Below are 223480 nucleotides of genomic sequence, written 5' to 3' on the forward strand. Positions count from 1 at the left end.
CATTGACAGATAAACTTAAATATCTAAGTATTTTTCGCACGAGAAGACTCGCGCATATCCGGGGAGAGTTATGACAGACGCCACCGCCCTCAATGGAGGCGCCGCCGCGTCCGACAGCGGCCTTTCGCTGCGTCGCAACGCCGCGCTCGTGATGCTGTTCGTGGTCGGCACGATCAACTTCGTCGACCGCCAACTGCTCTCGGTGCTGGTCGAACCGATCCGCGCCGAGATGGATTTCAGCGACACCCAGTTCGGCCTGCTCACCGGCCTCGCCTTCGCGCTCTTCTATGCCGCGATGGGGGTTCCCGTCGCGATGGTCGCCGACCGTTGGAACCGCGTCAAGCTGATCGGCATCGCGTGCGTGGTGTGGAGCGGATTCACCGCGGCGTGCGGCTTTGCATCGAATTTCTGGCAGCTTGCGCTGATGCGTTTCGGCGTCGGTGCAGGGGAGGCTGGCGGCACCGCCCCGTCGTTGTCGGTCATCGCCGATTATTATCCGCCGGCGCAGCGTCCGCTCGCGATCGGCATCTTCACCTGCAACGGCCCCTTTGGCGTCTTCGTTGGCGCGGCGTTCGGCGCGTGGGCGGCGGCGAACATCGGCTGGCGCAACGCGTTCGTCGTGATCGGCATCGTCGGCATTTTGGTTGCGCCCCTGCTGATCTGGCTGGTGCGCGAACCCGCGCGCGGGGCGATGGATACGCACAAGCCCGCCGACGAGGCGCTGCCCTTCAGCCAGAGCCTCGCGATGTTCATCCGCCGTCCGTCACTCCGCATGGTGATGATCGGCAGCGGGCTCGCCGCCTTCGTCAGCTATGGGATGCTCAACTGGATCCCCGCCTTCCTGATGCGCACGCAGAAGATGCCATTGGAAGCGATGGCGACCTGGTTCGCGCCCGCTGCGGGCATCACATTCGGCATTGGCATTCTCGGCGGCGGCTGGCTCGTCAGCCACCGCGCCAAGACGTCGGCGCGCGCTTATGGCACGATCCCTGCTCTCGCAACCGCGCTGCTGATCCCGACCTTCATCGCGGCATTGCTCGTCGACACGTGGCAGCTGTCGCTCGCGCTGATGCTCGTGCCGATGGCGGCTTGCACCGCCTATGTCGCGCCCGCCCTGGCGCTGGTGCAGAACCTCACCCCACCGCGCAGCCGCGCGACCGCCGCCGCGGTGCTGATGCTGATGTTCAATATCATCGGCCTCGGCCTTGGCCCATTGTTCGCGGGGATCGTCAGTGACGCTCTGAAAGATACGCATGGCGTCGACAGCCTGCGCTGGGCGCTGATGGCGCTGATGCCCTTCGCTGCCGCCGCGGGGATCGCCCAATATGCGATGACGCGACACCTCGAAAAGGACTTCGCCGAATGACCGACGTCGCAGGCAAAACCGCCTTCATCACCGGCGGCGCGAGCGGGCTCGGGCTCGCAACCGCCAAAGCGCTCGCCGCGAAGGGGGCATCGGTGATCCTCGCCGATATCGACGCAGTGGGCGCCGAAAATGCAGCGGCGGGGCTGCGAAGCGACGGCGCGAACGCGCTTGGCCTCCAACTCGACGTGACGAGCGAAGACAGCTGGGCCGACGCGGGCGCCAAGGCGCGCGAATTCGGCCCGGTGCGCATCCTGTTCAGCAACGCGGGCGTCGGCGGCGGATCGGGGCCGTTCGAGCAATATGACACCGACGTCTGGCGCTGGAACTACGCCGTCAACGCGCATGCGCAACTTTATGCCTGCCGCACCTTCCTCGGCGACATGAAGGCGAGCGGCGAGCCGAGTCACCTCGTCATCACCTCGTCGATGGTCGCGATCGTGCCGCCGCCGATTTCGGTCGCCTATATCAGCTCGAAATATGCGACGCTCGGCATTGCGATGGCGCTGCGCAACGAACTGGCCGCAACCTGCGTCGACATATCGGTCCTGATGCCCGGCATGTCGGCGACGCGGATCGTCGAGACGACGCGCGACCTGCGCCCCGTCGAAAACGAGGTCGGTACGGCGGCGGCGACCAGCCAAGCGATGCAGGGTGTGCTTGCAGGCGGGATGGACCCCGCCAAGGTCGGTGCGCATGTCGTCGCCGCGATCGAGGCCGGCGATTACTGGATTTTCACCCACCCTGAATGGAAGGCGATGGCCGAACTGGTGACGCAGGATATGCTGTCGTCCTTTGGCCCTTCTGCCGATCCGGATTACCAGGGCGACGATATCGACGGGCTGATCGCCGCCAATGGCGGCCGGATGTTCGGCGCGAAAAAATAGGAGAGAGACATGGCTGAGCAGGACGACATCCGCGCAATGGCGCAGCGTTTTTTCGACGCAATCGAGGCGGGCGATATCGAGACGATGCAGGGCAGCTTCAACCCCGATGCCGAGATCTGGCACAACACCGACGAGCTGATCGTCACCCCGGCGCAGACCGCGGCGACGCTGACCGGCATGGTCGCGCGGATCAAGGACCGCGAATATGCCGACCGCCGACTGACCACCTTCCCCGGCGGCTTCGTCCAGCAGCATGTCCTGAAGGGCGTGCGCGTCCATGACGAAGGCCCGGTCCGTCTGCCCTGCGCGATCATCTGCAAGGTCGCGAACGGCAAGATCACGCGCCTCGACGAATATTTCGACAGCGCGCACGTCGCCGAATTCCGCAAATTTGCAAACGCCTGAGGAGCCCATCATGCCCGTCTTGCGCCAGGTTCCCCGCTCGGAAGTCACCGACGAAACCGTCCTCGCCTATTACAACCGCCTGTTCGGCGACCGTGACCCCGTCGCCGAGCCCGGTACCGCGACCGGCACGCCGGGCGACTGGTGGACGGTGTTCGCACTGTCGCCCGACATCTTCGAACATGCAGTCAAGGGTTTCGCCGTATACCGCAACCCGGCGCGCACGATCGACCCGGTGCTGCGCGAGCTTGGCCAGACCCGCGCGGGCTGGGTCAAGGGCAGCCAATTCGTCTTTTCGCAGCATTGCAAGTCGCTCCGCGGCCTCGGCGTCAGCGAAGAGAAGATCGCCGCCATTGCGCACTGGCAGGTCGCCGACTGCTATGACGAGCAGGAACGCACGGTGCTCGCCTATGCCGACTGCCTCGCGCAGGCGGGCGGGCGCGTCCCGCTGGAGGTGTTCGACAAACTCAAGACCTTTTGGAACGACGAGCAGATTTTCGAATTCACCTACATCACCTGCCTGTACGATATGCACGCGGTGATCACCCGCGCGCTGCGCATGGAATATGACGCGCGCGAAGACCCGATCGTCGAGATCGCCGCGCCCGAAGGCTTTAGCGCTGCCGACTTTCTCAGCGCCCCGCGTCCAGCGGGCGGATGAGCGTTTACGGCGTCCCCGAGGTCGTCGCGACGGGCCTTCGTTTCCCCGAAGGTCCCGTGCCGATGCCCGACGGGTCGGTACTGCTGGTCGAGATCGCGCGTGGCACGCTGACGCGCGTCGCGCTCGACGGCAGCCTGTCGGTGGTCGCCGAACTTGGCGGCGGACCAAATGGCCTCGCAATCGACCCCGATGGCGCGGCCTATGTCTGCAACAATGGCGGGTTCGAGTGGATCGAGGCGGGCAGCTTGCTGTTTCCCGGCCACGCCGCGCATGCCGGGGCGTGCGGGTCGATCCAGCGCGTCGACCTCACTACCGGCGCGGTGACGACACTCTACGACAGCTTCGAGGGTGAGCGGCTCAAGGGGCCGAACGACATTGTCTTCGACGCCGCCGGCGGCTTCTGGTTCACCGACCACGGGCAGGTGCGCGACACCGGCCGCGATCATGGTGCCATCTATTATGCGGCGGCCGACGGATCGAAGATCAGCCGCCAACGCGCCGACATGATGGGGCCGAACGGGATCGGCCTGTCGCCCGATGGCGCGACGCTCTATGTCAGCGAGACGATGACGGCGCGCGTCTGGGCGATGGATGTGGTTGCGCCGGGCGAGCTGGCGCCGCCGCCGCCGTGGGCGCCCGGCCGCTTCGTCGGCACCCCGCCCGCCTTTCGCCTGCTCGACAGCATGGCCATCGAGGAGAGCGGACGCATCTGCGTCGGCACGATGGTCGAGGGCGGGATTACGATTTTCGACCCCGATGGCGGCGGTTCGGAGTTCGTGCCACTGCCGGATGTCGGGATCACGAACATCGCCTTCGGCGGCGCCGATCGGCGCGATGCGTATATCACCGCATCGACCACCGGGACGCTATACCGCGTGCGCTGGCCGCGGCGCGGAACGAAGTCGCATTAACTGTCAACTTAATTGACGATTAGAGCATTTGATGCTAGAAAAGACTCAAGGAAGAGGATGGGCATGAAATTTTATAACTCCATCGGCCCCAATCCGCGCGTCGTGACGATGTTCATGGCCGAAAAGGGTATCGAGATCCCCAAGGTCACAATCGACCTGCGCGGCGGCGAGAACCGGCGTGCCCCCTATTGCACCGACGTCAATCCGTCGGGTCAGACGCCGGCACTCGAACTCGACGATGGCAGTTTCCTTTGTGAGATCACCGCAATCTGCGAATATCTGGAAGAACGCTTCCCCGAACCGCCGCTCATCGGCACGACCGCCGAAGAACGGGCGAACACGCGCATGTGGACGCGCCGCGTCGACATCAAGATCTGCGAGCCGCTGACCAATGGATTTCGCTATTCCGACGGCCTGCCTTTGTTCGAGCCGCGGATGCGTTGCCTGCCCGAAGCCGCGGCGGGTCTGAAGGCGGTCGCGCAGGACGGCGTCCGCTGGCTCGACCCGCTGATCGCGGACCGCGACTATATCGCCGGCGACACATTGTCGCTCGCCGACCTGCTGCTCTTCGCATTCCTCGATTTCGGCGTGTCGGTCGGTCAACCGATCGACCCCGAGAACATCAATGTCGCGCGCTGGTACGAGCGGATGAAAAGTCGCCCCAGCGCCAATGTAAACTGAACCACAAGGAGATGGATCATGGCTGTAGCGAATAGCGAATTCGAATTTTGCGGGGTCAATCACCTCGCGCTCGTGTGCAAGGATATGGCGAAAACGGTCGAATTCTATCGCGACACGCTCGGCATGCCGCTCACCAAGACGATCGACCTGCCCGGCGGCCGCGGCCAGCATTTCTTCTTCGATATCGGCAATGGCGACAGCCTCGCCTTCTTCTGGTTCCCCGAAGCGCCCGAAGCGGTTCCCGGCATCTCGGCCCCCGCGGCGCTGCCGACGCAGGGCAGCTTTGTTTCAGCGCACGGGTCGATGAACCATATCGCGATCAACGTTCGCGCCGACAAGTTCGACGATTATTACCAGCGCCTGGTCGACAAGGGAATCAACGTCAGCAAGGTGCTGAACCACGACGACAGCCCGATGCAGTCTACCGACGAACTGCACCCCGGCGTATTTGTGCGCTCAGTCTATTTCTTCGACCCCGACGGCGTCTGCCTCGAATTTGCGGCGTGGACGAAAGAATTCGACGAAAGCGATGTGGCGCACGACCCGGTGCAGGCCGACGGCACCAAGCGCGAAGGCCTCATCACCGGCCGGACGCCGGTCCCCGCCGAATAGGCATTCCCAAGATATTACCCATTGGGAACTCCTCCTGGACCCGGCCTTTGGCCGGGTTCTTTTTTGGCGGAGTTCGAAATGTCCGCTGACGATCAGAAGCGGACCTCTCAATCATCGTCACCCCGGACTTGATCCGGGGTCCATGACTTCGGCGCCGCCGTGGATCCCGGATCAAGTCCGGGATGACGAAAGAGGGGGAGCGAATGGCAGCTCTCCACCCCAAAGCCGCCAATCGCTTGCCGGCTTCGGCGACCGTCTCAGCGCTTCACATGCTGGCGGTCGCCCCACAGGATCGCGCGATGCTCATCGGTGAAGCCGGTGAGCCCGCCCTCGATCGTCTCGGCGCGCGCGACGCCGACCTTCATGCCCTCAGCGACAGCGGGGCGTTCGAGCATCGCGGCGCCCCAGCGATCGACATTCGGGAAACGCCCCGCCTTTTCGATCAGCTGACGGCGCAAATAGGGCAGGGTCGCCATGTCGGCGATACTATAGTCGCCGCCCGCGAGCCATTCGGCCTCGCCCAAACGCTTGTCGATCACCATCATCAGCCGGTCGACCTCGCGGCTGTAGCGCTCAATGGCGTATTCGTGCCGGTCCTTGGCATAGTGGGTGAAATGCGCTTCCTGCCCGAACATCGGGCCGACGCCCGACACCTGGAACATCAACCATTGCCAGCAGATCGCGCGCCCTAATGGATCGCTCGGCACGAAGAGCCCGGTCTTCTCGGCAAGATAGAGCAGGATCGCGCCGGTTTCCCAAAGCACGAACCGCTCCCCGTCCGGCCCTTCATCATCGACGATCACCGGGGTCTTGTTGTTCGGGTTGAGCGCGAGGAACGCGGGCGTCAGCTGATCGCCCGCGAGGATGTCGATATAGTCGAGCCGCCATTCGAGACCCATTTCGAGCAGCGCAATCGCAATCTTGCGCGCGTTGGGGGTGGGGCCGCCATAAAGGGTAATCATCGGATCAGGCCTCCCGTCCGAGCCAGCGTTTCAGAACGTCGGCGCTATCCTGCCCGACCGACAGCGGGGCAGGGCGGCGCACGCTGCCCGGCGTCGCCGACATTTTCGGGAACACGCCCTGCATTGTGACCTCGCCGAATTCCTCGTCGGCCACGGTCACCAGCGCGTCGCGCGCGGCGAAATGCGGGTCAGCCAGCATGTCCTCGGCGTCAAAGACGCGGCCCGCGGGGACGCCCGCCTCGACCATCTTCGCTTCGAGTTCGGCGATCGTCAGCGTCGCCGTCCATTCGCCGATCAGCGCGTCGAGCTCCTCCTGCCGCACCCCGCGCGCGCGGTGCGTGGCATAGCGTTCGTCGCTCGCGAGTTCGGGTCGCCCCATCGCCGCGGCAAGACGCGCGAAGACGCCATCCTGGTTGGCGCCGATCAGATATTCGCCATCCTTGCACGGATAGACATTCGACGGCGCAATGCCGGGCAGCGTCGACCCCGTGCGCCGACGCTTCACGCCGCTCGCCGAATAGTCCGATACGGTCGATTCCATCACCTGGAGCACCGCTTCATAGAGCGCGGAATCGACGATCTGGCCTTCGCCGGTCTTGCTGCGGTGATGGAGGGCGGCGAGCGCGCCCATGCAGCCGTATGTCGCGGCGAGCGTGTCGCCGATCGACACCCCCATGCGCGCGGGCGGCAGGTCGGGATAGCCGACGATGCCGCGCCAGCCGCCCATCGCCTCGCCGATGCCGCCAAAGCCCGCACGCGCCGAATAGGGGCCGGTCTGTCCATAACCCGACACGCGCACGACGATCAGCCCGGGGTTTGTCTTGCGCAGTTCGGCCGGATCGAGGTTCCATTTCTCGAGCGTTCCGGGGCGGAAATTCTCGATCAATATATCGGCCTTGGCGATCAGCTCGCGCGCGAGTTGCTGGCCCTCCGCAGAACGCAAATCGGCTGCGACCGAATATTTGTTGCGCGCGATCACGCGCCACCAGCTCGGCTTGTCGCCCTGGCCCCAGTTGCGCATTTGATCCCCGGTCACCGGCGGCTCGAGCTTGACGATCTCGGCCCCCATGTCGCCGAGGAGCTGGCCGCAAAAGGGGCCCGCGATCAGCTGCCCCATCTCGACGACCCTGATGCCCTCCAGCGCGCCTCCGCTGCCCGTCTCGCTCATATCATTCCTTTCGCGGCCGACTCTGCTAGAGACGGCCTGCCTCGCCCATGGCCTTTGTATACTTAGAATGCTATGTAATTTTCAACCTGCTAAATGACTCGCGATAATCGGGACGCAAGATGTTGAAAAATCGGACAGTGGAAATGGTCGAGGTCGGCCCGCGCGATGGTTTGCAGAATGAGACGAGGATCGTCTCGACGGCCGACAAACTCGCGCTGATCCATCGCGCGATCGACTTTGGCGTCCGCCGCATCGAGGTGACGAGCTTCGTCAACCCGAAGAAGGTGCCGCAGCTTGCCGACGCCGAGGATCTTGTCGCGATGCTGCCCGATCGCGGCGATGTGACCTATATCGGCCTTGTCCTAAACCGCCGCGGCGCCGAGCGCGCGCTCGCCACGGGCCGGATCGACGAACTCGGCGCGGTGTGCGTGACCAGCGACAGCTTCGGCATCCGGAACCAAGGACAAAATTCAGACGAATCGCTCGCCGCCGCGATGGAGATTGTGGCGCTGGCGAAAGCGGCGGGGCGCGGTGGGCAGATCACCATCGCCACCGCCTTCGGTTGCCCGTTCGAGGGCGAAATCGCGATCGATCGTGTCGTCGAGATGGCGAAGCGCGCCGCCGATGCTTCCCCCCGCGAAATCGCGTTGGCCGACACGATCGGCGTCGGCGTGCCCGCACGGGTTTCGGAGATGGTCGGTCGCGTGCGCGAGGCGGTCGGCGACCTGCCGGTGCGTGTCCATTTCCACAACACACGCGGCACCGGCATCGCCAATGTCTGGGCGGCGGTGAACGAAGGCGCGGCGACGGTCGATGCGTCGCTCGGCGGGCTCGGCGGTTGCCCGTTTGCGCCCGGCGCAGCGGGTAATGTCGCGACCGAGGACGTGATCTATATGCTCGAAAAGAGCGGCGTAGAAACAGGTATCGCGTTGCCGCAGGTCGTCGAGGCGGCGGGATGGCTTGCTGGCGTCATGGGACGTGCCTTGCCAGCGATGGTCAGCAAAGCGCCGGCCTTCCCCTAAAAGGTCGCGAGCAGCGCCATCATGACGCCGCCGACGACGAGCAGCAGCCCGACGATCTCGTGCCAGCGCACCGGCTCGCGCAGATAGAAATGCGCAAAGCCGATCGTGAAGATGACCTCGACCTGCCCGACGATCCGCACAAGCGCGGCAGGCGCGGCCGCAAAGCCGATATACCAGCACGCCGAACCCAGCGCCGACAGCAGCCCGACCTGACTCGACGTTCGCCATTGCCGGCACACGGCGCGCAGCGTGTCGCGGTCGCGCACGCTGACCCATGCCAGATGCAGCGCGGTCTGGGTCGCCATCACCACGACGAGCGTGATGAGCGCCGAACCGATGAGGTCGACACCATCCAGTTCGGCGGTCGCGAGCTTCACCGCGATCGCCGCGAGCGCGAACATCGATCCCGCGCCGAGCCCGCACAGCGCCGCGGGCTGACCGAGCGCGCGCCATATCTCGCGCCATGAAACCCCGCGTCCGGCAAGCGCGAGCATGAGCACGCCCGCGACCCCCGCGACGATGCCGATCCATGCCAGCAGGGGCAGTCGCTCGCCGAGGAACAGCGCGGTGACGAGCGCGGCCTGCACCGCTTCGGTCTTTGAAAAGGCGGTGCCGACGACGAACCCGCGATGTCCGAACGCCATGATGAGCAGGATCGTCCCCGCCATCTGCGTGATCGCTCCGGCGAACGCGAACGCAGCGAAGCCGGCGCCGAAGACAGGTATCGCCTCGCGCTGGACCGTCAGCCAGATGCCCGCAAAAACGAAAGCGAAGGGGACGCCGTAAAGATAGCGCACCAGTCCCGCGCCGCTGATGCTCAGCTCGGCGCGGAGGCGCTGTTGCAGCGCGGTTCGCCACGCCTGGAACAAGCCGCCCAACAGCGATGCGGGAAGCCAGATCGGGTTCATCCGCTTCTTCCCTCCCGCATTTTGTTGTCGACTCGCGCCATGCTGTCCATGCCGCCCCATGCAATAGTTTTATTACTAAGTATATGGGGCCATCGGCGGCCGTCGCCACGCGCGTTTCCGACCTGCCACTCCAATCAGCTAGACCAATTGCCGGGCGCATTGCAGGAAAGGCGCCGGAGAGCAAATGACGCACAATTATGCAAATGCACGCCGCGCTCGGCGGGCGATCTGATGGCCGACCTCGATCTCCCGCTTCGGGGCGAGCAACGGATGCTGCGCGACAGCGTCCAGCGTTTCCTGGCCGACACGGCCCGGCCCACGTGGTGCGACCTGTCCGAATCGCTCGGTCTTGCCGGCATCGCTTTGCCCGAGAATATTGGCGGTTTCGGCGGCGGTGCGATCGATATCGCGCTGGTCATGGGCGAACTCGGGCCTGCGCTGGCCGGTGCCGACTGGCTCTCGCACGCCGCAGCTACGATGCTGCTTGCACGCGCGGCACCCGCCCATCCCGACCAGCCGGAGCTTGCCGCGGGCCGCAAGCGCATCGCGATCGTCTGTGCGGCATCGACGGCCGCGATGCCGATCGTCGATGACGGGACAGTTCGTGGCAGTGCGGCGCTCGTCGCCGGCGGCGCCGAGGCCGATCTGTTCCTGCTTGCCGACCGCGACCTGTTGTTCCTCTTTCCCGCCGACGGCGCAAAGGTCGAACAGCGGCATCGCATCATGCACGACGGCAGCGTCTCGGCCGACCTCGCCTTCACGCTCAAGCCCGGCGATGCCGCGCTTCTGGCGAGCGGTGACGACGCGCGCGCGCTGGTCGATTATGCGAACGATCTGATCTTCGCGGGACGCTGTGCCGAAGCGGTGGGCTTGATGCAGCGCATGATCGTCGACAGCATCGACTATCTCGGTCAGCGTAAGCAGTTCGGCACCGCGATCGGCCGCTTTCAGTCACTCCGCCACCGCGCCGCCGACATGCAGCTCGCCGCAATGAAGGCGGCCGCGCTGACCGAGGAAGCGATCCTTGCGGTCGATCAGGGACGTGCCGACCGCGCGCAGGCGGTCAGCGCGGCATGCATCGAGGTTGGCGATGCAGTAAGGATCGTTGGAGAAAGCGCGGTGCAGATCCATGGCGCCATGGGCCTCACCGAGGAACTGAGCCTTGGTGGTCATTTCAAGCGAGCGCTGGCAATCGCCGCGGCGTTCGGGCCCCGCGCCGATCACCTCGCGCGTTTTTCCAGCACAGCGTCCTAGCCGAGCATCGTCCGCGCGATCAGATCGCGCTGTATCTCGTTCGACCCGGCGTAGATGGTCGCGGCGCGGTCGTTGAGATAACGCGGCACCGCAACCGCGAGGTCGGCGGGCGTCTGCCCGTCGGTATCGGCCCATGCGGCATAGCCCGCGACTTCGCACGCCAGCGTGTCAATGCGCTGCGCCGCCTCGGTCCCCAGTACCTTCAGTGCCGATGCATAAAGCGCCGCGCTGCCGCCGACGCCGCGCATCGCCTTGAGTTCGAGCGCCTGCAAGGCCTTTAGCGTCACCGCCTCGCGGTCGAGCTGCGCGCGCAGCACCGGATTGACATTGTCGTGGGCGCGCAGCCGTTCGAGACGCCCGATCAGCCCCGGCGCATATTTGCCGCCGCGCTCAAAGGTCAGCAGATGCTTGGCGACCGACCAGCCCTCATTCTCGCCGCCGAGCCGGTTCGCTTGCGGCACGCGGACATCGTCGAAAAAAACCTGGTTGAACTCATGGTCGCCGGCGAGCGTGCGGATCGGTTCGATGCTGATTCCCGGCGCCACCATGTCGAGCAAAAGGAAGCTGATCCCCGCCTGCGGTTTGCCCTCGTTCGATGTGCGGACGAGCGCGAACATGCGATTCGCGAAATGTGCGTGCGTCGTCCAGATCTTCGAGCCGTTAAGGATATAATCCGCGCCATCCGGGGTCGCGCGCAGCTGGAGCGCAGCGAGGTCGGACCCCGCGCCGGGCTCCGAAAAACCCTGACACCAATAATCCTCGCCCGACAGGATGCGCGGCAGATAATGCGCGCGTTGTTCGGGGCTGCCATAATGCATGATTACCGGGGCGACCATCTTTAGCCCCATCGGCGCGAGGTTCGGCGCGCCGGCCCGTGCGCATTCGGCGGCGAAGACATAGCGCTCGATCTCGCTCCAGCCCGGGCCGCCATATTCGGCCGGCCAATCGGGTGCCGCCCAGCCTTTGGCATGGAGAATGCGTTGCCAAGGCAGCGACACGGCGGGATCGACGAAAACGCTCGTCGCGCGCGCTGCCGCACGGCGGATGTCGCCGGGAAGATGCGCCGCGAGAAAGGCGCGAACCTCTTCGCGAAAGGCAGTGAGTGCAGGGTCGTTCAGCATGTCCATGCGCCGGATTTGTACGCCGCCACCGGGCGAAACCAAGCTGGCACCTGCATCAGGCAGCGCGCGCGCCGACGAAGCCGAGCCCCGCGGCGATCTGGATCGACTGCGCGCGGCCCGTCGCGCCGAGCTTCGCCGATGCGTTGCGCAGGTGGAAGCGCACCGTCGACACCGACAGTGACAAGATGATTCCGATCTCGCCGTCGGTCTTGCCCGCGGCCGCCCAGCGCAGGCATTGCACCTCGCGCCGCGTCAGCGTTTGCGGAACCGTAGCGTTGCGCGGCCGCCCGCGCGCCTCATTGTGCGTCGCGACAAGTTTGAGCGCGAGGTTGTGCAGGTCGCCGGCATGGTCGTTGAACAAGGCTTCGACCCCGACGGGCTCGCGCGAGCACCAGAAGACCGCGCCGACCAGCCCGCGCGGCAGATGCACCGGCGCGATGATCGCTTCGCCGAAATTGGACGTGTTCCTCGCCTGCGAACAGTCCACTTCGTCGAGCAGCCCGGTCGGTCGCCACGTACCGAGATGTCCGTCGCTGTAATAAAAGGGCTCCGCGACAAGCCGCGCTGCGGTGAGAAAGGCGATGTGCAGCGCCAGCTTGCGATCGCGCCAATAGGCATAATCGGGGTCGATCCAGCGAAAGCTCGTCTCAGCATAAGGGCGGCCTTCGGCGTCGCTCATCGGTTCGGGGTCGCCAAGATCCGCCTGGGCGGCGACATAGGGGAGGCCGATCGCGTCGCCCGCCGCTTGCACGGCGGCGATCAGCCCCGGCATTTCGGTCCAGCATTCGGCCCTCTCGTCGATCACGCTCTGGTTCCTCCGCTCCCTGACACAGGTGTCAGCTTGTCCACCCGGCCGCAATTCTATGTTCTGGCATGGTCCGGCTTCCCGCGACGCTCGCATAAAGACGAGCCCCGCGGCAAGCCGTTTGAGGGAGGATGGATGATGAAGGCAATGCGTATTTTCCTGGTCGCGGGCTCGGCGATGGGCCTCGCACTGGCGGTGCCGGCGTCCGCCGCAGAGGAAGCACCGGCAGATACGGTCGCGGCGGAAGGCGACATCATCGTCACCGCTCAGCGTCGCGCCGAATCGATGAACGACGTCGGCATGGCGATCCAGGCGGTCGACGACGCAACGCTGGGAAATCTGCGCGTCACGGACATGCGCGACCTGACAACGGTGGCGCCGAGCTTCACCGTTTCGCAAAGCTATCAGGGCGTACCGACCTATACGCTGCGCGGGATCGGCTTCAACACGATCAACCTCTCCTCGACCTCGACCGTCGGTACTTATGTCGACGAGGTCGCTTATGCCTATCCCATCATGAACACCGGGCCGGTGATGGACCTCGAACGCGTCGAAGTGCTCAAGGGGCCGCAGGGCACGCTCTATGGCCGCAACACGACCGCCGGGCTGATCAACTTCATCACCGCCAAGCCGACCGACAGCTTCGAGGGCAGCATCAAGGCCGATCTCGGCAATTACCAGACGTACAATATCGGCGGCCATCTCTCGGGCCCTCTGGGCGAGGGCATCGCGGCGCGCATCGCCTTCCGCAGCGAGAATAGCGACAAGGGCTGGCAGGTGAGCAACACGCGCGGCGAACGGCTCGGCGAGGTCGAGAAATATGGCGTGCGCGCGTCGCTCGCGATCGATCCGGCGTCGGGCACGCATTTCGACCTGTCGGTCACATATTGGCGCAACAAGTCGGACACCGTTGCGGGGCAGGGGATCGGTTTCACCCCCGCAACCGATCTGGCGACGGGCACCAGCAATTCGCGCTTTTTCAACGCGCCGGGGCTGGGGGCTTATCTCGCCAACAATTTCCCGACCAAGGCGAGCCAGGCCGACTGGGCGCCCGAGGCTGGACGGTCTGCCGATATCGGGACGGGGCTCGGTCTCGACGGGCCGCTTGCCGAAGACAACCGCTTCTGGGGATTGAAGCTGCGCTGGGATCAGGATCTGGGGGAGACGATGAAGCTCGTTTCGCTCACCAGCTACAATGACTTCAAGCGCGACGCGCTCTCCGACTGGAGCGGGGCGCCGTTCGAAATCCTCCTCCAGAACACCGTCGGGCGGATCAAGAGCTTCGCGCAGGAACTGCATGTCGAGGGCGAGGCCGGTTCGGTGAACTGGCTCGTCGGCGCCTATTACGCCAACGATCGCATCATCGACTCCAACCGCACTTTGCTTGGTCAGAATGCCAATGTCGGGCTGATCCGGGGCGCGGGGGTGCCGCTGCTCGCGAGCCCGATCTTCAACTCGGGCGGCTACACGCCGCTCGAACTCAGCCAAGCGTTCCGCACCTATGAGGATTTCGGCCGCATCCGCACCAAGACCTGGAGCGTCTTCGGCAATGCCGATGCCGAGCTGACCGACCAGCTGAAGCTGACCGTCGGCGTGCGCTACACCGAGGACGAGCAAGGCTACAATGGCTGTTCGCGCGACTTCAATGGCAATATGCTGCCCAACGTCAATGTCGTGAACCGCGCGCTCTACCTGCAAACATACGGCGTGCTCGCGCCGCCGATTTCAGAGGGGCAGTGCAATAGCTTCGATCCCGCAACCGGCACGTTCGGCGAGGTGCGGTCGGCGCTCAAGGAAGACAATGTCGCGTGGCGCGTCGCGCTCGACTGGTCGCCGAACGACGATACTTTGCTCTATGCGTCGGTCTCGCGCGGTTACAAGTCCGGGACGACGCCGATCAACGCGGCGAACCTTGCGCGCCAGAATGCGCCGGTGAAGCAGGAGAAGCTGACCGCTTACGAAGTGGGTGTGAAGGCGACGCTCGCCGACCGTGCGGTGCAGGCCAATCTGTCGGCCTTTTACTATGATTATCGCGACAAGCAGATCAGCACCTATTTCGCCGACCCGATCTACACCGCGCTCTCGCGCCTCGATAACGTCCCCGACAGCGAGGCCTATGGCGTCGAGGGCGAGCTGACGATCCGCCCCGCGGCCGGGCTGACGATCGCGGCCAACGCGCTCTATCTGAAAACGCGGATCAACGACTATAACGGCACCAATGCCGCGGGGCAGCCCGAGAATTTCGACGGTGCCGAGTTCATCTACAGCCCGAAATTCCAAGGCAGTTTGACGCTCTCCTATGACACACCGGTAACCGAGACCGTCAACCTGACGGGCGCGATCAGCGCGCGTTACCAGAGCAAGTCGAACACGATCTTCGAGGATCTCGATCTATACAAGGTCGACGCCTATGGCACCGTCAACGCCAGCCTGGGCCTGAAAGACGAGAGCGGCTGGTCGGTGTCGCTGTGGGCGAAGAACCTCTTCGACAAATATTATTGGTCGGCGGTCGCGAGCAACGCCAACGTCGTCGTGCGCTTCGCTAACCAGCCGCGAACCTATGGCCTAACGATGGGTTATGAATTTTGAGGAGAAAAGCGGCGTGGCGCGCTTGCCGATGCAGGATGAAAATCTCGGGACGGCGATCGATTTCGCCGGGCCCATCGGCAAGCCCGCGCTGCTTGCCCCGACAACGTCCAGTGGCGCCTGTACAAGAACCCGATCGCACTCGGCATCGGGGGCATCGCCGCGGTGCTGCTCGAATTCGCCGAGCCGCGCACCGGGTCGGGCGTGTGGGATCATTCGACCTACAAGGCCGATCCGATTGGTGTCGCTGCTGCCCGATCATATCTGCCGCAAGCTCGACCTCGGCCCGCGCTATGACCTGACGCGGCTCGATCGCACCGCGCTGCGTATCGCCGGCCGGCTCGCCGATCGCCACATCGATCGCGCGGCGTCGCATTGTCAGGCGAGCGTCCGGCCTGCCGCATGATTTCCTGTTCAAGTCACCCGCCGAACAGCGGCGGCTTTTTGCGGCCGCTTAGGAACAGCGGTTCCACCCCGCGCCGCGTACCGCGCGTCCCGGCGTCGCACCGCTATGCTCGCCATTGCGCAACACGCCGACGCCGTTGACGAACACATCGCGCATGCCGACCGAATATTGGTGCGGCTTTTCGAAAGTCGAGCGGTCGCCGATCGTTGCCGGGTCGAACACGACGACATCGGCATAATAGCCGGGCTTGAGCGCACCGCGATCCTTGATGCCCAGGTTGGTCGCGGGCAGGGTGGTGAGCCGGTACACCGCTTGTTCGAGCGAGATCAGCTTCTCGTCGCGGACATAGCGGCCGAGCAGCCGCGAAAAATTGCCATAGGTGCGCGGATGCGCCCCCGATTTCAGGAAAACACCCTCGGCCGCCTGCGACGCGGCGTCCGAGCCGAAACTCATCCAGGGCAGCTGGACCTGCTTGCGCACATTATCCTCGGACATGAGGAAATAGACGGTGCCGACGCGCGAGCCGTCCTCGACGACAAGGTCCATCGCGGTTTCCTCGGGGCTTTTTCCGCGCATCGCCGCAACCTCGGCGAGCGTCTTGCCGGTCAGCGGTTTCAGCGCGTCATTCTTGAATCCCGACAGGATCATCTTGTCGGCGCCCGCGCCGAAATAAAGATTTTCCCAGTCGCTGCCCGGCTGTTTCATCTCGGCCGCGACGCGCGCGCGGATCGCGGGGTCCTTCAGCCGCTTGATCCATTCTTCCAGCCCGCCCGCCTGCACCCACGTGGGCATCGCGGCGTCGAGCCCGGTCGCGCCCGCAGTATAGGTGTACATGTCGGTCGTGATCTTCAGCCCCTCGGCGCGCGCGTCCTCGATCTTCTTCACGATCGTGTCGAGCTTGCTCCAGTTGCTCCGCCCTGCCATTTTCAGGTGATAGATTTCGGCCGGCGCCCCTGAGCGGCGCGAAATGTCGATCAACTCGTCGACGGCTTCCTCAATCCGGTCGCCTTCGGAGCGCATATGGCTGATATACATGCCGCCACATTTCGCCGCCTCGCTGGTCAGCGCGACCAGCTCATCGGTCTCGGCGTAGGAGCCGGGGGCATAGATGATCGAGCTGCCGACTCCCATCGCGCCATCGTTCATCGCCTGTTTCACCAGCGCCCGCATGCGCGTCAGCTGCTCGGGCGTCGGATCGACATCGCCTTCGCCGAGTTCATGGACCCGCACCGTCGCGGCACCGACGAAACTCGCGATATTGGTCGATACCCCGCGCTTTTCCAGCCAGCCGAAATAATCGCCGAGCGTCGTCCATTCGATCGGATATTTGATGTCGCCCTGCCGTTCGGTCTCGAGGGCCTTCATCGTGGCGTTCATCGGCCCCATCGACCAGCCTTCGCCCATCACCTCCAGCGTGACGCCCTGGCGGATATCGCTTTGGCTCTTCGGATCGACGATCAGCGACTCGGTCGCCCAGCTTAGCATGTTTATGAAGCCCGGCGCGACCGCCATGCCCTTGGCCGCGACCTCGGTCTTTGCGGTGCCGTCGACCTTGCCCACTGCGACGATGCGGTCATCCTTGATCGCGACATCGCCGACGACCGGCGCCTTTCCCGATCCGTCATAGATCGTCCCGCCGCGAATGATCAGGTCATAGGCGGGCGCCTGCGCGGCCGCTGATGCGGACAAGAGCATCGAACTGCACAGCAGCACGCAGAAGGGTATGAAGCGCCGTTGCGATGCCATTTGTTTCTCCAAAGTTGGGGTTTAGCCGTGCAAGCTCATCAAACTGTCCATCAGCCCGTCGTCGGCGCTCGAACAGACGCCGAGCACCAGCGCCTCCTCATATCCCTCGGCGACGACATAGGCGTGGCCCATCGACGAATCGAGATAGATGCCTTGACCGGTCTTGAGCGCGACAGGATCGTAGAATTCGGTGTGAATCTCGACTTCGCCTTCGAGGACAAAGATGAATTCCTCGCCCTGATGCCGGACCAGATCGCCAAACTCGCGCGCGCTATGCGCGCGAATTCGCGTGATGATCGGGATCATCCGCTTTTGCCGGAGGTCCGTGCAGAGATAGTGATAATCATAATTGTCGGTGGTGACGCGTACCGCCTGGTCGATCGTGCCGATGCTGCGGCGGCCGGTCACGCGCGGGGTCGCGCCCTCGTCATCTTCGGCGAACAGGTCCGACATGCGGATGCTCAATCGCTGGCTGAGCTGCTGGAGCTTGTCATAGCTCAGCGTCAGCCGGTCATGCTCGACCTTCGACAGCGTCGACACCGGGATACCCGATTTCGCGCTCATTTCCTTGAGCGTCCAGCCGTTTCGCGAGCGAATGCTCTTCATAACCGTGCCGAGTGTCGGCGGCGTAGAATGATCCGCCATCAGTTTTTCCATTCCATATTTGACAATTTTCCAATCAGGATCATTATGTCCCTATCGGGCCAACAGATGTTGGTCCCTTGGTAAGGGGTCGCGCGGCTTGCTGCAAGGTGTGACAGGCTGCGATAAGGAAAAGGGGAAAGCGATGCGTTTCATCCGCAAGGCGATGATCGGGCTGGCGGCGTTTGCCGCGCTGCCACTGGCGGCGCAGGGGCCAGTGCCGGCGCCGACGGTAAAGAAAGCCGAAGCGGCTGCCGTGCCGGTGGCAAAATCCGCTGCGGCGGCGGTCGCGCTCGACGCGAAGGATCTCGAAGCCTGGCTTGACGGTTATCTGCCCTATGCGCTCGAACGCGCGCGCATTCCGGGTGCCGTGGTCGTCGTCGTTCGCGGCAATCAGGTCGTTCTGGAAAAGGGCTATGGCTTCTCCGACGTGGCCAAGCGCGCGCCGGTGCTGCCCGAGACCACGCTTTTTCGGCCGGGATCGGTGTCGAAGCTGTTCACCTGGACCGCGGTGATGCAGCAGGTCGAGGCGGGCAAGATCGACCTCGACAAGGACGTGAACACCTATCTCGATTTCAAAATTCCGCCCTATCAGGGCAAGCCGATCACGATGCGCAACATCATGACGCACACCGCGGGCTTCCAGGAATCGGTGCGCTATCTGATCAGCAGCGATCCCAAGGCGGTGATGACGCTGAAAAAGCAAATGCCGCTCGCGCTGCCCGACCGCGTTTTCGCGCCGGGCACGACGCCGGCCTATTCGAACTACGCGACCGCGCTCGCCGGCTATATTGTCGAGCGCGTCAGCGGCGAGCCGTTCGACGACTATATCGAAAATCACATCTTCAAGCCGCTGAACATGACGCATTCATCGTTCCGCCAGCCGCTTCCCGCGGGTCTCGCGCCGTATATGTCAAAGGGCTATCCCGACATCACGCAAAAGGCGAAGCCGTTCGAGCTGGTCATTCCAGCCCCGGCAGGCAGCCTGTCGGCGAGCGGCGCCGATATGGGCAAGTTCATGATTGCGCACCTGAATGACGGCGCGGGCCTCTTGAAGCCTGAGACCACCAAGCAGATGCACGACTTCAAGGCGCCCGGCGTCGGCCCGCTCAACAGCATGGCGCTCGGTTTCTACGAACAATGGGTCAACGGTCACCGCGCGATCGCGCATGGCGGCGACACCGTCTGGTTCCACTCCTATCTTTGGCTGTTCCCCGATGCCGACATCGGCGTCTACATCTCGATGAACAGCGCCGGGACACAGGGCGATGCGGGCGCGATCCGCAGCGCATTGTTCCACAAATTCGCCGACCGCTATCTGCCCGGCACGGAAAAGCCCGGACAGGTCGATGCGAAGACCGCCGCCCAGCATGCGCAAATGATGGTCGGAAACTACATCAGCAGCCGCGGGTCGTTCACCAATTTCATGAGCCTGTTCGGCCTGCTCGGGCAGACGACGATCTCGCTGACCGAGGATGGCAAGATCACGCTGCCCGGGCTTGACGGCCTTGGGGCCGGCGCGCGCGACTGGGTCGAGGTCGAGCCCTTCGTGTGGCGCGACACCGGCACCAACGAGCGCGTCGCCGCCGAGGTCAAGGACGGTCGCGTCGTGCGCTGGAGCGTCGATGGCGGTTCGCCCTTCATGGTGTTCGAACCGGCGCCGTTCGCGGTGAATGCCGCGTGGCTCAACCCGGCGCTGATCTTCGCCTTTGGCATCATCCTGCTCGCGGCGCTGGCCTGGCCGGTGCGTGCGCTGGTGCGTCGCAGCTTCAAGGCCGATTTCGCGCTCGAGGGTAAGGCGCGCCGCGCCTATCGCCTGTCGCGTGTCTTCGCGTGGCTCGCGATTGGCGCGCTCGCCGGTTGGTTCGGGCTGATCGCAGCCTTCTCGGCCGACATCGGCGCGATCGGCGGCCCGCTCGACTGGTTGATCCACCTGCTGCGCATCGCGACGCCGCTTGCCGCCTTCGGCCTGCTCATCACCGCGGGCTGGCATTTGTGGCTCAGCATCAAGGACAAGCGCCGGTGGACGATGAAGCTCGGCGCCGTGCTGCTGATCCTCGCGGCTCTGGTGCTGGTCTGGGTCACGCTGGTCTTCCATCTCTATGGCTTCGGGATGGTCTATTGATGGCGACGCAGAGCATGCGGGAATTGACGCTCGACCTTCGGGTCGAGCGTTTTCCTTATCATCAGCCTTTCCGCATTTCGGGCCATGTCTTCACCGAGACCGCGCTGCTCGTCGCCGAACTTTCGGACGGCACGCATGTCGGGCGCGGCGAGGGCGCCGGGGTCTATTATCTTGGCGACGACATCGACCATATGCTGGCCGAGGCGACGCGCGTGCGCGGCGCGATCGAAGACGGCGCGACGCGCGCGGATCTGCAAGAACTTCTTCCTCCCGGCGGCGCGCGCAACGCGCTGGACTGCGCCTTCTGGGATCTGGAGGCGAAGCAGACGGGGCTTCCCGTGTGGGAACTCGTGGGATTGAAGCCGCCCAAGGCGCTGCGCTCGACGCTGACGCTGGGTGCCGACCGCGCGGAGACGATGGCGAAAGCCGCACTGGCGATCGATCCCGAAGCACCGATCAAGGTCAAGCTGACGGGCGACCTTAGGGACGACATTGCACGTGTCGTCGCAATCCGCACCGCGCGTCCGCACGCGTGGATCGGCGTCGACGCCAACCAGGGCTATGACGTCGCGACGCTTGCCGAGCTGTTGCCCGTGCTGGTGTCGAGCCGCGTCGCGCAACTGGAACAGCCGCTGAAGCGCGGGCGCGAGGCCGATCTTGACGGGTTGAAACGGCCCTTGCCGTTCGTCGCCGACGAAAGCGCGCTGTCGCTCGCCGACACGGCCTCGCTCGTCGGCCGGTTCGACGTCGTGAACATCAAGCTGGATAAATGCGGCGGGCTGACCGAGGGACTGGCGATCGCGCGGCAGGCGAAGAAGCTCGGTCTCGACGTCATGGTCGGAAACATGATGGGGACCAGCCTGTCGATGGCGCCGTCGTTCATCGTCGGGCAGCTGTGCGACATCGTCGACCTCGACGGGCCGACATTTCTCGCGCGCGATCGCGATCCGGGCGTCAGCTATCGCGATGGCATGATCCATTGTCCGGCGGAAATTTGGGGCAATTGACTAATTGTCCCAATTGGGTTGACATTTCTCCAATTAGGACAATAGTCGCAAAAGTGAAATCTTCTGGGTGGGGATCAAATGATCGGTGAGCGCGGTTTGGCGCCCACCGTTCGGCGCTTCTGGGGCAACGAGTCGCCTGGAATATTATAACGATAACATAATGATAACTTATGGGGCCGCAGTGCGGCCAAACTCTGGGGACGAGATGATGAAACAGGGACTCTTTATCGCAGCAAGCATGGCCGCAGTCGCCGCCGCGATGCCGGCACAGGCGCAAGAAGCCGCCGCCGTCGAAGCATCGGGCGAAATCGTCGTGACCGCGCAGAAGCGCGTCCAGAATGTGCAGGACGTGCCAATCTCGATCGCGGTCGTCAGCGGCGAAGTCCTGCAGGAGCAGGGCTCGGCCTCGCTCGTCGACTACGCGGGCTATGTGCCCGGCATGAACGTCAGCAACAGCGGCACGCCGGGTCAGACGACGATTACCCTGCGCGGCGTCGCACCGCTCAATGCCAGCCAGACCGTCGGCATCTATCTCGACGACGCGCCGGTCGGATCGAGCGCGATCTACAACCGCGCGGGGGCGTTCACGATCGACCTCATGCCATATGACCTCGAACGGATCGAGGTGCTCAAGGGCCCGCAAGGCACGCTCTATGGCGCAAGCTCGATCGGCGGGCTCGTCAAATATGTGACCGTCCAGCCGGACACGACGCAGTTCAAGGTCCGCGCCGGGGTCGAGGGTTTCGCGATCAAGGGCAGCGACGGGCTCGGCTGGGGCGCGCAGGCGATGGTCAATGTGCCGATCATTCAGGACAAGCTTGCGGTCAGCGGCAGCTTCGCGTGGCGCAGCACCCCGGGCTGGGTCGACAGCGTCAACAATGCCGCGCTCAAGGACCAGAACGACTATGAACAGCGCGGCGGCCGCGCGGCCCTGCTGTGGACGCCGACGCCCGAATTCAACGTCAAGCTGGTCGGCATCTGGCAGTCGCTCGACTCCGAAGGCAATGGTCTCTACGCCGCCGACCTGACCGGCACGCGCCTCGGCGACGGGCGGTCGTACAATAATTACGTCCCCGAATCCTATGACATCGATCTCGATTATTATTCGGCGACGATCGACTATGATTTCGGCGCCGCGACGCTGACTTCGGCAACGACGTACAGCAAGACTCAGAGCAGGCAACTGCAGGATGCGAGCTATGCCTTCGGTGTCCTCTTCCCCTTGCTCACCGGCGACACGGTTCCTGCGGGGATTACGCCCTTCTCGCTCGATCTCGGGCTCAAGAAATGGACGCAGGAAGTCCGGCTCGCTTCGCCAAGTGGCGATCGCTTCGAATGGCTGATCGGCGGCTTCTTCACCGACGAGACCACCAGCAACGCGCAGCTCGTCCGGTCGTATGACATGGCGGGCAATATCATCCCCGCACTCGATCCGCTCGCGATCGTCGGCCTGCCCGCGACCTACAAGGAGTATGCGGTCTTCGGTAACGCCACCTTCAAGCTCAGCGAGCAGTTCGAAATCACCGGCGGCCTCCGCTGGGCGCGCAACAAGCAGACCTTCCGCCAGATCAGTTCGGGCGCGATCGTGCCGCAGGCCGACGATCCGGGCAAATCGGCCGAAAGCGTCTTCACTTACTCGATCAGTCCGCAATTCCACATCAATGAGGACGCGATGCTCTATGCGCGTCTTGCCACCGGCTACCGTCCGGGCGGCCCGAACGTCATCGTGCCCAATGTGCCACCGACGGTCGATGCCGACCGGATGAAAAACTATGAAATCGGGCTGAAGGCCGACTTCGTCGATCGCCTCGTTTCGGTCGATGTCGCGATCTTCATGATGGACTGGACCGATATTCAGGTCGTGCGCTCCTTCGGCGGCGTGTCGGGCGGGGCGAACGGCGGCAAGGCGCGAAGCAAGGGCATCGAGGGCAGTTTCGCGCTGCGTCCGGCACCTGGTCTGACCCTTAGCGCGACGGGCAGCTACACCGACGCCTCTCTGTCCGAAGATGTGCCCGACATCAGCGGCGTCGACGGCGATCGTCTGCCGGCCGTGCCGAAATTCAGTGGCGCGTTGCGCGCCGATTATGAATTCGAACTCGGCGGCGGCGACAAAGGCAGCTTCGGTGTGGGCATCCGCCACGCGAGCAGCCGCCTGTCGCTGGTCGAAAGCGATCCGCTCGTCGCGCGCGCCAAACCCTATACGTCGGTCGATCTCAATGCGTCGGTGACTTTGGGCGATCACTGGACAGCGCGCGCTTATGCCCGCAATCTGTTCGACAATAAGGGGGAGATGGCGCGGACGACGATGGCTGACGGTCTCAACCAGCCGAGCTTCCTCGCGATTTCGCCGCTGCAGCCGCGGACGATCGGCGTCGCGCTCGACATGGCTTTTTGAGCGGATTGGAGTTGGACCAGATGAACGCGCCCGTCGGCAGGCTGGAGGACAGCCTGACCCTGCCGCAGCCCTATTTGCTGTTCCTCGGCGACACGACCAACGCGGCCTATGCCAAGACCGCCTTTGGTCTCGCCGACTGGGCAGGGGACCGCTGCACGGGTGAATGGGCGATCGACGGTTGCACCGTTTCGACCGGACTGCCGCGCCTGTCGCCCGCCGACGCGCGGGCGGCGGGGGCACGGTCGCTGGTGATCGGCGTCGCCAATCAGGGCGGGGTCATCGGCGCGGCGTGGGTCGCGGTGCTCGTCGAGGCGATGGAGGCGGGGCTCGACATCGTCAGCGGGCTCCACACCAAGCTTACGAGCGTAGCCGCGCTCGTCGAGGCGGCGCGGCGGACAGGGCAGCGGCTGATCGACATCCGCACCCCGCCGCCGTCGATCGCGGTGGGCACCGGGCGCAAACGGACGGGCAAGCGCCTGCTGACCGTCGGTACCGACTGTGCGCTCGGCAAGAAATACACCGCGCTCGCGTTGCATCGGGCCTTTGTGGGGCGCGGCCTCGACGCCGATTTCCGGGCGACGGGTCAGACGGGCATCATGATTGCGGGCGGCGGCATGCCGATGGACGCGGTCGTATCGGATTTCGAGGCCGGGGCCGCCGAAATGCTCAGCCCCGACGCGCCCACCGGTCACTGGGATGTGATCGAGGGACAGGGGTCGATCTTCAACCCCGCCTATGCCCCGGTGTCGCTCGGCCTGCTCCACGGCAGCCAGCCCGACGTGTTCGTCGTCTGTCACGACCCGACGCGCAGCGTGGTCCTCGGCATGGAAAGCTTTGCCTTGCCCTCGGTCGAGGAGGTGATCGACATGACGATCCGCCTCGGCAGCCGCACCAATCCCGCGATCCGCTGTGGCGGCATCAGCTTCAACACGTCGAGCTATGACGCCGACGCGGCCGAGGCGGTGATGGCGGCCGAACGTGAACGCCTCGGGCTTCCCGTCGCCGATCCGATTCGTGGCGGCGCGGCGTTCGATGCACTTGTGGAAAGCATTCTCGCGTGAGTGTGGGCGAGACGGGCAGCGGGTCGAGCTGGTTCCAGCGCTACCTGCTGCCCGGTTTTGCGCTGAAAGCCGTCATCATCGGCGGCGGCTATGCAACAGGGCGCGAACTTGCTGAATATTTCGTGCCTTCGGGGCCGTGGGGCGGGCTGTCCGCGATGCTGCTCGCAACGCTGATCTGGAGCGGGGTGGCTGCGCTGACCTTTGCGCTCGCGCTCAAGATGGGCGCCTATGACTATCGCAGCTTTTTTCAACGCCTGCTCGGTCCGGCGTGGGTGGCTTTCGAAATCGCCTATCTGATTTTCGTGGTGCTGATCCTGGCGGTATTCGGTGCGGCAGCGGGCGCAATCGGCGCCGCGACCTTCGGCTGGCCCGAACTCGCCGGATCGGTCCTGCTGGCCGTCAGCATCGTAGCCTTCACCGCATTCGGGACCGAAATCGTCGAGAAGCTGTTCAAATATGCGACGATGCTGATCTATTCGGTCTATGCGCTTTTCCTGATTTTCGCGCTGACCAGCTTCGGCGATCTGATCGTTCAAGGCTTTGCCAGCGCGCCCCGGCCTTCGGGCAACTGGGTCGCCGGCGGGCTGACCTATGCCAGCTATAACATCGTCGGCGCGGTGATCATCCTGCCGGTGTTGCGGCATCTTACCAGCCAGCGCGATGCCGTCATTGCCGGCCTGATTGCCGGGCCGCTCACGATGCTGCCGGCGATCCTCTTCTTCGTATCGATGATGGCCTTTTACCCATCGATCGGTGCCGAGACCTTGCCCTCCGACTTCCTTCTGCGTCAGATGGCGGTGCCGGGATTTCATGTGCTGTTTCAGCTGATGATCTTTGCCGCGCTGCTCGAAAGCGGCGTCGGTGCCATCCACGCGATCAACGAAAGGATCTCGGGAGTCGTCGAAGCGCGCGGTCGTCCCCCGATTGGCACTGCGGTGCGGGCGGGAATCGGAAGCGTCATACTGGTCGGTTGCATGTTCGTTGCGGCGCGTATCGGCCTCGTCGACCTGATCGCCAGCGGATACCGCTTCCTCGCCTGGCTATTCCTCGCCGTATTCGTCTTGCCGCTCATCACCATCGGGACCTGGCGCCTGCTGCGTCCGTCCACTGCTCCCCATATGGAGGCTTTGCCATGAAACGCCTGCTTGCCTTGTCGCTTATGCTTTCGGTCGCCGTGCCCGCATGGGCCGAACCGCCCGCCGACATCGCCGAAAGCGTCGAGGCGCTGCGCCAGAAAGTCGGCGCGGCGGGCGTGTCGATCGCGATCGTCGAGGACGGCAAGACGACGCTGTCGCGCGGCTGGGGCGTGCGCAAGATCGGCGAACGCGCGCCCGTCGACGAACAGACGATTTTCCAGACCGGCTCGACGGGCAAGGCGATGACCGCCGCGGCGCTCGCGATCCTCGTCGACGAGGGCAAGATTGCGTGGGACGATCCGGTCATCAAATATATGCCCTGGTTCCGCATGTATGATGCATGGGTGACGCGCGAAATCACGATCCGCGACCTGCTCGTCCACCGCAGCGGGCTCGGGCTGGGGCAGGGCGACCTGATGTTCGTGCCGCGCACGCACCTGACGCGCAAGCAGACCGCCGAACGCGTCGCCTTCCTGAAACCCAAGACGAGTTTTCGTTCGGCCTATGCCTATGACAATATTCTCTATGCCGTTGCGGGACAGCTGATCGAGGAAGTCACGGGGCAGACGTGGGAAGACTTCATCCGCGCGCGCGTCCTGCGCGCTGGGGGCATGAAGAATGCGACGAGCGACAGCGAGGACCGCTTCCGCATTCCGAACCGGTCGTGGCCGCACGCGCGTCTTTCGGGCGCGCTGCGTGGCCTCGGCCCGCAGGCGGCGCTCGACGAACGCGACGAACTCGGCCGCAATGGCGCCCCCGCCGGCGGGCTCGCGCTCAGCGCCGACGACATGGCGGCGTGGCTCAAGATCCAGCTCGCGCACGGCGCGCTGCCGAATGGCAAACGCCTGTTCAGCGAAAAACAGGCGGAGGAGATGTGGAAGCCCGTCACCCCGATGCCGATCTCGCCGCTCCCCGACCAGCTCAAGCCCGCACAGCCGACGCAGCAGGCCTATGCGCTCGGATGGAATGTGCAGGACTATCGCGGCCACCGCATCATCCAGCATGGTGGCGGCGTCTTCGGCTCGATCACGCGCGTCGTGATGATCCCCGACAAAAATGTCGGCTTCGCGATCATGATGAACAGCGAGGACAGCGGCATGCTGCTCGGCCTCACCTATGATCTGCTCGACCATTATCTCGATCAGCCGGACTATGGCTGGACCCAGAAATGGGAGGATTGGTATCAGTCGCGGCTCGCGGGCGGAGTCGAATATCTGAAACAGGCAAAGGCGTCGCCGGCGAAGAGCGGTCCCTCGCTCGATCTGGCGCGCTATGCGGGCCGCTACCGCGATCCCTGGTATGGCGATATCGTGATCGGGCAGGCAGCGACCGGCCTGACGATCGATTTCACCTCGACGCCGCGGATGGCGGGGCGGCTCAAACATTGGCAGTATGACAGCTTCGTCACCGATTTCGACGATCCGGCGATCGAGCCCGCCTATGTCACCTTCGCGCTCGACGCCGAGGGCAAGATCACCGGCGTAACGATGAAGGCGGTGAGCAAGATTGCCGATTTCAGCTGGGATTATCACGATCTCGACCTGAAGCCCGTGGGGGACAAGAAGTGAAGCGTCTCGCTATCCTGCTGACCGCAACCGCGCTCACGGCCTGTTCGCCGGGCGGCGACAAGCCGAAGACGGCACCCGAAGCGCCGCTGCACAGCCGGATGCTCGTACTCGACACGCACCTCGACACGCCGCTCCATTTCGAACGCGCGGGCTGGAGCTTCGCCGATCGCCACGCGCTCGCCGACGACATGGCACAGCTCGATATTCCGCGGATGAAGGACGGCAACCTCGATGGCGGCTTCTTTGCCATCTATACCGATCAGGGGCCCCTGACCGCCAAGGGCTATGCCGATGCGCTCGCCTTTGCGCGCAAACGGTCGGACCTGATCGACAAGACCATCGCGGCGAATTCGGGCACGATCGCGCCCGCGCTGACCGCGGCGGACGCGGTGCGGCTCAACAAGGAAGGCAAGCTCATTGCCTTCAAGTCGATGGAGAACAGCTATCCGCTCGGCGAAGACCTGTCGTTGCTCAAGGAGTTTTACGACAAGGGCCTCCGCCTCGCCGGGCCGGTGCATTCGAAGGACAATCAATTCGCCGACAGCGCGACGGGAGAGCGGCGCTGGAAGGGACTGAGCCCGCTCGGCAAGCAATGGGTGGCCGAGATGAACCGCCTTGGCATCGTCATTGACGCGAGCCATTCGTCCGATGCGGCGTTCGACCAGATTCTCGCGCTGTCGAAATATCCGATCCTTCTTTCGCATTCCAGCCTGCGCTCGGCCTATAACCACCCGCGCAATCTCGACGAGGGACGGCTGAGGGCGCTTGCGGCAAAGGGCGGCGCGATGTGCATCTCGACGATCTTCATGTCGGAAATGAACATGTCGCCCGCGCGGGCCGAGCTGTTCGGCAAATATGAGCGCATCGGCCAGATCGCGCCTGCTGAGCAGGCCGACCTGAACCGCCAGTGGCGCGAGCTCGACAAGACCGAGAAACTATGGGCCGCCGATTTCGAAGGCTATATGAAGATGGTGCTGCGCGCGATCGAGGTCGGCGGCGTCGACCATATCTGCTTCGGCGCGGACTGGGACGGTGGCGGCGGCCTTCCGGGCTTTGAGGATATTTCGGCGCTGCCCAAAGTCACCGAGCGGCTGAAGGCTGCGGGCTATTCGGACGCCGATATCGAAAAGATGTGGAGCGGCAATATCCTGCGCGTGCTCGCCGCACAGAGGAAATAGCCTCAGTTCCGGAAGCTCTTGGGGTCGATCCCAAGCTTCTGCATCTTGTCGTACAGCGTCTTTCGGGGAAGCCGCAGCCGCGCCATCGTCTCGGCGATATTGCCGCGCGTCTGCGCCATCGTGTCGTGGATGATCGTCGCCTCGAACCGCCGCACGCGTTCGGCGAGCGGCGCGTCGGTGGGCATCGCCGACAGGCCGGGGTCTGAAGGCAGGTCGAGCACGACGCTATAGGCGAAATTCTTGAGCTCGCGGACATTGCCCGGCCAGTCATGCTCGACAAGGTGGCGGCGCACGCCGTCGTCGATCTGGAATTGCGCCATCCCCATCTTCGCTGCCGCCTCGTCGAGAAAGAAGGCGAAGGTTTGCGGGATGTCCGAGCGGCGTTCCCGCAAGGGCGGAATACGCAGCTTCACGACATGCAGCCGATAATAAAGGTCCTCGCGAAAATCGCCGCCGCGCACCGCGTCCATCAGGTCGGTCTTCGTCGCGGCGACAACGCGCAGGTCGACGGGCTCGGGGGCGGCCGCGCCGATTGGCTGCACCTCGCGCTCCTCGATCACGCGCAGCAATTTCGCCTGCACCGACGGGTGCATCGTGTCGATCTCGTCGAGGAACAATGTGCTGCGATGCGCGCTACGGATGCGCCCCGCCTGGCCGAGCTTGCCGCTGCTCCGGTCGATCAGGTCGCTGCCGAACAGTTCGGCCTCCGCCAATTCCTGCGGTAGCGCGGCGCAGTTGACCGCGACGAGCGACCCCGCGCTCCGCCGGCTCTGGCGGTGGAGCATATGCGCGACCAGTTCCTTGCCCGTCCCCGTCTCGCCCTCGATCAGCACGTCGATGTCGGCCTGCGCGAGCTGCGCGATCGTCTCGCGCAGCCGGACCATCGCCGGGCTTTCGCCGATCAGCGGGCTGTCGATCGCCGCCGCCGCCGCGGTCAGCCGCCGGTTGTCGAGCACCAGCGCGCGATGCGCGAGCGCGCGGCGTGCGATCCCGACGAGATGGTCGGCGGCGAAGGGTTTGGCGAGAAAGTCGAACGCGCCGTCGTGGAGCGCGCGCACGGCCATCGCGACATCGGCGTGGCCGGTGATCAGGATGACGGGGATATCGGGATCGATCGCGTGGATCGCGGCGCGCAGTTCGAGCCCGTCCATCCCCGGCATGCGGATATCGGTGACGACGACCCCGGTGAAGCCCGCATCGATTCGTGGCAAGACGCTCTGCGCGTCGGGAAAGGCCGCGACCGCCAGCCCGGCAAGATCGAGCGTCTGGACATTCGCCTCGCGAAGCGCCGCATCGTCGTCGACGAAGAGAATCGTCTGCTTGTCGGTGAAGAAGCTCATGCCAGCCTCAACGTCAGGCGGAAGCCCGCGCCGCCGAACGGGGAGGGGATCAGCGTCAGCGCGCCGCCGAATTCGGCCATGATATCGCTCGCGATCGCCAGTCCAAGCCCGAGCCCGTCGGGCCGCCCCGTGACGAAGGGGGTGAAGAGCTGCGGCAACAGTGTGGCCGGAACGCCGGGGCCGTTATCGCAGACGTCGATATGGACCGGGTCGCTGCCGTGCGCGTGGAGCGCAATGCGGGGCTCTTTTTCTCCGTGCACCGCATCGGCGGCATTTTGCAGCAGATTGACGAGCACCTGTTCGAGCCGGACGCGGTCGGCGTGTACCGATGTCGCGGGATTTTCGATGTCGACGTCGAGCGTGATTCCTTGCGCGCGCAGCCGGTCGCCGATCAGGAGCAGCGTCCCGTCGACCGCCGATTGCACTGCGACGGGGCCAAGCGGCGTGGGCTTGCGGCGCGCAAAATTGCGCAGCTCATTGGTGATCGCGCCGACGCGTGCGGTCAGCGCGACGATCGTATCCAGATTGCCGCGCGCCTTGTCGGGCTCTGCGCGCTCGAGATAGCGCAGGCTGTTTTCGGCAAAGGTCCGGATCGCGGCGATCGGCTGATTGATTTCGTGCGCGACGCCCGCGGTGATCTGACCGATCGACCCGAGCCGGCTCGCCTGCGCCAGTTCCTCGCGCGCGGCGCGATAGCGGCGGTCGGTTTCGCGCTGCCGTTCGGACGCCAGCCGCAGTTCGTCGTTCGCCGTGCGCAGGTCGCGCGTGCGTGCGGCGACCTCGCGTTCGAGTGCATCATGCGCGGCCTGGCGCAGCGTCTGTCGCTCGACGAGGCGGAGCAAGGTGATGATCGCCGCGCCGACAAGGATCAGCAGGACGAGGAAGGCCACGCGCGCGGTGGCATTGGCGCTGGCGCGTGCGGGCGCGGCGGGCTGAAGCAGGCGGAGTGTGCCGCCGGGAAAGGAAACGCGCTCGTCGGCCTGGCGATACAACTCCGCCCCGACACGAACGCCGCCGTCGACGCGCTCGACCGGCAGCGGATCGAGGCGCGCGTCGCCATAACTTCGCGTCGCGCGAAGCCGCTGCTGCGTCGCGGCCGAAATCGGGACAAAGGACCGGAAGCGCCAACGCGGCTCGCTGCTCATGACGATGATCCCCGCCGCATCGATGACGAGCGTCGCTGCGGCGGAATCGGCCCATCGCGCTTCGAGTTTGTCGAATTCGACCTTGAGCACGATCACGCCCAGCTGGCGCCCGCCGACATCGACGCGGCGCGCAAGATAAAGGCCGGGACGCCCGCTCACGGTGCCCAGTGCGAACAGCTCGGCCTCACCATCGCGCATCGCGCCCTGAAAATAGGGACGAAAACGGTAATTCTCGCCGACAAAACTCGTCGGCGCGCGCCAGTTGCTCGCCGCGATCGTCGTGCCGTCGGCGTCGATTACGTAGATCACCGTCGCGTCGGTGCGCGCCGCCAGCTGTTCCAACTCGCGATCGAGCCGGCGTGAAGCGGCGTCGCTCTTGTCGGCGAGCGCCGCGCGGACGTCGGGAAATTCGGTGAGCACGCGTGGCAGCAGGCGGAATTTCTGCAGCTCGCTCTCGAGCAGGCTTGCGTGTGCGCGCGCATTCTGCCGCGCCTCGACATCGGCCTGTGCGCCGGCGCGATCCGCTGCCCAATGCGCGAGGCCCAACGCCGCGACGAGCAGGATTGCCAATCCGATTGCGACCGCGACGAACAGGCGTCGGCGGTTGGTGTGCGGGCCGACCGGGGTCGAATCATTCTTCAACGGCATGTGTGGATTATTGCACAAAATTTGCAATACGTATGCGGAATTTTGCACAAATTTACTGCGGCCGCCTTCTCTTTCCATGTATTATATCAATAATAACAACATCAAGAGATCATATTGCGCGTCATTTGACGGCGATTCCATCGCACCCCTATTTTCAGACATCGGCCGGGAAACACCCCGGTCCGCGTCGAGCCGGACGCAGATATGGGGAGAGGCTGGTGGCAGCCACGATCGACATGAATGCGGTGCACACGCCGGCAAAGCCCGGACCGTGGTGGTCGCATCTCTATGTGCAGGTGCTCGCGGCGATCGCCGGCGGCGTGCTGCTCGGCCATTTCTGGCCCGGAATTGGCGTCCAGCTTCAGCCGCTCGGCAAGGGCTTCATCGACCTCGTCAAGATGATCATCGCGCCGGTGATCTTCCTCACCGTTTCGACCGGCATCGCATCGGTCGGCAGCGGCAAGACGCTCGGGCGCCTGACGGCCAAGACCTTCGCCTATTTCCTCTTCTTCTCGACGCTCGCGCTGATCATCGGGCTGATCGTCGCCAATGTGGTGCAGCCGGGCGCGGGGATGAATATCGACCCGAGCACGCTGGACCCGAACGCCGTCGCCAAGATCGCCGAATATGACGCGAAGGCGCACGACACCTCGCTCGTCGGCTTCCTGCTCGCGATCATTCCCACGACCTTCGTCTCGGCGCTGACCTCGGGCTCGATCCTGCAGGCGCTGTTCGCGGCGATCCTGTTCGGCATCGCGCTTTCGCACACGGGCGCGGCGGGTGCACAGGTGCTCGGCATGCTCGAAAAGCTTTCGAGCGTCTTCTTCTATCTCGTCGGCATGCTGATGCGCTTCGCCCCGATCGGCGCGTTCGGCGCGATGGCCTTCACCATCGGCGAATATGGCGTCGAATCGCTCGTCAATCTCGGCGCGCTGATCGCGACCTTCTATCTGACCTCGATCCTGTTCGTGGTCGTCATCCTTGGCGGGATGGCGCGGCTCTGCGGCTTTTCGATCTTCCGCCTGATCGCTTATCTCAAGGCCGAGCTGCTGCTCGTGCTTGGCACCTCGTCGTCCGAGGCGGCGCTGCCGAGCCTGATGGAAAAGCTCGAGAAAGCGGGCTGCGCAAAATCCGTCGTCGGTATGGTCGTGCCGACGGGATACAGCTTCAATCTCGACGGCACCAATATCTATATGACGCTCGCGGCGCTGTTCGTCGCACAGGCGACAGGTATCGACCTCAGCCTCGGCGACCAGGTCACGCTGTTGCTCGTCGCGATGGTCAGCTCGAAGGGCGCGGCGGGAGTCACCGGCGCCGGCTTCATCACGCTCGCCGCGACGCTGACGGCGGTCCCGACCGTGCCCGTCGCGGGGCTCGCGCTGATCCTCGGCATCGACCGCTTCATGAGCGAATGCCGCGCGCTCACCAACTTCATCGGTAACGCGCTCGCCGCGATCGTCGTCGCGATGTGGGAAAATGCGCTCGACCGCGATGCGCTGAACCGCGCGCTCCGCGGCGAGCCTGCACCGCTCGCCGCGGCACCCGTGGAGACTGACAGCGATTGACGCCGGCCGGGCGCCGAAATTCAAACAATAAAATTGGGGAGAGTGACAATGAAACGCAGTTTTGGAACAATGCTTCTGGCGAGCACGGCGATCTGCCTTCTCGCGGGCGCACCCGCGCAGGCTCAGACGGCAACCGCCGATCCGGCCGCCGATGCCGCCACCGATGAGCCGCAGTCCGACGGCGCCCCCGCCGACGAAATCGTCGTCGTCGGCACGCGCATCGAGGGCGCGCGCGTAACCGAGGCGCTGCCCGTGGTCGTCGTCAATCAGGACAGGCTCGACGCGATCGGCGCGGTCAGCGGCGACGAACTGATCCGCAACATCCCGCAAATGGGCGACGTCAGCTTCAACCCCGGCAACAATGCACAGACCAGCAACGCCGCGCGCGGCGACGTCGGTTCGGTGAATTTGCGCTCATTGGGCGTCGGAAACACGCTGGTGCTGCTGAACGGCCGCCGCATCGTCACGCATCCGGCCAGCCAGGGCCTGTCGGACACTGGCACCGTTCCTGTGCTCAGCTATAATTCGAACGCGATCCCGACAACGGGGCTGCAGCGGCTCGAAGTGCTGCTCGACGGCGCCGCCGCGCTCTATGGCTCGGACGCCGTCGCGGGCGTCGTCAATACGGTGCTCAAGGACAATTACGACGGCCTGCGCATGCAGGCGCAATATGGCGGCGCTGAAGGTACGCACCTGCGCGAATTCCAGGGCAATATCCTTGCGGGCAAGAGCTTCGACCGCGGCAATATCACCGCCTCGTTCGAGTATACCGACCGCTCGGCGCTGCGCGCAGAGGATCAGGACTTCACCGCGTCGGCGAACCTGCGCCCGCTGTTCGCCGACTATCCCGACTTCGCTGGCTCGTTGACCCCTGACGGCCGCGCGACGCGCGGCGCATGGCCGGCGCTGCAGGTGCCCGTCACCGGCGGCCGGCCGCGCCGCGGGACGACGAACCTGACGACCGCCGCCGGTTCATTCACCGTTCGCCCGACACGCCTCGGGGGATGTACGCAGGCGCTGACCGCCGACCTCTGCCTGGTCAACACCGCGCTTGCGACGAACAACGCGTTTCGCGACCTGCGTTACGATACCGCGGTCGGAACCACGGTGATGCCGAGCGTCAAACGCTACAACGCCTTCGTGAACGGCCATTTTGATGTGACCGACGATCTGACCCTGTTCGGCGAGTTCGGCTATTACCGCTCGAATACGACGCGCATCCAGCCGCCGGTGATCAACCTCAACCAGATATGGATTCCGGCCAGCAACTATTACAACCCCTTCGGTGCGACGACGATCAACGGCCAGCCGAACCCCAATCGCATCCCGGGCCTAACCAATGTGCCGATCGCCGGCCTGCCGGTCCTGCTCACCACCTATCGTTTCGTCGATACCGGGCCGCAGGCGGTGAAAGTCTCGGGCGAGCAACTCCGCGGCCTGATCGGCGTGCGCGGCGAGGTCGCGGGTTTCAAATGGGACAGCGCCTTCGTCTATTCCGAAGCCTCTGCGGTCGACAGCAGCCTTGCGGTGCGCAGCTCGGCGCTCCAGCAGAGCCTCGGCCTATCGACACCCGACGCCTATAACCCGTTTAATGGCGGCTGCGTCGACAGCCTTAGCTCGGGCGATTGCACCCCCAGTTCGCAGGCGGCGCTCGACGCAATCACCTTCCAGCTTCGGCGCCGGTCGAAGACGACGCTGACGATGGGCGACTTCCGCGCCTCGCGCTCGGACCTGTTCGCGCTGCCCGGCGGCGATGTCGGCGTGGCCTTCGGCCTGGAAGTGCGGCGCGAGACCCAGCGAGACGATCGCGATTCCGCCGTCGATGGATCGAGCCCTTTCATCGATGCGGTCAGCGGCGCCGTGACGATCAGCGATGCCGCGGCGGTCAGCGACAACCCCGACACCTATGGTAAGCGCACGGTCGCCGCCGGCTATGCCGAGCTTGCCGTCCCGCTGGTTTCGGAAGAGATGAACATCCCGCTGGTCCGGCGCTTCGACGTGCAGCTTGCCGGTCGTTTTGAACATTATAGCGATTTCGGCAGCGTTGCCCGGCCGAAGATTGCGGCGGCATGGGACATCGTCGATGGCTTCCGCCTGCGTGGTTCCTTCTCGCAGGGGTTCCGCGCCCCGAACCTCGAACAGGTCAATGCGGTCGAATATGCGCGTCTCGCGACCAGCCAGGACTTCCTGCGCTGCGAGGTGGATCTGCGCGCCGGCCGGATCGCCAATTTTACCGAATGCGGCAACAATGTCGGCTATTCGCGCCGCGTCTCGGGCAATCCCGATCTGAAGCCCGAAAAGAGCACCAACTATAATCTTGGCATGGTGTTCGAACCGACCTTCATACCGTCCGATCTCGGCCGCATGACCTTCACCGTCGATTATTGGTCGATCAAGCAAAAGGGTATCGTCGGCATCCTCGGTAACGATACGGCGGTGGCGCTCGACTATCTGCTCCGCCTGCAAGGGTCGTCGAACCCCAATGTCATCCGCAGCGCGCCCGATGCCGACGATGTCGCCGAGTTCGCAGGCACCGGTATCGCGCCGGTGGGCGCGATCACGACGGTGCGCGACCAGTTCATCAACCTGCAGCCGCAGACCGTCCGCGGCCTCGATTTCGCCTTCTACTGGCAATCGCCAAAGACCGATGTCGGCAAGTTCGATTTCTCGGTCAATGCGACGCGGCTGCTCAAATTCTCGCGCTCGCCGGGCGACGCCGTCGACCAGCTTGTCGCGGCCCGCGCCGCCGGCAATATCAACGCCGCGACGCCGCTGCCCGAGACCCAGAATCTGATCGAAGCCAACGGCCGGCCGAAATGGCGCGGCACAGCGTCGCTGACCTGGTCGCTCGGTCAGTTCCAGATCGGGACTTTCGCGCGCTACACGGGCGCGGTCGATGAAACCGGGTTCGTCGACGCCGACGGCAACCCGTGGCGCGTCAAGTCGCAGCTGACGGGCAACCTCTATGCACAGGTGCGGATCAGGGACGCCGGCGGTCTCGGCGGCGACATGCGCTGGCGCGTCGGGGTGCGCAACATCACCAACGAAAAGCCGCCGCTTTCGTCCGAGGGCTATCTGGGGTCGCTTTACAGCCCCTATGGCCGCTATTGGTACAGCTCGGTCACCACGGAGTTCTGATATGAAATATGGGCACGGCATCTGGTTCCTGATCGGCGCTGCCGCGCTCGCCGTCGCGCCGGCGGCATCGGCAAAGGAGAGCGCGCCCGCGCCAACCGCCGCCGGCGCGACATCTGCTCCGACGAAGGCAGCACCGAAGACGATCCTGTTCATCGGCAACAGCTTCACGCAGGGCGCCCATTCGGCGGCGCGCAACTGGCGCGCGGGGACGGTCACCGACCTCAACAACGCCGGCTATGGCGGCGTGCCCGCGCTGTTCAAGCTCTTCGCCGAGCAGGCGGGGCTCGACTATCGGGTCAGCCTTGAGACGCAGGGCGGCAAGTCGCTGGGATTCCATTATGACGAGCGGCGCCAGCTTTTCGACAAGGCGTGGGACATCGTCGTGCTGCAGGAATTCAGCACGCTCGACCGCGCAAAGCCCGGCGATCCGTCGGACTATATGCGAAACGTCGGACGGCTGGCATCGCTGTTCAAGGCGCGCAATCCTGCGGTCGACATCCGGCTCGCGGCGACCTGGAGCCGCGCCGACCAGATCTACAAATCCGGCGGGCATTGGTACCGAAAGCCGGTGACGGCGATGGCCGATGACCTCCGCGCCGCGGCCGATCGCGCACGATCCTCCACCCCGTCCGTGGCGGGTATCGTGCCGGTCGGCCAGGCCTGGAACCGCGCGATGACGACAGGCGTCGCCGACCCCAATCCCTATGACGGCATCGCCTATGGCCAGCTCGATCTGTGGGCGTATGACCATTATCACGCTAGCGTCGCGGGTTATTATCTCTCGGCGCTTGTCACCTTCGGCGCGATCACCGGGGTCGACCCGACGACGCTCGGCGCAAAGGAGAAGGGCGCCGACGAACTGGGCCTCTCGGACGCACAGGCGGCGGCGCTGCAAGGCGTTGCGCGTGATACGCTCGCGAACGGATAGTCAGCCTTCGGGAGAAAAAAGGGAGCCGGACAGGTAGGATGCTCGCCTGCCAATTCGTTGGCCGCAGGGAGAAAACGGAAAAATCCCTGCGTTCATCATCCCTGTCGCGTCCGATTAACACGGCTCCACAAGCGTATTCGGCGTCACGCTATGACAGTCGAGGCGGACCGCGCGGGGTTGGGGGAGGTACATGATCCGTCTCGGTGGGGTGATTAAAGCAAGCCGATCTGTCGCCGATAAGGTCCGAGATCTGACCGCCTGATTGTACCAACGGCAACAAAAAGACTGGATGGTACAGTGGCTTTCTCACCTCTCAGGTCTGCAGCCCGTTCGGCCACCCGGCTATTCCCGATGCAACGGACGCAACCCGCGTCGTCGCAGGGAAAGGGCAAATGCCATGAAGGTCGTCGTGATCGGAGGAACCGGGCTTATCGGTTCAAAAGTCGTCAGCAAACTGAACGCTCTGGGGCATCAGGCGGTCGCCGCCGCGCCGAACACCGGCGTCAACACGCTGACCGGCGAAGGACTTGCCAAGGCATTGGGCGGCGCGGAGGTCGTCGTCGACCTCGCTAATTCGCCGACCTTCGACGAAGCCGCGATCACCTTCTTCAAGACCGCGGGCGAGAATGTGGCCAAAGCCGAAAAGGCCGCGGGCGTCGGGCACCATGTCGCGCTGTCGGTCGTCGGCACCGAAAAAATGGGCGTCAGCCCCTATTTCTTGGCGAAGCAGGCGCAGGAAGAGCTGATCCGGGGCAGCGGGATTCCCTTTACGATCGTCCACGCGACCCAGTTCATGGAATTCCTGCGCGGCATCGGCCAGTCGGCGGTGGTCGGCGACGAAATCCACCTGTCGCACGCCTATATCCAGCCGATGGCGGCCGAGGATGTCGCCGACGCGGTAACCTCGGTAGCGCTCGCTGAGCCCGCCAACAAAATCGTCGAGATCGGCGGGCCCGAGAAATTCCACCTCGACGAAATCATCGGCAAGGTGCTTGCGTTCGACGGTGACACGCGCCCGGTCGTGACCGACCCCGAGGCGCGTTATTTCGGACTGCGGCTCGACGATGACTCGCTGATCCCCAGCCCAGGCGCCAAGCTCGGCTCGACGCGCTTCGACTGGTGGCTGGAAAATGTCCCGCCGCCGTCGAAGAAATAATCATCTGCGATCCAAGGGGAAGATCACCATGCTCAAGTCTATTTGTATCTGGACGGCCGTCATCCTCGGCATCGGCGCTGAGGCGAACGGGCTTTTCATGCTCTGGTCGCCCGGCGACTGGTACCTCGCGGTCCCCGGCGTTACGACCACCGGCCCGTTCAACCAGCACTTCATCCGCGACATCGGGCTAATCTTCCTCTTTGTGGGCACCTCGCTCCTCGTTGGCGCCTTTCGTCCGCAATATCGCGTGCTGCTCTGGACAACAGCGACACTCTGGCTCTGGGGCCATGCCTTCTTCCACTTCTGGGAAGTCGCTGTGGGTATCTGCGGCCCCGATGCTCTCGCGCGCGATTTCCCGGCGGTCACCTTGCCCGCAATCCTCACGGCATTGTTGAGCTGCTGGGCGATCGCCGACGCGCGCCGGGAACGGACCCGCGCCGCTTCCACCCTGTAAATCCTCTCAAGCAATTCAGGAGAATGACAATGACCCCCCGTATGAATATCTTTCAGGCCGCTCCCGATACGATGAAGGCGATGCTCGCCGTCGAAGCCACGTTCGAAAATTCGGGCATCGAGCACAGCCTGCTCGAACTGGTGAAGCTGCGCGCGTCGCAGATAAACGGCTGCGCCTTCTGCATCCACATGCACGTCACCGACGCGGTGAAGCATGGCGAAACCCACATGCGCATCCACCTGCTCGATGCGTGGCGCGAATCGCCGCTCTTTTCGGACCGCGAGCGCGCGGCGCTGAACTGGACCGAATCGCTGACCGGCATTGCCGAAACGGGCGCTCCCGACGCGGATTATGAGCTGCTGAAGGCGCATTTCGACGACAAGCAGATCGGCTATCTGACCGCCGCGGTTGCCGCGATCAATTTCTGGAACACCGTCCAGATCAGCCTTCGCGCGGTCCATCCGGTCGAAAAACCGGCCGCCGCCTGAGAGCCCCCGAGGCACTGGACCCGCTGACCCTGCCGTCCAGTGCCGACCCGGCCGCTGGGGCACCGCACTCCGGTGTCCCAGCGGCTCCCCGTCAGGAGATGATCGATGAAACTCTATTATTGCCCATGGGCCTGCAGCCTGGCCGCCCATATCGTGCTGCACGAAGCCGGCGTGCCCTTCGAGAATGAGAACGTCGACATCTGGACAAAGATCACCGCAAGCGGTGCCGATTTCAACAAAGTCACACCCAAGGGTTATGTCCCCGCGCTCCAGCTCGACAATCGCGAAATCGTCACCGAGAACATCGCCGTTCTCGACTATCTGGCCGGCGTCTATCCGCAATTCGGACTCGAAGGCCCGCTCGGCCGCACCCGGCTCGTCGAAGCACTCGCCTATATCTCGACCGAGATTCACAAAAGCTATAAGCCCTATTGGCACAACGGCACCGACGAGCAGAAGGCCGTCGCCAGCGCCTATATCACCGCGCGGATGCGCCTTCTCGGCGATACGGTCAAAGGCGATTATCTGTTCGGCGACCAGCCGACCGTCGCCGATTTCTACCTGTTCGTGAACACGCGCTGGGCCGAACGCTTTGGCATCGATATCCCGCCCGCGATCGCTGCGATCCACCAGCGGCTGAACGCGCGTCCTGCGGTGCAGGCGACGCTCAAGGCCGAGGGGCTCGCTTAACTGCGGGCACCTTGGCGGCTCCCCATCCGCGCGCTTTCTGTTATGCGTCGGTTGGTCAGCCGCTGCGATACCGGAGAAGATCATGCCGACGCGCCCCTTCGACTTTCACAACGCCGACGGTGATCGCCTTTCGGGTCGCCTCGAACTGCCGGTCGGTTCGACCAAAGCGTGGGCGCTGTTTGCGCATTGCTTCACCTGCGGGAAGGACAATAAGGCTGCGGTGCGGATATCGCGCCGTCTCGCCGGTGCCGGCATCGGTGTCCTGCGCTTCGACTTCACCGGGCTGGGCGCCAGTGAAGGCGAATTCGGCGCGGCGGGTTTCAGTCATAATGTGAAGGATCTGATCGACGCTGCCGGCGCGATGGATGCCGCCGGGATGCCGCCGATGCTGTTGGTCGGGCATAGCCTGGGCGGCGCGGCGGTCATTGCGGCAACGGGATCGCTGCCTGGCATCCACGCGGTCGCGACGATCGCGGCGCCATTCGACGTCGAGCATGCTCTCCAGCAGTTCGACCCCGAAGGGTTGGAGACGATCGAGCGCGAAGGAAGCGGCGTCGTCGCGATCGGTAGCCGCCCCTTCACCGTCCGCCGGGAGTTCGTCGCCAGCCTGCGCGAACAGGATCAGGGCGCGCGCCTCGCAAAGCTGAAGCGGCCGCTTCTACTCCTCCACTCGCCGATCGACCAGATCGTCGGGATCGAGAATGTCACCAGCATGTACCTCGCGGCCAAACACCCCAAGAGCTTCGTGTCACTCGACGGCGCCGACCATCTGTTGACCGACGCGCGCGACGCGGATTTCGCCGCCGACATGATTTCGGCCTGGGCCGGCCGCTATCTGCCCGCGACGCCGCCGACCGCGGCCAGCCAGTTCGACGCCGAGGCCGAGGAAACGGGGCTCGGCAAATTCCAGCTCGCGATGCGCGCGGGCAAGGCGGCTTTCATCGCCGACGAGCCCGAAAGCGTCGGCGGGCTCGGGTCGGGGCCGACGCCGTTCAACCTTCTCTCATCCGCGCTCGCCGCCTGCACGACGATGACCTTGCGCCTTTACGCCGACCGCAAGGGCTGGCCCGTCGACCGGATCCGCACCGGCGTCACGCATCGCAAGGAAAAGGGCGCCGAAAAGCCTGATATCTTCACCCGCCGCGTCGAGATCGAAGGCGCGCTCGACGATGCGCAGCACGCCGAGTTGATCAGTATCGCCGATCGCTGCCCGGTGCATCGCACGCTCGAGACGGGATCGCGCTTCGAGGCGGCCGAGGCGGGGTGGGAAGAACCCTTCGCGCCGGGGAACAATACGCCCGCTTAGTGCAGGGCGATTGTCGCCTCTCGGTTCTGCTATGACCACTCCCGCCGGGTTACATTGCTGTAAAGCAATCGCATCGCGGAGTGAAACGTCATGAAAATCACCATCATCGGAGGAACTGGCATGATCGGCCGCCGGCTCGCCGCGCGGCTGCGCGACGAGGGGCATGATGTCGTCGCGGCGGCCCGATCGACCGGGGTCAACACGATCAGCGGCGAGGGGCTGGCTGAGGCGATCGAAGGCGCCGACGTCGTCGTCGATGCGTCGAATTCTGGCTATGGCGATGCCGCCGACATGCGGCGCTTCTTCGCGGCGTCGAGCGACAATATATTGGCGGCCGCTCGCGCGGCTTCGATCGGACATTTTATCGCCCTGTCAGCGGTCGGTGCCGAAACGCTGAAAGGCGGTTATTTCCAGGCGAAGCGCGGTCAGGAAGAGCGGATATTGGGCGCCGGCGTCCCCTTTACAATCGTGCGGTCGACGCCCTTTTTCGAATTCGTCTACAAGATTGTCGACGCGGGCGGCGAGGGCGACCGGATGCGGCTCGCCCCTGTGACGATGCAACCCATCGCTGCCGACGATGTCGTCGCAGCGCTGGCGAGCGTGGTTACGGAAGCGCCGGCGAATGACATTGTCGAGATCGCCGGACCCGATACTTTCGGCCTTGCTGATCTTGCGGTCGAAATCCTGACCGCGAACGAGGATCCGCGCTGGATTTCGGTGGACCCCGATGCACATTATTTCGGTGCGCAATTCGATGGCGAGCCGCTCACCTGCGACAGTCGTCCGGGCATCGCGCGGCAGCGGTTCGATGACTGGCTGCGCGAATGGATCGCCTTCGCTTGAGGGTCAGGCGTCGCGGTTGATGCGGACGATCGTGTCTTCGTCGACCATATTGTCGAACCAGGTGATGAGCACCGAACGCAACAGCACTTCGTTCGACGCTTCGGCGAACAAGGTGAGCGAGGCGTGGAGCTTCGCGGCATCGACCTCGCCGAACACTGCCCGCGCGCTCGTCTGCACGAGGCGAAAGAGCGTCTCGACGGACTCACGATAGCGGCCTCCGAGCGGCGCGAAATCCAGATAGGCGCGCGCCTCGTCGAGCGAGGACAGCGCATAGAAACTCTCGTCGCCGCCTTCGTCGCCCAGCCGCGGGAAGATGAAATCCATATAGGGCGTGCACATCGCACCGCGGCGCAGGATGTCGATCGCATCGTCATAGGCTTCGGCCTGCGCGGTTACGAAGCGTTCAAGATCATATTCGTCGGTCATGGCGGGCCTCGATCAACCGGCGACGACGTCGGCGAATTCGGGATGGCGACCAAAGAAATTGACCATGAACTGGCAGCGCAGGATCGCCTTGCGGCCGGTCTGCCGCATCAGTTGGAACGCGCCCTCGGCGAGCTGCGACGCGATACCCATGCCCCAGAATTCGGACGGGACTTCGGTGTGGATCAGCACCAGTCGGCCTTCCTCGTCGACGCGGTAAAAGGCGGCAGCGGTCGAACCGTCGGGCAGATCGAGTTCGAAACAGCGCTTTTCGACATTGTCGATGACTTCGGCGTCCATGGCGGTTCCCTTTCGCGTGGAATGACCGGGACAGCCTACGCGCGCCGCGGCGCGGCAACAGGCCCAAGGGCTGCGTATATGATTGTACCGATCTTTACCCGGCTTTCGACAGCGCCGGTTGCTGCTCGATATCGCCCCATGTCTCGGCGAGTGCAGCCAGATCCTCTTTCGCACGCCGCACCGCGGCCGCCCGCTCGACCTCATTGGCGAACTGCATCGGCTGGGCGTCGACGAAAATGGGGGCCGCGACGCCGATGAAGCCGAAGGCTGCGCGCAGCGCCGGGGTGAGCGCGTCCATCGCAGCAAAGGGCGAGCCGGGGCGCAGGTCGACGCCGCGCGTCGTCAGGAACAGGACCTTTTTGCCGCCGAGCGTGCCGACGAACCGGCCATCATCGGTCGCGATATAGGTGAGGCCGCTGCGGACGATCGTGTCGACGAACGTCTTGAACGCGGCGGGCATCGTCCAATTGTGCATCGGCATCGCAAGGAGCAAGGCGTCGGCGGCGAGCAGGCGCGCGCACAGCGCGTCGGACACAGCCAACGCCTCGCGCATTTCGGCGGTGCGCTGATCGGCGGGCGTGTAGGTCGCGCTTGCGAACAGCCCGGTGATCGGGGGCAGGATCTCCTGCGCCAGATCGAGATAGTCGACCGACAAGGCAGGAAGCCCTGCGCGAAGTTGGTCGACGAAAAAGCGCGACAGCGCGCGCGAGCCCGAGTTCGCGCTTTTGGGGCTCGCGTCGACATGCAGCAGTTTCATCTCGTCTCCCCCGTCACGCCGCCTGCGCCGCAACCGGCACCGCTGCGCCCTCGTCGATCAGCGTCGCGAGCGTGTCGCACGCCTTGTCGAGTGTCTGCGCGCGCAGGTTGGTGACGCAAAGCACCAGTCCCGGCTGCGCCTCGGCCGGATTGGCGTACCAGACCGACAGCGGGCAGGGCGCGATACCATATTCGGGTGCGCGTTTTGCCAGTGCGACATCGTCATAGCCGCGCGGCAGATGCACGACGAGGGAAAGGCCCGCAAAGGCGTCGACGACGATGCCCGGATCGAGCCGCGCATGCAGCGCGTCGCGTCGTTCGCGATACAGACCCTTCATATGGCGCAGATGACGCAGGAAGTGCCCATCGGCGAGGAAGTCGGTGAGCGCGAGCTGGGTCGTTACATTGGGTGCGGGGTTGAGGTAGCCCGCGACCTCGCCGAACCGCGCGGCGAGCGCGAGCGGCGCGACGACGAAGCCGAGCCCCAGCGAGGGGCTGATCGTCTTGCCAAAGGTGCCGATATGGATCACGCGGCCCGCCGGATCGGAGGCAGCCATCGCCGGCGCGGCGCGGCCGCCAAGCTGGAGTTCGCTCAGATAATCATCCTCGATGATCCACGCGTCTTCGCGCTCCGCCCAGGCGAGCAGCGCGGCGCGGCGTTCGGACGACAGCGTGACGCCGGTCGGCGCTTGCTGGCCCGGCGTGACGATCGCCAGTGCGGCATCGGGCGCGGCGCGCACCCCCATATCGACGCGCAGGCCCTTGGCATCGACGGGGATCGGGATGGGCTTCAGTCCGGCGATTTTCAGCCCCATGCGGGCGACGGGATAGCATGGGTCCTCGACCCAGGCCGTGCGCCCTTGCACGCCGAGCGCCATCAGGGCCAGGCAGAGCCCGTTCTTGTAACCCGAGGTCAGGATGATCTGGTCAGGGTGGCAGCAGATGCCGCGCGTGATCGCGAGCTGCGCCGCGATCTGCGCGCGCAGTTCGGGTTCGCCGCGCGGATCGGGCGGCCCGACCGGCGCCATGGCATTGGCGCGGACCGCGCGGGTACGCAGGCGTGCCCATAATTTCGCCGGGAATGCATCCTGCGCCGGCACGCCCATCTGGAATGGCAGTGGGCGAAGCGAAAAGCCGCGTTCGAGGCCCTGCAACGGCCGCGGAATGTCGATCTGTTTCGCCTCGACCGGCTTGGGCGCGGCTCTTTCGGCGACGCGCGTGCCCGCAGCGCCCGCCGAAAAGACGAGCAACTCGTCGGCCAGCGCTTCATAGGCGGCTTTCACCGTTCCGCGCGCAACGCCGAGCTGCGACGCCATATCGAGCCACGAAGGCAGCCGTGTCCCGGGCCGAAGCCGCCCTTCGATGATCGCTGCGCGCAATGTCGCGGTAATCTGAGCGGTAATCGGTGTCGTGTGCGAGCGGTCGATCTGGAAAGGGACCAGCCCCGGGGGCCATGGTGCAGTCATCTCGTCACCTCATGGTACTGTTAAAACTCTTACGATGGACCAGAGGCTATGCCCCCCACGCCGGGTCTGTCGAGACGGGGGCGACCTATGCGAAGGTTCAGGCTGGTCTGCCTCGCCGGGTAGGTTGGGCGAAATTTTCCTAGCATTTCGGCGGGTAGGCGATCGATTTGGTACAGGCACCTTTTCAGTTCTCGCGCCTGCCCCCGACCGCATGACGGCCTATCCTGCTCCTTTGTCCTGCCGCTGCGGGACCGCGTCAGGAGGGTATTGAAAATGGGTGGCAAAACCGCCGTAAGCCGCGAGAAAATCCTGCACGCGCTGTATGAAGCCGCGGAACTCGAACAAAATCTGATGTGCACCTATCTCTACGCTGCCTTCAGTCTGAGGGATGGCGAGGGCGAGGGGCTTTCGGCGTCGGAGGCCGAAGCTGTCGCACACTGGCGCAGCGCGATCCTCGACGTCGCGATCGACGAGATGAGCCACCTTGTCGCGGTGTGGAACATTACGTCGGCGCTCGGCGCCGCCCCGCGCTTTGGCCGCGCCAACTTCCCGCTCGACCCCGGCTATCTGCCGGCGGGCATCACAGTGAAGCTCGCGCCGTTCGGCGAAGCGGTGATCCAGCATTTCGTCTTTCTCGAACGCCCCGAAACCTCGGACGAACCCGATGGCGAGGGTTTCGCTATCGCCAATCCGTCGAGCCGTACGCCGGTTGCGCCGCGGCTGACCCCCGCCGCCTATGATTATGCGACCATCGGCGCCTTCTACCAGACGATTGAGGCCGATCTACGCGCGCTCGTCGAAGCGATCGGCGAAGAGGCGGTTTTCTGCGGCGACCCCGCGCTGCAGCTTTCGCAGGCAGAAGTGACGCTGGCCGGCGCGCGGCCGGTTACGAACCTCGAAAGCGCGCTCGCCGCGCTGTGTGAAATCGTCGTCGAGGGGGAAGGTGCCCCGTCGCACAACGACAATTCGCATTTCCAGCGCTTCGTGGGCGTGCGGACCGAAATGCGCGAGTTTGCCGCGGCGAACCCGGCCTTTGCCCCCGCGCATCCGGCCGCGGTCAACCCGGTGCTGCGCAAGCCGCCGCGGCCCGAAGGGCGCGTCTGGCTCGAGGATGCCGACGCGGTTGCGACCGTCGACCTCGCGAACGCGATCTACGCGCTCGCGCTGCGCTTGCTCGCGGGCGGTTATGCGATACCCCGCCCGAACCCCGACAAGGCGCTTTATATAGGCTCGGCCATCGGGTTGATGCACGCGCTGACCGCGGTGGCCGAGCGCGCGGCGCGCCTTCCCGCCGGGCCGTCGAACCCGGGATGCAACGCCGGCATATCCTTCACTGCGCTGCGCGAGGCGGCGTCGCTGCCGGCGGGCGCGAGCGCCCGGCATGTCTATCTGGAACGCATGGAGGAACTCCGCGCGGTCGCCGAAGCGATGGACCCGGCCGATCCCCGCTGCGCCCGCGCGGCGCGCATCTTGCAGAAGCAGGCCGCGAGGCTGCGCGATGCACCTATCGGCGAGATGAGTGCCGCATTCGCTGCCGACAAAGCGCCGCCGCTCCCGGCACCCGCTGCCCCGCCCACAACGCTGGTCGAGGGGATCGACCGCGCCGAGGGCAAGGACATCGCGGTGATGTTCGACGGCAAACGCTGCATCCACGCGCGCTTCTGTGTGACGCAGGACCCAGCAACCTTCCTTGCCAATGTCGATGGTCCGTGGATCATCCCTGACGCGACCGAGATCGAATATCTTTGCGGCACCATCCGCCAATGCCCGTCGGGCGCGCTGACCTATGAACGTCGCGACGGCCACGCTGAACCGGTGCCCCCGGTCAATCTCATCACGCTGCGCGAAAACGGCCCCTATGCGGTGCGCGCCGATCTCGCGCTCGACGGCGAGAAAGCCGGCTTTCGCGCGACGCTCTGCCGCTGCGGTGCGTCGAAGAACAAGCCCTTCTGCGACAAGTCGCACAAATATATCGGCTTTGAGACGACGGGAGAGCCGGAGAGCCGGAAGAGGCCGCCGCTCGCGGTGCGCGACGGTCTGCTCGCCATTGAACCCGAACTCGACGGACCGCTGCAGGTGCGCGGCAATCTCGAAATCCTCAGCGGAACGGGCCGCACCGTCGCCACCGTCGAAACCGCGCGCTTGTGCCGCTGCGGCGCGTCGAAAACCAAACCCTTTTGCGATGAGAGCCACCGCAAGATCGGTTTTCGTAGCGCATGACCGGCTCAGCGCTTCACGATATGCGCAGCCAGCGTTTGGGCGACAAAGTCGGTGAAGAGGCGAATGTGGAGCGGCGGAAACCGTCCGAACGCGTGTAGCGGCTGTGCGGGGGCGAGCGCCGGTGGATGATCGCGCATCACCTCGATCAGGGGGCCCGTGAAGAATGGCGGGATGCTGATGCACAGCAGGCCGCTTGCGCGCCCGACATCTTCGAGCGCCTCATCGGCGTCGTCGAGCGCGCGGAGCAAGTGCGCGCCGCGCTCACAATAGGCGGTGCCGTCGACGGTCAGCGACAGCGACCGCGTCGAGCTGTCGAACAGCATGGCGATCGCGCGACCGCCATCCTCTGCTGCGGGATGAATCTCGATTATCCCGCTGCGATGTACGAACTGCGGATGCGCAAGCAGGCCGATGGGAGGCAGGTCGCCGGCCAAACAGTCACGCCGCGGCCTGGCAGGATCGACGGTAGTGGTCTTTCCGACCCGCCTGGTGACATCGCGGGCTGGCTCGGTTTACAGGATGTACGCCCGGTTCCAACCATTGCGACGCCGCCGCTTACCGGGGAGGGGTAATGACCACGACCGCCGATTATGAACCGCCGCTTGTCCTGATCGTCGATGACGACAAGGAGGTTCGCACGGCGATTGGCGAACTGATGCTGTCGGTGGGGATCGCGGCGAGTTGCTATGGCTCCACGCACGAACTGCTTGAATCGCCGTTGATCGAGCGGGCGGGCTGTCTCGTCCTCGAAGTGCGAATGCCGGGATCGAGCGGTCTCGACCTTCAGCATCATCTGACAAAGGCGGGAATCACGAAACCGAGATCATAGTAAAGCTGCACCGCAGCAATGTGATGAAGAAGATGCAGGCGGCGACGGTCGGCGAATTGATCCGCGCCTGGGAAAAATTGCCCGCCCAATTGCGCGGAACCGACCGAGCCTAGCCTTTGGTATGGTTACAAAGCTTTACAAGTTGCGCAACTATAGCGTTGTTGGCCGCTTTGGTCGTGAGAAAAAGGGCCAAATCGCTTGCCCAGGACGCTTCTTGTTGCAGTTGTGGACGATGATGAAGCCATACGTGAGGCATTGTGCGATCTGATGATGGTCACGGGACTTGGCTGCAGCACCTTCGATAGCGCCCCGGCGTTCCTGAATGACCCCGGGCCGAATGATTTCGATTGCCTGATTACCGACGTGCGAATGCCCGGGATGAGCGGGATCGACCTGCTCGAACGGATGCGGACGGGGGGATCGGATATGCCCGTCATCATGCTGACCTCGGTTCTCGATTCCAATACCCGCGCCAGAGCCCTCGAGCTTGGTGCGCAAGCCTGGCTGACCAAGCCGGTCGCCGACGATGCCCTTCTCGATCAGCTGAAAACGGCGATCGGAGCCGAGGACTGGCCCGACGAGCCGGGACGGTGACGCCGGAACGGTCCGACCAGCCGGCTTCGCCGGGTCCGAAGGACGCGGTCCACGTCGTACCCCGCATGCCCGAGCCGGATATTGCGGAATTTGCGTCCGAAAGCGTGATTATATTCGATACCGAAGGTGCGGTCCATTACTGGAATCCCGCGTCGGAAGCGCTGTATGGCTGGCCCGCGCTGACCATGATCGGTCGCGGCATCGGCCATTTGTCGACGCGTAGCGAAAACGAACGCGAGCATTGGCGCATGCTGCTTCAGGAGGGGACATGGCAAGGCGTGGTCAGTCGGCGCACGCCGTCGGGCATCCATATCGCGGTGGATATCCGCCAATATGTTCGCTTCGCGCAGGACGGGACGCCGCGCGACGTCATCGAATATGGCCGCCAGTCGCTCAGCGACGGCGCCGTACCCGGCGCAGACTGGCATATTCCCGACCGTCTGATGGCCGCCAGCTGGGAAATCGACGTCTCGGCTTCCGACGCACTCATCGCCACGATCGCCCGGTTGCGCGATGAGGCCGCCGCCGAGGCGCAACTGAACGCTCGCTATAAGGATCTGGTGAAGGCGGCACGCATCGTCAACGTCAACGAACGGACGATGCGCCTGGTTGGCGGCAACCGCGGACGCGATCTGATGATCGGTCAACCGGTCTCCGGTTTCTGGCCGCTAGAAAGCCGGGCGACGCTGGGTGAACTGATTGTCGATGCGATGACGGGCAAAACCGAGGATGCGACTTATCGGCGGCAAATGCCGTCGGACGGCATCCTGCGCGATCCGCTGGTGACGGTGTGGCGGGCCGAAACGCACGGCCGGATCTATGCTGCGGTTAACGGAACGGTCGATGACGACCGCTCCTATGTGTATCTGCGTGCCAGCGAGGCGCGATATCGCAAGCTCGTCCACCATATGCCGATCGCTCTGTGGCAGGTGGATGCCAGCCATATGGGGCGCATCTACAACGATATCCGCGCGTCGGGCGTCACCGATTTCGGCGCGTATCTCGACGAGCATCCCGACCTTGTCGAACTTGCCGCGACGACGGTGCAGATTACCGACGTCAATCGTGCCGCAGTGCAATTGCTCGGCGGCGCCAGCGCGCTCGATCTGATGCGGCCTGTCGGATATCTGTTTACGGTCAATCGCCGCTCGCTCCACAACGTCATGATCGGTCGTTTCAACGGTCAGGCAAACTATGAAGAGATCACCAAGGTCGAAACCTTGGATGGCCGTGTGCTCGACGTCCGAATGTCAGTGACCTACCCCAAGGTGCTCGCCGAACTCGATGTCACGATCTTCAGTTTCGAGGATGTGACTGAGAGAATGAGCATGGAGGCCGAGATTCGACAGCTCCAGGCCGATTTCACCCATGCCGCGCGCATATCGACGCTGGGCGAACTCACCACCTCGATCGCGCATGAGATCAACCAGCCGCTCGCCGCGATCGTGACCAATGCCGAAACGAGCCTGCGCTGGCTGTCGCGCGACGATCCCAATGTCGAAAAGGTCAAGGCGCTGACTGCGCGCATCGCGGCAAGCGGGCGGCGCGCCAGCGACATCGTCCAGCATATCCGCGGCATGGCGTCCAAGCGTCAACCCGAACGCGTCGCGACCGACCTTAACGAAATCGTCCAGGAATCGCTGATCTTCATACGCCACGAGATCGAATCGCAGTCGATCGGCATCCGCACCAACCTCGCGCGCGGCCTTCCCAGCACGATGGCCGACCGCATCCAGTTGCAGCAAGTGGTCGTGAACCTGCTCATCAACAGTGTTCAGGCGGTCGAGGCGCACAGCGCGGGGAAACGCGAGATCTGCATCGACACGCACCGGACGGAAAACGGCGCGCTCGCCTTCACTCTTCGCGACACCGGGCCGGGGATTCCGCCGGACGATATCGACCGTATTTTCGAAGGCTTTTTCACGACGAAGGAGGCCGGCATGGGGATCGGTCTCGCGATCTGTCAGTCGATCATCGCCGAGCATGGCGGATCGATCTCCGCATCGAACCATCCCGGCGGCGGCGCACAATTCCGGTTCGTCATACCTGTCGAAGCCCCTGACGGATCGGCCTAGGGACCTCATACTTTCATCTGATAGGCGCCGCTCCAACGCCCGTGCATGGCTGATCCTGCCAACTGCAAAAGGATGATCATATGTATCGCTCCATTCGTTCGGCGGCGCTCGCCGCACTCCTCTTCTCGGGCACCGTCACCGCACATGCCGAGGACGACACCGCCAAGCCGACCGTCGTTCTCGTCCACGGCGCCTTCGCCGATTCCTCGGGCTGGAACGACGTGATCGCCCGCCTCGAAAAGGACGGCTATCCGGTGATCGCGGCGGCCAACCCGCTGCGCAGCGTTGCGGGCGACGCCGAAAGCGTCGCGTCGGTCGTCCGCTCGATTTCGGGCCGCGTCGTCCTCGTCGGCCACAGCTATGGCGGCGTGGTCATCACCGAAGCGGCAAAGGGCAACGCCAATGTGAAGGCGCTCGTCTATGTCGCCGCTTTCCTGCCGGACACGGGGGAATCGGCGCTCGCGCTGTCGGCGAAATTCCCGGGCAGCACGCTCGGCGACGCGCTCGCGCCGGTCGGCCTGCCGGGCGGCGGGACGGATCTCTATATACAGCCCGCCAAATTCCACGCGCAGTTCGCCGCCGATGTGCCCGCGGCAAAATCGACGCTGATGGCCGCGACGCAGCGCCCCGTAACGCAGGGCGCGCTGACCGATGCGTCGCAGGCCGCAACGTGGAAGAGCCTGCCGAGCTACGTCATCTATGGCGCCGAGGATCGCAATATCCCCGCCGCAACGATGAAGTTCATGGCCGACCGCGCGCACGCCCGCAAAACCGTTGCGGTCGCGCACGGCTCGCACGCGCTGATGGTCTCGCATCCGGTCGAGGTCGCCGAACTGATCGAGAGTGCCGCTTCGGACCGCTAGGGCGGAACGAACCGCCGCGCCGCGCGTCGATAACCAGCCGCCCATCGTCCGACGATGGGCGGCCGATCGGAGAACCGCATGCAGGCGCTTGAAGGACTCGAACCCCGGCCATCGCGTCAGCGCCTCTGGGACCGGCACGCCAGCCCGATCTCGATCCTCCTTCTCGGCGGACTATTGCTCGCGGCCGGCCTTGGTCTGACCGGCGGACAGCCGAGCCCGCCAATTATGGCGGATTTCGGCGACGCCCGCCTTGTCATGAAAACCCCGACGACGATCCGAAACGGCGAGTTTTTCGAAACCGACCTGACCCTGACCGCAGAGGCGCCGATGGCGGACGCGGTGATTGCGATAACCCCCGCGCTCTGGCAAGACATGACCGTCAACACGATGATCCCCGCACCGGCCGAGGAGAATTTCTCGGACGGGCTGTTCCACTTTTCCTACGGCCCGCTCGCCGCCGGCGAGAGCCTCCGCGTCAAGATCGACGGCCAGATCAACCCGCCGCTGTTCGCGGGCACCAAGGGTGAAATCGCGATCTTCGACGGCAGCCGGCGCATCGGCGCGATGCCGCTTCGGATCAAGGTGCTCCCCTGATGGATATCGTCCTCCGCGCCACGGTGATGTTCTTCATCCTGTTCCTGCTGATCCGGCTGCTCGGCAAGCGCGAACTCGGCCAGATGACGCCGTTCGAATTCGTCGTGCTCGTCGTGCTCGGCGACCTGATCCAGCAGGGCGTGACCCACAACGACTTCAGCCTGACCGGCGCGACGCTCGCGATCTGCACCTTCGCCTTCTGGGCACTGGTGCTCAGCTGGACCGCCTATCTGTATCCGCGCGCCAAGGATTTGCTCGAAGGCACCCCGCGCGTGATCGTACGCGACGGCGAAATCGTGACCGAAAATCTGCGCCGCGACCGGCTGACGCGCGACGAGATTCTCTCCGAAATGCGCCTCGCCGGGATCGGCCGAATGTCCGAAGTCGCTTGGGCGATCCTCGAGCCGCAGGGCAAGATGAGCTTCATCAAGAAGGACGATCAAGCCTCGCCGCAGCAGGACCAGGACGGTCCCGCCGGCTAATAGATCGGCGTGATCTGCATCTGCGGAAGCGGCCGCGGCGTTCCGTCGCTGAGGTCAGGGCCGAGGTCGGCCCATTCCTCGCCGCGCGACACCAGATCGGCGTATAGTTTCTGCGACGTGCTTTGGGCTTCGGCCGACCGGAACTTGTACGAAACCGGGGGAGGTGTTCCCTTGCGAACCGTCGCAAAGGCGGCCTCATAGGCGGGGATCGGCGGCACGACCTTCGCACTCGCCGCGATCCGGACCGTATAGCGCTGCAGCCCGGAAGCGACGTTCCGCCATCGTACCCAAAAATGATTGTCGAAGGAAAATTGGTACACGCGCTCGCCGGCGATCGTGCCCTTCAGTGAGATATTGTCCAATATCTCCTGCGACATATCGAGGTTCATCCCGCCCTCCACCTTGTCGAGCGCGACATGGACGATCCGGTCGCGTTGGCCGGGCGCGCGCGACTGCAACAGGTCGCGCCAATTCTGCATCGTGCTGATGATGCCGAACACGAAGCCCGAAACCTCGGCCAGCGCGAGCGGCCGGGCGATCGAGCGATAGCTGCGTTGCCAGCCGCGATTATTGTGCAGCGGAAGCCACACCGATTCTTCGGCCTTGTCGCGCGCGTTCGGCGGCTCGGGGTTTTGGGTCGGCGGACCGTCATCGCTTTGTGGATAGACAAGATTGATCGCAAAGGTCGGCCAGCGCGGCAGCGGCGCATCGAACAGGTGGAGCGGAAAATTGCTCGAAACGCCGCCGTCGGAAAACCAGCAGATGCGGAAACCTTCGATCGGCGAGAGAGGCGCTTCGCCGCCCGTCGCGAGGCTGTCGGTGCTCTGGCTCAGCGTGACCTCCTTGGCCTCTTCACCAGCATCGAGCGCCTCGCCCTCGGTCTCGCTGCGGTGCGTTCGCCGCCCGACGGGCTCATGCAGCGGCACCGCGCTGATCAGCAGCGGGAAACTCAGGCTCATCCGCATCGCCACCAGCACTGGCATCCGGCCCTTGCTGGGCAGGCGGTAGTAATCCTTGTCCCCGACACGGTCGGGCGCTCCCGCCATCGCGACCATCGCATCGACGACCGATTCAGGAAACAGCAGGTCGAATTCCTCGCGCAGGAACCAGAAGGAGGCGTCGGTGAGGGGCAGCGTCCGCGGCTCGTGATGCGACACGCCCGTCGTAATCATCTGGAGCGAAATCGCGGTTTCGGTGTCCGGTTCGCCCGGGTAGTGCGGCGCGGCCCACAAATCGTCGAACAGCAGCGGCTCCGACTGCGCTTTGCCCGACAGCGATTGCAGCACGTCGTGCAGCCATTCGGTCAGTGCCGGCTGCGCCGCATCCTTGCGCGCGCTCAGCCCCGAACAAAGCCCGAGCAGATTGCGCCGCGTGACGCGCGCAACGCGCAGCACAGCGGCAATCGCGGCGCCGAGATAGGCGCAGATCGCCGATGGTAATAACGCAGCGCCCGCTCCAGACGGCCCCGCGAGCCAGTAACCGATTGCCAGAAAGAGGCCGAGCAGCAGCAGCGCCTCGAGCGGCGCGATCGCTATCACCGCCACCGCGGCGACCAAGGCTTTGCGCAGCGCGCTCGCATTCCCGGCGAGCGTGACGATCAATCGATAGGCATTGCGTCCGCCGCGCGCGGGCTGGAAAAGCCCAAAGATAAAGCCCCGCGACGACAATTGCGCCGCGACACGTTCGAGCCCCGCAAAGCCCAGCGACGGGGGGCAGGGGGCGGCCGATCCCGATACGACATGCTTGCGGTCGCCCAGAGCCGCCGCCGCGGTCGCCGCCGCGGCAATTGCGCCCGCCGAGGTTCCGCCGATATTCTTGAAGCGAAAGTCGCGCGCGAGCGCCAGGACGGCGTTGGGATAAACGATGCCGCTCGTGATGCCGCCCTTCATGACCAGGTCGCAATAGCGGGTTGCTGCTTGGCTCATCTCGTCGCTCTCCGGGTGCGCGGGCTTTCGGTTCGCATCCTATCCCGGCACGCCGGTCAAGTCGCTGCTCTTCTTGAAGAAGTGCGCCGATCCGGGGCACCGCACAACGTAATTGCTTATGCTGTATTGGGGTTGTAATACGGGCGCCGCGCATGAAATGGTTCCGTAAACCCGCAGGCCCCGATCCCGCCCTCGTCGCGACGCCAGGTGGTCCGTTCGCCGACATGGCAGCGCCGCCGCCGCCTATCGTTCCCGAAACGCGCGGGCGCAAATGGCTGCGGCGAATTTCGCGCGGCTTTGCGATCTTCTGCGTGATTTTCATCCTGCTCGTCGGTTGGCTCGCGCTCACCGCGCCGCTGTCGAAATCGCTCGAACCGATCGCGCCGCCGCAAATCACCTTGCTCGCGTCGGACGGCACGCCGATCGCGCGCACCGGCGCGATCGTCGACACGCCGGTAAAGGCGAAAGACTTGCCGAGGCATGTGACCGGCGCTTTCCTCGCGATCGAGGACCGGCGTTTCTACACCCATTGGGGCGTCGACCCGCGCAGCATCGCGCGCGCCGTGTGGAGCAATGTCACGGGCGGCCGCACGCAGGGCGGCAGCACGATCACCCAGCAGCTTGCGAAATTCACCTTCCTGACGCCGAAGCGCACCCTCGGGCGAAAGGCGCGCGAGGCGCTGATCGCCTTCTGGCTTGAGGCGTGGTTGACCAAGGATGAGATTCTCGAACGCTATCTGTCCAACGCCTATTTCGGCGACAACACTTATGGCCTGCGCGCCGCGTCGCTCCATTATTTCTATCGGCATCCGGAAAAACTGACCCCGGCACAGGCGGCGATGCTCGCGGGGCTGGTGCAGGCGCCGTCGCGCCTCGCGCCGACCAAAAATCCCGATCTCGCCGAAAAGCGCATGAAGCTGGTGCTGAATGCGATGGTCGCTACGGGCTATTTGACCGAACAGGAGCGGGCGGCAATCCGCACCCCGCGCATCGATGTGCGCAGCCGCAACACGCTGCCGACCGGCACCTATTTCGCCGACTGGGCGCTGCCCGAGGCGCGCAAATTGAGCGATGTCGGCTATTCTCGCCAGACAATCGCGACGACGCTCGACGCGCGGTTGCAAGGGATCGCGCGCCGCGTGACCGGTCGGGCAGGGCTCGGCAAGGCGCAGGTCGCGCTCGTCGCGATGCGCCCGAATGGCGAGGTCGTCGCGATGATCGGCGGCAAGGATTATGCCGCATCGCCCTTCAACCGCGCGACACAGGCGCGGCGCCAGCCGGGTTCGACCTTCAAGCTGTTCGTCTATCTCGCGGCGCTCCGCGACGGCTGGGATCCCGACGACGTCATCGACAACAGCGCAATCGAAACCGGATCGTACCGCCCCAAAAATTCGGGCGGGGCTTATTCCAAATCGATCACGCTCGAAGACGCCTTCGCCGCGTCGAGCAACGTCGCCGCGGTGCGGCTCCTGCGCCAGGTCGGCGACGACAAGGTCATCGACATGGCGCGCGATCTCGGCGTCACCGCGCCGATGGCAAAGGGCGACCCCAGCCTCGCGCTCGGCACCTCGAGCATGACATTGCTCGAACTGACCGCCGCCTATGCCGCTGTCGCCGCCAACAGCTATCCGGTCGAGCCACATGCGTTCGAGACAGAGGAAAAGGGCTGGTTCGAGAATCTGATTTCGGGGCCGCAGAGCTTCGGGTCCGAAGAGCATGAAGAAATCGAGCGAATGCTGCGCGCTGCGGTCAATCGCGGCACCGGCCGCGCGGCGCGGCTGCCGCAGGCGAATTTCGGCAAGACCGGCACCACCCAGGACAATCGCGATGCGCTGTTCGTCGGCTACGCCAACGGCCTCGTCGTCGGGGTGTGGATCGGCAACGACGACAACAGCCCGCTGCAGGGCATTTCGGGCGGCGGGTTGCCCGCGCGGATCTGGCGCGACTTCATGACCGAGGCATCGGGCAAAAAGGCGGCGCCGCAGCCCAAAAAGGTGGTCGATCCGACCGGCCCCGTCGAGCCGCTCGATATTCCCGACATCGGCGACATCCCAATCGGCGACCGGACGCGCGTCGGAATCGAGGGCGGCGATGCGGTGATCACCACCGAAATCAACGGCAGCCGGATCGACCTGCGCCTGCCGATCCAGGACCGGGCGCCCGAGCCCGCCGTCCCCGAACCGCAACCGCCGCCGGGCAATTAGGCCACCGCGTCAGCCGGCTAGTATCTCGAACGCGCCCTCGGCTACCGTCTGCCCATTGACGATCAATTCGACCCGATGCCGCCCCGGGTGATGCCGCCGCGTGCTGAAATCGCGGATCGTCTGCGATATACCGAGCGTGATGGCGTCGCCCCCGCCCAGCTCGAAGGTCTTGAGCTTGAACACCTTCGGCGCGGTCTTGCCTCCGGCGCGCGCGTAATGGATGCGATAATCCACGACCAGACGTTGCCCGTCTGGCGAATCCGATGCGAGGTCGGCCGCCATCGCGATCCGGTCGCCAAGGCGAACCGACTCGGGCGTGATTGCGAAACGTCGCACAGTCACCGCCGCGCCAGGGCCGACGCCGATCAGCGCCAGTGCAGCGGGATTGCCCTTTTTGATCAACGTGCGCAGCGCGTGGCGGATAATCCAGACCGTGCGCAGGTCGTCCTGCGGCCAATCCGCAAGTCGGTCTAGCAGCCAGTCGGGGCGATCCTTGGCGATGTCGTTCAGATGGTTCGCGACCGATTTGCGCACATAATGGCTCGGATCGGCCTTCAATGCTTCGAGGATCGGCGCCGCCAGCGTCGGGTCGGCCTTCAGCGCCGGCACGCGCGCCGCCCAAGGCAATCTGGGGCGGCAGCCTTCGCTCGCGAGCCGGCGGACATGCTCGTCGTCGCTGCCCGCCCACCCGGTCATGGTCGCTAGCGCGCGCAGCGTATCGGCTGCAAGAAACGGGCGGATCGCGAACTCGGCCGATCCGAAGCGCGTCAAATCGGCGAGCGCGTCCATCGACGCCTCGAAATCGTCGAGGCCGTAGCGCGCGACATATTCGGTGACCGCCATCGCCTGAAACCCGTGCGTCAGTCGCGGTGCCATCGCGCGGATGATCGTCAGGGCCTCGGGATAGCTGCCGGGAAGCGAGCTATGAAGCGCGCCCGCGATATGACGCACGCGCTCCATGATCGACAGCGCGTCGAGCCCGTCCGCTGCGGCAGACAGGAAGGCGGCGCGATCGAAGCGTGGTGACGCCACGACCCCCGCTTCGCCGATCGTCTCCAGCGCGCGCGGACCCAATATATCCTTGAGGAGGGCAGGGCTTTCGTCGGTCATCGCGGCGCCTTACCGCCGCTCGACCAGACCGCCGCCTAGCGCGACATAGAGCGTCACCAGATTGTCGACCTGCGCGCGGCGCGTCTCGATCAGCGTCTGTTCGGCGGCGAACAGATTGCGTTCGGCGTCGAGCACTTCGAGATAGGTTGACACGCCTTCGCGATAGCGCTTGCGCGCAAGGTCGGCGATGCGGCGCTGTGCGAGCGTCCCACGCTCCTGCGCCTCGACCTGATCGGCGAGATAGCGGCGCCCGGCCAGCGCGTCGGCGACTTCGCGAAACGCGCCCTGCACGGTGCGCTCATAGGTCGCGACGGCGATATTCTCGCGCGCTTCGGCGACAGTCAGATTGCCCTTGTTGCGCCCGAAATCAAAGATCGGCAGGCTGATCGACGGGCCAAAGCTCCACCCGAAGCCATCGTTGCTGAAGAGGTTGTCGAGCGACCCCGACGCGAAGCCGAGGTTGCCGGTCAGCGAGATCGACGGGAAGAAGGCGGCGCGCGCCGCACCCACATTGGCGCGCGCGGCGCGGAGCCGTTCTTCGGCAGCGAGGACGTCGGGCCGCGCAACAAGCAGGTCCGACGGCAGGCCCGCGGTCAGCGTCGGCGACTGCCCCTGAGCGACAAGCGGCAGCGGCGCGGGCAGGGGGCCTGCCACTGGTCCGCCGGTCAGTACGCTGAGGAAATTATCCGCCTGCGCCTTGCCCAGCTTCAGGCTCGCAAGCTGCGTCTCGGCCTGCGTCAGCAATGTCTCCGACTGGCGATAGTCGAGCGCCGAGGTCACGCCGGCGTCAAGCCGTCGCTTCGCGATACGCAGCCCTTCCTTGCGGCTTGTCACCGTCGCTTCGGCCAGCTCGATCTGTTCCTCGGCACCACGCGACGCAAAATAGGTCGAGGCGACGTCGCGGACGAGCGCCAACCGGAAGGCGCGCTCGGCCTGCTCGGTCGCGAGATATTGGCTGCGCGCCGCTTCGGACAAATTCTTGACCCGCCCCCAGAAATCGAGCTCGAACGAGGTCACGCCGACGCCCACCGAATAGCGATTGGTCGTGTCGGTGCCTGGTCCCGTCAGCGAGGGGCCGCGGGTGCGCGTAGCATCGGCGCTCGCGCCCACCGTCGGCAGGCGATCGGCATCTTGGATCCGGTACAGCCCGCGCGCTTCCTCGATCTGCGCGATCGCGACGGCAAGGTCGCGGTTGCGTTCGATCGCTTGCGTGATCAGCACCTGAAGCTGCGGATCGGCGAAAAAGTCCTGCCACGACACGTCGGTCGCCCGCTGCCCGAGCGTGACATCGCCCGCGAACTCCGCCGGATAGGCCGGCGCGGTCGCCAGCGCCGGACGGTCATGCTTCGGCGCCATGTTGATGCATCCGGCGAGCGTCGTCGCCGCAAGCAGCGCGATCAGATTACGCATGATCGGGCTCCTCATGATGTCCCTTTTCGGTGGGGGCAGGCGGTCGTTTGCGGCTGATCCACTTGCGCACCGACAGGTAGAAGAGCGGGATGAAGAAGATACCGAGCAAGGTTGCCGCGATCATCCCGCCCATCACGCCCGACCCGACCGCGATGCGGCTGGCGGCGCCCGCGCCGCTGGCGATGACCAGCGGCACCATGCCAAGGATGAAGGCGAGGCTGGTCATGATGATCGGGCGTAGGCGCAGCTTCACCGCTTCCATCACCGCGTCCATCGTCGACTTGCCCTCGGCCTCCTGCTCGATCGCGAATTCCACGATCAGGATCGCGTTTTTCGCGGACAGGCCGATGATCGTGATGAGGCCGACGTTGAAATAAATATCGGCGGAGAGGCCGCGAAACATCGAGAAGAGCACCGCGCCGAGCACGCCCAAGGGCACGACGAGCAGCACCGCGACAGGGACCGCCCAGCTTTCGTACAGCGCCGACAGCAAAAGGAAGACGACGACGAGCGACAGGCCGAGCAACAAGCCGATCTGCCCCGCCGACTGCTTCTCCTCATAGGAGATGCCGGTCCATTCGTAGGAGAAGCCCGCGGGAAGCGACTCTGCGAGGCGTTCCATCTCCGCCATCGCCTCGCCGGTCGACTGGCCGGGGGCGGGTTCGCCCGAAATCGTCATAGCAGGATAGCCGTTGTACCGCTGGAGCTGCGGCGCTTCGGCGGACCATTCGGCCGAGCTGAACGATCCGAAGGGCACCATGTCGCCATTCGCGCTGCGCACCCGCAATTCGAGCACGTCCTGCGGCGTCATCCGGCTCGCGGCGTCGGCCTGGAGCAGCACGCGCAGCACGCGGCCCTCGCGGGTGAAGTCATTGGCATAGGCACTGCCGAAACTGATCGCGAGCGTCGCGTTGACGTCGCCGATTGACAGGCCGAGCGCGCGCGCCTGGATCCGGTCGATATCGACCTTCAGCACCGGCGCGTCTTCCTGCCCCTCGGGACGGACGTTCGCGAGCAGCTTGCTCTGCATCGCGCCGCCCAGCATCTGGTTGCGCGCGGCGATCAGCGCTTCGCGCGGGTTGCCGCCACGATCCTGCAGCTTAAAGGTAAAGCCGCTCGACGTCCCGAGTTCGGGAATCGACGGCGGGCTGAGCGAGAAGGCGAACGCCTCCTTGATGCCCATCAAAGTCCCCATCGCCTTGCCGGCGATCGCGTCGGCGCTGTCGCCTTCGCCGGTGCGTTCGTCCCACGGCTTCAGCGGGGTGAACATGATCGCGTTCGCCTGGCCCTGGCCAAAGAAGCTGAAGCCGTTGACCGAGACGATATTCGCGACCTGCGGCTGTTCGGCGAAGAAGGCCTTGACCTGCTTGGTCGCTTCGTTGGTACGCTGCGTCGTCGCGCCCGGGGGCGCCTGGATCACGGTGATCAGATAGCCCTGGTCTTCCTGCGGCAGGAAGGAGCCCGGAAGGCGCGTGAACAGCAGCGCGGTGACCGCAACCATCAGGGCGAACACGCCGAGCCAGCGCAGCGGCGCCGCCAGCATCTTGCCGACGCCCCCCTGATAACGGTCGGTCGTGCGGCCGAACCAGCGGTTGAACCCGCCGAAGAAGCGATCGAAAAAGGCGCCGATGCGCCCCTTGCGTTCGCTATTGTCGTGCGGTTTCAGCAGAGTCGCGCAGAGCGCGGGCGTAAGCGTCAGCGCGAGCAGCGCCGAGAAAGCGATCGATATCGCCAGCGTCATCGAAAATTGGCGATAGATGCCGCCGGTCGAACCCGGGAAAAAGGCCATCGGGATGAACACCGCGATCAGCACAAGCGTGATGCCGACGATCGCCGACGTGATCTGCGACATCGCCTTCACCGTCGCCTCATAAGGCGACAGATGCTCCTCGTTCATGATGCGCTCGACATTCTCGATCACGACGATCGCGTCGTCGACGAGGATGCCGATCGCCAGCACCATGCCGAACAGCGTCAGCACGTTGATCGAGAAACCGAACATCCAGAGGCCAAGGCAGGCACCCGCCAGCGCGATGGGGACGACCACCGTCGGGATCACCGTCGCGCGCCAGTTCTGGAGGAACAGAAACATGACGAGGAAGACGAGCACCATCGCCTCGACGAGGGTTATCACCACCTCTTCGATCGATAGCTCGACGAAAGGCGTCGTGTCATAGGGGATCGACCAGGTGATGTCGGGCGGAAAGCCCTTCGACAATTCCTCCATCTGCGCACGGATGCCCGCCGCCGTCGACAGCGCGTTGGCGCCGGGGGTCAGCTGGACTGCGAGACCCGCCATCGGCTTGCCATTGAGCTCGGACGAGAAAAGATAGCTCGCCGCGCCCAGCTCGACACGCCCGACGTCGCCCAGCGTGACCGCCGACCCGTCCGGGTTGGCGCGCAGGATGATGCTCTCGAACTGCTCGGGCTTGGTAAAGCGGCCCTGCGTCGTGATGACGGCGTTGAGTTGCGCGCCCTTGGCGATCGGCTGGTCGCCGAGCTGGCCGCCCGGCGTCTGGCTGTTCTGCTCCTGCACCGCGCCCAGCGCCTCGGCCGCCGATAGATTATAGGAGGCGAGCTTTTGCGGGTCGAGCCAGATGCGCATCGCATATTCGGGAGCGAAGGCCTGGACGTTGCCGACACCGCCGACGCGGCGGAGCTCGTCGAGCACGCGCGTGTTGGCGAAGTTGTTGACCTCCATCGGGTCGGTGTCGCCGCTCTTCGACGTGATCGCGACGATCAGCAGGAAGCCCGAGTTCGCCTCGGTCACCGAAATGCCTTGGCGGCGCACTTCTTCGGGCAGGCGCTGTTCGACGCGGCGCAGGCGGTTCTGCACCTCCAGCTGCGCATTATCGATGTCAGTCCCGGCCTCGAAGGTCAGCGTGATCGACGCGGTGCCATTCGATTCGCTGGTCGAGGCCATGTAGAGGAAGCCCTCGACCCCATTCAGTTCCTGCTCGATGACCTGCGTGACATTCTGCTCGAGCGTGCTCGCATCGGCGCCCGGATAGGTGACGCCGATCGTGAGCGACGGCGGCGCGACCGAGGGATATTGCTCGACCGGCAGGCTGCGCAGCGCGATGATCCCGGCAAGCAGGATGCCGATGGCGATGACCCACGAAAAAATGGGCCGGTCGATGAAGAAGCGGGGGGTCATGTCAGATCAACGCTTTGCCGCGGGCGTCGAAGCCGTGCCCTGAGGCGCCGCGACGCGCACCGGCTGGCCTGGCTGGACCTTTTGCAGTCCGTCGACAATCACCCGGTCGCCGGGTTTCAGCCCGTCGAGGATAGCCCATTGGCCTGCGACCATCGTGCCGAGCTTCACCGGGCGCGGGGTCGCGACATTCTTGGCGTCGAGCACCATGACGCTCGCATTGTCGGCCGCCAGCTTGACTGCGCGTTGCGGGATCAGCACGCCATCGGCGCGGTTGCCGGCAAAGATGCGGGCGCGCACGAACTGGCCAGGCAAGAGAGCAGAGGTGGGGTTGGGGAATTCGGCGCGCAGCGCCGCGGTGCCCGTCGCCTCGTCGATCGACAGGTCGAAGAAATCGAGGTGGCCGATGACCGGATAGGCGGTGCCGTCCTCAAGGATCAGCTGCACTTCGACGCGTTCGAGTTGCGGCGCGCTGACCTTGCCGGCTTCCATGTCGCGGCGGGTGGCGAGCAGGTCCGAACTCGACTGTCCGAAATTGACATAGACCCGGTCGATCTGCTCGATCGTCGTGAGCAGCGTGCCTTGTGAGGCACTAACCAGTGCGCCTTCAGTCACTTCGGCGCGGCGCGCCCGGCCGGAAATCGGTGCGGTGACCGACGCATAGCCCAGATTTAGGCGCGCCGATTCCAGATTGGCCTGCGCCTGCTGCACATCGGCTTCGGCGGTGCGCTGCGCAGCCACCGCAGCATCATATTCCTGCTTGCCGATCGCCTGGTCGGCGAGCAGCGGCTGATAGCGTCCGACGACCTGCCGCGCATTGGCGGCGGTTGCCTGCGCGCGGGCCAGCTGTGCGCGCGCCGCATTGGCGGTCGCGGTCAGCTCGCGGGGGTCGATCCGGAACAGCGGGGTTCCGGCGCGGACATAGCTGCCTTCGCTGAACAGGCGGCGCTCGACGATGCCGTTGACCCGCGCACGCACTTCGGACGTGCGAAACGCCTGCACGCGGCCAGGCAGTTCGATCACATTCGGTACTGCCTGCGTGCGGATCGTCACGATATTGACTTCGGGCGGCGGCGGCGCGGGGGGCGCTTCCGACGAGCATGAAGCCAGCACCAGAGCCAGCGCAGCGCCGGCGGCGCAGCCAAGAGGACGAAAGCGACTCATATGGACCCCTGAAAAATCGCAGTTGTGCGGGAGTTGTATATACGCAAAAGCTTGCGTTCAGGCGCCGTGTAATTTAAATTACAGAAAAGAGCAAGGGAAGAGGTCTGCGAAATGACGACGCCGGAATCGGATTTATGTCAGATAGATAGGTCGTCGCCGCGCGAGCGGCGGCAAAGCGCCATTCTCGACGCGGCGGAGTCGCTGTTTCTCGAACAGGGGTATGAGCGCACCAGCCTCGCCGAAATCGTCAAAAGCTCGGGCGGCTCGCTCGCGACGCTTTACGAATTGTTCGGCAACAAGCAGGGGTTACTCCACGCCATCGCGACGCGCTGGTGCGACGAAGCGATGCTGCGGTCGCTCGAAGGCGATGCGACGGGCGAATTGTCGAGCGTCGAAACGCTCAAAGCCTATGCGCACCGCCAGAGCGAGCTCATGGAATCGCCCCGCGCCGTCGCGCTGATGCGCATGCTGATTTCCGAAAGCCTGCGCGACCGTGAATTTGCGTTGCAGATTTACCGCGACCTCCACGTCCCCGCGCTCGACGAATTGATCGAATTATTTGACGAATGGGCGGCGACCGGACGCGCCGAGATCGACGATCCGAAGGCCGCGGCGCGGCTGTTCTTTGACATCGTCGTCGGCGATTCGATGCTGAACACCCTTATGGGGGTCGAGGAGGACTGGCTGGACCGCGACCAGATCGACTGGCGGCTTCAGCCCTTCCTGTCGCATTTCAAAATCCGATAGGCGCGGAGTTGCCCAGCCGGCGCGGATTGTTGACATGGCTGTCAATAACTGAAAGCTTGCGGGCTCCTGTTTCGGGAGCGTCGCATCTTGGCCAGTACCGCCCTGCCATCGGCCGTCCCGGCCGACGAAACCCCCGCGCTTTGTCCGCGCACGGTCGCCGCCTATGCCGCGACCGCGGGGCCGACGGTCATCCTCGGCCTGCCGTTCAGCGTCTATCTGCCGCCCTATATTGCCGAGGGCGGAGCAATCTCGGTGGCGCTGGTCGGGCTGCTCTTTTCTTTGACGACGATATGGGACGGCGTCGTCGATCCGCTCATCGGAGCGATGGTCGACCGCGCGCGCACCGGGCTCGGCGCGCACCGGCGCTGGATGCTGCTCGCGATCGTGCCGCTTGCCCTGTTGTTGCTCGCGCTGGTGACGGTTGGCGACCGGCTGCCCTTTGCGGCGCTCTTCCTGATGATGGTGCTCTTTTATTCGAGCTACAGCCTCTATGAGGTCGCGCAGCTGTCATGGGGTTCGGCGCTCGTGCGCTCGCCGGCCGACAGCGCGCTGCTCTACGGGATGCGCGACTGGTTCGCGAAGATTGCGCTGATCCTCGCCTTTGCCGCGCCGGCGGCGGCGCAGCTTCTGATCCCGGGGATCAGCCTGCAGGGACGGATCATGGCCTATGCCAGCCTGTTCCTGCTCATGGTCCCGATCGCGCTTTTTGCGATCCGTCTCGTACCGCCGCGCGCCGTCGTCGCCGAACCCGGCATCGGCTGGCGGCACGAGATAAGTGCGTCCCTGTCCTTCCCGCCGCTGTTGCTGCTGCTTGGCGTGCAATTCCTCAACAGCTTCGCCTTCGGGTCGCTCACCTCGCTCTTCGTCTTCTTCGCCGCCGCGGTGCTCGATCTCGATGCGCAGAGCGCGGTGCTGCTTTTCGCCAGCTTTATCGGCGGCGCCTTTGCCTCGCCTGTCTGGACCTTCCTCGCGCGCCGCTTCGGCAAACCGCCGATGATGATCGCCATGGGGCTGCTGATCTCCAGCCTGCTCGTCGCAACCTTGTTCCAGCAACCGCAGGGTCTGGGGCAGGCGACGGGTTTCTCGCTGATGCTCGGGACCGGGTTCGTCGGGCTGCTCTTCACCTACTCGATGCTCGCCGACCTGATCCCGCAGGATGCCGGGCGTTGCGGCCGCAACCGGTCGGCCTTTCTCTTCGCGCTCTTGAACCTGATGCAGAAGTTCGGCGTCGCCGGCGCGATCGCGGTCAGCTATATTCTGCTCGATCTCGTCGGCTTCGATCCGCAGAACGGCGAGGCGGCGGCGCGCGAGCTCCATCTGCTCTTCGCGCTCCAGCCAACGGTCAGCTGGATCGTCATGGCCGGACTACTGCTCTGGATGCAGCGCGCGCTGTCCCGCCTTTGACTTGCAATCGCCGCAGCGCCCAAGTAAAGGCCGCTTTCATTCGGACAGATGCGCCGTTTTCCTTCCGCCTTTCGCCGATCTGCTCGGGGAGGGTGGGCGGACTATTGCCCCAAGCGCGCTTGACGCGTGGGGGGCGGCAACCCATCTGGCCCGGATCATTGACGCAAAAAGACAGGACGATCGACATGGCGAAGACCAGCCCGGCTGAGTTCATCAATCAGGTACGCGCCGAAGCCCGCAAGATCGTGTGGCCCACCAGCCGCGAGACGGTACAGACGACCATCATGGTGATCATCATGATGACGATCCTTTCGCTGTTCTTTTTCGGCGTCGACACGGTTTTCAACGCGATCGTCAGCTGGCTGACGTCGCTCGCGCGCTAACGCCCGCGGTTACAGGGACAGGATACGGACACATATGGCGCGCTGGTACATCATTCACGCCTATTCGGGTTTCGAGAACAAGGTGCGCGATTCGGTGCTTTCCGAAGCCGAGCGCATGGGCCTCACCGATTTCGTCGAAGCGGTCGAAGTGCCGGTCGAAACCGTCACCGAAGTGAAGCGCGGCAAGAAGGTTCAGGCCGAGCGTAAGTTTTTCCCCGGCTATGTCCTCGCCAAGCTGACGATGACCGACGATGTCTATCACCTCGTCAAGAACACGCCGAAAGTCACCGGCTTCCTCGGCTCGATGGGCAAGCCGCAGGCGATCAGCGAAGCCGAAGCTGCGCGCATCCTGAACAGCAAGGAAGAGGCTGCGGCGCGTCCGAAGCTGGAAATCCGCGTCGATTACGAAATTGGCGATCAGGTCAAAGTGCTCGACGGTCCCTTTGCCAGCTTCAACGGGCTGGTCGAGGAACTCGATTTCGAAAAGGCGCGCGTCAAGGTGTCGGTGTCGATCTTCGGTCGCGCTACCCCGGTCGAACTCGACTTCGAACAGGTCGAACGCTCCAAATAATAGTGCGGCGCGCCTGTGAAGGCGAGCGGCGTTCATTGAACGGAACATGCGCATGAGCCTTTCTCCCGACGAGATTCAGGCTCGCATCGATCGCGCGCGCGAGATTCAGGCGGCTTTTTCGCCCGAAAAGGTCGTCGCGGCGGTGATGCGCCTATTCGAACTCGAGCCCGTCCCGGGGCTCGAGGACGAATTCACCTTTCCCGCGTTCGACAAGCCGACGCGCCAGCGCATCTTCGGCGGACAGGTGATCGCACAGGCGCTTGCCGCCGCGGCGCGCACCGTCGATCGGGGCAAGCCGGCGCATTCGCTCCACGCCTATTTCCTGCGCGGCGGTGACGAGGCGAAGCCGCTCCATTTCCGCGTCCATCGCGACTTCGACGGTCGCAGCTTCGCCAACCGGCGCGTCGTCGTCCGGCAGGACGGCAAGGTGATCTTCAACCTCACCGCTTCCTTCCACGCGCCCGAGCCCGGCGCGGCGCACCAGGCGCCGATGCCCGACGTGCTGCCGCCCGAGGAATGCGCCGAACTCGTCGAGAATCTGGCGGCCGATCCCAATGTCAGCGATGCGCAGCTCGAACGCATGGCGCGGCTGCGGCCGTTCGAGACGCGCAATGTCCGCCCCGCCTCGACCGAGCGGGGGACGACGCATTACCAATGGTACCGGCTTGCGGCGCCGATCGGCGACGATCCGCTGCTCCACCGCGCCTTCCTCGCTTATGTGTCGGACATGGGGCTATTGTCCTCGTCGCTGCTGCCGCACGGCCTCACCTGGTCGACCCCGGGGCTTTTCTCGACCAGCCTTGATCATGCGATGTGGTTCCACGGCGACATTCGTGTCGACGACTGGTTCGTCTATGTGATGGACAGCGACTGGACAGGTGGCAGCCGCGGGATCAACCGCGGGCTGATCTATCGCCGGGACGGCACGCTGATTGCATCGGCAATGCAGGAAGGGCTGCTGCGCATCACGCCGCCCGCGCCCGACGCATAAGGCTTGTTTTCTGCGGCGTTTGCGCTTATGCGCGCCGCTTCGCGTCAGATAAGGGCGTGATTCCGCGCGGGAGGAAGGGGTGATGCCCTTCTGTTCGACCGCTAATTTTGAGCCCCGGATTCGTCCGGGGCGACAGAAAGACAGGAGGCCATCATGGCTAAGAAGATCAGCGGCTACATCAAGCTGCAGGTGCCCGCCGGCACCGCCAACCCGTCGCCGCCGCTTGGGCCAGCACTCGGTCAGCGCGGCGTCAATATCATGGAATTCTGCAAGGCGTTCAACGCCGCGACCGACGGGCTGGAAAAGGGTACGCCGACCCCGACCATCATCACCGTGTTCGCTGACAAGAGCTTTTCGTTCGTCACGAAGACGCCGCCCGCGACCTATCTGATCAAGAAGGCCGCGAACCTCAAGGCAGGTTCGAAGGAGCCCGGCAAGATCAGCGGCGGCAAGATCGCCCGCTCGAAACTGACCGAAATCGCCGAGATCAAGATGAAGGATCTCAACGCAAACGATCTGGAACAGGCTACGAAGATCATCGAGGGCAGCGCGCGCTCGATGGGCCTCGAAGTGACGGAGGGCTGATCCGATGGCAAAGCTGACCAAGAAGCAAAAGGCCCTCGAGGGCAAGGTTGATGCGCTGAAGCTTCACCCCGTCGACGAAGCGATCAAGACGGTGCGCGAACTGGCCTCGGCCAAGTTCGACGAAACGATGGAAATCGCGATCAACCTCGGCGTCGATCCGCGCCACGCCGACCAGATGGTCCGCGGCGTCGTGACGCTCCCCGCCGGCACCGGCAAGGACGTCAAGGTTGCCGTGTTCGCGCGCGGCGACAATGCCGACAAGGCGCTGGCCGCCGGCGCCGACAAGGTCGGTGCCGAAGACCTGATGGAAGACATGCTCGCGGGCAACCTCGACTATGGCCGCGTCATCGCGACGCCGGACATGATGGGCATCGTCGGCCGCCTCGGCAAGACGCTGGGTCCGAAGGGCCTGATGCCGAACCCGAAGCTGGGCACCGTGACCCCGAACGTCGCCGAAGCCGTGAAGGCCGCCAAGGGCGGTCAGATCGAATTCCGCGTCGAAAAGGTTGGCATCATCCACGCCGGCCTCGGCAAGCTGTCGTTCGGCGAGGAAAAGCTCCGCCAGAACTTCGACGCCTTTGTCGACGCGATCGTCAAGGCCAAGCCGGCCGGCGCGAAGGGCAAATATGTCCGCAAGATCGCGCTGTCGTCGTCGATGGGCCCCGGCGTGAAGGTCGATACGGCCGACGTCATCGGCGCCTGATTGGCACCACATGATTTAGGGAAAGGGCCGGGGGAAACTCCGGCCCTTTTCTTATGGGCGTTTCGGGGTGGCCCGTTGCCATGGCGGTCTTTGGTTATCATGGGTTGGGTCCGCGGCGTCGTTTCAAAGTTCAGCAAAGGTCAGCCTGGTGCAGCGGCCGATTGTTCGCGTTCGGCGAGCATGGCGCGCGGGCTCCCGCCCGCATCTAAACCGAGCGGTGATCGCTTTTGTCCACATATTGAAAGAGCCGAGCCGAAGGCTGGCACAGCCGAATAATGTAGGAAAGGCGGTTTTCGCAGGGGATGTCGGGTTCGGGGTGGTGAGCTGCTATCCGCGCCCGATGAGGGGGATATCCTCCCTGTCGCGAAGCGATGGGGAGGGGACCGCCCCCGCAGGTGGTGGTGGAGGGGCCGCGACCTCGCGCCATTGGCCCATCCGTCAGCGCTTCGCGCTGCCACCTCCCCATGGCTACGCCACAGGGAGGATATTAGGTCCGCTTCCGGTCGAAAGCGGTCACTCCCGGAGCCCCCTGAGCGCCGCACCCGCCGCAAACGGTCCGATCACGGTCAGCAGCAAACTCGTCGCCGCCAGCAGCTTGATCGCGCCGCGTCCCGACGGATCGAGCATTCCGGCGCCGAAAATCAGCATCGGCACCGCAAGCGGCAGGATAAGCAGCCCGCCGACCGCGCTACCACCCTTATGGTTCGCGGTCAGTGAAGCACTCAGTACCGCCAGCGAGGCGAGCGCCGGTACGGCAATGGCAATCCCCGTCGCGAGCAGTTCGACCCGCGAGCCGTCCTGCGCCAGCAGTGCTGCAGCAGGGAACAAGGCGATCATCAGCGGCAGTCCGAATGCAATCGCATGCGCCGCGATCTTGACCGCCGCGATCACTTCGTCAGCAAAGCCGCGCACTGCGAGCTGGTCAAGCACGCCCGCGTCCTTGTCGGGCCGCACCAGCCGGTCGATGGGAAGCAAAGCGGCGAGCAGCGCCGCGACCCATATCATTCCGCCGCCTGCCCGCCGCAGCAACGGCGTGTCGGGGCCGACGGCGAACGGAAAAGCCGTCGCCACGAGCAGGAAGAACAGCACCGGCAACCACAGGGCCCCGCTGCCCCAGGCACGGCGCAGGTCGCGCCAGAACAGGGCGATCAGCGCGGTCAAGCGAGCGCGCCCATGTCGAGTTCTGCCAGATCCGGAATGCCGAGCTCAAAGTGCGAGGCGAGCAGCAGCGCCCCGCCATTCGCCCGGTGCCTGGCAACGGCTGCGACCAGCCGCGCCTGCGCCGCATCGTCCATGCCGTTCGCGGGTTCGTCGAGCAGCCAGATCGGCGCACCGCTGGCGATCACGCGGACCATCGCTGCACGTTTGCGTTGGCCGGTCGAGAGCATCGCCACCGGTACTTCGCTCAACGGCGCCAGCCCCATCTCGTCCATCGCGCGATCGACGGCATGCCCATCGACCGTGTCGACCCGGGCCCAGAAATCGAGCGCACGGCGCAGCGGCAGTTCGGCGTCGAGCGCGGCTGCCTCGTCGATCAGCGCGATACGCTCGCGGCGCTCGACGGTGCCCGCCGCGGGGCGCAGAAGCCCTGCGGCGAGGCGGATCAGGCTCGACTTGCCCGCACCATTGGGACCGCGCAGCCACAGCGCATCGCTGCGGTTCAGCGTCAGCGACAGATTCTCGAAAAGCAGCCAGTCGCCGCGAATGCACGCCACGCTGTCCAGCCGCAGCAACTGCGTCACGCCATATCCTCGAGCGCGTGCATATCGTCGTCCGAAAAGCCGAAATGATGCCCGATTTCGTGGATCAGCACATGACGCACCAGCGTATCGAGCCGCTCGCCGGTTTCGATCCACTCGACGAGGATCGGGATGCGATAGAGGGTGACGCGGTCGGGCATCCCGCCGCTCTGGTCGATGCTGCGCTCGGTGAGCGGGCGGCCTTCGTACAGCCCGGTGAGTTCATAAGGGTGCTCGATATCGAGCGACGCCAGCATCTCGTCATCGGCAAATTCTTCGACCGCGACCACGACGCCCTCGATATGCGGGGCAAAGACCGCAGGCATGTTTGCCAGCGCCGCCTCGGCCATCGCGAACAGCGCGTCGGCATCGGGCGCGCCGCCGGTCCAGCCGGCAGGCAAATCGGGCAGGGCAGACTTGTCGCTCATGGCACCCTTCCTTATGGCGGCGGCACGATATTGACCAGCGGGAGATAGAAGATGGTCCAGAAACTCGACGATGCGCAGCGCGATGCGCTGCTGGCTCGCTTCCCCGGATGGACGCACGAGCCCAAACGCGACGCGATCACGCGCCAGTTCAAATTCGACGATTTCGCACAGGCCTTCGGCTTTATGGCGAGCGTCGCGATCATCGCCGAAAAGATGGACCATCATCCCGAATGGTCGAACGTCTATAATCGTGTCGACATCCTGCTGACGACCCACGACGCAGACGGATTGTCGGAACGCGATGCGAAGCTGGCCGAAGCGATCGAGGCGTTGCTCTGAGCGGGGTGCCGGATTGGTCGGCTTTCGACCAAAGGCACAGTTTTGCCTAATCGTCACCCCGGACTTGATCCGGGGGCCCATGACTTCGGCGCCGCCGTGGATCCCGGATCAAGTCCGGGTGACGAAGGAAAGGGCGCGGATAGCAGCTCACCACCCCAAAACAGACATCGCACGCGTCCCGTTGACACCGCGCACCGCAAATCCTATATCGCGACCTCACCCCATCTTCCGAGATAGAGCCTGACTTTGCGCAGCGGGCTGTACGGATAGGTCGTTGGGGATTTCGACAGGCGTGGAAAGCTGCGGTAAACCGGCAACGGTTGCCTGCGGCTTTTTTCGCGTCGAAGCGCTCGCGATTTTGATTTTTGACAGGCGAGACAATCACTTATGGCGACCAAGGCGAAGTCGGTGGGCAAGACCCTCGAAGCAACCGCAAGCAAGCGAATCCGTAAGCTGTTCGGCAACATCCACGAAGCGGTGGAGATGCCCAACCTCATCGAGGTTCAGCGCGAATCTTACGAACAGTTCCTGCGGTCCGACCCCTCGGTCGGCTATGTTTCGGGCCTTGAAAAGACGCTGCGCAGCGTTTTTCCGATCCGCGATTTCGCCGGCACGGCCGAGCTCGACTTCGTCCATTACGAACTTGAATCGCCGAAGTATGACGTCGACGAATGCCGTCAGCGCGGCATCACCTATGCGGCGCCGATGAAGGTCACGCTGCGCCTGATCGTTTTCGAGGTCGACAGCGAAACCGACACCCGTTCGGTCCTCGATATCAAGGAGCAGGACGTTTACATGGGCGACATGCCGCTCATGACCGAGAACGGCACCTTCTTCGTCAATGGCACCGAGCGCGTTATCGTGTCGCAGATGCACCGTTCGCCGGGTGTGCTCTTCGACCATGACCGCGGCAAGACCCACTCGTCGGGCAAGTTTCTTTTCGCCGCGCGCGTGATTCCGTATCGCGGATCGTGGCTCGACTTCGAATTCGATGCCAAGGACATCGTCAACGTCCGTATCGACCGCAAGCGCAAGCTGCCGGTTACCAGCCTGCTGTACGCGCTGGGCATGTCGGGCGAAGAAATCCTCAACCATTTCTATGACCGGCTGGTCTTCGAGCGCGCCGAAAACGGCTGGCGCGTGCCCTTCATGGTCGAAAACTGGCGCGGCGCGAAGCCAGCTTTCGATGTGGTGGATGCCAAGACCGGCGAAGTCGTGTTCGCGGCGGGCCACAAGATCAGCCCGCGCCTTGCCAACAAGGCGGCGAAGGACGGTCTCGACACGCTGCTGATCCCGACCGAGGAAATCTTCGGCCGTTACTCGGCCTATGACCTGATCAACGAGTCGACCGGCGAGATCTATATCGAAGCTGGCGACGAAGTGAGTGCCGAGAATCTCGAGAAGATCGACGCCGCGGGGATCGACAAGCTCGTCCTGCTCGACATCGACCACAACAACACCGGCCCGTGGATTCGCAACACGCTGAAGGCCGACAAGGCCGAGGACCGCGACCAGGCGCTTTCGGACATCTACCGCGTGATGCGCCCCGGCGAACCGCCGACGCGCGAAACTGCGGAAGCCTTGTTCGGCGGCCTGTTCTTTGACCCCGAGCGTTACGACCTGTCGGCCGTGGGCCGCGTCAAGCTCAACATGCGCCTTGGCCTCGAAGCCGAGGACACGGTCACCACGCTGCGTAGCGACGACATCCTCGCCGTCGTCAAGGAGCTCGTGAACCTGAAGGACGGCAAGGGCGAAATCGACGATATCGACAACCTCGGCAACCGCCGTGTCCGTTCGGTTGGCGAACTGCTCGAAAACCAGTATCGCGTTGGCCTGCTCCGCATGGAGCGCGCCGTGAAGGAGCGCATGAGCTCGGTCGATGTGTCGACCGTGATGCCGAACGACCTGATCAACGCGAAGCCAGCGGTCGCCGCGGTGCGCGAATTCTTTGGTTCGTCGCAGCTTAGCCAGTTCATGGACCAGACCAACCCGCTGTCGGAAGTCACCCACAAGCGCCGCGTGTCGGCGCTCGGGCCGGGTGGTCTGACCCGCGAGCGCGCGGGCTTCGAAGTCCGCGACGTTCACCCGACGCACTATGGCCGTATCTGTCCGATCGAAACGCCGGAAGGCCCGAACATCGGTCTGATCAACTCGCTCGCGACCTTTGCGCGCGTGAACAAATATGGCTTCATCGAAACCCCGTATCGCAAGATCATCGACGGCAAGGTCACGACCGACGTCGTTTACCTGTCGGCGATGGAAGAGCAGAAGCACACCGTTGCGCAGGCGAACGCCGACCTCAACCCCGATGGCAGCTTCATCGACGAGCTGATCTCGGCGCGCGAAGCCGGCGAGTTTCTGATGGCGCCCAAGGATCAGATCACACTGATGGACGTGTCGCCGAAGCAGCTTGTTTCGGTCGCGGCCTCGCTGATCCCGTTCCTGGAGAACGATGACGCCAACCGCGCGCTCATGGGATCGAACATGCAGCGTCAGGCTGTGCCGCTGATCCGGGCCGAAGCGCCCGTCGTCGGCACCGGCATGGAAGAAACCGTTGCACGCGACTCTGGTGCCGCCATCGCGGCGCGCCGCGGCGGCGTGATCGACCAGGTCGATGCGACGCGTATCGTTATCCGCGCGACCGACATGGTCGAACCCGGCAAGTCGGGCGTCGACATCTATCGCCTGCAGAAGTTCCAGCGTTCGAACCAGAACACCTGCATAAACCAGCGTCCGCTGGTGAAGGTGGGCGAGATCGTCCGCGCGGGCGACATCATCGCCGACGGTCCCTCGACCGAACTCGGCGAACTGGCGCTGGGCAAGAATGTGCTCGTCGCGTTCATGCCGTGGAACGGCTACAATTATGAGGACTCGATCCTCATCAGCGAACGCATCGTGAAGGACGACGTGTTCACCTCGATCCACATCGAGGAATTCGAAGTCACCGCGCGCGACACGCGTCTTGGGCCGGAAGACATCACGCGCGACATCCCGAACGTCGGCGAGGAAGCGCTTCGCAACCTCGACGAAGCGGGCATCGTCTATATCGGCGCCGAAGTCGGCCCCGGCGACATCCTCGCGGGCAAGATCACCCCGAAGGGGGAATCCCCGATGACGCCGGAAGAAAAGCTGCTCCGCGCGATCTTCGGTGAAAAGGCCAGCGACGTGCGCGACACCTCGCTCCGCCTGCCGCCGGGCGTGTCGGGCACGGTCGTCGAAGTCCGCGTCTTCAACCGTCATGGTATCGACAAGGACGAACGCGCGATCGCGATCGAACGCGAAGAGATCGAACGTCTGAAGCAGGATGCCGACGACGAACGCGCGATCCTTAACCGTGCGACCTTCTCGAGCCTCAAGGAACTGCTCATCGGTCAATCGACCAGCGCCGTGCCGAAGGGTCTGAAAAAGGGCGATGTCGTCACCGAAGAGATGCTCGTCAATCTCGACCGCGCCGACTGGTGGAAGCTGGCTGTTGTCGAAGACAATGCCCAGACCGCATTGGAAGCGATCAAGGCGCAGTATGACGAAGCGATCAAGCGGATCAGCGCGAAATATGAAGATCGCGTCGAAAAGCTGCAGCGCGGCGACGAACTCGCCCCGGGCGTGCTCAAGATGGTCAAGGTCTTCGTCGCGGTGAAGCGTAAGCTGCAGTCGGGCGACAAGATGGCCGGCCGTCACGGCAACAAGGGCATCATCAGCCGCATCCTGCCGATCGAGGACATGCCGTTCCTGGAAGATGGCACGCACGTCGACTTCGTGCTCAACCCGCTGGGCGTGCCGTCGCGCATGAACGTCGGGCAGATTCTCGAAACGCACCTCGGCTGGGCATCGCGTGGCTTCGGCCAGCAGATCACCGCGGCGCTCGAGGATTGGCGCATGGCGAACCCCGACCCCGAAGCGGGCGCTCCGCCCGAGGCGGTTCGCGAGGCGCTGTTGCAGGCCTATGGCGATGAATATGCCGATGAGATCAAGGCGCGGACCACGGAAGAGGTCGTCGAACTCGCCGGAAACCTGTCGGTCGGCGTGCCTTTCGCGACCCCGGTGTTCGACGGCGCGCGTGAAGGCGACGTGTCGGCGATGCTGGAACGCGCGGGTCTCGACCGCTCGGGTCAGGTCGATCTGTACGATGGCCGCACGGGCGACCGTTTCGACCGCAAGGTGACGGTGGGATATATGTATATCCTGAAGCTGCATCACCTGGTCGACGACAAGATCCACGCGCGTTCGATCGGGCCGTACAGCCTCGTCACCCAGCAGCCGCTGGGCGGTAAGGCGCAGTTCGGTGGCCAGCGCTTCGGTGAAATGGAAGTGTGGGCGCTGCAGGCTTATGGCGCGGCGTACACGCTTCAGGAAATGCTGACGGTGAAGTCCGATGACGTGATCGGCCGCACCAAGGTTTACGAAGCGATCGTCAAGGGCGACGACACCTTCGAGGCCGGCATTCCGGAAAGCTTCAACGTGCTCGTCAAGGAAATGCGCTCGCTGGGCCTCAACGTCGAACTGTCTTCCTATGAGGAAGTAGATCCCGACAACGCCCCGGATGCCCTTCCCGAAGCCGCCGAATAAGATCTTTTCCTCACCCCCTTCGCCGCCGCGGCGGCGAAGGGGGCAGAGTGGAGCCTAGAATATGAACCAGCTTACCAACTTCATGAACCCGGTCGCGAAGCCCGAAACCTTCGACATGATCAAGATCGGCATCGCGAGCCCCGAGCGTATCCGCTCGTGGTCGTTCGGCGAGATCAAGAAGCCCGAAACCATCAATTACCGCACCTTCAAGCCCGAGCGTGACGGCCTGTTCTGCGCACGTATCTTTGGCCCGATCAAGGATTATGAATGCCTGTGCGGCAAGTATAAGCGCATGAAATACAAGGGCATCGTCTGCGAAAAATGCGGCGTCGAAGTCACGGTGACCAAGGTTCGCCGCGAGCGCATGGGCCATATCGAGCTCGCCGCGCCTGTCGCGCACATCTGGTTCCTGAAGTCGCTGCCGTCGCGCATCGGCCTGCTGCTCGACATGCAGTTGAAGCAGCTCGAGCGCGTCCTCTATTTCGAAGCCTATATCGTTCTTGAGCCCGGCCTGACCCCGCTCGAGAAGTTCCAGCTTCTGACCGAAGACGAACTGCTCGACGCGCAGGACGAATATGGCGAAGACGCGTTCTCGGCCGGCATCGGCGCCGAGGCGATCCGCGTGCTCCTCGAGAACCTCGACCTGGAGCAGGAACGCATCGACCTGATGGAGGACCTCGCGACGACCAAGTCGGAGCTGAAGCCCAAGAAGATCATCAAGCGCCTCAAGGTCGTGGAATCGTTCATCGATTCGGGCAACCGCCCCGAATGGATGATCCTTGAAGTCGTACCCGTGATCCCGCCCGAACTGCGCCCGCTGGTGCCGCTCGACGGCGGCCGCTTCGCGACGTCGGACTTGAACGACCTCTATCGCCGCGTGATCAACCGTAACAACCGTTTGAAGCGCCTGATGGAACTGCGCGCGCCGGACATCATCGTCCGCAACGAAAAGCGCATGCTGCAGGAAGCCGTCGACGCATTGTTCGATAACGGCCGCCGCGGCCGCACGATCACGGGCGCCAACAAGAGGCCCCTCAAATCGCTGTCCGACATGCTCAAGGGCAAGCAGGGCCGCTTCCGTCAGAACCTGCTCGGCAAGCGCGTCGACTATTCGGGCCGTTCGGTCATCGTGACCGGTCCCGAACTCAAGCTGCACCAGTGCGGCCTACCGAAGAAGATGGCGCTCGAGCTGTTCAAGCCGTTCATCTATGCCCGCCTCGACGCCAAAGGTCTGTCGATGACGCTGAAGCAGGCGAAGAAGTGGGTCGAAAAGGAACGCAAGGAAGTCTGGGACATCCTCGACGAGGTTATTCGCGAGCACCCGGTCCTCCTGAACCGTGCCCCGACGCTTCACCGCCTCGGCATCCAGGCGTTCGAACCCGTGCTGATCGAAGGCAAGGCGATCCAGCTGCACCCGCTGGTCTGCGCTGCGTTCAACGCCGACTTCGACGGTGACCAGATGGCCGTTCACGTCCCGCTGAGCCTCGAGGCCCAGCTGGAAGCGCGCGTGCTGATGATGTCGACCAACAACATCCTGAGCCCCGCGAACGGCAAGCCGATCATCGTTCCGTCGCAGGACATGGTTCTCGGTCTCTATTATCTCTCGATGGAGCGCGAAGGCGAACCGGGCGAGGGGATGCTTCTGGCGGACATGGCCGAAGTGCATCAGGCGCTGTTCACCGGCGCGGTTACGTTGCACACCAAGGTGGTGAGCCGCGTTCCGCAGACCGACGAACAGGGCAATGAGTATCTGAAGCGCTTCGAAACCACGCCGGGCCGCATGCTCATCGGCGAATGCCTGCCGAAGTCGCACACCGTGCCCTTCGACGTCGTCAACCGCCTTCTGACCAAGAAGGAAATCGGCGACGTGATCGATCAGGTCTATCGTCACACGGGCCAGAAAGAGACGGTGCTGTTCGCCGACGCCATCATGGCGCTGGGCTTCCGCAACGCGTTCAAGGCGGGCATTTCCTTCGGCAAGGATGACATGATCATCCCGGCGTCGAAGGAAGGCATGGTCAACGAAACCCGCGCCTTGGTGAAGGATTTCGAGCAGCAGTATCAGGACGGCCTGATCACGCAGCAGGAAAAGTACAATAAGGCCATTGATGCGTGGTCGCAGTGCGGCGACAAGGTCGCGAACGCGATGATGGACGAAATCCGCGCCGAGCCGAAGGATCCGAAGACGGGCCGGTTGGCCCCGATCAACTCCATCTATATGATGGCGCACTCGGGTGCTCGTGGTTCGCAGGCTCAGATGAAGCAGCTTGCCGGTATGCGCGGCCTGATGGCCAAGCCGTCGGGCGAGATCATCGAAACGCCGATCATCTCGAACTTCAAGGAAGGCCTGACCGTTCTCGAGTATTTCAACTCGACCCACGGTGCGCGTAAGGGTCTGGCCGATACGGCGCTCAAGACGGCAAACTCGGGTTATTTGACCCGCCGTCTGGTCGACGTGTCGCAGGACTGCGTCGTCATTGAGGAAGATTGCGGCACCGAACGCGGCATGGAAATGCGTGCGATCATTCAGGGCGGTTCGACGATCGCCTCGCTGGGTGAACGCATCCTTGGCCGTACCACGCTCGAAGATGTCGTCGACAAGGACGGCAATGTCATCGCGCCGGTCGGCACGCTGCTCGACGAACCGACGACGCAGCGGATCGAGGACGCCGAAGTCCAGTCGGTCAAGATCCGTTCGCCGCTGGTTTGCGAAGCGACGCTGGGCGTTTGCGGCAAATGCTACGGCCGCGACCTTGCGCGCGGTACGCCGGTCAACATCGGTGAAGCTGTCGGCGTTATCGCCGCGCAGTCGATCGGTGAACCCGGCACGCAGCTGACCATGCGTACCTTCCACATCGGTGGTGCGGCGCAGGTCAACGAGCAGTCGAATGCCGAAGCGATTTCGGACGGTACGATCGAATATCGCGACATGGCGACGATCGTCGACCAGCGTGGCCGCCGTCTGGCGCTGTCGCGTTCGGGCGAAATCGCGATCATCGACGCCGAAGGCCGCGAACGCGCGACGCACAAGCTGCCCTATGGTGCGCAGATCATGCACAAGGACGGCGAGAAGGTGAAGAAGGGCGACCGGATTGCCGAATGGGATCCGTTCACCATGCCGCTCATCACCGAAAAGCAGGGCGTCGTGAAGTATCAGGATCTGGAAGACACCAAGACCCTGATCGAACAGGTCGACGAAGCGACGGGCATCGCCCAGCGCGTCGTGATCGAATATCGCTCGGCGGGTCGCTCCAAGAAGGAAGACCTGCAGCCGCGCCTGACCTTGCTCGACGATCAGTCGGGTGAAGCGGCGCGCTACCTGCTCGCGGTCGGCACGATGTTGTCGGTCGAGGACGGTCAGGAAGTGCAGGCGGGCGACGTTCTAGCGCGTGTCAGCCGCGAAGCGTCGAAGACGCGCGACATCACCGGCGGTCTGCCGCGTGTTGCCGAGCTGTTCGAGGCACGCATTCCGAAGGACAACAGCGTTATCGCGAAGATCAGCGGCCGCATTGAATTCGTCAAGGATTACAAGGCGAAGCGCAAGATCGCGATCGTTCCGGAAGAAGGCGATCCGATCGAGTACCTCATTCCCAAGTCGAAGGTGCTGGAAGTGCAGGAAGGCGACCAGGTCAAGCGCGGCGACGCGCTGATCAGCGGTTCACCGAACCCGCACGACATCCTTGACGTCATGGGCGTGGAAGCGCTGGCCGAATATCTCGTCGCGGAAATCCAGGAAGTCTACCGACTGCAGGGCGTGAAGATCAACGACAAGCACATCGAGGTGATCGTTCGCCAGATGCTGCAGAAGGTCGAGATCACCGCTGGCGGCGACACCACCTTGCTGCCGGGCGAACAGCTCGATTATCTGGAGATGATGGAATATAACGCCAAGCTGCCGAAGAATGGCGTGCCGGCGGAGGGCCGTCCGGTTCTTCTCGGCATCACCAAGGCGTCGCTGCAAACGCGCAGCTTCGTTTCGGCGGCATCCTTCCAGGAGACGACCCGCGTTCTCACCGAGGCTTCGGTGCAGGGCAAGATCGACTCGCTGCAGGGACTCAAGGAAAATGTCATCGTCGGCCGCCTCATCCCGGCGGGCACCGGCGCTGCCATGAACCGCGTTCGTGTTACCGCATCGAGCAAGGATGCCGCGCTGCGTGCATCGATGCGCGCCGCGAACCAGGCGCATCTGATCGCGCCGCAGACCGCCGCCGAAGAGCATGCCGCCGAACTGGCGCAGGGCCCCGAAGCCGCGATCGGCAACGATCCGCTGGGCGCGGTCGAAGGCGAAACGCATGGCAGCGATGCCGATGCGGGCGATTACCTGATCAAGGGCGACGAGGCGTAAGCCTGACCGCCGCTTTCGGGTGAGAGCCTGAAAAGAACAGCCCCGCCGGAGCGATCCGGCGGGGCTTTTTCTTTGTCCGCTTTGGGGTGGAAAGCGGATGTCGCCGTGCTAGCCTTCACAAATGTCTGCAAAACGTGATCTGTCGGGCCTTATCGAAGTTGATGATCATGAGTATCATTGGGCTATCGAGCGGGAGCCGCAATGGTGCACAGCCGACGGCTGGCGTGGCATGGTCGTCAGCCTGCGCCGAGCGGATGCGCAGCGCGAAGCATTATTGGAATTTCCAATGCCGTCGGCCCGACGTTCGGCCCTGCAACCTCAATTGCGTCGCCCCCAAGTCAACGGGTCGATTGTTGCGAATGGAGTCCGAGCGGCTCTGGCAGCAGGATGGGAACCGACTAGTCGGGGAAAACCGGCGGTTTTTGAAGTCGACGCCAACGGCAACTAATGGTCGTTTTTAGCCCTTCGTCATCCCGGACTTGATCTGGGATCCAATGGCGCGACGGCAGGTGTCGAACCCGGATCAAGTCCGGGTGACGATGGAGAGCCGATCCCGCGGGGCTTTTTCTTTGTCGCCAAGCTGATGGCTTGGCTGTTTCCACGGGAGGGAAGGCGGTGCCCGCCGCGGGTTGCGCGCTGATGGAGTGCCGCGGCGGGATCACGCTAACGATTATCAATCCCGACCAATATCGCCCGGATATCGTCAAACGCGGCAGAGGCGCTCAAGACCGCGGGTGCCTTTGGGCCCTATTGGGGCGTCGAAGTAGCGGGGCTCAACGAGCAGTTGATCTGAGCACAGGCGAGCGCGACCGAAGTGTTCCTCGATATCCCCTAACGCTTCACCGTCCGGCCAAAGGGGTGACCGACCCCCGCCGGAGCAGACGTTTTACCGGACGCTAACCATATATCGTTAAGCCCGGCCGCCGATGCATGCCGGCCGTCGCGCATGCGAATGGGGTAAGCCTGGTAAATGCAGATCGCGCGCGATTTCCCTTGGCGCTGGGCTCTTTGGTGGCTCGTGCTGCCAAATCTGGCGTTCATCGCGATGTGGCCGATCGGCGGACCGCGTATGGCGGTGCCGATGACGATATGCGGCGTGATCATCCTGCTGGCGTCGGGCTGGGGCCATCATCCCGCGCGGACATTGCTCGCCATCGCCATGTTTGCCTTCAGCTTGATGCTTTACACGACAATGTCGTTCAATCTCGAACCGACGGAGATGCTGAATTCGATCGAATTTGCAGGTGAGCTCGACCCTGTTCAGTCGCCCGAATATCTGTTTGGCGGCGTGGTGCTGGCGGCATCGCTCGTTGCGCTCGTCGTGCTCGGACCGCGCATCCCGCCGCTCAAGACGCGCGACCATAGAATTGTGGCAGTTGCACTGATCCTGTTGCTGATCAACGCCGATGTGTTTGCAACCGCCGCGACGCGCGGTTCCTATAAGATGCGTGCGCCCGAAGGCGTACCGGTCGACTCCGCTGCGATTCAAAACGACATCAGGCCTGCGACGGTCAAGGCCCGCAACCTGCTCGTCATCGTCGTCGAATCCTGGGGCGTATCGTCCGATCCTTACGACCGCGCCTTGCAGGATCAGCTCTGGAACCCCAGGCGATGGAGCGGGCGTTATGAGGTGACGCGCGGCAAGAGCCGCTATTATGGTTCGACGACAAGCGCCGAATTGCGCGAGCTGTGCGGCGTCTGGTCGGCGGGTTTCAAATCCTATGATTTCGACCGGGCCGACTGCCTGCCGAAAGAATTTCGCGTTGCGGGTTTTCAGGTCGATGCGATGCACAGCTTCAACGGCGTCTTCTTCGATCGCGCGGTCTGGTATCCGAAGATCGGTTTCGAGCGCGCGCTGTTCGCGAAAGAGCTGATCGCTAGGGGGGCCGATCATTGCAGCGGCAGCGTGTTTCCGGGCGCTTGCGACAATGACATCCCGCGTCTGATCGGCCAGCGGCTCCGCGAAGAGCCGGGCATACGCAAATTTATATATTGGCTGACGCTCAATGGCCATATCCCGGTGCCGGCCAGTCCGGAGCTGGGCACCGATGATTGCCGGCTTGGCGATGCGGCATGGCGGGACCAATATCCGATGCTGTGCCGCGGCTTCGAATTGCAACGGCAACTCGCCGACAGCATTAGTGCGGAAATCATGAAGCCCGATTTTCCCGATACCGACATTTTGATCGTCGGCGATCATATGCCGCCTTATTTCAAGCGCGATATGCGCATGCGGTTCGACTCTGCCCATGTGCCGTGGATCATGCTGCGCAGCCGGCACGGAGCCAAGCCACCCGCGCAAGCACGCGTCGCGTCCCAATGAAAAGGGCCCACCGGGGTGGCCGGTGAGCCCTTGGTCCTGGGATTGTTCGGGCCGGTGCGACTGCGCCGCTAAGGCGTCCGGCCCTTGGCTGTCCTAGGGCGCGAGGATCGCGACGGCGAGGTACAGCAGCAGAGGCAGGCCGAAGCCCAAAAGCGTCAGGGCAACAAAGCCGACGCGCGTCCACAAGACGTCGATGCCGAACTGGTCTGACATGCCGGCGCACACGCCGAAGATCATCCCGTCGCGACGATTCTTGCGAAAACCCTGTTTCATTTCTTTCCTTTCCATCCCGGCCATAGGCCGGCGTTATTCAGCGCGGCGGTTGATCAGGCGACCAGACCGTTCGGGCCGACAGCAGCGAGAAACATGATCGAGCAGTAAAGCGAGGCAACAGCGGCGATCGCGTAGCTCTTGAACGAGTCGACATTGAAATGGGCCATGATATTTTCCTTCCTTGAACCTTCCATCCGGGCCATCCGGGGGATGCCGACACTAATGCAGAGACCGTGCCAATTCCATTCATCGGCGGTTAACTGCGGTTTTACGGCTCGCGACAGATTATTTCGTCGCGAAAAATGCGCTAGAATGGTGAAAAATCCCGTTCTTAGGAAAAATATCAACGGAACCTTGGCTGGAGTTGGGCTGGAAACGCGCGGGGCGCTGGGGTAGGCGCTAGGGCAGATGACGCTGACCCGCCTTTCGCTGACCGATTTTCGCAATCATGCCGGCGCGGACATGGCGGCCGCACCGGGGCTCGTCGCGCTCTACGGCGACAATGGCGCGGGCAAGACCAATATATTGGAGGCGATTTCTCTGCTCGCGCCGGGGCGCGGGCTGCGCCGTGCAGCACTGTCCGACATGGTGCGCGACGGGGCGAGCGGTGGTTTCGCCGTCTTTGCCGAGGTTCAGGCGGGAGCCGACCTCGCGCCGGTGGCGCTGGGGACGGGGATCGAGGCCGCGCAGCCGGGACGGAGGATCGTCCGCATCAACGGTGCGACGTCTGCGGCGACTGCGCTGGGCGACTGGCTGGCCGTGCTGTGGCTCACCCCCGCTATGGACCGGCTGTTCGTTGAGACCGCGGGCAATCGTCGGCGCTTCCTCGACCGCCTCGTCCTCGCGCTCGACCCGCGGCATGCGCAGCACAGCAATCGTTACGAGGCGGCGCTCCGTGCACGGGGAAAGCTGCTCGCGGATCCGGGGCAGGCCGACCAGCAATGGCTGACGAGCCTTGAGGCGCAGCTTGCCGAACATGGCGCGGCGATGGATGCGGCGCGCCAGCATATGCTCGCGGGGTTGTCAGCGGAACTTGCCGGGCAGCCTGATGCGCCGTTCGCGCGGCCGCTGCTGACGCTGGTCGACAGCGAGGGCGCGGCACGGGCCGCGCCGCACGAGGTCGAGGCGCTCCGGGCGCTGTTCGCGTCGCGCCGCCGCATCGACGCCGCTGCAGGGCGCGCGACCGCCGGCCCGCATCGCGACGATCTGGCCGCCGTCCACGCCGCGACGGGCCGTGCGGCGGCGCGCTGTTCGACCGGCGAGCAGAAGGCGATGCTGCTTTCGCTCGTCCTCGCGCACAGCGACAGCGTCGCGCGCGCGCGGGGGCAAAGGCCGGTGCTGTTGCTCGACGAGGTCGCGGCGCATCTCGACCCGTTGCGCCGCGGCGCGCTTTACGAGCGGCTGGCGGGGCAGGGCGGGCAGGCGTGGCTTACGGGCACCGAGGCGGCGTTGTTCGACGACATGCCGGGGCCGGTAACGCGGTTCCGGATCGCGGGTGGGCGGATCGTCGCCGGTTAGCTTTCGCCCGTCTAGCCCTCTCCCCTTGGGAGAGGGTTGGGTGAGGGTGTCTGAGGTTCGTCTGCGCAGTTGACGGGTGATCCTCACCCAACTTCGGCTAGGTTGCTGCGCAACCAAGCCTGCATATCCCTCTCCCGACGGGAGAGGGTGAACGCCCGGTTCCCACCCCATGGCAGTCGATCGATTTAAAGGATCTCGTGCACCCGGTCCTGCGGACGACACAGCCTTACGCCCTTGTCGGTTTCGACAAACGGGCGTTCGACATAGGCCGGATTGGCGGCCATCGCGGCGATGATTTCGTCTTCGCCCGCGTCCTTGAGTCCGCGCTCCTCGGCGTCGGTACCGCGCAGGCGCAGGGCGTCACGCGCGGTCAGGCCGGCGTCGCCGAACAGCTGGCGCAGCTTGTCGGTGCTGTACGGATTTTTGAGATATTCGACGACGGTCAGCGCGACACCCGGCGTTTCCTGAAGGATCGCCAGCGTCTTGCGCGAGGTGCCGCAAGCGGGGTTGTGCCAGATGGTCGCGTTCATCAGCCCGCCCTAACGCGCGCTTACAGCAGCGTAAACCCGCTATTCATAGCATATATGGCACATCTTCCCGCATGAAGGGGAACCATCAACTTGCCTTTCACGGCCAACGCACGACTTATGCAAAGTCGAGGGACCGTCAAACGGCGGCTTATGCGGGGTTGTTGCTCAAGTGAATGAATTGATCGATCGCAGGGCGCTGTTGGCCGGGATCGCAGGGGTAGGGGCCGCGGCCGCCACTTCGGCGCGTGCGCAGTTGCCCAACTGGATACAGCAGCCGGTGGCGCCCTTGCCGCCGCCGGTCGACTATCTGGCCGTGGCGAAGAAACAGCTGGCGATGCAGGGACGCAATATCCCGCAAAGCGACCGCGTCGGCGTCGTCGATTTCGGGCTTCCTTCGTCGCGTCCGCGCTTTGCGCTGGTCGACATGATCGCGGGCAAGGTCGAGATGTTCCCGGTGACGCACGGCCGCGGTTCCGATCCGCAGCACGACGGCTGGCTCAAAAGTTTTTCGAACCGCATGGGATCGCTCGCGACCTCGCGCGGCGCGTATCGCACCGGCGACTATTATTGGGGCGCCAACGGGTCGTCGATGCGTCTCGCGGGGCTGGAGCCCGACAATTATTCGGCCGATGTACGCGCGATCGTCGTGCACGGCGCCTGGTACGCCGATCCGGCGCTGATCGCGACGCAGGGCAAGCTGGGACGCAGCGAAGGCTGCTTCGTGTTCGGCGAAGAGCTGTTGCCGATGATTCTTTACAAGCTCGGGCCGGGGCGGCTGTTGTTCGCCGACCGGCTAAGTGCACCGCCGCCGATGCCGGGGCCGTTCGAGCTGCCGCCGGCCGATCCGCTGCCGGGCATGGAGAATCTGCGGCGCGCGAGTTCGGTCAGCGGGCAGTTGCCGAAGACGGCGGATTGATAACGCCGCGTCAGTTTTGCGGTAGGAAGCGGCCGTTCCCGTTTTCCGTTCGTGTCGAGCGAAGTCGAGACACCCATCGGCGCGACGCCTAGCCTGAGGGGCATCTCGACTTCGCTCGATGCGAACGGGTTGGGGATGCGGAAACGGCTAGCTCTGGTCGCTATCCGGCGCTCAATAAATCCCTGAAGTCCCCGGCGTCGTCGTGCGTACGGTCGTGACCGTTGGCACGACTTCGGGCGGTGCCGGTGCGATGATCGTCGCGGTCGGGCGGCCGGGTTGCGAAAAGCTCGCCACGACAGGCGCGTCGCGGCCGTAGATGTCGGCGAGCTTCTTCACGCCGCCCTTACCGTCGGGAATGACGGTCCAATAGGCGACATAGACGGGAAAGGGCTGGTCGAAGCCGAAGCGCGTCGTCTTGCCGCTCGCGATCGCTTCGCCAAACTCCTCGGGGCTCCGCCCCGCGAACATCACCGCCATCAGGCCCGAGAAATGCAGCGCGCGCTCGGTGCGGATACAGCCATGGCTGAACGCGCGCGCGGCGGCATTGAACGCGCCCTTTGACGGCGTGTCGTGAAGATAGATCGCATGCTCGTTGAGCATCTCCATCTTCATCACGCCCAGCGCATTGTTCGCGCCCGGCTGCTGCACGACCGACAGCGTCTTGCCTTTACCCGTCCAGGTATAGCCCTGCCGGCGCGCCGACGCCGGATTGTTGGCGATCGTCGCGCCAATGCCTTCGTTGATGATGCTGCGCGGCAGCGTCCAGGTCGGGTTGACGATGATGCCCGTCGCCATCGGATTCAATTGCGGCGTCGCGGTCGATGCCTTGCCGACGACGGCCTTGTGCGTGGCGATGATCGTGCCGCCATGAACGACACGCGTCAGATATTCGGGGACGTTGCTGACGACATAGCGTTCGCCGAGCGCGCGCGGCATCCAGCGCCAGCGTTCCATATTGACGCGGATCGCATTGGCCTCGGCAGGCGTCTTCGCTTTCTTGAGCGACGTTTTGAGCGCCGCGAAATCGGGATGGACAGGGTCGAGCGTCGCGAGCGTCTCTTTCACCCTGCCGGCGCCGAGCGCAGCGGTGAGCAGCGAGATCAGGGGTTCGCTGTCGCCGTCGCTGTCGACCATGAACCATTGTTTGCGCGCCGCATTGGGCGTGCGGCCGTCGCGCAGGTGCGTCGCGAGCAGCAGGAAGGTGTCGGTTGCGGTCTTGTCGAGCCTCGCCTGATCGCCGCCAAGGATCGCGGCGGCGAGGCCGTCGGGATTATAATCCTTTGCGAACAGGCCTTCGTCGCCGACCTTTTCGATGAAGCTCAGGAGCGCGGTCGCATTGTCTTCAGACCAGTTCGGCATCTCTATCTGCGCCGCGACGACGGGGGCGTCATCCTTCACCTTGTCGGGTTGAAGGATTACCGAATCCTCCTTGACCGCCTGGGCCAGCGCGGGTGCCGCGAGCAAGCTCAGCGAAAGGATGAACGCCGCAGCGGGACGTGCCGAAAAGGGGGAGTTTTTGACCATGGTTAAAGCCCATAGCCAAAAAGCATCCACAGCGAAAGTGAGCTGCCGCTCAGCTCGGCGCAGCGCGATCATTAAATAGGGACAGTCCCTATTTATTGATGGCTTAGGCCTTCGCCGCTTCGTCCTGCTTGGCCAGCCATTCCTCGAGCCACTTGATCGTATAGTCGCCGTGGATGACATCGGGGTCGGCGAGCAGCGCCTGATGCAGCGGGATGTTCGTCTTGACCCCGGCGATCACCATTTCCTCGAGCGCGCGGCGCATCCGCATCATGCAGCTTTCGCGCGTGCGGCCATAGACGATCAGCTTGCCGATCATGCTGTCATAATAGGGCGGGATCGAATAGCCGGCATAGAGCCCGCTATCGACGCGGACATGCATGCCGCCCGCGGCGTGATAGTTGGTGACCTTGCCGGGCGAGGGCAGGAAGGTGCGTGGATCTTCGGCGTTGATGCGGCATTCCATCGCGTGACCACGAAACTCCAGGTCTTCCTGTTTGACCGAAAGATCACGGCCGCCGGCGATGCGGATCTGTTCGCGGACTAGGTCGAAGCCGGTGATCATCTCGGTCACCGGATGCTCGACCTGGATGCGCGTGTTCATCTCGATGAAGAAAAATTCGCCATTTTCCCACAGAAATTCGATCGTGCCGGCGCCGCGATAGGACATTTTGGCCATCGCGTCGGCGCAGATGCCGCCCATGCGCGCGCGTTCCTCGGCCGAGATGATCGGCGAGGGGGCTTCTTCGAGCACTTTCTGGTGGCGGCGCTGGAGCGAGCAGTCGCGCTCGCCCAAATGGATGGCGTTGCCGCGGCCGTCACCGAATATCTGAAATTCGATATGGCGCGGGTTGCCGAGATATTTTTCCATGTAAACGGTCGGATCGCCGAACGCCGCCGCCGCTTCGGATGAGGCCTGACCCATCAGGCTTTCGAGGCTGTCGGCGTCGGGTACGACCTTCATCCCGCGGCCGCCGCCGCCCGATGCCGCCTTGATCAGCACCGGATAGCCGATCTCCTCGGCCATCTTCCGGCATTCTTCGCCATAGGTGACCGCGCCGGGCGACCCCGGAACGACCGGCAGGCCGAGCGCGACCGCGGTGCGTTTCGCCTCGACCTTGTCGCCCATCGTGCGGATATGCTCGGGCTTCGGCCCGACGAAAATCATGTCATGCGCTTCGATGATCTCGGCGAAACGCTCGTTTTCGGACAGGAAGCCATAGCCCGGATGGATCGCGTCGGCGCCGGTGATCTCGGCGGCCGAGATGATCGCGGGAATGTTGAGATAGCTGTCCTTCGCCGCGGGCGGGCCGATGCACACGGCCTCGTCGGCGAGGCGGACGTGCATCGCGTCGGCGTCGGCGGTCGAATGGACCGCGACGGTCTTGATGCCCATTTCGTGGGATGCGCGGTGGATGCGCAGCGCGATCTCGCCGCGGTTGGCGATCAGGAGCTTTTCGATGGCCATTGTTTGGATCAGCCGATGGTGAACAGCGGCTGGTCGAATTCGACCGGCTGGCTGTTCTCGACATGCACGCCCTTCAGTGTGCCGGCTGCGGGAGCGACGATCGGGTTCATGACCTTCATCGCCTCGATGATCAGGATGGTGTCGCCGGCCTTCACCGCCGAACCGATGGCTGCGAAATTGGGCGCGCCGGGTTCGGGCGACAGATAGACGGTGCCGACCATCGGGGATTTCACGGCTTCGGCGAAGCTGTCTACGGCGGGTGCAGCGGCAGCGGGGGCAGCCGCCGGTGCGGCGGGGGCAGTCGCTGCAACCGGCGCCGGCGCGTAGGCGACGGGCGCCGCGGCGGCGGTCAGCGTGCGCGCGACGCGGATCTTGCGTTCGCCGTCCTCGACCTCGATTTCGGACAATCCGGTGTCGTCGAGCAGCTCGGCGAGCGCACGCACATAGGCCGGATCGACGTTGATGCCATTGTCTTTATGGTCACCCATGAGAATATTTCCTGTTGTTGCGGCGTCGGTGTTCCGACGCTCAGACCCCGTTTTTGATGCGCCCTATTGTCAGAGACGCGCGGCGGCGTCCAGCGCCAGCGTATAGCTGTCGGCGCCGTGACCCGCAAAATGATCGACCGCCGCGATGCCGACATAGCTGATATGGCGGAACTCTTCGCGCTTCATCGGGTCCGACAGATGGACCTCGATCACCGGCACCTTGATCGATTTGATCGCGTCGTGAATCGCGATCGAGGTGTGGGTGTAGCCGCCGGCGTTGAGCAATACCGCCTTGGCGCCCGCGATATAGGCCTCATGCAGCCAGTCGATCAGCACGCCTTCATGGTTCGTTTGCCGGCATTCGACGCGGAGGCCCAGCTCGGCCGCCTGCGCCTCGAGACGTGCGTGAATGTCATTCAGCGTGTCATGCCCGTAAATTTCGGGCTCGCGCGTGCCGAGCAGGTTTAGATTGGGGCCGGAGAAGACAAAGACGGTCGGCTTGTCGGTACGCTCGTTGGTCAAGGGCTTGGCTTTCGGTTGCGAGGACGCGCGCTCCCCCTATATGGGCTGCTCGGCAAAGGCAAAGCAAGGCGGGTACGCGGTGATTTCTGTGATCCTCAATGGCGAAACGCGGCAGGTGCGCGAAGGCAGCGTTGCCGATCTCGTCGCCTCGCTGGGGCTCGACGTGAAAAAGGTCGCGGTCGAGCGCAATCGCGCGATCGTGCCGCGCTCGACGCTGGCTGACGTTGCGCTCGCCGAGGGCGATGCGCTGGAAATCGTTCATTTTGTGGGAGGCGGTTGTTGACCGACACTTGGAGCGTTGCCGGGCGGACATTCACGTCGCGGCTGATTGTCGGGACCGGCAAGTACAAGGATTTCGAACAGAATGCGGCGGCGGTCGCGGCGTCGGGGGCGGAGATCGTCACCGTTGCGGTGCGCCGCGTCAATGTGTCGGACCCGAATGCGCCGATGCTGACCGACTATATCGATCCCAAGAAGATCACCTACCTGCCCAATACGGCGGGCTGCTTCAACGCCGACGACGCGATCCGCACCTTGCGGCTGGCGCGCGAGGCGGGGGGCTGGGATCTGGTCAAGCTCGAGGTGCTCGGGGAGGCGAAGACGCTCTATCCGAACATGCGCGAGACGCTGGAGGCGACCGAGGTGCTTGCGAAAGAGGGCTTCCTGCCGATGGTCTATTGCGTCGACGATCCGATCGCCGCGAAGCAGCTCGAGGATGCGGGCGCGGTCGCGGTGATGCCGCTCGGCGCGCCGATCGGATCGGGGCTCGGTATCCAGAATCGCGTGACGATCCGCCTGATCGTCGAAGGCGCGTCGGTGCCGGTGCTTGTCGACGCGGGCGTGGGGACGGCGAGCGATGCCGCGGTGGCGATGGAACTCGGCTGCGACGGCGTGCTGATGAACACCGCGATCGCCGAGGCCAAAGACCCCGTTCGCATGGCGCGGGCGATGAAGCTGGCGGTCGAGGCGGGGCGCGATGCCTATTTGTCGGGACGGATGGGGCTCAGGCGCTACGCCGACCCTTCGAGTCCGCTGGCGGGGCTTATTTGAGCATCAACGCTTCGTAACGGCCGATGTTCCGTTCTGAAAATCATTTTACGGCAAACGGTTAGTCGCAAACATACGCAACTTTACGGGCCACCCCACGTTGATCCTGCAAGAGGCGAGCCCCTCACGCCTCTGCAAAATAGGAGATACCCCATGGGTGAACTGACCGAAAAAGCCAAAGGCCTTGCCAATGAAGCTGCCGGCAATGTCAAGCAGGCCGCCGGCAAGGCGACCGACAACGAGCGGCTGCGCGCCGAAGGCGAGGCGCAGGAACGCAAGGGCGAAGCCCAGAACCTGAAGGGCAAGGTCCAAGGCGCGCTCGGCGACAAGGTCTGATCGCCAACAGCTCCCGCTTGCACGTCATGTAAGCAACGAAAAGGCCCCGGGGTATCCCTCTCCCCGGGGCCTTTTTCATGCGTTGCCTGGTCGGGTCTATTTGCCGCCGGACGCCACCAGATCGACATCCGTCATCCCGCCGTCGCGGCGCATCATCAGCACATAGGCGAGGTCGCCTTTCGTGCCGCCGAGCAAATGCTCGTTGCCGTTGACGCGGTGATCGCTGGTGTAGCCGGCGCGGATCGCCATCGTGTGATAATAATCGAGCACCGCCTGCATCGACGCCGCGGTCTGGAAGTTGACCACGCGGATGTTGCACTTGCCGCCAGCGATCCCCGCGGCTTCGCGCAGCGTCGCGCGCGGATAGACTTTGAAGGCGGCGGGCAGGCGCTCGGCCCAGCCGTTGCTATACGTCAATTTGGCGTCGCAGCTGCCCTTTTGCTGGTCGCGCGCGAGCGCGCCGATCGTCACCGGGCGTTTCTGCGCCTCGCAATCGTCGCATCCGGCCTCGAAGGGCAAGGCTTTCGGCGCGGTCAGCAGCTTGCCGGCCTTCAGTGCCGCGGCGGCCTCGGCGACCGTCGCCGCCTTGCCGCCCGCGATGCCGGGGACGCCGCCGTCGACTGGCCGATTGCCCGGACCCACAGCATATTTGTTCGACTGGCCGGCGAGCTTGGGGTCGACCATGATCTTGTCTTCAAGCGAACCCTTGATCGCGGGGTCGTCGCTCGCCAGCCCGTCGTCGAGCGGTGCGAGATCGGACTTGGCTTGGGGATTGTCCCGGCACCCGGCGAGCGGCGCCGCCACCATCAGCATGCCGGTGACCAGCCATTTTCCGCGCAACATCATCGCTAACACTCCCTTATCCTTGACAGGGGATGCCCGATTTCGCTCAAAAAGGCCCAAATAAAATGCGTTAACGCGCCGGGCTTTATTAGCCGAAACCTGTCTCGGAGCGAGACGCTTTTGGCGCGCAGCGGATGAGGCGCGAGGTTTCGACCGCCGCCTGGCGGTGGATCACGGCCTCGCGATAGACGGGATCGGTGACCATTTCCATGAAGGCGCCGCTGCTGGGATATTCGGCGATGAAGACCGCATCCCAATGCTCGTCGGCGGGGCCGATCACCATCGTATCCATCGCGCCGCTCCACACGACACGGCCGCCCACGCGCTGGAATATCGGGCCGCTGTCGGCGCCATAATGGCGATAGGCTTCGGCGCCCGTGAGGGCTTTGTCCGCCAACGGGTGACCGTCGGGGTAGGTCGCCTTGTCCTTGAAGCGGACGAGGTTGAGCATGTGGATGACGGTGTCGCGAGGCAAGGCCTTGAATGCGTCGAATTGCGCGCGTTCGGGGTCGATATGCTGGTCGCTCACGGCAGGAACTCCTTGCGCTTGACGCGCCACGCATCGGCGCTTTGCGTCCACGCATCGACCGGCGCGTCCTCGAAGGGGGCGGGGAGGCGGGTCGGGCCGCTGTTCGTGGCGCCGAGCCGTTTCGCCAGCGCTTGCGAGCGGGTGTTGGCGGGGTCGATGCTGTGCATCAGTTCGGGCCATTTCAGGAACTCGACCGCAAAGTCGCACGCGGCGACGCTGCCTTCGAGCGCATAGCCCTTGCCGGCGAATTTGGCGCGCACGCCATAGCCGATCTCGGGCGCGGGCCAGCCGTCGGGCTCCCATGGGCCGAGCCGGCCAACCCATTCGCCGGTCGCGCGCTCGATCACCGAGAACATCGAAAAGCCGCGAATATGCCAGGCGCCGGCGAGCGTGCACCACATACGCCACGCTTGCGAGCGCGGACAGGTGCCGCCGATGAAGCGCATCGTCTCTTCTTCGCCGCACATTTCGGCGAAGCCGTCGAAATCCTCGGTCGCGGGTGGGCGCAGGATCAGCCGCTCGGTGACGAGCAGGGGGCCGTTCAACATATTCATTCTCCCGCAGCAATTGCCGATGCTTCTGCGGCAGACGAGCGTATTCGGCAAGCGGATACGCTTGAGGGCGCCGGCAGTAAAACCGGCGCCCTCGCCATCAGCGTGCGTGAGCGGAGGGGTCCAAACTCACACGCGAGACGGTTTACGTTTTTGCCTTAGCGGCAACGATATTTATCCTTGTCGATCTCACGGCCGAGCAACGCGCCGCCAGCCGCACCCAGAACGGTGCCAAGCAGCTTATCGCCGTTACCGGCGATCTCGTGGCCCGCGACACCGCCGACCGCGCCGCCGATCAGGAGACCGGTCGTGCCATTGTCCTTTTTACAGCGATAACGACCGTCGCGATCGCGCCATACGCGGGTGTTCGAATTGACGCGTTGGTCGCGGGCATAATAGCGGCGATCCTTTTTGCGATAGAAGTTCGACGACTGGTCGAGCTGATGGAAGCCTTCGGCCTTCGCCGGAGCCGCGATACCCGCATAGGCAGGCGCGGTCAGCGCGACGCTGGCGGCGGCAAAAGCGCCCATCAGGCCCTTGGTGAAATTACGCATATAAAATCCTTTCCTGGTTCCGCGCCTTATCCCGCATGGCAAGACCGGGCGCTTCGACGGGAAAACGAGCGGGGTCCGAAACCCGTTGCATTAACCCAAGGCAACAAGACGAAATGAGCGTTTCCGTCGACGAACCGAAAGGGCCTTGCCGCATCGACGGCGGCATGCGACAAACCGGACATGCTCAACATCGGATCGCTCGTCATTGGCGCTATCGCCTTGGTTCTGGCCGTTTTCGCGTTTATCCCGCTGCTCGGCTGGGCGAATTGGGTGATCGTGCCTTTCGCCGTCGTCGGGCTCGCGCTGGGCGCGATGTCGGATAAGACGAGCGGGCGGAACCTCAACATCGTCGTCATCGTCATCGGCGTCATCCGCCTGATGCTCGGCGGCGGCATCATCTGATCCGGCCGGACTAGCCGATCATGAACCAGCCTGGCGCCCCCTCGGGGAGCAATCAGGGCGGCTTGCCCTTTGCGATCGGCGCCTATCTGATCTGGGGCTTCGTCCCGCTCTTTTTCAAATTGCTGTCGAGCGTGCCGCCCGCCGAGGTGCTGGCACAGCGGATCGTCTGGTCGCTGCCGCTCTGTTTCCTGATCATGGTGTTCAGGCGGCAGATCGGCGAATATGTTGCGGCGCTCCGCGATTGGCGGGTGCTGCGCTTGCTGCTCGTCAGTTCGGTGCTGATCGCGCTCAACTGGCTCGTTTATATCTATTCGATCTTCACCGATCATGTGCTCGCGGCGAGTCTCGGCTATTATCTCAATCCGCTGGTCAATGTGATGCTGGGGATGATCTTCCTCGGTGAGCGATTGAGCCGGCTACAGGCGCTCGCGGTCGTCATCGCCGGGATCGGCGTCGCGATCCTGCTCGCAGGTGCGCTCGATACACTGTGGATCAGCCTGACTTTGGCGTTCAGCTTTGGCACCTATGGCCTGATCCGCAAGATCGTGCCGGTCGGCTCGCTGCCGGGGCTCGCGATCGAGACGACCTTATTGTTGCCGCTCGCGGTCGCGGGGGCGGGCTATTATATCTGGCTCGGCGACGGCCGCGGCTTTGGATCGGACGCGGAGATCAGCTGGCTGCTCGCCGCGGGCGGCGTCGTCACTGCGGTGCCGCTGTTGCTGTTCGCGACCGCGGCGCGGCGGATGAGCTATGCGGCGCTGGGCTTCGTCCAGTTCCTCGCGCCGACGCTCCAGTTCGTCTTGAGCCTGTTCGTCTTCCACGAGCCGCTGAAGCCCGCGCAGCTCGCCTGCTTCATCCTGATCTGGGCGAGCATCGCGGTGTTCAGTTTCGACATGCTGCGCAAGATGCGCGCCGAGCGGATGATCGAGGTGGCTTGATTATATCCTCCCCGTCGCGGAGCGATGGGGAGGTGGCAGCGCGAAGCGCTGATCGGGGCCAATGGTGCTACCGTCGCGGCCCCTCCACCATGGCTTCGCCACAGAGAGGATTATCAGACCAGCCGCCAGCCCAGCGTTTCGCCCGCGTGAAAGGGGACGACTTCGCCGATGCGGTCGGGCACGAGTGTCTCGCCGCGCTCGAGCGTGACCGTGCCGGTGTTGAGCGGCAGTCCGTAGAAGCGCGGGCCGTGTTCGCTGGCGAAGCCTTCGAAATGGGCGAGGGCGCCGTCTTCGTCGAAGGCCTCGATGTAGCTTTCGAGCGCATAGGGGGCGTTGAAGATCCCCGCGCAGCCGCAGGGCGCCTCTTTCGTATGCACCGCGTGCGGGGCGCTGTCGGTACCGAGGAAGAATTTGGGCGAGCCCGAGGTCGCGGCCGCCCGCACCGCGAGCCGGTGCTGCTCGCGCTTCGCGACGGGCAGGCAATAGGCATGCGGGCGGATGCCGCCGACGAGCATCGCGTTGCGATTGATGTGAAGATGCTGCGGCGTGATCGTCGCCGCGACATTGGCGGGGGCGTCGGCGACGAACCCAGCGGCTTCGGCGGTGGTGATATGTTCGAAGACGATCTTTAGCGTGGGGAGGGCGCGGACCAGCGGTTCGAGCGTACGGTCGATGAACACCGCCTCGCGGTCGAAGATGTCGACTTCATGGTCGGTGACCTCGCCGTGGATCAGCAGCGGCATGCCGATATCAGCCATGCGTTCGAGCACGGGCATGATCTTTGCGATGTCGGTGACGCCATGCGCGCTGCCGGTGGTCGCGTGCGCGGGATAGAGCTTGGCGGCGGTGAACACGCCCTCGGCATGGCCGCGGGCCATTTCATCCGGAGTGCTGTGATCGGTGAGATAGGCGACGATCAGCGGGGTGAAATCGATCCCGGCGGGCACCGCCGCGTTGATCCGGTCGCGATACGCGCGGCCTTCATCGGCGGTCGTCACCGGCGGCGACAGGTTCGGCATGACGATCGCGCGCGCGAACTGGCGCGCAGTATATTGCGCGACATGACCCAGCATGGCGCCGTCGCGCAGATGGACATGCCAGTCGTCGGGGCGGCGGATGGTCAGGCGGTCGGTCATGGGCGGACTCGTCAACTTGTGGGTTGGTTTTGGCTGCCGCGTCCCTAGATTATCGCCATGATCAATACCACCCTCAACGACCGCGCCCTCATCCGTCTGTCGGGGGAGGATGTCCGCGGCTTCCTTCAGGGGCTGGTCACCAACGACACGTCGGGTAATCTGCCGGTGTGGGCCGCGCTGCTGACCGCGCAGGGCAAGGCGTTGTTCGATTTCCTGATCTGGGGCGACGAGGGCGATGTGCTCATTGATTGCGAGCGCGATGCCGCCGAGGCGCTCGCGAAGCGGCTGACGCTTTATCGTTTGCGCCGGGCGATCACGATCGCGATCGAGCCAGGTCTTGCGGTCCATTGGGCACCCGAAGGCGACCTCGGCGTCGTCGACCCGCGCCTGCCCGAACTTGGCCAGCGCTGGCTGGCGCCCGCCGACGAAGGCGAGGGCGCCGATGCCGTATGGCGCGCGCACCGGCTTGCGCTTGGCGTGACCGAGGGGCGTAGCGAGCTTGGCGACGGCACGACGCTTTGGCTCGAATGCAATGCCATCGAACTTAACGGCGTCAGCTTCAGCAAGGGCTGTTACGTCGGGCAGGAAAATACCGCGCGGATGAATTGGCGGCAAAAGGTCAACCGGCGGCTGGTCGTCGTGCCGCTCGCCGAGGCCGACGAAAAGCGGCAGGTGATCGCCTATCCCGACCTCGGCTGGTCGGTCGAGCATCGCCGCGTCGAGGCGATCGATGCCGCCGCGGCCCCGCCCTGGATGCGCGAGGGGCTCGCGGCCGGTTCATGACAGATGCAGCCTTTGCTGCTAGATTGCCGGACATGCGCGCTTTGCTGATTTCGTCGGCGTTCGTCGCCGCGTTCGCCTCGTCGGCTCCCGCAGTTGCGGCGCCGACGTCGTTGCTGCCGACCGAACCCGAGGCGGCGCAGCCTTCTTCCAGACTCGTGCCGCTCGCAGCGGATTCGGCATGGATGCCGCGCTTTGCCGCAGCGGCGGACAAATTGGCGGAGGCGCTTCGTTCGCGCGACGAAGCGCAGTGGGCGCCCTTGCTTGGTGGGCAATGGCTGTCCGCCGCGGATCGCGCGCGCGTCAGGAATCTTCTTGGCGACCGGAACAGCCCGTTCCTGCCAGCGCTCCTGTCGGAAGACGTGACGCGTCGGGTAATCCTCGGCTGGAACGCGCCCGCGTCGCTCAGTGCCGAGGAACGCGCTGCGATCGAGGCAGGCCCAGAGGCCGAGGCGCTCGTCTGCTGGTCGGCAGGCAGCAATGACACGGCGCGGTGGCCGGAAACCGCGGTCGAGGCCGACAATCGGGCGGGACGCTCCTATGCCTGCGCGCGGATCGCATACAGCATTCGCGGCGAAACGCCGAGCTGGCGCGCGTTCATCGAGCAGCGCGAGCCCGCTTAACCAAACGCCAACCCTCTTCTGCGAAAAGCGCCTCATGTTGGGGCGCTTTCTTGGGTTGGCTGCGGTGATCGCGGCGGTTTCGGTTGGTCTGGCGGGCATCGCCAGCCGGCCTTCGTCCGATGACGTCGTCGAAACGTCGAACGTCCTTTCGGGCAATCACGACAATTGGACGACGCATAAGGTCCGCAAGGACCGGGCTTTGGCCGCGGCCCAGGCCAATGGCGGTTCGGGCCGGCCGAGCGAGGTGTTGCTCGCTCGCGCAAGCGATTCGCATTTCTATGCCGATACCGAGATCGACGGGCGGAACATTCGCATGCTCGTCGACAGCGGCGCGTCGATCGTCGCGCTGACCCGCAGCGATGCCGAGGCGATCGGGATCAACGTCGACGATCTTCCGGTCGGCGGCAGCGCGAACACCGCGGGCGGCGTCGTGCCGATGCGGATGGTCACGCTCGACAGTGTCGAGGTCGAGGGGATCGAGGTGCGCGGCGTGCAGGCGGCGGTCATCGACGCCGATATGGGCGTATCTTTGCTTGGGCAGAGCTTCCTCTCGAAACTCGCGGCGGTGAATGTCGAAGGCGATACGATGACGCTGCGCTGAGGCCCGGACTTGCCAATCGGCGCGCATTTCCCCACATCGAGCGCCATGAATGCTCCCAATCCTCCGCTCCGCGCCGCCATCGTGCCCGTCACTGCTTTCCAGCAAAATTGCACCCTTCTATGGTGCACCGAGACCAACAAGGCGGCTTTTGTCGATCCCGGCGGCGATCTCGACAAGCTGAAAGAAGCCGCGCGCCAGACCGGGGTCGAGGTCGAGAAGATCCTCGTCACCCACGGCCATATGGATCATTGCGGGCAGGCGGGGATGCTTGCGAAGGAACTCGGCGTGCCGATCGAAGGGCCGCACGAGGACGACCGTTTCTGGATCGAAGCCTTCGCCGAGGACGGCGCGCGGTTTGGGATGGTCGGCGAATCTTTCGAGCCCGATCGCTGGCTGGTCGACGGAGACACGGTGACCGTCGGCAACCTCACCATCGACGTCATTCATTGCCCGGGACACACGCCGGGGCATGTCGTTTTTCATCACGCGCCTTCAAAGCTGGCGATCGTCGGCGATGTCATTTTCCAGGGGTCGATCGGCCGCACCGACTTCCCGCGCGGCAATCACCAGCAATTGCTCGATTCGATCACGCAAAAGCTGTGGCCGCTCGGCGGCGATACGACCTTCCTGCCGGGGCACGGCGCGCACAGCAATTTTGCGCACGAACGGCGGACGAATCCGTTCGTAAGCGATATGGCGATGGGGACGGCGGGCTGAGTTCACTGTCATTGCGAGCGGAGCGAAGCAATCCAGAGCGGCTTGTCACATTCTGGATTGCTTCGCTCCGCTCGCAATGACGACAGAGTTAGGCGTTTACCGCGGTGCCGAAACCACCGTTTCCTCGATTTCGGTCGTCGTGATGCCGGTTGGCGTGAGATAGACGATCGCGAGCGCACCGAGCGCGAGGCCGAGTTGCGTGAGCATGGTGATGATCGTGCCGACCATCCGGCCCCACATCATCCCGTCCATGCCGAGCGCGTGGAGGATGCGGCCGACAAGGTAGAGCGCGCCGACGCCCCATAGCCAGAGCGACGAGCCAAGGCCCAGTTCGACCAATGCGAGCAGGATCAGCACGAAGGCCGTGTTTTCGACGAAATTGCTGTGCGCGCGCATGCGCCGCGTCAAAGCCTCGTTGCCGCCGTCGCCGATGGAAACCTTTTCCTTCGTCCGGACGCGCCCCACGCGCACCGAAAGCCACAGGTTGAGCAGCGCCGCTCCGGCCGCAATCGTCAGGCTGATCGGCAAGATAATCATCTGGTTTCCCCCTTATGGACCGGCGCGTGTCGCTTGCCGGCAGCGGGCAGGGTGTGGCATCCCCGGACCGGGGCGGCAAGCCTGTGCGAACATGGACGCAATGGGCTTGCCTTTGCGGGCAAAAACGCTATAGCCCCGCCCGATCCGGCACCCGACACCATCTGGCGTTGAGGCACCCTCCGGCGGAAGATTTTCTTGTCATAACCGGGCAGGAACAAGCCTTCGCACGGCGGGCGGGCCAGTCATTTCCGGCGACGGGGTGACAAATCCGGGTAGCCGATTCGTGACACACTATTTAGAATGCAGGAAATATCATGGCCGTTCCCAAGCGAAAAACCTCGCCCTCGAAGCGCGGCATGCGTCGCAGCCACGACAGCCTGAAGGTCGAAGCCTTTCAGGAATGCCCGAACTGCGGCGAGTTGAAGCGCCCGCACAACCTCTGCAACGCCTGTGGCCACTACAATGGCCGCGAAGTGGTGTCGGTCGGCGCTTAATCGTTAAGCCGGAGGGCAGCTGAATGGCACTGACACCGCGAATCGCAATCGATGCGATGGGCGGTGACGTCGGCGTGCGCATGATGCTCGCCGGCGCCGCGATGGCGCGCCACAAGCACGACGGCCTCCGCTTCATCCTCGTCGGCGACGAGGTGCAGATCAAGGCGGCGCTCGAAAATCACCCCAATCTGCGCGCGGCGTCGGATATCATCCACACCGATGGCGTGGTGAGGGGCGAGGACAAGCCGAGCCAGGCGATCCGCAAGGCGAAGAGCACCTCGATGGGGCTGGCGATCGACGCGGTGAAGCGCGGCGATGCCGGCGGCGCCGTGTCTGCGGGCAATACCGGCGCGCTGATGGCGATGTCGAAGCTGGCGCTGCGTACGATGCCGGGGATCGATCGGCCGGCGCTTGCGGCGTTGCTGCCGACGCTGGGCGACAATGACGTCGTGATGCTCGACCTTGGCGCCAACACCGATTGCGACGCCAACAACCTGATCCAGTTCGCGGTCATGGGCGCCGCCTATGCGCGCACCGCAATGGGGCTCGAAAAGCCGCGTGTCGCGCTGCTCAACATCGGCACCGAGGAATTGAAGGGCACCGACGAGATTCGCGATGCCGCCGCGCGGCTGCGCGAGGCGCATGGGCTGCCGATGGAATTTACCGGTTTCATCGAAGGCGACAAATTGTCGCGCGGGGACGTCGATGTGATCGTCCACGACGGCTTTTCGGGCAACATCGCGCTCAAGACTATCGAAGGCACGGCGCGGTTCGTCACCGACCTGCTCCGCCGCGCCTTCACCAGTTCGACGCGCTCGAAGATCGGTTTCCTGATCTCGCGCCCCGCGACCGAATTGCTCAAGCATCACCTCGATCCCAACAATCACAATGGCGCTGTTTTCCTGGGCCTGAACGGCGTGGTGCTCAAAAGCCATGGCAGCGCGGATGCAAAGGGGGTCGCCAACTGCGTACACCTTTGCGCCGAGCTGATCGAGAAGGACATTACGCGTCAAGTGACCGAAGATCTCGCGAACTTCCGTAGCGGCGCCGCGGCATGACGCTGCGCGCCATTTTGGCCGGCACCGGTTCGGCTTTGCCGCGCACGCGGGTATCCAACGCTGAACTCGCGAAGCGCGTCGACACTAGCGACGAATGGATCGTCGAGCGCACCGGTATCCGCTTTCGTCATATCGCCGAGGCCGATGAGACGACCGCGACGCTTGGCGCCGATGCCGCGAAGCAGGCGCTGGCCGCCGCCGGGCTCGAGCCCTCCGACATCGGCCTGATCATCGTCGCGACCGCGACTCCAGATAACACCTTCCCGGCCAGCGCGACCAAGGTGCAGGCGCTGCTCGGCGTGCCCGATTGCATCGCGTTCGACGTCGCGGCGGTCTGTTCGGGCTTTCTTTATGCGGTGTCGGTCGCCGACTCGATGCTGCGCACGGGCGCCGCAAAACATGCGCTGGTGATCGGATCGGAGACCTTCAGCCGCATCCTCGACTGGGAAGACCGCACGACCTGCGTCCTCTTTGGCGACGGTGCGGGCGCCGTCGTCCTGTCGGCCAAGGATGTCGACGACGACCAGGGCATTCTCGCGACCCGGCTTCATGCCGAGGGAAAATACGCAGGCATGCTCTATGTCGACGGCGGTCCGTCGACCACCGGCACGGTCGGTCATGTCCGCATGCAGGGCCGCGAAGTGTTTCGCCATGCCGTTACCAACCTCGCCTCGGTGCTGGGCGAAGTGATGGCCGATATTGGCCTCTCAGCCGAACAGATCGACTGGGTCGTTCCGCATCAGGCGAACAAAAGGATCATCGACGCAACCGCCAAAAAGCTGGGTTTGCCGGCCGAACGCGTCGTGCTGACCGTCGACCAGCACGCCAATACGTCGGCGGCTTCGGTGCCGCTCGCGCTCGACCTGGCGGTGCGCGACGGACGGATCAAGCGCGGCGATCTGGTGGTGCTCGAGGCGATGGGCGGCGGCTTCACCTGGGGCGCCGCAGTCCTGCGCATCTGACGCTTCGCCCCGTCGCGTCAACTTCTCGCTCCATCCGTTTCAGTTTGGCGGATTAATTCGCATTTGTTACATATGGTAACGGGACTCGTGACGGTGGGGGCTGTCCGGGGAGCAATCGACCATATTTGCTTCAGTGAGGGGGAAGGGATCAACATGACAGCAGGGACGCTCACACGAGCCGACATTGCGACGCGGATCAACCAGCAGATCGGCTTGTCACGCAATGAATCGGCATCGATTGTCGAATCGATTCTCGATCATATGTCCGACGCGCTTGCGGTCGGCCAGAATGTCAAAATCTCGGGTTTCGGCACATTTGTCCTGCGCGACAAGGCGCAGCGGATCGGCCGCAACCCCAAGACCGGTATTGAAGTGCCGATCCTGCCGCGGCGCGTCATGACCTTTCGCGCCAGCCAGACGATGCGAGCCCGCGTTGCCGGCAAATAAACCGGGCCTTACCTAATGTCGGGTTCTGACCTGACCGACGATGGCGGCAAGGCGTCCGGCGCCATGCTCGCCATCGGCGAACTCGCGGTGCGTATCGGTGTCCCCACGCATGTGCTGCGCTATTGGGAAACGCGTTTCCCGCAGCTGAAACCGCTCCAGCGTTCGGGGCGCCGCCGCTATTACCGCGCCGAGGACGTCGCGCTTGCCGAGCGCATCCACCATCTGCTGCATGTGCAGGGCTTCACAGTCGAGGGGGCGCGCAAGGCGCTGTCCGAGCCGGGGGCGGCGCCCACGGCGCGCGCGCCGTTGATGCGTGAGATGCTCGATAGCGCCGCGCCGTCGCAGGGTAAGACGGGGATCCCGGTCGAGGCGCTGGTCGCACTCCGCCAGCGGCTCGCCGCCGCGCTCGGCTAAGGCAGGATTTAAGGCTTCAGTCGTTGTCCATCGCCGGCGCGAGCGCCGGGTCGAGGTCGCGCGGGCGGATGAAGCCCTTGAAACGCGCGCTGTTCGTGTCGAGATCGTGCCAGTCCGCGATGTCGAGTTCGAGCCGCGCCAGCGCTGAGGTCGGCAGCTTTTCCTCGACTTTCGCGCGGAGTTCATCGTCCGCCGATTCGGGAACGAGCATCAGGATCAGATCCTCGAGCCCCGGATTATGGCCGGAAATCAGCAGATGCTCGGCATTCTTGCCGGTGTCGCGGATCACGTCGATCAGCGTCGCCGCGGAGGCGAGATAGATGCGCCGGTCCCAGTGCGGCTCAAGTCCGTCGAGATCGGCCGCGGGCTGGAAGATATCGAGCGTTTCGGTCACGCGCACTGCGGGCGAAGCGATAATGCGGTCGACGGGCAGTTTCTGGCGCTTCAGCCATTGCCCGATCAGTTCGGCACCGCGCGCGCCGCGCTTGTTGATCGGCCGGTCGAAGTCGCGCTCGACCTGGACATCCCAACCCGATTTGGCGTGGCGCAGGATCGTCAAAGTCTTCAAAATCTCTCCCCGCGCCGCTGCGCTATCCCTCGGTTCGCCCGCCTTGTGCCGGAAACTTATGACGGTGAAAAGGCGGGAAACGCGGTTTTTCTGCGTTCGACATTCGCCGCGGCGACATGGTTGACCGCTTCGTCGAGCGGCAGGCGGCGGATCGGGGTGCCTTCGGGAAAGGCGCTGAGCAGGCGCGATGGAAAAGAGGGCGAGAGCATCACGAATTGGCCGAAATCATCGGCGCGGCGGATCAGGCGGCCGAAGGCCTGCCCGATGCGGCCACGGATGACCATATCGTCATATGCGCTGCCGCCCTGCGCCGCGCGGCGGGCGGCATGCAGGATCGTCGGGCGCGGCCAAGGCACGCCCTCCATGACGACGAGCCTCAGCGATTCGCCGGGGACATCGACGCCGTCGCGTAGGGCATCGGTGCCGAGCAGCGAGGCGTGCGGATCGGCGCGGAAAATGTCGACGAGGGTGCCGGTGTCGAGCGGATCGACGTGCTGGGCATAGAGCGGCAGCCCCGCACGCGCCAAGCGGTCGGCGATGCGGGCATGGACGATGCGCAGCCGCCGGATCGCGCTAAACAGTCCGAGCGCGCCGCCGCCCGACGCCTCGATCAACCTGCTGTACGCACCGGCAAGGGCAGGGAGATCGCCGCGCGCAATGTCGGTGACGATCAGTACCTCCGACTGGCGGGCATAGTCGAACGGGCTAGGGACCGCGAAATGCTGGACGCCGCCGTCCATGTGGCGCGCGCCGGTGCGGATATCGGCATCGGCCCAGCCGCCACTCCCATGGCCACCGTTGCGCAGCGTCGCAGAAGTAACGAGCACGCCCTGCGCCGGGCGGTAGACGACATCGGCGATCGGTTTTGCCGGGTCGAGCCAGTGGCGGTGGAGTCCGGTATCGAATTCGCGCCCGTCGTAGCGGTCGACCGCGAGCCAATCGACGAAATCGGGGGCGGCGGGACCACCGACGCGGCCGAGCAAGGACAGCCAGCCGCCCAATGTGTCGATCCGCGTCCCAAGGCTGTGCCGCGCGCCATCGACGCGCGCGCGCGCTTGCCCGTCGAGCCAGTCGGGCGGATCGTCGACGAGCGCGTCGAGCCGCTGGCCGAGCGCCATCAGCGGCCGGAGCAGCGCCTCGACCGCGTCGCTCGCGCTCGCTGCGGCGGTAACCAGCTCTGAATCTGGATCGGCGAGTTCGGTTTCGAGGCCGTATCCTGCGTCGGCGGTGCGTGTATCGACGCTGCGTGCATACGTCATGGCGCGCACCGCGACGAGCAGCCGTTCGATCGCGCCCCACGGGTCATTTTCGGACAAGCGGCCAAGCCAGCCGTCGCCGGGCAATTCGGCGGCGGCGGCGATCGCCGTCTGGATCGCGCGATCTCCCGCCTCGTCATAACTTGCGACATCGGCGAGCCGTGCGGCGAGCCCGCGCCGTCGCCCGCGCGACTTGCCCTCGGGGCCGAGCACCCAGCGGCGGATTTCGACGGCTTCCTGCCCGGTCAGCGCGGCGGCGAACATGCTGTCGGCGGCGTCCCACAGATGATGGCCTTCGTCGAAAATCAGCCGCGTCGCGGGCGCCCCGCCGTCGCGTGGCCGCGCCGCCTGCACCATCGTCAGCGCATGGTTGGCGATGATGATGTCGGCCTGCGTCGCGGCGCGCGCCGAGCGTTCGATGAAGCATTTGCGGAAATGCGGGCAGCCCGCATAGATGCACTCGCCGCGCCGGTCGGTCAGCGCGGTGGTGCCGTTGCGGCGAAAGAGGGCGGGGAGCCAGCCGGGCAGGTCGCCTCCAACCATGTCGCCGTCGCGCGTATAGGCGGCCCAGCGCGCGACAAGCTGCGCGAGGATCGCGGCGCGGCCCGAAAAGCCGCCCTGCAGCGCGTCTTCGAGGTTGAGCAGGCAGAGATAATTCTCGCGCCCCTTGCGCACGACGACCTTTTCGCGGTGTGTTTCGGCGTCGGGGTAGAGCTTCTCGGTCTCGCGCGCCAATTGGCGCTGCAGCGCCTTGGTGAAGGTCGAGATGCACACGGCGCCCGCCGACTGGTCGATCCATTGCTTGGCGGGGGCGAGATAGCCGAGCGTCTTGCCGATGCCGGTCCCGGCCTCGGCAACGAGCATCTGGGGCGCATCCTTGCGATCGCGCGGAGCGAAGATCGACGCCGTCGCGCGGGCATAATCCTGTTGCCCCGGCCTTCGCTCGGCGCCGTCGCCGGTTAGCCGGTCGAGCCGCGCCGCCACATCCTCCGAATTGATCTTCACCTGTCGTGGTTGCGCGCGCGGCGGCCCCTCTTCCCATTCGGGCAGGCGCGAAAACAGCCAACGCTCGTTGGCGTCGGGCGCGGGCAGGCGCTGGATCAGTGGCGACCACGACCAGCGCTGGCGGGCGAGCGCCTGCATGCCATGCCACGCGCCCTCGCGCTCGGGCCAGGCGGGATCGTCGATGCTGGCGAGCATCGCGGCCGCCGCCTTTGGCAGAAAAGCAGCGATATCCTCCTCGCTCGTCGGCGGTGTCAGGCCGATTGCAGCGGCGATCCCCGCCGGGGTCGGCACCGCGAAGCGCGCGGGATAGAGGAAGGCGAAGAGTTCGAGCAGGTCGAGCCCCGACAGTTCAGGATAGCCCAGCCGGTCGCCGGTCAGTGTCGCATTGAGCAACAGGTGCGGGGTGGCGGCGACCGCTGCGATTGCCTCACCGCGCCCGACGCGCTGGACGCGGCCGTGCGTGTCGGCGATCCAGATGCCAATATGGCTCGCGTGGATCGCGGGCAGGGTAAGCGGATCGGGAGCCATGGCTCCCTAGCTAGGGACAAAAGGCGAACGCGGCAAGGTGGGCGAGATGGATCGATCAGGAAAGGCCGCGGCGTCCGAACATGGTCGGGCGGTTGCTGTGGAAAATCTGCGCGGGTTCGACCATCGATGCGTCGCGTGCGATCTTCAGCGCATTATAGAGCGCGCCATGCGCCAGCTCATAGGGAAAGCGCACGCCCATGCGATCATATTCGGACCACATCACGACGGCATAAGTCACCTGTCCGCCATAATGGATTTCGCAGCGCGAGCGCGCGGGCATGCTCGCCCCGCCGATGCGCGCGCCGCCCTCCGACAGGTCGGTGATCCGGCCGTCGACGAAGTTGAGCACGCCGTTGACGGTCACGTCGATCGAAACGGCGGTGCGCTTGTGGCCGCGGGCGGTGGGGGTGCGAAAATTGTCCATGACCGGGACGCTACGCCTGCATGGTAAATTTTCCGGTAACGATGTTGGCTCGGCATGGGACAATGTTGCAAGCGATGGCCGAGAATGGTCTATGCCGATCATGGTCCGCCCGATCATCCTTTACGGTATCGCGCTTGCCGCCGCGGCGTTTCTGCTCGAGTGGCTGAACTACAAACATGTCGTGCATCGCTGGTCGACCGAGTTTTATGTCGCGGTCATCGCAGTCCTTTGCGTCGCGCTCGGCATATGGGCGGGCAACCGGCTGACCGCACGGCCACGCCAGGCTTTTGCACGCAACGACGCGGCGGTCGCGGCGCTGGGGCTGAGCGTACGCGAATGCGAGGTGCTGGAAATGCTCGCGGCGGGACACGCGAACAAGGTGATCGCGCGCGAGCTCGATATTTCGCCCAACACGGTCAAGACGCATGTCGCCCGGATATATGAAAAGCTGGCGGTCGCCAGCCGGACGCAAGCGGTCCAGAAAGCGCGAGCGCTCGACATTCTGCCGTAAAATCGGGTGAGAGGCGCCAAATCACCCGTTTGGGCGATAGATTCCAGCCGTTGTTTCGGTTCACCTCGCATGGCATTCACCAAATGGGGAGACAGATCATGGGCAGGATAATCGCAGTTTACGGCGCCATCGCGGGCGTCATCGTCATCATCGGCATGTTCATCAGCATCACCTTCGTTGCCGATCATGGCACGATGGGCATGGTCGCCGGCTATCTGTCGATGCTCGTCGCATTGCTGTTCGTCTTCATCGGCGTCAAACGCTTTCGCGACGTCAATCTGGGCGGGGTCATCACCTTCTGGAAGGCGCTCGGGGTCGGACTCGGCATCGGGCTCGTCGCGTCGCTCTTCTACATTCTCGGTTGGGAGCTTTATATGTGGCAGACCGGCGGGACCTTCATGACCGACTATATCGCCCAGAGCGTCGAGGATATGCGCGCCGCGGGCAAACCGGCCGCCGAGATCGCGGAATTTTCGGCCGAGATGGGCGCGATGGCGGAGCAATATAAGAATCCGTTGTTTCGCATGGCGCTGACGCTGACCGAGATATTACCTGTCGCGTTGCTGGTGTCGCTCGTGTCGGCGGCTTTGCTGCGCCGGAGCAGCTTCCTACCCGCGACGCAGCCGCGCGGGTGAGATCGACGGGAAGAAGGCCGGTCTTCTTCCCATCCTCGCTTCTTGCCGCTATGGGCGCGGCATGACTGACCTGCACCTTCACCCTTCGCTGCGCGAACCCGCGCAAACGTCCAAGGCCTGGCCGTTCGAGGAAGCGCGCAAGCTGGTCAAACGCTATCCCGATGGCAAGCCGGGCGGCGAGGCGGTCTTGTTCGAGACGGGTTATGGTCCCTCGGGCCTGCCGCATATCGGCACCTTCAACGAAGTGCTGCGCACCACGATGGTCCGCCGCGCCTATGAGGCGCTGACCGGCGGCGCGCCGACGCGGCTGGTCGCGTTCAGCGACGATATGGACGGGTTGCGCAAGGTTCCCGACAATGTGCCGAACGGCGACATGCTGCGCGAATATCTGGGCAAGCCGCTCACCGCGATCCCCGACCCGTTCGGGAAGTTTGAGAGTTTCGCGCATCATAACAATGCGATGCTGCGCGAGTTTCTCGACCGCTTCGGCTTCGAATATGAATTTGTCAGTTCGACCGAGCGCTACAAGACGGGCGCGTTCGACGACGCGCTGCGAAATGTCCTCCGCCACAATCAGGACATTCTCGACATCATGTTGCCGACGCTCCGCGCCGAGCGCGCCGCGACCTATTCGCCGATCCTGCCGGTGAGCCCGAAGTCGGGCATCGTGCTGCAGGTTCCGGTGACCGTGGTCGATGCCGACGCCGGTCTGGTATCGTTCGAGGACGAGGGCGAGACGATCACCCACTCGATCCTTGGCGGCGGCGCGAAGCTGCAATGGAAGGTCGACTGGGCGATGCGCTGGGTCGCGCTCGGCGTCGATTACGAGATGTATGGCAAGGATCTAACCGACAGCGGCACCCAGTCGGGCAAGATTGCCAAGGCGCTTGGCGGGCGCAAGCCCGAGGGGCTGATCTACGAAATGTTCCTCGACGAAAAGGGCGAGAAGATTTCGAAGTCGAAGGGCAATGGCCTCAGCCTCGAACAATGGCTCGACTATGGCAGCGAGGAAAGCCTGGCCTTTTTCGCCTATCGCGAGCCCAAGGCGGCGAAGCAGCTGCACATCGGGGTGATCCCGAAGGCGGTCGACGAATATCTGCAAATGCGCGGAAATTACGCGGCGCAGGAACCCGACAAGAAGCTCGGCAACCCCGTGCACCACGTCCATGTCGCGCGCGGCGAGGATATGCCGAGCGCCGAGCTGCCGGTGACTTTCGGGTTGCTGCTCAATCTCGTGGGCGTCATGGGCGCCGATGCGTCGAAGGACCAGATCTGGCGCTATCTTGGCCAATATGTCGCGGGCGCGAATGCCGAGGCTTATCCCGAACTCGACCGGCTGATCGACAATGCGATGGCGTATAACCGCGATTATGTCGCGCCGACGTTGAAGCGCCGCAAGCCCGCGGGCGGCGAGGGCGCGGCGCTGGCCGACCTCGACACGAAACTGGCTGCGCTGCCCGCCGATGCCTCGGCCGACGATATCCAGAACATCGTGTACGAGATTGGCAAGAACGAAGCCTATGGCTTTGAAAGCCTGCGCGATTGGTTCAAGGCGCTGTACGAGACCCTGCTCGGGTCGAGCGCCGGACCGCGCATGGGCAGCTTTGTCGCGCTGTTCGGCGTGGAGAATACGCGGCGGCTGATCGCCGAGGCTTTGGCGTAGGATTTTCCTTCTTCCGTTCGTGTCGAGCGAAGTCGAGACACGCCGACGGAATGGGCAACCGATGGGCATCTCGACTTCGCTCGATGCGAACGGGATTTATTGGGAGGATAAGATGGCCGCTTACGAGCTGGCGCAGATCAACATCGGGCGCTTTCGCCTGCCGCCCGCGCATGTCGCGAACCGCGACTTCATGGACGCGCTCGACCATGTCAACGCGGTTGCCGAGGCGGCCGACGGCTTCGTCTGGCGGCTGACGGGCGATGGAAACAATGCGACCGACGTGCCCGTCACCGACGATCCGCACCTGATCGCGAACATGTCGGTTTGGCGCGATATCGATGCGCTCGCGGCCTATGTCTATCGCACCCCCGATCACCTCGCGATCATGAAGCGGCGCAAGGAGTGGTTCGACCATATGGCGGTCTATCAGGCCTTGTGGTGGGTTCCCGCTGGGCATCGTCCGACGGTTGCCGAGGGCATGGCGCGGATCGCGATGATCGAGTCGAGTGGGCCGACCGCCGAAGCCTTCACTTTCAAGCGGCCGTTCGCCGCGCCCGATGGCACGTCGGCGCTGCCGGTACAGGATGAATGCGCGTGACCGACATGATCGACATTTTCACCACCGGCGGGACGATCGACAAAGTCTATTTCGACGCGCTCAGCGAGTTCCAGATCGGTCCCGCGGCGATTCCCGACATGTTGCGCGAGAATAATGTCCATGTGCCGCACCGCGTGACGCAGCTGATGCGCAAGGACAGCCTGGAGCTGGACGATGCCGACCGCGAGGCGATCCGCGCCGCGGTCGCCGCGAGCGACGCGTCCCGCATCCTGGTGACGCACGGCACCGACACGATGGTCGTCACCGGCCGCGTGCTCGCGGGGATTGCGAGCAAGACAATCGTGATTACGGGCGCGATGCAGCCCGCGTCGGTGCGCGCGAGCGATGCCGAATTCAACGTCGGCTTTGCGCTGGCGGCGGTCCAGACGCTGCCGCCGGGGGTCTATGTCGCGATGAACGGGATGATCTTCGATCCCGAAAAGACGGTCAAGGACCGCGCCGGGTCGCGTTTCGTTCAGGAGGGCTGATCAGCCCGCGGCTGTGACCTGCCGCAGCACCGCGGTATAATTGGGCGCAATCGTCATCGCATCATGCTTACCCGCGCGGCCGAGCGCGGCATGCACCTGCGGCAGCCGATAGCAGGGCACACCCATGAACAGATGATGTTCGGCATGATAATTCACCCAATATGGAGCAACCGTCGCGCGCGCCAGCCAACCGGCGTGGGTGGTGCGGGCATGGGTGAAGGGATCGTCGCTGCCCGTCGTCGTGCACGCATGTTCGGCGATGTTGCGGACGCGCAGGTAGAGCTGGAAGGTCGTCGCGAGCCCGGCGAGCCAGAGCAGGTAGGGCGTCCAGCCGTAGAGCGCGAGCGACAGGGCGAGCAGCACCGCCTGCATGCCCAGGAAACGTCCGACTGCGCGCGCCACGGCCATGGCGCCCGCGACGTCGATCGTCGGTGACGTCATGCCGTCGTCGGACTGCTTGTTGAATGGCGTCCCGGCCTTGGTGCTCGCGCCGCTTTTCTGTCCCTGTTCACCGCGCAGCATCGCCTTGAGGCCGACGAGGGCGAAGCCGAATTGCGCCATGCGTTGCTTGAAGAAGGTCTGGCCGGTGAGGTCGCGCAGCACCTTGCGGCCCAGGCTGGCGCGCGTGGTGGGGAAGGGTTTTGACAGCGACAGGTCGGGGTCTTCGGGCTGCTGGGTGAATTTATGATGCTGGAGGTGATAGGTGCGATAGGCGATCAGGTCCGATCCGACCGCCGCGCCGGTCAGCCATTGGCCGAGGAAATTGTTGATTTTCCGGTTCGGATGCAGCGCGCCGTGGGCGGCATCGTGCATCAGGATCGCGAGCCCGAGCTGGCGCCCGCCGACGAAAATGACCGCGAGCAACCATGCGGCGGGGTTCTGCAGCCATGCGGCAAACCCGACAAGCGCAATGCTGACGATCCACGCATGGGCCACGAGCCAGACACCCCGCCACGACGACGCGCGGGTGATCGCGGACCATTCGGCGCGGTCGAAAAAGCGGTCGGGCGGGAACAGGCGAACGGCGGGCATGGCCGATCTATAACAAGTTGCGAACCGCAACGTAACCCCTTCCGTTTTGGTACAATATCGGCGGAATTCACCCGCCTGCGGTAAGGATTTAGAAACCCCTTCCGGCCACTGCTACCCCGACAAAATGAGCAGGAAATTTCGGGAAATTGGGGGTTCGGCGTAACATCATCCGGCCGACGGGCGGCGATTTGCCGGCGGGCGAATCATTGTTCGATTCACCGGAATTCGTCACGCACCTGATGCGGGTGGCGAAGCTGTGGCATTATGTGCTGATCGGCCGCGTCCTTGCGTTTCTGACCTTCGCTTTCGTCCCGGGCGTTACGGGTTTCCTCGATCATCCGGCGCATTGGCTGGTCATGGCGGCGGGCCTTCCATGCGATGTCGCGCTGACCGTGATCGGGCAGGTGATGCGCAAACCCCGTCCGATGGCGCATCAGCGCATACGGCTGATGGCCATGCTGTGCATGGCGCTGATCGCGCTCGGCACATTGCTCAACGCCGCCGCGATGTTCGACGCGATCGCCATCCCCGACGGCAGCCGACATTTCGATGCCTTTGCGGCGATCCACATCGGCTCGATGCTTGTCGCCGCGTCGGCCGTCGCGGTCGTCCGTCCCGCCTTTTTCGCGTTTGCGGGGGCGACGGCGCTCGGCGGCGCAATCGGCGTGGCCTCCTGGCCGTTCGCGGTCGCCGGACTGGTCTTTCTCGGCCTGTTGATTGTGATGATGCGTGAGGATGTCCGGCACCAACGCCGCGCGACGCGCGCCGCGCGGCTGAGCGTCAGCGATCAGCAGCGCGCACTCAACCTGATGCGCGATTTCGAGCGCGCGGGGCGCGGCTGGTTCTGGGAAACCGATCGCGATGGCCAGCTTGTCTATATCTCGCCGACCGTCGCGGCGCGGCTCGATCGTCCGCTCGCCGACCTGCTCGGGCATCCCTTTACCGACATTATCCGCAAGCGGCTTGGCAACGACGAGAGTGAAGAGCGCACGCTGGGTTTCAGCCTGTCTTCGCGTACCCCGTTCAAGGAGCTGACGGTGCAGGCAGCGGTGCCCGGTGAGGAACGCTGGTGGTCGATCTCGGGCCACCCGATCAGCAACGAGCTCGGCAATTTCCAGGGCTTTCGCGGTAGCGGCACCGACCTCACCGACAAGAAAAGGTCCGAGCGCGAGATCAACCAGCTTGCGCGTTACGACACGCTGACGGGTCTCGCGAACCGGCGCCACATCACCGACCTTCTCGAACGCGCGCTCAAGAGCCATAGCGGTCAGCCGCAGCCCTGCGCGCTGTTGCTGATGGACCTAGACCGCTTCAAGGCGGTGAACGACACGCTGGGGCATCCGGTGGGCGACCAATTGTTGCAGCAGGTCGCAGGGCGGCTGACGCAGATCGTCGGCGACAAGGGGCAGGTCGGACGGCTCGGCGGCGACGAATTCCAGATCGTCGTGCCGCAGCTGTGCCAGCCGGAGAAGCTTGCCGGCATCGCGAACGCCATCATCCTGAGCCTCGCGAAGCCCTTCGCAATCGAGGGCGAACAGGTTCGCATCGGATCGTCGCTCGGCATCGCGGTGTCGGATGGGCAGGGGGTCTCGGCGTCGGCGCTGGTGCGCAACGCCGACCTTGCGCTTTATGCCGCGAAGGATGCCGGGCGCGGCGTCTATCGTTTCTATGCCGATGCGATGCACAATCAGGCGAGCGAACGGAAGGCGATCGAGGATGCGCTGCGTGACGCGCTGGCGAACGATGAGCTGAGGCTTCTCTATCAGCCGATCGTCGATGTCCGAAGCGAACGGATTTCGGGGTTTGAAGCGCTGATCCGCTGGCGCCACGCCACCAACGGTTTGATCAGCCCGTCGAAGTTCATTCCGATCGCGGAAGAGGCCAATCTGATCGTACCGATCGGCGAGTGGATCATCCGCACCGCCTGTGCGACGATCGCGCATCTCGGCCCCGGATACCGCGTTGCGGTCAATGTTTCGCCGCGCCAGTTCGCGAATGAAAAGCTGCCGGCGACGATCATGAGCGCGGTGTCGGCGGCGGGCATCCGGCCCGAGCAGCTCGAGCTCGAGATCACCGAGGGTGTCTTCCTCGACGAGAGCGCCGAGAATCTTGCGATGTTCCAGAAATTGAAGCGGACCGGGGTGCGGCTTGCGCTCGACGATTTCGGTACCGGTTATTCGGCGCTCGGCTATCTGAAGAAGGCGCCGTTCGACAAGATCAAGATTGACCAGAGCTTCGTCCTCGGCGCCGCCGATCCGAGCAGCATGAATGCGGCAATCATCTCGTCGATCGTCGGGCTGGCGACCGCGCTGAAGATGGAGACGACCGCCGAGGGGGTCGAGACGCACGATGATCTCTCGCTGATCCGCGGTCTCGGCTGCAGCCATGTGCAGGGCTATATCTATGGGAAGCCGATGGACCTGGTCGAGGTGCTGGCGTTGCTGCGCGAAGGCGGCGGGCGCGCCGAGGCGAAAGGGTATAAGAGTGCGCGCGAGGCGCGGCTCACCACCTTCCGCACGATCCAGATCGCGAGCGGCGGCCATCAATATGAGGCGATCGTCCGCAATATGTCGCCGCACGGCGCGCTGATCGAAGGGCTATGGAATGTACCCTCCGGGACGCAGTTAAGGCTGGAATTCGGTTCCGAGCAGGTCGTGGATGCCGAGGCGCGCTGGTCGGATGGCAACCGCGTCGGAGTCAAATTCGCGGTCGCGGTCGACATCGAAGACTTGATCGGTCCGAAGACCGTCGGAGCGGCGCGGGGACGGGTCCGCCGCGCCGCGTGACGGCTTTGGTCAATGGGCGATGCGGCCGCGCGCCATCACCCAGTCGACCTTTTCGAGCACCGTAACATCGGTGAGCGGGTCGCCCGTCACCGCGATCATGTCGGCCGACATACCGGGGGCGATGCGGCCGATTTCCTTGTCCATCGACAAGAGCGTTGCCGCGACCGTCGTTGCGCTCGCCAGCGCCTCGCGCGGGGTCAGCCCATATTTGACGAGCAGCGCGAACTCGCCGCCGTTGCGGCCATGCTCGAAGACGCCGGCGTCGGTGCCGAACGCGATCGGAACGCCCAGCGCCTTGGCGCGCGTAACAGCCTTGCCGACGTCGCCGAGCGTCATGCGCACCTTGTTTTCGACCGTTGGGGTGTAAATGCCCTTGCCGAGCCGCTCGCGTATCCCCTCGAACGCCATCAGCGTCGGGACGAGATAGGTGCCCTTGGCTTTCATCACCTTCAGCGTCGCATCGTCGGCGAAGGTGCCATGTTCGATGCTGTCGATGCCCGCCGCCGCCGAAGAGGTGATGCCGCCCGCGCCATGGGCATGCGCCATCACCTTCAGCCCCAGCGAGTGGGCGGTGTCGGCGATGCTTTGCAGCTCGGGGCTGGTGAAATGGCCTTCGAGGCCGCGCGCCTGCTGCGACAGGACGCCGCCGGTCGCGGTGATCTTGATGACGTCGGCGCCGGCGCGCGATGCCTTGCGCACCTTTTCGGCGCATTCGACCGCGCCCGTGCAGGTATAGCCCTCATCGAGGACGGCATGGATATCCTCGCGAAAGCCCGTCACGTCGCCGTGCCCGCCGATGATCGATAGCGAAGGGCCGGCGGCGACGATGCGCGGGCCTTCGATAAAGCCGTTCGCGGTGCCGCGGCGGAGCGAATATGCGGTATATTGCGCCGAACCGGCCTCGCGCACGGTCGTGAAGCCCGCGCGCAGCGTGATGCCGGCGTTCTTTGCGCCGACGACGACGCCCCATTCATTGGGATCGACGGCAGCGGCGCGATAATCGTCGCCGGGGTCGCCGGTCAGGTGGACGTGGAGGTCGATGAGGCCCGGAAGTAGGGTCTTGTCGCCGAGGTCGACGATTTCGGCACCGGCGGGCGCTTCGGTGCGGCCGGGGGCGATCGAGGTGATGCGGTCGTCGGTGATGGTGACGGTAGAGGGGCCTTGTGCAGGCTTGCTTGCGTCGGTGATGACGCGGCCGGCATAGACGATGGTGGTTTTCGCATATGCCGTCGTGCCGAGCAGCGTCAGCGTCGCGGCCGCGACCAGTCCCAATTTACGCATGAAGTCTCCCCTGTCCGTTTCCGCCACCGTGGCGCGGCGGACGGGGGAGGGCAAGGGCGGAGTGGCGTTGCACGAAGTCCCTTGTCGGTGCGTCGGCGCTTAAGGCCACAAAAGCCCCGCATGCGGGCGTCGTTTTTGTGTCCTTTGCGGCTTTAAGGCGACAAAAGATACGCATGCGCCCGCGCAGAATGTCTCCTTTGTCGCTTTAAGAGCGGTTTGCGGAAGCCGACGATTTCAAACAGCGAAATCGAGGCTGGCACGGCGCGATAAAGTAGGACAGCGCTATTTTGTGGGTCGCCAATTTCCGCATTGGGGTGGGAAACGGCCATTCCCAATTTCGTCATTCCCGCGAAAGCGGGGACCCAGCGTGCTGACGTCGCAACTGGGTTCCCGCTTTCGCGGGAATGACGAAGCAAGAAGTAGAACGGCAACTTCTGGTCGGTAGCGGTCGCCTCCAAAAAAAAAAGGGCCGGTCAAGCCGGCCCCTAGTTTGTCATCTGATAACCGAAAGGAATATTACCAGAAGAAATCGTAGATCACGTCGATCACTTGGCCCGAATAGGTATCGACCAGAAGCGCGTCGTCATAATAGCGGATCCAACGCGTGCCGCCGTAGGCGGGCGGCAGGCGATAATAGCCGGGGTCGTTGATCCAGTAGCGCGAGCTATAGAAAAGCGAGTTCAGGCTGAAACCGATGCTGAAGCGCGTATATCCGTAACCGCGATACGGGTTGTAATAGCGCGGCATACGGTAATGGCTGCGGTTCTGGTTGCGATAGCTGCGCCAGTCGTAGCGGCGGTCGTTCCGCCAATCGCGGTTCCAGCTGTGTCTGCGATTGTCGTTATACCGGCGATCGACGCGATTATTGTTGTTGCGGTCGTAGCGCCGGTCGAGCTGGCCGTCGCGGTTGCGATCATAGCGGCCGTCGCGCCGATCGATCCGATTGTTGTTGTTGCGATCCCAGCGGCGGTCGAGATCGCCGTTGCGATTGCGGTCGTAGCGGCGATCGACGCGGTTGTTGTCGTTGCGATCGTAACGCTGGTCGACCTGACCGTTGCGGTTGCGATCCCACTGGCGGTCGATGCGGCCGTCGCGGTTGCGATCATAGGTGCCGCCGCGCTGGCGTTGGGCCTGCTGAGCTTGGCGTTGCTGTGCCACACGCTGCTGATCGGCACCCCGCTGCTGCTGCCACTGCTGGCGTTGCGCCTGGCGCTGCTGGTTATTGCCGCGCTGCTGCGGGCGAACTTCGCTGCGCTGCTGGCGTTGGACCTGTGGCTGCTGGCGCTGAGCCCGCGCTTCGCCGCCACCGCGGCGTACTTCGGGGCCGCGCGGTCCGCGCTCCCCGCGGTCGCCGCGCGGCGCGATCTGGACCCGCTCGCCCGACGCCTGGGCGGCGGCCGGGGCAATGGGGGTCAGGATCGTTGCAGCGATCAGCAACCCTCCGAACATCTTCTTCATCTCGCCTTACTCCAACTCATGTCCCTTGTGCTGGAGATGCCAGCCGGGATGATGAGGTGATTCTTACTCTTTGCAAGATGATCGATGGCTGACCGCGTTGTTGCCTGCGGTTCAGCTAGATGAACGGCGATGTTCAGCTCCCCGGCGGCAAGCGGAGGGCCGGAACGGCGCGCGCGGCATCCTCGGGACGGATCCCCGGCGGCGGCGCGGCGGCGATGCGTTCCTCGCCGCGGATCACGCGTCCCGCGAGGCGGATCGCGGTGCGGATGCGCGGGTAAGTGCCGCAGCGGCAGATATTGGTCATTGCCGCGTCGATGTCGGCGTCGGTCGGATTGCTGTTTGACCGAAGCAGCGCGGCGGCCGCCATGATCATCCCCGACTGGCAGAAACCGCATTGCGGCACCTGCTCGGCGACCCATGCCTGCTGGACCGGGTGGCTGCGATCGCGCGCCAGCCCCTCGATCGTCGTGACGAAGCGGCCCTCGCATTCGGCAATCGTGACCATGCAGCTGCGAATCGCCTCGCCGTCGATGTCGACGGTGCAGGCGCCGCACTCCCCCGTGCCGCAGCCATATTTGGTGCCCGTCAGGTTTGACGCGTCGCGCAGCGCCCACAGCAGGGGCGTTTCGGGTTCCATGCGATATTCGACCGGGCGGTCGTTGACCGAGAATCGCGTCATGCGGTTCCTGTTAGCTGAGCAGCCAGATTAGTCACGCCAGCTCGTGTCGATCTTGTCGACCTTGCGCACCATTGCGTCGAATTCGGCCTTGCCGGCTTGTCCGGGGATCGACGCCATGAACAGGTCGCGCTGGTGGACCGCGATCACCTCTTGCGGGACGGTGATCGGCTGGCCCATGCTCATCGTCGCCATCTGGATCTCGCACGCGCGCTGGAGCGCCCAATATTTGATGAAGGCTTCGGTCAGCGTCTTGCCCATCACGACAGGGCCGTGGTTCTTGAGCATCAGGATACGCTTGTCGCCAAGGTTCTCGACAAGACGCTCACCCTCTTCCTCGCGCACCGTAACACCCTCGAAATCATGGTAAGCGAGCTGGCCGGCGAAGTTGCAGGCGTAGAAATTCACGGGTTGCAGCCCGCCTTCGAGCGCGCAAACCGCGACCGTGGCGGTCGTGTGCGTGTGGATGATCGCATGCGCGTCGGGCAGGACGCGGTGGAACAGGCTGTGCTGGACAAAGCCCGCCTTGTTGACGTGCCAGGGATTATCCTCGTCGACCTTGTTGCCATCGATGTCGATCTTGATCAGGTTCGACGCCGAAACCTCGCTGAAATGCAGGCCATAGGGGTTGATCAGGAAGGCACCGTCTTCGTCGGGCACCTTCACCGTGATATGGTTGAAGATCATCTCGTCCCAGCCCATCATCGCGAAGATGCGGTAGCAAGCGGCAAGTTCCTGCCGCGCCGTCCATTCGGCTTCGCTATATTTGCTGTTGCGCTTGAGCTGGGTCGCCATGGCCTGTCCCTCATTATGATGTTAGTTTCGTCCTGCTACCTATGCCATAAGGATGGGGCGGCGCACAATCCCGCGAGCGGGCAGGCGGTGGGATAGCGGGGCAGGCGCAGTTTACCGCGCAGGGGCTTGCATTTTGCCGCGAATCCTTTTAGTGGCCCAGCCATCGGAACGTCGCGGGTTCGCGGCGCTTCTCTTATTGCCCTTATATCGGCGATTTTTGGCGGACCGGATGGCCGGTCGCCATTCATCGTTGGACGAACCGGAGACGACACGGCGTATGCAGATCATCGTTCGCGACAATAATGTCGACCAGGCCCTTCGCGCGCTCAAGAAGAAGCTGCAGCGTGAGGGCGTGTATCGCGAAATGAAGCTGCGCCGTCATTACGAGAAGCCCAGCGAAAAGCGCGCGCGTGAGCACGCTGCCGCTGTTCGCCGCGCCCGCAAGATGGAGCGCAAGCGGATGGAACGCGACGGGATCAAGTAAGACCAACTCCCGTTCGGGATGCTGATTGAGAAAAGGGCGCTGCGGCAACGCGGCGCCCTTTTTCGTTCCCATCCTTCTTTCGTCATTGCGAGCGAAGCGAAGCAATCCAGAGCGGTTTACGGAAGCTCTGGATTGCTTCGCTTCGCTCGCAATGACGGGGTGGCGGCGATCAACTTCTCTCTGGACCGCCCGGCGCCGCACCGCCTATAGGCCTCGCCAACATTTGCGCCCGCGGGCGCCTGCGGAAGGATCAGCAGACATGAGCGTAACGACGGTTCCATTGCGTCCGGTGAGCAAGGGCGGCCTGTGGCTGATGTGGTTCGGCCTTGCGGCGCTGCTCGTCGCGGGCGCGGCCTTTGCGTGGCACATGACCCCGCGCATCGGGTTCGAGGTCGTCAAGGAAGGCACCGGCGCAAGCCCGACCAAGGCCGACGTCGTGCTGGTCAAATATGAAGGCAAGCTCGACGACGGGACGGTGTTCGACGCCAATGAACAGGCGCCGATGCAGGTTGCACAGGTCGTTCCGGGCTTTTCGGAGGCGCTGACCCGCATGAAAAAGGGCGGCGAGTACAAGATCACGATCCCCGCACAGCTGGGCTATGGCGACCGCGCGGTCGGTCCGATCCCGGCGGGCAGCACGCTTCATTTCAACGTGACCTTGCTCGACTTCCGCTCGGAAGCCGAGGTTCGCGCGATGCAGCAGCAGATGCAGCAACAGCAGCAGATGATGCAGCAGCAACAGATGCAGGGCGGCCCGGGTGGCGCTCCCGGTGGTCCGGGCGGTCCGCCGCCGGGGATACCGCCGCAGCAATAAGCGAGCGGTCGCTACGAAACAGAAGCGGCGGTGGGCTCAGGTGCCCGCCGCCGTTTTCGTTTTGGCACCGTCGGCGTTGCGTTCGGCCTCGCGTTCGAGTGCGACCTTGATCATCGCGACGATCGGATCGGCGAGAAACAGCCCCATGAGGCCGAGCAGTGCGCCGAACAATATCTGCGCGCCGAGGACGAGCGCGGGGGCAAGGTCGACCGTTTTCTTCGCGACCATCGGGACGATCAGATAGCCATCGACGGTCTGGACGATGAAATAGATGGCGATCGCCCAGAGGCCGGTGTCGGTGCCCGCCGAAAATCCGACGAGGACGAGCAGCACGCCCGACACGATCGCGCCGATATTGGGGATGAAGGCGAGCAGGCCGGTGAGGAGGCCCATCAGGGCCGCCATCGGAATTCCTACCGCCATACAAGCGAGCCACGTTCCGATGCCTTCGACCAGCATGCCGAGCAGGCGGCCGGCCATCAGGCGGCGGAGCGTGAAGCCCATGCGCGCGGTGGTGATATAGAAATTCTCGCGCGACTTCATCGGCAGCATCCACGCGACGCCGCGTTCGTACAGCCGCGGCTCAATCGCGATGAAGATGCCGAGGACGAGGATCATGACGAGGCTGGTGAGGCCGCCGAGCACCGATCCCACCGCTGCGGTCACGCGGCCGAAGGTGCCGGCAAAATTGTCCGAGATGGTCTTTGTGTCGAGCTGGAAATTGCCCATGCCATGGTCGCTTGCCCATGCCGCCAGGCGCTCGATCTGACCCATGACAACCGTTTGCAGCGTCGCGGCCTGATCGGCGATTTGCGAACCCGCGAACATGGCGGTCCAGACCATGAAGACGAGCAGCGACAAGCAAACGATCAGCAGCCGCCACCCGCGCGCGATCGGAAGAATGCGGCCTAGCAATCGCGTTCCGCCATCGAGCATGGATGCCATCACGATCCCGGCGAATATCAGCAAGATCGGCTGGATGAGAATGATGCACAAGCCGATCAGTAACGCGAGGCCGAGCCATACGCCGGCCTTCAGCAACTCGGTCCTGACTGGCTGGCTACGGATTTCGGTAGGGCCGGGGGCCTCGGTATGGGCTTCCGCCTTCGCGGCGGCAGTGGCGGCGCGCGTTCCGGTTGTCTTCCTTGTCGCCGCCATGTCTTTTCCCCGTCGTGTTAGTTGCCCTGACGCGCGGGCCGGAGGTCGGTTCCCGCGCGTCCCGATCTGAGGGCACTAAACCAGCTCAATGGGTTATACCACTCGGCGGTTCCATCGGTCGAAAAACTGATGATCTCGGCGCGTCCGGCGATGGCGTCGAAGGGGACGGGTCCGCCGAGGCCCTTTTGGTTGGTGCCGACGCGGCTGTCGGCGCTGCCGTCGCGGTTGTCGCCCATCAGGAAGACGTGATCGGCGGGCACGGTGATCGGGCCATAATCATCGGTCGAATAGCCGGGCCCCATGTCGATGGTGTCGAAGGTCGCGCCGCCGGGCAGCGTTTCACGCACGATAGGGAGTTCAAGCATCTCCTTGCCGCTTGCGTCCCTGGTGACGAAGCGGAACAGGCTGCTGTCGGGGCCAGGGGTGTTGAGATCGACCGGGATTGCCAGCATCGGCTGAACCTCACGCTTCACCGGCTTGCCGTTGATGCTGAGTTCGCCGCCCCGCAGCTGGATTGTGTCGCCCGGCAGACCGATCACGCGCTTGATATAGTCGATCCGCGTCACCGGATGTTCGAGCACGACGATATCGCCGCGTTCGGGGAGTTTGCCGAACAGTCGGCCCTCGACCTTGGGCGCGAGGTGGAAACTGACCGACGAATAGGACCAGCCATAAGGATATTTGCTGACGATCAGCCGGTCGCCGTTGCGCAGCGCCGGCATCATCGAATCGGACGGGATATAGAAAGGCTTGGCGATGCAGCTGTGGATGCCGAGCACGAGCAGCAGGATCACCACGATATCGCGGATCAGCTTGCCCCAGCTTTCGTCACCCTTTGCCTTCGTTTTGGCCATATCTATGTCAGTCCTTGATTGCTTCGATGATGACAAAAGCCTGCGCCCAGGGGTGGTCGTCGGTCAGCGTCAGATGGATATGCGCGCTGTGGCCCGCCGGGATCATCTGCGCGAGGCGTGCGGCGGCGCCGCCGGTCAGCGCGAGCGTCGGCGCGCCCGAGGGGGCGTTGACGACGCCGATGTCCTTCATGAACACGCCGTGCTTGAAGCCGGTGCCGACGGCTTTCGAGAAAGCTTCCTTCGCGGCGAAGCGCTTGGCGTAGGTGCCCGCGCGGGTGAACGGCCGCCGCGCGGCCTTGGCGCGCTCGATATCGGTAAAGACGCGCTTTTCGAACCGCTCGCCGAACCGGTCGAGCGAATTCTGAATGCGCTCGATATTGCAGAGGTCGGAACCGAGGCCGATGATCATGCCAAACCCCTCGGGCCGTCATTGCGAGGAGCCGAAGGCGACGCTGCAATCTCCAGCCATCGCCCTCTCGCAATACCGAAGGCTGGAGATTGCTTCGCTTCGCTCGCAATGACGAAATTCTTCATCCGCGCGCCTCATCCATCAACGCGCGCATCCGGCGCACCGCATCCTCCAGCCCGGTGAAGATCGCTTCGCCAATCAGATAATGGCCGATGTTGAGTTCGGCGAGCTGCGGGATGGCGGCGACGGGGACGACATTCTCATACGTCAGGCCGTGCCCCGCATGCGGTTCGATGCCGTTCTTCGACGCGAGTGCTGCCGCGTCGGCGAGGCGGCGCAGTTCGGCTGCACGCTCCTCGCCCTCGACATGCGCGTAGCGTCCGGTGTGGAATTCGACGACGGGGGCGCGGAGGCGCATTGCCGCCTCGATCTGCCGCGCGTCGGGTTCGATGAACAGGCTGACGCGGATGCCCGCGTCGTTCAGCCGCGAGACGATAGGGGCGAGGTGGTTGTGCTGCCCGGCGGCGTCGAGCCCGCCCTCGGTGGTTCGCTCCTCGCGCTTTTCGGGGACGATGCACGCGGCATGCGGCATATGGCGCAGCGCGATCTCCAGCATCTCGTCGGTCGCCGCCATTTCAAGATTCAAGGGCAGGTCGGTCGCCGCCTGGATGCGCTTGAGGTCGTCGTCGCGGATATGGCGCCGGTCTTCGCGCAGATGCGCGGTGATGCCGTCGCCGCCGACCGCAGCGACGATTTCGGCGGCGCGCACCGGGTCGGGATGCTCGCCCCCGCGCGCGTTGCGGATCGTCGCGACATGGTCAATGTTGACCCCGAGCCGCAGGCGGTGCGGGGAGGGCGCGGCGTTCAAGCCGCCACGCTCCGGCTGCCGGGCTTCACCGCTTCGGTTCCTGCTAGCGTCTCGGGCAATTCATCGGGTGCATAGGTCGGGAAGTTGATCGCGACGAGCGGATAGAAGGGCACGCCGAGGTCGATGTTGCTGCCTGCCGAGCGATCGACGAGTGCGGCTTCGGCAATGACTTCGCCGCCGGCGGCGCGCACCGCGTCCATTGCTTCGCGCGACGACAGGCCAGTGGTCACGACATCCTCGACCATCAGCACTTTGGCGCCGGCGTCGATGGTGAAACCGCGGCGCAGTTCGAAGGTGCCGGTCGGGCGCTCGACGAAAATTGCCGGCTTGCCGAGCGCGCGGCCCATTTCATGGCCGATGATGACGCCGCCCATTGCGGGCGAGACGACGACATCGATCGCCTGTTTCAGCTCGCGCGGGAGCTTGGCCGCGAGCGCCACCGCGAGCCGCCCGGCGCGTTCGGTGTCCATCAGCACGCGCGCGCATTGCAGATAATATTCGCTGTGGCGGCCGGAGGAGAGCAGGAAATGGCCTTGCAGCAAGGCGTCGGCGGCGCGGAATTCGGCCAGGATTTCGTCATCGGTCATGGGAGAATTATTCTTTTGTCCTGTGCTTCGCCCATAGCGGGCGAGCGGGTTTAAGCGGCGAAGATTATCCAGCCGCAAAATAGTGTTAGAGATGCTTGAGGCAAGCGGCAAGCGGGTCTATAGCGCCCGCGAGATTCAGCCTGTCCGATGGCTGCGTGGACTTGTGTCCAGCAGTGGGGAAAGGTCGGCTGGGGCATCGATAAGAACAACAGGCAACGGGCGGCACTATCCTTATGAAGAGCTTGAAAACCCTTGTAATTGCGGCGGCTTTGTCGCTCGGCGCGGTGGGCGCCGGCCATGCGCAAGCCCCTGCGACGGCTCCGGCCGAAGCACCCGCCGCAACGGTGGCGGCGAATCCGGCTCCGGCCCCCGTCGCGGCGGCTGCTCCGACAACCGCACCGGTTGCGACGACCGACGCGGCTCCGGCTGGCGATGCCACCTACGTCCCGATGAAGCCGACCCCAGGGATCGGTCAACCGGTCGACGCGGGCATCGATTTCCAGCCGCAGGTCAGCCCGATCGGCGAACAGGCCTATTTCTTCAACCACGCCATCCTGCTGCCCGTCATCACGGTGATCACGCTGATCGTCCTAGGCCTTTTGCTCTGGGTGATGTTCCGGTTCCGCGCCAAGGCGAATCCGGTTCCGTCGAAGACGACGCACAACACTTTCATCGAAATCATCTGGACCGCCATCCCGGTGCTGATCCTCGCGGTGATCGCGGTTCCGTCGATCCGCTTGCTCGCGGCGCAATATGAACCGCCGTCGAAGGACGCGCTGACGATCAAGGTTACGGGCTATCAGTGGTATTGGGGCTATGCCTATCCCGACCAGGGCATCGGCGAATATGTCTCGAAAATTCTGCCCGAGGATAAGGCCATCGCCGCGGGCGAGCCCTATCACCTCGCCGTCGACAACCGCATGGTCGTTCCCGTCGGCCGTCAGGTGAAGCTGATCATCACCGGCGCCGACGTGATCCACAGCTTCGCGGTTCCGGCGTTCTGGACCAAGATGGATGCGGTCCCCGGCCGCGCCAACGAAACGACGTTCACCGCGAACAAGGTCGGCGTCTATTACGGCCAGTGTTCGGAACTCTGCGGTGTCGATCATGGCTATATGCCGATCGCCGTCGAAGTGCTCCCGGTCGACAAGTGGGAAGCCTGGGTCCGCTCGAAGGGCGGGAATCCGAAGGGGCCGGTCGCCGCCGCTGCCGCCCCGGCTACGGCGCCCGCCGCGACGCCGGCTGCCGCCACGACCGAAGCTGCACCGGCAGCGGCACCCGCCGCCGCGCCGGCCGCCAAGAATTAATAAGGGGTCCGACAGATGACCGATATCGCAGCGACTGCACCCGCGCACGGCCACGACCACGCGCACGATCATGATCATGATCACGACACGCCCGGCTTCTTTGTCCGCTGGTTCATGTCGACGAACCACAAGGACATCGGCACGCTCTACCTGATCTTCGCGATCGTCGCCGGCATCGTCGGCGGCGCGCTTTCGGGCATGATGCGCCTCGAACTCGCGCATCCGGGTATCCAGTATCTGGGCAGCTGGGCGCAAGCGCTCGGCGGCGCGCAGGATCTGACCGCAGCCAAGCATTTCTGGAACGTGATGATCACCGCACACGGTCTGATCATGGTGTTCTTCATGGTTATGCCGGCAATGATCGGCGGCTTTGGCAACTGGTTCGTGCCGCTGATGATCGGCGCGCCCGACATGGCGTTCCCGCGCATGAACAATGTGTCCTTCTGGCTGACGGCTGTTGCGTTCGTCATGCTGATGGGTTCGCTGTTCGTCCCGGGCGGCAGCGGCAATGGCGCCGGCACCGGCTGGACGGTCTATGCCCCGCTGTCGACCAGCGGTTCGGTTGGCCCCGCGGTCGACATGGCGATCTTCTCGCTCCACCTCGCGGGTGCGGCGTCGATCCTCGGCGCGATCAACTTCATTACCACCATCTTCAACATGCGCGCGCCGGGCATGACGCTGCACAAGATGCCCCTGTTCGTGTGGTCGGTGCTGGTCACGGCCTTCCTGCTGCTGCTCGCGCTGCCGGTTCTGGCTGCTGCGATCACCATGCTGCTGACCGACCGCAATTTCGGCACGACTTTCTATGATGCGGCCGGCGGCGGCGATCCCGTTCTCTACCAGCATCTCTTCTGGTTCTTCGGCCACCCCGAAGTGTATATCATGATCCTGCCCGGCTTCGGCATGGTCAGCCAGATCATCTCGACCTTCAGCAAGAAGCCCGTGTTCGGCTATCTCGGCATGGCCTACGCCATGGTCGCGATCGGCGTCGTCGGCTTCATCGTGTGGGCGCACCACATGTTCACGGTCGGCATGTCTGTGAACCTCAAGATGTACTTCACCGCCGCGACGATGGTCATCGCGGTTCCGACGGGCATCAAGATCTTCAGTTGGATCGCCACCATGTGGGGCGGCTCGCTGAGCTTCAAGACGCCGATGATGTGGTCGCTCGGCTTCATCTTCATGTTCACCGTCGGCGGCGTGACCGGCGTCGTGCTCGCCAATGGCGGCGTCGACACCAATCTGCACGACACTTACTATGTCGTCGCGCACTTCCACTATGTGCTGTCGCTGGGCGCGGTCTTCTCGCTCTTTGCCGGCTTCTATTACTGGTTCCCGAAGATGTCGGGCCGGATGTACAATGAAGCGCTCGGCCAGATCCATTTCTGGGTCTTCTTCATCGGCGTGAACGTCATGTTCTTCCCCCAGCACTTCCTGGGCCAGCAGGGCATGCCGCGCCGTTATCCCGATTATGCGGAAGCCTATGCGCATTGGCACCTGATCTCGTCCTACGGCTATGTGATCATGGGCGTCGGCATGCTCTTCTTCTTCCTGAACATCGGCTACTCGCTGTTCGCGGGCAAGAAGGCCGCCGATAATCCGTGGGGCGAAGGGGCGACGACGCTCGAATGGACGTTGTCGAGCCCGCCGCCGTTCCACCAGTTCAACGAACTGCCGCGTATCGCCTGATTTGTGCTTCCCCCTGCTGGTGACGGCAGGGGGCGCATGACATCGGGCTGGAGTGAATATGGCGCAGAGCCTGACCCACGGCGAAACGGCACTACCCGCCGATTGGCGCGACCTGTTCGCGCTGACGAAGCCGCGCGTCATGTCGCTGGTGGTGTTCACCGCCTTGTGCGGGCTGCTCGCGGCGCCAGGCACAGTGCACCCAATCCTCGCTTTCTCGTCGGTCCTTGCGATTGCGCTGGGGGCAGGGGCGTCGGGCGCGCTCAACCAATGGTATGAGGCGGGGCTCGACGCCAAGATGAAGCGGACCGCCGGCCGGCCGCTTCCCGCAGGGCGTCTCGACCCGCAGACGGCGTTGCAATTCGGCGTCGGTCTCGCCGCCTTTTCGCTGTTCCTGATGCTATTCGCGTCGAACTGGCAGGCGACTTTGCTGCTCGCCGCCTCGATCCTCTTCTATGTCTTCGTCTATACGATGTGGCTGAAGCCACGGACGCCGCAGAATATCGTGATCGGCGGCGCGGCGGGTGCTTTTCCGCCGCTGATCGGCTGGGTCGCGGCGACGGGCAGCATCGCGCCGCTGCCGGTGCTGCTGTTCCTGCTGATCTTCCTGTGGACGCCGCCGCATTTCTGGGCGCTCGCGCTGTTCATGCGCTCGGACTATGCCGCCGCGGGCATTCCGATGATGCCCGTCGTCGCGGGCGAGAAATCGACGCGCCGGCAGATCCTGTTTTATGCCGTCATCATGGCGGTCGGTGCCGTCGCACCCTGGCCGCTCGGTTATACCGGCGCGCTCTATGGCTGGACCGCCGTTGTCTTGTCGGCCGTGTTCGTACTGCTGTCTGTTCAGGTCGGTACGCGCACCACGGGTGAGGGCGATATGATGCGGCCGGAAAAGCGCCTGTTCGCTTATTCGATTGCCTATCTTTTCATTCTGTTCGGCGCAGTCGTCGCCGACCATTGGTGGCCGCTATGACCGAAGACCCGCCGAACGAACCCTTTGACGAGGCCGAATATCGCCGCCGTCAACGCAGCCGCGCCAATATGATGGCGTGGATGCTGGGCGCGCTGGCGATTCTGTTCTTTTTCATCACCATCGCCAAGATGCAGATTTTCTCATGACGACGCTTCCCGTCATCGGGCGGATGTCCGCCAACGCCAAGACCGCCACCCTGGCCGCGCTGCTCGCGCTCGCGATGGTGGGCCTCGGCTTCGCCGCGGTACCGCTTTACAACCTTTTCTGCCGCGTGACCGGCTTTGGCGGTACGACGCAGCGCTACGATCCGGTTGCCGCGGCGGAGGAGCCGGTGGTGTTGAAAGACACGATCTCGATCCGCTTCGACGCCAATGTCTCGCCGAACCTGCCGTGGAAATTCTATCCCGAGCATCCGACCGACACGGTCAGCGTCGGCGCGCGCGACATGGCGATCTTTATCGCCGAGAATAATTCGGCGCATCCCGTTGTCGGGACCGCCAGCTTCAACGTCACGCCCGACCAGGCGGGCAAATATTTTACCAAGATCCAGTGCTTCTGTTTCACCCAGCAACGGCTGGAACCGGGGCAGCAGATGCGCATGCCGGTGTTGTTCTTCGTCGATCCCAAGATCATGGACGACCCCGACGCGCGCGACGTACAGGAAATCACCCTCAGCTACACCTTCCACCCTGTAGACGAGGGTAAAAAGGCGAGCTAAGGCCGCGAACAAGAGTCTAACAAGACCGGCAGATGATGGGGAATCGTCATGCTGGGGCTGCAAAAAACGGGAAACACGCCATGTCCGGTGCGAAACATCATGACTACCACCTCGTAAATCCCAGCGTCTGGCCGCTCATCGGCTCGGTCGCGGCGCTCGTGATGTTCTTCGGGCTCGTCATGGCGATGCACGCCGATCATTTCGGCGAGATCGGCAAATGGGTCCTCGGCCTCGGCTTCATGGGCGTGATCGCCACCTTCTTCAGCTGGTGGTCGGACGTCATCAACGAAGCGCATGCCGGCGACCATACACCGGTCGTCCAGCTGCACCTGCGTTATGGCATGATCCTGTTCATAGCGTCGGAAGTCATGTTCTTCGTCGGCTGGTTCTGGGCATGGTTCGATTTCTCGCTGTTTCCGGTGCCCATCGAATATGCCGAAGGCGCGGTGACCTCGCTGTTCGGTCAGGATGGCGCCGCCGCGATCACAATGTGGCCGCCCAAGGGTATCGAAGTTATCGACGCCTTCTCGCTGCCCTTGCTCAACACGCTGATCCTGCTCTGCTCGGGCACCACGATCACCTGGGCGCATCATTCGCTGATCCATGGCGACCGCGAGGGGCTCAAGAAAGGCCTGTGGCTGACGATCATCCTCGGCGCGATCTTCTCGATGATCCAGGCCTATGAATATGCCCATGCGCCGTTCGGTTTCGGTCAGAGCAACTATAGCTCGGCCTTCTATATGGCGACCGGCTTCCACGGATTCCACGTTCTCGTTGGCACGATCTTCCTGATCGTCTGCCTCGTCCGCACCTACAAGGGCCACTTCACCCCGACCCAGCATTTCGGTTTCGAAGCGGCCGCATGGTATTGGCACTTCGTCGATGTCGTGTGGCTGTTCCTCTTCATCATCGTCTATGTCTGGGGCGGCTGGGGCGCGCCGGTCGCCGCGCACTAAATTGCCGGTTGGCGACGACATGCAAAAGGGGCAGCCGCCGGTCTGGCGCGCTGCCCTTTTTGGTCTCTGCCCCGAATGCGGTGCGTCGACGCTGTTCGACGGGCCGGTGAAGTTCGAGGAAAAGTGCCGCGTCTGTGCCCTCGATTACAGCCGATACAATGTAGGTGACGGGCCTGCGGCGTTTCTGACGCTGATCATCGGCGCGTTGCTCATCGCGATTGCGCTGACGCTCGATGCCGTCGTGCGCCCGCCCTTGTGGGTCCATATCATCCTGTGGGTGCCGCTGACCGCCGCCGCGGTCGTCTATGGCCTGCGCGTCGGCAAGGGCGCGCTGCTGGCGAGCGAACACCAGCGACAGGCGGCAGAGGGCCGCAAGGTGGAGGACAAGAATGACTGATCCCGCCGAAGCCCAGGCGCCCGCCCGGCGCTGGCCGCTGATCCCGACGATCCTCGTTCTCGCCGCGGTCGCGGCGATGGTCGCGCTCGGCGTCTGGCAGCTTCAGCGCAAGAACGAGAAAGAGGCACTGATCGCGCTGTTCCAGCGCAACATGGCGATGTCGTCGACCGTCGCCTATCCCGAACTGCCGCCCGTTCCCGATGCTTTCCTGTATCGCAAGAGCAGCGTCGTCTGCCTTGAACCCGTCCGCTGGGATCCGCGCAGCGGCACCGATCGCAAGGGCCAGTCGGGGATCCGCATGATCGCCGACTGCCGGACGGGCGCCGAGGGGCCGGGCGTGCTCATCGATGTCGGCATCGGCGACGATTTCGCGCCGCCCAAATGGAGCGGCGGAACAGTGCAGGGGACGATCGTTCCCGGGCCCGAACAGCCGACGGTGATGGAGCGCGCGATGGGCAAGGCGGTGCCCGCGCGGGCGATGCTGATTGCCGACACGCCGGTGACGGGATTGCGCGCCAGCGCGGTGCCCTCGGCCGACGATACGCCGAACAACCATCTAGCCTATGCCTTTCAATGGTTCTTCTTCGCGATCGTTGCGCTGATTATCTACATCCTCGCGGTCCGCCGCCGCTTGCAGCCGTGACGGCGCGCCGCTAGGCGCTGGGTCGCCATGGAATATATCAGCACTCGCGGCTCTGCGCCGACCCTCGACTTTCGTGCCGCGACCTTGGCTGGCCTCGCCAGCGATGGCGGCCTTTATGTGCCAGCGAAATGGCCGCAAATGTCGGCCGACGAAATCCGTGCGCTTGCGGGTCTCGACTATGCCGAAACCGCAGTGCGGATCATGGCGCCCTTCGTCGAGGGTGTGCTGACCGAGGATGAGCTGCGCGACCTGTGCCGCGCCGCTTATGGCCGCTTCAGCCACGACGCGGTCACCCCGCTCGTCCAACTCAACCATCGCCACTGGCTGCTCGAACTGTTCCACGGCCCGACGCTGGCGTTCAAGGACGTCGCGCTGCAACTGCTCGGGCAACTGTTCGAGAAGTTCCTCGCTGGCGGCGACACGAACATCACGATCGTCGGCGCGACATCGGGCGATACCGGATCGGCGGCGATCGAGGCGGTCGCGGGGCGCGAGCATATCCAGATCTTCATGCTCCATCCCGAAGGGCGCGTCAGCGACGTGCAGCGGCGGCAGATGACGACGGTGCTGGCGCCCAACGTCCATAATATCGCGATCGACGGCAGCTTCGACGATGCGCAGGCGATGGTGAAGCGGCTGTTCGGTGACGAGGAGGCGCGCGGTCAGGTGAACCTGTCGGCGGTGAACAGCATCAACTGGGCGCGGCTGATGGCGCAGGTTGTCTATTATTTCTATGCCGCGGTTCGGCTCGGCGGCCCCGACCGTCCGGTGGCGTTCAGCGTGCCGACGGGCAATTTCGGCGATGTGTTCGCGGGCTATGTCGCGGCGCAGATGGGGCTGCCGATTGCCCGGCTCGTCGTCGCGACCAACGTCAACGACATCCTCCACCGCGCCCTGACCAGCGGCGACTATAGCGCCGGGACGGTCACCGCGACCGCGACCCCCAGCATGGACATTCAGGTCAGCAGCAATTTCGAACGGCTGCTGTTCGATCTCGCGGGCCGCGACGGCGCCGCGATCACCGGGATGATGGGCGAGTTCGACCGCAATCGCGCGATGTCGATCCCCGCCGATATGCTGGCGGGCGCGCGCGGGCTGTTTTCGAGCGCGAGCATTGATGGCGACACGATGGCGCTCGCGCTGCGCTGGGCGCAGGAAAAGGGCGGGCAGATCATCGATCCGCACAGCGCGGTCGGCCTTGCCGCCGCCCGCGCGCTCGAGATCGATGCCGATATTCCCGTCGTCACGCTCGCGACCGCGCATCCCGCGAAGTTTCGCGAAGCCGTCGAGCGTGCGACCGGCGTGCGCCCGCCGCTGCCCGCGCGCCTCGGCAATCTGTTCGACCGCGAGGAGCGCTATTCGCGCCTTCCCGGCGACTATGACGCGGTGAAGGCCTTTGTCCTCGCGGAAGCCGCGCGTGGCTGATCTTCTGCCTCTCGTCACGCTCGTCGGCGAAGCATGGGATGATTATGGGCTGGTCGACAGCGGGAACGGGCGCAAGCTCGAACGCTATGGCCGCTATCGCTTCATTCGTCCCGAACCGCAGGCGATGTGGGCGCCCGCGCTGCCCGCCAGCGAATGGGAGGCCGCCGATGGCGAGTTCATTCCCGCCTCGGACGACGATGGCGGCGGTCGCTGGTATTATAACAAGCCCGTGCCGGCAGAGGGCTGGCCGCTCGCGTGGCGCGAAACGCGTTTCACCGCGCAATGCACGCCCTTCCGCCACCTCGGCTTTTTCCCTGATATGGCACCCGTATGGGACTGGCTGCGCGACCGCGTCGCCGACAAGGCCGACCCTGCGTTCCTGAACCTGTTCGGTTACACCGGCGTCGGCAGCCAGGCACTCGCTGCGGTGGGCGCATCGGTCACGCATGTCGACGCCTCAAAGAAGTCGGTGGGGCAGGCGCGCGAGAATGCAGCGCTCGCTGGCATGGCCGACAAGCCGGTGCGCTGGATACTCGACGATGCGGGAAAATTCACCGCGCGCGAGGTCCGGCGCGAGAAGCGCTATGACGCGATCCTGCTCGATCCGCCCAAGTTCGGCCGTGGCCCGACCGGCGAGCGCTGGCAGCTTGAGGAGGGGCTGGCGCCCTTGCTCACCGACTGTCGCCAGTTGCTCGACGCGGACAGTCGCGCGCTGTTCCTCACCGTCTATGCCGTGCGCATGTCGGCGCTCGCGATCGGCGAACTGCTGGCGCAGCTTTTCGCCGACCTGCCGGGAAAGGTCGAGTGCGGGGAGCTTGCGGTGCGCGAGGAGGCGAGGGGGCTGCTGCTGCCGACCGCCATATTCGCGCGCTGGAGTCGTTGAGCGACGGCCGCTCGCGCAAGCGGACCTGCCTTTGCGGTGAACCGAGCAACTCTGGGGTGCCGACCTCGTTGCTTGGACAGGGGGCGGCACGGCTGGCTCTTCCCGCCGCTGCTTCGCCCTCGATGCCAAAGGAGAAATTTCCATGGCCGACACGCTTGCACGCGATGAAACGCATCGGTTGATTTCGTCTGAAAAGGTCGAAGGGACCAAGGTCTACAACCCGCAGAATGAAAAGCTTGGCACGATCGCCAATGTCATGATCGACAAAAGATCGGGCAATAGCGAATATGCCGTCATGGAATTCGGCGGCCTGTTCGGTCTTGGCAGCGACCGTTATCCGATTCCCTGGGACATGCTGACCTATGACGTCGACAAGGGCGGTTATGTGGTCGACATCGCCAAGGAGAAGCTGACCGGTGCCCCGCGCTATGCGCGTGACGACACGCCCGAATATACCGATGAATATGGTCGGACCATCTATGGATATTACGGGCTCAGCTATCCGATGCTGTAATCGGCGACGCCCTATATGACGATGAGCGGCCGGCGAGGAGTGGCTGGCCCGCTCCACCGTTAACGTCCACCCGAAACAAATGGAGCGCGATCGTTCGCGGTGTCGGTTGTCGGCCCGCGAACGATTTCCGTTCGATGATCTTTGCTGCATACGTTTGGTGCAGCAAAAAGCGCAGCATTGTGACCGAAATGTCACAGGCTGTGCGTTGACAATGAGAACGTTCCCATTTAGATAACGTTCACATAACGGGAATGCCGCCAGCAAAGAGCGGCTATTTGGGAGGAAAAGGGATGCGGGCGTCTCAAAAGCAGTGGTTTGCCAAATTTCTGGTCGGTACGTCGGCACTGTCCATGATGGGCATCGCGCAGGCTGCGGTCGCACAGGAAGCGCCGGCCGACGGTGAAGTGAACGGCGACGAGATCGTCGTTACCGGCATTCGCGCCAGCCTTGCCGCGTCGGCCGATATCAAGCGCGAGGCGCAGGGCGTCGTCGACGCGATTTCGGCCGAAGACATCGGCAAATTCCCCGACACCAATCTTGCCGAATCGCTGCAGCGCATCACCGGCGTGTCGATCGACCGTCAGAATGGCGAAGGTTCGCTTGTCACGGTTCGCGGCTTCGGTCCCGAATTCAACCTGATAACGGTCAACGGCCGTCAGGTCCCGACGGCAAATATCGGCGGCGGCGATGGTGCGCCGTCCTCGCGTTCGTTCGACTTTGCCAATCTGGCTTCGGAGGGTGTCGCTTCGGTCGAGGTTTACAAGAGCGGCCGCGCTACCGTCGAGTCGGGGGGCATCGGCTCGACGATCAACATCCGCACGCCGCGCCCGCTCGACAATCCGGGGATGCGCGGCAGCCTGTCGGTCAAGGGCGTCTATGATTCGTCGCGCAACGATGGCGAGCCGATCACCCCCGAAGTGTCGGGCATCTTCAGCGCGACCTTTGCCGAAGACCGCATCGGCATCATGGTCGCTGGGTCGTATCAGAAGCGCAAGTCGAGCACCAACCGGGCGAATGTCGGCTGGCGCGACGGCTATCTTGGCAACGAGAATAACTGGGGTTCGCTGGCCAATCCGACGCGTATTGTCAACGGGGTGGAAGTGCCCGATCCGCGCTATGCGAACATCACGAACAGGCCCGAGGCTGGCGATGTCTATCAGGTCCCCCAGAATGCGTCATACGACCTTAACGACATCAATCGCGAGCGCATCAACGGGCAGGCGGTATTGCAGTTCCGGCCGACCGACGAACTGACCGCGACGGTCGATTATATCTATTCGCGCAACACCGTCGAAACACGCAACAGCAACGTCGGCGTGTGGTTCAACCACGATGACACGTCGAGCGCGTGGACCGACGGCCCGGTCGCGGGCCCGATCTTTTACAGCGAGGAATTTGCCGCGCCCACCGGCACGCCCGGCCCCAATGCCCTCTATGGCGGCAAGGATCTATCCTACAGCGGTGCGCTGACCGAAAATCGGGCGGAGAATAATTCGCTCGGCTTCAATCTCGAGTGGAAAGGCACCGATGGGGTGACCTTCGAGCTCGACGCGCATCATTCGACTGCCGAAGTCAATCCGGTCAATCGCTTCGGTTCGAGCGTGTCGCTCGGCAACGCCGTCTTTGGCGTCCAGAACCAGGCGATCAATTTCGAGAACGACCTGCCGGTCATCTCTTATGGTATGTACCCCGGCATCGATCCGCTCGATGCGTCGTTGATCACCCCGACGGGCAATGCTTTTCGCAACGCTTTTTTCCGTAACCGGATCAACCAGGTGCAGTTGCGCGGGCGATATGACCATGACAGCGGCTTCCTCGACAGCATCGATTTCGGCGTCTCCTATGTCGACAGCAAGGTGCGATCGGCGTTCGGCACGGTGCAGAACGACGATACCTGGGGCGGTGCCGGCCCGGCGTCGGATATTCCTGACGATATTTTCAAGCTCGTCACGCTGCCCGACAAATTCCCGGGACTTGCCCAGCCGGGGATGATCCAGAGTTTCTACACCTTCGATTTCGAGCGGCTCGCCGATCTGAACGAGCAGAATTATCAGGTCTGCAGCAACCCTGCGACGGGCGCCGCGCAGCCGGGCACCTGCCTTGCGGTGTTCAATACCGACCGGCGCATAACCGAAAAGACGCTCGCGCCCTATCTGCAGGTGGGGACCGTATTCGATCTGTTCCAGAATCCTGCCCACTTCACGGCGGGTATCCGGTACGAAACGACCGACATCTCGTCGGCGGCGTTGGTGCCGGTGCCGGTTACGACGACATGGATCGGCGACAATGAATTCAACGTCGTCTTTTCGGGCGAAAGCGATTTCACGCGGTTCAAGGGATCTTACGACAATTGGCTGCCCGCCGTCGATTTCGACATCTCGCCGATGGAGAATGTCAAGCTGCGCGCGTCGTACAGCCACACGATCACGCGTCCCGATTATGCCAGCATGCAGGGCGGCCGGACGATCGATACGCTGTTCCGCGTTGGCGGCGGCACCGGCGCGCAAGGCAACCCGGGGCTGATCCCGTACAAGTCGAAGAATATCGACCTGTCGGCGGAATGGTATTACGCCCGCGATTCCTACCTGTCGGTGGGCTATTTTCACAAGGATGTGAGCAATTTCATATCCTCGACGCGGATCGACTCGAACGCGTTCGGGTTGACGACGCCGGTGGGCGGAACGCGCTGGAATGCGGCGATCGCATCGATAGGGTCGGGCGCAACCGCATCGCAAATCCGGCAATATATCTTCGAGAATTTCCCCGAAACAACTACCATCACCGGGGGCGGGGGCGGTCAGCCCTTCACCGGCATCATCAATGCCGCGCCCGGCGATCCGCTCGTCAATTTCGAGATCGGAACGCCGGTGAACAGCGACCAGACCGCGTCGCTCAACGGCTGGGAGTTCGCGATCCAGCACAGTTTCTGGGACACCGGCTTCGGCGTCATCCTGAACTATACGATCGTCAACGGCGACGCGACCTACGACAATACGCAGCCGTCGTCGGCGGCGCAGTTCGCGCTCACGGGGCTCAGCGACAGTGCCAACGCCGTCGCCTTTTATGACAAGGGCGGGTTGCAGGCACGCGTTGCGTGGAACTGGCGCGACAAATTCCTGACGCAAACGGGTCCGAACCCCTTCTATATCGAAGAATATTGGCAGATCGACGCGAGTGCGAGCTATGAGTTCATCCCCGGACTCACGGGCTTCGTCGAGGCGATCAACCTGACCGGCGAAGGGCGCCGCGGGCACCTCCGCCACAAGAATAATGTCAACTTCGCCGAGCCGGGCTTTGCCCGCTATGCGGCAGGGGTCAGGTTCAGCTTCTAAGGCGGGTGGGGCACCTCCGCCGGGTCGCAGGCAGAAAGGGCCGTGTCCTCCCCGGGCGCGGCTCTTTTGCGTGACGGCGGCGGCAAGCTCGCTTAGGATCGACGGCAATGAATGAAGCGATCGAGAGGATTGTCATCGTAGGGGGCGGCACCGCCGGCTGGCTCGCCGCGTCGCGGCTTGCCAGCTCGCGTCGGGCCAAAGCGGGAAGGCTGTTGGTCACGCTGATCGAGGCACCCGACATCCCGACGATCGGCGTCGGCGAGGGTACCTGGCCGACGATGCGCGCGACGCTGGCGGCGATCGGGATCGGCGAGGCCGAGTTCCTGGTCGCGTGCGACGGATCGTTCAAACAAGGGTCGCGGTTCGACGGCTGGCTGACCGGGGAGGAGGACGACCGCTATCTGCACCCTTTCACCTCGCCGCCCTCGGCACCGACCGCCGAGTTGCTCGCCGCCTGGCAGGCGGGCGCGTCCGAGCTGACGTTCGCGGCGGCGATGGGCGCGCAGGCGCATATCTGCGACCTAGACCTCGCCCCGCGGCAACGCGCGATGCCCGACTATCAGGGCGCCGCGAATTACGCCTATCACCTCGACGCCGGCAAGTTTGCGGCGCTGCTCGCATCGCACGCGGTCCAAAAGCTCGGCGTGCGGCATATTTCGGATCATGTCGTCGCGGTGGCGCGCGATGCCGGGGGCGGCATCGCCTCGGTCGCGACGCGCCAGAATGGCGATGTGGCGGGTGACCTGTTCATCGACTGTAGCGGCCATGCGTCGCTGCTGATCGGCAACCATCTGGGCGTCGAGTGGATCGACCGAAGCGACACTTTGTTCAACGATCGCGCGCTCGCCGCGCAGGTGCCGGTCGCGCCCGGCAGTCCGGTCGCCTCGCAAACGGTATCGACCGCGCACGCCGCAGGCTGGATCTGGGACATCGGCCTGCCCGGTCGCCGCGGTATCGGCTGCGTCTATGCCAGCCGGTTTATGGACGATGATGCGGCCGAAGCGACGTTGCGCGCCTATATCGCGCGCGCGCTGCCCGACGCGCCCGAGGTTCCGGTGCGCCGCCTGAGCTTTCCGACCGGGCATCGGGCACGGTTCTGGGAAGGGAATTGCATCGCGATCGGTCTGTCGGCGGGGTTCATCGAACCGCTCGAGGCGTCGGCGATCGTGATGATCGAATTGTCGCTGAACGCGCTGCTCGACAATTTTCCGGCGAGCCGCGCGGCGATGGCAATCCACGCCGAGCGGTTTAACGAGTTGTTCCGCTATCGCTGGGATCGCATCGTCGAGTTCCTCAAACTCCACTATGCGCTCAGCCGCCGCGAAGAGCCCTATTGGCTGGCGCAGCGCGATCCCGCGCATGTTCCGCCGCGGCTCGCGACAATGCTGCAACTGTGGCGCGACCAGCCGCCGTCGGCGTGGGATTTCCCGCGCGTCGACGAGATTTTTTCGGCCGAAAGCCATCAATATATTCTCTATGGCATGGGTTATCCGGTGCCGGCCGATCTGCCGGCGAGCGAGCGGGCGGCCGCGTTGCTAGCCGAGAACCGGCAGCGTGCCCGCTCGCTCGCGGCGGCGCTGCCCGCCAATCGTGATTATCTCGACGCGCTTCGCCCCGATAGCAATGCCGCGGCAGCGCGATAGGAAAGGAATTTGATGCCCAGCCACGCCGTCCTCGACAACAAGACCCACCGCGACCTGCGCATTCGAACCGACGCGGGTGCGGACCTCGGCGACGACATCATGGCGACGTTGACGGTGCCGAGCGAATTCCGGCGCGTTCAGGCGCATTTCCCGATTCTCTTCCGCCGCGAAACGGGGCGCGACGCGTTTACGGCGATGGCGATGTTCGGTTTCCAGAATGGCGAGAATCTGTTCCTCGACGGTGATCGCTGGGATGCTCGCTATCGCCCGCTGTCGGTCGCGATCCAGCCGTTCCTGATCGGGCGCCCGCCAAGTGGAGAGGGCCCGGGTCAGGTGCATATCGACATGGACCATCCCCGCATCGCTGCGGCGAGCGAGGGGGTTCGGCTGTTCGACGCGGATGGCAATGCGACGCCCTATCTCGACGAGATCGCCGAGCGGCTCGGCGACCTCGACGAAGGCTATCGCGAGAGCGGCGCCTTTTACGACGCACTGCTCGCCTATGACCTTCTCGAACCGTTCAGCCTCGAGGTGACGCTCGACGACGGATCGCTCCATTCGCTCGTCGGGTTCCACATCATCGACGAGGCGAAGCTGCGCGCGCTCGATGGCGAGGCGCTGGGCAGCCTGCATGCGGCGGGGCATCTGATGCCGATGTTCATGGCACTCGCGTCGCTGTCGCAGCTGTCGGTGCTCGTCGCACGCAAGAACCGCAGGCTGGGCGGTGGCTGAAGCCGACGCCTCGATTTACACCCGCTTGGGCTCCGTGCCCGAGCGCGAATGGGATAAGGGGGCGGGGCTCGACGCGTTGCTGGAAGGCGCGCGCGAGCCCTTCGTCCTTCGCGGTCTCACCGCCGACTGGCCGCTGGTCGAAGCGGGCAAGGCCAGCGCGCAGGGCGCCCGGCGCTATCTGCTCGACCGCGCGCGCGACCGCCCGTTCAAAGTGTCGATCGGCCCGCCGGGCCATGACGGGCGCCTGTTTTACGACGCCGACATGGAGATGAATTTCCGCGTCGGCACGGGCAAGCTCGCCGACATTTTCGCCGGGATCGACAAGGCCGAGGAGCTGGGCGAGGCCCGCACCGTCTATCTCGCGTCGATCGATATGCAGTCGCATTTCGACGGGCTCGATGAAGCCAATTCGGTCGATCTGGGCGACCGCGACCCGATCCGGAGCATCTGGATCGGCACGCGCACGCAGATTGCGGCGCACAATGATTTTCCCGACAATCTGGCGTGCTGCGCCGTCGGTCGCCGCCGCTTCACACTGTTCCCGCCGCGCCAGTTCCGCAACCTCTATCTGGGTCCGATCGACAACACCCCCGCGGGCCGCGTCGTCAGCATGGTCGATTTCGATGCCCCCGACCTCGCTGCGCACCCGCGCTTCGTCGACGCGATGGCCGAGGCGCAGACGGTGGAACTCGAGCCCGGCGACGCGATCTTCATTCCGTCGATGTGGTGGCACCATGTCGAGGGGCTCGAAGGCTTCAACGTCCTGGTGAATTACTGGTGGCGGCGTACGCCGGCGTGGCTCGGCCAGCCGCAGGCGGCGCTCAATCACGCGATCCTCGCGATCCGCGACCTGCCGCCCGAGGACAGGGCGATCTGGCGCGAGCAGTTCGACCATTATGTCTTCGACAATGACGCCAGCGTCACCGACCATATTCCCGAAACCGCGCGCAGCATCCTTGCCCCGCTCACGTCCGAGACGGCGGGCCGGCTGCGCGCCTTCTTGCTGAGGGCTTTGAGTAAATGAGCGACAAGAAACCTGTCCGCGTCGTCATCGCGGGCGGCGGCACCGCGGGATGGATGATGGCGTCGGCGATCGCGCGCACGATGGGGCACACGGTCGACCTGACGCTCGTCGAGTCTGAGGCGATCGGCACGATCGGTGTCGGCGAATCGACGATCCCGCCGCTCGTCAATTTCAACCGCATCCTCGGCATTCCTGAACCCGACTTCATGCGCGCGACGCAGGCGACCTTCAAGCTGGGCATCCTGTTCGACAATTGGAAGCATGACGGCGACAGCTATTTCCACAGCTTCGGCCTGTCGGGCAAGGATCATTGGTCGGCGGGGTTCCAGCATTTCTGGCTCAACGCGCGCGAACGCGGGCTCGAACAGCCTTATGAGGATTATTGCCTCGAACTCGTCGCCGGAATGCAGGGCAAGTTCGCGCACCTGCCCGAAGACCGGATGAATTACGCCTATCATGTCGATGCGACGCTTTATGGGCGTTATCTACGCAAGCTGGCGGAAGCCGACGGGTGCACGCGCGTCGAGGGCAAGATTTCGCGCGTCGAACTGGACGGCGAGAGCGGCGACATCGCCGCTCTGCATCTGGATGGCGAGCGGCGGATCGAGGGCGATATGTTCGTCGATTGCACCGGCTTTCGCGGCCTGCTGATCGACGGGGCGCTGCACGCGGGGTTCGAGGATTGGAGCCACTGGCTGCCGAACGACAGCGCGATTGCGGTGCAGTCGAAACATCTCGGCCCGCCGATGCCCTATACGCAGGCGATCGCGCACGACGCCGGGTGGCAATGGCGCATCCCGCTGCAACACCGGATGGGCGCGGGGATCGTCTATACCAGCGGTTACCTGTCGCGCGACGAAGCCTATGACCGGCTGATGGGCAGCGTCGGCGAGCCGCTGATCGAGCCGTTCGACATCAAGTTCAAGGGCGGGGTGCGGCGCAAGCAATGGTTCCGCAATTGCGTCGCGGTCGGCCTTGCGGGCGGCTTCGTCGAACCGCTCGAGGCAACGACGGTCCACCTGATCCAGCGCGCGGTGCTGCGCTTCATACGCCTCATGCCCAACGGGCGCGTCAGCGAGCGCGACGCGCAGGAGTTCAACGACCAGCAGCGCACCGATATCGAACAGATCCGCGATTTCGTCGTGCTCCATTACAAGGCGACCAACCGCCGCGACAGTCCGTTCTGGCGCCACGTCGCGGCGATGCCGATCCCCGATTCGTTGCAGCAGAAGATCGAGCTGTTCCGCGAAACGGGCCGCGTGTTCCGCAAGAACGAGGAGCTTTTCGCCGAGAATAGTTGGGTGCAGGTGATGATGGGGCAGGGGATCGAGCCGCAATCCTATCACCCGATCGCCGCCAAGCTGCGCGACGACGAGGTCGAGCGATTGTTCCAGACGCTGCGCGACAATATCGCGGAGACGGTCGCGACGCTGCCCGAACATCATGCCTATGTCGCGCGCTATTGCGGGGCGGAGGCTCCAAAGGCGGCGTGATGCGCGCCGCAGCGATCCTGATGTTGGCCGCCGCGCCGGCCGCGGCTGCGGCGCAGCAGCCCGCGGACGCCGGGTGGCGGCTCGTCTGGTCGGACGAGTTCGACAAACGCGCGATCGACCGCGGCAAATGGGATTTCGATGTCGATTGTTGGGACGGCGGCAATAACGAACGCCAATGCTATACCGACCGGCCCGCCAATGCAGCGATCGAGGACGGCAAGCTGGTCATCGCTGCGCGCAAGGAGGCGATGACGGGGCCCGCCTTTCCCTTGTCGCAACGCGGCGACCCCGAAAAGGCGACGGCGCAGGCGACGAAGCCCTTTACCTCCGCCCGCCTCGTCACGCGCGGCAAGGCGGCGTGGACCTATGGCAAGGTCGAGGTGCGCGCGAAGCTGCCGCAGGGGCAGGGGACGTGGCCCGCGATCTGGATGCTGCCCGAAGACAGCCATTATGGCAGCTGGGCGGCATCGGGCGAAATCGACATATTGGAGGCGGTGAACCTTGGCGTGCGGTGCGACCAATGCGCGGGCGGGATCGAGAACCGCATCCTCGGCACGCTGCATTTCGGCGGGCAATGGCCAGACAATAAACATAAGGGCGATGAGACCGCGCTCCCGCCCCCGCTCGACGGTTTCCATGTCTTCGGCATGGTGTGGGAAAAGGGCAAGATCGTCTGGACGGTCGACGGAAAGCCCTACGCCACGCGCGTTGCAAGCGAATGGAACAGCAGCGGATCGGCCGATCCCGCAGCGCCGTTCGACCGCCCCTTCCACCTGATCCTCAACCTCGCCGTCGGCGGCGGGCTTGCCGAAGACCGCGGGCTGAAGGGAGTGGATGAAAGCGGATATCCGAAAAAGATGGAAATAGACTGGGTTCGCGTCTGGCAATGCGACGGCGATGCCGGTAGCGGTTGTGGAAACACGGGGGATCAGACGAAATAATGGGGCGTCGGCGGCAGTCGGTAACGATCAAGCATGTTGCGGCCGATGCAGGGGTGTCGCTGCAAACGGTAAGCCGCGTCATCAACAACGAGCCCAATGTCCGGCCCGAGATGAAGGAACGCGTCCAGGCGTCGATCGACAAGCTCGGCTACGTCCCCTCGATCGCGGCGCAGCGGATGAGCGGATCACGGTCGTACCTGATTCTCGCGCTCAACGACCGCGAGCGCACGATCGCCGACTGGCGCGGGCGGCAGGGGGTCGACTGGGTCGACCAGATGCTGCTCGGCGGGATGCTGAAATGCGCCGAATATGGCTATCGGATGATCTTCGAGCTGGTCGACACGCACAATGATCATGTCGAACGCGAATTGCGTGCGGCGATCGCGGCGCTGCAGCCCGATGGCGTCATCCTGACCCCGCCGCATTCGGACAATCCACTGATCGTCGGCCTGCTCGACCAGCAGAAGATTCCGTTCGCGCGCATCGGATCGCGCGGCGGCGCGGCGGGAATCGCGCTGACTATGGATGATGAAGGGTCGGCGCGGCGCGCGACGCGGCACCTGATCGACCTTGGCCACCGGCGCATCGGCTTCATTCCGGGCTCGCCTGAATATAGCCTCAGCCGCTGGCGCGTCGACGGCTGGGAAGCCGAAATGGCGGTGGCGGACCTCGCCACCGACGGGCTGCTCGCCGAGGGCGATTTTACCTATGCGTCGGGCGTTGCCGCGGCACGCCACCTGCTCGGCAGCGCTAACCCGCCGACCGCGATCATCGCGAGCAGCGACCAGATGGCGCTCGCGACGCTCGAGGTCGCGCGCGACCTGGGCATAGATGTGCCGGGGCAATTATCGATCGTCAGTTTCGATAACACCCCCGTCGTCCGCTTCACCCAGCCGGCGCTAACCGCGGTCGACCAGCCGGTCGCCGAAACCGCATCGCGCGCGGTGGAACTCATCATCGCGGCGCAGCGCGGCGCGCCGCGTCCGACCGAACCGACGCGGGTGCAGGGCGGCCTTGTCCAGCGCGGCTCGACCGCAGCGCCGCCAGTCGCCGTTCATGGCTGACGCAGAGGTTCCGCGCCGCCAGTCTCTCATCTTCCTATTGCTTTATGCGCTTGCATGGGCAGGTGGGGCGATAGCCTATGTTCCCTTCCTGACCATCTGGCTGCCCGGGCGCATGACGCAGCTTGCGGGGACCGCCGACGTCCAGGCGCTCGGCTATGTCACCTTTTTCGGCGCGATTGCGGCGAGCGTCGGCGGTATCGGTTTCGGTTGGCTCAGCGACCGGACGGGCAATCGGCGCGGCTGGATATTGGCCGGGCTGGTCCTGACGATCGCGTTGCTGCTGGTCGTTCCGCTGGCGCACGATATCTGGTCGCTGGTTGCGATGATCGTCGCCTGGCAGCTCACGCTCAACATGATGCTTGGGCCGCTCTCGGCATGGGCGGGCGACCTCGTCCCCGACGAACAGAAGGGTCTGCTCGGCGGGCTGCTCGCCTTTTCGCCGGCGCTCGGCGGCTGGTCGGGATGGCTCGTCACCTGGCCGGGGCTGGTGACGGCGGAGCAGCGGCTCGTCGTCATTGCGTTGCTGGTGGCCAGCGCCGTCCTGCCGGTGCTGTTGTTCGGTCGTCCGCGCGCGTTCCCGCAGCTCACCGCGCCGCCTCCTGCGCGCGCCGCGAGCGAGCGGCGGCGGCCGACCGGTCCGGCGGTGCGAATGTGGCTGGCGCGCCTGCTCGTCCAGATCGCCGAGGCGGCGCTCTTCGCTTATCTCTATTTCTGGTTCCGTTCGATCGATCCCGGCATGCACGACAATGAAAAGGCGCGGTTATTCGGCATGGCGCTGACGATTGCGATCCCGATCGCGCTGGCGAGCGGACGCTGGGCCGACCGCAACGATCGCCCCTTCTTGCCGTTGGTCGCCGCCGCCGCGGTGTCGAGCCTCGGCATGGTCGGCATGGCACTGGCCACCGGCCTCGACGCGGCGAAGGCGAGCTATCTCGTTTTCGGTATCGCATCGACGGTGTTCCTTTCGCTCCATAGCGGCCAGACGCTGCGCATTCTGCCGCGGTCGGACCGGCGCGGGCGCGACCTGGGCATCTTCAACCTCACCAACACCGTGCCGTCGCTGATCATGCCGTGGCTGACGATCTCGCTTGTCCCGGGATTCGGGTTCGATGCGCTGTTCCTGTTGCTCGCCGGGCTCTCCGCAGTCGCGGTGCTGCTGCTCGCGACGATGCCGCGCCAGCGCTGATCCAAGCAGAGAACAGCGCCCTTGATTTCGTCCAGTCACTATGCGACATGCAATTTGATAACGTTCACATTAGAGGGATGGGAGAGACGATGCGCCGACAGGCAATGGTCATGGCGACCGCGCTGCTTTTGGCAGGAACCGCAGTGGCGGCACCCGAAACGACGGCGAAGGACGCGGCAGCGGTTCATCCCGAGCTTTGGCCGGCGGCAAAAAGCCCAGCGGCGATTTCAGATTCGAAGACCGAAGCGCGCATCGACGCGCTGATCAAGAAGATGACGGTCGAACAGAAGGTCGGGCAGCTGATCCAGGCCGATATCAGCACGATCACACCAAAGGATCTCGAAACCTATCCGCTGGGGTCGATCCTCGCGGGCGGTAACAGCGGCCCGAACGGCAACGAACGGTCGACCGCGGCCGATTGGGCCAAGCTGGTCGGCGATTTCCGCGCGGTGTCGCTGCGCCCGCAGGCCAATGGCGTCGCGATCCCGATCATTTTCGGCGTCGATGCCGTCCATGGGCATAATAATATCCCCGGCGCGACGCTGTTCCCGCACAATATCGGGCTGGGCGCGGCGCGCGATCCCGAACTGATTCAGCGGATCGGCGCGGTGACGGCGGCCGAAATCGCGGGCAGCGGCATCGAATGGACCTTCGCGCCGACGCTCGCGGTGCCGCAGGATTTGCGCTGGGGCCGCAGCTATGAAGGCTATGCCTCCGACCCGAAACTGATCGCCGAATATGCCAAGGCGATGGTGATCGGCTTGCAAGGGCCGCTGGTCGCCGGCAAGACCGTCGGTACGCAACATGTCGCGGCGACCGCCAAACATTTCCTCGCCGATGGCGGGACGTTCGAGGGCAAGGATCAGGGCGACGCCAAGATCGACGAGCAAGAGCTGATCGCCAAGCACGCCATGGGTTACCCCGCCGCGATCGACGCGGGCGCGCTGACGGTCATGGCCAGCTTCTCGAGCTGGCAGGGCGTCAAGCATCATGGCAACAAGGGGCTGCTGACCGACGCGCTCAAGGACAAGATGGGTTTTGCGGGCTTCGTCGTCGGCGACTGGAACGGGCATGGACAGGTTGCCGGGTGCAGCGTCACCGACTGCGCACAGTCCATCAACGCCGGGCTCGACATGTTCATGGCGCCCGACAGCTGGAAGGGTCTGTACGAGACCACGCTGAAACATGCGAAGGACGGCACGATTCCGGTGGCGCGGCTCGACGACGCGGTGCGGCGTATCTTGCGCGTCAAATACAAGCTCGGGCTGTTCCCCGAGGGCCATGTCGACCGCAGCGTCGTGAAAGCCGTCGGGACGCCGGAGCATCTTGCCGTCGCGCGCGAAGCGGTCGCGAAGTCGCTCGTGCTGCTCAAGAACAACGGAAGCGTGCTGCCGATCAAGCCCGGCGCGCGCGTGCTCGTGACCGGCCCCGCGGCCGACAGCATGGCGATCCAATCGGGCGGGTGGACGATCAGCTGGCAGGGCACCGACGTCGTGCGGTCGGACTTTCCGAACGGGCAGACAATCTGGGAAGCGCTCGACAAGTCGGTGCGCGATGCGGGCGGCGTCGCGACCTTGTCCGACGGCGGGGTGTATAAGGAAAAGCCCGATGTCGCGATCGTGGTTTTCGGCGAGGCGCCCTATGCCGAGTTTCAGGGAGACGTCGCAACGCTCGACTATCAGCCTTCAGAGGCGACCGATCTTGCGACGCTCAAGACGCTGAAAGCCGCGGGCATCCCGGTCGTCGCGCTGTTCCTGTCGGGGCGCCCGATGTTCACCAACCCCGAAATCAACGCCGCCGATGCGTTCGTCGCGGGCTGGCTGCCGGGCTCGCAGGGTGCCGGCGTCGCGGATGTGCTCGTTGCGGGCAAGGACGGCAAGACGGTGCGCGGCTTTACCGGCACGCTGCCTTTCGCCTGGCCCGCCGACGCGCGTTCGCCGGTCGAAAAGCCGCAGTTTGCGGTCGGCTATGGCCTGAAATATGGTGCGACGACGAGCGTGCCGCAGCTTTCGGAGGAGTTGGGGGTCGATATTGCCGCGGCGCTCAACGTCGAAAATTTCTTCTCGGGCGGCCGCGCGCGGGCGCCGTGGGTGCTTTCGATCACCGATGCGGGCGGCAAGCGTCCGGTGGAATCGGCGCCGATCGCGAGCCCCGGCGGCATGATCGCGGCGCGCTCGGTCGACGTGCGCGCGCAGGAGGATGGCAAGTCCTTCGTCTGGACCGGCCCCGCGACGCTCGAACTGACCGGGCCCTATGCGGACCTGTCGCGCCAGCTCAACAACAGCTTTGCGCTGCGTCTCGAATGGCGGGTCGATGCGATCGGCAGCGCGCCGGTCAGCCTCGCGCTGGGCGGCAAGGCGTTCGACATTTCGGATTGGGTCAAGGCGACGCCAAAGGGCCAGGTCTCGACGATCAAGGTGCCGCTCCGATGCTTCGCCGATGCGGGCGCCAATCTGCGGCAGGTCGACTATGCCGCCGCGATCCAAAGCGACAAGGGCTTCGCCGCGACGCTGCTGAATACGAATGTCGAGGCGGTCGGGGAGAATCTGCCTTGCCCGCCGGCGGCCAAATAACCAAACCCGCACACGGGTTGGCTTAATAAAATATAGGGAGAGAGACATGGCATTGGCTCCGAACGTCGCGCCAAGTGCGGATCCGAACGCGGTCGAACAGTCGGGCAGGGTCGGCGGCGGCACCAAAGTCGTGCTGATCCTCGCCTTTGCGGTGTTTTTCCTGCTTGGCGGGGTGACGAACATCAACGACCTGCTGGTCGGCAAGTTCAAGCCGATGTTCCACCTGACCCATGCGCAGGCCAACCTTGTGCAGATGGCGTTTTTCATCGCCTATGGCGCCTTTTCGATCCCCGCTGGCATTATCATGTCGAAGCTCGGTTATATCCGCACCTTCGTGCTCGGGTTCATCATCGTGGCCGCCGCCGCCTTCCTCTTCATTCCCGCTTCGGCTGCGGCATCCTATCCCGGTTTCCTTGCCGCGCTCTTTTGCATCGGCGCGGGGATCACGGTTTTGCAGGTCGCAATGAATCCGGTGATCACGACGCTGGGGCCGGTAGAAACCTCGCACAGCCGGCTGACCTTTGCACAGGCGTTCAATTCGATCGGCGTGTTCCTGATGGTCTACGGCGGCGCGACCTTCCTGCTCGGCGATGAACAGCCGATCGACGCCGAGACCTCGAGCGAGGCGCAAATTCAGGCCTATCGCGTCGCCGAGGGCGCATCGATCGGCACCGCCTATATGTGGCTCGGGGTGCTGATGCTGGTGATTGCGGCGGTGTTCTGGATGTATCGGTCGGCGATCGACCATGCGAAGACCGACGATGTGAAGCTGGAGGGCACCTGGGGCCTCTTGACCCACAACCGCCGCGTGCAGTTCGGCGCGCTGTGCATCTTTGTCTATGTCGGCGCCGAAGTCGCGATCGGCTCGAACCTGATGGCCTATCTTGCCGAGCCGAGCGTGATGGGGCTGGGGCTTCAGGCCGCGGGCAAGCTCGTCGCGATGTACTGGTTGGGCGCTCTGGTCGGCCGATTGCTCGGCGGTTTCATCCTGCGACTGGCCAAACCGGGACGGGTGCTCGCGACCTTTGCGGCAGGTGCGATTTCGCTGATCATCCTGTCGGCGTTGACGACGGGTGCACTGTCGGGTTGGGCGCTGATCCTTGTCGGCTTCTGCAATTCGCTGATGTTCCCGACGATCTTCAGCCTCGCGACCGAGGGGCTGGGCGAACGGACGCCGCAGGGATCGGGCATCATGTGCACCGCGATTATCGGCGGGGCGATCGTCCCGTTCCTGTTCGGAACGGTGGCCGATCTGAGCGGCGATATCCGTCTCGCGCTGGCGGTGCCGCTGATCTGTTATGCGATCATCGCAAGTTTCGGTTTGTGGGCGGCGCGCCGGACGACCACGTAGCCGCCAGGCGGAATAAAGCCGCGGGTGATCGCGCTCTGGTGTGCGATCGCCCGCGGCCTCCCGCCCCCTCGCGGGAATAGCTGAATTCAGGCCGGGTCGGCGATTTCGATCCGGTTCCGGCCGCCAGCCTTTGCTTTGTAGAGCGCGGCATCGGCCGCCTTGAGCGCCGCGCGCGTGTCCCCATAGCCAAAGACGTCGGCGACCCCGCCCGAAAAGGTAATCTGGCCGAAGGGCTCGTCGGTCTTGCGGTTGATGAGCCGCCGGTCGGCCAGAGCTTCGCGCGCATCGTCGAGCTTTTCGGCCGCCTGCGTCGGGGTCAGCCCGCGGAACAGCATGACGAATTCCTCGCCGCCGTGGCGCGCGACGTGACAATGGTCGTTCGATATCCGCGCCAGCGTATCGGCAATCGCCTTGATGACGCGGTCACCGGCTTCGTGGCCGTGGAGGTCGTTGACCTTCTTGAATTCGTCGATGTCGCAAAAGGCGATGCTGAGCGGTTCGACCGCGGCGCGTGCTTCCTTATAGTGGCGCTCGAGCAGGATTTCGAAGGCGCGGCGGTTGGGCAGTCCGGTCAGATAGTCGAGTTCGGCGTCGCGCTTGGCGCGATCGAGGCTGCGGCGCAGCGCCTTCGCTTCATCCTCGCTCTTGCGCATGTCGTCCTCGGCCTTGCGCGTGCGGTCGAGCATGACCTTGGCTAAGTCGGCGAGGCTGGAGACGATGCGGCCAGTCTTCTGCAATTGTTCGAGGTCGACGACATGCTGTTCGAGCTCGGAGCCATAGTCGCTGGTGACGGTTCGCGCTTCCTTCGTATTCGCCTGGAACGCTTCGATATTGGTTTCGAGACGCGCCATCAGCCGGTCGAGTTCGACGCGGTCGGGCAGGCCGCGGTCTTCTTCGCCGAGTTCGTTGAGCCATTTCTGATTGATGCCGTCGGCGGACTGGGCTTGCGCGGCGATCTGCCCTGCGAGCCGCGGATTCCGGCCCGAAAAGGCACTATGTGCGAGCAGCAAATTGGCGGGCGACACATCAAGGTCATTGTCGACAAGGAAAGAGGTGATCGACGCGGCGAGTTCGTATCGAACTTGCCGCGCGAAGCTCCGTGCCCCCCCCACATCGGGCGGTGCATCGCCCCCTTCGGGGGAAGCGCCGCGCGAATTGCGGCGCCCCAGCCAACCCAGGAACCGTCCTACCGGCTCGTTCGATTGTGTTGCTTTCGTGGTCATGCGACATTTAACGGGCTGTGAAGGGGAGATTTAAGGCGAGCCCCATCCGTTTTGGCGCGATCGGTCCGATCGGCCCGTCAAAACAGAAACTTGGCTCCGCTCACTGCTGGAACGATTGTGCGATTGGCACATTCTCGGACACGAAGCGGACAGGTTTGCATTGCCCGCCTTTCGGGACTTTCGATCAGGCGACGCAGCGCATCGCGAAGGCCCAGAACAGCGCCTTTTGCTGATATTCGCTCGCCAGATCGGCGCTGCCCTGATGGCCGCTGTCCATGTCGGTGTGCAACAGCGCGGGATTGCCGCTCGTCGAGCGGCGGCGCACCTCGGCGACCAGCTTCGCGGGCTCCCAATAGGCGACGCGGTCGTCCTTGAGCCCCGCGGTGCAGAGCAGGGGAGGGTAAGCCGCCGCCCGGACATTTTCATAGGGGGAGATCGAGGCGATATAGTCATATGCCTTGGGATCGGCGAGCGGGTCGCCCCAGTCGGGACGGAACAGCGGCACCAGCGGATGCGCGCCGTCGCTCATCGTGTTGAGCATGTCGACGAAGGGCACCTGCGCGATCACGCCGCCCCACAGCGTCGGGGCGATATTCATGCTCGCGCCGACGAGCAGCCCGCCCGCCGACAGGCCGTAAGCGACGACCTTGCCCTTGGCCGTATAGCCCTCGGCTGCCAGATGTTCGGCGCAGGCTACAAAGTCGGTGAAGCTGTTGCGCTTGGTAAACTTCCTTCCGCCGAGGAACCAGCGTCGGCCTTTCTCCGATCCGCCGCGCACATGCGCGATCGCATAGCGCCAGCCGCGATCGACGAGCGCGAGCGCCGGGATCGAAAATTCGGGATCGCTCGGCACGCCATAGGCGCCATAGCCATATTGCAGAAGCGGCGCCTTGCTGTCCTTCGGCGCGCCGCGGCGCGAGAGCAGGGTGATCGGCACCATTTCGCCGTCGGGGGCGGGCGCGAACAGCCGCTCGACATCATAATCGTCGGGGTTGAAATTGGCGACCGCCTGCCGCTGGATGATCGTTTGCTCGCCGCTCGCCAGATCGACGCGGATCCAGCGGCGCGGCGATTTGGGCGACTGGTGGACGATCATCACCGACGAAGCACCATAGCCTTGCTCGGGCGGCAATTCGATCGTGTAGGCGGGATCGTCGAAGGCGACCGTCCGTTCCGTCCCGTCGGGGAGCAGGATGACGATCCGGTGCAGGCCGTCGGCGCGCTCAAGCCGGACAAGGGCTTGGCTGAACGGCAGGATCTGAAGGATCGGCGTTCCTGCGCGGTGAGGCACCAGCGTTCCGCGGGTGCGAAAGCTCTTTGGATAGAGGCGCAGCAGCGTCATATCGAACGCACCGCCGGCGTCGGTGAGCGCGATCAGGCCGCCGTCCCACTCTTCGATGTCGTAGAGCACCCCTGTCTTGCGCGGCCAGACGACAATGGGTGCCCCCGTTTCGTCGGCGGCGGGCACCAGCCGCACTTCGGCGGTCTCGGGACCGGCGAGGGTCAGCGCGACAAAGCCGTCGGCGGCCGTGCGCTTTACCTGCATGAAGATCGCGGGGTCCTTTTCCTCATAGACAAGCTCGGTGGTCTTGCCGTCGACCGAGGTGCGATAGAGCCGCGTCGGCCGGTTGCGCGCATCGCGCCATATCCAGAACAGCCATTGCGAAGAAGGGCCGAAGACAAGCCCGCCATAGCCATAGGCATCCTTGTCAACGATCGTCCGCACGTCGCCGGTTTGGTTATCGCGAATGACAATGCGGTGGCGGTCGTTGCCGACGACATCCTCGGCCCAGGCGAAATAGCGGTGGTCGGGGCTAGGCTGATGCCCGGTGCTGCGGAAATAGGGCTGACCTTTCGCGCGCTCGGCCTCGTCGACGAGTTCCTCGGGCTCTTCGCTCATCCGTGTGCGCGTGTAGATCGCGTGAGCCGCGCCCGCGGGCCGCGCCGATCCATAGTCCCAGCCATCCTTTTCGAGCGCGGGCGCCGCCACATCGCTCGACGCCCGCGCAAGCATCGCGTCCAGCAGCTTTGCGCGTTCGCCGGCCAGCGGCGCAAGGAGCGCGTCGGCATAGTCATTCTCGGCCTTCAGCATGGCGCCGACGGCTTGGGGCAGATTGTCCCGCGTGCGCTCGCCGCTCGCCGGGATGAACTTCATCCAGCTATAGGCGTCGTCGCGCTGGCGGCCTAATTGGTCGATAACATGCGAAATGCGCGGCGATTGCGGCGGCTCGACGCTCGGCCAGCGCCCGGCGGCGCCCTGTTCGCGCGCCCACGCCGCGCGGCTGCCTAGCCAGAGCGCCGCCATCGCGGCGCTGCTCATAAACGCGCGCCGGCCCTTGTTGTCGATGTTCTGCATGCGACCTCTCTCGCCCGGTGGGGCTCTCGCGTCCAGTGTATGGAGCCGCGATTGGCTTACTGCGCCGATCAGGCCACCCAATCCACCAATCGGGCAAATTGGCTGTCAGCATCGGCTAAACCCCGCTTTCCGGCGCGGGCGCGCTGGCCCGATCCGGCTGGAAACTGGCCCGACCATCGCCGTCACGCCAGTTTCGCATGATAGCTTGAGCATCGGATCTTCTTACCAATAGGCATTATCAATAAGGGAGGCAAAAATGGGGTTTGCATCGATCAGGCGGCTCGCGGCGTGCGGCATTTCGGTCCTGGCGCTGGGGCAGGCATCGATCGCGCTGGCGCAGGAAACCGACGACAGCGAGATTGTCGTTACCGCGGCGAAGCGCGAACAATCGGTGCGCGACGTTTCTGGCTCGGTGTCGGCGGTCAGCGAAGCGACGCTGCAGAAACTCAACGCCCAGAGCCTTTCGGACTATATCACGCGCGTCCCCGGCGTGGTCTTCAACGATTACCAGCCGGGCGTGTCCGAAGTCGTGATCCGCGGCGTTGCCTCGTCGACCTATCACGAAGCGAACCAGGCGACGACGGGCTATTATCTCAACGAAGTCCCGCTGATCGAACCTGGCTTCCCGCTCGTCATCCCCGACGTCGACAGCTTCGACGTGTCGCGCGTCGAGGTGCTGCGCGGCCCGCAGGGCACATTGTTCGGCTCGTCGTCGCTCGGCGGCGCGATCAACTATGTGGTGAACGAGGCCGATCCCAGCCGTTTCGACGGAGGCTTTGAAGGCAATCTTGCCACCACCAAGGGCGCCGGCGAGGCAAGCTATGCCGCGAAGGCGATGGTCAACGTGCCGATCGCGACCGACAAGCTCGCCGTCCGTCTCGTCGCGCTCCAGCGTTACGACGCGGGCTATCTCGACAACACGCTGCTCGGCGAGAACGGCAGCAACGACCTTAGGGTCAGGGGCCTGCGAGGGTCGATCGTCTTCACCCCGAACGAGGCGACGCGCATCTCGGCGCTCAGCATGTATCAGGAATATGATCTCGACGATCAGACCTACGTGATCTTCGGCCCGCCCAAAACATTCGACCGCGCGACCAATGTCGCCGAGTTTCAGGACACGAGCTTCATGATGCACAGCCTGCGGATCGAGCAGGATCTGGGCTTTGCGACGCTGACTGCCGTCGGCAGCTATACCGAGAAGAAGGCGAACCTGGCGTTCGACAATTCGATCTTCGGCGGCAACGACCCGCGCACCGACACGCCCGAACTCGCGAGCAGCAACGGCAAGTCGAAGACCGAATATGGCGAATTGCGACTGGCATCGCCCGACAGCGGACGCTTCCGCTGGCTGCTCGGCGCCAATTACACGCGGCTCCGCTCGAACAACACCGACGGCACCTTTATCGAGGGCATCGCCGACTATATCGACGCCAACCCCGGCGAATTCGATGGCCAGCCGGGCAGCGAGCTTGCCCCGGGCGACCTCGCGACGCGGACGATCAGCAGCAACCGCGTGACCGAAAAGGCGATCTTCGGCGAGGCGTCGTTCGACATCGTCGATGCGCTGACGCTGACGGTCGGCGGCCGCCTGTTCGAATATCGCTCGCGCCCGCGCCTGCAATATCTCCCGAACGCCAATCTGGTCGATCCGTTCGATTTCGCGCCCGCGGCAGACAAGGATTCGGATTTCATTCCGAAAGTCTCGCTGACGTACAAGCCGTCGAACGATTTCATGATCTATGCGCTCTATTCGGAAGGTTTCCGTATCGGCGGCGTCAACGTCTATTCGGCCGCCGTTCCCGGCCTGCCGCTAACCTTTGAAAGCGACACGACGAAGAATTACGAGGTCGGGACGCGGTTCGACCTGATCGACCGGACGCTGAGCGTCGATGTCACCGCCTATCATATCGACTGGGGCAATGTGCAGGCGCGCCTGTTCACCCCGGTCGATTTCAACGCCTATACGGTGAATGGCGGCGGCGCCGATATCGACGGCGTCGAAATCAGCCTGAACCTGCGTCCGACGCGCAACCTCAGCTTCTCGTCGAATATCGCCTATAATGACGCGCGGCTGTCGACGCTGTTGCCCGACAGTTTCGCGCCGGGCGGCGGTTATGCCAAGGGAACGCGCCTGCCGGGGGCGTCCGAATGGACGCTGTCGAACTCGCTTGACCTGAGCTTCGCCGACGCGCCGCTGAAACCGCGCTTCGGCATCGCGCACCGCTATCTGTCGAGCGCGCCGGTCGATTTCGCGGGGTCGTTGGAAAAGGGCGACTTCCACCTTGTCGACCTCAACGCATCGGTGACGGTGAACGACCGGATCGAACTCAGCCTGTTCGCGAAGAATTTGTTCAACCAGTACGGCATCCTGAATGCACCCTTCGCCTTTGCGGGTTCGGTCGCCCGGCCGCGCACGCTGGGCGCGACGGTGCGGTTCAGCCTGAACTGAGGTCAGGAAAAGGGGCTGCCCTGCCGGGATAGGCGGGGCGGCCCTTCTGATGGTGGCTGGTTTCGACCAGAAGCGGCCGATCCCCTTACTTCGTCATCCCCGCGAAAGCGGGGACCCAGAGCGTGCTTAGGCTGATTCCACACTGGGTTCCCGCTTTCGCGGGAATGACGAATATATATAGAACGACGGCTAGCGACCAATTGCGGACGTTAGAAAACTGTGAAAGCATGCGGATATGAACGCCAATATCCTGACCGTGCCTGCCATTATGTTGGCACTGATCTCATCTTCGCCAAGCATCGGTAAACCAAAAGACGAATAGGAGAGACCGGCACGGGAGCACGCGCTTCCGACGTCTCCAGGGCATTCGAGCGACGGTCCCCATAAGCTCCAAACGCAGAGCGCAAAATGCACCGGGATCGACAAAAGCGATCGACCGCAGTCTCTAATTCTCCAATCGCGTTGGTTACCAGATGGCCTCAGGGGGCGAACAGTGCTGTTCGTATTGGAGGATACGACTGGATTTTTGAAAGCCGGAAGTTGGCTCGAAAATGGGTCATACAGGGGTGACGATCGAAAATATGGGATTGAAGCTTCGGACTGGAATGGGGTGTTTTTTTAACGTGTGGGCGACCGAAGCGCTCGTATCTCGATACGAGAACATGATTATGACTTTGCAACCGTTACATATGTCACACGGCCCTACTTGGTGGGCGAAGATGTTCAGCCGGATCGAGGTTTGCTTTCTCTAGTCGGCCGTTGCCGATTGTTCGTCGAAAATGAACCGCGAAGCGATCTAAACAGACCCCAGATCATCGGACCTCGTTGATTTAAGCGAATCCCGTTTCCCACCCCAAAGTCACCGTCCCATTTCTCCGCTGAGCGGCTTGCGCTGTGCCGCCACCCCCTTAAAAGCACCCCAAAGTACAAAGGGGAGCCCACCACATGTCCGACAGCCTGTTCCGCCGCAAACCGATCGTTCCCGAACGGCGCGAGGGCGAACAAACGCTGGCGCGGACGCTCGGCTGGCCGCACCTGATCGCGCTCGGCGTCGGCGCGATCGTCGGCACGGGCATCCTGACGCTGATCGGCGTCGGCGCCGACAAGGCGGGGCCTGCGGTGATCCTCTCCTTCGGCATCGCGGGCCTGATCTGCGCCTGCGCGGCGCTCGCCTATGCCGAAATGGCGACGATGATCCCCGCGTCGGGCAGCGCCTATACCTACAGCTATGTCGTGATCGGCGAATTGCTCGCGTGGATCGTCGGGTGGAGCTTGATCCTCGAATATTCATTGGTGGTTAGCGCGGTCGCGGTCGGCTGGTCGGGCTATGCCGCGCCTTTGCTCGAGGCGTGGGCGGGGTTCCCGATGGCGCTGATGCAGGGCCCCGAACTCGGCGGCATCGTCAACTTGCCCGCAATTGCGATCATTGCGGTCGTCGCGGGGCTGCTGCTCGTCGGCACGCGCGAGAGTGCGACGCTCAATGCGATCCTCGTGCTCGTGAAAATCGTCGCGCTCGTCGTGTTCGTCGCGGTCGCGCTCCCCGCGTTTAACGCCGCCAATCTCGAACCCTTCAGCCCCTTCGGCTTTGCCAAGCATATGGGGCCTGACGGGGTCGAGCGCGGCGTGATGGCAGCGGCGGCGATCATCTTTTTCGCCTTCTACGGCTTCGACGCGATCGCGACGGCGGCGGAGGAAGCGAAGAACCCCGACCGCGATCTTAAGATCGGCATCGTTGGATCGATGTTCGCCTGCGTCGTCATCTATATCGGGGTCGCCGTGGCCGCCGTCGGCGCGATCGCCTACACGCGCTTCGCGAACAGCCCCGAACCGCTGGCGCTGATCCTGCGCGAACTCGGCAGTCCGCTCGCGGCGCAATATCTTGCCGTCTCGGCGATCATCGCGCTGCCGACGGTCATTCTCGCCTTTTTCTATGGGCAGAGCCGCATCTTCTTCACCATGGCGCGCGACGGATTGCTGCCCGCCAGCCTTGCCAAGCTGTCGTCGCGCGGGACGCCGGTGCGGATCACCATTTTCACCGCGCTGGTCGTCGCGGTGCTGGCGGGCTTCATCCCCTTGGGCGAACTTGCCGCGCTTGCCAACGCCGGTACGCTCGCTGCGTTTACCGCGGTGTCGATCTGCATGCTCATCATGCGCCGCCGCGCGCCCGATGCACCGCGCACGTTCCGCGCGCCGATGCCGTGGGTGGTCGGCGGCATCGCGGTGCTCGGCTGCATCTATCTGTTCTTCAGCCTGCCGGCGCAGACGCAACTGTGGTTCCTCATCTGGAATATCGGCGGGCTCGCGGTCTATTTCCTCTACGCCCGCCGACACGCCATTATCGGTTGATTGCTCGAGATCAGCCCGCCTGCCAGTCGAACGCCAACGGCGCCTCGCGAAAGGCGAAGCGGTCGAGGTGGCGCGCCACCGCACCCTCCAGTCCTTCGAGCTGTCCGCCGACGCTGGCATCGATGCGGACCGACAAGGCGTCGGGCCCAGCATCGAAGGTTACCAACGCGTCGCCCGGCCAGTCGGCACCGCGCGCGTCCTTCGGAAAGGTCACGGTGCCGTGGTCGGCGGTGAACTCGACCGCGAGGTTATGCTGCCAGTGTTTGCAGAGCTGTTGCAGATATTTGCTCGCGTGCGCCGTGGGCACTTTGGCCGTGGCCGAAATCGTCATGCCAATGCTCCTTACAGCCGCTCGATCTTTTGCGCCGCCTCGTCGATCAGCGCGACGATGTCGTGCAGCGCCGCATCGCCCAAGTCGCGGTCGCTGAGGCGGTTCATCAGCACGGCGCGCAAATTGCCCATCGCGCGGCGAACCGAAGCCGAGTCGGTGCGCTGCGTTTCCTCGCCGACCGCGGTTAGACGGGCGAGCGCGGCTTCGACGATCTCGCTGTTGGCGTCGAGTTCGGCGCGCCCCGCGTCGGTGATCGCGAAAAGTTTTTTCGCGCCGTCGCTCTGCTTCGCCTCGATCAGCCCCATGTCGTCGAGCATCGTCAGCGTCGGATAGATAACGCCGGGGCTCGGAGCATAGGTGCCGCCGGTCAGCTCCTCGATGTGGCGGATCAGGTCATAGCCGTGGCGCGGTTCGTCGGCGATCAGCTTGAGCAGCACGAGCCGCAATTCCCCGCCATCGAACATGCGCCGCCGCTCGCGGCGCTCGCCCCGGCCGCCGCCACCGCGCCGGCCGGGGCCAAAGCCGTGCCCGAAACCATGGCCAAAGCCGCGTCCGCCGCGGTGCATTCCATGCCGTCCGCCGCAGCCGCGGCCTTCCATTTTCGAATAGAATATCATTTGTCGTTCCTTAGGGTGATTCTAGATGTGTCTAAGATATATCTTAAGAAATTATGCGCAAGGGGCTTTGGGAAAAATTCTCGACGGAAATGCGGCGATCAGCTCTGGCGCGCGAAGCGCAGATGGATCAGCGGATAGGCTCGCCCTTGGCCATCGCGCTCCGACCGGCCGGTGGCGACGAAACCCAGGCGCTCATAAAAGCCGACCGCTTGGCCGTTCTGTTCGTTCACGTCGGTTGTCAGCGTCGGTTCATGCTCCAGCGCATGCGCAACCAGCGCGCGCCCGACACCGGCGCCGCGATGCGCGGGATCGATGAACAGCGCCTCCATACTGGATCCGTCGAGCAGCATGAAGCCGATCGCTCGGTGGTCGGCGTCGACCGCGAGCCAGAGCGGCGCAGTGGGCAAGAAGGATTGAACTTCGGCTTCGATGGCGGCGCGATGTGCGGTCGTCAGAAAGTCGTGCGTCGCATCGACGGCGTCGCGCCAGATCTGGACGGCGCGCTCTCCGTCGGCCGCGGAGGATCGGCGTATGCGTATCATGGCGGGGCTTTAATCTATCACGACGGGGCGCGCCAAGGCGGAAAGCGACCCAAATTCCGCCCTTGGCCTTGACTCTGCGCTCATCGAGGTTATTAGCGCCCCCGTGTTGCCAAGGCTCCGGCTGCGGCAATTCCGTCCGAGACAGTTGGTGAAGGGGATTTGCCCTTCTTAATTTCCAGCCGAGACGGGGAACAGTCTTTTTCGGTCGCCCGCCTGTTTGATCAGGCGACGCGTCTTGACCGACCCCATCGGACATCGTTGCGCAAAGACAGGCGAGCCTTGGCTCGCGTCCGGCTTTGCGTGTGTTAGCCGCCCGGCGGCGCGTGCGTTTCGGCGCCAGCGCATCTGGGCAGATGAGTGGAGTATAGGCATGGATCGTACGGAAAAGGCCGAAGCCGTATCCTCGCTGAACGCTACGCTGGGATCAGCTGCTGCTGTTGTGGTCGTCCGCAACCTCGGCATGACCGTCGCTCAGTCGACGGTGCTGCGCCAGCAAATGCGCGATGCAGGGGCCGACTTTCGCGTCACGAAGAACCGTCTTGCCAAAATCGCGCTCGATGGCACGTCCTACACCGGTATCGGCGAACTGCTGACCGGTCCCACGGCCCTCGCAACCTCGACCGATCCGGTCTCGGCTGCGAAGATCGCCGTGGAATTTGCCAAGACCAACGACAAGCTTGAAATCGTTGGCGGCGGCATGGGCGACGTGGTTCTCGACGTGGATGGCGTGAAAGCGCTGGCTTCGCTTCCCTCGCTCGACGAGCTTCGCGCCAAGATCATCGGTCTGGTGCAGGCTCCGGCCACCAAGGTTGCGCAGATTGCCGCAGCCCCGGCGGGCCAGTTGGCGCGGGTTTTTGGCGCATATGCCGCCAAAGAAGCAGCGTGATTTCGAACTAATTGAAACTTACTGCCGGGATATCCCGGTTCTGATGGAGAATGAACATGGCTGATCTTGCAAAGATCGTTGAAGAACTGTCGGCTCTGACCGTCCTCGAAGCGGCTGACCTGTCGAAGATGCTCGAAGAAAAGTGGGGCGTTTCGGCCGCCGCTGCTGTTGCTGCCGCTCCGGCTGCTGCCGCTGCTGGCCCGGCTGCTGAAGAGCAGACCGAATTCGACGTCATCCTGACGGGTGACGGCGGCAACAAGATCAACGTGATTAAGGAAGTCCGTGCGATCACCGGCCTGGGTCTTGGCGAAGCCAAGGCGCTTGTCGAAGGCGCACCGAAGGCCGTCAAGGAAGGCGTCAACAAGGCTGAAGCTGAAGAGCTGAAAGCCAAGCTGCTCGCTGCTGGCGCGACCGTCGAACTGAAGTAATCAGTTGGCGAGGGTCCGGCCGGTTGAACCGGCCGGGTTCCAGCGAAAAAAGAAAAGGGCGGTGCCGCGAGGCACCGCCCTTTTTCTATGCGGTGAGGGGACCACCGCGGAGTATCCGGCCTAATTCTTGGAATAGCCCGGACGGAAGCTGGTAGAGGTCCGGACGCGCGCCGGTTCGGGGCGATGGACTTCCTGTTCCTGCATCGCCGGGGCAGGGCGCTGGGCAATTTCCCAGGCGCTGACCGGCTTGCGGGCCACATCCTTCTGGCCAGCCAGCGTCTCGTTATAGGCGGTGCGTTCCTGGCGATCCAGGAAGCGCGCGCGCTTCAGGCGCTTGCTGAGCGTAGCAAAGGGATTGTCGTCGGTCGGGCCGGCCATCGCCATCGCTTCGTGACGCCCCATGCTGCCACTGGGCGCCGCAGCGAAGGCAGGAACGGTCCGCGGAGCGACCTCTTCGCGCGCGGCATAGGCGGGGGTGACCCACTGAGCGTTGCTGGCCGCCGGTTCGGCTGCGGCCGAGCTGCGCTCATATTCATAGGACGGCGTGTCTTCATGAAACTCGCCGGTCGTGCGGCGGCGACGGGCAAAGGCGAGGCCAACACCGCCGACGATGAGGAGCGCGGCGGCACCGCCGGCGAGCTCCCACGGAAACTCGTTTCCTGTCGCCTGTTCGACCGCAACCGGCTCCGGCTCGGCGATCGGTTCCACAGCCGGCGTTACCGGCGCTGCGATCGGAGCCGCTTCGTCAAGGAGCGGGGCATCGGTTGCCGGCGTGGCGGCAGGCGTCGCGGCGGCAGTGGGCGCTGCGGCGGTCGGCGCCGTAGCTGCGGGTCGCGCACGCTGTGCCGTCCGCTCGACGCGCGGGGCGGGGGCGGCGGCACGTTCGGCGGCCTTGGGCGCCGGAGCTGTTGTTTCAGGTGCAATATCCAGCGGGACGCGGATCACAGGGGCTGGCGCGGGCGACTGGGCCGCCTGGGGCGCGGCGACCGGCGCGGGCGTGCTCGGCTCAGCGACCGTCGGCGGCGTCTGCGGCGTCGGCGCAGCAACTGGGGGCGTCATCGTAACCGTCGGAGTTTCCTGTGCAAAAGCGTTGGGGGTGGAAAAAACCAGGAACGCGGCAATCGCGCTCATGGCGGGGCGGGAGAGGGCGATATTCTTTGTCATAGTGAAGGACGAACGAACCGGCGGACGAAAATGCTGCGCCGAAAGCGCAAATTCCGCGATGAGCCGTGTTCGTCGAACGGCACAGCGAAGATTCCGGTGTCGTTGGTCGTCGCCAGTGACCATTTTCGCGGGCAGGCGACGAGGGCCGTCATCCCGGCAAAGGCTTGTTTGCAAGTCAGCATTTCCGCGATGGAGCGCCTTATGATGACACTGATCTTGCGCTTTGGTGGCGCCCCAGTCACCAATTCGTCATCCCTGCGCAACCTGGGCGTGGTCAACGCCGCACCATGAAAATGACCGACCTTGCGCCGACCCGGCTGCCGAACCGTCTGCGCGAAACGCAGCGGCTTCTCTTCATCGCCAAGCATGCGCGCTGGACCGGCGGGCTGCACGCCGACGACGGCAATCATGCACTCTATCACCGCGAGATGCGCGAGACGCTCGAGGGGTTTGGCGTCGAACTGCTGATCGCCGACAGTTATGCCGCACTGTTCGACCGACCCGCCGCCGACTTCGTCTTCCCGCTGCTCAACCGCGGCGGCTTCTTCAATTCGGAAATGCTGCTGCCCTTGCTCTGCAACCAGCACGGCCTACCCTATCTTGGCGCATCGCCGATCGTGCGCGGGCTGTCCGACGACAAGCATCTGACCAAGCTCGAGGCGGCGGCGCGCGGCGTGCCTACCGCGCCCTGGGCCTTGTTCCGCCGCGGCGCCCCGGTCGACGTGGCGCGCTGCCCGCCGGCACGGCGCTGGGTGATCAAGCCGAACAACAGTTCGGCGTCTTGGGGCGTTCGTGACGCACATGACCGCGCCGAACTCGCGCAGGCGATCCTCGAAATCCACGCGCTCGACCACGACGCGCTTGTCGAACCCTTTATCGACGGCAGCGATATCGAGGTGCCGGTGATCACGATCGGCGGAGAACCGGCGATGCTGCCAATGATGATCTTCGAGCAGCATGATCCGACCCAGCTTCGCACTTATCAAGAAAAGCGCGACCTCGTCGGCAACGTCGGATATTGCATCAAGCGATTCGACGATCCCGCGATCGGCGACCAGATCGCCGACTATACAAAACGCATGGCGGACATCTTTCGCCCGTTCGACTATGGCCGCTTCGAGTTCCGCGTCGATCACGCGACGGGCGATGTCCGGCTGCTCGAGGTCAATCTGAATTGCAATCTCTGGTCCGAAAAGCTTTTCTCGCGCTCGGCGGTCGCCGCGGGTTTCACGCACGTGAGCCTGATCGAGACGATCGTTGCCGAAAGCATGCTCCGTCAGATCGCGCCGACGGCGCAGCGGAACGCCGCATGAGCGGGTCAGTCCTGATCCTCGCCGGCCGCCGTCCCGGCGCGGTCGACGCGCTCGCCGAGGCGCATGGCGTCGCCGATAAATGCCTGGTGCCCGTCGCCGGGCGGCCGATGATCGCGCATGTCCTGGAAAGCGCCGCGGATAGCAGCGCGCGGCAGGTTTTTGTTTCGACGCATCACGCGGACCTGCTCGGCGATCTCGAGGATCCGGTCGTCGATTTGCTCGGTGATCGGTTGATCGTCGTGCCCGCGGCCGATAATCTCGCCGACTCGGTGCTTGCGATCGCGGGCGTCGCCAGCTTTCCGCTGCTCATCACCACCGCCGACAATTGCCTGCTCACCCCCGCGACGATCGCCGAGATTGGAACCGAGGCCGAACGGCTCGGCGCCGATGCCGGCGTGGCGCTCGCGCGACGCGAGGATGTGCTGGCGGTCCATCCCGAAGGGCAGCGGCGCTTTTACGAATTTTCCGACGTCGCGGTGTCGAATTGCAACGCCTATTGGATCGGTAACCCGAATGCGCTGCGCGCGGCCGAGGCGTTTCGCGGCGGCGGCCAGTTCGTCAAGAAGCCGCTGCGCGTCATGCAGGCCTTTGGCCTCATCAACCTGCTCCGCTTCCGTTTCGGACTGGGGCCCATCCACCACATCTTCCAGCGCATTTCTCGCCAGCTGAAAGTCGAAGTCGCCCCGCTGCTGGTGCGCAACGGGGCGACGGCGATCGATGTCGACAATGAAAGGTCGCTGCGGGTGACCGAGGCGCTGATGAAGCGCCCCGATATCGTCAATCCGCGATCCAGCTCCCGTGAAAGCCAGGGGGAACCCGGTGCGGCAGGTGAACGACAGCTTGCGGTGACCCACTGAAGTCATCGGCGTTGAGGATGGTCAGTTCGGTCGTCTCGTGGTTCATGTCGACGACCAGCCCGATCAGCCAGCCGTCATCCTCTGCGCCATCGGCACTCCGCGGCACAAAGACGAACTCGCCGGGGTGGCGGCCGGGGCCGAAATCATGGATGCCGACCGTGCCCGCTTCCAGGTCGTGCTTGAACAATCGTGTTTCGGCCAGGGCCCACTCGGTCGATTCGCCGTCCGGGATCGCGATGCTGTAGGCATAGCGATAGGGTCGCGTCGTCAGCCGCTCGTCGTAGCGCGGAAATTCCTGCGCGTGATCGTGGATGATGGTGCGGGTGGTCGTTCCTGCCACCGGATCGATCGTCCAGCGTTCGAGGCGCGACTTCTGGCTGTCGGGGCCACGCTTTGACTCGGCAAACATCGTTTCATGCGCGACGACGTCGACGATCACCTTGCCATCGGCGGTTTCATAGGCGTTGGCAGGGTGGAAGACATAGCAGGGCTCGACGGGCACCCAGATGATGCTGTCGCCGCCGCCGTTACGCGGGAGGAGGCCGACGCGCGCCTGATGCGCTTCATTCCACGCATAGGGAAAGCGATAACCTGCAAGCAGCATCTTCATCGAGAAGGTAACCGGCAGGTCGAAGACCAGCACATGTTTTTCGGTGATCGCGCAGTCATGGATCGAAGGCCCGTCGCTGACCGCAATCGCCTCCTCGCGGATGACGTGCGCATCCTTGTCGAGAACGACATGCCAGACCTTGTTCGGCTCGTCGCCGCGATAGGTGATGGCGTGCATCTCGTCGGTGAAGGGGTCGTGATGCGGGTGCGCGGTGAAGCTGCCGACCAGCGTGCCGTCGAACGGGTTATGCGCGATCGTGTTCAGTTCATAACCGAGCTCGACCGGCTTGCCGCCCGCCTCGACGATCGCGAAGGTGCGGCCCGCGAGGCCGACGACATTGGTGTTCGGCGCGTCGTTATTCTCGGCGCGCGGACCGGGAGGCAGCTCTTCGCCGAGCACGGCGCAGGCTTCCGAGCCGCGGACCCAGCGGTTGCGGTACCAGTCGGCCTTGCCGCCTTCGATGCGGATGCCGTGGACCATGCCGGCGCCAGTGAACCAGTGGTAGCTCGCCGGATCGGGCGCCGCGGCCGGGTTGGGGCCGTTGCGCAGGTAGCGGCCGGTCAGCGCGGCGGGGATCTCGCCGTCGACGCGCAATTGCTCCAGCGTGAACTCCTCGGTCATCGGCTTGTGGATGCCGGTGAGGAAAGGGTGCGCGTCGGTAGGGCGGGGGAGGCGCTTGCGGTTGAAGTCGGCGACTTTGCCGATGCCTTTGACAACGGCGCCGCGGATCAGGGTTTCGACGTTGCTTGCCATGATGTTGCTCCTTACGGATATTGGCGAAAGTGCCGCGTGGCGGGGGCTTGTGCGAGCGACTCGATATGTTTACAGTGACAACATGATGACGAACCAAGGTAACAGTGTCAACATAAAAGGCGGCGGCGCGAAGGCGGCCGGCGCGTATCATCATGGCGATCTGCGCGCGGCGGTCATCGCGGCGGGGCTGAAGCGGCTAGAGGAGGGCGACGCGGGCGAGCTCGGGCTGCGCGCGCTCGCCCGCGATGTGGGGGTCAGCGCCACGGCGCTGTACCGCCATTTCCCCGACAAGGAGGCGCTGCTCGACGCGCTCGCGGACGAGGGGCTGCGGCGGCTCGGCGCGCTGCAAGCGCAGGCGTGGCTGAAGGCGGGCGGCGCGGTCGCAGGCTTCAAGGCGACCGGCATCGCCTATGTCCGCTTTGCGCACGACGAGCCGGCGCTGTTCCGGCTGAGCTTCACGCGCCAGATGCTCGACCGCAAGGAAGGCGACGATGGCGGCGAGGTCGCCTATAATTTGCTGCGGGCCGGGGTCGGCGAGGCGCTTCCCGGCGTCAAAAACCCCGATACCGCCGCGCTTCACGCCTGGGCGCTGGTGCATGGCCTTGCGATGCTGATCCTCGACCGCCGCATCGAATGGGACGAGGCGAAGGTCGCCGAAGTTGTCGGGCTGACTTTTGGCGGGGTTGGCTGAGCACGAACGCGGTGCGCGCGGTGATTATTATTAGCGGTTTATTTTACCCTTTTCGGTTAACTGGTCGCATGACCCAGTCGCCGTCCCCCAGAGTCGAAGCGGTCTTTTGGTTCCTGCTCACCGCAGCGGGATATTTCCTGCTGGCGAGCCTGTCGCTTTACGCCACCAAGGGCGCCGACAATATCGCGGCGGTATGGCCGCCGAGCGGATATTTCCTCGCGCTTCTGATCCTGATGCCGACGTCTGCGCGCATCGCGGCTTTTGCGGGGATGGCGGCGGCAAGCGTGGGCGCGAATTTCCATGGCGGCGCGCCGTTATGGTCGAGCCTCGCCTTCACCGTCTCCAATGGCTGCGAAGCGGTGGTCGCGCTGTGGATATTGCGTCACCGCGAACCGGGTGAACTGTCGTTCATGGTGCCGCGCTCGGTCATCAGCTTCTGCATCGCGGCGTTCACCGCCAGCGTGGTCAGCGCCGCCCTCGCGTGGGCGTTGGCAGGGAAGGGCCCGGATTTCTTTCTGTCATGGCTGACGACGGTGTTGCTGGGGATGCTGATCGTGACGCCGCCGATCGTGATGCTCGCCCGCATGGTCGGCACGAATGCGCTGACCAATGCCTCGACCCGGATGAAGGCCGAAGCGACGGCGATCCTGACCGTCACCGGGCTGGTCTCCATATTATGTTTTTCGCAGGCGCAGTTTCCTGTGACATTCCTGCCGTGCATCGCGGTGATTGCGGCCGCCTATCGGCTGGGGCCCTTTGGTGCCGCCGCGGGTATGTTGATCGTCACGATCATCGCTTCGCTGCTGACGGGGCAGGATTATGGGCCGATCGCTGCGATCGAGGGCGTGCAGAAAACGCGCGTGCTGTTCCTGCAATTCTACCTGCTGATCCTGTTGTTCACGACCCTGCCGCTTGCATCGCTGCTGATCGGGCGCCAGCGGCTGGCAAAACGGCTCGAACAGAGCAACCGCTGGCTGCTCCAGGCCGAGGCTGCGGCGCTCGTCGGGCATTGGCGCGTCGACCTGGTCGGCTGGACGATCACATGGTCGGACCAGACGTACCGCGTCCATGGGCTGGAGCCCGGAAGTCCGGTCGACGTCGATTATAGCGTCCAGCAATATGTGGCCGAGGATCGGCTGGCGGTGCGAAAGATTCTGTTGGAGGCGGTCCGCACCGGCGAACCTTTCGAATTTCAGGGCCGAATATTGCGCGCCGATGGCGAAATCCGGCATGTCAAATCGCACGGATCGATCGAAATGGCGCGCGGCGGCAAGGCTATAGCCATTTTCGGCACCGTCCAAGACGTGAGCGAGACGGTCGAGAACGCCCGGATTCTTGAAGCGGCGCGGAGTGCGGCGGAACGCGTTGCCAACACCGATATGCTCACCGGCCTGCCGAACCGCCGCCATACGCTGGCCTCGCTCGAAAAGGCGCTTGCCGGCGCGCGCGATCATGGCGCGCCGCTGGCGGTCGCGATCTTCGACATCGACCATTTCAAGCGGATCAACGACACCCACGGCCACGCGGTGGGCGACGAGGTGATCCGCCGCGTCGCGCAGCGCGCCAGGGTGGCGCTGCGTGACGAGGATATGCTCGGCCGCATCGGCGGCGAGGAATTCGTCTGCATCCTCCAGCGATCGAGCGCGCAGGCCGCAGAAATCGTCGCCGAGCGCGTCCGCAAGGCAGTCGAGGCTGGCACCGCCGATACGGAGGGATTGCCCAATGCGACGATCAGCGTCGGCCTGGCGGTCTATGACAGCGAGGCCGATGTCGAGGAACTGCTGCACCGCGCGGACAAGGCGCTCTATGTCGCGAAGCGCGAGGGACGGAACCGACTGCGCAGCGCGGCGTGATTGCCGCGAATTAACGTCCTAGCGCCAAAGCTTTGCCACTCATCTTTAGAGGGCGACGACATGTTGCAACGGGGTTCCCGCTTTCGCGGGAATGACGAATATTGGGATATGATGTGTCCTATCGCGTCTGGATATCCCGGTCGAGCGGCCGTCCGGCAAGCCAGATCGCCAGATTGCGGACATATTGGCGGATCGACTGCTGCGCTTCCGGCGAATGCGCCAGCGAATTGCCAGGCTTCTCGCTCACGAAGGTCGGGCAACCCTTCGCCGGATCCAAATTATAATCGGCAAAATGGTGAAAGGTGGACTGCGCAAGCGCCGGGCCGCCATCCGCGGTCGGTTCGAACGCGATCGCGAGGTTGAAGCGATTGCCGCTCACCTGGCTCACGCCGGTCGCGATGACGCGCGCCGATGTCTCGTCTTCGGGGACGCCGACGGCGCCCTCGTGCGGATGGGACGGCAGATAGCGTACCAGGCCATCGGCTGCGGACGGATCGCTGAGCAGAATATGCGGCGGGTCGGCGATCGTGATGGTTTGAAAATCTCCGTTCGCACCCGAATGATAGTTTGGCCAGAGAATGTAACTCGTTTCGCGGTCGTCGGCGACATGGCGGGCCGGATCGGGTTCAGGGCGCGTGCTGTGGAAAAAATGGGCGCTGCCGACGCCGGTCAGGGTGCAGACCGAGCAGCCCAGATCCATATGGTCGCGCGTCACGAGCAGGCCGCGCCCACGCTCCCTGAAGCGGCTGATCGCCTGGCAATCGGCTTCGGTCAGGCCGTCACCAGTATCGACCGCGAAAAGCCAAAGCTCGTCGAAGTCGGACTGGTCGATCGTCGAAAGGACGGGGTCCGGAGTGCCCGGCGCAGTGCGGTCGCGCGCGGTCACGGCGCATAACGGCTGCCCATTCTCGTCGGTCAGGCTCGACAGATAGTCGCGGAGCATCGAGAAACGCCCGATATGCCAATCATCCGCGACCGTCGGGATCGTCGTCTGGAGCAGGATGCGAATAGGGGCGGGCATGGGGTTTCCTTGATCGGCAAGATTCGTCGACAGATAAATTACGCCGCTCGGCTTGGTGAATTCAGGCCCAAAATCATACCATCGCTCTATACCGTTTCCGGCGTCGGCAGGTAGCCAATTTGCTGATAGACATGCTTCTATCGAACGCAGGGCAGGGGAGATCGCGTCATGGAACCAGACGAAGCAATGATGGCGCGGCGGACGTTGCTCGCGGGCGCGGCCGGGATGGTTGCGTTGGCGCAGGCACCCTGGGCCCTGGCGAAGCTGCCGAAGAGCGGCGTGAAGGGATTGATCGCGGGCGCTTCCGATGGTGCGCTCAACAAACTGGCGCAGCCGGGCGCTTTTTATCGCGATACCGCGGTGCGTATCCTGTTGCCCGGCGCGGGCGGGAAGCTGGCCTCCGAACTCTTTGGCATGGGCGACAAGCTGGGGCTCACGACCAATTTGACCAAAAGCCTGAACGACGCCGGCGGCAAGGCCGCGGGCGAGGCCAAGCCGGTGTTTCGCGCCGCGATCGACAATCTTCGCTGGACCGATGCGCCGGCGCTGGCGACGAAGAACGATGGCGCGACACGCTATCTGCAAACGAGCGCGGGCAGCGTGCTGTTCACCAAGGTGTCGCCGCTTATTGGATCGGCGCTGGAGAATGTCGGCGCCTATCGCCAGCTCGATCAACTGTCGAAGGGCAATCAGTTGATGGCGTCGGCTGGGCTGACGCGCGACGGGCTGACGCGGTCGGTGACGCAGCAGGCGCTGAAGGGCATTTTTCATTATATGGCGAGCGAGGAGGCGGCGCTGCGGCGGAACCCGGCGGAGTTGCTCAAGGGGATTTTCTAGATTTTGGCTGGAAGGCGGCAGGGGCGGGATGACGGCTTTCGACCAGTAGTGGACATAAAGCCCTCTCCCTTTGGGAGAGGGTTGGGTGAGGGTGTCTGAGGTTCGTCTGCGCAGTCGAGTGCCGATCCCTCACCCAACTTCGGCTAGGTTGCTGCGCAACCAAGCCTGCGTATCCCTCTCCCGACGGGAGAGGGTGAACGGCAGCTCACCACCCCAAAAGCGGACGTTACCCCTCGAAACCCGCAAGAAACGCCGCGACATTCTTGCCGAGGTCGCCGACGGCATAGCCGCCTTCCATCACGATCAGCGTCGGGACGCCGAGCGCGGCGATGCGCGCCGCCAGCACGGCATAATCCTCACGTTCGAGCGCGAAGCTCGAGATCGGGTCGCTGCTGTGGGTGTCGGCGCCGAACGACAGGATAAGAAATCTTGCGCCCCAGCCGGAAATCGCCGCCAATGCGGTGTCGAGGGCAGGGGCATAGGCTATGCCGTTGGTGCCGCGCGGCAGGGGGAGGTTGAGCGTCGTCCCGTCGCCCGCGCCTTCGCCGCGCTCGTCGGCATGGCCCCAATAGAAGGGATAGTCGGTGCGCGGGTCGGCGTGGACCGAGGCGAAGAAGATGGCGGGGTCTTCGTAGAAGATGTCCTGCGTGCCATTGCCGTGGTGATAATCGATATCGAGGATGGCGACCGGGCCGAGGCCGCGGTCATGCGCCGCGCGCGCTGCAATGGCGGCGTTGTTGAGGTAGCAATAGCCGCCCATATAATCGCGCCCGGCATGATGGCCGGGCGGACGGCAGAGCGCGAAGGCATGCGCCTCGGCGCTCGTCGCGAGATGGTCGAGCGCGGTCAAAGCGCCCTGCGCCGACCAATAGGCCGATTCCCATGTCCCCGCCGCGATCGGCGTTCCCGCGTCATAGCTGTACGCGCCGAGATCGGCGTCGATCCGGCCAAAGCTCAGCGGACGGCGGCGCCGGATCGGGAAGGTATAGCCGATCGCGTCGCCATCGCGTCCCGCCGCCAGCCAGTCGCGATGCGCGCGCTCGAGGAAAGCAAGATAGTCGGCGTCATGCACGGCTAGCAGCGGCGCCATGCCGAAATCGCGCACGGGGCGCCAATCGGTAAAGGCATCGACGATCGACCGCGGGCGCTCGACATTTTCGGCATAGGGCACCCAGTCGCCATTGTGCAGCTCGCGCGACGGTGCGTGGGCCAACTGGCGATCGTCGAAGAAAAGCTTCACCTCTTTGCCTGTCCTTCCATCCAAGCCGCGAGCGTCCGGTCGCTGTGGCCCGCGACGATCTCGGCAAACACCTGCGGACTCTCATCCTGCCCGAGCTTGAAGCTATGCTCGGTGGAGCGGACGTGGGCGCGAAAGGCGATGATCTGATCGAGCATAGTCTCATAGCGCGGGCCGAGGCTGGCTGTCGACCAGGCGCCGCCCTCCGTTTTCGCGACCAGCTGCTCGACCGCATCGCGCGTTTCATCGCCGACGAACTCGACCTGGACGATGAAGCGGAGCACCGTGTAATTCCACGTCGGCGCCCAATCGGGCCTGGAAACCAATGCCGTCGGAACATGGCCCGAGGGGCCGTTGAACAGGATCAGGCCGCGCGGGTCTGCCCGGAAATCGGCGACGAGCGCATTGCGCAGCGCGCAGTGGCCGAGCAGTGCGATCACCCTGCCTTCATCGTCGGTCTCCGCGATCAGGGGTAGCGGGCTGGCGTGGAACGCGCCCGATATGACCCATGCGAGCGGATATTCTGCGATCAGCCGGTCGATCTCGGGGGCACCGCGCGGCTCGTAGGGGCCGGTCATGACTTTACGATCTCACGAATCCATGCGGCCTGATCGTCGAGCGCGCGGCCCGCGACGGGCGCAATCGACACCGCCTCCAGAAAGCTGTGTGTCGCCCCCTGATAGGTGACCGCCCGCGTCGCCACGTCGGCGCCCTCAAGCTTGCTTGCAAAGGCATGGTTGCAATCAGCCAAAATGTCACACTCGGCAATGGCAAGGAAAGCGGGCGGAAGGCCGCTCAGGTCGGCGCGGAGCGGTGCGACCAGAGGGTCGGCGAGTTGGTCGGGGTCGTCGATATAAGACGCCCAAAAGGCATCCATTTCGTCGGCTTCGAGCGAATAGTCGCCGGCGCCGAAGCGGCCATAGCTTGGCGTTCGCTCGGGCGCGAACGCGCCGTAATTGAGCAGCATCGCGGCCGGTAGCGGGCGACCGCGCTGACGCTGCAGCAGGCAGGTCGCGACCGACAGGTTGGCGCCCGCCGAATCGCCGCCGATCAGCACGCGACGTGCGTCAAGGTTCAGCGCGTCGGCATGGGTTTCGATCCAGTCGAGCGCCGCGGCGCATTCCTCCAGCGCGACCGGGAACTTGCTTTCGGGCGACAGGCTGTAATTGATGCCGAGCACTGCGATACCCGCGCGCGCAGCATATTCGCGCATCAACCGGTCGTGCGTGTCGATGCTGAACAATGTCCAGCCGCCGCCATGGATGTAGAGCATGACCGGCAGCTTCGTGTCGGCGATGGGGCGATGAAGCCGCAGCCGGACGCCGCCCATATCCATTTCGGCGCTCTCGGCCATTATCGGGCCACCCTCGCGCCACGGCGTTCGGACGCGCTCGGCGACCGCGCGACGCACCGCCATGCTCGCCCCCGCCGGCGCGCCATGTTCGGCATAGGCGGCGTTGATCGCGTCGACAAAGCGCCGGATATCGGGGGCGGCCATGTCGTCCTGCACGGCGCTGGGGCCCTTGGGCATATGAGGCATATCCTTCCCGAAACAATCCTTTGATCGCGTGATAGCTTTTACGCGCACGCCTCTATCGCCCATTTGGGCCAATCACCGCACCGGACAGGCCAGCAGGCGCTCCATCGCTGGCCAGCGGTGCGCGCGGCCTATATTGTGTAATTGTCTGATACTTGTAAGGATTGGGCCATGAAGCATAGCGTCGATGTTCTGACGAACGACCGCCCGGTCATGGCGCTGCAGGATGAATATCCGGCGGGCTTCATCGATCCGATGCACAGCCACGACCATATCCAGATCCTCTATGCCTCGGCCGGGGTGATGTCGGTGCGCACGCCCGAGACGAGTTTCGTGATCCCGCCGCAGCGCGCGGTATGGCTGCCCGCGGGGACGCGGCACGAGGTCGCGTGCCGCGGCCCGGTTTCGCTCCGCACGCTCTACCTGCCGTGCGAGGACCGAGAGCATGAGAAGGAATGCCGCGTCTTCGAGGTGTCGAACCTCGTCAAATCGTTGATCCTCGAAGTCGTCGATTTCCCTGCGCTGTACGATATCAACGGGCGCGAGGGGCGGATCATCACGCTGCTGCTCGACGAGATCGGGCGGATGCCCAACGCGCCCTACCAGGTGTCGATGCCGTCGAACCCGCGCTTGCTCCGCGTCTGCAACGCGATCATCGCCGACCCGTCGGACCCGCGCGATATCGACGAGTGGGCGGCGCTCGCGGCGATGGGGCGGCGCACCTTCACGCGCAGTTTCAAGCAGGAAACGGGGATGGGGCTCGCGGTGTGGCGCCAGCAGGTGCGGTTGATGGAGGCGCTGTCGCTGCTCGCGGCGGGGGCGTCGATCACGCAGGTCACTTACGATGTCGGCTATGACAGTCCGAGCGGGTTTGCGGCGATGTTTCGACGGGCGTTCGGCGTGCCGCCGAGCCAGTATCTGAAGCACTGACGCTGCGGCGGCGTCAGGACGGCTGGGACGTACGCCCCTGAGTCGTCCGCGCCCATTCGGCGAGATCGCCGTGGCGCTTGATCGTCTTGAGGCAAACCACGGTCTTGAGCCGCTGGACGCCGGGAAGCTTCGACAGGTTGTGACGCAGCAGTTCGTCGAGATGGTCGGCCGACCGCGAGAAAATCTTGAGCAGATAGTCGCTCTCGCCCGCGGTGGTGTGGCATTCGACGACGGCGGGGTGCGCGAGTACCGCCGCCTCGAAATCGGTGTGTGCGTCGAAGCGGATCTGGACCTCGACGAAGCTTTGGACCGCGAGGCCGATCGCGAGCGGGTCGATCCGCGCCGCATAACCTTCGATCACGCCGCGTTCCTCGAGGTTTTTCACCCGCGACCAGCAAGGCGATTTGGACAGGCCGACCTGCTCGCCAAGATCCGCATACGACTGCCGCCCGTCGCGTTCGAGTTCGGCGATGATTTTCCAGTCGAGCTTGTCCATGCGTTCCGTCCTGAATCGAGTTTTGGCGATAATGCGGATCGCTTATTCTAATTCATGGAACATTTTCCTGCAAATTCTAGATGAAGCGGAACAATAGTGGATTTTTGACGGCCTCTCGGCACGAAATCCGCACAATGTTCGCGCCGTGCCAGGCTATCTCTTGCGCCGAGGGGTTTGGAGAGAGACCTAATGGCCGCGACACATATTTTCGACGCACCGCCCGAAGGTGTCGCGGCCAATTGGACGATGCCGCAAAACTGGACGGCCTTCACCGCCGAGCAACATGCAACGTGGCGGACCTTGTTCGATCAGCAGTCGGCCGCACTGGATGGCTATGCCTGCCGGTCGTTTCTCGACGGTCTTGGCATTCTGCGTAAGCTGAAACCCGGCGTTCCCAACTTCGCCGAATTGAACGCGCTGTTGAAGCCCGCATCGGGGTGGGAAGTCGTCGCGGTCCCGGGCTGGATCCCGAATGAACCCTTTTTCGAGCATCTCGCGAACAAGCGCTTTCCCGCCGCCAATTTCGTCCGCCCGCCCGAGCAGATCGCGTACAGCGAAGAGCCCGACATGTTTCACGACATATTCGGCCATATCCCGATGCTCACCGATCCGGCCTTTTCGGACTTTCTCGTCGCTTATGGCGAGGCGGGGTTGCGGGCCGAAAAGCTGGGGGCATCGGACTATCTTGGGCGGTTATGGCTCTACACGGTCGAGTTTGGGCTGGTGGTCGAGGACGGCGAGCTTCGCGCCTTTGGCGGCGGGCTGCTGTCGAGCCTTGCCGAAACGCTGTCGGCGCTGACGTCGCCCGAACCGCAACGCATCTGGCTCGATATCGAGCGCGTGATGCGCACGCGGTATCATTTCGACCAATATCAGCAGACCTATTTCGTCGTTGCGGGTTTCGGCGATTTGCTGCGCGCGACCGAGGAAACCGACTTTGCCAGCATCTACCGGAAAATCGCTGGCGAACCGGCGCTCGAACCCGGGGATGTCTGGCGCGGCGATGTCGCCTATGAAGGGCGCCTGCCGGCCGCGCCGGCAAGCGGAGAGACATCGCAATGATCAGGCAGACGCGCGACGGCGACACCGACATTTTCGAGACCGAGATCGACGGCGAGACAATCCAGTGGGACAATGGCCTGACCTATGCCCGGCATTTGCAGACCGCGCAGCTCTTGTCGGCGCAGGTGCCGGTGTCGGACAAGCCCGACGAGATGCTGTTCATCATCATGCATCAGACGATGGAACTCTGGATCAAGCTGGTGCTGCACGAGGGGCGGCTGGTCCTTGATGCGATCAAGGCCGACCGGCTCGAAATTGCGGGCAAGGGGCTCGACCGGATTGCGACGATCCAGCGCCACATGATCCACAGCTGGGAGGTGCTCGCGACGCTGACCCCGCACGACTTCCTGACCTTCCGCGGCTTTCTGCGCCGCGCCTCGGGGTTCCAGTCGCAGCAATATCGCGAACTAGAATATCTGCTCGGCAACAAGCGCGAGGATATGATGATCGTCCACAAGGATGATCCGGCGGCGACCGCGCGGTTGCGTGCGACGTTCGAGGCACCGTCGCTGTACGACGAACTGCTCCGGCTCCTCGCGCGGCGCGGCTTTGCCATTCCCGCCGATCATCTGGAACGCGACTGGACGAAGCCCTATGCGGCGTCGGAGGCGGTCGAGGACGCGTGGCTGAAAATCTACACCGACGTCGACGTCCATTGGGATCTCTACACGCTGGCGGAGAAGATCACCGCGCTCGAATATTATTTCCAGGAATGGCGCTTCAAGCACATGAAGACTGTCGCGCGCGTGATCGGGCACAAGCCGGGGACGGGTGGCTCGTCAGGGGTCAATTATCTGGTGAAGGCGCTGGACCTCAGCTTCTTCCCCGAACTCTGGTCGATGCGCACGCGGATGGCAGCCCCACGCGAGGGCGGCGATTATGCCGAAGGGAAGGGCGCATGAGCCGGATCTGGGACATTTCGCAGCCGCTGCACACCGCGGTGCCGGTGTGGCCGGGCGAGCCGGCGTTTGCGCTGCATAGCCATGCGGTAATCGGCGACGGCTGTCCGGTCAATGTCGGCGGCATGTTCACGCCGCTGCATGCGGGGACGCATGGCGATGCGCCACTGCACTATGCCAATGACGGGGCTTCGTCGGCCGACTGCGAGCTGGATGCCTATATCGGGCCGTGCGTGCTGCTCGATGTTCGCCATGCGCGCGGGCGGGTCGAGATTGCCGATATCGACTGGGATGCGATCGAAGGCAGCGAACGCGTTCTGCTGCGGACCTATGAGTGCTTCCCGCACGACCAATGGGACTCGGATTTCACCGCGATCGCCAGCGATGTGATCGCACGGCTCGGCGCCATGGGCGTGCGCCTGATCGGCACCGATGCGGCGTCGCTCGATCCCGAACAGTCGAAGACGCTCGACGCACATCAGGCGGTGAAGGCGGCGGATATGCGGATATTGGAGGGGCTGGTGCTCGATGACGTGCCGCCCGGCCGGTACGAACTCGTCGCGCTGCCGCTCCGCATCGTCGGCGCCGACGCCAGCCCAGTGCGCGCCATCTTGAGGGAAATCGCATGACCGACACGCTGCTTGCCACCGATGTGTCGGCGCTCGACGCCGCCGATCCGCTCGCGGCCTTCCGCGACCGCTTTCATCTCCGCGAAGGCCTGATCTATCTCGACGGCAATTCGCTCGGCGCGCTGCCGAAGGCGACGGGCGACCGGCTGACCGAAGTTATCGGCAGCGAATGGGGCGAGGGGCTGATCACCTCATGGCTCGGCGCCGAATGGTCGACCGCGCCGCGGCGCATCGGCGACAAGATCGGCCGACTGATTGGCGCGAACCCCGGCGAGATCGTCGCGACCGATTCGACTTCGGTGAATATCTTCAAGGCGTTGACGGCCGCGCTTTCGTTGCGACGCGAACGGACGTTGATCCTGTCGGAGGCGACGAACTTCCCGACCGACGTCTATATGATGCAGGGCATCGAGGCGTTTTCGGGCGGGCGCGTCAAAGCCGTGACGGTGGCGCCCGACGCGATCGTCGATGCGCTGACCGAGGATGTCGCGGTGCTGCTGCTGACGCAGGTTCACTACAAGTCTGGCCGCGTCCGCGACATGGCGGCGATTACGCAAGCTGCGCACGAGGTTGGCGCGCTCGTCGTATGGGATCTGAGCCACAGCGCGGGCGCCATTCCGGTCGATCTCAACGGCGCGAACGCCGATTTTGCGATCGGTTGCGGATACAAGTTCCTCAACGGCGGTCCCGGCGCGCCCGCCTATCTGTTCGCGGCCGCGCGGCACCATGCCGCCACGCCGGTGCTGTCGGGCTGGTTCGGCCATGCGCGGCCGTTCGAATTCGAGGAGGATTATGACCCCGCCGCGGGGATCGAGCGTTTCCAGTGCGGGACACCGCCGGTGCTCGGCCTGTCGGCGCTGGAAGTCGGCGTCGACCTGATGCTTGAAGCCGACATGGCCGAAATCCGCCGCAAGTCGCTCGCGCTCGGCGACCTGTTTATCGAGCTTATGCGGCCTCTGTGCGACACTTATGGCTTTGAACTGGTGAGCGCCCAAGGCCATGCCGAGCGCGGGAGTCAGGTCGGCTATGCGCACCGCCAAGGCTACCAGATCGTGCAGGCGCTCAAGGAATTTGACGTCATCGCCGACTTCCGCGCGCCCGACATTTTGCGTTTCGGGCTGACGCCGCTTTACCTGCGCTATCGTGACATCGTCGAAACCGTCGAGCGGCTCGAAAAAGTCTGCGCGACGCGCGCGTGGGATAAGCCGCAATATCACCTGCGGGCGGCGGTGACATGAGCGACGTGTCGGCACCTTTCCTACCCAGGTCGCGCGTTGCGGCGGTGCAGGCCGCGCCGGTCTTCCTCGACACCGCGCGCACGGTCGACAAGGCGTGCGCGCTGATCGCCGAGGCGGCGGGGAATGGCGCGCAGCTTGTCGCCTTCCCCGAAGTGTTCGTTTCCGCCTATCCCTATTGGAACTGGCTGATGACCCCGATCGAGGGCGCTGAGTGGCACGAGCGCCTCTATCGCGCGTCGCTGTTGATCGACGGGCCCGAGGTCGCCGCGCTGTGCAATGCCGCACGCGATCATGGCTGCACCGTTGTCATCGGGATCAACGAGCGCGATCCGGTCAGCGTCGGGACGCTCTATAACACCAACCTGATCATCGGCGCCGACGGCAGCCTGCTCGGGCGCCACCGCAAGCTGGTGCCGACCTGGGCCGAGAAGCTGACCTGGGCGGGCGGCGACGGCAGCTCGATCCGCGTCTATGACACGCCGGTCGGACCGCTTGGTACGCTCGCGTGCGGCGAGAATACCAACACGCTCGCGCGCTTCGCCTTGCTGTCGCAGGGCGAGCTGGTTCACGTCGCCAATTATATCGCGCTGCCCGTCGCGCCAGCGTCGTACAATATGGCCGAAGCGATCAAGATCCGCGCCACCGCGCACAGCTTCGAGGGCAAGGTCTTCACGATCGTCGCCTGTTCGGCGGTGAGCGAGGAGATCGTCGCCGCGATGTCGGAAGCGCGGCCGCAGAACCGCGAACTGCTCTCACGCCCGAACAGCGCCTGGTCGGGGGTGATCGACCCGCACGGCAATCTGGTCGGCGAGGCGCTGATCGACGCCGAAGGAATCGTCTATGCCGATATCGATCTTGGCGAGTGCATCCGGCCCAAGCTGATGCACGACATCATCGGCGGTTATAACCGCTTCGACATCTTCAACCTGACGGTCGACCGCACCCCCCGTGCGTCGGCGCTGTTCGTCGACGCGCCGCCGCCCGACGATCCCGACGAGGAGGCGCCCTGATGACAGGCAACACGACCATCGACCCGCGTGACGATGTACTCGGACGCGCGCGCGTTACCGATACGCCCGAACTGGAGGCTTTTTATCAGGAGCTTGCGGCGCGCAATGCGGGCGCTTTCTGGAAACGCGCCAATGCGATCGAGCCGTGGGAGCCCGAAACGCGCTATCGCCCGACGCTCTGGCGCTATGCCGAGATGCGCGACATGTGCTTGCGCGCGCTCGACCTGGTGAAGCCCGAGGAGGCGGGGCGCCGCGTTGTGACCCTGCTCAACGACAGCGACGCGGGGCGCGAGAATGTCGCGGTGTGCGGCTGGCTGTTCAGCGGGATGCAGGCGATGCGCCCTGGCGAGATCACGCCGGCGCACAAGCACACCGCGTCGGCGCACCGCTTCATCATGGAGGGGAAGGGTGCGTATACCGTCGTCGACGGGCACCACATCAGCTTGGGGGCCAATGACTATGTGCTGACGCCGGGCGGCTGCTGGCACGACCATGGCGTCGTCGCCGACGGCGAGGTGTCGATCTGGCAGGACGGGCTCGATATCCCGTTGATGAACAGCCTCGAGACCAATTTTTACGCCGTCTATGACCAGCCCGCACAGACGGCCGCCTTTCCGACCGACGACCTGCCGCTGAGCTATGGTGGCGCCGGGCTGCGGCCCGAAGGCGTGCCGGCGTGGGAGAAGCCCTATTCGCCGGTGATGGTCTATCGCTGGGAAGCGACGCGCGACGCGCTGTGGAATCTCGCCAAAGTGTCCGACGGCACGCCGTTCGACGGGCATATGGTGCGCTATTCGAACCCGCTGACCGGCGGCTGGGCGCTCCAGACGATGGGCGCGCATATGCAGATGCTGAAGCCCGGTTTTCGTGGGCATGCGCACCGCCACACCGGCAATGTCGTCTATAATGTCGCGGGCGGGCGCGGTTACTCGATCATCGGCGGCGCGCGTTTCGACTGGGAAACGCACGACATTTTCTGCGTCCCCGCCTGGATGTGGCACGAGCATGTCAATCTCGACGCGTCCGAAGAGGCGTTTCTTTTCTCGTTCAACGACTTTCCCGTGATGGAGGCGCTCGGCGTCCGGATCGAGGAACCCTATCCCGACCATGGCGGCCGCCAGCCCACATGATCAGTAACAGACAGGACATATAATGCGCTTGGTCACCTATCGCACGGCCGAAACCGAACCCCGGCTCGGCCTTCTCCACGATGGCCTCGTCATCGACGTCGAATATTTGGGCGATGCGATCGGTCACGACCTGCCCTCGACGATGCTCGACTTCATCGACCTCGGGCCCGTGGCGCTGCGGTTCCTGAAGGAAGCCGTCGCCGCGGCGACCACTGCCGATCTGATCGGCACCTCGCTGCCTGAGGGCAATGTCAACCTGCTCGCGCCGATCCCGCGCCCGCGCAAGAATATCTTCGGAATCGGTCTTAACTATACCGAGCATGTCGCTGAATCAGCACGCTCGCTCGACACGTCGAACGAGCTGCCGCAGCAGCCGGTGATCTTTTCGAAGCCGCCGACCGCGGTTGTCGCGTGGAACGATCCGATCCGCCACAATGCGAAGGTGACGCAGCAACTCGATTGGGAAACCGAGCTGGCCGTGATCATCGGCAGCACCGCGCGCCTTGTCGCCGAGGGCGACGCGCTGGACCATGTGTTCGGCTATACCGTCATCAACGACGTCTCGGCACGCGATTGCCGCCGCGCCGGCCAGTGGATCGTGTCGAAGGGGCAAGACAGCTTTGCGCCGATGGGGCCTTGCATCGTCACCGCCGACGAAATCGGCGATCCCCACAATCTCAATATCCTGACGCATGTGAACGGGGTCGAGAAGCAGAACAGCAATACGCGCTTCATGCTGTTCAACGTACCGCAGCTGATCGCCGATATTTCGAGCGTGATGACGCTCGAACCGGGCGACATCATCGCGACCGGGACACCAGCGGGGGTCGGCGCGGGGCGCGACCCGCAGGAATTCATGTGGCCGGGCGACGTCGTCGAATGCACGGTCGAGGGGATCGGAACGCTCCGCAACCCGATCATCGCGGTTTGAGGCTCGGCTGATGACACGTCCAATCCGCATCGGGCAGATCGTGCCCAGCTCGAACGTCACGATGGAAACCGAAATCCCGGCGCTGCTCCGTGCGCGCGAGGGCATCGCGCCCGAACGCTTCACTTTCCACTCGTCGCGGATGCGGATGAAGAAGGTGACGAAGGAGGAACTCGCGGCGATGGATGCCGATTCTGATCGCTGCGCCTTGGAACTGTCCGACGCGGCGGTCGATGTGCTCGGCTATGCCTGTCTCGTCGCGATCATGAGCATGGGTGAGGGTTATCACCGCGTGTCGGAGGCGCGGCTGCACCAGCGGACGGTCGAGAATGGCCATGCTGCGCCCGTCGTCACCAGCGCAGGCGCGCTGATCGAGGGCCTCGCGGCGCTCAAGGCGAAACGCATCGCGCTCGTCGCGCCTTATATGAAGCCGCTGACCCAAATGGTCGTATCCTACATTCAGTCCGAAGGCATGGAGGTAAGCGATTGGCTTGCGCTCGAAATCTCCGACAATCTGGAGGTTGCGGCGCAGAATCCGACTAACCTGCTCGAGCATTACAAAAGGCTCGACCTGAACGGCATCGACGCGCTCGTGCTGTCGGCGTGCGTTCAGATGCCGTCGCTGCCGTCGGTGCAGAAGATCGAGGATACGATCGGCTTGCCCGTCGTCTCGGCGGCGATCTGCACTGCGCACCAGATGCTCACGCGGCTTGGGCTGTCGACCGAGGTTCCGGGCGCCGGTGCTTTGCTGTCCGGACGTTATTGAGGCGGCGCGATCGCCGCCGCCGCGGCGACGTCGTGCGTCACATTGGCGACCGTGCGGAACATGTCGGGGATGACGTCGATCGCGAGCAGGATCGGCAACAGCTCGATCGGCGCGCCAATGGCGATCGCGGTCGGCGCAACCGAGGCATAGAAACTGATCTGCCCTGGCATCCCGAGGATCGCCAGCGAGGACAGAACCGCGAGCGGCAAGGCGACCGCGAGTTGCAGCGGCGAGATTTCGACCCCCGCTATCCACGCGAGCGCCAGCGCCATCATCACGGTGTTCGACGGCGCGGTGATCTTGAAGGTCGCGACCGCCATCGGCAGGATCGCAGCGGCATTGCGTTCCTCGATGCCGACGCGCTCGGCGCTTACCATCATCGCGGGCAGCGTCGCGATCGACGATTGGGTGCTTGCTGCAATCGCCTGCGCCGGGGCGATCGCGCGCGCAAAGCGCCCCAGCGGCACGCCCCCGGCAAAGCGCGCGATGGCATAGCCGAGGACGATCAGCACCAGCGTCACGGCAATCGAGATTGCGAGATATTGGGCGAGGATCGCGAGCACCGCCGTACCCACCGTCGCCCCGATCGCCAGCGCGAGCGCGAAGATGCCGATGGGCGCGACGCGCAATACCCAGCCGACCACGACAATCATCGCGTCGGCAAGCCCGCGCAGCGGCTGAATCACGGCCTCGGCGCGGTCACGGTCGATCTTGCCGACGGCAAGGCCCAGCACGAGCGCGAAGATGACGATCGGCAGGACCGCGCCTTCGGCGGCCGATGCGACGACATTGGTTGGGATCATCGCGCGCATTGTTTCGGCCGCGCCGGGGACCGCCGGCGCGGGCGGCGCGGGGAAGAGACTGCGCAGCGCGGCGATATCGGCGGAGGCAATCGTTACCGCGCCGAGCAGCGGCGGGACCATCAGGGCACCGATGACCGCCGAGACGATCAGCAGGCCGATCAGTACGAACGGCAGTCGCCGTCCGAGCCGCGCGGCCTCGTGATGGTCGCCCATGCCAAGGCTGGCGACGCCGGTGGCGACGAGCGCGAAGATCAGCGGGACGATCGTCATCCGCAGCCCGTCGAGCCAGATGCCGCCGACCAGCTCAGCCGCCTCGACCACAGGCGAGGATGCCGCGATGAAAGTGCCGAGCGCAAAACCTGCGACGAGCGCGACGATCATCCAGCCCGATCCGGGCATGCGCGTGGCCCAGGTCCGCGCGCGCGAAATCACCATGAGTCGAAATCCCCCTTGGCCGCAACATGCCGATGCGCACCGACGCGGTCAAAGTCTTTGCTCGGGTTCGCTGACGTCCGCGGCACGCACATTTCGCATGCACAGTTCGGCAGTCGTGCCCCGCAGACGACAATGTTACCGATGGCCTTCGCCTTCCCCGGCCGCCTTTCTCACCGTCATCGGCGATACCCACCATTCTGGGACTTAATTACGGCTTTCTCGCACCGTAAATTGTGTAAAATGCGATATATTCGAGGCCGGCCTTAAAACCGCCTCGCCTGCTCGCGTTTGTGAGTGACATGACGTTAACTATGATCCGCAATATGATTGAATTTTAAGCCTAATTCTAGTATTGCGAAGAAGTGGTTTTGAGTATTTTGCAGTATTGACAGGAAGTTGCACTTCCGTCTGACGCTGCTTCGATAAGGTAGATGATATGAACCAACGTCGCCTATCCGATCCGGTAGAGGAGCAGCAAAGCGCAGCCGACACCGATCGTCGTGGCGGCGACCGCTATCGCACGGTCTGGCGGATCGCCAAGGTGATGCGCAATGGCGACGCGGGTTTGTGGCGTGTGCGTAATATTTCGGACAAGGGCATGATGCTTGCGGCCGATGTTCCGATCGAAGTGGGCGAGAAACTCGAGATCGCGCTTTCGGATACGGTGACGATCCGCGGCGAAGTCGTCTGGTCCGAAGCCGGCCGCTGCGGCGTGTCGTTCGACAAGGAAGTCGACGTAGCCGACGTGCTCAAGCAGTTGGCGGCCGAACAGCGCGGGTCTGGTTATCGCCAGCCGCGCCTGCCGGTGCGCACGCAGGCGCAGGCGGTCACCGATGAAGCCACGACTAGCATCGAACTGGTCGACCTGTCACAGAACGGCGCAGGTTTCGTCCACGACGGCCATCTGGAAGTGGGCAAAGAACTCGATCTGATCCTCGCGGGCGGGGTCAAGCGTCGCGCGATCGTGCGCTGGTCGCGCGCCGGGCGCGGGGGACTGTGGCTGACGCAGCCGCTCGAACGCACCGACTTGGAAAGCATCCACCGCTTCGAAAGCTGACCTTGGGGCCGCCCTAACCGCCGCGCGCGATCTTTGCCCAGGGGTTGAGATCGGGCTCGGCGACTTTCACCAGCTTGTTGCGATCGCGATGAAGGAAAGGCTCGTCGCGGCCTTTGACGATGAGAGTTGTATCGGAGACATAACTCCAAGATCCATCATCTTGGAAATCCACCGTAATCTGGTAGCTGTCAGTCCGGAAGGCGAGGTCGAGGAAGGTCGTTGAGCAGATGCCATATTCGGTCTGGCCACGCTCCGCCCTGAGCACCAGCTTCTTCGCGTCGGGCTCGGCATGCCCCGCCGCAATGGCGATCTGACCGCGTGGAATCGCCAGCGTCTGGAGGATCAGCCCGGTCGCGGCTTCATAGAGCCAGTAACCGACCTGGTCGTGGAAGGCGATGTCCTCTTCGCGCGTGTTGACGTGCAGATGATAGCGCAGCCCATAGAATAGTTGTGGCCCGTTCGCCTGCGGGTCAATCGGCTGCAGCTCGATCCGCTCATAATATTGGCGCGTCTCGGGGCCGTCGGCCTTGGGATTGATGTCGACTCCGCGCTGCCCCTCCCAGACGCCGGCAAGGCGGCGGAGCGGGCCGAGATTGGCGAGCGTCTCGGGATCGACGTCCTCGGGCTCGGTGAAAATGTCGTCCGGAATGTCCATGTCGTTTCCCCGCTTTTGTCTCGATCCGCTATTGCCCGCGTCGACCGCCAAAGCAAACCAAACCAAGGTGTGGGTTCGCGGGTCCGGTGCCGTCGTCTATCCTGCCCGTATCGATCAAGCTTCGGGAGAGAGGCCATGATGAACCGCCGTGATTTTTCCGCCGCCCTCATTGCCGGGGCGACAGCGCCGCTCCTTATGGGCGTAGCGCGGGGAGCGACGCCGCCCGGGGTGAAGGCGCGCAACGTCGTGTTCGTTCACGGGCTGTTTGCGGACGGTTCCTGCTGGACCGACGTGATATCGCGGCTGCAGGCGCTGGGTTTCAACGCAACCTCGGTCCAGAATCCGCTGACCACGCTGGACGAGTCGGTCGCCGCCGCCGAGCGGGTTCTGGCGCGGCAGGACGGGCCGACGGTGCTCGTCGGACACAGCTTTGGCGGCATGCTCGTGACGCAGGCCGGGGTGCATCCCAACGTGTCCGCGCTCGTCTATGTTGCGGCGCGGGCACCCGACGCGAATGAGAATTATGGAGCTTTGGCCGCGACCTATCCGACGCCGCCGGCCACTGCGGGCATCGTCTATGACGGCGACGAAGGGCGCCTGAGCGAAGCGGCATTCCTGCGCGATTTTGCTGGCGATCTGCCCGAAGCGAAGGCGCGGCTGCTCTATGCGGTGCAGCAGCCGTTTCAGCGGGCGTTGCTGAGCGGGCAGGTCACACAAGCGGCATGGCGGTCGAAACCCAGCTTCTATGCCGTGTCGAGCGAGGACCGCACGATCAACCCCGATCTCGAACGCTTCATGGCGAAACGGATGGGCGCGAAGACGATCGAACTCAGGGCGAGCCACCTGTCGTTGATTTCGCAGCCCGAGCCGATCACGCGGTTGATCGTCGAGGCGGCGAGCGCCGCCTGACTTCGGCTCAGATGTCCTCGACGAGCCGCCCGTAAAGTTGCGGCCGGCGGTCGCGAAAGAAGCCCATGCCGGCGCGGTGCTTGGCAGCGCGGTCGAGGTCGATCGTCTCGACGAGGACGCCCGTTTCGGCAGCGCCAAATTCCTGTGTCAGGTCGCCCCATTCGTCGGTGATGAAGCTGTGGCCATAGAAATTGGCGTCGCCCTCGGTTCCGATGCGGTTCGACGCGATCACCGGCATGCAGTTCGACACCGCATGGCCCTGCATCGCGCGGCGCCACATGCGGCTGGTGTCGAGATCGGCGTCATAGGGTTCGCTGCCGATCGCGGTGGGGTAGAAGAGCAATTCCGCGCCCATCAGCGCCATCGCGCGCGCGCATTCGGGATACCATTGGTCCCAGCAGACGCCGACACTGATGCGGGTGCCGAAGACGTCCCACACCTTGAAGCCGGTGTTGCCGGGTCGGAAATAATATTTCTCTTCATAGCCGGGGCCGTCGGGGATGTGGCTCTTGCGGTACGTCCCCATGATCGCGCCGTCGGGGCCGATCATCGCGAGCGTGTTATAATAGTGCGGCCCGTCCTTTTCGAAATAGCTGGTCGGGATCGCGACCTTCAATTTCGCCGCGAGCGCCTGCATTGCCACGACGCTCGGATGCTCGGCGGTCGGGCGCGCCGACGCGAACAATTCCTCATCCTCGACCTGGCAGAAATAGGGGCCTTCGAAGAGTTCGGGGGGCAGGATGACCTGCGCGCCTTTTGCGGCCGCCTCCTCGACGAGCGCGGTGACGGCGTCGATATTGGGCTGGACGGGGCCGGGCAGGGCGAGTTGCAGCGCGGCGACGGTGATGGTGCGGGTCATGGGGCGGGTCCGTGATGGGCTCAGAATCGAGCCGGAATATAGGGGGCTTCGCGCCCGATACTAGGCCGGAAGCTGTTGGCTCGAGCAATGGAAGCTGCCGCCGCCGACGATGATCCCGCGCGCGGGCACCCCAACGGCGCGGCGGTCGGGGAAGAGCGCGGCGAGCGTGTCGACCGCGGCCTTATCGTTGGCGACGCCATAGGTCGGCACCACGACGACGCTGTTGCCGATATAGAAGTTCATATAGCTCGCCGCCGCGATCTCGCCGCCCACTTCGACGCGGCCGGGTGAGGGCAGGTCGACGATTTCGACCCCGCCGAACGCCGCGGTCCGCGCGCGGGCGTCGGCGTAGACATGTGCGTTGGGGTCGTCATTTCCCGTCGCGACGGGCAGCGCGAGCCGCCCTTCGCCGACGAAACGCGCCAGATTGTCGACATGGCCGTCGGTATGATCGCCGACCAGCCCGTTGCCGAGCCACAGCAGCCGGTCGATCCCGAGCGACTGGTGGAGCCGCACCGCGATATCTTCGCGCGTCAGCGTCGGATTACGGTTGGTGTTGAGCAGGCATTCCTCGGTGGTGACGCAGAGCCCGGTGCCGTCGACGTCGATGCCGCCGCCCTCGAGCACCCAGTCCTGATCGTCGACCGGCAGGCCCGATCCGGCGGCCAGCGCGGCGCCGACTTCCTGATCGCCCGGCATGACGAATTTCTCGCCCCACCAGTTGAATTCGAAATTGCGCGCCCGGCGGGCCGCGCCCGTTCCGGCGATGATCGGCCCGGTGTCGCGCAGCCAGATGTCGCCCAAGGGCTGGATCAGGATGCGCACGCCCGGATCGACGAGCGCGGCGGCGGTATCGGCCTGCCGCGCATCGTTGACCACGAGCCGCACTTCCTCGCCGCGGCCGCCGTCATGGACGGCGTTGGCGAAGGCGGCGACATCGCGCCGTCCCTCGTCGATCGCACCCGCCCACTCCTCGGCGAGGTGCGGGAAACCGATCCAGACGGCGTCGTGCGGCGCCCATTCGGCAGGCATTTTCAGCGTCATGGGCGCCTTTTTCCGCTTACTTGCCGGCGCGCGACTTGTCGCGGGCGGCGCGGAATTCGTCGCCTTCGACCCAGTTCGGCCATGCGTCGGTCATCGCAAGCATGCGGCCCGCGGCGTAATAGAGGCGCAGGTCCGACATCATGCCGCCCCAGTTCGTGATCGCCTCATATTCGTCGCCCGGTGCGTGATAGCGGTTCGTTTCATAATCTTCGGCCGCTTTCTTGCCGGCCTCGACGCCGCCCTCGACGAGTTCGTCGCCGCTGCCGAAGTTGAACATAGGCACGCCCAGCTTGGCGAAGCTGAAGTGGTCCGAACGGTAATAGAAGCCCTTTTCGGGGGTCGGCTCGGCCTTGACCGTGCGGCCCTCCATCTTCGCGAGCTTTTCGACATAGGCGTCGAGTTCGGACTTGCCGCCGCCGACGACGACGATGTCCTTCGCGGGGCCGATTGCATTCAATGCGTCCATGTTCACGCCGCCGACCGTCTGCGCGAGCGGGAAGACCGGGTTTTCGGCATAATATTTCGAACCGAGCAGGCCCGATTCTTCGGCGGTCACCGCCAGGAAGACGATGCTGCGGTCGGGCGCGCCCGCCTTGTGGAAGGCCTGCGCCAGCGTCACCAGACCCGCGATGCCGCTCGCATTGTCGACCGCGCCGTTGCAGATATCGTCGCCATCGACGGGCGTGCAGCGGCCAAGGTGATCCCAATGGCCGGTGTAGAGCACATATTCGTCGGGACGCTTGGCACCCGGCAGCACGCCGATGACGTTGCGCGACATCTTTTTCGAAATGTCATTGTCGAAGCCGAAATTGGCCTTCACGCCGGTCAGCGCGACGGGCTTGAACCCCTTCTTCTTCGCGGCCTCGCGCAGCTTGTCGAAATCCTGTCCCGCGCTCGCGAAGAGTTCCTTCGCCTTGGCGAGCTGGATCCAGCCGTTGGCGACGGTTTCCTTCGCGCCGCCGTCCTTGCTTTCGGCGAGATATTGCGTGCCCGTGTTGCTGCTTTCCACGACGTTCCAGCCATAAGCGGCGGGTTCGGTGTCGTGGACGATCAGCACCGCCGCGGCGCCCTGGCGCGCGGCTTCTTCATATTTATACGACCAGCGGCCATAATAGGTCATCGCGCGGCCGTTGAATTCGCCCTTGGCTTCCTTGGTCTGCCAGTCGGGATCGTTGACGAGGACGACGACGGTCTTTCCCTTCACATCGAGCCCGGCATAGTCGTTCCAGCCCTTTTCGGGGGCGTTGATGCCATAGCCGACGAAGACGACGTCGCTGTCCTTGACCGCGGTCTTGGGCTGGACGCGATAGCTGAACGCGACATAGTCCTTTGCATATTGCGCAGTCACCGGGGTCTTGCCGCCGGTGAAGGTGAGCGGCGTCGCATTTTTCGCGGTGATTTCGACCAGCGGCACGTCCTGCGTCCACTTGCCGTTGTTGCCGGGCTTCAGCCCCGCTTCCTCATATTTCTTGATGATATAGGCGACGGTCTTTTCCTCGCCGGGCGTGCCGGGGGCGCGGCCTTCATAGGCGTCCGACGACAGTTCCTTGGTCACTTCCTGCAAGGTCGCGAGCGACAGTTCGGGGATCTGGACGTCGGGGATGGCGGTGGCCGACGTCGCCGCCTTGTCGGAGGTGTTGCACGCGGCAACGGTCAGGAGAACAGCAACGGCTGCGGTCGTTCGGGGGAAACGAAGCATGGAAATTCCTCGGAAAGTTTCATTTGCGGGCGAGCGGGCTTGTGCCAGCGCGGGGAAGGGGATGCAAGCGCCGGGGAACCGGGAGTTCAACGTCGGTTCGGCCGGTTCCGTGCGATGCCATATCCAGCCGTCCTTCGGAACCATATGATTCAGCGAACCGACCTGCAATCGGCGAGACAAGACGACTGCAAGTTACCGGCGACCCGGAATTTCCTTTCAAAAGATTCCGAATCATGTTTTATTTGCGGCGCAACAGCAGGGGCTTACTGTGATGCTGCGTTCCCGTTTTCTCGGCGCGGCCGTCGTCGCCGCCTTGTTACTCCCCGCGCCGGCCTTCGCCCGAAGGCATGACGATTGGCACGACGATCATCGTCATCACGATCGCGATGGTGACGCCGCCGCGGGCGCTGCGCTTGCGATCGGCATCGTGGGAATAGCGGCCGCCATATCTGCGAAGAAGAAGCGTAAGGCAGAGGAGCAGCGCGACGCTTATCGCTACGGCTATGGCAACAGCTATGGCAGCGATTATTTTTCGCCATCGCGGGACGTGAGTTGTTACCGGAGCGAACGACGTTGCTTCGTTCGCGATCAATTCTCCTACGGCTGGACGGAAAGCCAGTTCGGCTACGATCCGCATCGCCGGGGGTATTGACGATGACCGTACGAAATTTGGTTCTCGCTGTCGCATTGACGACCGCGCCCGTCGCGGTCTCCCACGCAAAGGCACCCGCGCCCGCGCCGATCACCGTGAAGATGGATCTGGCCGCCACAGATGCGATCCGTTCGTTGCTAGGCGACGCATTTGACGAGGGCCAAGTCGCGATGCTGCAGGCGCTCGGCCATCAGCAGGCCGTAGCCGCGGTTTGCGACGGCTTTGAAATCGATCCGGCGGCGTTTCAGAACGAATTCGATCTGATCTACGACGACCAGGCAGGGAAACCGCGCAGCCTTGATTCCGGCCAGCGTGCGGAAATCGAAAGGAAGGCAACGCTGGCACTGGGAATGGCGTTCGGCGCCCAGATCGCCATTTCTGCCAATGATCATCCTGCCTTTTGCAAAGCGGCTGGTGACGAGCGCGCCGCCGGAAAGGCCACCAACCTGGTCTGGACGAAATAGAGGCGTGCGCGTCCGGCCGAACTGGAAACCGGCCGTCTGCGTCTATCTCGTCTACAACGCGATCATATTTGCGACGTGGGGCGCAGTTGGCGCACGCTATACGGACATGGTGTCCGATCGCGTGGCATTTGCGAGCCTCGTCATTCCCCTTGGTCTCGGCGCGTTCTTCATGGCGTCGAGCGTTTCCTGGTTCGGATGGTGGAAACCGGCGCTCGGCGAAGGCCGCAGGGGTGGGCCGCCATGGGCGCTGCTTTTGGTCCTGTCCGGAATGATCGGTATGGTGCTGGTGAACAGCACTGCGACAGATTGGCATTCCTTTTCGCCCGCGCATCTGACGACCCTCGTCCTTGCAGGCATATTGGTCGGTTTCAACGAAGAGCTTTTGGCGCGCGGTGTGCTGGTGACCGGATTACGCGGATCGACGGCGAACGAGGTGCGCGTCTGCCTTTTGTCGTCGCTGCTTTTCGGAGCGATGCATATTCCCAACGCGCTTTTCGGCATTCCACTCTTCGCAAGCCTTATTCAATGCCTGTTCGCCGCGCTGATGGGCGGCGCTTTCTATGTTTTGCGCCGGGTCAGCGGAAGCATATGGCTGCCGATGCTGATGCACGGGGCGTGGGACTTTACTTCGTTCAGCGTGCAGGCGGTGGGGCAACGGCCGGCGCTCTCTCCTGTGATGCAGTTCGGGACCTATTTTCTCGCGATCATTGCTGTAATCGCCGTCCTCCGTCACGAGCGCCGTATCGCATCGCCACATTAAGGGCCTAAAATTGCATTTCCTCAATTTCCTGAATTCGCTCGACGAACTTCTCTACGAGCTGATGAGCTGGATCATCTTCTTTCCCGTGACTTTATGGCGCACGATCCGGCGTCCCCTTGCCACGATGACCTATGCTTTCGAACAGCTCCAATTGCCGGAAGGCCAGCAATTTCGAGCGACGGTCAGTCCGCCCATCATGCTGATTCTGGCGGTGTTGATCGGGCAGGTCGTAGATATCGCGCTTCACGGTACCAACCCGCTGGTTAAAAGCGACAAGGGGCTGGCTTCGCTGATCGACGATAACACCACGCTCCTGATGCTTCGCATTCTCTTGTTCGGCCTGTTCCCGCTCATTCTCGCCACGCGCTATGTCAGGCGCAGCGATTTCGACCTGGACCGCGACACCTTGAAAGCTCCATTTTACGCGCAGTGCCTCGCGCTTGCCCCGGTCGCCCTTGCATTCACACTGGGAACGTCGCTGCTGTTCCAGCCGGAAACGCCGCAGAAGATATTCGGGTCCGTCCTTTTCGGCTTTGCGGTCCTGTTCTTGGCCATTGTCGAAGTGCGATGGTTCAGCAGGCAGCTCGAACAATCGCTCGGACGGTCGCTGCTCGACGTTGGCCTTGCATTGATCGAAAGCCTGGTCATCTTTTTCGGAGTAGGGATCGTTATTGCGACATGATCAAAGCAGAAATTTGCTGAGGATGGCTGCCTGACTTTGACCAGAAGCGACGCTGGGAAAGCAAGTCCGCCTCTGTCTGGCATCGCCCCACATCCTCTCGTTCGACGAAAAAGGGCGGCCCGTTGCCGGACCGCCCCTTTGAAACCTCCGTGGTCGAAACCCGATCAGCGCGAATAGAATTCGACGACCAGGTTCGGTTCCATCTTCACCGGATAGGGCACTTCGTCGAGCGTCGGGACGCGGACATAGGTCGACTTGGTGCCGTCAACCGACAGATATTCGGGAAGGTCGCGCTCGGGCAGGCTCTGCGCCTCGGCGACCAGCGCCATTTCCTGTGCCTTCTTGCCGAGGGTGACTTCGTCGCCCGGCTTCACAAGGCGGCTGGCGACGTTGCACTTCACGCCGTTCACATAGACGTGACCGTGGCTGACGAGTTGGCGCGCCGAGAAGATCGTCGGCGTGAACTTCGAGCGATAGACGACGGCGTCGAGGCGGCGCTCGAGCAGGCCGATCAGGTTCTGGCCGGTGTCGCCCTTCATGCGCGATGCTTCGAAATAGTTCTTCTTGAACTGCTTTTCGGTGATGTCGCCGTAATAGCCCTTCAGCTTCTGCTTCGCGCGGAGCTGGATGCCGAAGTCGGACATCTTGCCCTTACGGCGCTGACCATGCTGGCCGGGGCCATATTCGCGGCGGTTTACGGGGCTCTTCGGGCGACCCCAGATGTTTTCACCCATCCGGCGGTCGAGTTTATACTTGGCGCTCTGGCGCTTCGACATTGTCGTCTCCAATATGCTGTGTGCCGAAGGATTTCGGCGGTTCCCGGGTCGCACCATATGGACGAGATGCCATATGCGACCGCCGCTTCACCGGGGTGCGGGGTCCATTGCGAAGGCGCGCGGTTAGACGGGAGGCGGCGCAAAGTCAAGCGCTCAAGGCCCCGCTCGACAGAATGGAAAAAGCCGTTAAAGGCAGCGCGCATGACGTCCGCCAAACTTCCCGAAGCCAAACTTCCCGAAGACTGCGAAACGATGATCGAAGTCCGCGCCGGGGTCGACCAGGTCGATCGCGAACTCGTCGCGCTGCTCGTCCGTCGTTTCGGCTATATGGACGCCGCGGCGCGCATCAAGACCGACCGCACTGCCGTCCGCGACGAGGCACGTAAGGCAGAGGTGATCGACAATGTCGCGCGCGAAGCCGAAGCTGCGGGGCTGGAACCCGAGCGGCTGCGTGCCGTGTGGAACGAACTCGTCGAACAATCGATCGCCTATGAGGCGGCCCGCTGGGACCGCCTGCGCACCGACAGTTGATCGTCTAGTTGGTGGAGCCGGCCGTCGGCGCGTCGGCAACGGCTTGCGTCGCCTCTTCCTTCGGCTTCACGGGTTCGACGACCGTGCGGCACACGCGCTTGGGCACGGCGCTGCCGGTCGATTCCACTTTCTCACAGACTTTTTTGGGTTTTGCCGGTTTCGCCGGGGTCGTACCGGCCGCATTGGCGGAAGTCACCGCCAAGGCGATGGAAACTATTGCGGAAATCATGGATCTATTCGCCCTTCAAAAGGATGCGGCCTTCTAGAGAGGTTTATTGCTCCCGCCAAGAGGCCAAGCTATTGCCTGATATTTCGCGGGCGGGCGTTCAATTGCCGGCGCCGGACAGGCGCGCGTCGTTGCGGATATTGGTCGGCTGGCCGTCCCATTCTTCCTGCGTCTTGCAGATACGGCTTTTGAGGCGCGATCCGGTGCTCTTGTTGGCGCGGCACACCATTTTCGGCTTTGCGGGTTTCGTTTCGCTCGTCGTCTGCGCCTGGGCCGCTGCTTCGGGTGTGGCGGCGGAAAGAGCGAGGGTGAGTACCAGGGTCAGCATGATCGTCTCCAGCGAGGGGACTTACCCGTTATCGCGGCCGGGGCGTCCTGCCAAGAGCGGTTATGATGCCGTGCATCATCCTGATATCATTGTGTGACCAGCCCGTTTTGGTCAGTGCGGTCCGCAAGGTGCGCAGCGTCGCCTCGGTCCGCTCGGGCGGGACGAAATAGCCGCTCGCGTCGAGATCGCGCGTGAGATGCTGGATGAATTCTTCCAGTTCGGCGTGCGGTGCCGGTGGATCGAGCGGCACCTCGGGCGGGCTGGCAAGCGCGATGCCCTTCGACCATTCATAGGCGAGCAGGATGACGGCTTGCGCCAGGTTGAGCGACGCGAATTCGGGGTTGATCGGCACCGTGACGATTGCGTGCGCGAGCGCGACATCGTCGGTTTCGAGGCCCGAGCGTTCGGCGCCGAACACATAGGCCGAGCGGCCCGCGCTCGCATGAACCTCGCGCGCTGCCGCTTCGGGGGTCAGTACGGGTTTCATCACACCCCGCTTGCGCACGGTGGTGGCATAGATGGTCGTGCAGTCGGCGACCGCATCGGCGAGGCTGCCGAAAACCTCTGCCTCGGCGAGCACGATGTCGGCACCCGCCGATGCCGGGCCGGCGTCGGGATTGGGCCAGCCGTCGCGCGGGGTGACGAGGCGGAGTTCGGTCAGCCCGAAATTAAGCATCGCACGCGCCGCCTTGCCGATATTCTCACCAAGCTGCGGACGGACGAGGACGATGACAGGGGGCAGGGCTGCGCTCAATTTTTATGCGCTGCTTCGGTTACCGACGACGCGAATTCCTCGAAATCCTTGGCCTCGGTGAATTCGCGGTAGACGCTGGCAAAGCGGATATAGGCAACGCTATCGAAACCTTTCAGCGCTTCCATCACCATGCCGCCGATCTGCTGTGCCTGGACTTCGCTCTCGCCCGAGGTTTCGAGCTGGCGCTGGATGCCCGACACCAGCCGTTCGATGCGCGCGCCGTCGATCGGCCGCTTGCGGCACGCGATCTGGATGCTGCGCATCAATTTCTCGCGATCGAACGGTTCGCGGCGGCCGTCGGCCTTGGTTACCCCAACTTCGCGAAGCTGGATGCGTTCGAAGGTCGTGAAGCGCGCGCCGCAATCCTCGCACTGGCGGCGGCGGCGAATCGCGGCGCCGTCCTCGGTCGGACGGCTGTCCTTCACCTGGCTGTCTTCATGGCCGCAATAGGGACAACGCATGGGCTAGCGTTTCACCCGGCTGTATAGCGCGACGGCGGCGCCGGCGAGAAGGCCGGCCGGCCAGCTGACGACGGGGAGCACAGCGCCAATGACGGCGCCCACGACGCCGCCGGTCAGCACCGGGCGCGTGGAGGGATGGGCCAGACCTTGCTTGCCCATCGCCTTGACCTCTTCGATCGTCATCTCGACCAGCGTCGGTTCCTCGGGGTGCTGCCGCGCCATCGCCTTATCCCTGATAGATGGGGAAGCGTTCGCACAGCGCGCGGACGCGGCCGCGGACATTCGCCTCGACATCGGCGTCGCCATGCTCGCCCTTGTCGCGCAGGGCCTCGAGCACATCGGCGACCATATCGCCGATTTCCTCGAATTCGGCGATGCCGAAGCCGCGCGTCGTGCCGGCGGGCGATCCGACGCGGATGCCGCTCGTCTTCACCGGCGGCAGCGGGTCAAACGGAATGCCGTTCTTGTTGCAAGTGATCGCGCTGCGTTCGAGCGCCTCGTCGGCGTCGCGGCCGGTGACGCCGAGCGGGCGGAGGTCGATCAGCGCCAGATGCGTGTCGGTGCCGCCCGCGACGACATCGGCGCCACGGTCCTTGAGGCGGCCGGCCAGTGCCTGCGCATTGGCGACGGTCGCCTTGGCATAATCCTTGAACTCGGGGCGCAAAGCTTCGCCGAACGCCACCGCCTTGGCGGCGATGACGTGCATCAGCGGGCCGCCCTGCAGACCGGGGAAGACCGCCGAATTGATGCGCTTGGCGATCGCGTCGTCATTGGTCAGGATCATGCCGCCGCGCGGCCCTCGCAGCGTCTTGTGCGTCGTCGTCGTGACGACATGCGCATGTTCCATCGGCGAGGGATGGACGCCGCCGGCGACGAGGCCCGCAAAATGCGCCATGTCGACCATCAGCAGCGCGCCGACATCGTCGGCAATCTTGCGGAAGCGCGCGAAATCGAGCGTGCGCGGATAGGCCGAGCCGCCCGCGATGATGAGCGCGGGGCGATGTTCCTTCGCCAGCGCCTCGACCTGATCGAAGTCGACGAGATGATCGTCTGCGCGCACGCCATATTGCACCGCGTTGAACCATTTGCCCGACATGGCGGGCGGCGCGCCGTGGGTCAGGTGGCCGCCGGCGTCGAGGCTCATGCCGAGGATCGTCGCGCCGGGCTTGGTCAGCGCGAGCATCACCGCGCCGTTCGCCTGAGCGCCCGAATGCGGCTGGACATTGGCATAGCCGCAATCGAACAGCTGCTTGGCGCGGTCGATCGCGAGGGTTTCGACCTCGTCCGACGGCGCGCAACCCTGATAGTAACGGCGGCCGGGGTAACCCTCGGCATATTTGTTGGTGAACACCGAACCCTGCGCTTCGAGCACCGCCTTCGAGACGATATTCTCGCTCGCGATCAGTTCGATCTGATATTGTTCGCGTTCGAGTTCATGCTTCATCGCCGCCGCGACTGCGGGATCGACCGTGCCGACGCCATCGGTGAAATAGCCGGCCGATTTGATGGGCTTTGCGAGCGTGTCTGTGGTCATCGGCTGGTCTCCAGTTGAGGCGGATTCGAAAGCTTGTCGACGCGTCGCGCGTGGCGATCGCCGGCGAAATCAGTGGTCAGGAAGGCGTCGAGGCACGCCTTCGCCATGTCGATGCCGGTCAGGCGTGCGCCCATTGCGATGACATTCGCGTCATTATGCTCGCGCGCGAGCTTCGCCGACAAGGGTTCGGACACGAGGGCGCAGCGCGCCGCAGGGTTGCGGTTGACCGAGATCGAAATGCCGATGCCTGATCCGCAGAGGGCAACGCCGCGTTCCGCGCCGCCATCGGCGATCGCTTTGCCTAGTTTGTAGCCATAATCGGGATAATCGACGCTTTCGGGGCCGTTGGTGCCAAGATCCTCGACCTCATGCCCCTTTTCGCGCAGCCAGTCGGCAAGCACGGCTTTCAGCTCATAAGCGGCGTGGTCGGAGGCGATGGCGATGCGCATGGTGCGGCTCCCGCGGGGTCTAAGGGAATCGATGTCGGCCCTTTAGGCGAAGCCGCGCGGATTGGCCATAAGCGAGGTGGCAAATTTGTGACGTCCCCGATAAAGCCGCCCTATGTCCGACACGATTATGTCCATCCTGATGCTGACCGGCGTGCTGCTGACGGGCGGCGCCGTCCTGGTTTTTCGTAGGGGCGATCGCCGCCGCGCGCTGCTGATGCTCGTCGCGGCGCTCGTGATGTTCGCGAATGTCGCGATCTGGCTGGTGCCGGTGCAATAATCTTGATCCTCCCTGCTGCGCAGCGGTGGTGGAGGGGCCGCGGCATTGCGCCATTGGCCCCTCCGTCAGCGCTTCGCGCTGCCACCTCCCCATGGCTTCGCCACAGGGAGGATCGTTATCTTCAGCGGATCGGCGAATCGGGCGCGAGCCGCATATCCAGATAGTTGTCGAGCGACTTCATCAGCTGGTCGAGCTCATGCTCGAAGAAGTGATTGGCGCGCGGGATCTCGTCGTGATGGATGGTGATACCCTTTTGGGTGCGCAGCTTGTCGACCAGCTTCTGCACCGCCGACGGCGGCACGATCTCGTCCTGCCCGCCCGCGACGATGATGCCTGATGAGGGGCAGGGCGCGAGGAAGCTGAAGTCGTACATGTTCGCCGGCGGCGCGACCGAAAGGAAGCCGCGGATTTCTGGGCGGCGCATCAACAGCTGCATCCCGATCCACGCGCCGAAGCTGAAGCCCGCGATCCAGGTCGTCTGCGCCTCGGGGTGGATTGACTGCACCCAGTCGAGCGCCGACGCGGCATCGGAGAGTTCGCCAATGCCGTTGTCGAACGTGCCCTGGCTACGGCCGACGCCGCGGAAGTTGAAGCGCAGCACCGCGAAGCCGCGCGCGACGAAACTCTTGTACATCGCCTGGGTGATGCGGTCGTTCATCGTGCCGCCGCCCTGAGGGTGCGGGTGGAGGATCAGCGCCACGGGCGCGCGCGGGCGCGGCGGGGGCGAGAAACGGCCTTCGATGCGGCCTTCGGGGCCGGGAAAAATCACGTCGGGCATGGGAGCACCTCTTATCTTTTATGGCTGGCCGCCGAATCGCCGGGTTGGCAGGGTGGCGGAGCGAAGATGGCGCCTATATAGAAATTGCGTAGCATGTTGCAACTTTTGCGAATCGATCGCAACAAGGATCTGTCCGCCGGATGATTTACCTCGATTACCAAGCCACCACGCCGCTCGCTCCCGAAGCGCGCGAGGCGATGTTGCGCTGGCTGGAGGGGCCGGGGGAAGGCATCGGTTTTGCGAACCCCGCGAGCACGCACAAAGGCGGGCGCGCGGCGGCGGCGGCGGTCGAGGTCGCGCGCGACCAGGTCGCGGCGCTGCTGCCGAAGGACGGGCGCGTCTTCTTCACCTCGGGCGCGACCGAGGCGCTCAATTGGGCGCTGTTTCGCGGCGCGGAGGTCATGCCCGGCGGAGTCGCGGGGCTGAGCATCGAGCATGCCGGGTCGCTCCAGTGCCTCGAAAGGCTGAATGCGACCATCCTGCCGGTCGATGGCGCGGGGCTGGCACTGCCGCCCGAGGGTGCGTCGATCCCCGAGAACGGAATCGTGGCAACGATGCTGGTGAACAATGAGGTCGGGACTATCCAGCCCGTCGCCGATTTCGCCGCCGCGGCGCATGCGAAAAACAGCCTGCTGCTCTGCGACGCGGTGCAGGGCTATGGCCGCGTTGCCATCCCCGGCGATGCCGATCTGATCGCTATCTCGGCGCACAAGATTCACGGCCCCAAAGGCGTCGGCGCGCTGTGGGTGAAGGACGGTATCGACCTGCCGCCGCTGATGTTCGGCGGAGCGCAGGAACAGGGGATGCGTTCGGGCACTGTCTCGCCCGCGCTATGCGCGGGTTTCGGCGTAGCGGCGGCGCTGGCGGCCGAACGGTTCGACGCGGACGCGGCGCATGTCGAACGCCTCTGGTCGCTCGCGCGCGACCTGCTCCCCGAATGGACGATCAACGGCGATGCGGCCCGCCGCTACCACGGCAATCTCAATATCCGGCGCGAAGGCGTGAACGGGCTGCGTCTGATGTCCGATGCGCGCGAAATCGCCTTTTCGCTTGGCAGCGCATGCGGTAGCGGGTCAGGCAAGGTCAGCCATGTGCTGCGCGCGATGGGGGTGAGCGAGGCCGATGCCCGCGCCTCGATCCGCCTCGGCTGGGGGCGCTACACCAGCGAACAGGATTTGCGCGACGGGCTGAACGCGATCAAGGACGCCGCGCGATTGCAGGGGGTCAACTGATGCGCGTCACCTTCATCCACGCCGACGGCAAAGCGCGCACCGAGGCCGAGGCCGAACCGGGGTCAATCCTGCTCGACATCGCGCAGGCGCATATGATGCCGCTCGAAGGGACATGCGAGGGCCAGATGGCTTGCTCGACCTGCCACGTCATCGTGGCAAAAGAGGATTTCGACCGCCTGCCGCCCGCGAGCGAGATGGAAGAGGATATGCTCGACCTCGCTGCCGGAGTGCGGCGGACCAGTCGGCTGTCGTGCCAGATCGTGCTGACCGAGGCGCTAGCTGGTCTGACGGTGCATATCCCCGCCGAAAGCCGCAACATGCAGGGGCCGCGCTGACGGGTGATTGCGACCGGTTGCGGTCGCTCCATTCTAATATTTCGTCATCCCCGCGAAAGCGGGGACCCAGAGCGTCCGTCGGCTGGTTTAGCCCCTGGGTTCCCGCTTTCGCGGGAATGACGAATGTGGGGAAGTCTGCGTCCCACCCTAAAACAGCCATAACGCCTTTCGACGGGGCCAGTGCTTGCATTTCCCGTCGCGCGCCGCCATATGCGCCGCGGAAGTCGGGCGGACGTGGTCTTCGCCAACCCGGTCAGGTCCGGAAGGAAGCAGCCGCAACGAATTCGCCGCGGGTCGTTCCGGCTTCCACCCATTTCCCCCTTCGACAAGACCGCGGCGCGCCCCTAAGACGGGGCCATGAGCGATTCCGCCGACGACGAAACCCCGATGCTGGGAATGGACCTGCCCGAGATGGCGCCGCAGCCGTCATCCGGCCCATACCGCGTCCTCGCGCGCAAATATCGCCCGCAAACCTTTGCCGAACTGATCGGTCAGGATGCAATGGTGCGCACGCTCGGCAACGCGATCGCGCGTGACCGGCTGGCGCATGCCTTCCTGATGACCGGGGTGCGCGGGGTCGGCAAGACGTCGACCGCGCGCCTGATCGCCAAGGCGCTCAACTGCATCGGCCCCGACGGGCAGGGCGGGCCGACGATCGACCCGTGCGGCGTGTGCGAACCGTGCCGGGCGATCACCGAAGGGCGCCATATCGACGTCATCGAAATGGACGCGGCGTCGAACACCGGCGTCGACGATGTGCGCGAGATTATCGAGGCGGTGCGCTACGCCGCCGTGTCGGCGCGCTACAAAATCTACATCATCGACGAAGTGCACATGCTCTCGCGTAACGCCTTCAACGCGCTGCTGAAAACGCTCGAAGAGCCGCCGCCGCACGTCAAATTCCTGTTCGCGACCACCGAAGTCAACAAGGTGCCCGTGACGGTGCTGTCGCGCTGCCAGCGTTTCGACCTGCGCCGCATCACTCCCGACATGTTGTTCGCGCATTTCAGCTCGATCCTTCAAAAGGAAGGCGTCGAGGCCGAGGCGCCGGCGATCTGGCTGATCGCCAACGCCGCCGAAGGATCGGTGCGCGACGGCCTCTCGATCCTCGATCAGGCGATCGCGCACGCTGATCTTGATGGCGGCGGCACAATCGCTGCGGCGCAGGTGCGCGTCATGCTCGGCCTGTCCGACCGTTCCTCGATCGCGCAATTGATGGCGACGATCCTCGAAGGCGATGCCGGTGCCGCGATCGACCTCGCGCGCGCCCAATATGCGCTCGGCATCGAACCCGTCGCGATGGTGCGCGGGCTGATGGACCTGACCCACGCGATCACGCTGGCAAAGGTCTCGCGCCACGACGACCCCGCGCTCGCCGAGGCCGACCGCGAACGGATCGGCGACTGGGCGAAAAAGCTCGGTTTCGCGCCGCTCAACCGGCTTTGGCAGCTATTGCTCAAGGGCCATGACGAGGTGCTGCGCGCGACCAATCCGCTCGAGCATCTCGAAATGCTGCTGCTGCGCGTGATCTACGCGGCGTCGATGCCCGATCCCGGCGAACTGGCAAAATTGCTCGAAAAGGGTGGTGTCCCGGCGATGCCGCTCGCCGCACCGGCGGCACCCGCCGCGCAGGAAAGCATGGCAGTCGAACCTGTCGCTGTGGTCGAAGCGGCAGCGACCGAAAGCGCAGATACCCCGGCATCCGCGCTGACCGTTGCGCAGATTCACCAGCTTCTTGAGAGCACGGGAAATCATCGGCTTGCAGTCGATGTTTACGACCATTTGCGAATCATTACCCTCGAACCCGGCAATCTCGTCTTTGCGCCGGTTGCTGGGCTCGGCGCGTCTTTTGCGCGCGATCTGGGTGATGCGCTGCTCGCGCAGACTGGCAGCCGCTGGCAGGTGCGCGAAGGCGAGGGTGAAGGGCGGCCAAGCCTTGGCAATATTCGTGCCGCGGCGCTCGCCGACAATGACGCGCGAATCCGCGAATTGCCCGTCGTGAAGGCCGCTTTGGCCGCTTTTCCCGACGCGAGGCTTGTCGACGGAGCCGACAACCGCCATAAGTCGAACCCATGAAATCGATCGAAGAAATGATGAAGGCGGCGCAGGAAGCTGCCGCAACCGTCCAGGCACAGATGCAGGAGGCGCAGGCGAAGCTCGACAGTGTCGAGGTCGAGGGTGTCTCGGGCGGCGGTCTGGTGAAGATTCTGGCCAGCGCCAAGGGCCGGATCAAATCGATCAGCATCGACGACAGCCTGATCGTCCCGGCAGACAAACAGATGCTCGAAGACCTGCTCGCCGCCGCGTTCAACGATGCGCGCGAAAAGGCCGATCGGGTGAGCAACGAAGAAATGGGCAAGATGACAAGCGGCCTGCCGCTGCCTCCTGGCTTCAAGCTGCCGTTTTGATTTTCGCACCGTTGGTCATCCCAGCGAAAGGCCGGGATCTCGACGGTGCATCAGGACGCAAGGGTGGATCCCGGCCTTCGCCGGGTTGACAGAATAACGGATGCGATCCGTCCTTCCGTTCAGCACTCCGACATTGAATGCGTGCCAACTTACGCCATATTAGCGATGAACACCCTATAAGAAGGGCGGAGCGCCCGGTCGCGGGGCCCGTCCAGGAGCCGTAATGACGCAATCTTATCCCCTTCTTCCGCTGCGTGACATCGTCGTTTTCCCGCACATGATCGTGCCGCTTTTTGTTGGACGTGACCGCTCGGTCGCCGCGCTCGAAACCGCGATGGAGTCGGACAAGGAAATCTTCCTCGTCGCGCAGCTCGATCCGGGCGAAGACGATCCGCAGCGCGACGACCTTTATGACGTCGGCGTGATCGCCACCGTGCTCCAGCTGTTGAAGCTGCCCGATGGCACCGTCCGCGTGCTCGTCGAAGGCAAGGAGCGCGCGAAACTGCTGTCGCTCGCCAACGAAGACAAGGCGGTGATGGCGAGCGTGAAGCCCGTCGGCGACACGATTGACGACAGCGTCGATACCGCAGCGCTGATGCGTTCGGTCGTCGACCAGTTCGAAAATTACGCCAAGCTCAACAAGAAGATGCCCGCCGAAACCGCGGTACAGCTGTCGCAGATTGAGGACGCCTCGCGCCTCGCCGATTCGGTTGCGGGCAATCTCAACATCAAGGTTTCCGACAAGCAGGCTTTGCTCGTCGAGGATGCGCCGTCGAAGCGACTCGAAATGGTCTTCGCCTTCATGGAAGGCGAGCTTGGCGTGCTGCAGGTCGAAAAGAAGATTCGCGGCCGCGTGAAGCGCCAGATGGAAAAGAGCCAGCGCGAATATTATCTCAACGAACAGTTGAAGGCGATCCAGCGCGAGCTTGGCAACGACAATGGCGAGGGCGGCGACGACCTGGCCGAACTTCAGCTCAAGATCGACAGCCTCAAAATGTCGAAGGAAGCCAAGGCGAAGGCGCAGGCTGAACTCAAGAAGCTGCGCGCGATGGCGCCGATGTCGGCCGAGGCGACCGTTGTCCGCAACTATCTCGACACGCTGATCGGCCTGCCGTGGGGCAAGAAGTCGAAACTCAAAAAGGATATTGCGAAGGCGCAGGCCGTCCTCGACGACGACCATTATGCGCTCGAAAAGGTCAAGGACCGGATTGTCGAATATCTGGCCGTCCAGGCGCGCACCAACAAGCTGAAGGGTCCGATCCTCTGCCTCGTCGGCCCGCCGGGCGTCGGCAAGACCTCGCTCGGCCGCAGCATTGCGAAAGCAACGGGGCGCGAATTCGTGCGCCAGTCCCTCGGCGGCGTCCGCGACGAGGCCGAAATTCGCGGCCATCGCCGTACGTATATCGGCTCGCTGCCGGGCAAGATCGTGACGAACCTCAAAAAGGCCGGCACGATGAACCCGCTGTTCCTGCTCGACGAAATCGACAAGCTCGGGCAGGATTTCCGCGGCGATCCGGCGTCGGCGCTGCTCGAGGTGCTCGACCCCGAACAGAATGGCAAGTTCCAGGACCATTATCTGGAAGTGGACGTCGACCTTAGTGACGTGATGTTCGTGACGACGGCCAACTCGCTGAACCTGCCGCAGCCCTTGCTCGACCGCATGGAGATCATCCGGCTCGAAGGTTACACCGAGGACGAGAAGGTCGAGATCGCCAAGCTGCACCTCATCGCGAAGCAGGTCGAGGCGCATGGGCTGAAGGCCGGCGAATTTGAGCTGACCGACGAAGGTCTGCGTGACCTCATTCGTTACTACACCCGAGAAGCCGGCGTCCGCACGCTCGAGCGCGAGATTGCGCGTCTGGCGCGCAAGGCGCTGCGCCGCATCCTTGAGGGGAAGGCGGAAAGCGTCACGGTAACGCCCGAGAATCTGTCCGAATTCGCGGGCGTCCGTAAATTCCGCCACGGTATGGGCGACCTCGAAGACCAGGTTGGCGCGGTCACCGGGCTGGCATGGACCGAGGTTGGCGGCGAATTGCTGACGATCGAAGCCGTCACAGCGTCGGGCAAGGGCCAGGTACGCACCACCGGCAAGCTCGGCGAAGTGATGACCGAATCGGTGCAGGCGGCGCTGTCGTTCGTGAAGGCGCGCGCCCCGGCCTATGGCATCAAGCCCAGCCTGTTCGCGCGCAAGGACATCCACATCCACTTGCCCGAAGGCGCGGTGCCGAAGGACGGCCCGTCGGCGGGTGTCGGCATGGTCACCGCGATGATTTCGACGCTGACCGGCATTGCGGTGCGCCGCGATGTCGCGATGACCGGCGAAGTCACGCTGCGCGGGCGCGTCCTTGCGATCGGGGGGCTAAAGGAAAAGCTGCTCGCGGCGCTGCGCGGCGGCATCACCACAGTGCTGATCCCCGAGGAAAACGAGAAAGACCTTGTTGAAATTCCGGCGAATATCACGACGGGCCTGAAGATCATCCCGGTCAGCCATGTCGACGAAGTGCTTGCCGTGGCGCTGGTGTCCCCGGTCGTGCCGATCGAATGGACCGAGGCCGACGAGCTTGCCGCATCGCCCCCGGTTACGGCCGGAACCGACCCGGAAACGACGATTCGGCACTGAGTCGAGCGCGCTTCATAGCATTTCGCCCCAAATTCGTCGCAAAATCGACGTTTTGGCGCGTTTTTCGCCCTTTTTTGCTTTGACAAGGCAGGGCTAAACATCGTTAGTGACGCGCCATGGCTTCGGGCCATGAGAATCATTAAACCAACCATATTGCAGGGGTTCCTTAGGCATGAACAAACAAGACCTGATCGCCGCCGTCGCTGATTCGAGCGGCCTGACCAAGGGTGATGCGAGCAAAGCCGTCGAGGCCGTGTTCGACGCGATCACCGGTTCGCTGAAGAAGGGCGGCGAAGTCCGTCTCGTTGGCTTCGGCACCTTCGCGGTCAGCAAGCGCAAGGCATCGACCGGTCGCAACCCGCGCACCGGCGAAACGATGACCATCGCGGCGTCGAACCAGCCGAAGTTCAAGGCCGGCAAGGCCCTCAAGGACGCCGTCAACTAAGCCCGACGGCACCTTCTGGTGAAATCATCTCGGGCCGTGGCGCAAGCTGCGGCCCGATTTGTATCTGCCGGGTGGGATCCATGGGGTTTGTACGTGAAGATTGAGCAAATGCCCGTTGCAATCACCGTCGCAGCGGCTATGGACGTCCGGCTTTCGGACGCCGGGCCTTCGGTCCGTCCCGATCGGGCGCGTAGCTCAGCGGTAGAGCACACCCTTCACACGGGTGGGGTCACAGGTTCAATCCCTGTCGCGCCCACCATGGCTTTCTGGCCATGGCGGAAAACGAAACCGGGGATGACCCGTCCATTCATCACCTATTCAATGCTCCGGCATTAGAGAAACGGCCATGATCCGCACGCTGACCTTTTCTCTCGCCTCCGCGCTGCTGCTATCGGCAGCGGCGCCCGCGGCCGCGCGCGGCGACCGCGACCAGGATAATCTTCGCCAGGCGGCGGCGCAGGGGCAGGTGATTCCGCTGAACAAGCTGATCGCCGACGTCCGCTCGCGCCCGCCCTATAATGACATGACCTATCTCGGCGGTCCGCAATTCGACGCGGGGCGGATGATCTATGCCCTGAAATTCATGGACGGCAGCCAGGTCGTGGTCGTCTATGTCGATGCCCGCACCGGCCGGATCGTGGGTCGCAAACCCTGACATCTTTGCTGCAACGACATTTTGCGATGATCGTTCGGACTTGATACACAGTCGAAACATGCGACCGGGCTGCCCGGTGCGCAACGGAAAGGCGCCTGAATGCGGATCTTGATTGTCGAAGACGAACCCACGCTGGGCCCGCAGCTGAAGGCGACGCTGGAAGGCGCCGGCTATGCCGTGGACCTCGCGACCGATGGCGAGGACGGCCATTTCCTCGGCTCCACCGAAAATTACGACGCGGCAATCCTCGATCTCGGCCTGCCTGAAATCGACGGGCTGACCGTGCTTGACCGCTGGCGCCGCGAAAAGCGCAACTTTCCGGTGCTCGTCCTGACTGCGCGCGATAGCTGGTCCGACAAGGTCGCCGGGCTCGATGCCGGCGCCGACGATTATCTCGCCAAGCCGTTCCAGACCGAAGAGCTGATCGCGCGCCTGCGCGCGCTGATCCGCCGCGCCGCGGGTAATGCGTCGAGCGAGCTGATCGCGGGCCCGGTGCGCCTCGACACGCGCTCGGGCCGTGTCACGCTCGACGGCGCTCCCGTGAAGCTCACCGCGCAGGAATATAAATTGCTGTCATACCTGCTCCACCACAAGGGCAAGGTCGTGTCGCGCACCGAACTGATCGAGCATATCTACGACCAGGACTTCGACCGCGATTCGAACACGATCGAAGTGTTCGTGACGCGCATCCGCAAGAAACTCGGCGCCGATATCATCACGACGATCCGCGGGCTTGGCTACCAGCTCGACGATCCGCAGGGATAAGCATGGCCGAAGCCGACGTCGCCCCGGCGGTCGCAGAAGACCCGGACGCGGCGGACAAACCGGCGGCGCTGACCAGTCGCATCACCGGCTCGCTCGCGCGGCGCATGATCGCGATCGCGGCACTGTGGATTTCGGTGCTGCTGATCGGCGGCGGCTTTGCGCTCGACCGCGTGCTGACCGGGGCGATCACGCGCAATTTCGATTCGAGCCTCGAATATGTGCTGATCGCGATGATCCGGTCGTCGGAGATCGGCCCCGACGGCGAGGTGCGGCTGGTCGAGCCGCTCGGCGACCAGCGCTTCCTCGAACCCTATAGCGGCCTTTATTGGCAGATCAGCGGTGGCAATCAGGAACCCTATCGCTCGCGTTCCTTGTGGGAACGCTCGCTGAAGGCACCGACGCCGCATGTCGACAACCAGATCCACACCTATGACAGCAACCAGTTTCCCGAAGAGGAACTGCGCGTGCTCGAACGCAACGTTATCCTGCCCGGCAGCAAGACCAATTGGCGATACCAGATCGCACAATCGCGCGAGGCGCTCGATGCGCAGGTCGGCGCCGTGCGACAAACGCTGATCCCCAGTCTCGCCTTGCTCGGCCTCGGGCTCATCATCCTCGCGGCGCTCCAGACCTTTTACGGCCTGTGGCCGCTGCGTCACATTCGCCGTGCGATCGCGGCAATGCGCGGCGGGCAGAACCGGCGCGTCGACGCCCCTTTGCCGCTGGAGGTGCAGCCGATGGTGGACGAGCTGAACGCGCTGCTCGCGCATAACGAGAAACAGGCGGAAGAAGCACGGCTCCACGCGGGCAACCTCGCACACGCGCTCAAGACCCCGCTCACCGTCCTCGTCAACAGCGCGACGAGCTCGAAATCTGAGCTCGCCGAAACCGTACGGCGCGAGGCCGCGACGATGCAGCGGCAGGTCGACCACCACCTTGCGCGCGCGCGCGCGGTCGGACGGCGCGGCGCAGCGCAGGCGCGCGCGGTCGTGTGGGACAGTGTGAACAGCGTGTCGCGCGCGGTCGCGGCGCTTTATCCCGAAACGCGGCTCGATGCGGCCGGCGACAAGAGCGTCGTCGTCCGGGTCGAACGGCAAGATCTCGACGAACTGGTGGGAAATCTGCTAGAAAATGCGGCCAAATATGGCGGTGGCAGCGTCTTCGTCACGGTCGGACGCGAAGACGGGATGGCCGAAATCCTGATCGAGGACGACGGCACCGGCATCTCACCCGCCGACCGCGAACGCATCTTCGACCGCGGCGTCCGGCTCGACAGCGGCAAGCCGGGAACGGGATTGGGCCTCGCCATCGTCCGTGATGTCGCCGAAATCTATGGCGGCAGTATTACGCTCGAGGAGAGTGAGGATTTGGGCGGGCTGATGGTCCGGCTGAGGTTGCCGGCAGCGTAGCGGCCGGAGCGCTTTTTCGCAGTCAATTCGATCCGACTTCCATTTTCAGCGACCGAAAATGAAAAAAAATTCCGCTTGTGCGACACAGGCTTATCGGCGCGCCGTGCGACAGCCGCGCCAACTCGCGCAACTTTCGCCGCCGCCGCGAGTATTCTTGTGCCAGAAAGGGCCACAAGACCATTTGCGGCCCTGCCAATCCAATTGAAGGAGTAGGGTATGGGTGCATTTACCAAGGGTTCGGGGGCGCTGTTGGCGCTGGCTATGCTGGCCGGGACGGCGACGGTCGGCGTCGCGGCACAGCAGCAGGACAATGATGGCGGCGAAGTCATGGCAACCGTCGTCGGTACGCTGCCTTCGCCTGACCAGATGACCAAGGGACCCAAGGTCGAAGGCATCATCGCCGCGCGCACCGATGGCCGCATCAAGGTTGCGACCGCCGACGGCAACAGCACCACCATCGCAATCGCCGACTATACGAAAATCAAGAGCAGCGGCGGCTTCCTCGGCCTCAACCGCGACAAGCTGGCCTCGGATCAACTGCTCAACGGTCTGCCCGTCACCATCGACACCTTGCAGTGGGACGGCGGCCTCGTGGCGAGCCAGGTCGAGCTCAAGAGCAAAGACCTCCGCACCGCATCGATGATCCGCACCGGCACCGACCAGCGCTTCGCCGAGCAGACCGCCGCGACCGAGGCGCTGCGCAGCCGCGTCGGCGACATCGACCAGTATAACGTCAAGGGCACGACAAACGTGAACTTCGCCACCGGCAAGGCGGTGCTGACCGAGCAGGCGAAGGCCGATCTTTGCAGCGCGGCAACGCAGGCCGAAGGCATGGACAACGCGCTACTGCTCGTCGTCGGCTACACCGATTCGACCGGAAGCCAGGAGCTCAACCAGGTGCTTAGCGAAAAGCGCGCGAGCCGCGTCGTCAATCATCTTCAGCAGGCATGCGGCTGGAAGCCTTATCGCATGCTGACCCCCACCGGGATGGCCGAAGCCGACCCGGCGGCGGACAACACGACGGCGGAAGGTAAGGCCCAGAATCGCCGCGTTGCGGTGAACATTCTGGTCAGCAAGGGCCTCGACGGCATGTAAGATGCGCGGGGGTGGGCTATGCTCACCCCGGCTTCCTCGTCGGAAGCGGCTATTGGGTCGCTTCCGTTCGCGGCGCTTTCAGGTCGCGGTGACTTCCAGCCCGCGCTGCACCGCCGGCCGCGCAAGGCCCGCCTCAAGCCACCGCTGGACATGCGCGAAGCGATCGAAGCCGACGATGTCTCGCGCTTCGTAAAAGCCGATCAGGTTGCGCACCCAACCGAGCAGAGAAATGTCGGCGATGCTGTAATCGGCGCCCATCACCCACTCGCGACTTGAGAGTCGATCATCGAGCACGGCCAGCAACCGCGTCGATTCGGCAGCGTAGCGGTCGCGTGGGCGCTTATCCTCATATTCGCGTCCGGCGAATTTGTGGAAAAAGCCGAGCTGGCCGAACATGGGGCCGACGCCGCCCATCTGCCACATCACCCACTGGATCGTCTCGTAGCGCATGTTCGGGTCTGCCGAAATGAACTGGCCGCTTTTGTCGGCGAGATAGAGCAGGATCGCGCCCGATTCGAACAGCGCCAGCGGCTTGCCGTTCGGTCCCGCAGGGTCGTAGATCGCCGGGATCTTGCCGTTGGGATTGAGCGCGAGGAACGCCGGGTCATGGCTCTCGTTGGCCATGATGTCGATGCGGTGCGGTTCGTAAGCGAGGCCGGTTTCTTCGAGCATGATCCCCGCTTTCACCCCGTTGGGCGTCGGGGCGGAGAAAAGCTGGATCCGGTCGGGGTGCTGCGCGGGCCAGCGCGCGAAGATCGGATGGTCGACGCTCACGCGCTTTGCTCCCGCTTGGCTTGCTGATGATGGCGGATCACCTCGTCGATGATGAACCGCAGGAACTTTTCGGTGAAATCGGGGTCGAGGTCGGCATCGCGAGCTAGCTCACGCAGCCGTTCGATCTGGCGCTCTTCACGATTGGGGTCGGCGGGGGGCAGGCCCTCGCGGGCCTTGAGTTCGCCCACCGCCTTGGTCACCTTGAAACGTTCGGCGAGCATATAAACGAGCGCCGCGTCGATATTGTCGATGCTTTGGCGGTAACGGCTCAACTGGTCGACCATGCGCGGCTCCTCTCTTGCCCGGACCGCTTGGCACCGTCGCACCCATACTGGCAAGCCGAAAGTCGTTGCAAAATCGTGACTGCGGCGCCAAGGCTCGCCGCGTTATGACTGCCGAGATACACCTCCTCCACGGCGATCGTCCGCCTTCGCTCGACCCGATGATGGCGCTTGTCGCCGCCGATATGAACGAGGTGAATTCGGTCATTCTCGACCGCATGCAATCCGAAGTGCCGCTGATCCCCGAACTCGCAGGCCACCTGATTGCGGGCGGCGGCAAGCGGATGCGCCCGATGCTCACGCTCGCGTGCGGCAAGCTGCTCGACTATCCGGGCCGCCGCCACTGCAAGCTCGCCGCGGCGGTTGAATTTATCCATACCGCGACGCTGCTCCACGACGACGTCGTCGACAAGTCGGACCTGCGCCGGGGCCGCAAGACCGCGAACCTGATCTGGGGCAACAGCGCGTCGGTGCTCGTCGGCGATTTCCTGTTCAGTCGCGCGTTCGAAGTGATGGTTGAGGATGGCTCGCTGAAGGTGCTCAAAATCCTCTCGCGCGCGTCGGCGGTGATCGCGGAGGGTGAGGTCAACCAGCTCTCCGCGCAGCGCCGGATCGAGACGAGTGAGGACCAATATCTCGCGATCATCAACGCCAAGACCGCCGAGTTGTTCGCTGCGGCATGCAAGATCGCCGCGGTCGTCGCCGAGCGCGACGAGGCGACCGAAGCCGCGCTCGACGCCTATGGCCGCAACCTCGGCATCGCCTTTCAGCTCGTCGACGATGCGATCGACTATGTTTCGGACGCCGAAACGATGGGCAAAGGGGTCGGCGACGATTTCCGCGACGGCAAGGTCACCTTGCCCGTCATCCTCGCTTATGCGCGCGGCGATGCGGCGGAGCGCGAATTCTGGCAGCTCGCGATCACCGGCCACCGCACGTCCGACGAGGATCTGGCGCACGCGACCAGCCTGCTCCACAAGCATGATACGATCGCCGACACGCTCGCCCGCGCGCGCCATTATGGCCAGCGCGCGGTCGATGCGATTGGCGGCTTCCGCGCGAGTCAGGCCAAGGCGACGCTGACCGAGGCGGTCGCCTTCGCCGTCGCGCGCGCCTATTGAACCGCGCCTGATGGCGATGGGAATGGGCCCTGTAGCGGACAATCCCGACGCATATATCGCCGCGCTATCGGACTGGCAGCGCGAGCGTGCCGAAATGATGCGCGGAGCGATCCTGCGCGCTGCTCCGTTCGAAGAGACGATCAAATGGACGAACCTCGTCTTCATGGCGAATGGTCCGTGCATCCTGATCCGTGCGGAGGAGCATCGGATGCTGCTCGGCTTTTGGCGCGGCAAGCGGCTGCGCGCGCTCGAACCGCGGATCAGGGCGAGCGGCAAATATGAGCTCGGCAATCTGGTGATGACCGAAGCGACCGAGGTGACGCCCGCGACGGTCGAACGTCTCGCCGCCGAGGCCTTTCGCCTCAACGCCGAACTGGGCGATCCGTCGGTACGCGCCTGATGCAGCCGCTGCCGATCGACGTTGTGCTGCCCGACATCATGGCGGCGCTGACGCTCAAGCCGAACGCCGTTGTCGTCGCGCCGCCCGGCGCGGGGAAGACGACGCGCGTTGCCCCCGCGCTGCTCGATCAGCCATGGTGCAAGGGACATGTCTGGCTGCTCTCGCCGCGTCGACTTGCCGCGCGCGCGGCGGCGGAGCGGATCGCCGAGGAAATGGGGACCGCGGTTGGCGGCATCGTCGGCTATGCGACACGTCTCGACAGCAAGCAGTCGGCATCGACGCGGCTACTGGTGATGACGCCCGGCCTGTTCCGCAACCGCATCCTCGCCGATCCCGAACTGTCGGGCGTGTCGGCGGTGCTCTTCGACGAGGTCCACGAACGCAGCCTCGACGGCGATTTTGCGCTCGCGCTCGCGATCGACGCACAGCAGGGGCTGCGCGACGACCTCCGCCTCGTAGCAATGTCGGCGACGCTCGACGGCGTGCGCTTCGGCGCGCTGCTCGGCAATGCGCCGGTGGTGAAGAGCGAGGGCAAGATCTGGCCGCTCGACCTGCGCCATATCGGCCGCCGCGCCGAGGACAGGCTCGAGGCTTCCGTGCTGGGCGCGGTGCGGCAGGCTCTCACCGAAGAGTCCGAGGGCGACATGCTGGCGTTCCTGCCCGGCGCCGCCGATATCGAGCGCACGGCCACCGCGGTCGAGGGGGCGCGCCTGCCGCTCGTCGTCCACCGCCTGCACGGCCAGATCGACCCTGCGCTGCAGCGAAAGGCGCTCGTCCGCGACGCCGACGGGCGACGCAAGCTGATCCTCGCGACGAGCATTGCCGAAACCAGCCTGACGATCGACGGCGTGCGGATCGTGATCGACGCCGGACTGTCGCGCCGCCCGCGCTTCGACAAGGCGGCGGGTATTGCGCGCCTCGTCACCGAGCGCGCGAGCCAGGCGTCGGCGACCCAGCGCGCGGGGCGTGCGGCACGGCAGGGGCCGGGGGTCGCCTACCGCCTGTGGGAAGCCGCGGCGACCGCGGGCATGCCGCCGTTCGACCCGCCCGAAATCCACGAGAACGACCTGATGCCCGTCGTGCTCGATTGCGCGAGTTGGGGCATTGTCGACCCGCGCCAACTTGGCTGGCTCGATCCGCCGTCGCCCGCCGCGATCTCCGAAGCGAAGGCGCGGTTGCAGGCGATCGGCGCGCTGAATGACGATGGCCGCATTACGGAGCACGGCAAGGCGCTTGCGGCGATCCCGTTGCCGGTACCGCTGGCGCATATGCTGCTCGACGCGGCGCGGGCAGGTGAGGGGGAGATGGCCGCGCGGCTTGCGGTGCTGCTGACCGAGCCCGGGCTCGGCGGACGCGGCGCCGATGTCGAAGCGCGGCTGGGGCGCTGGCGCGGTCAGCGCAACGAGCGCAGCGAAGGCGCTTGGCGCCTCGCGCGCCGGCTTGCGACGATCGGAGAGAAGCTGGCAGCCGGGACGGGCGATGTCGAACCGCGCTCGATCGGCGGCTGGATCGCGACCGCTTGGCCCGACCGCGTCGCACGCCAGCGTTCGGGACAGCGCGGCGAATATCTCAGCGTCGGCGGGCGGGCTTACCGTATCGATGCGGTCGATCCGCTCGCGGGCAGCGAATGGCTCGCGATCGCCGATGCGCAGGGCCACGCCGCAGGGGTGCGCATCCTCGCCGCGGCGCCGATCGATCAGGCCGAGGTCGAGGCGATCTTTGCCGACCGGATCGCCCAGCATTCGGCGAGCAGCTATGATGCGACAAGCGACCGCGTCGACCATCGCCGCGAACGGCGGCTCGGCGCGATTGCGCTGGCGAGTGGGCAGGGGGGGCGCAGCGAAAATGCCGAGGACGATATCGCGGTGCGCATGGCGGCGGTGCGCGGCAAGGGGCTTGGGCTCATTGGCTGGGGCCCGGCGTCGCAGGCGCTGCGCCAGCGCGCCTCCTATGCGGGGATCGACGCGCTATCGACGGGCGCGCTTGCCGACAGCGTCGATCTTTGGCTGGAGCCTTTGCTCGCGGGTTGCCGCGGTCTTCGTGACATCGGGGACCGCAAGCTGACCGACGCGCTGACGGCGATGCTCGACTGGCCGGCGCGGCAATTGCTCGAGAAACATGCTCCGGCTGATTATACGACGCCCGTCGGCAGCCGGCATCCGATCGACTATGGCGCCGACGGCGGGCCGACGGTCAGCGTGCGCGTGCAGGAACTGTTCGGGCTCGCGCGTCATCCGACGATCGGCGATCCGCCGGTGCCGTTGGTGCTCGCGCTGACCTCGCCCGCGCACCGCCCGATTCAAACGACGCGCGATCTTGTCTCCTTCTGGAGCGGCAGCTGGCATGACGTGGCGCGGGAGATGCGCGGGCGCTATCCCAAGCATAATTGGCCCGACGATCCGGCGAACGCGCGGCCCAGCTTGATGACCAAAGCGGCGCAGGCGCGGCGCGATGCGCAATAGGCCTCTTTTCGCAGCCGCCGGTTGGCGCTAAGGCGGGGGTCAGGCCCCAGTTACAGGACGACCCCGATGAAAGCGCGTATTTTCCAGAAGCCCAAGAATGCGATGCAGTCGGGGCGTGCCGGAACGCAGCGCTGGATGCTGGAATTTGCCCCTGCCGAAGCGCGTAAGGCCGATCCGTTGATGGGCTGGTCGGGCAGCGGCGATACGCAGCGCCAGCTGCGCCTTGGCTTCGCGAGCCAGGAAGAGGCGGTCGCCTATGCGAACCGCAATGGCATTGAGGCCGAGGTGGTCGCGACCCCCGTTCGCACGTTGAAAATCCAGGCCTACGCAGACAATTTCCGGTAAATACCACCCATCGTCATTGCGAGGAGCCGAAGGCGACGCGGCAATCCAGAATATGCGTAAACCGCGCTGGATTGCTTCGCTGCGCTCGCAATGACGAGCTATTTATTCGCTGTCGGGCTGTAGCAGTTTGTGCAGGTGGACGACGACATATTTCATTTCGGCATCGTCGACCGTGCGCTGCGCCGCGCTGCGCCACGCCTTTTCGGCGGACTTGTAGTCGGGATAGAGGCCCACGACGTCGAGGTTGTGAAGGTCGGTAAAGTCGAGGCCCTGCGGGTCGCTGACGCGTCCGCCGAAAACCAGGTGAAGCTTGCTCATCTTCGGATTCCTGCCGGTAAAAGTCTTGGGGAGGGGAAGCGCAGCCCCCTATTCCGCAACGGGCGAATAAGCAAGTCAGCTGTCCTCAGCTGTCGGGATCTTCCTTGCGACCTTTAGGCAGCAGCGAGCCGAGCAGCGCACCGATTGCGACCGCCCCGGCGACGAGCGCCAGCGGCTGCTTTTCGGCCGCGTCCTTCAACTTGCTGTTTGCGCGCTTGGCCTGTGCCTTCCCCTTCTCATAGACTTCGCCGGCGGCTTCGCGGGCGACGCCGGCCTGTTCGCTCGCCTTGGCGGCAAGGTCTTCGGTCGCGGCGCGGGCGCGGCCATAGCCATCCTGGATGCGCGCCTTTGCCGCCTCGGCGGTCAGTCGTGCATTCTCGGCGGTTTTCTCCGCCAATTCACTCGCTTTGGCACGCGTTTCGCGGGCGGTTTCACCGAACGGCTTCATCTTCTTCCTCCAATGTTTCGATGTCATCCGCGTCCGCCGATACATCGGGGGAACGAAAATGATCGGCGACGCCTGTCGCCAAATCCTGAATTTTTTTCGTCAGACGAGGCGCATGTTCCTTGATCGGTTCGCGCAGCAACCATGCAAGGCCCGCCGCCGCAGCAAGCGCGATGGGAAGGCGATTGTTGCGAAATTGCTCCTGCACCGCGTGGGCTGTGTCATCGACCTTTTCACCGATGCGGTATTTGCCGCGATCGACGAGCGCGCTGGGTTTGAGAGCCGCGCGCGCGACGTCGAGCCGGCGGTGCAACTCCGCGCGTTGCAGCATCGAGCGACGCGCGGCGGCGATCAGGCGATTACGCGTCCGCGGCATCGTCCATCCCTTCGTTCGTCAAGTCGCGGCGAAGCGCGGTGCGAATGTCCCCATAGCTGAGCTGTGCGCGCCACCCCGCAAAAGCGGCAATGACGAGTAGAACGCTGACAACGATCAATGTCGACAGCAGTGGGCCAAGGTGTGGCGACAGCGCCAATATCGCGCCGAATGCAAGCGCCAATAATGCCACGCCGGCGGCGGTAGCCGCGACGCCGCCCCAGATCGCAGCGCGGCTGGCGCCATGCAGCGCGAGTTCGCCTCGCGCCTCGATCAGCGCAAACTCCGCCCGTGCCGTCGCCGAAAGATTGTCGACGACATCGCCGACAATTTTTTCGAGCGGGACGGGCGGCGGCGTGACCGGACGACCGCCCGGCGCATAGCCGTGACTTATGCCGTCGAAGCTGCGCGCGTCGGGCGTGGGCGGGGTGTTCGGATCTGCGGAGGCCAAGGTCCGGTCAATCGTTCGAGTTGCCCTTGAGCATACGGGCCAGCACGAAGCCGATCACCGTAGCGGCGCCGACGGCGATTGCCGGGTTCTTCTTGACCATGTCGCGCGTCGAGGCGGCGAGCTCGTCGAGATCTTTCTTGTCGAGCGACGTCGCAAGGCCGGCAACGGTGGTCGCGGCCGATCGGGCATAGTCGCCATATTGCTTGCCGAACTTGGTATCGACGGTGCCGGCGCTGTCTTCGAGCAGCTTGGCGAGGCTGCCAACGGCTTCGGCTGCCTTGTCCTTGCCTTTGTTCGCGGCGTCGCGCGCTTTGGTCGAAGCCTGGTTCTTCAGCGTCGAGGCTTCCTGCTTCAGCGAGGCGGCCTTTTTCGATGCTTCGGATTTGATGGTGTCGCGCGTCGCGGCGATCTGGTCGCGGATCGGATGATCCTTGGCGGCTTTTACGGTCGCGGGCTTGCGCGCGGGGGCAGCCTTGGTCGCGGCGGCCTTTGCAGGCGCCTTGGGACGGGGGGTGGCAACTTTCTTGGTCGCGGGAGTAGCGGCTTTGGCCATCGGCGTTGTCCTCTTCTTTTATGTCGGGTGCCGCACTGGCGAACATCCCTTTGGTCCTGCCTCAATATATAGCAAGACGGGGCTAATGGTTCCATAGGCTCGCAAAATTCCTATGCAATGGTTGCACTAGCGGCATGGCGCCGATAACAGGCGGGCGCCTTTCCCTACGCCCTTTCGGCAGGGCTTCAGCAGGACATATTCCATGACCGCCATCATCGACATTCACGGCCGCGAAATCCTCGATAGCCGCGGCAATCCGACTGTCGAAGTCGATGTCCTGCTCGAAGACGGCAGCTTTGGCCGCGCCGCGGTGCCCTCGGGCGCGTCGACCGGCGCGCATGAAGCGGTCGAACTGCGCGACGGCGACAAGAGCCGCTATCTCGGCAAGGGCGTGACCAAGGCGGTTGCCGCCGTGAACGGCGATATCGCCGAAGCGCTGATCGGCCTCGATGCCGAGGATCAGCGCGAACTCGACCAGGCAATGATCGACCTCGACGGCACCCCGAACAAAAGCCGCCTCGGCGCCAATGCGATCCTCGGCGTCAGCCTCGCCGCCGCGAAGGCGGCCGCCGACGCGCGCGGGCTGCCGCTCTATCGCTATGTCGGCGGCGTGTCGGCGCGCACGCTACCGGTGCCGATGATGAACATCATCAACGGCGGCGAGCATGCCGACAATCCGATCGACGTGCAGGAATTCATGATCATGCCCGTCGGCGCCGGCAGCATCGCCGAAGCCGTGCGCTGGGGAGCCGAGATTTTCCACACGCTGAAGAAGGGGCTGTCGCAAAAGGGCCTGTCCACGTCGGTCGGCGATGAGGGCGGTTTTGCGCCCGATCTTGCCTCGACGCGCGACGCGCTCGACTTCATCGCCGCGTCGGTCGATCGGGCGGGCTTCAAGCTCGGTACCGACGTCGTGCTCGCGCTCGATTGCGCGGCGAGCGAGTTTTTCAAGGACGGCAAATATGAGCTGCGCGGTGAATCGCTCTCGCTCAGCCCCGAGCAGATGGCCGACTATCTTGCCAAACTGGCCGCAGACTATCCGATCCGTTCGATCGAGGATGGCATGAGCGAGGACGATGTCGTCGGCTGGCAGGCGCTGACCGCGTTGCTCGGCAGCACCTGCCAGCTCGTCGGTGACGATAATTTCGTGACCAACCCGGAACGGCTGCGCTTCGGGATCGAAAACGGCATCGCCAACTCTTTGCTCGTCAAGGTCAACCAGATCGGCACTTTGTCCGAAACGCTCGACGCGGTCGATATGGCGCACCGCGCGCGCTACACCGCCGTCATGTCGCACCGTTCGGGCGAAACCGAGGATTCGACGATCGCCGACCTTGCGGTCGCGACCAACTGCGGCCAGATCAAGACCGGCAGCCTCGCCCGCTCCGACCGGCTCGCCAAGTACAACCAGCTGATCCGTATCGAAGAAGAGCTGGGCGACATGGCGCGCTATCCGGGTGCGTCGATTTTCGGTTGAGCGCAAAGCTGCGGAAAACTGTGGCCTGATGCCTTGACGCCACGAATCAACTCTGATTCAAGGGCCGGAATGACGCAGCGCCACAAATTCCGCAAATCGATGCACCGGGCCGCCGGACCCGCCATCGCTGTGATGGTGGTGCTGGCGATGATCGGCTATATCATTTTCGGTCCGACCGGCCTCTACGCCTGGGGCGATTATGGCCAGTCGGTCGAAAAGCAGCGCCTCATCCTGAGCGAGCTGACCCGGAAGCAGACCGAGCTCCAGAACCGCGTCAACCTGCTCGACCGCGGCCGCGTCGATCCCGATCTCGCCGAGGAATATGTCCGCGAAAAGCTCGGCGCCTATCACCCTGACGAATACATCATTCCGATGGAACCCGACGCGAAGCGTTGAGCTTTCGCTGCGGCTTCGCTGCATCCATGCTGCATACGTAAGTTTGGCATCGCCCCCTCCCATGGTGGGCGTTGCCAAGTGCCGCGCGGCTCTCCTATATGGCGGCTTGCCGTAACGGCTAAATGCAAAGGAACCCGTCTTGGCCAAAGCACCTGCGCGAACCTCCCCCGCGCCCAAAAAGACTGCATCGACCCCAGCCGCTGCGAGCAATCGCGAGCAACCGCGCGAGCCCGTCCCCTATGACGCGACGCCTGAGGAGCTGGAAAAATTCTATCGCGAGATGCTGCTCATCCGCCGCTTCGAAGAGAAGGCGGGGCAGCTTTACGGTCTCGGGCTGATCGGCGGTTTCTGTCACCTCTACATCGGTCAGGAAGCTGTCGCGGTGGGCCTGCAGTCGGCGCTCGACGGCGACAAGGACAGCGTTATCACCGGCTACCGCGACCATGGTCACATGCTCGCTTACGGGATCGATCCCAAGGTCATCATGGCCGAACTGACGGGACGCCAGGCCGGCATCTCGAAGGGCAAGGGCGGCTCGATGCACATGTTCAGCGTCGAGCATAAATTCTATGGCGGCCACGGCATCGTCGGCGCGCAAGTGTCGCTGGGCACCGGGCTGGCCTTTGCGCACAAGTATCGCGGCGATGGCGGGGTGGCGATGGCCTATTTCGGCGACGGCGCATCGAACCAGGGCCAGGTGTACGAAAGCTTCAACATGGCGGAGCTGTGGAAGCTGCCGATCATCTTCGTGATCGAGAACAACCAGTACGCGATGGGCACCTCGGTCAACCGCTCGTCGGCTGAGGACCAGCTTTACCGTCGCGGCGAAAGCTTCCGCATTCCCGGGATGCAGGTCGACGGCATGGACGTGCTCGCGGTGCGCGGCGCGGCCGAAGCGGCGCTCGAATGGGTTCGCGCGGGCAAGGGGCCGGTGCTGATGGAACTCAAAACCTATCGCTATCGCGGTCACTCGATGTCCGACCCGGCGAAATATCGCAGCCGCGAAGAAGTGCAGGCGGTGCGCGACAAGTCCGACGCCATTGAACATTTGAAAAAGCTGATGACCGGTGCGGGCATCACTGAAGACAAGTTCAAGGAAATCGACAAGGAGATCCGCGCGATCGTGGCCGAGTCCGCCGACTTTGCGGAAAGCGCGCCCGAACCCGAACTTCATGAACTTTATACCGACGTGCTGGTGGAGCAATATTGAGATGGCCATCGAATTGAAAATGCCGGCACTGTCGCCGACGATGGAAGAAGGCACGCTCGCCAAGTGGCTCGTCAAGGAAGGCGACGCGGTGAAGTCGGGCGACATTCTCGCCGAGATCGAAACCGACAAGGCGACGATGGAATTCGAAGCGATCGACGAAGGCACGATCGGCCAGATTCTGGTCGCCGAGGGCACCGACAATGTGAAGGTCGGCACCGTGATCGCGACGATCACGGGCGAAGGTGAAGAAGCCGCGGCTCCGGCTCCGGCCGCTCCTGCCGCCGCACCGGCTGCTGCACCCGAACCCAAGGCCGAAGCGCCCGCACCGGCGCCCGCCGCCGCTCCGGCTGCGGTCCCCGCTGCCGCCGAGCGCGCATCGGACCCGGCAATTCCCGCGGGCACCGCGATGGTTCGCCTGACCGTCCGCGAAGCGTTGCGCGACGCGATGGCCGAGGAAATGCGAAAAGACGACCGCGTCTTCGTGATGGGCGAGGAAGTCGCCGAATATCAGGGCGCGTACAAGGTGACTCAAGGCTTGCTTGAGGAATTCGGCGCACAGCGCGTCGTCGACACGCCGATCACCGAATATGGCTTTGCCGGGCTTGGCACCGGCGCCGCGATGGGAGGGTTGCGCCCGATCGTCGAGTTTATGACCTTCAATTTCGCGATGCAGGCGATCGACCATGTCATCAACTCGGCGGCAAAGACGAACTATATGTCGGGCGGCCAGATGCGCTGTCCGATCGTGTTCCGCGGCCCCAACGGCGCCGCAGCGCGCGTCGGCGCGCAGCACAGCCAGAACTACGCACCCTGGTACGCCAGCGTACCCGGTCTGATCGTGATCGCGCCCTATGACGCCGCCGATGCCAAGGGGCTGCTGAAAGCCGCGATCCGTACCGAAGATCCGGTGGTGTTCCTCGAGAACGAGCTGCTTTATGGCCGCAGCTTCGACGTTCCCGAGGTTGATGATTTCGTCCTGCCGATCGGCAAGGCGCGGATCATGCGTCAGGGCAGCGACGTCACCATCGTCAGCTATTCGATCGGAGTTGGGCTTGCGCTCGAAGCCGCCGACGAACTGGCGGGCGAGGGCATCGACGCCGAAGTCATCGACCTGCGCACGCTACGTCCGCTCGACACGGCGACCGTGCTTGCGAGCCTCAAGAAGACCAACCATCTCGTGATCGTCGAGGAAGGCTGGCCGACCTGTTCGATCGCCAGCGAACTCGCGATGGTCGCAATGGAGCATGGCTTCGATGATCTCGATGCCCCCGTGATGCGCGTGTGCAACGAAGATGTGCCGCTGCCCTATGCCGCGAACCTTGAAAGGGCCGCGCTGGTCGACACGCCGCGCGTCGTTGCAGCCGTGAAGGCGGTCCGCAATCGCGCCTGACGACCCGGACGCGGCTTTCTATCCCGATATGCGCGATCCGCGCGTGCTGGTTTCCGTACCGCACGCGCGGCGCGCGGCGATGGCGGCGCTGTGGGAATTGGCGGCGCGGCTGACCAAGCTTCTACTCGACGCGCGTGAGCCGCTGATCGCACAGATCAAGCTCGCCTGGTGGCGCGACATGGCGGCGATGATTGCGAGCGATCCGGCGGCACTGCCGAAGGGTGAGCCGCTGCTCGCCGAGCTTCAGGCGACTTGGGCGGGGCAGGGCGGCCTCGACGCATTGGTTGACGCCGCCGAGGCGATGCTGGTCGCCGAGGACGATGCCGAGCGGCGCGCCGCGTCCGCGAGCTTCGGCGGACAACTTTTCAGATTGTCCGGTGGCGAAGTGGCGGGCGGGAAACGCTGGGGCCTCCTGTGGGGCGCCGGGGTCGAGGACGGCGAGCGCGAGGCCCGCAATCTTCTCGGTCATGCCAAGATTCTGGCAGCTCCGTCGCGCCGCGATTTCGCCGGAAACCGGTCGCTCCTGATGCTCGACCGCTGGGCCGCGGCGATCGCGAGCCATGGCGGCGAACGAAACATGCGCAGCGAGGGGCTGCTCCTCCTGCGCATCGGCCTTTTCGGCCGCTGACGATTAAAACGCGTCGGGGGTGGAAATAGCGCTTCCAAACAACTATCTTCGCCAGAACAAACGGGGTCGCAGGGGACAATGCGATGTTCAACGGGCTGGTCGCCTATCTCGATTCGATCAAGGCGCGCGACCCTGCGCCGCGGTCGCGCTGGGAAATTCTACTCTATCCGGGGCTCGTCGCCGTCGGCATGCACCGCATCGCGCACTGGCTGTTCGAGGCGCGGCTGTTCTTTCTCGCGCGCTTCATCAATCACCTGTCGCGCTTTCTGACCGCGATCGACATTCATCCGGGTGCGCAGATCGGCCGGCACCTGTTCATCGACCATGGTTTCGGTGTCGTCATCGGCGAGACCGCCGAGATCGGCGACAATGTCTCCATTTATCAGGGCGTGACGCTCGGCGGCACCGATCCCGCCAACGGCATCGGCGGCAAGCGCCACCCGACGCTCGCCGATGATGTGATCGTCGGATCGGGCGCCCAGATTCTCGGCCCCATCACCGTCAACGCCCGCGCGCGGGTTGGTGCTAACGCGGTGGTGACCAGGGACGTGCCCGAGGGCGCGGTGATGGTCGGCATCCCGGCGCGTTCGACCTTGCTCGATGCGACCGAATATGCGCGCGAATTCGTACCCTATGGCACGCCGTGCAGCGAAACCTTCGACCCTGCGACGCAAAAGATCGAACTGCTGCAATGCCAGCTCGATCTGCTGCAGAAGCAGCTCAAGTCGCTTCTCGATGAACGCGAAGTCGCTGAGGAACAGGCGCCGCGGCGCAAAGGGAGCCGGACCGGCGCCTGATGGGAACGGTGACGCCCCTGTCGTTTCATAATCGGACGACGCCCCTTCAGACCGGTTTCGAGCGCCCAGAACTCATGCGTATCCTCGATCTTTACGGCCGCATGGTCGCGGCGGGGCATTGGCGCGATTATGCGATGGACTTCCACCGCGACGCCGCGGTCTTCTCGGCCTTTCGCCGCGCGGCCGAGCGCCCCGAATATCGCATCGAAAAACGCCCCGCCTTGCGGAGCCGTCAGGGCATGTGGGCCCTTGTCTCCGAAGCCGGGGCGATTTTGAAACGCGGGGACGAGCTTTCAAATGTGCTCGCCCCCGTCGAACGCAAGCTTATGAAGCTGGTATCGGACTGACCGTTCGCGCCGTCGCGGGCAGTTGGTTCGCGAGATTGTCGGGCAGGAAGCCGACCACCACCGCGCGCGCATTCTGCCAGAAGGCCGAGAGCAGCAGAAGCGCCGAACCGATTACGAACGCCGTCAGCGCGACATTGAGCTCGACCGCGCCAAAGGTGTTGAACAGCTGCGTCATCGCGAACAGCACATAGGCGAGCGCGGAGACGAGCAGCGCGCGGCGGTCGATCGCGAGCGCGATCAGCCCGAACAGAATATAGACGCCGATCACCATCACCGCCGCGGCGCTGCCGATGTCGTCGCCGCGCGTGACGCCGAGCAGGTGAAAGATCGGGTGCGCGATCATCGGCGCAGCGAGCAGGTGGAGCCAGAAGGCGACGTCGCTGCGGCGCGTCTGGCGCACCCGGTCGCTGCGGTCCCACCACATCGCGAGCGCGAAGACGCCGAGCCCGGCGATCAGCACCAGCGCCATCACCAGATCGGGGGAACCGGAAACGCCGGTGATCGAGAGGATCAGCGCGACCGCAGTAGCCGCGAGCGCAGCGGTGCCTGCGGCGACGGTGACCGGGACCATGAAACGCTTCCAGTGCATCCAGGTCGCAGCCGCGGTCACCAGGGCGATTCCGCCGATGAGCAGCGCACCGACGGTTTCGCCGGGATCCCTGCTGAAAATGGATTCGCCATGCTCGACAAGTAAGCCGATCATCGTCGCCGCGACGCCGCCCGAAAAGGCGAGGACAAGCACGATGCTGGGCAGCGCCATGCGCCGCTTGCGGGTAAAATATTCGGCGAGGAACCACGCCGACGCGGCGACGAACGCGCCGCCGAGCGCGGGATGGATCGAGGCGCCGATCCAGCCGACCGCGACGAGCAGGATGACCGCCGCGATGCTGACGAAAATATCGTTGAAGCCGGTGATAAGGCGGAATGATTCCTCATCCGCTCCGGGGGCGGCGCGCACCGATGCAATATGCGACCGGAAAGCCAATGCGGCCTCCGGCGTCAATACCTTTGCATCGACCGCGGCTTGCAGGTCGCTTTCACTGTACATCGGGGTCGTCCTTTTGTCCGATCCCCTTGCCCCGCACTGCTTCTAGCAGGTCTGTATTAGTGATGCAATACAATAAGTCAGGAGAAGATTTCCGCCGAGGTCAGCCGCTCGCGCTGCGCGATGGTGATCCGATCGACAACGCGCAGCGCGAGCAGATAAAGGACCAAATTGATCCCCGAAAAGAAGATCGACAGGATTAGCGCCTCGCGTTCCTTGGCGGGGTTCGTAGCGTCCGTCCACGCCAAGGTCAGGACGATGCCGACCGCGATCGAGAAGGACCAGACACCCCACCAGCCGACGAGCAGTCCATTGCCGCTCGACAGGCTGTCGTCATTGCCGCCGTGGCTGGCGTTCCAGATCTGGCGCATTGCTTGATAGGGTCTGACGAAATTGGCGAACGGCACGAAATGCCACCCGACCGCCCACGCCGGGGTGAAGGTGAAGCCGGGAACACGCGCGGCCTTCACGTTCGCGGCAGCGCGATATATCCACATGCAGAAGAT

Annotated in this window: 223 protein-coding genes, 1 tRNA gene and 1 other RNA gene (1 of these 225 cut by a window edge); 144 read left to right on the forward strand and 81 right to left on the reverse strand. The window is 64.3% G+C overall.

The window, feature by feature from the left end; translation table 11 throughout:
- Positions 1-70 precede the first annotated feature (70 nt).
- The 7 genes from SKP52_RS06005 to SKP52_RS06035 all read left to right on the forward strand — a co-directional run bounded on the left by SKP52_RS06005 (position 71) and on the right by SKP52_RS06035 (position 5517).
- Positions 71-1366, forward strand: a complete 1296-nt coding sequence (locus SKP52_RS06005; RefSeq protein WP_052207900.1) for a spinster family MFS transporter — start codon at positions 71-73, stop codon at positions 1364-1366.
- Positions 1363-2250 (forward strand): SDR family NAD(P)-dependent oxidoreductase, encoded by an 888-nt coding sequence (locus tag SKP52_RS06010; protein WP_052207902.1) that lies wholly within the window; start codon positions 1363-1365, stop codon positions 2248-2250. The genes SKP52_RS06005 and SKP52_RS06010 overlap by 4 nt, the downstream gene beginning before the upstream one ends.
- Positions 2251-2259: 9 nt before the next feature.
- Positions 2260-2655 carry a nuclear transport factor 2 family protein gene (locus SKP52_RS06015; protein WP_039572818.1) on the forward strand — a complete coding sequence of 132 codons (396 nt, stop codon included), beginning with the start codon at positions 2260-2262 and terminating at the stop codon, positions 2653-2655.
- Between the two features lie 10 nt (positions 2656-2665).
- A complete protein-coding gene (locus SKP52_RS06020; RefSeq protein ID WP_039572820.1) occupies positions 2666-3313 on the forward strand; it encodes a carboxymuconolactone decarboxylase family protein in 648 nt (215 codons plus the stop codon).
- Positions 3310-4224, forward strand: coding sequence for an SMP-30/gluconolactonase/LRE family protein (locus tag SKP52_RS06025; protein ID WP_039572822.1), 915 nt, complete (start codon positions 3310-3312; stop codon positions 4222-4224). Before SKP52_RS06020 ends, SKP52_RS06025 begins: the two co-directional genes overlap by 4 nt.
- A gap of 63 nt (positions 4225-4287) precedes the next feature.
- Positions 4288-4905 carry a glutathione S-transferase family protein gene (locus tag SKP52_RS06030; protein WP_039580053.1) on the forward strand — a complete coding sequence of 206 codons (618 nt, stop codon included), beginning with the start codon at positions 4288-4290 and terminating at the stop codon, positions 4903-4905.
- A gap of 18 nt (positions 4906-4923) precedes the next feature.
- Positions 4924-5517, forward strand: coding sequence for a VOC family protein (locus SKP52_RS06035; RefSeq protein WP_052207903.1), 594 nt, complete (start codon positions 4924-4926; stop codon positions 5515-5517).
- Between the two features lie 257 nt (positions 5518-5774).
- Here SKP52_RS06035 and SKP52_RS06040 read toward each other — a convergent pair whose 3' ends face one another.
- Positions 5775-6479, reverse strand: coding sequence for a glutathione S-transferase family protein (locus SKP52_RS06040; RefSeq protein WP_039572823.1), 705 nt, complete (start codon positions 6477-6479; stop codon positions 5775-5777).
- Between the two features lie 4 nt (positions 6480-6483).
- Positions 6484-7647, reverse strand: a complete 1164-nt coding sequence (locus SKP52_RS06045) for a CaiB/BaiF CoA transferase family protein (RefSeq protein WP_052207905.1) — start codon at positions 7645-7647, stop codon at positions 6484-6486.
- Between the two features lie 119 nt (positions 7648-7766).
- Here SKP52_RS06045 and SKP52_RS06050 point away from each other — a divergent pair, with 119 nt between their 5' ends.
- Positions 7767-8669, forward strand: coding sequence for a hydroxymethylglutaryl-CoA lyase (locus SKP52_RS06050; protein WP_039572825.1), 903 nt, complete (start codon positions 7767-7769; stop codon positions 8667-8669).
- Here the strand turns inward: SKP52_RS06050 and SKP52_RS06055 are convergent.
- Positions 8666-9577 carry an EamA family transporter gene (locus tag SKP52_RS06055; RefSeq protein WP_039572827.1) on the reverse strand — a complete coding sequence of 304 codons (912 nt, stop codon included), beginning with the start codon at positions 9575-9577 and terminating at the stop codon, positions 8666-8668. The two genes, SKP52_RS06050 and SKP52_RS06055, sit on opposite strands and share 4 nt — an antisense overlap.
- 231 nt (positions 9578-9808) lie before the next feature.
- Here SKP52_RS06055 and SKP52_RS06060 point away from each other — a divergent pair, with 231 nt between their 5' ends.
- On the forward strand, positions 9809-10831 hold the full coding sequence (locus SKP52_RS06060; protein WP_039572829.1) for an acyl-CoA dehydrogenase family protein: 1023 nt from the start codon (positions 9809-9811) through the stop codon (positions 10829-10831).
- On the opposite strand, the gene SKP52_RS06065 is transcribed toward SKP52_RS06060, so the two are convergent.
- Positions 10828-11958, reverse strand: a complete 1131-nt coding sequence (locus SKP52_RS06065; protein ID WP_039572832.1) for an acyl-CoA dehydrogenase family protein — start codon at positions 11956-11958, stop codon at positions 10828-10830. The genes SKP52_RS06060 and SKP52_RS06065 overlap by 4 nt on opposite strands.
- 49 nt (positions 11959-12007) lie before the next feature.
- Positions 12008-12757, reverse strand: coding sequence for a helix-turn-helix transcriptional regulator (locus SKP52_RS06070; protein ID WP_039572835.1), 750 nt, complete (start codon positions 12755-12757; stop codon positions 12008-12010).
- Positions 12758-12892: 135 nt separating this feature from the next.
- On the opposite strand from SKP52_RS06070, the gene SKP52_RS06075 reads away from it, so the two are divergent.
- The 3 genes from SKP52_RS06075 to SKP52_RS26915 all read left to right on the forward strand — a co-directional run bounded on the left by SKP52_RS06075 (position 12893) and on the right by SKP52_RS26915 (position 15749).
- Positions 12893-15346 carry a TonB-dependent receptor gene (locus SKP52_RS06075; protein ID WP_039572838.1) on the forward strand — a complete coding sequence of 818 codons (2454 nt, stop codon included), beginning with the start codon at positions 12893-12895 and terminating at the stop codon, positions 15344-15346.
- 162 nt (positions 15347-15508) lie between these two features.
- Complete coding sequence (locus tag SKP52_RS26910; RefSeq protein WP_267128040.1) at positions 15509-15640, forward strand: hypothetical protein; 132 nt, start codon at positions 15509-15511, stop codon at positions 15638-15640.
- Positions 15585-15749 carry a hypothetical protein gene (locus SKP52_RS26915; RefSeq protein WP_228383844.1) on the forward strand — a complete coding sequence of 55 codons (165 nt, stop codon included), beginning with the start codon at positions 15585-15587 and terminating at the stop codon, positions 15747-15749. Before SKP52_RS26910 ends, SKP52_RS26915 begins: the two co-directional genes overlap by 56 nt.
- A 48-nt stretch (positions 15750-15797) precedes the next feature.
- Here SKP52_RS26915 and SKP52_RS06080 read toward each other — a convergent pair whose 3' ends face one another.
- On the reverse strand, positions 15798-17495 hold the full coding sequence (locus SKP52_RS06080) for an N-acyl-D-amino-acid deacylase family protein (protein WP_052207907.1): 1698 nt from the start codon (positions 17493-17495) through the stop codon (positions 15798-15800).
- Between the two features lie 21 nt (positions 17496-17516).
- Positions 17517-18140: a helix-turn-helix domain-containing protein gene (locus SKP52_RS06085; protein WP_039580069.1), complete on the reverse strand. Its 624-nt coding sequence runs from the start codon at positions 18138-18140 to the stop codon at positions 17517-17519.
- Between the two features lie 142 nt (positions 18141-18282).
- Between SKP52_RS06085 and SKP52_RS06090 the strand changes: the two genes are divergently transcribed.
- The 7 genes from SKP52_RS06090 to SKP52_RS06120 all read left to right on the forward strand — a co-directional run bounded on the left by SKP52_RS06090 (position 18283) and on the right by SKP52_RS06120 (position 28607).
- Positions 18283-20262 (forward strand): serine hydrolase domain-containing protein, encoded by a 1980-nt coding sequence (locus SKP52_RS06090; protein ID WP_039580074.1) that lies wholly within the window; start codon positions 18283-18285, stop codon positions 20260-20262.
- Positions 20262-21269, forward strand: a complete 1008-nt coding sequence (locus SKP52_RS06095; protein ID WP_081997228.1) for a dipeptide epimerase — start codon at positions 20262-20264, stop codon at positions 21267-21269. The genes SKP52_RS06090 and SKP52_RS06095 overlap by 1 nt, the downstream gene beginning before the upstream one ends.
- A gap of 205 nt (positions 21270-21474) precedes the next feature.
- On the forward strand, positions 21475-23664 hold the full coding sequence (locus SKP52_RS06100) for a TonB-dependent receptor (protein ID WP_160292369.1): 2190 nt from the start codon (positions 21475-21477) through the stop codon (positions 23662-23664).
- Positions 23665-23684: 20 nt separating this feature from the next.
- Positions 23685-24725 carry a DUF1611 domain-containing protein gene (locus tag SKP52_RS06105; RefSeq protein ID WP_039572843.1) on the forward strand — a complete coding sequence of 347 codons (1041 nt, stop codon included), beginning with the start codon at positions 23685-23687 and terminating at the stop codon, positions 24723-24725.
- A complete protein-coding gene (locus SKP52_RS06110) occupies positions 24722-25861 on the forward strand; it encodes a YkvI family membrane protein (protein WP_039572846.1) in 1140 nt (379 codons plus the stop codon). Before SKP52_RS06105 ends, SKP52_RS06110 begins: the two co-directional genes overlap by 4 nt.
- Complete coding sequence (locus SKP52_RS06115; RefSeq protein WP_039572849.1) at positions 25858-27429, forward strand: serine hydrolase; 1572 nt, start codon at positions 25858-25860, stop codon at positions 27427-27429. Before SKP52_RS06110 ends, SKP52_RS06115 begins: the two co-directional genes overlap by 4 nt.
- The gene (locus SKP52_RS06120) at positions 27426-28607 is read left to right on the forward strand and encodes a dipeptidase (protein WP_039572852.1); all 1182 of its coding nucleotides are present in this window, start codon (positions 27426-27428) and stop codon (positions 28605-28607) included. The genes SKP52_RS06115 and SKP52_RS06120 overlap by 4 nt, the downstream gene beginning before the upstream one ends.
- Positions 28608-28609: 2 nt before the next feature.
- Here SKP52_RS06120 and SKP52_RS06125 read toward each other — a convergent pair whose 3' ends face one another.
- Positions 28610-29947 carry a sigma-54-dependent transcriptional regulator gene (locus tag SKP52_RS06125; protein ID WP_039572855.1) on the reverse strand — a complete coding sequence of 446 codons (1338 nt, stop codon included), beginning with the start codon at positions 29945-29947 and terminating at the stop codon, positions 28610-28612.
- Entirely contained in the window at positions 29944-31740 is a 1797-nt protein-coding gene (locus SKP52_RS06130) for a sensor histidine kinase (RefSeq protein ID WP_039572858.1), read from the reverse strand. Before SKP52_RS06130 ends, SKP52_RS06125 begins: the two co-directional genes overlap by 4 nt.
- A 236-nt stretch (positions 31741-31976) precedes the next feature.
- Here SKP52_RS06130 and SKP52_RS06135 point away from each other — a divergent pair, with 236 nt between their 5' ends.
- The 9 genes from SKP52_RS06135 (at position 31977) to SKP52_RS06175 (ending at position 42308) form a co-directional block, all read left to right on the forward strand.
- On the forward strand, positions 31977-33305 hold the full coding sequence (locus SKP52_RS06135; protein WP_148309249.1) for a dicarboxylate/amino acid:cation symporter: 1329 nt from the start codon (positions 31977-31979) through the stop codon (positions 33303-33305).
- A gap of 48 nt (positions 33306-33353) precedes the next feature.
- Complete coding sequence (locus tag SKP52_RS06140) at positions 33354-36443, forward strand: TonB-dependent receptor domain-containing protein (RefSeq protein WP_052207909.1); 3090 nt, start codon at positions 33354-33356, stop codon at positions 36441-36443.
- 1 nt (position 36444) lies between these two features.
- Entirely contained in the window at positions 36445-37371 is a 927-nt protein-coding gene (locus SKP52_RS06145) for an SGNH/GDSL hydrolase family protein (RefSeq protein ID WP_039572866.1), read from the forward strand.
- A gap of 397 nt (positions 37372-37768) precedes the next feature.
- A complete protein-coding gene (locus SKP52_RS06150; RefSeq protein ID WP_039572869.1) occupies positions 37769-38527 on the forward strand; it encodes an SDR family oxidoreductase in 759 nt (252 codons plus the stop codon).
- Positions 38528-38555: 28 nt separating this feature from the next.
- Positions 38556-38981 carry a hypothetical protein gene (locus SKP52_RS06155; protein ID WP_039572872.1) on the forward strand — a complete coding sequence of 142 codons (426 nt, stop codon included), beginning with the start codon at positions 38556-38558 and terminating at the stop codon, positions 38979-38981.
- A 29-nt stretch (positions 38982-39010) separates the two neighbouring features.
- A complete protein-coding gene (locus tag SKP52_RS06160; protein ID WP_039572875.1) occupies positions 39011-39469 on the forward strand; it encodes a carboxymuconolactone decarboxylase family protein in 459 nt (152 codons plus the stop codon).
- A gap of 105 nt (positions 39470-39574) precedes the next feature.
- Positions 39575-40159, forward strand: coding sequence for a glutathione binding-like protein (locus SKP52_RS06165; protein ID WP_039572878.1), 585 nt, complete (start codon positions 39575-39577; stop codon positions 40157-40159).
- Between the two features lie 82 nt (positions 40160-40241).
- A complete protein-coding gene (locus SKP52_RS06170) occupies positions 40242-41465 on the forward strand; it encodes a bifunctional alpha/beta hydrolase/OsmC family protein (RefSeq protein ID WP_052207911.1) in 1224 nt (407 codons plus the stop codon).
- Positions 41466-41555: 90 nt separating this feature from the next.
- Complete coding sequence (locus SKP52_RS06175) at positions 41556-42308, forward strand: SDR family oxidoreductase (protein WP_039572881.1); 753 nt, start codon at positions 41556-41558, stop codon at positions 42306-42308.
- A 3-nt stretch (positions 42309-42311) separates the two neighbouring features.
- Here SKP52_RS06175 and SKP52_RS06180 read toward each other — a convergent pair whose 3' ends face one another.
- The 4 genes from SKP52_RS06180 to pdxR form a co-directional block, all read right to left on the reverse strand.
- The gene (locus tag SKP52_RS06180; RefSeq protein WP_039572883.1) at positions 42312-42734 is read right to left on the reverse strand and encodes a DUF1810 family protein; all 423 of its coding nucleotides are present in this window, start codon (positions 42732-42734) and stop codon (positions 42312-42314) included.
- Positions 42735-42746: 12 nt separating this feature from the next.
- Positions 42747-43031 (reverse strand): GNAT family N-acetyltransferase, encoded by a 285-nt coding sequence (locus SKP52_RS06185; RefSeq protein ID WP_052207913.1) that lies wholly within the window; start codon positions 43029-43031, stop codon positions 42747-42749.
- A 94-nt stretch (positions 43032-43125) separates the two neighbouring features.
- Entirely contained in the window at positions 43126-43788 is a 663-nt protein-coding gene (locus SKP52_RS06190) for an FMN-dependent NADH-azoreductase (RefSeq protein WP_039572886.1), read from the reverse strand.
- A 13-nt stretch (positions 43789-43801) separates the two neighbouring features.
- The gene (gene pdxR, locus SKP52_RS06195; protein ID WP_039572889.1) at positions 43802-45253 is read right to left on the reverse strand and encodes a MocR-like pyridoxine biosynthesis transcription factor PdxR; all 1452 of its coding nucleotides are present in this window, start codon (positions 45251-45253) and stop codon (positions 43802-43804) included.
- Between the two features lie 273 nt (positions 45254-45526).
- Between pdxR and SKP52_RS25180 the strand changes: the two genes are divergently transcribed.
- Positions 45527-47473 (forward strand): ferritin-like domain-containing protein, encoded by a 1947-nt coding sequence (locus tag SKP52_RS25180; RefSeq protein ID WP_081997231.1) that lies wholly within the window; start codon positions 45527-45529, stop codon positions 47471-47473.
- Between the two features lie 5 nt (positions 47474-47478).
- Here the strand turns inward: SKP52_RS25180 and SKP52_RS26735 are convergent, their stop codons facing one another.
- Positions 47479-47907, reverse strand: a complete 429-nt coding sequence (locus tag SKP52_RS26735; protein ID WP_039572892.1) for a hypothetical protein — start codon at positions 47905-47907, stop codon at positions 47479-47481.
- Positions 47908-48044: 137 nt separating this feature from the next.
- Between SKP52_RS26735 and SKP52_RS06210 the strand changes: the two genes are divergently transcribed.
- From SKP52_RS06210 to SKP52_RS06235, 6 genes are all read left to right on the forward strand, one after another.
- Positions 48045-48302 (forward strand): response regulator transcription factor, encoded by a 258-nt coding sequence (locus SKP52_RS06210; RefSeq protein ID WP_039572895.1) that lies wholly within the window; start codon positions 48045-48047, stop codon positions 48300-48302.
- Between the two features lie 225 nt (positions 48303-48527).
- Positions 48528-48896, forward strand: a complete 369-nt coding sequence (locus tag SKP52_RS06215; RefSeq protein WP_052207914.1) for a response regulator transcription factor — start codon at positions 48528-48530, stop codon at positions 48894-48896.
- 104 nt (positions 48897-49000) lie between these two features.
- Positions 49001-50971 (forward strand): PAS domain-containing sensor histidine kinase, encoded by a 1971-nt coding sequence (locus SKP52_RS06220; protein WP_267128041.1) that lies wholly within the window; start codon positions 49001-49003, stop codon positions 50969-50971.
- Positions 50972-51051: 80 nt separating this feature from the next.
- Positions 51052-51834, forward strand: a complete 783-nt coding sequence (locus tag SKP52_RS06225) for an alpha/beta fold hydrolase (RefSeq protein WP_187337286.1) — start codon at positions 51052-51054, stop codon at positions 51832-51834.
- Between the two features lie 78 nt (positions 51835-51912).
- Entirely contained in the window at positions 51913-52428 is a 516-nt protein-coding gene (locus tag SKP52_RS06230; RefSeq protein ID WP_039572899.1) for a hypothetical protein, read from the forward strand.
- Positions 52428-52910 carry a DUF421 domain-containing protein gene (locus tag SKP52_RS06235; RefSeq protein WP_039572902.1) on the forward strand — a complete coding sequence of 161 codons (483 nt, stop codon included), beginning with the start codon at positions 52428-52430 and terminating at the stop codon, positions 52908-52910. Before SKP52_RS06230 ends, SKP52_RS06235 begins: the two co-directional genes overlap by 1 nt.
- On the opposite strand, the gene SKP52_RS06240 is transcribed toward SKP52_RS06235, so the two are convergent.
- Positions 52907-54835, reverse strand: coding sequence for a patatin-like phospholipase family protein (locus SKP52_RS06240; protein ID WP_039572904.1), 1929 nt, complete (start codon positions 54833-54835; stop codon positions 52907-52909). The genes SKP52_RS06235 and SKP52_RS06240 overlap by 4 nt on opposite strands.
- A 152-nt stretch (positions 54836-54987) precedes the next feature.
- On the opposite strand from SKP52_RS06240, the gene SKP52_RS06245 reads away from it, so the two are divergent.
- The gene (locus tag SKP52_RS06245; RefSeq protein WP_228383845.1) at positions 54988-57039 is read left to right on the forward strand and encodes a transglycosylase domain-containing protein; all 2052 of its coding nucleotides are present in this window, start codon (positions 54988-54990) and stop codon (positions 57037-57039) included.
- A gap of 9 nt (positions 57040-57048) precedes the next feature.
- On the opposite strand, the gene SKP52_RS06250 is transcribed toward SKP52_RS06245, so the two are convergent.
- From SKP52_RS06250 to SKP52_RS06265, 4 genes are read right to left on the reverse strand one after another with little or no spacing between them, the layout of a single operon-like run.
- Positions 57049-58149 carry a DNA alkylation repair protein gene (locus SKP52_RS06250; RefSeq protein WP_039572906.1) on the reverse strand — a complete coding sequence of 367 codons (1101 nt, stop codon included), beginning with the start codon at positions 58147-58149 and terminating at the stop codon, positions 57049-57051.
- A 9-nt stretch (positions 58150-58158) separates the two neighbouring features.
- Positions 58159-59559, reverse strand: coding sequence for an efflux transporter outer membrane subunit (locus SKP52_RS06255; protein WP_081997232.1), 1401 nt, complete (start codon positions 59557-59559; stop codon positions 58159-58161).
- Positions 59552-62716 carry an efflux RND transporter permease subunit gene (locus SKP52_RS06260; protein ID WP_039572907.1) on the reverse strand — a complete coding sequence of 1055 codons (3165 nt, stop codon included), beginning with the start codon at positions 62714-62716 and terminating at the stop codon, positions 59552-59554. Before SKP52_RS06260 ends, SKP52_RS06255 begins: the two co-directional genes overlap by 8 nt.
- Before the next feature lie 6 nt (positions 62717-62722).
- Positions 62723-63877 (reverse strand): efflux RND transporter periplasmic adaptor subunit, encoded by a 1155-nt coding sequence (locus SKP52_RS06265; protein WP_039572910.1) that lies wholly within the window; start codon positions 63875-63877, stop codon positions 62723-62725.
- A gap of 111 nt (positions 63878-63988) precedes the next feature.
- On the opposite strand from SKP52_RS06265, the gene SKP52_RS06270 reads away from it, so the two are divergent.
- The 7 genes from SKP52_RS06270 to rplA all read left to right on the forward strand — a co-directional run bounded on the left by SKP52_RS06270 (position 63989) and on the right by rplA (position 69261).
- Positions 63989-64624, forward strand: coding sequence for a TetR/AcrR family transcriptional regulator (locus tag SKP52_RS06270; protein WP_052207916.1), 636 nt, complete (start codon positions 63989-63991; stop codon positions 64622-64624).
- Positions 64625-64711: 87 nt separating this feature from the next.
- Positions 64712-66028: an MFS transporter gene (locus tag SKP52_RS06275; protein ID WP_039572913.1), complete on the forward strand. Its 1317-nt coding sequence runs from the start codon at positions 64712-64714 to the stop codon at positions 66026-66028.
- Positions 66029-66213: 185 nt separating this feature from the next.
- Positions 66214-66411, forward strand: coding sequence for a preprotein translocase subunit SecE (gene secE, locus SKP52_RS06280; protein WP_039572916.1), 198 nt, complete (start codon positions 66214-66216; stop codon positions 66409-66411).
- Between the two features lie 34 nt (positions 66412-66445).
- A complete protein-coding gene (gene nusG / locus SKP52_RS06285) occupies positions 66446-66982 on the forward strand; it encodes a transcription termination/antitermination protein NusG (RefSeq protein ID WP_039572919.1) in 537 nt (178 codons plus the stop codon).
- Between the two features lie 52 nt (positions 66983-67034).
- Positions 67035-67973 carry an acyl-CoA thioesterase gene (locus SKP52_RS06290; RefSeq protein ID WP_081997234.1) on the forward strand — a complete coding sequence of 313 codons (939 nt, stop codon included), beginning with the start codon at positions 67035-67037 and terminating at the stop codon, positions 67971-67973.
- A 153-nt stretch (positions 67974-68126) separates the two neighbouring features.
- Positions 68127-68558 carry a 50S ribosomal protein L11 gene (rplK, locus tag SKP52_RS06295; RefSeq protein WP_039572921.1) on the forward strand — a complete coding sequence of 144 codons (432 nt, stop codon included), beginning with the start codon at positions 68127-68129 and terminating at the stop codon, positions 68556-68558.
- A 4-nt stretch (positions 68559-68562) separates the two neighbouring features.
- Positions 68563-69261: a 50S ribosomal protein L1 gene (rplA, locus tag SKP52_RS06300; RefSeq protein WP_039572923.1), complete on the forward strand. Its 699-nt coding sequence runs from the start codon at positions 68563-68565 to the stop codon at positions 69259-69261.
- Between the two features lie 513 nt (positions 69262-69774).
- On the opposite strand, the gene SKP52_RS06305 is transcribed toward rplA, so the two are convergent.
- The 3 genes from SKP52_RS06305 to SKP52_RS06315 are packed head-to-tail and all read right to left on the reverse strand — an operon-like array spanning position 69775 to position 71428.
- Positions 69775-70422 carry a heme exporter protein CcmB gene (locus tag SKP52_RS06305; RefSeq protein WP_039572925.1) on the reverse strand — a complete coding sequence of 216 codons (648 nt, stop codon included), beginning with the start codon at positions 70420-70422 and terminating at the stop codon, positions 69775-69777.
- Entirely contained in the window at positions 70419-71003 is a 585-nt protein-coding gene (ccmA, locus tag SKP52_RS06310) for a heme ABC exporter ATP-binding protein CcmA (protein ID WP_039572927.1), read from the reverse strand. Before ccmA ends, SKP52_RS06305 begins: the two co-directional genes overlap by 4 nt.
- Positions 71000-71428 carry a metallopeptidase family protein gene (locus tag SKP52_RS06315; protein WP_039572929.1) on the reverse strand — a complete coding sequence of 143 codons (429 nt, stop codon included), beginning with the start codon at positions 71426-71428 and terminating at the stop codon, positions 71000-71002. Before SKP52_RS06315 ends, ccmA begins: the two co-directional genes overlap by 4 nt.
- A gap of 51 nt (positions 71429-71479) precedes the next feature.
- Between SKP52_RS06315 and SKP52_RS06320 the strand changes: the two genes are divergently transcribed.
- From SKP52_RS06320 to SKP52_RS06335, 5 genes are all read left to right on the forward strand, one after another.
- Positions 71480-71767, forward strand: coding sequence for a 4a-hydroxytetrahydrobiopterin dehydratase (locus SKP52_RS06320; protein WP_039572931.1), 288 nt, complete (start codon positions 71480-71482; stop codon positions 71765-71767).
- Between the two features lie 387 nt (positions 71768-72154).
- Complete coding sequence (rpoB, locus tag SKP52_RS06325; protein WP_039572935.1) at positions 72155-76333, forward strand: DNA-directed RNA polymerase subunit beta; 4179 nt, start codon at positions 72155-72157, stop codon at positions 76331-76333.
- 61 nt (positions 76334-76394) lie between these two features.
- Positions 76395-80678 carry a DNA-directed RNA polymerase subunit beta' gene (gene rpoC / locus SKP52_RS06330; protein ID WP_039572939.1) on the forward strand — a complete coding sequence of 1428 codons (4284 nt, stop codon included), beginning with the start codon at positions 76395-76397 and terminating at the stop codon, positions 80676-80678.
- 121 nt (positions 80679-80799) lie between these two features.
- A complete protein-coding gene (locus SKP52_RS25185; protein ID WP_081997235.1) occupies positions 80800-81126 on the forward strand; it encodes a hypothetical protein in 327 nt (108 codons plus the stop codon).
- Between the two features lie 522 nt (positions 81127-81648).
- The gene (locus SKP52_RS06335; protein WP_039572942.1) at positions 81649-83001 is read left to right on the forward strand and encodes an alkaline phosphatase family protein; all 1353 of its coding nucleotides are present in this window, start codon (positions 81649-81651) and stop codon (positions 82999-83001) included.
- Between the two features lie 93 nt (positions 83002-83094).
- On the opposite strand, the gene SKP52_RS06340 is transcribed toward SKP52_RS06335, so the two are convergent.
- A complete protein-coding gene (locus SKP52_RS06340; RefSeq protein WP_228383846.1) occupies positions 83095-83298 on the reverse strand; it encodes a PspC domain-containing protein in 204 nt (67 codons plus the stop codon).
- Between the two features lie 384 nt (positions 83299-83682).
- On the opposite strand from SKP52_RS06340, the gene recF reads away from it, so the two are divergent.
- Entirely contained in the window at positions 83683-84792 is a 1110-nt protein-coding gene (gene recF, locus SKP52_RS06345; RefSeq protein ID WP_039572945.1) for a DNA replication/repair protein RecF, read from the forward strand.
- A 185-nt stretch (positions 84793-84977) separates the two neighbouring features.
- On the opposite strand, the gene SKP52_RS06350 is transcribed toward recF, so the two are convergent.
- A complete protein-coding gene (locus tag SKP52_RS06350; RefSeq protein WP_039572948.1) occupies positions 84978-85322 on the reverse strand; it encodes an arsenate reductase family protein in 345 nt (114 codons plus the stop codon).
- Positions 85323-85491: 169 nt separating this feature from the next.
- Between SKP52_RS06350 and SKP52_RS06355 the strand changes: the two genes are divergently transcribed.
- Positions 85492-86238: a murein L,D-transpeptidase catalytic domain family protein gene (locus SKP52_RS06355; protein WP_052207920.1), complete on the forward strand. Its 747-nt coding sequence runs from the start codon at positions 85492-85494 to the stop codon at positions 86236-86238.
- Between the two features lie 171 nt (positions 86239-86409).
- Here the strand turns inward: SKP52_RS06355 and SKP52_RS06360 are convergent, their stop codons facing one another.
- The 4 genes from SKP52_RS06360 to SKP52_RS06375 all read right to left on the reverse strand — a co-directional run bounded on the left by SKP52_RS06360 (position 86410) and on the right by SKP52_RS06375 (position 90237).
- Positions 86410-87762 (reverse strand): L,D-transpeptidase scaffold domain-containing protein, encoded by a 1353-nt coding sequence (locus SKP52_RS06360; protein WP_167702728.1) that lies wholly within the window; start codon positions 87760-87762, stop codon positions 86410-86412.
- A 103-nt stretch (positions 87763-87865) separates the two neighbouring features.
- Entirely contained in the window at positions 87866-89227 is a 1362-nt protein-coding gene (gene accC, locus SKP52_RS06365) for an acetyl-CoA carboxylase biotin carboxylase subunit (RefSeq protein WP_039572951.1), read from the reverse strand.
- An 8-nt stretch (positions 89228-89235) separates the two neighbouring features.
- Positions 89236-89715 carry an acetyl-CoA carboxylase biotin carboxyl carrier protein gene (accB, locus tag SKP52_RS06370; RefSeq protein WP_039572953.1) on the reverse strand — a complete coding sequence of 160 codons (480 nt, stop codon included), beginning with the start codon at positions 89713-89715 and terminating at the stop codon, positions 89236-89238.
- A gap of 69 nt (positions 89716-89784) precedes the next feature.
- Entirely contained in the window at positions 89785-90237 is a 453-nt protein-coding gene (locus SKP52_RS06375; protein WP_039572957.1) for a type II 3-dehydroquinate dehydratase, read from the reverse strand.
- 79 nt (positions 90238-90316) lie between these two features.
- On the opposite strand from SKP52_RS06375, the gene thiS reads away from it, so the two are divergent.
- The 3 genes from thiS (at position 90317) to SKP52_RS06390 (ending at position 91620) form a co-directional block, all read left to right on the forward strand.
- Complete coding sequence (gene thiS, locus SKP52_RS06380; RefSeq protein WP_039580119.1) at positions 90317-90520, forward strand: sulfur carrier protein ThiS; 204 nt, start codon at positions 90317-90319, stop codon at positions 90518-90520.
- On the forward strand, positions 90517-91287 hold the full coding sequence (locus SKP52_RS06385) for a thiazole synthase (RefSeq protein WP_039572959.1): 771 nt from the start codon (positions 90517-90519) through the stop codon (positions 91285-91287). The genes thiS and SKP52_RS06385 overlap by 4 nt, the downstream gene beginning before the upstream one ends.
- Before the next feature lie 150 nt (positions 91288-91437).
- Positions 91438-91620 carry a CsbD family protein gene (locus SKP52_RS06390; RefSeq protein WP_039572963.1) on the forward strand — a complete coding sequence of 61 codons (183 nt, stop codon included), beginning with the start codon at positions 91438-91440 and terminating at the stop codon, positions 91618-91620.
- Positions 91621-91716: 96 nt separating this feature from the next.
- Here the strand turns inward: SKP52_RS06390 and SKP52_RS06395 are convergent, their stop codons facing one another.
- The 4 genes from SKP52_RS06395 to SKP52_RS06410 all read right to left on the reverse strand — a co-directional run bounded on the left by SKP52_RS06395 (position 91717) and on the right by SKP52_RS06410 (position 94097).
- Positions 91717-92466 (reverse strand): hypothetical protein, encoded by a 750-nt coding sequence (locus tag SKP52_RS06395; protein WP_039572966.1) that lies wholly within the window; start codon positions 92464-92466, stop codon positions 91717-91719.
- Between the two features lie 85 nt (positions 92467-92551).
- Positions 92552-92992, reverse strand: coding sequence for a DUF1330 domain-containing protein (locus SKP52_RS06400; protein WP_039572970.1), 441 nt, complete (start codon positions 92990-92992; stop codon positions 92552-92554).
- Positions 92989-93540, reverse strand: coding sequence for a GNAT family N-acetyltransferase (locus SKP52_RS06405; protein WP_081997532.1), 552 nt, complete (start codon positions 93538-93540; stop codon positions 92989-92991). Before SKP52_RS06405 ends, SKP52_RS06400 begins: the two co-directional genes overlap by 4 nt.
- A 161-nt stretch (positions 93541-93701) precedes the next feature.
- Positions 93702-94097: a glycine zipper 2TM domain-containing protein gene (locus SKP52_RS06410; protein WP_039572976.1), complete on the reverse strand. Its 396-nt coding sequence runs from the start codon at positions 94095-94097 to the stop codon at positions 93702-93704.
- 180 nt (positions 94098-94277) lie between these two features.
- Between SKP52_RS06410 and SKP52_RS06415 the strand changes: the two genes are divergently transcribed.
- Both SKP52_RS06415 and rarD read left to right on the forward strand, forming a co-directional pair.
- Complete coding sequence (locus SKP52_RS06415) at positions 94278-94499, forward strand: membrane protein (RefSeq protein ID WP_039572978.1); 222 nt, start codon at positions 94278-94280, stop codon at positions 94497-94499.
- Between the two features lie 20 nt (positions 94500-94519).
- Positions 94520-95437 (forward strand): EamA family transporter RarD, encoded by a 918-nt coding sequence (gene rarD / locus SKP52_RS06420; RefSeq protein ID WP_039572980.1) that lies wholly within the window; start codon positions 94520-94522, stop codon positions 95435-95437.
- Positions 95438-95550: 113 nt separating this feature from the next.
- On the opposite strand, the gene pyrC is transcribed toward rarD, so the two are convergent.
- Positions 95551-96573, reverse strand: coding sequence for a dihydroorotase (pyrC, locus tag SKP52_RS06425; RefSeq protein WP_039572982.1), 1023 nt, complete (start codon positions 96571-96573; stop codon positions 95551-95553).
- Between the two features lie 57 nt (positions 96574-96630).
- Between pyrC and ygfZ the strand changes: the two genes are divergently transcribed.
- From ygfZ to SKP52_RS06445, 4 genes are read left to right on the forward strand one after another with little or no spacing between them, the layout of a single operon-like run.
- The gene (gene ygfZ / locus SKP52_RS06430; protein WP_039572984.1) at positions 96631-97356 is read left to right on the forward strand and encodes a CAF17-like 4Fe-4S cluster assembly/insertion protein YgfZ; all 726 of its coding nucleotides are present in this window, start codon (positions 96631-96633) and stop codon (positions 97354-97356) included.
- A 32-nt stretch (positions 97357-97388) separates the two neighbouring features.
- Complete coding sequence (locus tag SKP52_RS06435; RefSeq protein ID WP_039572987.1) at positions 97389-97976, forward strand: hypothetical protein; 588 nt, start codon at positions 97389-97391, stop codon at positions 97974-97976.
- Between the two features lie 34 nt (positions 97977-98010).
- Positions 98011-98577, forward strand: a complete 567-nt coding sequence (locus SKP52_RS06440; RefSeq protein ID WP_039572990.1) for a retropepsin-like aspartic protease family protein — start codon at positions 98011-98013, stop codon at positions 98575-98577.
- A 45-nt stretch (positions 98578-98622) separates the two neighbouring features.
- Positions 98623-99294, forward strand: coding sequence for an MBL fold metallo-hydrolase (locus tag SKP52_RS06445; RefSeq protein ID WP_039572993.1), 672 nt, complete (start codon positions 98623-98625; stop codon positions 99292-99294).
- A gap of 96 nt (positions 99295-99390) precedes the next feature.
- Here the strand turns inward: SKP52_RS06445 and SKP52_RS06450 are convergent, their stop codons facing one another.
- The gene (locus SKP52_RS06450) at positions 99391-99831 is read right to left on the reverse strand and encodes an MAPEG family protein (RefSeq protein ID WP_187337287.1); all 441 of its coding nucleotides are present in this window, start codon (positions 99829-99831) and stop codon (positions 99391-99393) included.
- 314 nt (positions 99832-100145) lie between these two features.
- Between SKP52_RS06450 and rpmF the strand changes: the two genes are divergently transcribed.
- The 5 genes from rpmF to SKP52_RS06475 all read left to right on the forward strand — a co-directional run bounded on the left by rpmF (position 100146) and on the right by SKP52_RS06475 (position 103206).
- Positions 100146-100325: a 50S ribosomal protein L32 gene (gene rpmF, locus SKP52_RS06455; RefSeq protein ID WP_011541714.1), complete on the forward strand. Its 180-nt coding sequence runs from the start codon at positions 100146-100148 to the stop codon at positions 100323-100325.
- 23 nt (positions 100326-100348) lie between these two features.
- A complete protein-coding gene (gene plsX / locus SKP52_RS06460; RefSeq protein ID WP_039573000.1) occupies positions 100349-101383 on the forward strand; it encodes a phosphate acyltransferase PlsX in 1035 nt (344 codons plus the stop codon).
- On the forward strand, positions 101380-102345 hold the full coding sequence (locus SKP52_RS06465; protein WP_039573001.1) for a beta-ketoacyl-ACP synthase III: 966 nt from the start codon (positions 101380-101382) through the stop codon (positions 102343-102345). Before plsX ends, SKP52_RS06465 begins: the two co-directional genes overlap by 4 nt.
- 153 nt (positions 102346-102498) lie before the next feature.
- Positions 102499-102792: an integration host factor subunit alpha gene (locus SKP52_RS06470; RefSeq protein ID WP_039573003.1), complete on the forward strand. Its 294-nt coding sequence runs from the start codon at positions 102499-102501 to the stop codon at positions 102790-102792.
- Between the two features lie 15 nt (positions 102793-102807).
- The gene (locus SKP52_RS06475) at positions 102808-103206 is read left to right on the forward strand and encodes a MerR family transcriptional regulator (protein WP_039573005.1); all 399 of its coding nucleotides are present in this window, start codon (positions 102808-102810) and stop codon (positions 103204-103206) included.
- A gap of 16 nt (positions 103207-103222) precedes the next feature.
- On the opposite strand, the gene SKP52_RS06480 is transcribed toward SKP52_RS06475, so the two are convergent.
- Genes SKP52_RS06480 through SKP52_RS06490 form a run of 3 tightly spaced genes read right to left on the reverse strand, consistent with a single transcriptional unit; the run spans position 103223 to position 106987 of the window.
- Positions 103223-103774 carry a SixA phosphatase family protein gene (locus SKP52_RS06480; protein WP_039573009.1) on the reverse strand — a complete coding sequence of 184 codons (552 nt, stop codon included), beginning with the start codon at positions 103772-103774 and terminating at the stop codon, positions 103223-103225.
- Positions 103775-103830: 56 nt separating this feature from the next.
- A complete protein-coding gene (locus SKP52_RS06485; RefSeq protein WP_039573012.1) occupies positions 103831-106563 on the reverse strand; it encodes an ATP-dependent DNA helicase in 2733 nt (910 codons plus the stop codon).
- Positions 106564-106618: 55 nt separating this feature from the next.
- On the reverse strand, positions 106619-106987 hold the full coding sequence (locus tag SKP52_RS06490; RefSeq protein ID WP_052207925.1) for a PilZ domain-containing protein: 369 nt from the start codon (positions 106985-106987) through the stop codon (positions 106619-106621).
- A gap of 100 nt (positions 106988-107087) precedes the next feature.
- On the opposite strand from SKP52_RS06490, the gene SKP52_RS06495 reads away from it, so the two are divergent.
- From SKP52_RS06495 to SKP52_RS06515, 5 genes are all read left to right on the forward strand, one after another.
- A complete protein-coding gene (locus tag SKP52_RS06495; RefSeq protein ID WP_039580127.1) occupies positions 107088-107498 on the forward strand; it encodes a helix-turn-helix domain-containing protein in 411 nt (136 codons plus the stop codon).
- A 98-nt stretch (positions 107499-107596) separates the two neighbouring features.
- Positions 107597-108133, forward strand: coding sequence for a DUF4199 domain-containing protein (locus tag SKP52_RS06500; RefSeq protein WP_039573016.1), 537 nt, complete (start codon positions 107597-107599; stop codon positions 108131-108133).
- Positions 108134-108194: 61 nt separating this feature from the next.
- Positions 108195-109796 (forward strand): lysine--tRNA ligase, encoded by a 1602-nt coding sequence (locus SKP52_RS06505; protein WP_039573020.1) that lies wholly within the window; start codon positions 108195-108197, stop codon positions 109794-109796.
- 112 nt (positions 109797-109908) lie between these two features.
- Positions 109909-110394 carry a DUF3291 domain-containing protein gene (locus tag SKP52_RS06510; RefSeq protein ID WP_039580130.1) on the forward strand — a complete coding sequence of 162 codons (486 nt, stop codon included), beginning with the start codon at positions 109909-109911 and terminating at the stop codon, positions 110392-110394.
- Between the two features lie 5 nt (positions 110395-110399).
- The gene (locus tag SKP52_RS06515; RefSeq protein ID WP_039580133.1) at positions 110400-110882 is read left to right on the forward strand and encodes an asparaginase domain-containing protein; all 483 of its coding nucleotides are present in this window, start codon (positions 110400-110402) and stop codon (positions 110880-110882) included.
- Here SKP52_RS06515 and SKP52_RS06520 read toward each other — a convergent pair whose 3' ends face one another.
- Complete coding sequence (locus tag SKP52_RS06520) at positions 110883-111914, reverse strand: fatty acid desaturase family protein (RefSeq protein ID WP_039573024.1); 1032 nt, start codon at positions 111912-111914, stop codon at positions 110883-110885.
- A gap of 206 nt (positions 111915-112120) precedes the next feature.
- Between SKP52_RS06520 and SKP52_RS06525 the strand changes: the two genes are divergently transcribed.
- A complete protein-coding gene (locus SKP52_RS06525) occupies positions 112121-114700 on the forward strand; it encodes an EAL domain-containing protein (RefSeq protein WP_228383847.1) in 2580 nt (859 codons plus the stop codon).
- A 9-nt stretch (positions 114701-114709) separates the two neighbouring features.
- Here SKP52_RS06525 and SKP52_RS06530 read toward each other — a convergent pair whose 3' ends face one another.
- The 4 genes from SKP52_RS06530 to SKP52_RS06545 form a co-directional block, all read right to left on the reverse strand.
- Positions 114710-115981 carry a metal-dependent hydrolase family protein gene (locus tag SKP52_RS06530; RefSeq protein WP_039573031.1) on the reverse strand — a complete coding sequence of 424 codons (1272 nt, stop codon included), beginning with the start codon at positions 115979-115981 and terminating at the stop codon, positions 114710-114712.
- Positions 115982-116497: 516 nt separating this feature from the next.
- Positions 116498-117439 (reverse strand): RcnB family protein, encoded by a 942-nt coding sequence (locus SKP52_RS06535; protein ID WP_039573033.1) that lies wholly within the window; start codon positions 117437-117439, stop codon positions 116498-116500.
- A 133-nt stretch (positions 117440-117572) separates the two neighbouring features.
- Positions 117573-118118, reverse strand: a complete 546-nt coding sequence (locus tag SKP52_RS06540) for a (2Fe-2S)-binding protein (RefSeq protein WP_039573036.1) — start codon at positions 118116-118118, stop codon at positions 117573-117575.
- A gap of 27 nt (positions 118119-118145) precedes the next feature.
- Complete coding sequence (locus SKP52_RS06545; RefSeq protein WP_039573038.1) at positions 118146-118910, reverse strand: class II aldolase/adducin family protein; 765 nt, start codon at positions 118908-118910, stop codon at positions 118146-118148.
- A gap of 277 nt (positions 118911-119187) precedes the next feature.
- Here SKP52_RS06545 and rpsU point away from each other — a divergent pair, with 277 nt between their 5' ends.
- Together rpsU and SKP52_RS06555 are read left to right on the forward strand one after the other, a co-directional pair.
- Positions 119188-119394, forward strand: coding sequence for a 30S ribosomal protein S21 (rpsU, locus tag SKP52_RS06550; protein WP_037510267.1), 207 nt, complete (start codon positions 119188-119190; stop codon positions 119392-119394).
- Between the two features lie 259 nt (positions 119395-119653).
- Positions 119654-120208, forward strand: coding sequence for an FKBP-type peptidyl-prolyl cis-trans isomerase (locus SKP52_RS06555; RefSeq protein ID WP_039573047.1), 555 nt, complete (start codon positions 119654-119656; stop codon positions 120206-120208).
- Between the two features lie 36 nt (positions 120209-120244).
- On the opposite strand, the gene SKP52_RS06560 is transcribed toward SKP52_RS06555, so the two are convergent.
- From SKP52_RS06560 to pyrE, 5 genes are all read right to left on the reverse strand, one after another.
- Positions 120245-121366 (reverse strand): AI-2E family transporter, encoded by a 1122-nt coding sequence (locus tag SKP52_RS06560; RefSeq protein ID WP_039573050.1) that lies wholly within the window; start codon positions 121364-121366, stop codon positions 120245-120247.
- A 17-nt stretch (positions 121367-121383) separates the two neighbouring features.
- Entirely contained in the window at positions 121384-122220 is an 837-nt protein-coding gene (gene lepB / locus SKP52_RS06565) for a signal peptidase I (protein WP_052207926.1), read from the reverse strand.
- 7 nt (positions 122221-122227) lie between these two features.
- Entirely contained in the window at positions 122228-122629 is a 402-nt protein-coding gene (acpS, locus tag SKP52_RS06570; protein ID WP_039573057.1) for a holo-ACP synthase, read from the reverse strand.
- 121 nt (positions 122630-122750) lie between these two features.
- The gene (locus SKP52_RS06575; RefSeq protein ID WP_039573060.1) at positions 122751-123497 is read right to left on the reverse strand and encodes a pyridoxine 5'-phosphate synthase; all 747 of its coding nucleotides are present in this window, start codon (positions 123495-123497) and stop codon (positions 122751-122753) included.
- On the reverse strand, positions 123494-124084 hold the full coding sequence (gene pyrE / locus SKP52_RS06580) for an orotate phosphoribosyltransferase (protein ID WP_039573063.1): 591 nt from the start codon (positions 124082-124084) through the stop codon (positions 123494-123496). The genes SKP52_RS06575 and pyrE overlap by 4 nt, the downstream gene beginning before the upstream one ends.
- A 233-nt stretch (positions 124085-124317) precedes the next feature.
- Between pyrE and coxB the strand changes: the two genes are divergently transcribed.
- From coxB to SKP52_RS06680, 21 genes are all read left to right on the forward strand, one after another.
- The gene (gene coxB / locus SKP52_RS06585) at positions 124318-125391 is read left to right on the forward strand and encodes a cytochrome c oxidase subunit II (protein WP_039573067.1); all 1074 of its coding nucleotides are present in this window, start codon (positions 124318-124320) and stop codon (positions 125389-125391) included.
- 15 nt (positions 125392-125406) lie between these two features.
- Complete coding sequence (gene ctaD, locus SKP52_RS06590) at positions 125407-127080, forward strand: cytochrome c oxidase subunit I (protein ID WP_039573070.1); 1674 nt, start codon at positions 125407-125409, stop codon at positions 127078-127080.
- A 58-nt stretch (positions 127081-127138) separates the two neighbouring features.
- The gene (locus tag SKP52_RS06595; protein WP_039573073.1) at positions 127139-128050 is read left to right on the forward strand and encodes a heme o synthase; all 912 of its coding nucleotides are present in this window, start codon (positions 127139-127141) and stop codon (positions 128048-128050) included.
- Positions 128047-128196 (forward strand): hypothetical protein, encoded by a 150-nt coding sequence (locus SKP52_RS26655; RefSeq protein WP_167702729.1) that lies wholly within the window; start codon positions 128047-128049, stop codon positions 128194-128196. The genes SKP52_RS06595 and SKP52_RS26655 overlap by 4 nt, the downstream gene beginning before the upstream one ends.
- The gene (locus SKP52_RS06600; RefSeq protein WP_039573075.1) at positions 128193-128768 is read left to right on the forward strand and encodes a cytochrome c oxidase assembly protein; all 576 of its coding nucleotides are present in this window, start codon (positions 128193-128195) and stop codon (positions 128766-128768) included. Before SKP52_RS26655 ends, SKP52_RS06600 begins: the two co-directional genes overlap by 4 nt.
- 80 nt (positions 128769-128848) lie before the next feature.
- The gene (locus tag SKP52_RS06605; protein ID WP_039573078.1) at positions 128849-129724 is read left to right on the forward strand and encodes a cytochrome c oxidase subunit 3; all 876 of its coding nucleotides are present in this window, start codon (positions 128849-128851) and stop codon (positions 129722-129724) included.
- A 19-nt stretch (positions 129725-129743) separates the two neighbouring features.
- On the forward strand, positions 129744-130121 hold the full coding sequence (locus tag SKP52_RS06610; protein WP_039573082.1) for a DUF983 domain-containing protein: 378 nt from the start codon (positions 129744-129746) through the stop codon (positions 130119-130121).
- Entirely contained in the window at positions 130114-130764 is a 651-nt protein-coding gene (locus SKP52_RS06615) for an SURF1 family protein (protein WP_039573084.1), read from the forward strand. The genes SKP52_RS06610 and SKP52_RS06615 overlap by 8 nt, the downstream gene beginning before the upstream one ends.
- Before the next feature lie 27 nt (positions 130765-130791).
- Positions 130792-132189 carry a threonine synthase gene (gene thrC, locus SKP52_RS06620; RefSeq protein WP_039573085.1) on the forward strand — a complete coding sequence of 466 codons (1398 nt, stop codon included), beginning with the start codon at positions 130792-130794 and terminating at the stop codon, positions 132187-132189.
- Positions 132190-132193: 4 nt separating this feature from the next.
- Positions 132194-133072, forward strand: a complete 879-nt coding sequence (locus SKP52_RS06625) for a class I SAM-dependent methyltransferase (RefSeq protein WP_039580136.1) — start codon at positions 132194-132196, stop codon at positions 133070-133072.
- Positions 133073-133214: 142 nt separating this feature from the next.
- The gene (locus SKP52_RS06630; protein WP_039573087.1) at positions 133215-133586 is read left to right on the forward strand and encodes a PRC-barrel domain-containing protein; all 372 of its coding nucleotides are present in this window, start codon (positions 133215-133217) and stop codon (positions 133584-133586) included.
- Positions 133587-133936: 350 nt separating this feature from the next.
- Positions 133937-136918: a TonB-dependent receptor gene (locus SKP52_RS06635; RefSeq protein WP_228383848.1), complete on the forward strand. Its 2982-nt coding sequence runs from the start codon at positions 133937-133939 to the stop codon at positions 136916-136918.
- Between the two features lie 107 nt (positions 136919-137025).
- Positions 137026-138561: a tryptophan halogenase family protein gene (locus SKP52_RS06640; protein WP_039573092.1), complete on the forward strand. Its 1536-nt coding sequence runs from the start codon at positions 137026-137028 to the stop codon at positions 138559-138561.
- Positions 138562-138573: 12 nt separating this feature from the next.
- Positions 138574-139293 carry a SapC family protein gene (locus tag SKP52_RS06645; RefSeq protein WP_039573096.1) on the forward strand — a complete coding sequence of 240 codons (720 nt, stop codon included), beginning with the start codon at positions 138574-138576 and terminating at the stop codon, positions 139291-139293.
- On the forward strand, positions 139286-140317 hold the full coding sequence (locus SKP52_RS06650; protein WP_039573099.1) for a cupin-like domain-containing protein: 1032 nt from the start codon (positions 139286-139288) through the stop codon (positions 140315-140317). The genes SKP52_RS06645 and SKP52_RS06650 overlap by 8 nt, the downstream gene beginning before the upstream one ends.
- Positions 140314-141810 (forward strand): tryptophan halogenase family protein, encoded by a 1497-nt coding sequence (locus SKP52_RS06655; protein WP_039573101.1) that lies wholly within the window; start codon positions 140314-140316, stop codon positions 141808-141810. The genes SKP52_RS06650 and SKP52_RS06655 overlap by 4 nt, the downstream gene beginning before the upstream one ends.
- On the forward strand, positions 141810-142751 hold the full coding sequence (locus tag SKP52_RS06660; RefSeq protein ID WP_039573103.1) for a glycoside hydrolase family 16 protein: 942 nt from the start codon (positions 141810-141812) through the stop codon (positions 142749-142751). Before SKP52_RS06655 ends, SKP52_RS06660 begins: the two co-directional genes overlap by 1 nt.
- Positions 142751-143815 carry a LacI family DNA-binding transcriptional regulator gene (locus SKP52_RS06665; RefSeq protein ID WP_039573105.1) on the forward strand — a complete coding sequence of 355 codons (1065 nt, stop codon included), beginning with the start codon at positions 142751-142753 and terminating at the stop codon, positions 143813-143815. Before SKP52_RS06660 ends, SKP52_RS06665 begins: the two co-directional genes overlap by 1 nt.
- On the forward strand, positions 143808-145001 hold the full coding sequence (locus tag SKP52_RS06670; protein ID WP_039573107.1) for an MFS transporter: 1194 nt from the start codon (positions 143808-143810) through the stop codon (positions 144999-145001). The genes SKP52_RS06665 and SKP52_RS06670 overlap by 8 nt, the downstream gene beginning before the upstream one ends.
- Positions 145002-145090: 89 nt before the next feature.
- On the forward strand, positions 145091-147574 hold the full coding sequence (locus SKP52_RS06675; protein ID WP_039580139.1) for a glycoside hydrolase family 3 protein: 2484 nt from the start codon (positions 145091-145093) through the stop codon (positions 147572-147574).
- Positions 147575-147620: 46 nt separating this feature from the next.
- On the forward strand, positions 147621-148925 hold the full coding sequence (locus SKP52_RS06680; protein WP_039573110.1) for a sugar MFS transporter: 1305 nt from the start codon (positions 147621-147623) through the stop codon (positions 148923-148925).
- An 86-nt stretch (positions 148926-149011) separates the two neighbouring features.
- On the opposite strand, the gene SKP52_RS06685 is transcribed toward SKP52_RS06680, so the two are convergent.
- Both SKP52_RS06685 and SKP52_RS06690 read right to left on the reverse strand, forming a co-directional pair.
- Positions 149012-150148, reverse strand: coding sequence for a sensor domain-containing diguanylate cyclase (locus SKP52_RS06685; protein ID WP_081997238.1), 1137 nt, complete (start codon positions 150146-150148; stop codon positions 149012-149014).
- A 184-nt stretch (positions 150149-150332) separates the two neighbouring features.
- Positions 150333-152504: a S9 family peptidase gene (locus SKP52_RS06690; RefSeq protein ID WP_039573113.1), complete on the reverse strand. Its 2172-nt coding sequence runs from the start codon at positions 152502-152504 to the stop codon at positions 150333-150335.
- 256 nt (positions 152505-152760) lie between these two features.
- Here SKP52_RS06690 and SKP52_RS06695 point away from each other — a divergent pair, with 256 nt between their 5' ends.
- Both SKP52_RS06695 and SKP52_RS06705 read left to right on the forward strand, forming a co-directional pair.
- Positions 152761-154953 (forward strand): TonB-dependent receptor, encoded by a 2193-nt coding sequence (locus tag SKP52_RS06695; RefSeq protein WP_039573115.1) that lies wholly within the window; start codon positions 152761-152763, stop codon positions 154951-154953.
- A gap of 945 nt (positions 154954-155898) precedes the next feature.
- Positions 155899-157299, forward strand: a complete 1401-nt coding sequence (locus SKP52_RS06705) for an amino acid permease (protein WP_039573121.1) — start codon at positions 155899-155901, stop codon at positions 157297-157299.
- Positions 157300-157309: 10 nt separating this feature from the next.
- Here the strand turns inward: SKP52_RS06705 and SKP52_RS06710 are convergent, their stop codons facing one another.
- From SKP52_RS06710 to SKP52_RS06720, 3 genes are all read right to left on the reverse strand, one after another.
- Positions 157310-157630 (reverse strand): DUF2218 domain-containing protein, encoded by a 321-nt coding sequence (locus SKP52_RS06710; RefSeq protein WP_039573123.1) that lies wholly within the window; start codon positions 157628-157630, stop codon positions 157310-157312.
- An 11-nt stretch (positions 157631-157641) separates the two neighbouring features.
- Positions 157642-158247, reverse strand: a complete 606-nt coding sequence (locus SKP52_RS06715) for a PadR family transcriptional regulator (RefSeq protein ID WP_228383850.1) — start codon at positions 158245-158247, stop codon at positions 157642-157644.
- A 98-nt stretch (positions 158248-158345) separates the two neighbouring features.
- Complete coding sequence (locus SKP52_RS06720; protein ID WP_039573126.1) at positions 158346-158789, reverse strand: acetyltransferase; 444 nt, start codon at positions 158787-158789, stop codon at positions 158346-158348.
- 370 nt (positions 158790-159159) lie between these two features.
- Between SKP52_RS06720 and rplJ the strand changes: the two genes are divergently transcribed.
- On the forward strand, positions 159160-159675 hold the full coding sequence (rplJ, locus tag SKP52_RS06725) for a 50S ribosomal protein L10 (RefSeq protein WP_037516086.1): 516 nt from the start codon (positions 159160-159162) through the stop codon (positions 159673-159675).
- Positions 159676-159731: 56 nt separating this feature from the next.
- On the forward strand, positions 159732-160103 hold the full coding sequence (gene rplL / locus SKP52_RS06730; RefSeq protein ID WP_039580147.1) for a 50S ribosomal protein L7/L12: 372 nt from the start codon (positions 159732-159734) through the stop codon (positions 160101-160103).
- A gap of 120 nt (positions 160104-160223) precedes the next feature.
- Here rplL and SKP52_RS24510 read toward each other — a convergent pair whose 3' ends face one another.
- The gene (locus tag SKP52_RS24510; protein ID WP_052207930.1) at positions 160224-161234 is read right to left on the reverse strand and encodes a hypothetical protein; all 1011 of its coding nucleotides are present in this window, start codon (positions 161232-161234) and stop codon (positions 160224-160226) included.
- Positions 161235-161297: 63 nt separating this feature from the next.
- Here SKP52_RS24510 and SKP52_RS06740 point away from each other — a divergent pair, with 63 nt between their 5' ends.
- Genes SKP52_RS06740 through SKP52_RS06750 form a run of 3 tightly spaced genes read left to right on the forward strand, consistent with a single transcriptional unit; the run spans position 161298 to position 163437 of the window.
- On the forward strand, positions 161298-161558 hold the full coding sequence (locus SKP52_RS06740) for a hypothetical protein (protein WP_148309041.1): 261 nt from the start codon (positions 161298-161300) through the stop codon (positions 161556-161558).
- A 2-nt stretch (positions 161559-161560) separates the two neighbouring features.
- Positions 161561-162580 carry a D-alanine--D-alanine ligase family protein gene (locus SKP52_RS06745; RefSeq protein ID WP_039573135.1) on the forward strand — a complete coding sequence of 340 codons (1020 nt, stop codon included), beginning with the start codon at positions 161561-161563 and terminating at the stop codon, positions 162578-162580.
- Complete coding sequence (locus SKP52_RS06750) at positions 162577-163437, forward strand: nucleotidyltransferase family protein (protein WP_081997239.1); 861 nt, start codon at positions 162577-162579, stop codon at positions 163435-163437. The genes SKP52_RS06745 and SKP52_RS06750 overlap by 4 nt, the downstream gene beginning before the upstream one ends.
- Here SKP52_RS06750 and SKP52_RS06755 read toward each other — a convergent pair.
- The gene (locus SKP52_RS06755) at positions 163358-164800 is read right to left on the reverse strand and encodes an 8'-apo-carotenoid 13,14-cleaving dioxygenase (protein ID WP_039573139.1); all 1443 of its coding nucleotides are present in this window, start codon (positions 164798-164800) and stop codon (positions 163358-163360) included. The genes SKP52_RS06750 and SKP52_RS06755 overlap by 80 nt on opposite strands.
- A gap of 82 nt (positions 164801-164882) precedes the next feature.
- Here SKP52_RS06755 and SKP52_RS06760 point away from each other — a divergent pair, with 82 nt between their 5' ends.
- Positions 164883-165491, forward strand: coding sequence for a TetR/AcrR family transcriptional regulator (locus SKP52_RS06760; RefSeq protein ID WP_039573142.1), 609 nt, complete (start codon positions 164883-164885; stop codon positions 165489-165491).
- A gap of 68 nt (positions 165492-165559) precedes the next feature.
- Entirely contained in the window at positions 165560-167344 is a 1785-nt protein-coding gene (locus SKP52_RS06765) for a sensor domain-containing diguanylate cyclase (RefSeq protein ID WP_039573144.1), read from the forward strand.
- A 118-nt stretch (positions 167345-167462) separates the two neighbouring features.
- Here SKP52_RS06765 and SKP52_RS06770 read toward each other — a convergent pair whose 3' ends face one another.
- On the reverse strand, positions 167463-168365 hold the full coding sequence (locus SKP52_RS06770; RefSeq protein ID WP_039573146.1) for a hypothetical protein: 903 nt from the start codon (positions 168363-168365) through the stop codon (positions 167463-167465).
- 168 nt (positions 168366-168533) lie between these two features.
- Here SKP52_RS06770 and SKP52_RS06775 point away from each other — a divergent pair, with 168 nt between their 5' ends.
- Positions 168534-169202, forward strand: a complete 669-nt coding sequence (locus SKP52_RS06775) for a DUF4197 domain-containing protein (RefSeq protein ID WP_039573149.1) — start codon at positions 168534-168536, stop codon at positions 169200-169202.
- A gap of 226 nt (positions 169203-169428) precedes the next feature.
- On the opposite strand, the gene SKP52_RS06780 is transcribed toward SKP52_RS06775, so the two are convergent.
- From SKP52_RS06780 to SKP52_RS06790, 3 genes are read right to left on the reverse strand one after another with little or no spacing between them, the layout of a single operon-like run.
- A complete protein-coding gene (locus tag SKP52_RS06780) occupies positions 169429-170442 on the reverse strand; it encodes a histone deacetylase family protein (RefSeq protein WP_039573151.1) in 1014 nt (337 codons plus the stop codon).
- Positions 170439-171017 (reverse strand): FMN-binding negative transcriptional regulator, encoded by a 579-nt coding sequence (locus SKP52_RS06785; protein WP_039573155.1) that lies wholly within the window; start codon positions 171015-171017, stop codon positions 170439-170441. Before SKP52_RS06785 ends, SKP52_RS06780 begins: the two co-directional genes overlap by 4 nt.
- A complete protein-coding gene (locus tag SKP52_RS06790) occupies positions 171014-171970 on the reverse strand; it encodes an alpha/beta hydrolase (protein ID WP_052207933.1) in 957 nt (318 codons plus the stop codon). Before SKP52_RS06790 ends, SKP52_RS06785 begins: the two co-directional genes overlap by 4 nt.
- Positions 171971-172147: 177 nt before the next feature.
- Here SKP52_RS06790 and SKP52_RS06795 point away from each other — a divergent pair, with 177 nt between their 5' ends.
- The gene (locus SKP52_RS06795; protein ID WP_039573159.1) at positions 172148-172906 is read left to right on the forward strand and encodes an AraC family transcriptional regulator; all 759 of its coding nucleotides are present in this window, start codon (positions 172148-172150) and stop codon (positions 172904-172906) included.
- A gap of 13 nt (positions 172907-172919) precedes the next feature.
- On the opposite strand, the gene SKP52_RS06800 is transcribed toward SKP52_RS06795, so the two are convergent.
- Positions 172920-173402, reverse strand: coding sequence for an Lrp/AsnC family transcriptional regulator (locus tag SKP52_RS06800; protein WP_039573161.1), 483 nt, complete (start codon positions 173400-173402; stop codon positions 172920-172922).
- A gap of 189 nt (positions 173403-173591) precedes the next feature.
- On the opposite strand from SKP52_RS06800, the gene phhA reads away from it, so the two are divergent.
- From phhA to SKP52_RS06840, 8 genes are read left to right on the forward strand one after another with little or no spacing between them, the layout of a single operon-like run.
- Positions 173592-174464 carry a phenylalanine 4-monooxygenase gene (phhA, locus tag SKP52_RS06805; protein WP_039573164.1) on the forward strand — a complete coding sequence of 291 codons (873 nt, stop codon included), beginning with the start codon at positions 173592-173594 and terminating at the stop codon, positions 174462-174464.
- Positions 174461-175366: a tryptophan 2,3-dioxygenase gene (locus SKP52_RS06810; protein WP_039573167.1), complete on the forward strand. Its 906-nt coding sequence runs from the start codon at positions 174461-174463 to the stop codon at positions 175364-175366. Before phhA ends, SKP52_RS06810 begins: the two co-directional genes overlap by 4 nt.
- Positions 175363-175992 carry an arylformamidase gene (gene kynB / locus SKP52_RS06815; protein WP_039573170.1) on the forward strand — a complete coding sequence of 210 codons (630 nt, stop codon included), beginning with the start codon at positions 175363-175365 and terminating at the stop codon, positions 175990-175992. Before SKP52_RS06810 ends, kynB begins: the two co-directional genes overlap by 4 nt.
- Entirely contained in the window at positions 175989-177230 is a 1242-nt protein-coding gene (gene kynU, locus SKP52_RS06820; protein WP_039573172.1) for a kynureninase, read from the forward strand. Before kynB ends, kynU begins: the two co-directional genes overlap by 4 nt.
- Complete coding sequence (locus tag SKP52_RS06825; RefSeq protein WP_039573175.1) at positions 177227-178240, forward strand: carbon-nitrogen hydrolase family protein; 1014 nt, start codon at positions 177227-177229, stop codon at positions 178238-178240. Before kynU ends, SKP52_RS06825 begins: the two co-directional genes overlap by 4 nt.
- Positions 178240-179370, forward strand: coding sequence for a cupin domain-containing protein (locus SKP52_RS06830; protein ID WP_039573177.1), 1131 nt, complete (start codon positions 178240-178242; stop codon positions 179368-179370). Before SKP52_RS06825 ends, SKP52_RS06830 begins: the two co-directional genes overlap by 1 nt.
- A 22-nt stretch (positions 179371-179392) precedes the next feature.
- On the forward strand, positions 179393-180301 hold the full coding sequence (locus tag SKP52_RS06835; RefSeq protein ID WP_039573180.1) for a fumarylacetoacetate hydrolase family protein: 909 nt from the start codon (positions 179393-179395) through the stop codon (positions 180299-180301).
- A 10-nt stretch (positions 180302-180311) separates the two neighbouring features.
- Positions 180312-181064 (forward strand): maleate cis-trans isomerase family protein, encoded by a 753-nt coding sequence (locus SKP52_RS06840; RefSeq protein WP_039573183.1) that lies wholly within the window; start codon positions 180312-180314, stop codon positions 181062-181064.
- Here SKP52_RS06840 and SKP52_RS06845 read toward each other — a convergent pair.
- Positions 181058-182302 carry a dicarboxylate/amino acid:cation symporter gene (locus SKP52_RS06845; protein WP_081997240.1) on the reverse strand — a complete coding sequence of 415 codons (1245 nt, stop codon included), beginning with the start codon at positions 182300-182302 and terminating at the stop codon, positions 181058-181060. The genes SKP52_RS06840 and SKP52_RS06845 overlap by 7 nt on opposite strands.
- A gap of 436 nt (positions 182303-182738) precedes the next feature.
- Here SKP52_RS06845 and SKP52_RS06850 point away from each other — a divergent pair, with 436 nt between their 5' ends.
- Positions 182739-183359, forward strand: a complete 621-nt coding sequence (locus tag SKP52_RS06850; RefSeq protein ID WP_039573186.1) for a PilZ domain-containing protein — start codon at positions 182739-182741, stop codon at positions 183357-183359.
- A gap of 13 nt (positions 183360-183372) precedes the next feature.
- Here the strand turns inward: SKP52_RS06850 and SKP52_RS06855 are convergent, their stop codons facing one another.
- Positions 183373-184014, reverse strand: coding sequence for an FABP family protein (locus SKP52_RS06855; RefSeq protein WP_039573189.1), 642 nt, complete (start codon positions 184012-184014; stop codon positions 183373-183375).
- Between the two features lie 135 nt (positions 184015-184149).
- Between SKP52_RS06855 and SKP52_RS06860 the strand changes: the two genes are divergently transcribed.
- Entirely contained in the window at positions 184150-184923 is a 774-nt protein-coding gene (locus SKP52_RS06860; protein ID WP_039573191.1) for an alpha/beta fold hydrolase, read from the forward strand.
- Positions 184924-184930: 7 nt separating this feature from the next.
- Here SKP52_RS06860 and aguB read toward each other — a convergent pair whose 3' ends face one another.
- The 3 genes from aguB to SKP52_RS06875 are packed head-to-tail and all read right to left on the reverse strand — an operon-like array spanning position 184931 to position 188525.
- Positions 184931-185782 carry an N-carbamoylputrescine amidase gene (gene aguB, locus SKP52_RS06865; RefSeq protein WP_039573193.1) on the reverse strand — a complete coding sequence of 284 codons (852 nt, stop codon included), beginning with the start codon at positions 185780-185782 and terminating at the stop codon, positions 184931-184933.
- A 60-nt stretch (positions 185783-185842) separates the two neighbouring features.
- Positions 185843-186826, reverse strand: coding sequence for an agmatine deiminase family protein (locus SKP52_RS06870; protein ID WP_039573195.1), 984 nt, complete (start codon positions 186824-186826; stop codon positions 185843-185845).
- 16 nt (positions 186827-186842) lie between these two features.
- Entirely contained in the window at positions 186843-188525 is a 1683-nt protein-coding gene (locus tag SKP52_RS06875; RefSeq protein ID WP_039573197.1) for a M28 family metallopeptidase, read from the reverse strand.
- A gap of 268 nt (positions 188526-188793) precedes the next feature.
- Here SKP52_RS06875 and SKP52_RS06880 point away from each other — a divergent pair, with 268 nt between their 5' ends.
- The 4 genes from SKP52_RS06880 to SKP52_RS06895 all read left to right on the forward strand — a co-directional run bounded on the left by SKP52_RS06880 (position 188794) and on the right by SKP52_RS06895 (position 191083).
- Positions 188794-189177: a hypothetical protein gene (locus SKP52_RS06880; protein ID WP_148309042.1), complete on the forward strand. Its 384-nt coding sequence runs from the start codon at positions 188794-188796 to the stop codon at positions 189175-189177.
- A 2-nt stretch (positions 189178-189179) separates the two neighbouring features.
- Complete coding sequence (locus SKP52_RS06885; protein WP_039573201.1) at positions 189180-189641, forward strand: hypothetical protein; 462 nt, start codon at positions 189180-189182, stop codon at positions 189639-189641.
- A 4-nt stretch (positions 189642-189645) separates the two neighbouring features.
- The gene (locus tag SKP52_RS06890; protein ID WP_052207935.1) at positions 189646-190401 is read left to right on the forward strand and encodes a CPBP family intramembrane glutamic endopeptidase; all 756 of its coding nucleotides are present in this window, start codon (positions 189646-189648) and stop codon (positions 190399-190401) included.
- A gap of 61 nt (positions 190402-190462) precedes the next feature.
- Positions 190463-191083: a hypothetical protein gene (locus SKP52_RS06895; RefSeq protein WP_228383851.1), complete on the forward strand. Its 621-nt coding sequence runs from the start codon at positions 190463-190465 to the stop codon at positions 191081-191083.
- Between the two features lie 164 nt (positions 191084-191247).
- Here SKP52_RS06895 and rpsD read toward each other — a convergent pair whose 3' ends face one another.
- Complete coding sequence (rpsD, locus tag SKP52_RS06900; RefSeq protein ID WP_037510385.1) at positions 191248-191859, reverse strand: 30S ribosomal protein S4; 612 nt, start codon at positions 191857-191859, stop codon at positions 191248-191250.
- A gap of 201 nt (positions 191860-192060) precedes the next feature.
- Here rpsD and SKP52_RS06905 point away from each other — a divergent pair, with 201 nt between their 5' ends.
- Together SKP52_RS06905 and SKP52_RS26000 are read left to right on the forward strand one after the other, a co-directional pair.
- Positions 192061-192390, forward strand: coding sequence for a chorismate mutase (locus tag SKP52_RS06905; RefSeq protein ID WP_039573207.1), 330 nt, complete (start codon positions 192061-192063; stop codon positions 192388-192390).
- A gap of 8 nt (positions 192391-192398) precedes the next feature.
- A complete protein-coding gene (locus SKP52_RS26000) occupies positions 192399-192656 on the forward strand; it encodes a hypothetical protein (RefSeq protein WP_148309044.1) in 258 nt (85 codons plus the stop codon).
- A gap of 60 nt (positions 192657-192716) precedes the next feature.
- Here SKP52_RS26000 and SKP52_RS06910 read toward each other — a convergent pair whose 3' ends face one another.
- The 6 genes from SKP52_RS06910 to rpiB are packed head-to-tail and all read right to left on the reverse strand — an operon-like array spanning position 192717 to position 196142.
- The gene (locus SKP52_RS06910; RefSeq protein ID WP_039573209.1) at positions 192717-192944 is read right to left on the reverse strand and encodes a hypothetical protein; all 228 of its coding nucleotides are present in this window, start codon (positions 192942-192944) and stop codon (positions 192717-192719) included.
- 28 nt (positions 192945-192972) lie between these two features.
- A complete protein-coding gene (locus SKP52_RS06915; protein ID WP_039573212.1) occupies positions 192973-193698 on the reverse strand; it encodes an RNA methyltransferase in 726 nt (241 codons plus the stop codon).
- The gene (gene nrdR / locus SKP52_RS06920) at positions 193695-194159 is read right to left on the reverse strand and encodes a transcriptional regulator NrdR (protein WP_039573215.1); all 465 of its coding nucleotides are present in this window, start codon (positions 194157-194159) and stop codon (positions 193695-193697) included. The genes SKP52_RS06915 and nrdR overlap by 4 nt, the downstream gene beginning before the upstream one ends.
- A 3-nt stretch (positions 194160-194162) precedes the next feature.
- The gene (locus SKP52_RS06925; RefSeq protein ID WP_039573217.1) at positions 194163-194381 is read right to left on the reverse strand and encodes a hypothetical protein; all 219 of its coding nucleotides are present in this window, start codon (positions 194379-194381) and stop codon (positions 194163-194165) included.
- A 4-nt stretch (positions 194382-194385) separates the two neighbouring features.
- Entirely contained in the window at positions 194386-195693 is a 1308-nt protein-coding gene (gene glyA / locus SKP52_RS06930; RefSeq protein WP_039573218.1) for a serine hydroxymethyltransferase, read from the reverse strand.
- Positions 195690-196142, reverse strand: coding sequence for a ribose 5-phosphate isomerase B (rpiB, locus tag SKP52_RS06935; RefSeq protein WP_039573220.1), 453 nt, complete (start codon positions 196140-196142; stop codon positions 195690-195692). The genes glyA and rpiB overlap by 4 nt, the downstream gene beginning before the upstream one ends.
- Positions 196143-196254: 112 nt before the next feature.
- Between rpiB and SKP52_RS26660 the strand changes: the two genes are divergently transcribed.
- Entirely contained in the window at positions 196255-196419 is a 165-nt protein-coding gene (locus tag SKP52_RS26660) for a hypothetical protein (RefSeq protein ID WP_167702730.1), read from the forward strand.
- Between the two features lie 121 nt (positions 196420-196540).
- Here SKP52_RS26660 and SKP52_RS06940 read toward each other — a convergent pair whose 3' ends face one another.
- A complete protein-coding gene (locus SKP52_RS06940) occupies positions 196541-197197 on the reverse strand; it encodes an alpha/beta hydrolase (RefSeq protein ID WP_037510410.1) in 657 nt (218 codons plus the stop codon).
- Between the two features lie 140 nt (positions 197198-197337).
- On the opposite strand from SKP52_RS06940, the gene SKP52_RS06945 reads away from it, so the two are divergent.
- From SKP52_RS06945 to SKP52_RS06995, 12 genes are all read left to right on the forward strand, one after another.
- Positions 197338-198429, forward strand: a complete 1092-nt coding sequence (locus SKP52_RS06945) for a cysteine desulfurase family protein (RefSeq protein WP_039573223.1) — start codon at positions 197338-197340, stop codon at positions 198427-198429.
- Positions 198426-198764, forward strand: a complete 339-nt coding sequence (locus tag SKP52_RS06950) for a 2Fe-2S iron-sulfur cluster-binding protein (protein WP_148309045.1) — start codon at positions 198426-198428, stop codon at positions 198762-198764. Before SKP52_RS06945 ends, SKP52_RS06950 begins: the two co-directional genes overlap by 4 nt.
- 216 nt (positions 198765-198980) lie before the next feature.
- Positions 198981-199078, forward strand: an RNA gene (gene ffs, locus SKP52_RS25190) — signal recognition particle sRNA small type.
- A gap of 43 nt (positions 199079-199121) precedes the next feature.
- Entirely contained in the window at positions 199122-200840 is a 1719-nt protein-coding gene (locus tag SKP52_RS06955) for a DNA polymerase III subunit gamma/tau (RefSeq protein ID WP_148309046.1), read from the forward strand.
- Positions 200837-201172: a YbaB/EbfC family nucleoid-associated protein gene (locus SKP52_RS06960; protein WP_039573230.1), complete on the forward strand. Its 336-nt coding sequence runs from the start codon at positions 200837-200839 to the stop codon at positions 201170-201172. The genes SKP52_RS06955 and SKP52_RS06960 overlap by 4 nt, the downstream gene beginning before the upstream one ends.
- A 223-nt stretch (positions 201173-201395) precedes the next feature.
- Positions 201396-203792, forward strand: coding sequence for an endopeptidase La (lon, locus tag SKP52_RS06965; RefSeq protein WP_039573233.1), 2397 nt, complete (start codon positions 201396-201398; stop codon positions 203790-203792).
- 172 nt (positions 203793-203964) lie between these two features.
- The gene (locus tag SKP52_RS06970) at positions 203965-204237 is read left to right on the forward strand and encodes an HU family DNA-binding protein (protein ID WP_037510426.1); all 273 of its coding nucleotides are present in this window, start codon (positions 203965-203967) and stop codon (positions 204235-204237) included.
- A 184-nt stretch (positions 204238-204421) separates the two neighbouring features.
- Positions 204422-204496: transfer RNA gene (locus SKP52_RS06975), tRNA-Val, on the forward strand.
- 87 nt (positions 204497-204583) lie between these two features.
- The gene (locus SKP52_RS06980) at positions 204584-204892 is read left to right on the forward strand and encodes a PepSY domain-containing protein (protein WP_039573236.1); all 309 of its coding nucleotides are present in this window, start codon (positions 204584-204586) and stop codon (positions 204890-204892) included.
- 99 nt (positions 204893-204991) lie between these two features.
- Positions 204992-205657: a response regulator transcription factor gene (locus SKP52_RS06985; protein WP_039573238.1), complete on the forward strand. Its 666-nt coding sequence runs from the start codon at positions 204992-204994 to the stop codon at positions 205655-205657.
- Between the two features lie 104 nt (positions 205658-205761).
- A complete protein-coding gene (locus tag SKP52_RS06990) occupies positions 205762-207066 on the forward strand; it encodes a sensor histidine kinase (protein ID WP_039580167.1) in 1305 nt (434 codons plus the stop codon).
- A 216-nt stretch (positions 207067-207282) separates the two neighbouring features.
- Positions 207283-208161: an OmpA family protein gene (locus SKP52_RS06995; RefSeq protein WP_039573242.1), complete on the forward strand. Its 879-nt coding sequence runs from the start codon at positions 207283-207285 to the stop codon at positions 208159-208161.
- Between the two features lie 78 nt (positions 208162-208239).
- Here the strand turns inward: SKP52_RS06995 and SKP52_RS07000 are convergent, their stop codons facing one another.
- Together SKP52_RS07000 and SKP52_RS07005 are read right to left on the reverse strand one after the other, a co-directional pair.
- Entirely contained in the window at positions 208240-208935 is a 696-nt protein-coding gene (locus SKP52_RS07000; protein WP_039573245.1) for a glutathione S-transferase N-terminal domain-containing protein, read from the reverse strand.
- Entirely contained in the window at positions 208932-209219 is a 288-nt protein-coding gene (locus SKP52_RS07005) for a chorismate mutase (protein WP_039573248.1), read from the reverse strand. Before SKP52_RS07005 ends, SKP52_RS07000 begins: the two co-directional genes overlap by 4 nt.
- A gap of 104 nt (positions 209220-209323) precedes the next feature.
- Between SKP52_RS07005 and SKP52_RS07010 the strand changes: the two genes are divergently transcribed.
- The 4 genes from SKP52_RS07010 (at position 209324) to SKP52_RS07025 (ending at position 213544) form a co-directional block, all read left to right on the forward strand.
- Complete coding sequence (locus tag SKP52_RS07010; protein ID WP_039573249.1) at positions 209324-210337, forward strand: polyprenyl synthetase family protein; 1014 nt, start codon at positions 209324-209326, stop codon at positions 210335-210337.
- Positions 210338-210347: 10 nt separating this feature from the next.
- Positions 210348-210737, forward strand: coding sequence for a DUF1801 domain-containing protein (locus SKP52_RS07015; RefSeq protein ID WP_228383852.1), 390 nt, complete (start codon positions 210348-210350; stop codon positions 210735-210737).
- Entirely contained in the window at positions 210737-213199 is a 2463-nt protein-coding gene (hrpB, locus tag SKP52_RS07020; protein ID WP_039573252.1) for an ATP-dependent helicase HrpB, read from the forward strand. Before SKP52_RS07015 ends, hrpB begins: the two co-directional genes overlap by 1 nt.
- A 66-nt stretch (positions 213200-213265) precedes the next feature.
- Positions 213266-213544 (forward strand): ETC complex I subunit, encoded by a 279-nt coding sequence (locus SKP52_RS07025; protein ID WP_039573255.1) that lies wholly within the window; start codon positions 213266-213268, stop codon positions 213542-213544.
- Between the two features lie 102 nt (positions 213545-213646).
- On the opposite strand, the gene SKP52_RS07030 is transcribed toward SKP52_RS07025, so the two are convergent.
- The 5 genes from SKP52_RS07030 to SKP52_RS07050 form a co-directional block, all read right to left on the reverse strand.
- Positions 213647-213862, reverse strand: a complete 216-nt coding sequence (locus SKP52_RS07030; protein ID WP_039573258.1) for a DUF4170 domain-containing protein — start codon at positions 213860-213862, stop codon at positions 213647-213649.
- Between the two features lie 85 nt (positions 213863-213947).
- Positions 213948-214310 carry a hypothetical protein gene (locus SKP52_RS07035; protein ID WP_039573261.1) on the reverse strand — a complete coding sequence of 121 codons (363 nt, stop codon included), beginning with the start codon at positions 214308-214310 and terminating at the stop codon, positions 213948-213950.
- Positions 214294-214683, reverse strand: a complete 390-nt coding sequence (locus SKP52_RS07040; protein ID WP_039573264.1) for a hypothetical protein — start codon at positions 214681-214683, stop codon at positions 214294-214296. Before SKP52_RS07040 ends, SKP52_RS07035 begins: the two co-directional genes overlap by 17 nt.
- Positions 214667-215131: a phage holin family protein gene (locus SKP52_RS07045; protein WP_039573267.1), complete on the reverse strand. Its 465-nt coding sequence runs from the start codon at positions 215129-215131 to the stop codon at positions 214667-214669. The genes SKP52_RS07040 and SKP52_RS07045 overlap by 17 nt, the downstream gene beginning before the upstream one ends.
- 7 nt (positions 215132-215138) lie before the next feature.
- Positions 215139-215684: a hypothetical protein gene (locus SKP52_RS07050; RefSeq protein WP_039573270.1), complete on the reverse strand. Its 546-nt coding sequence runs from the start codon at positions 215682-215684 to the stop codon at positions 215139-215141.
- Between the two features lie 202 nt (positions 215685-215886).
- Between SKP52_RS07050 and eno the strand changes: the two genes are divergently transcribed.
- From eno to SKP52_RS07085, 7 genes are all read left to right on the forward strand, one after another.
- Positions 215887-217161 carry a phosphopyruvate hydratase gene (eno, locus tag SKP52_RS07055; protein ID WP_039573271.1) on the forward strand — a complete coding sequence of 425 codons (1275 nt, stop codon included), beginning with the start codon at positions 215887-215889 and terminating at the stop codon, positions 217159-217161.
- A gap of 69 nt (positions 217162-217230) precedes the next feature.
- Positions 217231-217557: an FtsB family cell division protein gene (locus SKP52_RS07060; protein ID WP_039573274.1), complete on the forward strand. Its 327-nt coding sequence runs from the start codon at positions 217231-217233 to the stop codon at positions 217555-217557.
- Between the two features lie 139 nt (positions 217558-217696).
- Complete coding sequence (pdhA, locus tag SKP52_RS07065; protein WP_039573278.1) at positions 217697-218767, forward strand: pyruvate dehydrogenase (acetyl-transferring) E1 component subunit alpha; 1071 nt, start codon at positions 217697-217699, stop codon at positions 218765-218767.
- Position 218768: 1 nt separating this feature from the next.
- A complete protein-coding gene (locus SKP52_RS07070; protein WP_039573281.1) occupies positions 218769-220157 on the forward strand; it encodes a pyruvate dehydrogenase complex E1 component subunit beta in 1389 nt (462 codons plus the stop codon).
- A 28-nt stretch (positions 220158-220185) separates the two neighbouring features.
- A complete protein-coding gene (locus tag SKP52_RS07075; RefSeq protein ID WP_228383853.1) occupies positions 220186-220785 on the forward strand; it encodes a hypothetical protein in 600 nt (199 codons plus the stop codon).
- 83 nt (positions 220786-220868) lie between these two features.
- A complete protein-coding gene (gene cysE / locus SKP52_RS07080) occupies positions 220869-221582 on the forward strand; it encodes a serine O-acetyltransferase (protein ID WP_039573288.1) in 714 nt (237 codons plus the stop codon).
- Positions 221582-221929, forward strand: a complete 348-nt coding sequence (locus SKP52_RS07085; protein ID WP_039573291.1) for a DUF2794 domain-containing protein — start codon at positions 221582-221584, stop codon at positions 221927-221929. Before cysE ends, SKP52_RS07085 begins: the two co-directional genes overlap by 1 nt.
- Here the strand turns inward: SKP52_RS07085 and SKP52_RS07090 are convergent.
- Both SKP52_RS07090 and SKP52_RS24515 read right to left on the reverse strand, forming a co-directional pair.
- Positions 221907-222977, reverse strand: a complete 1071-nt coding sequence (locus tag SKP52_RS07090) for a hypothetical protein (protein WP_039573296.1) — start codon at positions 222975-222977, stop codon at positions 221907-221909. The genes SKP52_RS07085 and SKP52_RS07090 overlap by 23 nt on opposite strands.
- 77 nt (positions 222978-223054) lie before the next feature.
- Positions 223055-223480, reverse strand: partial view of a DUF4328 domain-containing protein gene (locus SKP52_RS24515; RefSeq protein WP_052207937.1) — the 3' portion only. The gene runs 231 nt beyond the window's last position; 426 of the gene's 657 nt are visible here — the last part of the coding sequence; its start codon lies beyond the right edge, outside the window; its stop codon occupies positions 223055-223057.

This window comes from Sphingopyxis fribergensis (assembly GCF_000803645.1).
GTDB lineage: Bacteria > Pseudomonadota > Alphaproteobacteria > Sphingomonadales > Sphingomonadaceae > Sphingopyxis > Sphingopyxis fribergensis.

Coding starts and splice junctions, on each gene's coding strand:
- SKP52_RS06005 (WP_052207900.1), top strand. CDS start 71: ATGACAGACGCCACCGCCCTCAATGGAGGCGCCGCCGCGTCCGACAGC.
- SKP52_RS06010 (WP_052207902.1), top strand. CDS start 1,363: ATGACCGACGTCGCAGGCAAAACCGCCTTCATCACCGGCGGCGCGAGC.
- SKP52_RS06015 (WP_039572818.1), top strand. CDS start 2,260: ATGGCTGAGCAGGACGACATCCGCGCAATGGCGCAGCGTTTTTTCGAC.
- SKP52_RS06020 (WP_039572820.1), top strand. CDS start 2,666: ATGCCCGTCTTGCGCCAGGTTCCCCGCTCGGAAGTCACCGACGAAACC.
- SKP52_RS06025 (WP_039572822.1), top strand. CDS start 3,310: ATGAGCGTTTACGGCGTCCCCGAGGTCGTCGCGACGGGCCTTCGTTTC.
- SKP52_RS06030 (WP_039580053.1), top strand. CDS start 4,288: ATGAAATTTTATAACTCCATCGGCCCCAATCCGCGCGTCGTGACGATG.
- SKP52_RS06035 (WP_052207903.1), top strand. CDS start 4,924: ATGGCTGTAGCGAATAGCGAATTCGAATTTTGCGGGGTCAATCACCTC.
- SKP52_RS06040 (WP_039572823.1), bottom strand. CDS start 6,479: ATGATTACCCTTTATGGCGGCCCCACCCCCAACGCGCGCAAGATTGCG.
- SKP52_RS06045 (WP_052207905.1), bottom strand. CDS start 7,647: ATGAGCGAGACGGGCAGCGGAGGCGCGCTGGAGGGCATCAGGGTCGTC.
- SKP52_RS06050 (WP_039572825.1), top strand. CDS start 7,767: ATGTTGAAAAATCGGACAGTGGAAATGGTCGAGGTCGGCCCGCGCGAT.
- SKP52_RS06055 (WP_039572827.1), bottom strand. CDS start 9,577: ATGAACCCGATCTGGCTTCCCGCATCGCTGTTGGGCGGCTTGTTCCAG.
- SKP52_RS06060 (WP_039572829.1), top strand. CDS start 9,809: ATGGCCGACCTCGATCTCCCGCTTCGGGGCGAGCAACGGATGCTGCGC.
- SKP52_RS06065 (WP_039572832.1), bottom strand. CDS start 11,958: ATGGACATGCTGAACGACCCTGCACTCACTGCCTTTCGCGAAGAGGTT.
- SKP52_RS06075 (WP_039572838.1), top strand. CDS start 12,893: ATGATGAAGGCAATGCGTATTTTCCTGGTCGCGGGCTCGGCGATGGGC.
- SKP52_RS06080 (WP_052207907.1), bottom strand. CDS start 17,495: ATGGCATCGCAACGGCGCTTCATACCCTTCTGCGTGCTGCTGTGCAGT.
- SKP52_RS06085 (WP_039580069.1), bottom strand. CDS start 18,140: ATGGCGGATCATTCTACGCCGCCGACACTCGGCACGGTTATGAAGAGC.
- SKP52_RS06090 (WP_039580074.1), top strand. CDS start 18,283: ATGCGTTTCATCCGCAAGGCGATGATCGGGCTGGCGGCGTTTGCCGCG.
- SKP52_RS06095 (WP_081997228.1), top strand. CDS start 20,262: ATGGCGACGCAGAGCATGCGGGAATTGACGCTCGACCTTCGGGTCGAG.
- SKP52_RS06100 (WP_160292369.1), top strand. CDS start 21,475: ATGATGAAACAGGGACTCTTTATCGCAGCAAGCATGGCCGCAGTCGCC.
- SKP52_RS06105 (WP_039572843.1), top strand. CDS start 23,685: ATGAACGCGCCCGTCGGCAGGCTGGAGGACAGCCTGACCCTGCCGCAG.
- SKP52_RS06115 (WP_039572849.1), top strand. CDS start 25,858: ATGAAACGCCTGCTTGCCTTGTCGCTTATGCTTTCGGTCGCCGTGCCC.
- SKP52_RS06125 (WP_039572855.1), bottom strand. CDS start 29,947: ATGAGCTTCTTCACCGACAAGCAGACGATTCTCTTCGTCGACGACGAT.
- SKP52_RS06130 (WP_039572858.1), bottom strand. CDS start 31,740: ATGCCGTTGAAGAATGATTCGACCCCGGTCGGCCCGCACACCAACCGC.
- SKP52_RS06135 (WP_148309249.1), top strand. CDS start 31,977: ATGAATGCGGTGCACACGCCGGCAAAGCCCGGACCGTGGTGGTCGCAT.
- SKP52_RS06140 (WP_052207909.1), top strand. CDS start 33,354: ATGAAACGCAGTTTTGGAACAATGCTTCTGGCGAGCACGGCGATCTGC.
- SKP52_RS06145 (WP_039572866.1), top strand. CDS start 36,445: ATGAAATATGGGCACGGCATCTGGTTCCTGATCGGCGCTGCCGCGCTC.
- SKP52_RS06150 (WP_039572869.1), top strand. CDS start 37,769: ATGAAGGTCGTCGTGATCGGAGGAACCGGGCTTATCGGTTCAAAAGTC.
- SKP52_RS06155 (WP_039572872.1), top strand. CDS start 38,556: ATGCTCAAGTCTATTTGTATCTGGACGGCCGTCATCCTCGGCATCGGC.
- SKP52_RS06160 (WP_039572875.1), top strand. CDS start 39,011: ATGACCCCCCGTATGAATATCTTTCAGGCCGCTCCCGATACGATGAAG.
- SKP52_RS06165 (WP_039572878.1), top strand. CDS start 39,575: ATGAAACTCTATTATTGCCCATGGGCCTGCAGCCTGGCCGCCCATATC.
- SKP52_RS06170 (WP_052207911.1), top strand. CDS start 40,242: ATGCCGACGCGCCCCTTCGACTTTCACAACGCCGACGGTGATCGCCTT.
- SKP52_RS06175 (WP_039572881.1), top strand. CDS start 41,556: ATGAAAATCACCATCATCGGAGGAACTGGCATGATCGGCCGCCGGCTC.
- SKP52_RS06180 (WP_039572883.1), bottom strand. CDS start 42,734: ATGACCGACGAATATGATCTTGAACGCTTCGTAACCGCGCAGGCCGAA.
- SKP52_RS06185 (WP_052207913.1), bottom strand. CDS start 43,031: ATGGACGCCGAAGTCATCGACAATGTCGAAAAGCGCTGTTTCGAACTC.
- SKP52_RS06190 (WP_039572886.1), bottom strand. CDS start 43,788: ATGAAACTGCTGCATGTCGACGCGAGCCCCAAAAGCGCGAACTCGGGC.
- pdxR (WP_039572889.1), bottom strand. CDS start 45,253: ATGACTGCACCATGGCCCCCGGGGCTGGTCCCTTTCCAGATCGACCGC.
- SKP52_RS25180 (WP_081997231.1), top strand. CDS start 45,527: ATGGGTGGCAAAACCGCCGTAAGCCGCGAGAAAATCCTGCACGCGCTG.
- SKP52_RS06210 (WP_039572895.1), top strand. CDS start 48,045: ATGACCACGACCGCCGATTATGAACCGCCGCTTGTCCTGATCGTCGAT.
- SKP52_RS06225 (WP_187337286.1), top strand. CDS start 51,052: ATGTATCGCTCCATTCGTTCGGCGGCGCTCGCCGCACTCCTCTTCTCG.
- SKP52_RS06230 (WP_039572899.1), top strand. CDS start 51,913: ATGCAGGCGCTTGAAGGACTCGAACCCCGGCCATCGCGTCAGCGCCTC.
- SKP52_RS06235 (WP_039572902.1), top strand. CDS start 52,428: ATGGATATCGTCCTCCGCGCCACGGTGATGTTCTTCATCCTGTTCCTG.
- SKP52_RS06240 (WP_039572904.1), bottom strand. CDS start 54,835: ATGAGCCAAGCAGCAACCCGCTATTGCGACCTGGTCATGAAGGGCGGC.
- SKP52_RS06245 (WP_228383845.1), top strand. CDS start 54,988: ATGAAATGGTTCCGTAAACCCGCAGGCCCCGATCCCGCCCTCGTCGCG.
- SKP52_RS06250 (WP_039572906.1), bottom strand. CDS start 58,149: ATGACCGACGAAAGCCCTGCCCTCCTCAAGGATATATTGGGTCCGCGC.
- SKP52_RS06255 (WP_081997232.1), bottom strand. CDS start 59,559: ATGCGTAATCTGATCGCGCTGCTTGCGGCGACGACGCTCGCCGGATGC.
- SKP52_RS06260 (WP_039572907.1), bottom strand. CDS start 62,716: ATGACCCCCCGCTTCTTCATCGACCGGCCCATTTTTTCGTGGGTCATC.
- SKP52_RS06265 (WP_039572910.1), bottom strand. CDS start 63,877: ATGAGTCGCTTTCGTCCTCTTGGCTGCGCCGCCGGCGCTGCGCTGGCT.
- SKP52_RS06270 (WP_052207916.1), top strand. CDS start 63,989: ATGACGACGCCGGAATCGGATTTATGTCAGATAGATAGGTCGTCGCCG.
- secE (WP_039572916.1), top strand. CDS start 66,214: ATGGCGAAGACCAGCCCGGCTGAGTTCATCAATCAGGTACGCGCCGAA.
- nusG (WP_039572919.1), top strand. CDS start 66,446: ATGGCGCGCTGGTACATCATTCACGCCTATTCGGGTTTCGAGAACAAG.
- SKP52_RS06290 (WP_081997234.1), top strand. CDS start 67,035: ATGAGCCTTTCTCCCGACGAGATTCAGGCTCGCATCGATCGCGCGCGC.
- rplK (WP_039572921.1), top strand. CDS start 68,127: ATGGCTAAGAAGATCAGCGGCTACATCAAGCTGCAGGTGCCCGCCGGC.
- rplA (WP_039572923.1), top strand. CDS start 68,563: ATGGCAAAGCTGACCAAGAAGCAAAAGGCCCTCGAGGGCAAGGTTGAT.
- SKP52_RS06315 (WP_039572929.1), bottom strand. CDS start 71,428: ATGAGCGACAAGTCTGCCCTGCCCGATTTGCCTGCCGGCTGGACCGGC.
- SKP52_RS06320 (WP_039572931.1), top strand. CDS start 71,480: ATGGTCCAGAAACTCGACGATGCGCAGCGCGATGCGCTGCTGGCTCGC.
- rpoB (WP_039572935.1), top strand. CDS start 72,155: ATGGCGACCAAGGCGAAGTCGGTGGGCAAGACCCTCGAAGCAACCGCA.
- rpoC (WP_039572939.1), top strand. CDS start 76,395: ATGAACCAGCTTACCAACTTCATGAACCCGGTCGCGAAGCCCGAAACC.
- SKP52_RS25185 (WP_081997235.1), top strand. CDS start 80,800: ATGTCTGCAAAACGTGATCTGTCGGGCCTTATCGAAGTTGATGATCAT.
- SKP52_RS06335 (WP_039572942.1), top strand. CDS start 81,649: ATGCAGATCGCGCGCGATTTCCCTTGGCGCTGGGCTCTTTGGTGGCTC.
- SKP52_RS06340 (WP_228383846.1), bottom strand. CDS start 83,298: ATGGCCGGGATGGAAAGGAAAGAAATGAAACAGGGTTTTCGCAAGAAT.
- recF (WP_039572945.1), top strand. CDS start 83,683: ATGACGCTGACCCGCCTTTCGCTGACCGATTTTCGCAATCATGCCGGC.
- SKP52_RS06350 (WP_039572948.1), bottom strand. CDS start 85,322: ATGAACGCGACCATCTGGCACAACCCCGCTTGCGGCACCTCGCGCAAG.
- SKP52_RS06360 (WP_167702728.1), bottom strand. CDS start 87,762: ATGGTCAAAAACTCCCCCTTTTCGGCACGTCCCGCTGCGGCGTTCATC.
- accC (WP_039572951.1), bottom strand. CDS start 89,227: ATGGCCATCGAAAAGCTCCTGATCGCCAACCGCGGCGAGATCGCGCTG.
- accB (WP_039572953.1), bottom strand. CDS start 89,715: ATGGGTGACCATAAAGACAATGGCATCAACGTCGATCCGGCCTATGTG.
- SKP52_RS06390 (WP_039572963.1), top strand. CDS start 91,438: ATGGGTGAACTGACCGAAAAAGCCAAAGGCCTTGCCAATGAAGCTGCC.
- SKP52_RS06395 (WP_039572966.1), bottom strand. CDS start 92,466: ATGATGTTGCGCGGAAAATGGCTGGTCACCGGCATGCTGATGGTGGCG.
- SKP52_RS06405 (WP_081997532.1), bottom strand. CDS start 93,540: ATGTTGAACGGCCCCCTGCTCGTCACCGAGCGGCTGATCCTGCGCCCA.
- SKP52_RS06410 (WP_039572976.1), bottom strand. CDS start 94,097: ATGCGTAATTTCACCAAGGGCCTGATGGGCGCTTTTGCCGCCGCCAGC.
- SKP52_RS06415 (WP_039572978.1), top strand. CDS start 94,278: ATGCTCAACATCGGATCGCTCGTCATTGGCGCTATCGCCTTGGTTCTG.
- rarD (WP_039572980.1), top strand. CDS start 94,520: ATGAACCAGCCTGGCGCCCCCTCGGGGAGCAATCAGGGCGGCTTGCCC.
- pyrC (WP_039572982.1), bottom strand. CDS start 96,573: ATGACCGACCGCCTGACCATCCGCCGCCCCGACGACTGGCATGTCCAT.
- ygfZ (WP_039572984.1), top strand. CDS start 96,631: ATGATCAATACCACCCTCAACGACCGCGCCCTCATCCGTCTGTCGGGG.
- SKP52_RS06435 (WP_039572987.1), top strand. CDS start 97,389: ATGCGCGCTTTGCTGATTTCGTCGGCGTTCGTCGCCGCGTTCGCCTCG.
- SKP52_RS06440 (WP_039572990.1), top strand. CDS start 98,011: ATGTTGGGGCGCTTTCTTGGGTTGGCTGCGGTGATCGCGGCGGTTTCG.
- SKP52_RS06445 (WP_039572993.1), top strand. CDS start 98,623: ATGAATGCTCCCAATCCTCCGCTCCGCGCCGCCATCGTGCCCGTCACT.
- SKP52_RS06450 (WP_187337287.1), bottom strand. CDS start 99,831: ATGATTATCTTGCCGATCAGCCTGACGATTGCGGCCGGAGCGGCGCTG.
- rpmF (WP_011541714.1), top strand. CDS start 100,146: ATGGCCGTTCCCAAGCGAAAAACCTCGCCCTCGAAGCGCGGCATGCGT.
- plsX (WP_039573000.1), top strand. CDS start 100,349: ATGGCACTGACACCGCGAATCGCAATCGATGCGATGGGCGGTGACGTC.
- SKP52_RS06465 (WP_039573001.1), top strand. CDS start 101,380: ATGACGCTGCGCGCCATTTTGGCCGGCACCGGTTCGGCTTTGCCGCGC.
- SKP52_RS06470 (WP_039573003.1), top strand. CDS start 102,499: ATGACAGCAGGGACGCTCACACGAGCCGACATTGCGACGCGGATCAAC.
- SKP52_RS06475 (WP_039573005.1), top strand. CDS start 102,808: ATGTCGGGTTCTGACCTGACCGACGATGGCGGCAAGGCGTCCGGCGCC.
- SKP52_RS06485 (WP_039573012.1), bottom strand. CDS start 106,563: ATGGCTCCCGATCCGCTTACCCTGCCCGCGATCCACGCGAGCCATATT.
- SKP52_RS06490 (WP_052207925.1), bottom strand. CDS start 106,987: ATGGACAATTTTCGCACCCCCACCGCCCGCGGCCACAAGCGCACCGCC.
- SKP52_RS06495 (WP_039580127.1), top strand. CDS start 107,088: ATGGTCCGCCCGATCATCCTTTACGGTATCGCGCTTGCCGCCGCGGCG.
- SKP52_RS06500 (WP_039573016.1), top strand. CDS start 107,597: ATGGGCAGGATAATCGCAGTTTACGGCGCCATCGCGGGCGTCATCGTC.
- SKP52_RS06505 (WP_039573020.1), top strand. CDS start 108,195: ATGACTGACCTGCACCTTCACCCTTCGCTGCGCGAACCCGCGCAAACG.
- SKP52_RS06510 (WP_039580130.1), top strand. CDS start 109,909: ATGGCCGCTTACGAGCTGGCGCAGATCAACATCGGGCGCTTTCGCCTG.
- SKP52_RS06515 (WP_039580133.1), top strand. CDS start 110,400: ATGATCGACATTTTCACCACCGGCGGGACGATCGACAAAGTCTATTTC.
- SKP52_RS06520 (WP_039573024.1), bottom strand. CDS start 111,914: ATGCCCGCCGTTCGCCTGTTCCCGCCCGACCGCTTTTTCGACCGCGCC.
- SKP52_RS06530 (WP_039573031.1), bottom strand. CDS start 115,981: ATGCGTAAATTGGGACTGGTCGCGGCCGCGACGCTGACGCTGCTCGGC.
- SKP52_RS06535 (WP_039573033.1), bottom strand. CDS start 117,439: ATGAAGAAGATGTTCGGAGGGTTGCTGATCGCTGCAACGATCCTGACC.
- SKP52_RS06540 (WP_039573036.1), bottom strand. CDS start 118,118: ATGACGCGATTCTCGGTCAACGACCGCCCGGTCGAATATCGCATGGAA.
- SKP52_RS06545 (WP_039573038.1), bottom strand. CDS start 118,910: ATGGCGACCCAGCTCAAGCGCAACAGCAAATATAGCGAAGCCGAATGG.
- rpsU (WP_037510267.1), top strand. CDS start 119,188: ATGCAGATCATCGTTCGCGACAATAATGTCGACCAGGCCCTTCGCGCG.
- SKP52_RS06555 (WP_039573047.1), top strand. CDS start 119,654: ATGAGCGTAACGACGGTTCCATTGCGTCCGGTGAGCAAGGGCGGCCTG.
- SKP52_RS06560 (WP_039573050.1), bottom strand. CDS start 121,366: ATGGCGGCGACAAGGAAGACAACCGGAACGCGCGCCGCCACTGCCGCC.
- lepB (WP_052207926.1), bottom strand. CDS start 122,220: ATGGCCAAAACGAAGGCAAAGGGTGACGAAAGCTGGGGCAAGCTGATC.
- acpS (WP_039573057.1), bottom strand. CDS start 122,629: ATGATCATCGGCCTCGGTTCCGACCTCTGCAATATCGAGCGCATTCAG.
- pyrE (WP_039573063.1), bottom strand. CDS start 124,084: ATGACCGATGACGAAATCCTGGCCGAATTCCGCGCCGCCGACGCCTTG.
- coxB (WP_039573067.1), top strand. CDS start 124,318: ATGAAGAGCTTGAAAACCCTTGTAATTGCGGCGGCTTTGTCGCTCGGC.
- ctaD (WP_039573070.1), top strand. CDS start 125,407: ATGACCGATATCGCAGCGACTGCACCCGCGCACGGCCACGACCACGCG.
- SKP52_RS06595 (WP_039573073.1), top strand. CDS start 127,139: ATGGCGCAGAGCCTGACCCACGGCGAAACGGCACTACCCGCCGATTGG.
- SKP52_RS26655 (WP_167702729.1), top strand. CDS start 128,047: ATGACCGAAGACCCGCCGAACGAACCCTTTGACGAGGCCGAATATCGC.
- SKP52_RS06600 (WP_039573075.1), top strand. CDS start 128,193: ATGACGACGCTTCCCGTCATCGGGCGGATGTCCGCCAACGCCAAGACC.
- SKP52_RS06605 (WP_039573078.1), top strand. CDS start 128,849: ATGTCCGGTGCGAAACATCATGACTACCACCTCGTAAATCCCAGCGTC.
- SKP52_RS06610 (WP_039573082.1), top strand. CDS start 129,744: ATGCAAAAGGGGCAGCCGCCGGTCTGGCGCGCTGCCCTTTTTGGTCTC.
- SKP52_RS06615 (WP_039573084.1), top strand. CDS start 130,114: ATGACTGATCCCGCCGAAGCCCAGGCGCCCGCCCGGCGCTGGCCGCTG.
- thrC (WP_039573085.1), top strand. CDS start 130,792: ATGGAATATATCAGCACTCGCGGCTCTGCGCCGACCCTCGACTTTCGT.
- SKP52_RS06630 (WP_039573087.1), top strand. CDS start 133,215: ATGGCCGACACGCTTGCACGCGATGAAACGCATCGGTTGATTTCGTCT.
- SKP52_RS06635 (WP_228383848.1), top strand. CDS start 133,937: ATGATGGGCATCGCGCAGGCTGCGGTCGCACAGGAAGCGCCGGCCGAC.
- SKP52_RS06640 (WP_039573092.1), top strand. CDS start 137,026: ATGAATGAAGCGATCGAGAGGATTGTCATCGTAGGGGGCGGCACCGCC.
- SKP52_RS06645 (WP_039573096.1), top strand. CDS start 138,574: ATGCCCAGCCACGCCGTCCTCGACAACAAGACCCACCGCGACCTGCGC.
- SKP52_RS06655 (WP_039573101.1), top strand. CDS start 140,314: ATGAGCGACAAGAAACCTGTCCGCGTCGTCATCGCGGGCGGCGGCACC.
- SKP52_RS06660 (WP_039573103.1), top strand. CDS start 141,810: ATGCGCGCCGCAGCGATCCTGATGTTGGCCGCCGCGCCGGCCGCGGCT.
- SKP52_RS06665 (WP_039573105.1), top strand. CDS start 142,751: ATGGGGCGTCGGCGGCAGTCGGTAACGATCAAGCATGTTGCGGCCGAT.
- SKP52_RS06670 (WP_039573107.1), top strand. CDS start 143,808: ATGGCTGACGCAGAGGTTCCGCGCCGCCAGTCTCTCATCTTCCTATTG.
- SKP52_RS06675 (WP_039580139.1), top strand. CDS start 145,091: ATGCGCCGACAGGCAATGGTCATGGCGACCGCGCTGCTTTTGGCAGGA.
- SKP52_RS06680 (WP_039573110.1), top strand. CDS start 147,621: ATGGCATTGGCTCCGAACGTCGCGCCAAGTGCGGATCCGAACGCGGTC.
- SKP52_RS06685 (WP_081997238.1), bottom strand. CDS start 150,148: ATGACCACGAAAGCAACACAATCGAACGAGCCGGTAGGACGGTTCCTG.
- SKP52_RS06690 (WP_039573113.1), bottom strand. CDS start 152,504: ATGCAGAACATCGACAACAAGGGCCGGCGCGCGTTTATGAGCAGCGCC.
- SKP52_RS06695 (WP_039573115.1), top strand. CDS start 152,761: ATGGGGTTTGCATCGATCAGGCGGCTCGCGGCGTGCGGCATTTCGGTC.
- SKP52_RS06705 (WP_039573121.1), top strand. CDS start 155,899: ATGTCCGACAGCCTGTTCCGCCGCAAACCGATCGTTCCCGAACGGCGC.
- SKP52_RS06710 (WP_039573123.1), bottom strand. CDS start 157,630: ATGACGATTTCGGCCACGGCCAAAGTGCCCACGGCGCACGCGAGCAAA.
- SKP52_RS06715 (WP_228383850.1), bottom strand. CDS start 158,247: ATGATATTCTATTCGAAAATGGAAGGCCGCGGCTGCGGCGGACGGCAT.
- SKP52_RS06720 (WP_039573126.1), bottom strand. CDS start 158,789: ATGATACGCATACGCCGATCCTCCGCGGCCGACGGAGAGCGCGCCGTC.
- rplJ (WP_037516086.1), top strand. CDS start 159,160: ATGGATCGTACGGAAAAGGCCGAAGCCGTATCCTCGCTGAACGCTACG.
- rplL (WP_039580147.1), top strand. CDS start 159,732: ATGGCTGATCTTGCAAAGATCGTTGAAGAACTGTCGGCTCTGACCGTC.
- SKP52_RS24510 (WP_052207930.1), bottom strand. CDS start 161,234: ATGAGCGCGATTGCCGCGTTCCTGGTTTTTTCCACCCCCAACGCTTTT.
- SKP52_RS06740 (WP_148309041.1), top strand. CDS start 161,298: ATGCTGCGCCGAAAGCGCAAATTCCGCGATGAGCCGTGTTCGTCGAAC.
- SKP52_RS06745 (WP_039573135.1), top strand. CDS start 161,561: ATGACCGACCTTGCGCCGACCCGGCTGCCGAACCGTCTGCGCGAAACG.
- SKP52_RS06750 (WP_081997239.1), top strand. CDS start 162,577: ATGAGCGGGTCAGTCCTGATCCTCGCCGGCCGCCGTCCCGGCGCGGTC.
- SKP52_RS06755 (WP_039573139.1), bottom strand. CDS start 164,800: ATGGCAAGCAACGTCGAAACCCTGATCCGCGGCGCCGTTGTCAAAGGC.
- SKP52_RS06760 (WP_039573142.1), top strand. CDS start 164,883: ATGATGACGAACCAAGGTAACAGTGTCAACATAAAAGGCGGCGGCGCG.
- SKP52_RS06765 (WP_039573144.1), top strand. CDS start 165,560: ATGACCCAGTCGCCGTCCCCCAGAGTCGAAGCGGTCTTTTGGTTCCTG.
- SKP52_RS06770 (WP_039573146.1), bottom strand. CDS start 168,365: ATGCCCGCCCCTATTCGCATCCTGCTCCAGACGACGATCCCGACGGTC.
- SKP52_RS06775 (WP_039573149.1), top strand. CDS start 168,534: ATGGAACCAGACGAAGCAATGATGGCGCGGCGGACGTTGCTCGCGGGC.
- SKP52_RS06785 (WP_039573155.1), bottom strand. CDS start 171,017: ATGACCGGCCCCTACGAGCCGCGCGGTGCCCCCGAGATCGACCGGCTG.
- SKP52_RS06790 (WP_052207933.1), bottom strand. CDS start 171,970: ATGCCCAAGGGCCCCAGCGCCGTGCAGGACGACATGGCCGCCCCCGAT.
- SKP52_RS06795 (WP_039573159.1), top strand. CDS start 172,148: ATGAAGCATAGCGTCGATGTTCTGACGAACGACCGCCCGGTCATGGCG.
- SKP52_RS06800 (WP_039573161.1), bottom strand. CDS start 173,402: ATGGACAAGCTCGACTGGAAAATCATCGCCGAACTCGAACGCGACGGG.
- phhA (WP_039573164.1), top strand. CDS start 173,592: ATGGCCGCGACACATATTTTCGACGCACCGCCCGAAGGTGTCGCGGCC.
- SKP52_RS06810 (WP_039573167.1), top strand. CDS start 174,461: ATGATCAGGCAGACGCGCGACGGCGACACCGACATTTTCGAGACCGAG.
- kynB (WP_039573170.1), top strand. CDS start 175,363: ATGAGCCGGATCTGGGACATTTCGCAGCCGCTGCACACCGCGGTGCCG.
- kynU (WP_039573172.1), top strand. CDS start 175,989: ATGACCGACACGCTGCTTGCCACCGATGTGTCGGCGCTCGACGCCGCC.
- SKP52_RS06825 (WP_039573175.1), top strand. CDS start 177,227: ATGAGCGACGTGTCGGCACCTTTCCTACCCAGGTCGCGCGTTGCGGCG.
- SKP52_RS06830 (WP_039573177.1), top strand. CDS start 178,240: ATGACAGGCAACACGACCATCGACCCGCGTGACGATGTACTCGGACGC.
- SKP52_RS06835 (WP_039573180.1), top strand. CDS start 179,393: ATGCGCTTGGTCACCTATCGCACGGCCGAAACCGAACCCCGGCTCGGC.
- SKP52_RS06840 (WP_039573183.1), top strand. CDS start 180,312: ATGACACGTCCAATCCGCATCGGGCAGATCGTGCCCAGCTCGAACGTC.
- SKP52_RS06845 (WP_081997240.1), bottom strand. CDS start 182,302: ATGGTGATTTCGCGCGCGCGGACCTGGGCCACGCGCATGCCCGGATCG.
- SKP52_RS06850 (WP_039573186.1), top strand. CDS start 182,739: ATGAACCAACGTCGCCTATCCGATCCGGTAGAGGAGCAGCAAAGCGCA.
- SKP52_RS06855 (WP_039573189.1), bottom strand. CDS start 184,014: ATGGACATTCCGGACGACATTTTCACCGAGCCCGAGGACGTCGATCCC.
- SKP52_RS06860 (WP_039573191.1), top strand. CDS start 184,150: ATGATGAACCGCCGTGATTTTTCCGCCGCCCTCATTGCCGGGGCGACA.
- aguB (WP_039573193.1), bottom strand. CDS start 185,782: ATGACCCGCACCATCACCGTCGCCGCGCTGCAACTCGCCCTGCCCGGC.
- SKP52_RS06870 (WP_039573195.1), bottom strand. CDS start 186,826: ATGACGCTGAAAATGCCTGCCGAATGGGCGCCGCACGACGCCGTCTGG.
- SKP52_RS06875 (WP_039573197.1), bottom strand. CDS start 188,525: ATGCTTCGTTTCCCCCGAACGACCGCAGCCGTTGCTGTTCTCCTGACC.
- SKP52_RS06885 (WP_039573201.1), top strand. CDS start 189,180: ATGACCGTACGAAATTTGGTTCTCGCTGTCGCATTGACGACCGCGCCC.
- SKP52_RS06895 (WP_228383851.1), top strand. CDS start 190,463: ATGAGCTGGATCATCTTCTTTCCCGTGACTTTATGGCGCACGATCCGG.
- rpsD (WP_037510385.1), bottom strand. CDS start 191,859: ATGTCGAAGCGCCAGAGCGCCAAGTATAAACTCGACCGCCGGATGGGT.
- SKP52_RS06905 (WP_039573207.1), top strand. CDS start 192,061: ATGACGTCCGCCAAACTTCCCGAAGCCAAACTTCCCGAAGACTGCGAA.
- SKP52_RS06910 (WP_039573209.1), bottom strand. CDS start 192,944: ATGCTGACCCTGGTACTCACCCTCGCTCTTTCCGCCGCCACACCCGAA.
- nrdR (WP_039573215.1), bottom strand. CDS start 194,159: ATGCGTTGTCCCTATTGCGGCCATGAAGACAGCCAGGTGAAGGACAGC.
- SKP52_RS06925 (WP_039573217.1), bottom strand. CDS start 194,381: ATGGCGCGGCAGCACCCCGAGGAACCGACGCTGGTCGAGATGACGATC.
- glyA (WP_039573218.1), bottom strand. CDS start 195,693: ATGACCACAGACACGCTCGCAAAGCCCATCAAATCGGCCGGCTATTTC.
- rpiB (WP_039573220.1), bottom strand. CDS start 196,142: ATGCGCATCGCCATCGCCTCCGACCACGCCGCTTATGAGCTGAAAGCC.
- SKP52_RS26660 (WP_167702730.1), top strand. CDS start 196,255: ATGTCCGACACGATTATGTCCATCCTGATGCTGACCGGCGTGCTGCTG.
- SKP52_RS06940 (WP_037510410.1), bottom strand. CDS start 197,197: ATGCCCGACGTGATTTTTCCCGGCCCCGAAGGCCGCATCGAAGGCCGT.
- SKP52_RS06945 (WP_039573223.1), top strand. CDS start 197,338: ATGATTTACCTCGATTACCAAGCCACCACGCCGCTCGCTCCCGAAGCG.
- SKP52_RS06955 (WP_148309046.1), top strand. CDS start 199,122: ATGAGCGATTCCGCCGACGACGAAACCCCGATGCTGGGAATGGACCTG.
- SKP52_RS06960 (WP_039573230.1), top strand. CDS start 200,837: ATGAAATCGATCGAAGAAATGATGAAGGCGGCGCAGGAAGCTGCCGCA.
- lon (WP_039573233.1), top strand. CDS start 201,396: ATGACGCAATCTTATCCCCTTCTTCCGCTGCGTGACATCGTCGTTTTC.
- SKP52_RS06970 (WP_037510426.1), top strand. CDS start 203,965: ATGAACAAACAAGACCTGATCGCCGCCGTCGCTGATTCGAGCGGCCTG.
- SKP52_RS06980 (WP_039573236.1), top strand. CDS start 204,584: ATGATCCGCACGCTGACCTTTTCTCTCGCCTCCGCGCTGCTGCTATCG.
- SKP52_RS06985 (WP_039573238.1), top strand. CDS start 204,992: ATGCGGATCTTGATTGTCGAAGACGAACCCACGCTGGGCCCGCAGCTG.
- SKP52_RS06990 (WP_039580167.1), top strand. CDS start 205,762: ATGATCGCGATCGCGGCACTGTGGATTTCGGTGCTGCTGATCGGCGGC.
- SKP52_RS06995 (WP_039573242.1), top strand. CDS start 207,283: ATGGGTGCATTTACCAAGGGTTCGGGGGCGCTGTTGGCGCTGGCTATG.
- SKP52_RS07005 (WP_039573248.1), bottom strand. CDS start 209,219: ATGGTCGACCAGTTGAGCCGTTACCGCCAAAGCATCGACAATATCGAC.
- SKP52_RS07010 (WP_039573249.1), top strand. CDS start 209,324: ATGACTGCCGAGATACACCTCCTCCACGGCGATCGTCCGCCTTCGCTC.
- SKP52_RS07015 (WP_228383852.1), top strand. CDS start 210,348: ATGGCGATGGGAATGGGCCCTGTAGCGGACAATCCCGACGCATATATC.
- hrpB (WP_039573252.1), top strand. CDS start 210,737: ATGCAGCCGCTGCCGATCGACGTTGTGCTGCCCGACATCATGGCGGCG.
- SKP52_RS07025 (WP_039573255.1), top strand. CDS start 213,266: ATGAAAGCGCGTATTTTCCAGAAGCCCAAGAATGCGATGCAGTCGGGG.
- SKP52_RS07030 (WP_039573258.1), bottom strand. CDS start 213,862: ATGAGCAAGCTTCACCTGGTTTTCGGCGGACGCGTCAGCGACCCGCAG.
- SKP52_RS07035 (WP_039573261.1), bottom strand. CDS start 214,310: ATGAAGCCGTTCGGTGAAACCGCCCGCGAAACGCGTGCCAAAGCGAGT.
- SKP52_RS07040 (WP_039573264.1), bottom strand. CDS start 214,683: ATGCCGCGGACGCGTAATCGCCTGATCGCCGCCGCGCGTCGCTCGATG.
- SKP52_RS07050 (WP_039573270.1), bottom strand. CDS start 215,684: ATGGCCAAAGCCGCTACTCCCGCGACCAAGAAAGTTGCCACCCCCCGT.
- eno (WP_039573271.1), top strand. CDS start 215,887: ATGACCGCCATCATCGACATTCACGGCCGCGAAATCCTCGATAGCCGC.
- SKP52_RS07060 (WP_039573274.1), top strand. CDS start 217,231: ATGACGCAGCGCCACAAATTCCGCAAATCGATGCACCGGGCCGCCGGA.
- SKP52_RS07070 (WP_039573281.1), top strand. CDS start 218,769: ATGGCCATCGAATTGAAAATGCCGGCACTGTCGCCGACGATGGAAGAA.
- SKP52_RS07075 (WP_228383853.1), top strand. CDS start 220,186: ATGCGCGATCCGCGCGTGCTGGTTTCCGTACCGCACGCGCGGCGCGCG.
- cysE (WP_039573288.1), top strand. CDS start 220,869: ATGTTCAACGGGCTGGTCGCCTATCTCGATTCGATCAAGGCGCGCGAC.
- SKP52_RS07085 (WP_039573291.1), top strand. CDS start 221,582: ATGGGAACGGTGACGCCCCTGTCGTTTCATAATCGGACGACGCCCCTT.
- SKP52_RS07090 (WP_039573296.1), bottom strand. CDS start 222,977: ATGTACAGTGAAAGCGACCTGCAAGCCGCGGTCGATGCAAAGGTATTG.